Raw genomic sequence first — 230686 nt, 5'->3', positions numbered from 1 at the left:
TCGCGCCCGACGCGGTCATCTTCGGGCTCGACGACCGCCGCGACTCGGTGCGGGAGCGGATATACCCGGCGTACAAGGCCGGACGCGCCGCCAAGGACGCCACCCTCGTCGACCAGCTCGAGCGGGCCGCGGCGCTCCTCGACGCCCTGGGCCTGCAGACCGTCACACCGGCCGGGCTCGAGGCCGACGACGTGAGCGCCTCGGCCGCGGTGTGGGCCGAGACCCACGGGTGGGAGTGCGTCATCATCACCTCCGACCGCGACTCCTTCGCCCACATCAGCGAGCACACCCGCGTGCTGCGGCTGATCAACGGCGGCATCAACGCCTCCCCGCTGCTCAACCCCGCGCGGCTCTTCGCGCTCTACGGCATCGCCGCCGAGCACTACCTCGAGTACGCCGCCCTGCGCGGCGACGCCAGCGACAACCTGCCCGGCGTGCCCGGCATCGGGGAGAAGACCGCGCCGGTGCTGCTCTCCCAGATGGGCTCGATGCGCTCGGTGTGGGCCGACATCGAGCACTGCGACGGCGCCAACCTCGTCGCCGCGCTCGACTCCTACTGCGAGGAGACCGGCCAGCGCCGCATCGGCGCCGGGCTGCTCAAGCGGCTCACCGCACCGGGCGCCCGGGAGCGCTTCGACTTCAACCTCGCGATCATGTCGGGCCGCCCGGTCGACCTGGGACTGACCCCCGACGTGCCCGGCACCCCGGGCCTGCTGCCGCTCGACCCCGACCGGGTCTCGCGCGTGGTCGGCTACCTCGGCGTGCCCGCCACCACCCAGCTGGCGCTGCGCGTGCTCACCGAGCCACCGGGCTCGCGGCTGGCCGCACCGACCTGGGGCTGAGGGCCCTGACCGGGTGCGTCGCGGTCGTCGCCGGCTGCACCAGTGGGGGCGACCCGCCCGCACGTCTCGCACGTCCGTCCTGCACGTCTCGTACGTCCGTCCCGCGCAATTGCGCCACTTCAGCGGTCGGCCCGCCCCGGCAACCGCACCAGCGGCGCACACCCACCCCGGCAACCCCACCCCACCCACGCAATTGCGCCACTCCAGCAACCAGGCCGCCCCGGGAACCGCACCAGCGGCGCAACCCCACCCCGGCAACCCCACCCCACCCACGCAATTGCGCCAGGGCGGTGTCGTCGGCGAAGAGGCGTAGGGCCTCCCCGCCGTCGTGGGCGGCCACCACGTCGTGAGCGGCCTGTGCAGACCGCACGAGCACCTTGCGGATCTCTCCTGGTCCTCGCCTATCCCGATGCGGTCCGCGGTGGCGTGTCCTGGGCCCGGTCGCGGATCAGCGCAGCGCGGAGGCGCTGACCCGGTCGCCCCAGACCGCCTCCGCGCCCGAGTCGCCCACGCGGTAGACCTGCACCGCGGTGGCCAGCGCCGCCACGACGGCGAGCACCGCCACGACGGTCGTCAGCCACGAGGGCCCCGGGGCCGGCTTGCCCGCGGCCGAGCGGCGCGCGAGCACCACCATGACCAGGGTGAGCACCAGGAGCGGGATCGCGAACCACAGCAGCTGCTCGCCGAGCTCGGCGTGCTCACCCGGGTCGCCCACCCGCTGCTCGAGTGCCTCGCCGCTCGAGGTCGCCACCGGCACCAGCACGGTGGCGACCGCGGCGACGCCGACGACCAGCGGCCCGAAGGTCACGCGCCAGCGCGGCCGGGCGGCGATCGCGATCGTGCCGAGCACCGCGAGCGGCAGCAGCACGACGACGGCGTGCACCACGAGCGGGTGGACGGGCAACCCGTCGATCAGGTCGAACATGGAGGACCTCCGGAGTCTGTGGCCGTCCGGGGATCGGAGCGGTCGGCCCGTGGGCGTGGACCGATCATGGCGCAGCCACCTGAGGAGCGCCTGATCCGGCGCGCCGCCGCCTCGGTACCATCCGCGCGCGGCGCCGACCACGGCGCCGCGGACCGTCGCGACACCCAGGGGAGCACCGGTGCGAGCAGTCGTCGTCGAGCAGTACGGGCAGGCACCGGTCGTGCGGGAGGTCGCCGACCCCGAGCCGCCCCCGGGCGGGGTGGTGGTGCGCGTGCACGCCACCGGGCTGTGCCGCAGCGACTGGCACGCGTGGGCCGGCCACGACGACGGCGTCACCCTGCCGCTCGTGCCGGGCCACGAGCTGGCGGGCACGGTGGTCGCCGTGGCCCCCGACGTACGCCGCTGGCGCGTGGGCGCCCGCGTGACCACGCCCTTCGTCTGCGGCTGCGGGCGCTGCGCGTGGTGCACGAGCGGTCAGGCGCAGGTCTGCCCCGACCAGACCCAGCCGGGCTTCACCCACGACGGCTCCTTCGCGGAGCTGGTCGCGCTGCGGGCCGCCGACACCAACCTCGTGGCCGTGCCCGACGCGGTCGGCGACGCCGCGGCGGCCAGCCTGGGCTGTCGCTTCGCCACCGCCTACCGCGCCCTGAGCGCCCGCGCCGACCTCCGCCCCGGTGAGTGGGTCACGGTCGTGGGCGCCGGCGGGGTCGGCCTCAGCGCGGTGATGATCGCGGTGGCCCGGGGGGCGCGGGTCGTGGCCGTCGACCGCTCCCCCGCCGCCCTCGACCTGGCCCGCCGCCTCGGCGCCGAGCACACCGTGCTCGCCGCCGAGCCGGCCGACCCGGCCGCCGGGCGGCCGCCGGGTCACGACGTCGGCCCCGGGCCGAGCCGGGTCGCCGAGGAGGTGCACGACCTCACCGGCGGCAGCCACGTGGCCCTCGACGCCGTGGGCAGCGCGGCCACCTGCGCCGACGCGATCCACAGCCTGCGCCGCCGCGGGCGCCACGTGCAGGTCGGCCTCCTGCCCGCCGTCGACGGCCACCCGCCGGTGCCGATGGACCGGGTGGTGGCCTGGGAGATCGACGTGCTCGGCAGCCACGGCATGGCCGCGGCCGACTACCCCGCCCTGCTCGCCGAGGTCGAGCGCGGCGCGCTGCGCCCCCAGGACCTGCTCGAGCGGGTCGTCGACCTCGACGAGGGCGCGAGGCTGCTGCCCGGCGTCGCCACCGCGTCACCGGCCGGCATCACCGTGATCGACCCGCGCCTGCCGGCCCGCGGCTGAGCCGGCGCTGCCGGCGTACCCCCCCGCAGGGCCGCAGGGCCGCGCGCGGCGTCCGGAGAGGGGGAAGCCTCCCGCGGCACGGGCCGGCCCTGCCATCATCGGAGCCATGAGCACCGACAGCGCCGACGCCACCGCCACCGGGGTCACCTGGACCCCCGACCTGCTCGGCGAGGGCTACGAGCAGCACGTGATGGACCTCGGGGAGGACCCCGACGGCGAGGGCGAGGTCGCGGCGGTGCTCGTGCGGCGCGGCGTGCGCGAGGGCGAGTCCGTGCGCGGCGCGACCCTCTACGTCCACGGCTTCTCCGACTACTTCTTCCAGACCGAGCTGGCCGACTTCTTCGCCGAGCGCGGCCAGGCCTTCTACGGCCTCGACCTGCGCAAGTGCGGTCGCGCGCGCCGTGAGGGGCAGACGGCCCACTTCGTCTCCGACCTGGCGCAGTACGACGCCGAGCTCGACCGCTCCCTGGAGCTGGTGGCCGCGGCGCACCCGGGCGTGCCGGTCACCGTGGTCGCGCACTCCACCGGGGGCCTCATCGCCCCGCTGTGGCTCGACCGGCGCCGCCGCGCGGGCCGGCTCGCGCCGATCGCCGGGCTGGTGCTCAACAGCCCCTGGCTCGACCTCCAGGGCAAGCCGGTCATGCGCGGCCCGGTCACCTGGGCGGTGCGGGCGCTGTCGAAGGTCCGCCCGCTGCGCGCCCTCGACCTGCCCGAGGGCACCTACGGCGAGACGCTCCACGTCAGCGGCACCGGGGAGTGGGAGTTCGACACCGTCATGAAGCCGCTCGAGGGCTTCCCCGTCACCGTGGGCTGGCTCAACGCCGTGCGCCGCGGCCACGCGCGGCTCCACCGCGGGCTCGACGTGGGCGTGCCCTCACTGGTGCTGCGCTCCGACAAGACCTACTACTCCTCGCGCTACTCCGAGCGCAGCGACCGCGCCGACACCGTGCTCGACGTGCGCCAGATCGCCCGCTGGTCGGGCTGCCTGGGCTCCGAGACCACGGTCGTGCCCGTCGTCGACGCCCGCCACGACGTCTTCCTCTCCCTCGCCGAGCCCCGCGCGGCCGCCTACGCCGCCGTCGACACCTGGCTGCGCACCCACGATTTGGCCGGCTGAGGCCCCGGGCGTACGGCGGGCCGCGTCAGCCCAGCGTGACCGGGAGCCGGTCGAAGCCGCGCAGGATGCGGGTGGTGCGGCGCCGGGCGCCGGGGGCGAGCGCGAGGTCGGGGAAGCGCTCGACGACCGCGCGCAGGCCGACCTCGCCCTCCATCCGCGCCAGGGCGGCGCCCAGGCAGTAGTGGCGCCCGGAGGAGAACGACACGTGGTCGGCGGCGTTCTCACGGGCCACGTCGAAGGTGTCGGGGTCGGCGAAGACGTCGGGGTCGCGGTTGGCGGCCGCGAGCAGCGTGGTGACCGCGGCGCCGCGCGGCACCGGGACCCCGGAGAACGTCGTGTCGCGCAGCGTCATCCGCCCCGTGAGCAGCACGGGCGGGTCGTAGCGCAGGACCTCGTCGACGGCGTTGGGCCACAGCCCGGGCTCGGAGCGCAGCCGGGCGAGCTGGTCGGGGTGCTGGAGCAGCAGGGCGACGCCGTTGCCGAGGAGGTTGACCGTGGTCTCGAAGCCCGCGGCGAGCACGAGACCGGCGGTGGCCTTGAGCTCGGCGTCGGTGAGGGCCACGCCGTCGTCGGAGCGGGCGGTGACGAGCTGGCTGAGCAGGTCGTCACCGGGGCTGCGGCGCACCTGGTCGATGTGGTCGCTCAGCCACGCCTCGAAGTCGGTCAGCGACGACTCCACGCGCCGGAAGCCGCCCCACGTCAGCCCCAGGTCGAGGCTGGGCGCCGCGCCCGTGCCGAAGTCGAGCACCCGGCCGCGGTCGGCGGCGGGCACCCCGAGGATCTCGGCGATGACGGTGACCGGGAGCTGGGCGCAGTAGGTCTCGACGAGGTCCACCGCGGCCCCCGGCTCGCGGCGCGCCCGCGCCTCGAGGTCGTCGAGCAGCCCGGCGGCGATCTGCTCGGTGCGCTCGCGCAGGCCCTGCACGGCCTTGACCGAGAAGACCCGCGTGACGAGCTTGCGGTAGCGGGTGTGGTCGGGCGGCTCGGTCACCAGCAGCGAGGGTGGGGTCAGCGGACCGATCGGCGCCTGCCGGGCGGCCCAGTGGCCGATGCGACCGAGCACGCCGCCGGGTGAGAATTCCACCCCGGCCCGCACGTCGGCGCTGGTGAGCACCTCCTTGACCACCGGCTGGGAGGCGGTGACGAAGGCGAACTTCGAGCGGTGCAGCGGGCCGTCGGCCCGGATCGCCTCGAAGAGCTCCAGCGGCACGGTCTCCCCGTCGCGGGTCGCCTCGATCAGGCGCCCGTGCAGGTCGCCCTGCCTGGCCGCGCTGCGGATGGCTGTGGCCGGCAGCGCGTGGCCGAAGCCCCACCGCACCGCCGAGGCCGCCCGGCCGCCGACCTGCTCCTGGATGCTCATGGGCCCACCTCTCCTCGCCGACACCGGCCACGACCTGGGATACCGATCGGTATCGAGTACTGGTGAGTATCGTAGCCACCGATGTCAACCTCCCCCCAGCACCGCCCCACCACCGACGGCGCCGCCGACGGCACCAGCGACGGCACCAGCGACGGCACCAGCGACGGCACCGACGGCGTTCCCGATCCCGCCGTGCGTCGTCGACCCCCGCGCGACGCGGTCCGTCGTGCCCTGCTCGACGCCGCGGCCGAGCTCTTCGCCCGCGGTGGCATCGACGCCACCAGCCTCGACGACGTGGCCCGCGCGGCGGGCTTCACCAAGGGCGCCGTCTACTCCAACTTCGGCAGCAAGGACGGTCTGGTCGACGCCCTGGCCGAGGACCGGATCTCGGCCTACCTCGACCTGGGCCTGGCCGCCGTCAGCGACGTGGCGGTGCCCCTGGAGCAGCAGGCCCGCGACCTGGGCGACCGGCTCAGCGCCGCCGCCGAGGAGCAGCGCGACTGGCACCTGCTCTTCCTCGAGCTGTGGCAGCGCGCGGTGCGCGGCGAGGGCTCGCAGGCCTTCCGCGAGCGCCGTCGCGACCTGCACCGGGCGGTCACCTCCGCCATCGCCGAGCACGTCGACGCCGCCGGGGTCGCCGCCCCGCTGCCGGCCGAGGAACTGGCCACGGTGCTCATGGCGCTCTCCAACGGCCTGGCCATCGAGCGGCACGCCGACCCCGGCTCGGTCGCCGACGACCTGCTGGGGCGGGTGCTGGTGGTGCTGATGGGTGCGGCTCCCCCGGCGGGACGACCCGCTGACGTGGCGCGCGAGCAGACCCGGGGCGCGGCTCAGAGCAGCGTGGACCAGTAGTCCCAGAAGCGCACGCCGATGAGACCCACCACCACGACGAGCGCGAGGAGCAGCACCAGCGCGTGGGCGTCGCGCAGCAGCGCGGTGAGCGAGGAGTCGCGGGCCCGCTCCCCCAGCACGCCGCTGCTGAGGTTGCGCAGCGTGACGTACCAGAAGACCGGCACGACCACGCTCCACACGACCATGCAGTAGGGGCACAGCGCGCCGATGCTGTAGAGGCTCTGGTCGATCAGCCAGGCCACGAAGACCAGGCCCACGGTGGCCCCGGCCTGCAGCCCCAGCCACCACCAGCGGGGCAGCCGCACCCGGGCCAGCACCAGCGCCCCCGTCACGACGAGCACGGGGAAGGCCGCGATGCCGATCAGCGGGTTGGGGAAGCCCAGCAGCGAGGCCTGGTCGGTCGCCATCACCGAGCCGCAGCTCAGCACGGGGTTGATGCTGCAGCTGGGCACGTAGGAGGGATCGGTGAGCAGCTTGATCTTCTCCACCGCGAGGGTGAAGGCCGCCAGCCCGCCGACCAGCCCGCCGACCAGCAGCAGCCAGCCCAGCGCGCGGTCGGCGTACGCCGCACCGCCGCCACCGGCCGCGGCGCCGCCGTCGTGGTCCGGGGAGTGGTCCGGGTCGTGGTCCGGGTCGTGGTCCGGGTCGTGGAGGTGGTCGGGCGGGACCGACCCCTGCGGGTCGACGACCTCGGCACGCTGCGACACGGGGCACCCTCCTGCCACGTCGGATCGGGCCCGGGGCCCGACGGGCGCGTCGGCGCCCACCAGGATGGTAGGCGACCCCGGCCGCACGCACCTGAGTTCACCCTGAGGGGTCCTTGTGAGGACCGGGGCGCTCCGACATCGTGGATCGGACGGCTTCCGCCGTCAGCCCCACCCCACGCGCACCACCTCCGCTCCACGGAGTCTCAGAAGGAGTCATCTCATGGTCATCGGCCTGGGCATCGTCCTCATCGTCGTCGGACTCGTCTTCGTCCTCGACGTCATCACCCTCGACCTCGCCAACGTGGAGGACACCACCCTCGGGTGGGTCCTGCTCGCGGCCGGCGTGCTCGCCATCGTCGTGTCGCTCGTCGTCAACCAGCAGCGCACCCGCAGCGTGCACGTGACCGAGCGCCGCGACACCCTCCCCCCGCGCTGAGCAGCCGCGTGAGCGCCGCCCACTCGCTGGAGGGTCCGACCCACACGCCCGTCCTCCACCTGGCCACCGCGGCCCCGCTCCCGGCTCCTGAGCCGCTGGGGGCCGAGGGGTTCCGTCTCGACCTGCCCCGCACCCACCAGCACCTGTGGGACCTGCGCGGCGTGGAGTTCGAGGACGGCCTGACCGTGCGCTCCTACGAGTGCACGGGCTGCACCGACGTGCTCTTCCGCTGAGCCGTCGCGCTGCGGGGCCGCTCGACCCCGCACGACCACACTGCTCGACAGCACCGCACGAGAGCCCCGCCGGCCGTCGCCGTCGGGGCTCTCGTCCCGTCGTCGCCGTGCCGTCAGGGCCGGTCGCCGCGGTGCCGGCGCCGGCTCGGCCGGTGCGACCGCCCGCGGCCCGACCGGCGGGTCGGGCGTCAGTCGCGCTGCAGCATCCGCGAGCGGTCGGGCTCGAAGCCGTGGGACATGCCGTAGGCCACGGCCTGGGAGCGGCTGGTGACCTCGAGCTTGCGGTAGGCGGTGCGGATGTAGGTCTTGACCGAGTTAATGCTGAGGTAGGTGCGCTCGGCGATCTCCTGGTTGGTCAGGCCCTGCACGATCAGCGCGAGCATCTCGCTCTCGCGGCCCGAGAGGCCCAGGCCGCGGCCGGGCCAGCTGACGGCGTCGCCGGTGGCGTCGTCCTCGGCGCCCTCGTCGTCGCCGCCGCTGCCCGTCGGCGGCACGACCCGGGCGCCCGCGTGCACGCGCTCGATCGACTCCACCAGGTCGGCCGACGACATCGACTTGGCGAGGTAGCCCGACGCGCCCGCCTTGAGGCTGTCCTGGACCAGGGCCTCGTCGACGTTCCAGCTGTAGACGGCCAGGCGGGCACCGGCGGAGCCCACCTCGTGGACCAGGTCGCGCAGCTCGGTGCAGGCGCCCTGGGTCTGGGCGAAGCTGTCGAAGAGCACCACGTCGACGTCGCTCTCGACCGGCACGTTGACGGCCAGCTCGACGACCTCGACCCGGTCGGCGAAGGGCGCCAAGGCACCCGCGAGGCCCTTCACGACCAGCTCATAGTCGTTGACGATCGCGAGGCGGATGGGGGAATCGGTCGACACGAGCCCGACCCTACTCACGCCGCACCCCGGGGGCGAGCCGTCCCACCCGTGGGGAGGTGATCCGCGCGCGGGGTCAGGGTGAGGCGCGGCCGATCACGGCCCGCGCCAGCTCCGCCTCGGTGAGCCCGAGCCCGAGGGCGGTCTCGCGCAGCCGCTCACGCGCTGTCACCACGTCGACGTCGAGCAGCGCGGCCCACACGCCCGTGGCGGTGTCGACGGCCGCGCGGTCCTCGGCGCGGCGCGGCGCCTCACAGGCGTCGTCACGGCGGGCGAAGCCCAGGTCGGCGTCGGTCACGGCGCCGGGCGCCCACGCGTCGAAGAGACGCGCGAGCTCGTCGTGCCTACCCGCGAAGGCGCCCGGGGTCGCGGCGTAGAGGTCGACGGTGCCGACGACGCGTTGGCCGTGCATGATCGGCAGCGTCAGCGTGCTGCCGACGCCGAGGGCGGCCGAGGCGCGCCCCGAGGAGCTCCAGGACTGCTCCTGGCACGGGTCGTCGGAGGCCGCGGTCGCCGCCATGATGGGCAGCTCGGCGCTCGAGGTGGCGGCGCGCTCGGCGGCCGTCGCCTCCACGGTCAGCACGAGGTCGAGGTCGGCGTGCTCCCAGGTCAGCCCGACGCAGTCCGGCACGACCTCGCGGGCGCGCTCGCCCAGCAGGCAGAGCCAGCGCAGGACGTCGTCGTCCACCGAGGCGGCGTCGAGGTTGTCGACCGCGGCCACGGACTCGGGGATGGGCTGCACGGTGCACCTCCCGCCTCATCTGCCTCCATGGTGCGGCCGGCGCCGCGGGGGACGAACCACCCCTCGGGGTGCCTCCCCGCCCCGCCCGGTCCGTGCGGGGGGCAGACGGGTCTGCCACGGCGGGCGGGACCGAGCGGGACAGCGTGCGGGGCCGCGGTCCTCTCAGGCGGCCGAGGGCCGCGAGGAGCGGGCGGTGCGGGCCAGGAGCACCGCGGTCGCGACGCCGGCGAGGGCGACCAGGGCGCCGACGCAGGCCACCGTGAGCGGCCAGCCGCCGGCGCGCCAGCCGAGCCCGACCAGGGCGCCGAAGACCGACGAGCCGACGTAGTAGGAGGCGACGTAGAGCGCGCTGGTGCGCGCCGGCTGGGCCGAGCCGACCACCGGGGCCCAGCCGCTGGCCACCGAGTGGGCGCCGAAGAAGCCGGAGGTCAGCACGACCAGGCCGACGACCACCAGCCACAGCACGTCGGGCAGCGTGAGCAGTAGACCGGCGCCCATCACCGCGACCGACACCACCAGCACGACCGCTCGCCCGACCCGGTCGGCGGCGCGACCCGCGACCGCGGAGGCCGCGGTGCCGGCGAGGTAGGCCAGGAAGACCAGGCCCACGACGGCCGCGGGCAGCTCGAAGCCCGGACCGGTGAGGCGGTAGGTGAGGTAGTTGTAGGTGGCCACGAAGCCGCCCATGAGCAGGAACGGCAGGGCGAGCACCGCCAGCACCGCCGGGTCGCGCAGCAGGTCGACCACCCGCCCCGGGGGCGGCGGCACGCCGATGGCGCTGGCCACGCCCGCCGCGGGCCCCGGCACGAGGCGCTGGAAGGCCAGGGTCGCGATCAGGGCGCAGACGCCCAGCGCCACCACGGCCCAGCGCCAGCTGCCGGCGAGGTCGACGACCGCGGAGGTCACCACGCGTCCGCCGACACCGCCGAGGGAGTTGCCGGCGACGTAGAGCCCCATCGCCGTCGCCAGGCCGCGCGGGTGGACCTCGGCCGCGACGTGGCCCATCGCCACGCCCACCACCAGCGCCAGGGCCGCGCCGGTGAGGCCGCGCGCCACGAGGAGCAGGGGGTACGTCGGCGCCACCGCGCTCAGCAGCGTCAGCACCGCGGCGACGAGCAGGCCGAGCCGCATCGTGGCGACACGTCCGCGCTGGGCGCCGATGCGGGTGGCGGGGATGACCAGCAGCGCCAGCAGGCCGGTGGTCACCGAGATGGTGAGGCTGGCCCGGGTGGCGTCGACGCCGAAGTCGTCGCCGATCTCCGGCAGCAGCGGCTGGGTGGCGTAGAGCATGCCGAAGGCGGCCAGCCCCGCTGCGCCCATCGCGAGGTTGAGGCGGCGGAAGTCGCGCGAGCCCGGGAGGTGCCCCGCGGGACCCGCCGGCGCAGGCGCGAGGGGCGCGCCGGCGCGGGTGGCCGTGGGGTCCAGGTCGCTCGGGCGTCTCACGTGACCCAGTCTCTCCCGCCGTCGCTGATGACTCCAATGCACCGGTCGACCTAGACTCATGCACGTGCAGCATGACTCCGCCGGCTTCCTGCGACCGCTCGAGGAGCTGCTCGCCGTGGCGCGCACCGGCCACGTCACCGATGCCGCCGCCGAGCTGGGCGTGCCGCAGCCGACCCTGAGCCGCTCCCTGGCGCGACTGTCGGCCGAGGTCGGCGCCCCCCTCCTGCTGCGCCGGGGACGCGGGATCGCGCTGAGCCGTCACGGGCGGCTGCTGGCCGACGCCGCCGAGCGGGCCGTGGCGGAGGTCGAGGAGGCCCTGCGCGCCATCCGGGCCGAGGTCGACCCCGGGGCCGGCCGGGTGCGGCTCGGCTTCCAGCACGCCCTCGGCGCCGACCTGGTGCCGCGGGCGCTGCGGGTCTTCCACGACCGTCACCCACGGGTGACCCTGCAGCTGGCCGAGGGCGGCGCCGAGCACCTCGTCGCCGACGTGGCCGGCGGCCGCCTCGACCTCGCGCTCGTGGCCGTGCTCGAGCCCTCGACCGGGACGGGGCTGGCCTCGCTCGTGCTCGGCACGCAGCCGCTGCGCGTGCTGCTCCCCCGCGGTCACCACCTGGCGGGTCCGGGCGAGCGCGGGGCGTCGGGGCGTGGCTCGCGGGGGGCCGAGGACGGCCGCGCGGGGCCGGTGGCTCTCGCCGACCTCGCCGAGGAGCCCTTCGTGGCGATGGCGACCGGCTACGGGCTGCGCACCATCACCGACGCGATGATGCGCGAGGCGGGCGCACCGCGGCGCCCGGCGTACGAGTGCGAGGACCTCGCGACCGCCGGCGGGCTGGTCGCGGCGGGCCTGGGCTTCACCGTCGTGCCGGCCGGTGTCGACTACCCCGGCACGGTCGAGGTCGCCCTCGACGCCGGGGCGCGGCGCGCGGAGCGCGTCGTGCAGCTGGTGTGGTCGAGCGCCGGGCCGCCGGCCCCCGTGACCGCGCTGCGCGACGTCCTCGAGGAGACCCTCCCGGGCCTCCTCGGGGCGTCACCGCCCCGCGACGACCGCGCGGGCCGCACCGCAGGCCGCGACGCGGGGCCCCGCGCGGGTCACGGTGCAGAACACGGTGCGGGTCACAGGACGTAGAGCATCTCCTGGTAGGTCGGCAGCGACCACAGGTCGTCGGCCACGAGGCCCTCGAGGGTGTCGGCGGCCGCACGCACGGCCGCCATCGCGGGCAGCACCCCGTCGCGCACCGCGGTCGCCGCCGCCAGGGCGTCGGCGGGGTGCTCGTGGGCGAGCGCGGCGCCGAGGTCGGCCAGACCGGCGCGCAGCGCGGCCAGCGGCTCGGAGACCGACAGCAGCGTGGAGGTGTCGGCCTCGACGCCGGCCGCCTTGAGCGCCGCGACGTTGCCGGCCAGCTCGGTCTGGTAGCGCAGCGCCGCCGGCAGGACGATCGTCGTGCCCATCTCCAGGGTGAGGTTGGCCTCGACGCCGACGCTGAGCACGTACTGCTCCAGGCCGATCTCGTAGCGGCTGTGCATCTCGCGCTCGTTGAAGACGCCGTAGGCCGAGAACAGCGCGAGAGCCTCGGGGGCGATCAGCTCGGGCAGGGCGTCGACGGTGGTGCGCAGGTTCTTCAGCCCCCGCTGCTCGGCCTCGACCGGCCACTCCTCGGAGTAGCCGTTGCCGTTGAAGATCACCGCACCGTGGTCGCTGATGACCTGGGTCAGCAGCGCCTGCACGGCCTCGTTGAAGTCGGTGCCGGCCGCGACGGCGTCCTCGAGGAAGCTCGCGCAGTGGTCGAGGGCCTCGGCCATGATCGTGTTGAGCACCACCATCGGGCCCGCCACCGTCTGGTTGGACCCCGGTGCGCGGAACTCGAAGCGGTTGCCGGTGAAGGCGAAGGGGCTGGTGCGGTTGCGGTCGCCCGGGTCCTTGGTGAGGTTGGGCAGCGTGTCGACGCCGATGGTCAGCGTGCCGCGCTCCTTGGAGCGGGTGGCACCGCCCTTGGCGATCTGGTCGAAGACGTCGGCGAGCTGGTCGCCGAGGAAGACCGAGATGATCGCGGGCGGGGCCTCGTTGGCGCCGAGGCGGTGGTCGTTGGAGGCCGAGGCGACCGAAGCCCGCAGCAGCCCGCCGTACTGGTGGACGCCGCGGATGACCGCGGCGCAGAAGACGAGGAACTGCGCGTTGTCGTGCGGGGTCTCCCCCGGCACGAGGAGGCTGCCGAGCTCGGCGTTGCCCAGGGAGAAGTTGACGTGCTTGCCCGAGCCGTTGACGCCGTCGAAGGGCTTCTCGTGGAAGAGGCACTCCATGCCGTGCTTGCGCGCGACCGACTTGAAGGTGGTCATGAGCAGCTGCTGGTGGTCGGAGGCCTCGTTGGCCCGCTCGAACATCGGCGCCACCTCGAACTGGCCCGGCGCGACCTCGTTGTGGCGGGTCTTGGCCGGGATGCCGAGCTTGAAGAGCTCGCGCTCGGTGTCCATCATGAAGCCGAGCACGCGCTCGGGGATCGCGCCGAAGTAGTGGTCGTCGAACTCCTGGCCCTTGGGCGGCCTGGCGCCGAAGAGCGTGCGCCCGGCGTTGAGCAGGTCGGGGCGGGCCATGAAGAAGTGGCTGTCGACCAGGAAGTACTCCTGCTCGGGGCCGCAGTAGGCCACGACGTTGTCGGGGTCGTCGTGGCCGAAGAGCGTGAGCACCCGCTTGGCGTGGACCGACATCGCCTGCTGCGAGCGCAGCACGGGGGTCTTGTGGTCGAGCGCCTCGCCGGTCATCGAGATGAAGACGGTGGGGATGCACAGCGTGTTGCCGTTCGGGTTCTCCAGCACGTACGCCGGGCTCATGACGTCCCACCCGGTGTAGCCGCGCGCCTCGAAGGTGTTGCGCAGCCCGCCGTTGGGGAAGCTCGAGGCGTCGGGCTCACCCTGCACCAGGGTCTTGCCGGAGAAGGACGCGAAGGCCGTGCCGTCGCCGACCGGGTCGAGGAAGCTGTCGTGCTTCTCCGCGGTCAGGCCGGTGAGGGGGTAGAAGACGTGGGCGTAGTGCGTGGCGCCCTTCTCCATCGCCCAGTCCTTCATGGCCGAGGCCACCGCGTCGGCGACGTCGGGGTCGAGCGGCGTCGACCGCTCGATGGTGGAGACGACCGACTTGTAGACGCTCTTGGGCAGCCGCTTCTGCATCACGGTGAGGCTGAAGACGTTCTGCCCGAAGATGGCGCCGGGCTCCTCGCCGGGGTCGAAGCTGATCGGCGGAGCGACGGTGGCCTCGACGGCCCTCATGGCCTGCAGGCGGACGGGATTGGCGCTCATCGGTGTCTCCTCGGACGGCGGGGCGGTAGCCGGACCGTAGGGGGCGCGCGTGTCGGGGGTGTTTCGCCCGGGTCACGTGGGCCGCCGGGGCGACGCGACGCGCGTCACGTGCTCGGTGGCTGGGCCAAGTGGAGGGGCCAGGTGGAGGGGCCGGGTGGAGGGGCCGGGAGGACGGCGGACCGAGCGGGGCGAGCGGGGCGAGGACGGGTCTCGGAGCGGGGCTCGACGAGGACGTGTGGGCCAGGCCGCGGCTTCTGGGGGGCATCAGTCGCGACCTGGCTCCCCCAGTGTGACGCGCCGGCATCGGTAAAACACGCGATCACGCGAACGTGTCGCCTTTTCCGTGCCGGCGGACTAGACCGGGGCCGACCCGATCACACGAGGGGTCCTCGACCGCGTCCTGGGCCGGGTCCCGTGTCCGGCGGGCTCAGAGCGTGCCGCTGGCCCTGCTGCTGCCCGGGCAGGTGAGGTCGCGGACGTAGGGCTCACCGGTCCAGCCCTTGAGGGTCGAGGTGATGGTGAGGCGGTAGGTCTGCGCACCGGCGATGAGCCCGGTCTCGTAGCGCAGGGCGGCCGAGCGGGACGTGGAGTCGACCGCGTCGCGGGTGACCCCGGCGCGGGAGAGCCGGTAGGCGTAGGTGGCCCCGCTCGGCCCGGCGTCGGTGAAGGAGTCGACGTCGACGTCGATCGCCTCGTAGCCGATCGTCAGGATGCTGAAGCGGGTGCACGTCCAGGTGCCGGTGACGCCCGTCGGCATGGCCATGCCCGCTGTGCCGACGCTCAGCGAGGCCTGCTGCTGGCCGGAGAAGCGGGCCGAGGCCAGCTGCGGCAGGCACACCAGGAACGCCGTGAGCGTGACCAGCACCAGCACGCGGCGACGCAGGCTGTGGCTCATGGCGTCCTCTCGGCGGGGTGGCTCGGTCGGGTGGCTCGGTCGGGTGGCGCGGTCGGCTGGCGCGGTCGGGTGGCGCGGTCGGGTGGCGCGGTCGGCTGGCTCGGGGTCGGTCGTCGCCCACGGGTGGGCGACAGGACGAGTCTGTCCGGAGGGTCTCAACCGATCCGCCGACTTGCCTCAAGGAATCCTCAAGGTCTGAGAGGATCGTCTCGATGTCAGTCACGGGGAGCATGACCAACGGCAGCGGCACCACCACCGAGGAGCGGCGCGCCCTCGTGGTGGAGGACGACGAGGACATCCGCGCGCTCATCGAGCTCTCCCTGCAGTCGCAGGGCTTCGCGGTCACCACCGTCGACAACGGCCTGGCCGGGGTGGAGACCATCCGCACCCTCGACCCCGACCTGGTGACCCTCGACCTCGGGCTGCCCGGGATCGACGGGATCGAGACCTGCCGTCGCATGCGCGAGCTCACCGACGCCTACGTCATCATGATCACCGCCCGCGACGAGGAGATCGACAAGCTCCTCGGCCTCGAGACCGGTGCCGACGACTTCCTGGCCAAGCCCTTCTCGGTGCGCGAGCTCAAGGCCCGGGTCAACGTGCTCTTCCGACGCCCCCGCCGCCTCCCGGCGGCGGACGGCGCGGGCGGCCCCCCGGCGACCCACGACGCCGGCGCGACGACACCGGCACCCACGGCACCCACGGCACCCACGGCACCCACGGCACCCGCATCGCACGAGGTGCTCGACCACGGCCCGCTCCGCGTCGACGTCGACGGGCGGCGCGCCTTCCGCGACGACACGGAGCTGACGCTGACGCGCACGGAGTTCGACCTGCTCACCGAGCTGATGCGCAGCCCGGCGCGGGTGTGGAGCCGCGAGTCGCTGCTGCGCTCGGTGTGGGGCACCGAGTGGGCCACCGACACGCACCTGGTGGAGGTGCACATGGGCAACCTGCGCCGCAAGCTCGGCGCCGGCCGGCTCATCCACACCGTGCGAGGGGTGGGCTACCGCATGGAGGCCCTCTGAGGCGCCTCCCCCCAGGCGCCTCAGAGGGCTGTCTCCCCCGGCCCGCGGGCGGCCGGTGGTCAGTGGGTCGTGCGGGTCGTGCGGGTCGTGCGGGTCGTGCGGGTCGTGCGGGTCAGCTGCGTGCGAGGTAGCCGTCGAGCGCGCGCTCGGTGCACCCGGTGACGGCGCGCAACCGGGCCAGACGGCAGCGGGCGGCCTCGCGGTCGCCCCGGCGTACGTCGCGCGCGAGGCCCTGCGCGACCTCGGCCAGGCAGCAGGCGCCGACGGCTGCGGCCGAGGTGCCGAGGCTGAGCACCGCGTCGAGCACGTCGACGTCGGCGGCCTCGGTGGCCGCCGCCGCGGGCGGGGCGAGCACGCTGGTCACCCGGGTCACGCGCCCGGGCAGCATGCGGCGGTAGGTCCGGGCGAAGGTCAGGGCCGAGGCGGGGCAGAGGTCGAGCGCGAGCTCACCCAGGACCGACTCGTCGAGCACGGCCACGCCACCGCAGAGGTCCTCGGTGCTCACCGCTCGGACCCGGCGGGCTCCCGGAGGACCTCGTCGGTGCCGTCGGCGGTCTCGGGGGTCCCGGTCCCGGGGCTCCTGGTCCCGGGCTCCTCGTCCTCGTCGCGGGCCCAGATGCGCACCAGGCCGAGCACGACCAGCAGGCCCAGCGCGCCCCACAGCACGCCGTGCTGCACGACGGGCGCGCGCAGCCACTGGATGGCCTTGCCGACGTGAGGCACGACCGCGGTCATCTGCCACACGGTGTCGCCCTCGAGCGTGGCGGTCCAGGGGTCGACGCCCTCGTTGGCGTCGCCCTGGGTCTGCACCGCGATGCTGCCGTCGTCGCCCCGGACGACCTTCGTGACCCGGTGGGTCTCGACGCGGTGGTCCTCGATCGGGATGTGGTAGCTGATCACGTCGCCGACCTCGACGTCGGCTGCCGGGCGCGGCACCGTCACCACGACGTCACCGGGGCTGATCCCCGGCTCCATGCTCCCGGTGAGCATCGTGGCCGTGCGGTAGCCGAAGACGTGAGGGCCCACCGCGAGCAGCAGGAAGGCCGCCAGGCACGCCACCAGCACCAGGCTGGTCACGACGTTGCCGAGCACGTGCAGCGCCCCGCCGGCCGTGGGTCGGGTGACGACCCTGCTCGACCCGTCGCCGCGGTGCCTGGCGGAGGACTCGGTCGCCGCGGTGGTGGCGGTGGAGCTGCTCATCGTGTCCTCCTGGTCGCTGGTCCGGTCTGGGCTGGGCTGGGTCGGGCTGGGCTGGGGTGGGTCGGGCTGGCGGGGCGGGCGGGGCGGTGGTGACCCGTGCGGCCACGAGGGCACCCCTGGCCGCACGGGAGAGGAGGGTCAGGTCGTCCGGCGACCCGGGGTCGAGCCTCCCGCGCGGCCGGCAGCGGCGTCCGCGGCCGCGCGGGAGGGGGTCACTGGAAGTCGCCGGCGCGCTGCGTGGCGAGGAAGGAGTAGTTGATGGTGCTGGTGAGGTTCTGGAAGGTGTTGTCGGCGGCCTCGGGCAGCGTGAGGGTGACGCGGAGGAAGGAGGTCTTCGCCGCGGCGTTGAGGGCCGTGGTGACCACCGGCAGCATCGTGTTGGCCTGGAGGACGCGACCGCTGGCCAGGACGGGGGTCTCCGTGCCGCCGCAGGTCAGGGCGTTGGTGGAGCCGACCTGGGTGTAGGCCTGCGAGCACTGGTCGATCCGCATCTGCAGACCCTTGGTGGCGTCGCCGGTGAGGACGTTGGCGGTGGAGCTGGTCGTGGTCAACGCGACCGAGCCGAAGGTCTCGTCGGCCGAGCCGCGGGTCAGCGTCAGGGCCCGCTGCACGGTGTCGGTCGGCACCAGCTTGGGGATGGCGACGTCGAAGCCGCGCGCCGGGTTGCTGGCGGTCAGCACGACGGTGCCGGTGGTGGTGGCCTCGGTGGCGCTGGTGGTGGAGGTGAAGGAACCGAACGTGCCGAGACCGGCGACCGATGCCGCACCGGCGACGAGGGCGACCGAGGCGGCCAGGCGGGTGGCGCCCTTGGAGACCTTGCGGGTGGTGGCCTTGCGGTGTGCAGTGCGCATCGGGAGTCCTTCGAGTCGGGTGGACCAGCCCTGCGCCGGTCGCTGTTGCTTGATGACCAGGACTCTGTCGCTCCAGCCTCAAGCCACGACGCGGCAGATCCACGACGTTGCCTCAAGGAACGCGCAAGGCGGGGCGACCCTCTTGAGGTTCGCCCCGGCTCGGGGTGCGCTGCCGCCGTACGGCGCTCGGTCTGGCCGCGAGCGCACGTGGCGGCCTTGCGGTGACGTCGTGCGAGAGGTGGGGGCGACCCCACCACCCGCACGAGGCCCCGCCGTGCGGGTCACACGGTGTCGAACCACCCCGCCAGCGCCGGCACCCGTCGCAGCACGAGCTGGTCGAGGGCCAGCACCACCAGCAGCGACAGACCGAAGAGCGGCAGGACGATCCCGAGGGCGACCAAGCCGACGAGCAGCACGGGGCTGCCGCGCAGCGGCATGCGTCCGCGCGGGGCGCCGATGCGTGCCGCACCCCGCGGGCGGCGGCGCCACCACATGAGCGGGCCGGTGACGCAGGCCGCGATGATGCCCACGCACATCAGCGCCGCACCCCAGAACGACCACAGCCCGAGGCTGCGTCCCTCGTGCAGCCCGATGCCCTGCGAGACCACCTTGGCCAGCGTGGGGTAGTCGTCGAAGCCGTAGGTGGAGACCACCGCGCCGCCGAAGCGGTCGACGTGCACGGTGCGCTCGTCGGAGGGTGCGTCGAAGGCGTAGCCGATGACGGAGTAGACCCCCGCCTCGTCGGTGGTGGTGTCGGGCACCGCGACGGTGAAGGGGTGGCGCAGGCCCTCGGCCTCGGCCACCTCGACGGCGGTGTCGATGTTGGCCACGCTGCCCTCGGGGTCGCCGGTCGAGCGGGGCACCTCGGAGGCGCCCATGCCCCACGGCACGTCCTGCACGTGGCTGTGCGGCAGCGACTCGTCGAGGCTGGAGGTGGGGTCGGACAGGGCGCCCGGGTCGGTGCTCCACAGCGAGCTGCCACGGTCGGTGGCGAGCTTCTGCACGGTCTCGCCCCACACCCCGGTCCAGGGCAGGCCCGAGACGAGCAGGAAGAGCAGCCCGACCCCGACGCCGGCACCGAGCCAGCCGTGCCGCGAGCGCAGCCGGGCGCCGGGGCGGTCCTTGGCCCGGGCACGGCGACGGGCCTTGGCGCCGCGGACGAAGAGGTAGTAGCCGGTCAGCGCCATCACGATCGCCCAGCAGGCGCCGAGCTCCATGAGGTGGTCGCCGAAGCGGCCGGCCATCAGGTCGGCGTGCAGTCTCACCGCCGTGCCCGACAGCGTCGTGTCGGGGTCGAGGGAGCCGAGCACGTCGGGGCCGTAGGGGTCGACGTAGACGTCGCGCGGACTGCCGTCGGCCTCGACCACGGAGAAGGCCGTGGCGTCGTCGGCCTCGAGCGGCTCGCGCATCGAGACCACGGTGACGTCGGGGTAGACCCGCTCGAGCGCGGTCTGCTGGGCGGCGTAGGACTGGCGGACCTCGGTGGCCGCGGGGGTGTCGATGTGCATGAGGTCGCCATGCATGAGCGGCTCGATCTGGAAGCGGAAGAGGTAGATCAGCCCCGTCACCGACAGCACGAGCAGCACGGGCACCACGAGGAAGCTGGCGAAGAAGTGCCAGCGCCACATCGCGCGGAAGAGGCCCGACCCGCCCTTCTTGCGGGCGCGCTCGTCGCGCGGTGGTCGCGGTCGGCGCGCCGGGGTGGCGGTGGGGGCCGCCTGGTCGGTGGGCTGGTCGGTGCGTTGGTCGGTGGGCGGGTCGGTGGGCGGGCGGGCGGGGGTGGCGCGCGCGGGCGCGCCGGGGCTGGCGATGGAGTCGGTCACGGTCTCTCCTCGAGACGGCTCCGCAGGGCGACCGCGCGGGCCGAGCCCCGGCGGGCCCGTGGTGGCGGGCCCGGGCCGGGGCGTGGCGCGGCAGCGGTGGGTGCGGGCGCAGGGACGCGCGACGGCGGGGCCGTCGCGTCGGACGATGCTGACGAGGGCCGACCGCCTCGTGCGGTCGGACCGGGGTGCGGTCAGGCGAGGAGGGCCGGCGGTCCCCGGCGTACGACGCTGCGCGCCAGGTGCGCCACGACCGGCGCGGGGTGGTGGGAGGTCGGCACGAGGCGGCCGCGCGCGGGGGCCGGCAGCGACCGCGTGCGGGCCCAGGCCGCGAGCAGGCGCCACGGCGCGGCGAGCACGGCACCGGCGAGGGCCACGAGGGCCCACAGCGCGTGCTCGCCGACGGCGAGCCACAGGCCCACGAGGGCGGCCGCCAGCAGGTGGGCGGCCATCATCGGGGCGTGGGCGGCCAGGTCCTCGACCAGGTGGCCGAGGGTCAGCGAGGGTCCGGAGGCGAGGTCGCCGGCGGGGCCGGTGTAGGCGTCGAGCAGCGAGCCCACCCGTCGACCGTCGACCTGCGGCAGCGACGCGGAGGCGGCCTGCGCCGCTCCCCCGGCCGGCGTGGCGGTGGTCGGGGCGTCGCCGACGTGACCCGCGGTGGCGCTGAGCACCACGTGGACGGCGGCCTGACCGCCGACCAGCAGGGTGACCAGGCGCAGCGTCGAGGCCGGCCGGGCGAGGAGCGCCGCGCTCAGCACGAGGGTCACGGCCGTGAGCAGGGTCATCACCACCGGGCCGGGCAGCAGGCCGTCCGCGGTGACGTGGCCGGCGGCTCCCAGGAAGAGGGTCACCGTGGCCAGCAGACCCGCGCGGAGCCAGAGCACGACCGGGTCGACCCGCGGCTCGGCGGCCGGGGTCGACGGGAGGGCGGTGCCGTGGGACATGACCCGGCGATTGTCGCACGGCCCGGTCGACTTTCGGCCGCGCGGACCCGGCCCCGCCCCGGCGCGCTCGTGGTGGGCCGACCGACTCGCGGCTGCGGACGTCATGCGGCGCACCCGGACGTCATGCGCTGCGTGGATGCGCATCCACGCAGCGCATGACGCCCCAGGACCCGCGTCGACCCCAGCACGCTCGACCGCCTCGGCCCGCACCCGGCACCGCAGGCCCGGGACGTGCGGGCCCGGGGTCGTCCGCGCCACGGTGTGGCCGACGCCGGAGGAGTGCCGCGGGTTGGTCGAGCGTTCGCGTCCGACCCCGAGACGTGCGGCCCCGGGGTGTTCGCGCCGCGGAGTGGCCCACGTTGGAGGAGTTCCGAGGGTTGATCGAACGTTCGTTCAACCCCGGGACGTGCGGACGTTGGGTCGTCCGCACCGCGGTGTGGGCGATGCGGGAGCGAGGCCCGCCCCGGACGTCATGCGCCGCGTGGAGGCGCATCCACCCTCCGCATGACGCCCCGCGACGGCACCGCAGGCGAGGCCCGTTGCCCGCCCGTCCGCACGCCCGTCCGGCCGGCCGGCCGCGGAGGGTGCGAGGGTCAGAGCCGCGGACGGAAGCGGCGTCCCCGCACGGCCTCCTCCACCAGGCCCACGGCGCGCCGCGCCCCGGCCAGGCGGGCGTCCTCCCGCAGCCAGGTGTCGACGACGGCGTCGACGACCTCCGGCTCGACCAGCCCGCGCAGCTCGGCACGGGCCTCGCTCAGACCCCGGCGGCACGCCAGCTGACCCGCCTCGACGTGGAGCACCGCGAAGCGTGCCAGCACCACGAGGTGGCGACGCAGCACGGGGTAGGAGCGGTGGTCGGGCGGGCACAGGTCGAGCAGCCAGGCCTCGGCACTGGCCTCCCACTCGGGCGCCCCCGGGGCGCGCACCTCGGCGGGCCAGCCGGGCGGGGCGACGGGAGCACTCACGGCGCCACCCTACTCCACTGATCGAACATCTGTTCGATCAGAGCGCGACCTGTCGGCCGGCCTCCGGCTCCGGCAAGAAGCCGACTCCGGCCGGCGCGACCGACCTCAGGACCCGAGGAGCGCCACGTGGACGAACAGCCAGGTCGCGTCGAGGAGGAGGACGAGCAGCGTGCCCGCCAGCAGCCCGAAGCCCAGGCGCCGCCACTCCGTGAGGCAGAGGCAGACGAGCGCCGCCGCGGAGGAGACGGCGAGGAAGAGGCAGACCGGGTCCGACCACAGCCCGAGGTCGTAGGCCACTCCGTCGTAGCCGACCTCCAGCACCGCGGCGGCCCAGAAGGCGACCGCCACGACGAGGTTGACCCCCACCGCGGCCACCAGGCCGACCCGGAGGTCGCGGGGCGCACCCCCGGCCCGGCGCAGGTCGGCCGCGCTCCGGTCGGCGGCGCTCTGCTCGGCCGCGGTCCGGCGCGACGAGCTCCGACCGGCGGGGCCGGGCGCGCCGGGACGAGACACCGCCCCATGGTGCCCGACGACGGGCGTCTGCGTCTGCACTGTCGGGCGAGGCTCAGACCCGACCCGCGCCACCCTCGGCCCCCCGGCCCTCCCCCCGGCCCTCCGACCGGCCCTCCGACCGGCTCTCCGGCCGGCCCTCGAGCTCGCGCTCCAGCTCGGCCAGGAGCGGGTCGCGCAGCCCCACGCAGTCGAGCTCCCAGAAGGCGTCGCGGTAGACCAGCGGCCCGGTCAGCGTGTCGTCGTGGGTCGAGAGCAGGGCGACCTGGAAGGCGGCGCGCGGGATGCGGGGCGAGGGTCGCTCGAAGCCGTGGTCGCCGGCCGGGCCGAAGCCCCGAGCGGAGTAGTAGGCCGGCGAGCCCTCCAGGAACACCGCCGGCCACCCGTCGGCCTCGGCGGCGTCGAGCGCGGCCGCCAGCAGCGCGCCGCCCACGCCGCCACGCTGGTGGTCGGGCGCGACCGACAGCGGGCTGAGCACCAGCACCGGGCGCAGCCGCTCACGCGTGTCGACCCAGCACTGGGTGAGCATCACGTGGCCGACGACGGCGCCGCCGACCTCGGCGACCAGGCCGAGCGCCACCGCCCGCGAGGCCTCCAGCCGCTCCACCAGGCGGGCGACGACCTCGCCCTCCTCACCGAAGGCGGCGGTCACGACCCGGGTGATCGACTCCCGGTCCTGGGGGTGCACCGGGCGCACGACCAGGTCGCGCCCGGCGGGGCCCGCGCTCACGCCGCCCCCAGGAAGCTCAGCCGCACCTGGCGCTCGGGGTTGTCGACGTTGAGGTCGACCAGGCAGATGCTCTGCCACGTGCCGAGGGCCAGCCGACCCTCCAGCACGGGCACCGTGGCGTACGGCGGCACCAGCGCAGGCATCACGTGGGAGCGGCCGTGGCCCGGCGAGCCGTGGCGGTGGCGCCACCGGTCGTCGGCCGGCAGCAGGTCGGCGAGCGCGGCGAGGAGGTCGTCGTCGCTGCCGGCGCCGGTCTCGAGGATCGCGACGCCCGCGGTGGCGTGGGGCACGAAGAGGTGCACGAGCCCGTCGCCTCGTCCGGCGCAGAAGTCGGCCACCTCGGCGGTGAGGTCGAGCACGCGCTCGCGGTCACCGGTGTGGAAGGTCCGGGTCTCTGAGTCCATGGCCCCGATCGTGCCAGCCGCCGCCGGTCGCCACCCACACCCCCGTGGTCGACCGCCGGGCGCGGGATCAGTCCTCGAGCCAGGCCCGGAAGGCGCGGGCGTCGTAGGGGCGGCCGAGGAAGTCGGCGACCAGGTCGGCGGCGTCCTTGCTGCCGCCGGCGGCGAGGACCGTGTCGCGGTAGCGGGTGGCGACGTCGGGGGCGAGGAGGTCGTCGGGGTCGAAGGCCGAGAAGAGGTCCTTGGCGATGACCAGGCTCCACATGTAGGTGTAGTAGGCCGAGGTGTAGCCGCCGAGGTGGCCGAAGCCGGTGTGGAAGTGGGTGCCGGGCAGCGCGGCGAAGGCGGCGTACTCCTGCGACAGCTCGTGCAGGCGCGCGCCCAGGTCGGCGGGCCGGTCGCGGTGGAACTGGTAGGAGACGGCGGCGTAGAACATCTGGGTGCGCGCGTAGTAGCCCTTACCGAACTCCTCCGCGGCGCGCATCCGCTCCACCAGCGCGGCGGGGATCGGGGTGCCGGCGTCGTCGGTGGCGAAGGTGGCGAGCACGTCGGCGTCCCAGGCCCACTCCTCGAGCATCTGGCTCGGCGCCTCGACGAAGTCCCACTCGGTGGCCACCCCGGAGAAGCGCACCCACGGGTGGCGACCGGCGAGCACGTGGTGCATGAGGTGACCGAACTCGTGGAAGAGCGTCACGACCTCGGAGTGCTCCATGCGGCCCCGCCCGAAGTTGCACACCAGCACGCCCTCGGGCAGCTGGCGACCGGCGACGCCGCTGACCAGGTCGAACTGCGCGGCGTGGTTGTACTTGCCCGGGCGCGGGTGGAGGTCGAGGTAGATGCGCCCGAGCAGCTGCCCGTCGAGGGACACGTCGTGCACGCTGACCTCCTCGTGCCAGGTCGGGGCGTCGGGCACCGCGGTGTAGGTGAGGCCGAAGAGTCGCCCGGTGACCTCGAGCAGGCCCTGTCGCACGCGGGTGAAGTCGAAGTACTCCCGCACGGCCTGCGCGTCGACGTCGTACTGCTCGCGGCGCACGAGCTCGCCGTAGTGGCGGCTGTCGGCCACGTCGACCCGCTCGAGGTCGGGGTGGTCGCGGCGCGCGCGCTCCAGGAGGACGGCGACGTCGCGGTCGGAGGCGGCGAGGGCGTCGGCGGCGATCCGGTCGACGAACTCCCCGATCGCCTCGCCCGTGCCGATCATCTTGACCTCGGCGTCGAGGTCGGGCCAGCCGGGGAACCCGAGGGTGGTGGCCTGCTCGTGGCGCACGTCGAAGAGCTCGCGCAGCACCGCGTCGTTGTCGGGGGCGAGGGTGAAGAAGGTGCGCGCGACGGCGTGGCGGGCCTCCCGGTCGGTGGAGAAGGCCAGGAAGGGGTGGGTGTCGGGGTAGTCGGTGGTGATCGCGACCCGGCCCTCGGCGTCGGCCGGGTGGGCCGCGACGTAGTCGGCGGGCAGACCGGCCAGCGCCGCCGCCGGCACCCGGGTGACCGCGGCACCGTCGCGGATGTTGCGGGAGAAGGTCTGGGCCAGGTCGCTGGCCCGCTCGGAGAGCTCGGTGAGACGGGCCCGGGTGGCCTCGTCACGGTCGACGCCGGAGCGGCGGAAGTCGCGCAGCGCGTCGGCCAGCACGCGTCGCCCGCCGTCGTCGAGGCCCTCGGTGGGCACGGCGGCGAGACGCTCGAAGACGGAGGCGTCGAGCAGCAGGGCGGTGCGGAAGCGGTGCAGCTCCTGCTCGCTGGCCTCGGCCGCCTCGCGCAGCGGGGCGTGGGGGTGCACCTGCGCGAGCAGCGAGCAGACGGCGAAGGCGTTGGAGAGCTCGACGAAGAGGTCGTTCCACCGCTGGAGCGCGGCCGGGTCGCCCGGCTCGAGGGCGCGCAGCCCGTCGGCCAGCGCGCGGGCCGCCACCAGCCCGCCGGTGCTGCGCGTCTCGAGCAGCGCGCGCCACCCGTCGCGGTCGTCGACGGCGGGCAGGGCAAGCGGGGCGAGGGCGTCCTGGGTCACGCCGGCGAGGGTAGCGCCGCGGGCCGACACCCGGCGCGTGCCGACACCCGGGGCGTGGGCGCGGAGGCGGCCGGTCGACGGGGTCGACGGGACGTCGACGGACAGGCCGGCCTCAGACCGGGGTGCCGGCCCCGGCGGCGTCGGCCGGGTCGATGCCGCCCTCGCAGGAGGCGCCGAACTCCGGGGCGGTCTCGCCGTGGCCGAACTCCTGCAGGAACATCGCCAGGCGCGGGTCGTCGGCGCCCTCGAGCTCCAGCTGCACGCCCCACACGGTGACGACCACCGGGGCGGCCTGGCCCTCCCAGGGCGAGAGGATCCCGTTGGCGGGCAGCACGTCGGCGAGGGCGGCGACGTCGTCGGCGGGCAGGCCGGGCTCGTAGGTGAGCACCACCGTGCCGTGCTCGAGGTCGTGCACGAGGTTCTCCGCCGGCACCTGGGTGTCGTAGGCGCCGCAGTCGAGCCACTCCTGGGCGTGCGGGCCGCCGACGGGCGGCGACTGCGGGTAGTCCACCGACCCCTCGACGTGGTCGCGGCGCAGGTCGGCGTACTGCTCGATGGCCGCGAGCGTCGCCTGCTGCTCGACCGGCTCCTCCGAGCGGGTCACGAGGATCGGCACGACCACGGCCGCGGCGACCACCGCGACGGCGCCGACCAGGGCCAGCACGAGCCGGGTCGTGCGTCGCGGCGCGGGCGGAGGGGGGCCCTCCGGGCCGACCGGGTACGGCGACCAGCCCGGCGGCGCCTGCGGGGGCGGGCCGGCCGGCGGCGGACCCGGGGGCGGCCCGGCCGGGGGCGGGCCCGGCGGCGGGAGGCTGCTCATCAGCCCTCCAGGATCCGCTCGACGCGCTCCACCTTGGCGCTGAGCTGGCCCTCCCACCCGGGGCGGATGTCGGCCTTGAGCACGAGCCCCACGCGCGGGGAGACGGCGGCGACGACGTCGACGGCGCGCTTGACCACGGCCATCACCTCGTCCCACTCCCCCTAGAAAGCTTCAGAACATGACAAATCATTAGGAGTCCTCCGAGCGAGCCAGAGCAGTCTCGACGCGCTCCACCTTGGCATCGATCTGGCCGTCGAACCCAGGTCGGATGTCGGCCTTAAGAACCAATGAGACTCGCGGTCCGAACTTCTGCACGGCCTCGGTCGCACGCTTGACGACGTCCATCACCGTGTCCCAGTCAGGTCCTTCGATGGTGGTGAACATGGCGTCCGTCCGGTTCGTCAGACCTGAATCTCTCACGACCTTCACTGCGGCCGCGACTGCCTCTGAAACGGACCCCTCCATGTCTCCTGACCCGCTCGGTGCCACCGAGAACGCAACCAGCATCTACTTCATCCCTTCGTTGACTCGGTCAGAGTCTGCCTCTCGCGCTTCCGCAGCGACCGACTGGGGCTGAGGGCGGGAGTCTGAGCGCTTCGTGAAGGCCGCGTGGGGATCAAACCCGCTCACAGACCCACCTGGCGGTTCCAATCTCCGACGTACATCTCGAGCCGACGAAACTCGGCGCTCGTAATCATGCGGTTGTGCGCGATGAAGTTGCGTGCGCGCTCCAACTCGTCCAAGCGCTGCTTCAGCCAGTGCTGAGAGGGGATGAGGTCCTCGAAGTCAGACCAGTTATTTACGATGATGTCTGACAGACCCCCAAAGTCGACGTAGCCCAGTACGTCTTTGTAGACGCCTTCCAGCCAAGAGTTCTTCTCGGCGTCCTTTAGTCGATTCTCCGCCGTGTCATGGACCTTCTTTGGGACACGCGGCGTATCCCACCAGTCATCGGCCTGCTCAGATAGGCGGCTTCGAATGAGGTCTCGTACAGAGTTCTCGAAGCAGTAGATGATTGAGTACAGACGTCCCATGCGGAGCGCCTCGTTCCGGGTGGCTAGGTCAAATGGAGCTAGTGCCTCCTCCAGCAGACGGTTCTCGGTGGCAGTCTCATCTACGCCAACTCGTACGCCAGCCCGTCGGAATGGCTCTGTATCGGCCTCGAACATGAGGCTTCTGAAGAGCCAACTTCGGAGAGCATCCAGGTCGCTCACGTCAGAAGATTCTCTCGAAGCGATCGGAAGATGGCGTTGTACACCTCAAGATCCTTGGTCGCAGGCAGATGGACCTGAATGGTGTAGTGCAACTCCGTCGAGAGCGTCCCTTGGACCCTCGGCTCCACGAAACCATCGTTGGGTCCGGCATCCTCGCCAGGCGACGCTTCGGCGTCACCTGGCACCGTCACATCGCTCGCCGTGATCGTCGGCGTGGAGGCGTCCATGTCAGCCAACTTGAGCAACGCGTAGAACGTTGAAGCCTGAAGCTGAGCAACCTTGTCAGTCGAATTGTTCTTGGACTTAAAGAGTCCTTCTACTGCTTGACGATCCCCCGTGGTCGGACGCTCCCGGATGTGGAAGACGTCCGTGTAGGCCTCCCGCAGCGCCTCAGCCATGACAGCCTTCGAACGCGACTTGTCCCGGTAGGCGTGGTAGCGCGGTGTCGGAGCCCCCTCCGCCGTGAGGAAGCCCAGGTCCTTCAGCAGTGGGATGAACGGCCGGTCATTGCTGCTACTGAGCCCAATGCCCTTTAGGTGATCAACCGTGAATTTGTCCGGCGCCGTCCCTTCCACGATTTTCGTGAAGAGAGTCGGCACATTCTTGGCCGATGGCAGGTATCGCTTCGTCAGCATGCAAGTCCCCGTTCGTTGTTAACGGCATCTTGCCAACTGAGGCCTGCCGAGGTCACGAATACGCCCCATCGAGCAAGACGAAGCCAACGCACACGAGCATGTGCCCTTACGGACGACTCGCACCCTCGATGTTGGTGAACATCGCGTTGGTCTCGCACGGCAGCCCCGACTCGCGCACGACGCGGACGGCCGCCGCGACGGCCTCGGAGACGCCGCCGGTGTGGTCACCGCTGGTGGGAGTGATGCTGAAGGCCACGATCATGCGCCCACCGTAGCCGCGCCTCCTCGCCGCCGTCCGGACGCCGTCCGAGCGCCGCACCGGTCGCCCTCCGACCGCCTCACGGCACCGCCGGGGCCGGCAACGCCTCGCGCCGACGGGCCAGGCCGTCACGGGCCTGGGACTTCACGGTGCCGACCGAGACGCCGAGCAGCTCGGCGGTCTGGCGCTCGGTGAGGTCGTCGAAGTAGCGCAGCACCACCACGGCGCGCTGCCGCGGCGCCAGGGCCTGCAGGGCCGCCCGGAGCACCAGGGCCTGGTCGTGTCGACCGACGGGGTCGTGGCCCACCTCGGGCAGCCGGTCGGTGAACACCTCCCGCCACCGACGCCGTCGCCACCGCGAGACGTTCTCGTTGACCAGGATCCGGCGCACGTAGGGCTCCGGGTCGTCCTCGATCCTGCGCCACGCGCCGCTGGCCTTGACCAGCGCCACCTGCACGAGGTCCTCCGCGTCGTCGGCGTCACCGGTGAGCAGGTAGGCCGTGCGCAGCAGCGCCCCGCGGCGGGCCAGCACGTAGGAGGTGAAGCTGTCAGGGGCGGACACGTCGCCTCCACAGCCCCACGCCGGCCGCGCCGAGCAGCACCACGACGACGCCGAGCGCGGCGACCGCGCGCGGGTCGAAGGGGTCGGGCGGCGCGAGGACGTCGCGCTCGGGCGCCGACCAGACGCCCTGGGCGAACGAGACCTGTGACGACGCGACCGGCAGCTCCGCGCGGCTGACCACCTCCGTCTCCCCCGTCGCGACGTCGACGGAGACGAAGGCGGTCTCGAGGTCGCTCGCCGCGAGCACGACGTGGGTCTCGTCGCGCCATCCCACGGGCGTCAGGGTCTCGGGGGCGTAGCCCTCCACCCGCAGCGGCCGCACCGTGAGCCGTCCGTCCGTCGCCGGGGTCGCCAGCACCGGCTCGGTGGGCCGGTCGGTGAAGCGCCCGGTGCCGCGGGCGTAGGCGGTGGTCACGACGGTGGGGCCCTCGGGGGAGGCGAACGCCGCCCCGAGGAGCTGCCGGTCGCCCCCGAGGACGTCCCGGGCGCCGGGGCCCGGGAAGCGCACCACCCTCCGCCCGGAGGTCGCCACCAGCGAGCCGCTGTCGACGGCGCCCATCCCCGGCACGTAGGCCGGACGGTCCGCGACCCCCAGGCTGATGCCCGTGCCGTTGGACAGGTCCCAGGCCGCCGCGCTCAGGAAGGAGGAGGTGCTCCCCGAGGCGCTCCCGACGTCGGTGTGGGCGAAGGTCGACCACCACAGCGTGTCGCCGGCCCAGGCCAGGCCCTCGGGCTGCAGCCCGTGCTCGCTGACCACCTCGCGCCGCCGGACCTCCCCGGTCGTCGTGTCCATCACCGCCAGGCCCGTCACCGGCGCGTCGGTGCCCGAGGCCGCGGGGTCGACGGGCGCACCCGTGATCGCACCGCCGCTGGTCCACCAGGCCAGCCACCGACCGTCCGCCGACAGCGCGGTGGTGAGGTCGCCGCGCGCGGCGTCGACGAGCGGGAGGAACGCGTACTCCCCCGTCGCCGACACCCCGACCAGCCCCGGTCGGCTGTCGAGCCAGCCGGCGTCGCTCCACGGCACGGTGGCCACGAGGGGGCCCGTCGGCGCCTCGGCGGCGGGCAGCCAGTCGTTCGGGGTGAAGAAGGTGTCGGGCAGCCGCAGCCCGCCGCCGACCCCTGCATCCACCGCACCCGCCGGCTGGACCTCGGCGCGCCCCCGGTCCCAGGCCAGCCCGCCCAGGGCGGCCAGCAGCACCACCACCGCCGCCACCCCCGCTGCACCCACCGCTCGGCGCCGACGGCGGTACGCCGCACCGCGCGCCCACAGCTCGTCGGGGGCGGGGGGCGCGCCGCTCGGGTCGGCCCGGTCGGCGAGCAGGCTCATCGTCTCGCGCAGGTCGTCGCTCATGGGTGGGGGTCCTTCCTGTCCTCATCCACCCACACGTCGCGGGCCCCGGGGAAGGAGGGGTCCGGCGACGGACTTCCTCCTGCCACCGGGGCCCGCGGCTCATCGGACCCGGTCAGGAGGCCCGGCCCGGCCCGTCGGCACGAGCGGCCCCGGCCCCCGTGCGTGCCACCGGCGAGGGCAGCACCGCGCGGGCGACGACGAGCAGCCACGTGCCGGCGTAGCCGACGCTGGTGACGACGTCGGTGACGTGGTGGGCGCCCTGGTAGAGCCGGGCGGCCAGCACGAGCACCGGCACGAGGAGGATGGCCAGCGCCCACGGGCGCGCGGCGGCGGAGTAGGCGAGGGCGAGCAGGGCCAGGGCGCCGTACGCCGTGACCGCGGTGCCGACGTGGCCCGACGGGAAGCTGTGGTCGGGCACGAGCCCCGGGTCGAGGATCGGCACCGGGGGCCGGTCACGCGAGATCAGGTGGGTGCCGACGGCGTAGATCCCGCCGGTGCCGGCCACGACGAGCGCCACGAAGACCAGCGGGCGCCAGGTGCGACGCCAGGCGGCGAAGGCCAGCGCCGAGAGCGCCGCGACGGCCATGCCGACCGGGGTGTCGGCCAGCAGGGTGCCGACGTCGGCCACCTCGCCCAGCCCCGGGGTGCGCTCGTCGGCGATGCCGCGCGAGACGTCGTCGTCCCACCCGCCCACCGAGGAGGCGAGCGTGTGGGTGAGCAGCCAGCCGACGCCGAGCACCACGGCGACCAGCACCACCCAGGTCAGGACGAGGCGGCCGGCGGTGGCCAGCAGGTCCCGGGCGCGCGACGCGGGCTCGGCCGGGGTGGTCGTGGTGGAGGGCATCGGGCCAGTCTGGTGCACCCGGTGCCCGGTCGCCCCGCTCCGCCGCGCCGACGCAGGCGCTCGCCCGGCACGCCGAGGTGGCGGCGGGAGCAGACTGGGCCCGTGACCCCCCAGCGCACGACCTTCCCCGACGGCACGACCACCCTCGAGCACGAGCTGGAGGTGCCGCTCGACCACGCCGACCCCTCGCGGGGCACCCTCACGGTCTTCGCCCGCGAGGTCGTCGCGCCGGGCGGCGAGCAGCGGCCCCACCTGGTCTTCCTCCAGGGCGGTCCGGGCTCGGAGGCGACCCGGCCCACCTTCGACCCCACCGCGCCCGGCTGGGTGGCGCACGCCCTGCGCCACTTCCGCGTCGTGCTGCTCGACCAGCGCGGCACGGGCCGCTCCACGCCGATCGGCGAGCCCGCCGACCTCGGCGCCACCCCGCAGGAGCAGGCCGACCGGCTCGCGCTCTTCCGCGCCGACGCGATCGTCGCCGACGCCGAGCTGCTGCGTGCCCACCTCGGCGTGGAGCGCTGGTCGGTCCTCGGGCAGTCCTTCGGCGGCTTCTGCCTGCTGCACTACCTCACCGTGGCGCCGGGGTCGCTGGCCGCGGGTTACTTCACCGGCGGGCTGCCGCCGGTCGCCCGCCCGGTCGACGACGTCTACGCCGCGACCTACCCGACCGTCCTGGAGCGCAACCGGCTCTTCCACGAGCGCTACCCCGCCGACCGCGACCGCCTGCGACGCGTGCACGACCTGGCCGCCGAGGGCCGCATCGTCCTGCCCGGCGGCGACCGGCTGACCCCCGCCCGCCTCCGCAACGCCGGCAGCGTGCTCGGCATGTCCTACGGCGCGGAGACGATGCACCACCTGCTCGAGCTCGACCCGCTCTCCCGCGCCTTCCGCCACGACCTGGCCCACCTCGTGCCGTGGGGCGGTCGCAACCCGCTCTACACGCTGCTCCAGGAGGCCTGCTACGCCGACGGCACCACGACGGGCTGGGCCGCGGCGCGCACCCTGCCCGAGGAGTTCCGCGCCGACCCCACGCTCTTCGTCGGCGAGCACGTCTTCCCCGAGACCCTCGCCGACGACTCCGAGCTGGCGCTGCTGGCCGGGGCCGCCGACCTGCTGGCCCACCGCGCCTGGCCGCGGCTCTACGACGCCGACGCGCTGGGCGAGGTCGATGTGCCCTGCGCGGCCGCGGTCTACGCCCGTGACCCCTACGTCGACGCGACGCTGTCGCTGGAGACCGCCGCCCTGGTGCCGACGCTGAGCACCTGGGTCACCGACGAGCACGAGCACGACGGCCTGCGCACCTCCCCCGAGGTCGTCCTCGACCACCTCTTCGCGCTGGCCCCGCCGCCGGCCTGAGACACCCGCACGCGCTCGGACGCACCCGGACGCACCCGGACGCACCGGTGCCCCGGGCCGCTGCTGCGGTCCGGGGCACCGGTGGTGGAGCGGGTCGGCCCGTCCTGGGACGGGCCCGGCTCGGTCAGGCCTTGAGCAGGTTGCGCAGGACGAACTGCATGATGCCGCCGTTGCGGTAGTAGTTCGCCTCACCGGGGGTGTCGATGCGCACGACGGCGTCGAACTCGACGTCGTCGTGGCCGCCACCGGTGGCGACGACCTTGACGGTCCTCGGGGTGGAGCCGTCGTTGAGGGCGGTGACGCCGGTGACCGAGAAGGTCTCCTCGCCGGTCAGGCCGAGCGACTCCGCGCTCTGGCCCTCGGGGTACTGCAGCGGCAGCACGCCCATGCCGATGAGGTTGGAGCGGTGGATGCGCTCGTAGGACTCGGCGATGACGACCTTGACGCCCAGGAGCGCGGTGCCCTTGGCCGCCCAGTCGCGCGAGGAGCCGGAGCCGTACTCCTTGCCCGACAGCACGACGAGCGGGGTGCCCTCGGCGATGTACTTCTCCGAGGCCTCGAAGACGGTGGTGACGTCGCCGGAGCCGTCGGCGGAGAAGTCGCGCGTGAAGCCGCCCTCGGTGCCGGGGGCGATCTGGTTGCGCAGGCGGATGTTGGCGAAGGTGCCGCGGATCATGACCTCGTGGTTGCCGCGGCGCGAGCCGTAGGAGTTGAACTCGCGCTGCTCGACGCCGTGCTCGGCGAGGTACCGGCCGGCCGGCGAGTCCTTCTTGATCGCACCCGCCGGGCTGATGTGGTCGGTGGTGACCGAGTCGCCGAGCTTGAGGAGCACGCGGGCGCCCTCGACGTCGGTGACCGGGGCCGGCTCGTCGGGCATGCCGTCGAAGTACGGAGGCTTGCGGACGTAGGTGGACTCGGGGTCCCAGGCGAAGGTCTTGCCCTCGGGCGTGGGCAGCGACTGCCACTGCTCGTCGCCGGCGAAGACGTCGGCGTAGTCCTTGGTGAACATCTCCGAGGTGATGGCGTCGGCGATGACGTCCTCGACCTCGGCGGCGCTGGGCCAGATGTCCTTGAGGAACACGTCGTGGCCGTCGGTGTCCTGACCCAGCGGGTCGGTGAACAGGTCGACGTCCATCGATCCGGCCAGGGCGTAGGCCACGACCAGCGGCGGGGAGGCCAGGTAGTTCATCTTGATGTCGGGGTTGATGCGACCCTCGAAGTTGCGGTTGCCCGAGAGCACCGAGACGACGGCGAGGTCGTTGTCGTTGACGGCCTGGCTGACCTCGGGGATGAGCGGGCCCGAGTTGCCGATGCAGGTCGTGCAGCCGTAGCCGACGAGGTTGAAGCCGAGCTTGTCGAGGTACGGCGTGAGGCCGGACTTCTCGTAGTAGTCCGAGACGACCTTCGAGCCGGGCGCGAGGGTGGTCTTGACCCAGGGCTTGCGCTGCAGGCCCTTCTCGACGGCCTTCTTGGCCAGCAGGGCCGCGCCGATCATCACCGAGGGGTTGGAGGTGTTGGTGCACGAGGTGATCGCGGCGATGGTGACGGCGCCGTGGTCGAGCTCGAACTGCGTGCCGTCGGCCAGCGTGACCAGGGCGGGGTTGCTCGGGCGACCGCCGTCGGCCGGGGCGGCCGAGACGTAGTCGCGCGGCGGGGCCGAGCCGTTGCCCTCGTGGGAGGGGGCGTCGGAGGCCGGGAAGGTCTCTTCGACGGTCTCGTCGTAGCCGGTGGCGCCCGCGGCGTCGTCGGGGTCGTTGTCACCCTCGTCGACGTACTCGCTCAGCGCACCGCGAAAGGCGGTCTTGGCCGAAGTGACCTCGACGCGGTCCTGGGGGCGCTTGGGCCCGGCCAGCGACGGCACCACGGTGGAGACGTCGAGCTCGAGGCGCTCGGAGTAGCGCGGCTCGGCCGACGGGTCGTGCCACAGGCCCTGGGCCTTGGCGTAGGCCTCGACCAGCGCGAGCTGCTCCTCGGAGCGGCCGGTCAGCTTGAGGTACTTCGTGGTCTCCTCGTCGATCGGGAAGACCGCGATGGTCGAGCCGAACTCGGGGCTCATGTTGCCGATCGTGGCGCGGTTGGCCAGGGGCAGCGCGGAGACGCCGGGGCCGTAGAACTCGACGAACTTGCCGACCACGCCGTGCTTGCGCAGCATCTCGGTGATGGTGAGCACGAGGTCGGTGGCGGTCGTGCCCTCGGGCAGGTCGCCGTTGAGCTTGAAGCCGACCACGCGCGGGATGAGCATGGAGACGGGCTGGCCGAGCATGGCCGCCTCGGCCTCGATGCCGCCCACGCCCCAGCCGACGACGCCGATGCCGTTGACCATGGTGGTGTGGGAGTCGGTGCCGACGCAGGTGTCGGGGTAGGCCTGCAACTCGCCGTCGACCTCGCGGGTGAAGATCGTGCGGGCGAGGTGCTCGATGTTGACCTGGTGCACGATGCCGGTGCCCGGGGGGACGACCTTGAAGTCGTCGAAGGCGCCCTGGCCCCAGCGCAGGAACTGGTAGCGCTCGCGGTTGCGCTCGTACTCGATCTCGACGTTGCGCTCGAAGGCCTCGGGGGTGCCGAAGACGTCGGCGATCACGGAGTGGTCGATGACCATCTCGGCCGGGGCCAGGGGGTTGATCTTGCTGGCGTCGCCGCCGAGCTCGGCCATCGCCTCGCGCATCGTGGCCAGGTCGACGACGCAGGGCACGCCGGTGAAGTCCTGCATGATCACGCGCGCCGGCGTGAACTGGATCTCCTTGCTGGGGTCGGCGTCGGCGTCCCAGCCCGCGATCGCGCGGATGTCGTCGGCGGTGATGTCGGCGCCGTCCTCGGTGCGCAGGAGGTTCTCCAGCAGCACCTTGAGGCTGAAGGGCAGGCTCGCGACGTCGAGGCCCTCTCCCTCGACCGCGTCGAGGCGGAAGATCTCGTAGGACTTCCCGTCCACGTCCAGGGTGCTCTTGGCACCGAAGCTGTCCTGACTGGGCATGCGCCTTCATCTCCTCTGGTGCGACGCGTGCGCGTCGCCGTCTCTGGTTCGCCGCTGCCATCTTGCCGTCGGGACGCACCCCCTCAAAAGGAAGGCTGCCCTAACACCGAGCGACCGGTCACCGTCAGTTTGTCTTGATGTCAAGATACATCATGTCGAGCGATTGCGGTACGCCGCGCCGCGTCGGGCGCGCGGCTCCGTTGCGGCGCGTCGCCGCGGCGGGTAGGTTCTCGCGCTTGTGCGTGGCTCGGGGCGGACCTACTGGCGACTGCTGGTCGCCGGCTTCCGGCGCGGCTCGACCTACCGCCTGGCCGCCCTCGGCGGGCTGGTCGCCAACGCCACCTTCGGGCTGCTCAAGGTGGCCGTGCTGCTCGCCACCGTCGAGGCCGCCGGCGGCGAGCTGGCCGGCTACGACGCGGCGCAGATGAGCGCCTACATCTGGCTCTCCCAGGGCCTGCTCGGCTCGGTCAACCTGTTCGGACGCACCGACGTGGCCGAGCGGATCAAGACCGGCGACATCGCCGTCGACTTCCTGCGCCCTCTCGACGTGCAGGCCGCCACGATCACCACCGCCGTGGGCCAGGCGCTCTTCGCGCTGCTCCCCCGCGGCGTGCCCTCGGTGGTGCTCGGTGCCCTCGTGGTGGGCATGGCCACCCCCGACCACCCGGCGTCCTACGCCCTCGGCGCGCTCAGCGTGCTGCTCGGCATCGTGCTCTCGTGGGCCACGGTCTACGTCGTGGCCACCGCCGGCTTCTGGCTGGTCGACGCCCGCGGGCTCCAGGTGCTCTACATGGTGGTCTCGGGCTTCCTGGCCGGCCTCTTCGTGCCGATCTGGCTCTTCCCCTCCTGGCTGGTCGCGCTCGCCCAGGCCACCCCCTTCCCGGCGATGCTGATGTACCCCGTCGACGTGCTGTCGGGGCGCGTGGAGGGCCTCGGCGCGCTCGCGATGGTCGCCGCCCAGGTCGGGTGGCTGGCTCTCGTGCTGCTCGCGGGCCACCTCCTCACCCGCGCCGGGCGGGTCCGCCTGGAGGTGCAGGGTGGCTGAGCCGACCCGGGCCCGGCCCGCGACCGGGACCGAGTCCGAGCCCGGGACCGGGACCGCACCCGAGTCCGCGCCCGCCGCCGGGACCCGCCGCGAACCGCTCGCGCGCGGGCGGCGCGCTGCTGCGCCGTACCTCGCGGTGCTGGGGTCGCGGGCGCGCTCGCAGCGCTCCTACCGCGTCGGCTTCGGCGTCGACCTGGCCAGCTCGCTGCTGGTCGGGGTGGTGGAGCTGGCCGAGGTGTGGGTGCTCTTCCACAACGTCGAGCGGCTCGGGGGCATCGACTTCGCGCAGGTGCTGCTGGTCTTCGGCCTCGCCGACCTCTGCTTCTCGCTGGCCGACCTCGCCTTCGGCCACTGCGACACGCTGCCGACCTACCTGCGCGCCGGCACTCTCGACGTCTTCTACCTGCGCCCCCAGCCGCTGCTGCTCCAGCTCGTCACCAGCGACCTCAGCCTGCGGCGCCTGGCCCGTGCGGCCGTCGGGCTGGCCGCCCTGGTGGCGGGGCTCGTGGTCAACGACGTGGCGTGGTCGCCGGCCACCGTCGCGCTGCTGCTCGTGGCCGTCGTCAGCGGGATCGCCACCTTCGCCGCGCTCTTCGTCACCGCGGCCGGGCTGCAGTTCTTCCTCCTCGACGGCGCCGAGCTGACCAACGCCTTCGTCTACGGCGGGCGCTACGCCGCCTCGCAGCCGGCCAGCGTGTGGTCGCGGCCGCTGGTGGTCGTCTTCGGCTTCTTCTTCCCCATGGCCTTCACCGCCTACCTTCCCGCCCTCGCCCTGCTCGACCTGCCCGGGTCGGACTGGCTCCCGGGCTGGCTGGGCTGGTGCGCACCGCTGGCCGCGGTGTGGGCCTGGGCCCTGGCCACACTGAGCTGGCGCACCGGCGTGCGCCACTACCGAGGAGGCGGCGGATGAGCGGTCCCACGACACCCGGCACCCTGCCGGGCAGCCCGGGCGAGACCGGGCCCGTGATCGAGACCCACGGCCTGACCCGGGAGTTCACGGTGCGCGACGGGCTGCGCCGCCGCCGCGTGCGGGCCGTCGACGACCTCACCGTCACCGTCGGTGCCGGGGAGGCGGTGGGCTACATCGGCGCCAACGGCGCGGGCAAGTCGACCACCATCAAGATGCTCACCGGCATCCTCGTGCCGACCTCCGGCACGGTGCGCACCTGCGGGCTGCGTCCGGTCGAGGACCGGCGCCGCCTGGCGCGTCGCGTCGGCGTGGTCTTCGGGCAGCGCTCGCAGCTGTGGTGGGACCTCCCGGTGCGCGAGTCGTTCCGGATCCTGGCCGCGATCCACTCCCTCGACGCCGCCGCCGAGCGCGCCCGCACCGAGGAGCTGGTGGAGCGCCTGGAGATGGGCGACTTCCTCGGCACCCCGGTGCGCCAGCTCTCGCTGGGCCAGCGGATGCGCGCCGAGGTGGCCGCGGCGCTGCTGCACTCCCCCGCGCTGGTCGTGCTCGACGAGCCAACCATCGGCCTCGACGTGCTCTCCAAGCAGCGGCTGCGCGAGTTCCTGGTCGCCGAGCGCCGCGCCCACGGCACGACCCTGCTGCTGACCACCCACGACATGGGCGACGTCGAGCGGCTCTGCGACCGCGTGCTGCTGGTCGACCGCGGCGCGCTGGTCTTCGACGGCGACCTGGCCGGGCTCTCGCGCACCGTCGGCGCCGAGCGGGTCATGGTCGTCGACCTCGCGGGGGCGACCCCCGACCTGACCGGCCTGCCCGACGTGCGCCACCTGGGCAGCGAGGGCGGTGGCCTGCGCCAGCGGCTGTCCTTCGACCCCGACACCACCACCGCCGCGCGCGTGCTCGCCGCCGTCTCCGAGCACGCCGAGGTGCTCGACCTGTCGATCGAGGAGCCCGACGTCGAGGACGTCGTGCGCCGGGTCTACGCCGCCCGCCGCTGAGGCGGCTCGGCCAGTCAGGGAGAGGCCGAGGACGAGTCGGTCGGCCTCGACCCGACCGTGCAGGTCCCCACAGCCGGGCCCGCGGGCCGCCGGTGCTCCCGGTGGCCTCAGCCGGCCAGGGACCCCGCGAAGATCTGCCAGGCCAGCGCGGACTTCGCGCCGAGACTCAGCGCCAGGTAGACCTTCTCCCCGAACGCATAGCTGCGCCACGGCCCGACCTCGCGGTACTGCAGGTACTGGTTGAGCGCGAACGACGTGAAGAACACGAAGAGCGAGACGAAGATGCCGTGCACGAACCCGGGGACGGTCTCGGACCCGACGATGTTGACGGTGATCGCGACCCACGGCGCGGCGCCCGCGATGCAGCCGAACCAGAACGGCAGCATGGTCGTGGACGACCGTCCGGCCGGGTTCATCGTCTCCTGGAGCCAGCCGAACAGGATCATCGCCACGTTGGCGCCGATGATGGCGATCGCGGCGTTGACCTGCGTGATGCCGGCGTAGAAGGCGATGAGCAGGATCATGATCGTGGCACTCACCGAGTACTCGACCCAGCGGAAGACGTTGATCCCCCGCCTCAGGTCGCGCTCGTAACGGGTGCGGAGCACCGTCGCGGTCAGACCGTGGTCCAGCGCGGCCAGGGCGAGGAACGCGGAGACGGCGAGGCCGATCGGCACGTCGAAGGCCACGCTCGGAGCAGGGACACGGCTACCTGGGGGGCCTTCCGGGTAGGCCGTCGACACGTCGATCGCGAAGTCCGAGGCGAGCACCAGCACCGCGATCGCCTGAGCGGCGTGGAGCACCGTCAGGCCGACGTTCCACCGCCGAATGTTGGTCAGCCTGGCCTCGTCGAGTTCCGCGGCCGGGGCCTGCGAGGTGCGGGAGGAACGCTTGCGGCTCGTCACGCGTCCAGTATGGCGGCCGTGGGAGCGGCGTGCGGCTCCCACGGCCGCCTGTGGGCCCTGAGGCCGGTCCGTGGCGTCGACCACGGGAGCCCGAGCGCCTCAGCGCGTGTCAGCGCGGGTCGGCGCCCGCTTGCTCCAGCAGGGCGACGCACTCCACGTGGTGCGTCATCGGGAACAGGTCGATGGGCCCGAGCGTGAGTGCGATCGTGTGCGACTGGGTGCACCCCACCGGCGAAACTGACCTCTGACCTGCAGCGATGCCGCCCGAGAGGTCTGAGGTCGTCAGCACGCCACAAAGGGAGCTTGCGAATCAAGGCGAGCCCATTCCGAGCCCTCGTGTCTGCGGGCACCGACGGTCGCAATCAACTGCATCTTGAGGTGTCGCCGCGAGCGCGTGCTTCGAGGTACTGATCCATCTCCGCCACGGGGATCCGGCCGCGGTCGGAGACGACGATGTCGTGCGTGGACGCCCAGCGACGTACGTCCGCCGGGGTCGGCGGTGCGGGCGCGAGCGGCGGTGCCGATTCGAGGGCTCGTGCGGCATTGGCGCCGACCATCTCCTCGGCCAGTCCTACGCTCGCAGCTGCGAGGAAGCGGTAGGTCCGCCCCTGGGCGAGCTTGCGGGTCTCGCAGAACATGATCGGAACGTTGGGGAACCGGATCTGGCACTCGGCGATGCCGTCGGCCACGACACTCGGCCGGACGTCCTCCGGCATCCTGATCCTCACCCTGCCCGCCAGCTCTGTCACCGCAGGCGTCGTCGTGCTCACCTCGGCATCGGGTACCGCACCCTCCGCCACCGACTCGACCGCCAGGCGCAGGCCTGACTCACATCGCTGCCTGACATGTCGATGCCGTGTCGAATCCAGTCGCTCGTGACCGAGCCCGACCATGCTTACGTGCCGGATCAACACAGTCCGGGGCCAAAGGGTGTCAGGCCGGGGCACGCAGCAGGTGGCCGGAGAACACTCCGCGCCCGGTACGAACCGCCACGGTCCCCCAGGCGAGCAGGAGGCCGGCGTAGAAGAGCACTGCAGCGACGACCAGGAAGTGCGCACCCGTGATGGCGGCCAGTCCTGACGTCCCGGTGACGACGGTGCCGACTGGGAAGGTGAAGGACCACCAGGTCAGCGAGAAGGGCATGCCTGCTCGCACGGTGCGGATCGTGATGGTGATCGCGAGCGCGAGCCACAGCATGGCGAATCCCCACATGGGTGCCCCGTAGACGAGCCCCATGGCCTCGAAGGCGCGCCCGTACGGTGCGGGGTAGACGTCGGTCGCGGTTGCTCCAAGCGTGTGCGCGGCGGTGATCGACTGGCCGAGCGGGCCGAGCACGATCCACAGCGTGGGCACCGCGGCCGCGGCCCCGACCTTGTGGTGAACCATCCGACTCCAGATCATCGTGATCACGACCAGGCTGGCGACGATGGTGAGACCGAACATCATCGTGCAGGCCAGCTGCATGCTGAGCTGCCACTGACCGGCGGGCAGGTGGGGCAGCAGCAGTGGGCCGGTGGCCGCGCTGACCATGGGCGGCACGATCGGCATCAGCCAGCCTCCGAAGGCGGCGTCCGGCTTCACCTCGTGGGTGGTGAAGGCCTTGTACGGCACGGCCACCGCGGTCCAGAGACCGAGCAGGGTGCCGGCGGTCCAGAGCACGAAGTCGATCCCCACGGCTGTGCCCTGGCCGACCAGCGGCTGACCGACCAGCAGCGCACCTGCACCGACGGTCATCAGCGCCATGGCCGGGGCGCCGTAGAAGTGCGACATCACCGGGTTGTCGAGGTGTCCCCGCGCGGCGCGGGGGTGCTGCGTCCAGTGGATGAGCGTGGCCGTGCTGATGACGACGAGCAGGATCACGTCGAGAACCCACACAGTCCGTGCGAAAGGCAGAAGGCCGGGGACCTTGACGGGCAGGGTCGCGGCGGCGTTCGCGACGATCCCGGTGCCCATCACTGAGGCGAACCAGTTCGGGCCGATGAATCCGAACGCGGGCTGTCCCTCGAGATCGGTCAGGAAGGAACGACGATCCGCGGGGCGCACGCTGGTGCTGGCGCGGGCTTGGAGAATGCTCATGACGTCAGTCTGCGAGCGCGCAGCGTGGGTCAGTAGTCCCCGCCGAGTTGTGCATCCACAACCAGCGCTTGTGACTGACGGTAGGTTTGGCCTGTGTCCTCTCCCCATCTTCCCGACCTCGATGGACTGCGGCTTCTCGTGGGAATCGCCCGCTATGGCAGCATCGGTGGTACGGCCCGCGCCAACGGCATGAGCCAGCAGGCCGCGTCTGAACGCGTGCGGGCGATGGAGGCCCAGACCGGGCTGACGCTTGTGCGACGCGGCGCACGTGGATCACAGCTCACCGAGGCCGGCGTGGTCGTAGCCGAGTGGGCGGCGAGGTTGCTCGATCTGGCCGAAGAGGTCGACATCGCGATCGAGGGGTTGCGCGGCGACCGTAGTCGCGAGCTCGTGGTGTGGGCGAGCATGACGATCGCAGAGAGTCTGATCCCCCGCTGGCTGGTGCAGCTGCGACAGCGACAGCAGAGCGAGGGCTACCGGGCGACGTCAGTGAGTCTCCATGCCTCCAACAGCCGCGACGTGGTCGAAGCGGTTCGCGCAGGAACGGCCCACGTGGGCTTCGTCGAGGGAGTCGAGGCGCCGGCGGCGGTGCGGTCTGTCATCGTCGCCCAAGACGAGCTCGTCCTGGTCGCGGCGGCCGGCACGCCGTTGAGTCGACGACCCACCCCTCTGTTGCCCGAGGAGGTGGCAGCACTTGCGCTGACCAGTCGTGAGGAGGGCTCGGGCACCCGCGAGGTCCTCGAGATCGCCCTGGCCAAGCATGGCTTGGTGGTGGACGACCCGGAGGTGGAGCTCACTACCGCGACCGCTGTACGTGAGGCGGTCCTTGCCGGTAGCGCGCCGGCGTTCCTCAGCCGTCGCGTCGTCGCGCACGACGTGGCCTCCGGGAGCCTGAGTGTCGTGGCGGTCTCGGACCTCGATCTGAGACGGTACTTCCGCGCCGTCTGGGTCGGAACCAAGAATCCGCCTGCGGGCGCGGTGCGTGATCTCGTGGCGATCGCGCGGACGACCGAACGCTGACCAGAGCCCCTGCACGACGAATTGGTAGACCACCAGCAAGGGTTCCGAGCACCACGAGCAAGCCGAGCGAGGCCTGCTGCTCGCCGGCTTCGTGGTGTACCCCCACAACACGGCCTTGTGTCCCAGCATCGCGGACGTGTAGGCGCGAGCAGGCGGCTCGGCCGCGCTCGGCATAGGATTTCGCTCATGACGTGGTCGCCTCATGCCCGCGACGAGCAAGCGCTCCCACTCCCGGTGGTCGCCGGCCTCGTGCGCCCATGCATCGCTACAGGTGTCGCGCCCGTGGGCTGGAACTGACTGCGTGCGACCAGACCCCGCAAGCAAGCGAGCCCGCGTCCATGACACCCCGGTCCGCCGTCTGAACGAGCTGGTCGAGCGGTGGCGGCTGGGAGGTTCGACCGGTTCCAGGTTCGTGCCTTGGTTCGACCCCGACGGCGCGGGCACCAGCGCTCGGGTCCTGCTGCTGATGGAGGCGCCCGGCCCCAGGACGGTCGCGGCGGGCGACCTGGGCTTCAGTTCGCTCGACAACGACGATGCCACCACCCGACAGGTCCGTCGGGCGCTGAGCCCTTCCGGGCTCGACCCGGCGCATTGCCTGCGCTGGAACGTCGTCCCCTGGGCGTTGACCAGCTCTGAAGGTCGACGCCGCAGCCCCCGGGTCGATGACCTGGAAGATGCCCGGCCCGCCTTGAGTGCGCTGCTCGCCGAACTGACCGACCTCCGGGTGGTGGTCCCCTTCGGCAGCGCGGCGCTTGAGGGCTGGATGCGGTACCTCACGCTCACCGACCATCCGGTCGTCATCCCCACCCTGGCCGTTCCCCATCCCTCACCTGTCAACGGACACCGGCGCCAGGAGGCCCTCCAGCGAACCACCACCGCACTGGAACGAGCAGCAGATCTCTGCCGGTGAACGGCCCACTCCCTGGTGCGAGGACAACTGCCGTCAGCTTCTGGTAAGTATTTCGACCGGCAAGCGACCTAGTGTGGCGGACATGCTCAGAAGCCTCACGCGAAGCGCAGTGGCACCGGTCGTCGTGCTGGCCCTCACCAGCTGCGGACGGGCGCCCCAAACGGCCGGCAGTGCCTCAGCCGGCGGCTCCTCAGGGCAGACGATCGTCGTTGCCGACGCCCCGGCGCTGAGGTGGGGCGAGGGAGACTACGGAGTCGTCCTCGCACATGGCGCTGCTTTCGACGCGGCCAGTTGGGAGGAGCAGGCCGTCGCGATCGCCGATCAGGGGGCGAGCGTGATCGCTGTCGAGGACATCGACCCCGATGCGATTCGCGACGCCGTGGAACAGCTACAGGGCGAGGGAGTCGCCGACGTTGCGCTCGTCGGGGCCAGCGCTGGGGCCGACGCCATCCTCGATCTCGCGAGCCAGGACCCAGAGCTGGCCGATCAACTGATCCTGCTGTCGCCGAACGCAACGGTCGAGGGGCTCGGGGAGGAACCGAAGCTCTTCGTGGCCAGCAAGGACGAGCCGGTGGCCCACGTCTCGACGGAGTCGGCCGAGTCTTCGCCCGGTGAGGAAAACGCGGTGATGATCCTTCCGGGCTCGGCCCACGCGCAGAACATCTTCGCCACCGACCAGGCCGGACCGGTCCTCGACTCGATGCTCCAACGTCTCAAGCGCTTCGCTGCCCCGTGAGCCCCCACGGAGCCGTCGTGCACGGCGCGACACGGTGAACCGATCCCGAGAGCGCGTCGTACCCAGGCTCGTGAGATCGCTACGCCCGGGCTCGCGGGCACCCGGTAGGACGGCCGAAGCCGACGAACGGGTGCTGACCGAGCTCTACCTACGACACGGAACGGCGCTGATGACCTTCGTGCTGCGCCTGGTCGATGACCGCGGCCGGGCCGAGGACGTCGTGCAGGAGACGATGCTGCGCGGCTGGCGCAACCTGGACAGGATCGATCCGAGTCGCGGTGAGCCGCGGGCCTACCTGTTCGCGGTGGCCCGCAACCTGGTCATCGACCTGTGGCGCGCCGACGAGCGCCGCCCACGACTGATCGGCGACGACGACACCGTGGCAGCCCAGTCGGTCGGTGACCGCGCCGACGCGCTCGTCGACGCCTACGTCGTCGAGCAGGCACTGGACCGGCTCTCACCCGAGCACCGGGCCGTGGTCGACGAGCTCTACTACCGCGGCGCCACCGTCACCGAGGCCGCCAGCACCCTCGGGCTCCGCCCCGGCACCGTGAAGTCACGCTCGTACTACGCGATCCGCATCCTGCGGACCGCATTCGAAGAGATGGGAGTCGAGCGATGAACCAGCACGAGGAGGACCGCGCCCACAACCGGGTGCGCGACCTGCTGGGCCCCTACGTCCTGGGCGGTCTCGACGCCGACGACCGGGCCCGGCTCGAGGCCCATCTCCCGGCCTGCGCCTCGTGCCGCGACGAGCTCGCGACGTACGCCGGGCTGCCGGCGCTGCTGCGGGCCGGGGCGCCGTCATCAGCACACCGCGAAACCTCCGATGCTGCCTTGGGTGACGCGATCGGAGCCCTGCGGACCCGTCGTCGACGTCGCCGGCTGCTCCTCACCGCTGCCGCCGCGGTCGTGCTGGTCGCGGGAGCGGGTGTCGGCACGGCGGTGGTCCTCGAACCCGACGCACCCGTCGCTACGACTCTCGCCCTGAGCGCACCGGCGGGAGCGAGCGCCACCGGTGCGGCCTCCTTGAGCGCCAAGCCGTGGGGCACGTCGGTCGAGCTCGACCTGCGGGGGCTCCCACAAGACGAGCAGTTCGTCGCCTGGCTGGTCTCACCCGAGGGAGAGCGCCAGCAGGTCGCCACCTGGGGATCGACCGGCAATGGCGAAGCGCACGTGACCGGGGCCTCGGCGTTCGCCACGCGCGATGTCGCCCAGGTTCGAGTCACCGACTCCGACGGTGGTCTCGTGATCTCCGCCACCACTCGGTGAACCGATCCGCCGAAGACGGCGTACCCCTGCCTGACACCCGACGAAAGGGACCCACCATGAACAAGACCACCACCGCCCTCACCGCCCTCACCACCCTCACCGTGACCGCAGCACTCGCAGGCACCTACGCCGCCACCACCGGCAGCGCCTCCGCCACCTCCGGGCCAGGGCACCGCGACCGCCATGACGCGGCCAAGTCCGTGGACGTCGAGATCCTCGCCCCCGCACGCGGCGACAACGCCGGCATCGCCGGAGCCGGGTGGTTCGTCGACCTCGACATCGAGTTCGACGACACCTCGCTCGCAGGCACCGGCTTCACCGCCAGCCAGTTGACCGGGCCGGCCGCGCACAACAACACCGCTCCCTTCCCCGGGAGCTTCTCGACCGGTGCCGACGACCGGATGCCCGGCCTGGTCGTGCTCACCAGCACCACCAACAGCACCCTCCCCGGCTTCTCCGGGCCCGGAACCAACCTGGCCAACCTGTTCAACCTCACCGGCGTCACCGACCGCTCCGAGAACGACGTCGAGATCTGGGACACCTGGATCGTCGGCGCCCCGATCGCCGGCAAGGACGTCACCACCACGTTGACCGTTGCCGTCATCGACGACCTGAACCACGACGGCATCTACAACGACGCACCCGCCGTCGTCACCGACCAGAACGCCGACGGACGCATCGACCGCCGCGACCTGGAAGCCATCGGCGTCGCCTCCAAGGTTGAGACCGTGGACTTCCGCATCAACGGCGCATCCTGAAGGAGATCCGAGCGCCCTCCCGTCATCGCGCACCGATCATCACCTCGGACATGACTCGTCGGTCGAGCGGACCACCCTGGGGCAGGCAGAATCGACGAATGCCGACACCCCACCTGGAGCCACGATGACCGCCCCGCCAGTCACTGGCGCCATCCCCACCTGGGCATGATCACCTCCGTCATCACCGGAGCGGTGGCCGGCGTGGTCATGGGCTACGCGCTGCAGCGGGGGCAGCTGTGCTTCCACTCCGCGATCCGCGGCTCTTTGGACGGCCGGTTGCTCCTGGTCCGAGGCTGGGCCCTCGGCGTGGCGCTGGCCTCGGTGGGCCTCGCGCTGCTACTGCTCCTTCCGGGCGCCAGCGGCCTCAACCAAGGCTTGGCTTTCCGTCCGGTGGCGAACGTGACCGGCGGGTTGATCATCGGCATCGGAATGGTCGTGGCCAAGTCATGCGTCTCGGGGCTGTTCTACAAGCTGGGCTCAGGCATGCTCGGTGCCCTGGCCGGGCTGACCGGCTGGGCAGCGGGTGAGCTGATCGCCCGCCAGCTCACGCTGCCCGGGCCGACCGTGCTTGCGGGTGGCGAGGCCGCCACCATCCCCGGCCTGCTCGGGGTGCCGCGCCTCGGCGTGGCCGTCCTGCTCCTCCTCGGCGTCGCGATCGCTCTCCGGCTTCGGCCGGGTCGTGAGTCCCCGGCCCACGACTGGCAGTGGGGGTGGCGACGGATCGGAGTGGGCCTCGGGGTCGCGATCACCGGCGGATGGGCCTTGGCCGGCCTGGGCGGCGCCAGCTTCGGCCCCAGCTCTGTCGGTGCCGTCGCGAGCATCGCCGGCGGCTCCCCCACCAACTACTGGTTGATCACGTTCCTCCTGGGCATCGTCGCGGGTGGCACCCTTGCGGCTCGTATCGCGGGCGGGTTCTGGGTCCGTGGCGAGGAGCCGGTCCGCTACGTCCAGCTCGCGGGCGGTGGGCTCCTGCTCGGGTCCGGAGGCTGGATCGCTGGGGGCTGCAACCTCGGCCACGGACTCTCCGGAGTCGCCCAGCTGAACGTCTCCTCGCTCGTGGTGGTGGCAGCCATGGTCGCCGGGGTCTGGGTCGCGGGGCTCGGCGCGAGCCGAGTCGCAAAGCGGTCGTCGACCGCTGGTCGATAGCACCTGGGTCTGCTGCACCATCCGGTGACAGGATGACGGCCCCATGGGTTGGTGACACGATTCAGTGCAGCAGACCCGTTCGAGTCGCTGCCCAATCACGGCCAGACCGAGGCCATCGAGTCGAGCGAAGGTGGTCAGGTCAGGGCGGCCGAAGCCGGCCGGCGGGGTAGCGTCGGGCACGTCGAGGTCTTCCAGATGGTGAGCGTCAGAACTTCCATCTTCGGAAGACCTCGACGCCTACCTGGGGACCGACGCGCCAGCCCGGCCTACACCCTCATCTGGGAAGAGCCTTCACAGTGAGCCCAAAGCGAGCCTCAGGGCCGGTTCCGAGGGATCGACCTCGAGGACCCAAATCGCATCACCGCAGGTCAGAGCCGGTTTTCGTCAACAGCGCGACGCACTCGACGTGGTGCGTCATCGGGAAGAGGTCGAAGGCGCGCAGCGAGGTGAGGTGGTAGCCGTGCTCGGCGAAGATGGCGACGTCGCGGGCGAGGGCGGCGGGGTCGCAGGCGACGTAGGCCACCGCGCGCGGCGAGCGGGAGACGACCTGCTCCACCACGACCCGCTTGGCGCCGGTGCGCGGCGGGTCGAGCACGACGAGGTCGACGCTGTCAGGGCCCTCCTGAGCGCGCAGGGCCAGCACCTTCTCCACCGGCCCGCACACGATCTCCACGCCGGTGCCGCGCTCGAGCAGCGGGGCCAGGTTGCTGCGGGCGTGGCCCGAGGCGGTGCGGTCGGCCTCGACCGAGGCGACCCGGCCGTCGGCGCCGACGGCCTCGCCGAGGAAGCGGGCGAAGAGGCCCACGCCGGAGTAGAGGTCGAGCACCGACTCCCCCGACCGCGGGGCGAGCGCGTCGAGCACGGCGCCGACGAGGGCGGCCGGCGCCCCGGGGTGCACCTGCCAGAAGCCGTCGGCGGCGACGGTGAAGTCGTGCGGCCCGACCGGTCCGGCGGCGGTCGTGGCGCTGACGGTCTCGCTCAGGGTGCCGGGGCCCGGCTCGCGGGCCTCGGGGTGCGCGATGAGGCAGTCGTCGATCGCGACGACCTCGCTGGAGCGGTGCTTGCGCATGCCCACACGGCGCCCGCCGTCGTCGGCCTGGCCCAGGTCGACGTACTGCATGCGCGTGCGCCAGCGCAGGCCGTGGTCGTCGCCGGGCACGGCCTCGACCTCGACGGCCAGGTCGAGGCCGGCGAGGCGGCGCAGCTGCTCGGCGACCACGGCCGCCTTGAGCCCGCGCTGGGCGCCCAGCTCCACGTGCTGGAAGTCGCAGCCACCGCAGCCGCCGGGGCCGGAGTAGACGCAGGGCGCGGTGACGCGGTCGGGGGAGGCGGTGAGCACCTCGACCGCGTCGCCGCGCCAGAAGCGGTCGCCGTCGGTGCCCTCGGTGATCGCGAGCACGACCTGCTCGCCGGGCAGTGCGTGGCGCACGAAGACGACCCGCAGGTCCTCGCCGTCGGGCACACGGGCCACGCAGTGACCGCCGTGGGCGACGGGGCCGACCTCGACCTCGAAGCGCTCGCCGACGCGGGAGCGTCCACGAGCGGCTCGGGGGCGGGCGGCGCGGGCGCGGGGGTGTCGGGTCATCGTCTCAGCTCGTCGGGGTGGCGCTCGTCGACCTGGCCTCGGCGCAGGTCTCCGGGTCGCACGCGGAAGTCGTCGGACAGCTGGCGCTCGCGCGCGATCTGCGAGGAGCGCAGCTGGTAGGGCACGGAGGTCACCATGACCCCCGGGGTGAAGAGCAGGCGGCCCTTGAGCACGAGCGCGGTCTGGTTGTGCAGCAGCTGCTCCCACCAGCGTCCCACGACGTACTCGGGGATGTAGACGGCGACCACCCCGCGCGGGTTGGAGCGGCGGATCTCGGTGGCGTACTCCACGATCGGGCGCACCAGCTCGCGGTAGGGCGAGTGGAGCACCTTGAGCGGCACGTCCATCTTCCGCTCGTCCCACTCGGCGAGCAGCTTGTCGGTGGCCACGGGGTCGACGGAGACGTAGATGCCCTCCAGCACGTTGGGCCGGGTCGCCTTGGCGAAGGCCAGCGCGCGCAGCGTGGGCTTGTGCAGCTTGGAGACCAGCACGATCGCGTGGACGCGGGTCGGCATGACCCGGTCCTCCTCGTCGGCGGCCAGCTCCGCGGAGACCTTGTCGTAGTGGCCGCGGATGCCGCGCATGAGGGCGTAGAAGAAGATCATCGCCAGGATCGTGATCCAGGCGCCGGCGAGGAACTTGGTGACCAGCACGATCACGAGCACCACGGCGGTGAAGCTGAGCCCGATGGCGTTGATCAGGCGCGAGCGCACCATGCGGCGCCGCTCGGCGGGGTCGCGCTCGGTCTGCAGCAGCCGCGTCCAGTGGCGGATCATGCCGAGCTGGCTGAGGTTGAAGGACACGAAGACGCCCACGATGTAGAGCTGGATCAGCCGGGTCGTCTCGGCGTCGAAGGCCAGGATCAGCACGATGGCCATCACCGCCAGGAAGACGATGCCGTTGCTGTAGGCCAGCCGGTCGCCGCGCGAGCCGAGCGCGCGGGGGGCGAAGCCGTCGTTGGCCAGGATCGAGCCCAGCACCGGGAAGCCGTTGAAGGCGGTGTTGGCGGCCAGCACCAGGATGATGCCGGTGACCGTGACCACGAGGTAGAAGCCCGGCGGGAAGTCGCGGAAGACCGCCTCGGCGATCTGGGCGATGACGGTGTGCTGGTCGTAGTCGGCCGGCAGCGCCTGCCCGTCGCGGGTGAGCCGGTCGAGGTCGTGGGGGTCGACGTACTTCAGCCCCATCTGGCGGGCCAGCACGATGACGCTGACCATCATCGAGATCGCGATCATGCCGAGCAGCAGCAGCGTCGTGGCGGCGTTCTTGCTCTTGGGCCGCTTGAAGGCCGGCACGCCGTTGGAGATCGCCTCGACGCCGGTCAGCGCGGCACAGCCCGAGGAGAAGGCCCGGGCGAGCAGGAAGAGCAGCGCGAAGGTGGTGAGCGGGCCCTCGAGGCCCGGCTCGGGGGTGATGGTGAGGTCGGCGCTCTCGACGCGGGGCAGGTTGCCCGTGAAGAGCTGGAAGAGCCCGATGCCGCACATGCCGAGGATCGCGACCATGAACAGGTACGTCGGCGCCGCGAAGAAGCTGCCCGACTCCCGGATGCCGCGCAGGTTCATCGCCATCAGCAGCAGCACCAGCAGCGAGCCGAAGGTCGCCTCGTGGCCGCTGAGCGCCGGGATGGCCGACGCGGCGTACTGGGCGCCGGAGGAGATCGAGACGGCCACGGTGAGGATGTAGTCGACCAGCAGGGCGCTGGCCACGGTCGTGCCGGCCTTCGGGCCCAGGTTGACGGTGGCGACCTCGTAGTCGCCGCCACCGCTGGGGTAGGCGTGGACGGTCTGGCGGTAGGAGGCGATCACCGCCGCCATCACGATCGCGACGGCGATCGCGATCTTCCACGACCACATGTAGGCCGAGGCGCCGGCCAGCGAGAGCATGATGAAGACCTCGTCGGGGGCGTAGGCCACCGAGGAGAGCGCGTCGCTGGCGAAGACCGGCAGCGCGATGCGCTTGGGGAGCAGCGTCTCCCCCAACTGGGAGCTGCGCAGCTTGCGTCCCAGCAGGATCCGTTTCGAGACGTCGCCAACTCCCACGCGACGGAACGCTACGGCACGCACGGCCCGGAGCCCTAGGCGATACGGTGACGGCGTGCACGTTGTGATCATGGGCTGCGGCCGCGTCGGCTCGACGCTCGCGCGCAGTCTCGAGGACCGGAACCACACCGTGTCCATCATCGACAGCGAGCCGGACGCCTTCCGGCGCCTCGGCCCGGGGTTCAACGGCGACAAGGTCACCGGCTACGGCTTCGACCAGGAGGTCCTGGAGAAGGCCGGCATCCGTCGCGCCGACGCCTTCGCCGCGGTCTCCAGCGGCGACAACTCCAACATCATCGCCGCGCGGGTCGCCCGCGAGACCTTCGGCCTCCAGCAGGTCGTCGCCCGCATCTACGACCCCGGCCGCGCCGAGGTCTACCAGCGCCTGGGCATCACCACCGTCGCGACCGTGAAGTGGACCGCCGACCAGGTGCTGCGCCGGATCCTGCCCGCCGGCGCGGAGCCCGACTTCCGCGACCCCAGCGGCACCATCCGCGTCGACCACGTCACGGTGCCCGAGTCGTGGATCGGCCACCGCACCGTGGCCATGCAGGAGCAGAGCCGCAGCCGTATCGCGTGGATCGACCGGCTCGGCGAGGGCATGCTGCCCTCGCGCGAGACGATCCTGCAGGAGGGCGACATGCTCCACCTGGTGATCCGCGAGGACAACGCGGCCCACGCCTACGCCGTGCTCGACCGAGGACCTGAGGAGCACTGACGTGCGAGTCGCCATCGCAGGAGCCGGCGCCGTGGGCCGCTCCATCGCCCGCGAGCTGATCGGCAACGGCCACCAGGTCCTGCTGATCGACAAGAACGCCGGCTCCATCAAGCCCGAGCGGGTGCCCGACGCCGAGTGGCTGCTGGCCGACTGCTGCGAGATGTCCTCGCTGGAGGAGGCCGGGCTGGAGCGCTGCGACGTGCTCATCTGCGCCACCGGCGACGACAAGGCCAACCTGGTCGCCTCGCTGCTGGCCAAGACCGAGTTCGGGGTGCCGCGCACCGTCGGGCGGGTCAACCACCCCAACAACGAGTGGCTCTTCAGCGAGGCGTGGGGCGTCGACGTCAGCGTCTCGACCCCGCGCATCATGTCGGCCCTGGTCGAGGAGGCGGTGAGCGTCGGCGACCTCGTGCGGCTCTTCACCTTCCGCCAGGGCAACGCCAACCTGGTCGAGATGACGCTGCCCAGCGACTCGCCCTACGTCGGCAAGCCCTCGGGCCTCATCCCGCTGCCCGACAACTGCGCGCTCGTCACCATCCTGCGCGACGGCCAGGTCTACGTGCCGACCCCGGAGCAGCCGGTGGAGTCGGGCGACGAGCTGCTGCTGGTCGTGCCGGCCGAGAAGGAGGACGAGCTCGAGCGGCTGCTCGCGCCCTCCTCCCACGGCGGCTGAGCCGACCGGCGTACGCCGGGGCCGCGCGGCGCCCGGGGTGCCGGGCGGGGCTCAGGCCACGGCGGGCGAGACGGGCGTGCGGTTGCGGCCGAGCACCCACATCATCGCGCCGAGGGCGAGCAGCTGCAGCGGCCAGCCCAGCGCGATCTTGAGCACGCCGAGCGCGGCGACGACCGTGTCGACGTCCATGGCACCGGACTGGCCGGCCAGCCACAGCGGCAGCTGGAGGGCGACCCGCACGACGCACGGCACGGCCAGCAGCCACGTCAGCGTGGTGCACAGCCGCACGACCTGCTTGTCGGCGTGCCAGGCCGTGGGGTCGCCGGTGACGCTGCCGACCATGAAGCCCACCAGGGGCCAGCGGATCAGGCAGGTCAGCCCCATCGCCACGGCGTAGACGCCGTTGTAGATCAGGCCCGGCAGGAAGTAGGCCAGCGCCTGCTCGTCGGCGCTGCCGCCGTTGCGCGCCGAGAGCGCGACGAAGAACCAGCCGATGCCGATGCCGACCAGCGCGTTGACGGCGAACTGCACCGTGGAGCGCTGCACGAGCCGCACCACCAGGGCCAGGGCGGCGGCCGCGCCGCCGACCGCGATGGCGAGGTTCAGCTCGCGCGTGGTCAGCCACAGGACGGTGAAGAGGAGGGTCGGCACGGCCGCCTCGACCATGCCGCGACGCCCACCGAGGGCCTTGGCCAGCTGCGCACGCACCACGGCCTCGACGCTCTCGACCCCGGGGTCGTGCTCGGGCTGGTCGACGGGCGGGCCGGGCTGGTCGGCGGACCGGGACAGGGGGTCGCCGGCGGGACGGAGCGGGTCGCTCACGGGATCAGCTCGTAGCGCGGGTTGTACATGACGCGCACACCGTCGTGGCAGCCGATGCGACCCTGCACCTGCATCGACACCCCCGGGGAGATCCCGACGATGCGGCGGCGGCCGAGCCACACGATGGTGATGACCCCGGAGCCGTCGAAGAGCTCGGCCTCCAGGGCCGGCACCCCGCCGCGCGGGCGCAGCGTCACCGTGCGCAGCGTGCCGCGCAGCACGACGCGCTCACGGTCGGGCGCGGCGGCGATCGTGTCGTGGCCGGGCTCGCAGTAGGTCTTGCGCAGGTCGCGGGCGTGCTGGTCGGAGCTGTTGGCCCACTTGCTGATGCTGCGGCGCAGCCGGCTCTTCTCACCCACGGGCGGTCTACTCCCCCGTCGGCTGGGTGAGCTGCTGGCCGGTCTCCTGGGCCGTGCGCTGGGCGGGCTGCACCTTGCGCGCGTTGTCGGGCAGCGAGACCGGCAGCGCCTCCCCGACGGGCATGGCGCCCTCGCCGCGGCGCACCGCGACCCGGGTGATGACGTGCTCCCAGTCGGCCGCCGTCTCCGGCTCGCGGGCGGGGCCCCCGATGAGGGTGGCGCGCAGCAGCCACCGCGAGCCGTTGACGCCGATGATGCGCGAGTGCTGCGTGCCCGTGCGGCCGTCGGGCAGCTGGGTGGCGAGCTGGCACTGCAGCTCCACGCCGAAGGGGCCCTCGACCTCGGTGGCGGTGCCACCGCGGCGGGTCATGTCGGCAGCGATCTGGGGCCTGACCTCGCTCCACAGGTCGCCGTTGCGGGGGGCGGCGAAGGCGCGCAGCTCCAGCGCCCCGTCGGGGCCGGCCAGCATGACCGCCTGCACCTTGCCGGTGGACTCCTCGACCTGCAGGCGCAGCTCGCGGTCGGCGCTCGGCTCGATGAGCAGCGAGCCGAGGTCGGCGCGGGTGACGCCGTCGTCGGGGAGGTCCTCGGCGTCGAAGGGGCCGCGGGCCGGCTCCTGGGGCTGCGACGCGTCGTCGAGCTCCTCGGCGGTGACCTGGGACTTGCGGCGGAACTTCACGAGAGCCTGCTCCTCGGTGGATCGTCTGGGTCGGCCCGCCCGCGCCGCCCCGGACGGGTGCGGCTGCGCGGCGGGCGCGCTGCGGAGGTGCGGCCCTGGGTCAGCCCTGGCCGAAGCCTCCGGTAGAACCGTAACCCCCCTGGCCGCGCTCGCTGTCGGGGAGCCGGTCGACCTCGACGAAACGCACCCGCTCGACGCGCTGCACGACCAGCTGCGCCACCCGGTCACCGCGTCGCAGCAGGATCGGCTCGCCCGGGTCGAGGTTGACGAGGAGCACCTTGACCTCGCCCCGGTAGCCCGCGTCGACGGTGCCCGGGCTGTTGACGATCGACAGGCCGTGGCGCGCCGCGAGGCCCGAGCGGGGGTGCACGAGCCCGACGTAGCCCTCCGGCAGCGCCAGCGCGATGCCCGTGGGCACGAGCGCGCGCTCGCCGGGGGCCAGCGTCACGTCGACGGTGGTCAGCAGGTCGGCGCCCGCGTCACCGGGACGGGCGTACGCCGGCAGCGCCAGGTCGGCGTCGAGGCGCACCACGGGCAGCTCGAGGTCACTCATGGCCCGGACCCTAGCCCCGCGCGAGGCCGGGCCGCGCCGCGCACGGCCCTCCCGGTCGGCCCCTGCGCGGCTCGCACCCGCCCCAGGTCGCCGCGGGGCGGGCGGGAGTGGGAAACTGGGCCCCGTGACCCCGACCTACCGCGAGCGACTCGCCGTGCCCCTGCGCTGGTGGGTGCAGGGCACGATGCTCGTCGCCTCGCTCTGGCTGGCCGTGGTCGTCGCTGTGCCGGGCGTGGTGGCCTGGGTCGTCGCGGGCCTCTCGGTGGCCCTCATGGCCGCCCTCCTGCTCGCCTACGGCAACGCCGTCATCAGCGTCGCCGGCGGCGAGCTGCGTGCGGGCCGCGCCCGCATCGGTCTGGAGCACGTCGGTGCCGTGGAGCCGCTCACCCCCGAGGCGGCCCGCCTCGCGGCCGGTCGGGACGCCGACGCCCGCGCCTTCCTGCTGCTGCGGCCCTACCGCAAGCGCGCGGTGCGGGTGCACCTCACCGACCCGGCCGACCCCACGCCGTACTGGCTGCTCAGCACCCGGCGTCCCGACGCCCTGGCCGCCGCGCTCACCGCGGCCGCGGCGTCGCCCCGCGGGGCGCACGGACCGGGCCCGACCACCGCGCAGGGTGAGCAGCACGCCGGCTGAGCGGCGGTAAGGTCGGCGTCATGGCATCTGGTGGCTCCTCCAAGATCTGGTCCGTCTTCTCCCTCGCCGCGGCGATCGGCGCGGCGACGGTGGCCAAGAAGACCCTCAACACCTCGTGGAAGGCCGCGACGGGCAAGAACCCGCCCGCCAACCCCGCCGACCCCGACGTGGAGATCTGGGAGGCCGTCGCCTGGGCGGCCGCGAGCGGCACCTTCATCCAGATCGCACGCATGCTGGCCGCCCGCAAGGCCGCGCACTACTACGCCAAGTCGACCGGCCACCTGCCCGCCGAGCTGCAGAAGGACGGCCAGGACGCCTCCAAGGCCTCCACGCCCACCAGCTGACCCCGGCCTGGGACCAGCTCCGCACGGCCGGCACGACACGAGGGCCGCACCCTGGGGTGCGGCCCTCGTCGTGTCGTGCGGCGCAGCGCAGGCCGTGCGCGGCGCGGGCGTGCTCACTCGCAGTCGAAGCAGATCATCTTCTTGCTGTCGGCCAGCTGCGAGCGGTGGTGCACCAGGAAGCAGCTCATGCAGGTGAACTCGTCGTCCTGCTTGGGCTTCACCTCGACCGCGAGCTCCTCGTGCGACAGGTCGGCGCCGGGGAGCTCGAAGGCCTCTGCGGCCTCGGCCTCGTCCTCGTCGACCTTGCCGGAGTTCTTGTCGTGGCGACGCGCCTTGAGCTCTTCGATGCTCTCCTCGGACTGGTCTTCCTCGTTCTTGCGCGGTGCGTCGTAGTCAGTCGCCATCGTCAGTCACTCCCCTCGTCCTGCCGGTCGGTCCTCGTCGGCGCCAGATTGTGCACCATCGGGTCCGGCTCGCGCACACCGGTCTGGTGTGGCGACGCGTGAACATCCGGTGACGTCACGCTATTCCTGGTGTCCGCCCACCGGTTCCCCGTCGTGGCGCCGGCCGACCGGCTCGTCCCGGCCGCGTCGGCGCAGGTCACAGCCCTGCTCCGGTGGCGGTGGGGGGCGTGGCGGGGGCGGTGGGCCTGCCCGCGGCGAACCCGGCGCCGTGCACGGCGTCGCGGAAGGTGTCGAAGGTCTCAGCGCCCGCGGCGACCATGAGCGGCAGGCCACCGACCCCGGTGAGCAGTTCCGTGCGCGCGCCCGCCAGCCGGGCGACGAGCCCGCCGGCGGCGTGGTCCCAGGGCTGCACGCCCTCCTCGACGTAGGCGTCGAGGCTGCCCTCGGCCACGGCGCACAGGTCGAGCGCGGCCGAGCCCAGGCGGCGTACGTCGCGCACGCGCGGCAGCAGCTCGACGAGGGCCCGCGCCTGGAGCACCCGCACGCTACGGTCGTAGGAGAAGCCCGTGCCCACGAGCATCTCCGCGAGGGGCTGGGCGGCGCGCACCGCGATCGGCTCGCCGTCGCGGGTCGCCACCGCGCCCGTGCGGTCGTCGGCACCGGCCGGCCCGGTGTGGGCGAGGTAGGTGTGCCCGTCGGCCACGTTGAGCACCACGCCGGCGACCACCTCCCCGTCGCGCTCGGCCGCGATGGAGACGGCGTACTGGCGGATGCCGTAGAGGAAGTTGACCGTGCCGTCGATGGGGTCCACGACCCAGCGCACCCCGGAGCTGCCGGCGTGGTCGTCGCCCTCCTCGCCCAGGATCGCGTCGTCGGGGCGGTGCTCCAGCAGGCGCTGACGGATGAGCACCTCGCTGGCGCGGTCGACCTCGGTGACGATGTCGATGTCGCTGGTCTTGGTCGCGGCGACCTCGACCCCGCGCGCCCGACGCTCGCGCACCAGCTCGGCGGCCTCCCGGGCCACCGCGAGGGCGATCGCGGCGAGGTCCGCGGGAGCGGCCGGTGCGGAGCGGTCCGCGGGACCGCTCACGCGACGACCACGGCCTGGCCCGGCACGGTGGCCGCGGCGTCGGCCGGCACCGGGTCGGAGCCGCACAGGGCGGGACGCTCGGCGCGGGGGTTGGAGCAGCAGGTGCGGGGGCAGCGGTCCCACATCGGCCCGGTCGAGCCGACCGCCGCGCGGGCGACCTCGCCGCCGCGCTCGACGGTGGCGCGCTCGACCAGCAGGTCGCGCACGGCGGCCACGAAGCGCGCGTCGGTGCCGGCGGTGGCGGCGCGCCGCGCGGGCAGGCCCAGCTCGGCCGCGGTCTCCATGGCCTCGGTGTCGAGGTCGTAGATGACCTCCATGTGGTCGGAGACGAAGCCGACCGGCACCATCACGACCGCCGGGACGCCGTCGCCGTGCAGCTTCTCGAGGTGGTCGTTGACGTCGGGCTCGAGCCACGGGATGTGCGGGGCGCCCGAGCGCGAGCAGAAGACCAGCTCGTGGGGGTGGGTGCGGCCGGTCTCCTCGGCGACGCGGCGGGTGATCACGTCGGCGACGTCGAGGTGCTGGCGCACGTAGGCGCCACCGCCCTGCTCGGGCGGACCGCTGGCGTCGTTCATCGACAGCGGGATCGAGTGGGTCACGAAGGCCAGGTGAGCGCCGTCGCGGACGTCGTCGGGGAGGTCGGCCAGCGCGGCCAGCACGGCGTCGACGTTGGGCTCCACGAAGCCGGGGTGGTTGAAATAGTGACGCAGCTTGTCCAGGCGCGGCGCCCCCTCGAGGCCCTCCACGGCGTCCCAGAGGTTCTCGCGGTACTGCCGGCAGCTGCTCCACGAGGAGTAGGCGCTGGTCACGAAGCAGGCCGCGCGGGTCACGCCGTCGGCGGCCATCCGGGCCAGGGTGTCCTTGAGGTAGGGGTCCCAGTTGCGGTTGCCCCAGTAGACCGGCAGGTCGATGCCGGCCTCGGCCAGGTCGGCGCGCAGCGCGGTCAGGAAGTCACGGTTCTGGTCGTTGATCGGCGAGCGACCGCCGAAGAGGTGGTAGTGCTTGCCGACCTCCTCGAGGCGCTCGCGGGGGATGCCGCGCCCCCGGGTGACGTTCTCCAGGAAGGGCACGACGTCGTCGGGGCCCTCCGGGCCGCCGAAGGAGACCAGCAGGAGGGCGTCGTACGGGGTCACGTCGACGTCGGTCAGGACATCCGCGGGGTCGTTGCTCACGCCCTTCATCGTAGGTGCGCGGCCCCGGCGTCCCTCACCCCTCGGGCTCGCCTCGGCGCCGGGGCGTGCGACCCGTGTCACGCCCCGGCTGGGATTGGTCCCGCGTCCCCGGCGCGACCTAGGCTCGCGGTGATGCTGTCGTCCTACCAGCGGGTGCTGCGCGAGCCGGGCGCCCTGCTCTTCTCCCTGACCGGTCTGGTCGCTCGCCTGCCCATCTCGATGGCCGGCCTGGGCATCGTGCTGCTGGTCGAGGCCTCTACCGGCTCCTACGGCGTGGCCGGTGCGGTCTCGGCGGCCTACATGGTCGCCAACGCGCTGCTGGCGATCGCCCAGGGCCGCCTGGTCGACCGGCTCGGCCAGGGCCTGGTGCTCAGCACCGCCAGCGTGCTCTTCGGCGTCGCCATGGTGCTGCTGGTCTGGTCGGTGCAGGACGGCTGGCCGATGGCCACCACCTACGCCGCGGCGGCGGTCGCGGGCGGAACTCTGCCCCAGATCGGCTCCTGCGTGCGCGCCCGCTGGTCCCACGTGCTCTCCCGGCCCGCCGACGTGCAGACCGCCTTCGCCCTCGAGGCGGTCGTCGACGAGGCCTGCTTCATCCTCGGTCCGATCACCGTGACGCTGCTGGCCACCGCGGTGCACCCGGTGGCCGGCCTGGCCGTCGCGGTCGTCGCCGGTGTCGCCGGCGGTCTCTTCTTCGCCTCGCAGCGCGCCACCGAGCCGCCCCGGCAGCGCCACGACGCCGCCACCGGGCCCCGCCCCGCCATGCCGTGGCGCACGGTGGCCCCGCTCGCGGTCGTCAGCGCGGCGCTCGGGGTGCTCTTCGGCGCCGCCGAGGTCACCACCGTCGCCTTCTCCGAGGAGCAGGACGCCAAGGCCTGGGCGGGCGCGCTGCTCGCGCTGTGGGCGCTGGGCAGCCTGCTCTCAGGCGTCGTCACCGGGGCCATCACCTGGCGCCGCGGCCCCGCCGTGCGGGTGCGGTGGGGGTCGCTGGCGATGGCGGCGGCCATGGTGCCGCTGCTGTTCGTCGACTCGATGGTCGCGATGGGCCTGCTGCTGCTCGTGGGCGGCGTGGCGATCGCCCCCACGCTGGTCGCCACCCTCTCGCTCACCGAGCGCACGGTGCCGCCCGGACGCCTCACCGAGGGCATGGCCATCATGCAGACCGGCCTCGTGGCCGGCGTCGCGCCCGGTGCGACGCTCAGCGGCGTGGTCGTCGACGCCCGTGGGGCCTCCGCCGCCTACCTCGTGCCGGTGGTGGCCGGGCTGCTCGCCGCCGTGGCCGCCCAGCTGCTGCCCCGCGGCGACGACGCGGAGCCCACCGCCGCGTCGGCAGGCGACGCCCCCCACGACGACCTCACCCGCGGCGACACCACCGCCGGTGCCGGCGCCGCGACGGCCGCCGCGACCGACCCCGGTGGTCGCGCCGTGCCGAGCTCCGCCCCCGTCGAGCCCGACCCGCTGCGGCCGCCCGGCTGAGGCGTCCGGCTGAGGGGTCCGGCTGAGGGGTCCGGCTGAGGGGTCCGGCTGAGGGGTCCGGCTGTGCCGCGGTCGGGGGCCCTCGACGTCCGGACCGGCCGGCCAGCCAGGACCGAGAAGTGGCGGCGAACGACAGCCTCGAGACCCTCCGACCCGTCGTCTGCCGCCACTTCTCTCCCCACCGGGAGGACAGGTGTGCGCCACACCCGGCCGAGCGAACCGCAGGGGCGTGGCTCGACGCCGCGGTCCGGCGGGCCTCGCCGTCCGGACCGGACCGCCGGTCGGGCGAGTGACCCAGGACCGGGAAGTGGCGGCGAACGACAGCCTCGGGGCCCTCCGACCCGTCGTTCGCCGCCACGTCTCGCACCACCGGGAGAACAGGGGTACGCCGCACCCGGCCGAGCGAGCCGCTGGGGCGTGGCTCGACGCCGCGGTCCTCCTCGTCGTGGAGCCCGACGGCTGGCTGGTCGGCTGGCCGGGCCTGGAGCTGGCCTAGACGCTGGCCGAGCCGCGCGGCAGCGGCGCCTGCCACCCGCGCCACACCGCGAGCAGCCGCCAGGCCAGGCAGACCGCGGCGCCGGCGACCGAGACGGCCACGGTCGGCAGGTCGGCGCGCACACCGACCACGGCCACGGCGCCGCCCGCCAGCGCCGGGATGGCGTAGAGCTCGCCGCGGAACACCACCGGCACGCGCCCGGCCAGCACGTCGCGCACCATGCCGCCGCCCACCCCGGTGGCCATGCCCAGCAGCGCGGCGGGCAGCGGACCGAGGCCGTAGTCGAGGGCCTTCAGCGCACCCGCCACGCAGAAGAGCGAGAGCCCGAAGGCGTCGAAGACCGTCACCAGGCGCTCCATGCGGCCCAGCGCGGGGTGGTGGACGAAGGTGACCAGCCCGGCGGCCAGCGGCACCAGGAGGTAACGCCAGTCGGCCAGGGCCGCGGGCGGCACCGCCCCGATCAGCACGTCGCGCAGGAAGCCGCCGCCGAGCCCGGTGACCCCGGCCAGCACGATCACGCCGAAGACGTCGAGGTCCTTGCGCACCGCCACGAGGGCCCCGGAGATGGCGAAGACGAAGATGCCCAGCAGGTCGAGGACCACCAGGGTGGCGGCCAGCGTGCTGCTGGGGTCCGACGTGCTCACGCCCGGAGGCTACCGACGCGCGACCGGTTGCGCGGAAAGCGCGCGGACGCCGTCACCGCAGGTCAGGTACGTCGACCGGGCACCGGGGCGGGCCGGGCCGCCCCGCGGCGGCGGGTGCGCGCGGCACGACCACCGGGCCGCCCCCGGTGCGGCGGCGTCCGTCGTACCGGTCCCGGCGGGCGCGCCGAGCCAGTCCGCGCCCGCGGGGTGGTGCTGGCGTAGGCTCGGTCCATGGTGCACCTGACCCTCGCCGGCGTGAGCGAGGACGGGAGGCACCTGCTCCTGGTCAGTGACGCCGGGGTCGAGTTCACCCTCGACAACGACGCACCCCTGCGAGCCGCACTGCGCGCAGAGACCTCACGCACCGGTCAGTTGGAGAACACCATGGACAGCGCCCTCCGCCCTCGCGACATCCAGGCCCGGATCCGGGCCGGGGAGACCCCCGAGGCCGTCGCCGAGGCCGCCCGCACCAGCCTCGACCGGATCATGGCCTACGCCGGCCCCGTCCTCGCCGAGCGCGAGCACGTCGCCCAGCGCGCCCAGCGCTCCTCCGTACGCCGCCGCGGCGGCGACGGCTCCACCGCGCGGACCCTCGGCGACGCCGTGGCCACCCACCTGCGCGCCCACAACGTCGATCCCGACCAGGTCGAGTGGGACTCCTGGCGCCGCGAGGACGGCCGGTGGTCGCTCGTGGCGCAGTACACCGCCGCCGAGCGCCAGGGCACCGCCGAGTTCACCTTCGACCTGCCGGGCAACTACGTGCTGCTCGACAACGACGACGCGCGCTGGGTCGTCGGCGAGGCCGTCGCCACGACGCCCGCCCCCGAGGCCCACGACGACCTCGAGCGCGCCCGCCAGCGCCGCCTGACCGCCGCGCCCGACTCCCCCGGGGCCCCGGGTGCTGGCGACACCGACCCGGCTCCCGGCGCCCGCGCGCCGCGCACCCGCGTCGACCACGCCGACCAGGAGCTCCCGCTCGGCGACGACGCGATCGAGATGGTCTCCCCCACCGACGCACCCGCAGCGGCACCCGCTGAGACCCCGGCCGCCGGGCGGCCCGCCGCGCGCGCCGCCGACCTCGGGTCGGAGGCGCCGCCGGAGGCCTTCCTCGACACCGCCGCACCCCGCGCGCGCCCGGACGCCCCCGACCTCGACGCCTCCGAGCGCGAGGAGGCCGCCGACGCCGCGGCCCTCGACGACGCACCGGTCGAGCCGGCTCCGGAGCCCACCCCCGAGCCCGCGCCCGAGCCGGTGCGGCGACCGGTGAAGAAGAGCCGCGGCCGCGCCTCGGTGCCCAGCTGGGACGAGATCATGTTCGGCGGCGGCAAGCAGGACTGAGCGGCTCGCCGCCCCCTCGTCCGAGCCGGTCGCGACGTCACCGGGCCCCCACCCGGGGCCGCGCCGGCGGAGCGACGGACGACGCCGTCGACCCGCGGCACAGCGGCCTGCCTGCGAGTACCCTCCCGCCATGTCGTACTTCGTGACCGGCGCCACAGGGTTCATCGGCCGCCACCTCGTCCAGGAGCTCCTCGACCACCGCGAGGGCACGGTGTTCGTGCTGGTGCGAGCCGGCTCGATGGAGCGCATGGAGGCGCTGGTGCGCCGCTGGGGCTCCGAGCGCGTGGTGCCCGTCGTCGGCGACCTCGGCGAGCCCGGCCTGGGCGTCGCGGCGTCGTGGGTGGCCGAGCACGCCGGCGAGGTCGACCACCTCTTCCACCTCGCCGCGATCTACGACATGACCGCCGACGACGCCACCAACGAGGCGCTCAACGTCGGCGGCACCCGCCACGCCCTCGAGCTGGCCTCGGCCCTGCGCGTCGGCTGCTTCCACCAGGTCTCCTCGGTGGCCGCGGCCGGGGAGCACCGCGGGCGCTTCGACGAGACGATGTTCGACGAGGGCCAGCACCTGCCCTCGGCCTACCACCGCACCAAGCACGAGTCGGAGCGGATCGTGCGCGAGGAGGCGACCGTGCCGTGGCGGGTCTACCGCCCCGCGATCGTCGTCGGCCACTCCCAGACCGGCGAGATGGACAAGGTCGACGGCCCCTACTACTTCTTCCCGCTGATGAAGCGGCTGCGCGACGCCCTGCCGTCGTGGCTCCCCGTGGTCGGCGTCGACCTGGGCGACACCAACGTGGTGCCGGTCGACTACGTCGCGGCCGCCATGGACCACCTCGCCCACCTGCCCGGCCACGACGGGGAGGCCTTCCACCTGGTCAACCCCGAGCCGCAGCCCGTCGTCGACATGGTCAACGCCTTCTGCGCCGCAGCCGGGGCCCCGACCTTCGCGACCCCGCTCGACCGGCGGGTCACCACGGCGGGCCCCCTGGGCCGGCTGCCCGGTGCCCTGCGCCCCACCGCGCTGCTGGGCAAGGTGGTCGGCAACGGCCTCGTGCAGGCCGTGCTGGACCCGGTCACCTCGCGTGCCGGCGTGCCGGCCGAGGTGCTGGCCCACACCAGCTTCAGCGCGGTCTTCGACTCCCGCCGCACCGAGCGCGCGCTGGCCGGCTCCGGCATCGCCGTGCCCGACCTGGAGTCCTACGCCCGCACGCTGTGGGGCTACTGGGAGGAGCACCTCGACGAGACCACCGGCCGCGACCGCGCAGCGCGCCAGGCGCTGCAGGGCAAGCACGTGGTCATCACCGGCGCCTCCTCCGGCATCGGCCAGGTCACCGCCCTCAAGGTCGCCCAGGCCGGCGGGGTGCCCGTGCTCGTGGCCCGCGGCAAGGACAAGCTGGAGGAGACGCGCGCGGTCATCGAGCGGCGCGGCGGCAGCGCCCACGTCTACCCCTGCGACCTCTCCGACCTCGAGGCCATCGACGCGCTGTGCGCCCAGCTGGTGGCCGACCTGCCCTCGGTCGACTTCGTCGTCAACAACGCCGGCCGCTCCATCCGTCGCTCGCTGGCGCTGTCGCAGGACCGCTTCCACGACTTCGAGCGCACGATGCAGCTCAACTACTTCGGCGCGATCAGGCTGGTGATGGGCCTGCTGCCGACCATGCGCGAGCAGGGCCGCGGCCACGTCGTCAACGTCTCCTCGATCGGTGTGCAGACCAACCCGCCGCGCTTCTCGGCCTACGTCGCCTCCAAGGCGGCGCTCGACTCCTGGAGCAACGTCGTCAGCTCCGAGCTGGTGGGCGACGGGGTCACCTTCACCGGCATCCACATGCCGCTGGTGCGCACGCCGATGATCGCGCCGACCAAGATCTACGACAAGTTCCCCACCATCTCACCGGCGCAGGCCGCCGACCTGGTCGTCACCGCGATGGTGGAGCGCCCCCACGAGATCAACACCGCCCTCGGCAACGCCGGGGCCGTGGTCCACACGCTGGCCCCCAAGCTCGCCTTCCGGGTGCTCAACATGGCCTACCACGTCTTCCCCGACTCCGCCGCGGCCCGCGGCGACGGCACCGCCCGGGAGTCGGAGCAGATCATGCTGGCGCGGCTCTTCAGGGGCGTGCACTGGTGACCTCGGGGCCCGGGGGCGCCCCGGGCGCGGCTCACCCGCGCTCGACCGGACGGGTCGGGTCGGTGACCCAGCCGCTCCAGCTGCCGGGGTAGAGCGCCGCGCGCACCCCGGCCAGCTCCAGGGCGAGCACGTCGTGGGCGGCGGTGACCCCGGAGCCGCAGTACGCCGCCACCTCGGCGCCCGGCACCGCGCCCGCGGCGGCGTAGACCTCGGCCAGCTCCGCCGGCGGGCGGAAGCGGCCGTCGGGGCGGAGGTTCTCGCTCGTCGGCACGTTGACCGCGCCGGGCACGTGGCCGGCCACCGGGTCGACCGGCTCCACCTCGCCGCGGTAGCGCTCGGGGGCGCGGGCGTCGAGGAGCACGGCCACGTCCGGCACGTCCTGCGGACCCACGATGGGCAGGTGCCCCGGGTCGGCCGCCAGGTCGCCGGGGACGGGCGTCACGGGCCCGGTCTCGACCGGGCCGCCCGCCGCGACCCAGGCCGACCAGCCGCCGTCGAGCACGCGCACGTCGGGGTGGCCGTGGAAGCGCAGCAGCCACCAGGCGCGGGCCGCGGCCCGACCCGACCAGTCGTCGGCCACGACCACCGGCCGGTCCCGCGACACCCCGACCCGGCGCATCGCGGCCGCGAAGGCCTCGGGCCCGGGCAGCGGGTGGCGCCCACCGCCACCGGGCCCGGTCTCCGGTGGGCCGGCCAGGTCGGCGTCGAGGTCGACGTACGCCGCCCCGGGCACGTGGCCGGCGGCGTGCTCCCGGCGGCCCGGCGGACCGCCGAGGCGCCAGCGCACGTCGAGCACCGTGACCTCCCCGAGCCGCGCGCGCAGCTCCTCGACGCCGATCAGCGGGGCCTGGACCCGGTCGCTCCCCCGGTGGCCGAGCAGGTGGCCGGGCCGGTCGCTCCCCCGGCCGGTCTGGTGGTCGCTCATGGCGCCCATCCTGCCGCGTGCGGCCCGGACGCGGCGTGACAGGATCACCCCTCGTGGCCGAACTGCACTTCTTCACCGGCACGATGGACTCCGGCAAGAGCACCCTCGCGCTCCAGACCAACCACAACCACGCCGCACGCGGCCGTCAGGGCCGCATCTTCGTCACCCGCGACCGGGCCGGCAACGGCCAGGTCTCCAGCCGGCTGGGCCTGGTGCACGCCGCTCTCGAGGTCGACCCCGACTTCGACTTCTGGCGCTACGTCGTCACCTCGCTGACCCAGGGCGGGCGCATCGACTACCTCATCTGCGACGAGGCGCAGTTCTACACCGGCGACCAGATCGACCAGCTGGCCAAGGTCGTCGACGAGCTCCAGATCGACGTCTTCGCCTTCGGCATCCTCACCGACTTCCGCACCCAGCTCTTCCCGGGCTCGGCCCGCCTGGTGGAGCTCGCCGACCGGATGAACGTGCTGCAGGTCGAGGCGCTGTGCTGGTGCGGCAAGCGCGCCACCCACAACGCCCGCACCGAGAACGGCGTGATGGTCACCGAGGGCGAGGTGATCGTGGTCGGCGACGTCGAGCAGACCGCGGCCGAGGACGGCACGCCGGCCACCGCGGCCCCCGAGTCCGACGCCGACGTCGCCTACGAGGTGCTGTGCCGCCAGCACCACCGCCGTCGCCTCACCGCGGCGCGCGCCAAGGCGGTCTCGCTGGCCCCCGAGCCGCTGCCCTTCGGCTGACCCGACGCGACCCGGGCCGGCCCGGCCGGAGCCGGGACCCCCGGAGTCGGGACCGCCCGCACGGGGTCAGTCGATCAGCACCGGGATGAGCATCTCGTCGGGCGTGAGCGACCCGTGGAAGCCCACCAGGCCGGTCTCGTAGGGGAAGTCGGTCGACGAGAGCACCACGGTGTCGCCGTGGCAGGCCACGACGACGTCGCCGTAGCGCGGCAGCACCGACGACGACACCTCACCGAACCAGCCCCGCGCCACGGCGTCCTCACGGGCCAGCACCTCGGCCCGGTCGCCGAGCACACCGCGCCAGGCGGCCACGACGTCGTCGACGGCGCCGCGCTGGCAGTAGAGCTGGCGGAAGCGGGCCTCCCCGCCCAGCAGGGCCACCCCGTCGCGCAGCGCGTCGACGACGTCGACGTCGACGCGGGTGTCGTCGGGGGCGTCGACCATGCCGTGGTCGGCGACGACCAGCAGCCGCACGTGGGTGGGCAGCGCCTCGCGCAGCTGCTCGGCCTCGGCGTCGATCATGGCCAGCTGCTGGAGCCACTGGCTGGAGGCGACGCCGTGGCGGTGCCCGGTCCAGTCGAGGTCGCCGTCGTAGAGGTAGGTCAGCGACGGGCGCTGCGCCGAGGCCGTGACCGCGGCGGCGATCCGCTCGCCGACCTTGTCGGCGCCCACGTAGTCGGCCCCGCGGTGGGCGGCGACGGTCAGCCCGCTGCCGGCGAACTCGCGCTTGTTGACCACCGTCACCGAGGCCCCCGCGGCGCCGAGGCGTGCGAAGGCGGTGCGCTGCGGCTGCCACTCGGTGGGGTCGACCTGCTTCGACCACTGCAGCGCGTTGAGCAGCCGGTCGGTGCCGGGCACGCGGGAGGTGAACCCGACGACGCCGTGCGCGCCGGGCACGAGCGCGGTGCCGAGCGAGGTCAGGCTCGTGGCGGTGGTCGACGGCACCCCGCAGGTCGCGGCGGCATGGCCCTGGGCCAGCGCGGAGAGGTACGGCGCGGCGTGCGCGTGCCGCTCCAGCAGACGAGCGCCGAGGCCGTCGACCAGGAAGACGACGTAGGCCGGCGCGTCGGGCAGCAGCAGCCCCGCGGGCCGCCCACCCGCGAAGAGATCGCCCGGCAGCCCCAGGGCGCCCGCGACGGCCGGCACAACGTCGCCCAGCGAGCCCACGCCGTACGCCGGCTCCAGGAAGCGCGCGTCGCGGGGTCCGGGCGGGGTGGTCCCGTCGGGGGCGGGGGGCACGTCGGGCCTCAGGCCAGGTGGGTGCGCGCCGAGAGCTCCTCGGCGAAGGCGAGAAGGCCGGCGACGGCCTCGCCGCCGTCGGCCGCGGCCGAGACGCGCAGCGAGAAGTCGTCGGAGGCGAGGACGCCGGTGTAGCCGTGGTCGGCGTCGCACTGGGGGTCGGAGCAGCCGGCCGGCTCGAGGTCGAGGCGGCTCACGCCGCCCCAGCCGATGGTCATGACGGCCTCCGCCGGGTGGCTGGGACCCGACGTGGGGTTGGCGACCATGCGGGTGACGACCACCGAGGTCACCGACGAGAGCCGCACGGCCTCGGTGGAGGTCGAGGTGTAGGGCTCGGGCAGCAGGTCGTCGCCGGCGTGCTCGTCGGTGTGGGCCAGCACCAGGCGCGAGGGCGTGAGCACGATGACGCTGAGGTGGCGGCGCACCTCGTCGTGCTCGAAGGTCGGCTCGTGGTGGACGAAGAAGGCGAGCACCTGCTCGCCGGCCACGGCGGTGGCGACCCCGTCGGAGACGACCTCGGGGTAGTAGCCCGTGCGGTCGATGGCCGCCCTCAGCTCCCGGGTGCGGTCGCGGTCGTCGGTCCGGGCAGCGCGCATGGTCGTCAGTGTGTCACGGGCGGCTGCGGACCCCGCCGCGGGCGCCGCGGGCGTCGCGACCGCGCGCGACCAGCGCCGCGGACCCCGTCGGCGCGCGGGGTCCCGGTGGTCGGGCTGCCGGTCGGGCTGCCGGTCGGGCTGCCGGTCGGGCACGGCGTTAGAAGGAGTAGCCGAAGACGGCGATGTCCTTGGCGAACACCGACTCCACGCGCCGGCGCATCGCGTCGGTGTACTCGTCGTGGTAGTCGGGGCGGGACTTGTCGACGTTGACGCTCTTGAGCGGGGTCCAGGGCAGGTCGAAGCGGGCGAAGACGGCCCGCAGGTCGGCCTCGAGGGTCTCCTGGCGCCCGATCATGTCGGCGCGGCGGGTGCGGGTGGTGAGGTAGCGCACCTGCGGCGTCTGGAGCCGGGTCCACTCGTCGAGGCCCTTCATGATGAAGGTCTCGAAGTCGGGGCAGCTCTCGGCGACGCCCTGCATGAACTGGTTCTTGCGCTCGATGACCTGGGTGCCGTCGCGCTCGGTGTCGCGGAAGCGCTCGACCATGCGGAACCACGACAGCATCCGCGCCCACGGGTTGCGCACGAAGCCGACGGTCCAGTACGGCGTGAGGTCGGGCTCGGCGCGCAGGATGCCGCCGAGCATCGCGTGGCGGTCGATCCCCTTGACCTGGCGGGCGTCGGGGAGCGCCGGCTCGAGCGCACGCTGGATGGTCGAGCCGCCCGTCTTCTGCACGTGCACGAAGAGCAGGCGCGCACTGTCGGAGATCACCATGGCCGGGATCCTACGGCGTGACGGGGCCCGGCCCGCCACGCGCCCCGCGGCGGCGCGCGGTCAGTTCGGGATGGTGTCGCCGGGGGCGCTGGGCAGGCGCCGCACGAACCAGTCGGAGCGGGCGTCGGCCACCGGGTCGATGCGGGCGTGGCCGGTCAGCACCGAGGCGCCGTGGGGCCCGGCGAGCACCAGCGGCAGCTCCAGCGAGCTGATCTGCGGGTGGTCGTTCTGCAGCTGGGCGACCCGCCGGATGAGCCACTCGACCTCCCCGATGTCGACCACCTCGCTGCCGCGGTAGCCGAAGAGCATCGGGGAGGACTTCACCTCGCGCACCATGGCCGCGGCGTCGCGCTCCCCCAGCGGCGGGATGCGGTAGGCCTTGTCGCCGAGCAGCTCGATGATCGGCCCGGAGATGCCGAAGGAGACCACCGGGCCGAAGAGCGGGTCCTCGATGCTGCGCACGGCCACCGGCACGCCGACCGGCGAGGTCTTCTGCACCACGAAGCCCGACTCGACCGGGTCGCCGATGAGGGTGGTGAGCGACTGCCAGGCGTCGGCCATCTCGCGCCGGTCGTCGATGTTGCGCCACACGTGGGAGAGGTCGGGGCGCTCGCGCAGGTGCTCGGCGGTGGCCTTGAGAACGACGTCCCAGCCCAGCTCGTCGGCGGCCGCGGTCGCCTCGTCCAGGGTGTGCACCGGGTGGGCGGTCCACAGGTCGATGCCGTAGGTCGCCAGCAGCTCGCGCAGGGCCGGGGTCGGCACCTCGAGCCCGTCGGGGTGCTCGGCGAGCAGCTCGTTGAGCAGGTTGCGCGCACCGATCTGGTCGACGGCGTCGGGGTCCGGCGGCACCCCGTCGGGGGTGCGCAGCCACACGGCGTACTCGACGACGTGGGCCAGGGCCCGCACGGCCGCCTCGACGGCGGGGTAGGACGGCACCGAGCCGCGCCCGGCCGTCGAGCCGGCGACGTCGGGCACGCGCAGCAGCTCGGGCACGCCCTCGACGCCGAGGAAGGTCGAGACGAGCGGCTTGTCGGACTGCTCGCCGATGGCGGCGAGCACGTTGGCGACCTCCTCGCCCGAGACGTTGAGCGGGGGGATGTAGACCGCGACGACCGAGTCGACGTCGGGGTCGTCGATGGCGGCGTCGAGGGCGTCCTCGAAGTCGTCGGCGCCGGCCTCGGCGCCCAGCGCGACCGACTTGTTGACGACCAGCCCGACCGCGGCGGCGGCGTCGGCGGCGAGCAGCCCCAGGGCGTCGGAGTTGCCGACGATGGCCACCCGGCGCCCGCGCGGCAGCGGCTGGTGGGCCAGCAGCTGGGCGACGTCGAACATCTCCTCCAAGGCGTCGACCTGGATCACCCCGGCCTGGCGGAACATCGCGTCGACGGCCTGCGGGGGCGCGGCGATCTTGCGCACGGCGTGGCCCATGGGCACGCCCTGGGTGGTGCGGCCCGAGCGCACGGCCACGATCGGCTTGCGCAGCGAGACCCGCCGGGCGATGCGCGAGAACTTGCGCGGGTTGCCGATGGACTCCAGGTACATCATCACGACCTCGGTGGAGTCGTCCTCCTCCCAGTACTGCAGGAGGTCGTTGCCCGAGACGTCGGCGCGGTTGCCCGCGCTGACGAAGGTCGACAGGCCCAGGCCGCGGTTCTGCACCTTCTCCAGGATGGCCGAGCCGAGCGCACCGGACTGGCAGAAGAAGCCCGCGCGACCGCGCGGCGGCATCACCGAGGACAGCGAGGCGTTGACCGAGACCGCCGGGTCGGTGTTGATGACGCCCAGGCAGTTGGGGCCGATGAGGCGCAGGCCGTAGGAGCGCGAGAGCCCCACCAGGCGACGCTGGCGCTGGCGGCCCTCCTCGCCGGTCTCGGCGAAGCCCGAGGAGATGACCACGAGCCCGTGCACGCCCTTGGCCGCGCAGTCGAGCACGACGTCCTGCACCGCGTCGGCCGGCACGGCCACGATGGCCACGTCGACGTCGTCGGGGATGTCGGAGACCGACTTGTAGGCCGGCAGCCCCGACACGGCGCCGGCGGTGGGGTTGACGGCGTAGACGCGCCCGGTGAAGTCGCCGTTGACGAGGTTGCGCACCAGGGTCTGGCCGATCGTGTCCTGGCGGCGGCTGGCCCCGACGATGGCCACGGAGCGGGGGTTGAAGAAGCGCTCGATCGAGGCGGCCTCGGCGCGGTGCTCGCGCCCGTGCATCACGCCGACCGCCGTGTCGGTGGGCGCGATGGGGAACTCCAGCTGCAGCACGCCGTCCTCGTACTCGCTGGCCACGCGGTAGCCGGCGTCGCGGAAGGTCTGGATCATGCGGCTGTTGTCGGGGAGGATCTCGGCGACGAACTTCTCCAGGCCGCGCTCGCGCCCGGCCTGGGCCAGGTGCTCGAGCAGCAGCTGCGCGATGCCGCGGCCCTGGTGGGCGTCCTCGACGAGGAAGGCGACCTCGGCCTCCCCCGGGCGCACCAGGTCGTAGCGGCCCACGGCGATCATCCGCTGCTGGAGCAGCAGCACGAAGGCGACGCGGTCCTGGTGGTCGACCCGGGTGAAGCGCTCCACGTCGCGCGGCGAGAGCTGCGGCATCGGGGAGAAGAACCGGTAGTACTTCGACTGGTCGGAGACCCGGGAGTAGAACTCCACCAGCAGCTCGGCGTCGTCGGGCGTGATCGGCCGGATGTGGGCCGATCGGCCGTCGCGCAGCAGGACGTCGGCCTCCCAGTGCCGCGGGGGTGCGGGGATCGGTGCCGAGGAGGTGTCCACGCCCCGAAATCTACCGGGTCCCGCCTCCCCCGGTGGTTGAGGAGGGAGCGCCAGCGACCGTCTCGAAACCACCCCCCGACCACGGTGGTTGAGGAGGGAGCGCCAGCGACCGTCTCGAAACCACCCCCCGACCACGGTGGTTGAGGAGGGAGCGCCAGCGACCGTCTCGACACCACCCCCCGACCACGGTGGTTGAGGAGGGAGCGCCAGCGACCGTCTCGAAACCGCCCTCGTCCCTCACCCGCGACGCGCGCGGCTCGCGAGTCGCGGCAGCAGCTCGAACTCGCCTCTGATGAGCGCCTCGCGCTTCGCGCGGCGCCACCCCTGGATCTGCTTCTCGTAGCGGAACGCCTCCTCGATCGAGGCGTACTGCGCCGACCAGACGAGCCGCACCGGCCGCCGGCGCCGTGTGTAGGCCGCACCGACCCCTGCGTCGTGCTCACCGATGCGGCGCTCGAGGTCGACGGTGCTGCCGGCGTAGAAGGAACCGTCGGCGCACTCGAGGATGTAGGTCCAGCCCATGACTCGACCCTCGTTCAGACTCGGGACGCCGACAACCGGCTCGGGGCGCGCCTGTGGAGAACCGCGGCCGTGGTTTCGAGACGCTCGCCAGGGCTCGCTCCTCAACCACCGGGGCGGCAATCGTGGTTTCGAGACGCTCGCCAGGGCTCGCTCCTCAACCACCGGTGACGGGCTCGCTCCTCAACCCCCGGGACGGCGCGCGGCGTGGGGGTGCGCGGATCGTCAGCGGCGACCGGGACAATGGGCCGCATGGCCAGGCGTAGCGCTCCTCCCCCGCCCTCCGACGACTTCGAGGAGCACATCCTCGACATCGACGTCGGCGACGAGATGCGCAGCAGCTTCCTGGAGTACGCCTACTCCGTCATCTACTCCCGCGCGCTGCCCGACGCCCGCGACGGCCTCAAGCCGGTGCAGCGCCGGATCCTCTACACGATGAACGACATGGGCCTGCGCCCCGACCGCGGCCACGTCAAGAGCGCCCGCGTCGTGGGCGAGGTCATGGGCCGGCTGCACCCGCACGGCGACAGCGCCATCTACGACGCGCTGGTGCGCATGACCCAGCCGTGGTCGATGCGCGTGCCGACCGTCGACGGGCACGGCAACTTCGGCTCGCCCGACGACTCCCCCGCCGCCATGCGCTACACCGAGTGCCGGATGGCCTCGGCCGCGGTGGCGATGACGGCGAGCATCGACGAGGACACCGTCGACTTCCGGCCCAACTACGACAGCCGCGAGATGGAGCCGTCGGTGCTGCCCGCGGCGATCCCGCACCTGGTGGTCAACGGCACCACCGGCATCGCGGTCGGCATGGCCACCAACTGCGCCCCGCACAACCTGGTCGAGGTCGTGCAGGCGCTGCGCCACCTCATCACCCACCCCCAGGCCGGCGTCGACGACCTCATGCGCTTCGTGCCCGGCCCCGACCTGCCCACCGGCGGCAAGATCGTGGGTCTCGACGGCGTCCGGGACGCCTACGAGACCGGGCGCGGCACCTTCAAGATGCGTGCGACGGCCCGCATCGAGACCATCGGGCGCCGCAAGGGGATCGTGGTCACCGAGCTGCCCTACGGCGTGGGCACCGAGAAGGTCGTCGAGCGGATCAAGGTGCTCGTGCAGGGCAAGAAGCTGCAGGGCATCTCCGACATCAAGGACCTCACCGACCGCGACAACGGCCTGCGCCTGGTGATCGAGGTCAAGAACGGCTTCCACCCCGAGGCGCTGCTCGAGCAGCTCTACAAGATGACGCCGATGGAGGACAGCTTCGGCATCAACAACGTGGCGCTCGTCGACGGCCAGCCCCGCACGCTCGGCCTCAAGCAGATGCTCGAGGTCTTCCTCGCCCACCGCTACGAGGTCGTGCGACGCCGCTCGCAGTTCCGCCGGAACAAGAAGGCCGAGCGGCTGCACCTGGTCGAGGGCCTGCTCGTGGCCCTGCTCGACATCGACGAGGTCATCCAGGTCATCCGCACCAGCGACGACACCGCCGCCGCGCGGGCCCGGCTGATGGAGGTCTTCGACCTGAGCCTGAGCCAGACCGACTACATCCTCGAGATGCAGCTGCGCCGGCTCACCCGCTTCAGCCGCATCGAGCTGGAGAAGGAGAGCGAGGAGCTGCGCCGCGAGATCGAGGACCTCGACGCGATCCTCGGCGACGAGGCCATGCTGCGCCGGGTGGTCTCCGAGGAGCTGGCGGAGGTGGCCACGACCTACGGCACCCCGCGCCGCACCGTGCTGCTGGAGTCGGCCGGCACGACCGTCACCGCCGCGAGCGTGCCGCTGGAGGTCGCCGACGACCCGTGCTTCGCCTTCCTGTCCTCCAGCGGCCTGCTGGCCCGCTCGAGCAACGCCGAGCCCCCGGGCGTCGGCGGTGGGCGCACCAACCACGACGTCGTGGTCTCGGCCGTGGCCACCAGCGCCCGCGGCGAGGTCGGCGTGCTGACCTCGCAGGGCCGGCTGCTGCGACTGGGCGTCCTCGACCTGCCGGTGATCCCCGCCTCGGCCAACGACCCCAACCTCCAGGGCGGGCTGCCGGTGAGCGAGATGCTCCAGCTCGCCCCCGGCGAGCGGCCCCTAGCGCTGTGCACCCTGGCCACCGACGGCCCGGGGCTCGCCCTCGGCACGCGCCAGGGCGTGGTCAAGCGGGTCAACCCCGAGGTGCTCAACCGCGACGAGTGGGACGTCGTGCGGCTCGCCGACGGCGACGAGGTCGTCGGGGCCGCCGAGCTCACCACCGGCGAGGAGACGCTCTGCTTCGTCAGCACCGACGCCCAGCTGCTCCACTTCCCCGCCGAGGCGGTGCGGCCCCAGGGCCGCACCGGCGGGGGGATCGCGGGCATCCGGCTGACCTCGGGGCAGACGGTCGCGTGGTTCGGCGTGGTCGACCCCGCGGCGCCCGAGGGCTCCGTGGTCGTCACCGCGTCGGGATCCTCCACCGCGCTGCCCGGCACCGAGCCCGGCTCGGTCAAGGTCGCGCCGTTCACCGAGTTCCCGACCAAGGGCCGCGCCACCGGCGGCGTGCGCTGCCACCGCTTCCTCAAGGGCGAGGACACCCTCGTGCTCGCCTGGGCCGGCACGGCCCCCGCCCGCGCCGCCGCGGCCAGCGGCGCCCCGGTCGACCTGCCCGAGGCCACCGGACGCCGCGACGGCTCCGGGGTGCCGGTGGCCCAGCCGGTGGCGGCCGTGGCGGGCCCCGTCGGTGCGCGGGTCGCCCCGACGGGCGGCTCGACCGGTCGCGGGACGGACGGGCCGGGGGACGGCGCCGACGACGGCGCGGGAGTCGGGCCGTCGGCTCCCGACGGTGTGGAAGGCTGATCCCATGCGTCTGCCCCGTCGTGCCCGCGTCGGCACCCCCGCCCCCCACCCGGCCCGCGCGGCCTCGGCCCGCCGCTCGGCCGGGCTCGCCGCCGGCGCCGTCCTGCTGACCGCGCTGAGCGCCTGCACCGGTGGCGGGGGCTCGGGGGCCGCCGGCGACGACGACGCGACCCCCGAGGAGGTGCTGGCCCAGGCCAAGGAGCAGCTCGACTCCACCCCGGGCGTGCACGTGGTCCTGACCTCCGACGGCCTGCCCGAGGGCGAGACCGGCCTGGTGGGCGCCGACGTGGTCGGCACCCACGAGCCGTCGCTGGCCCTGGAGGGCACCATCACCGTGCGCCTCAGCGGCATCGAGCCGGTCGTGCCGATCGTGGCGGTCGACGGCGAGACCTACGCCCAGCTGCCGCTGACCTCCGACTACCAGGTCGTCGACCCGTCGGACTACGGCGCGCCCGCCGACCCCGCGCAGCTGCTGTCGACCGACGCCGGGTTCTCGTCGCTGCTGACGCAGACCACCGACGTCGAGGCCGGTGACCAGGTGCGCGGCGGCGAGGACAACACCGAGGTGCTCACCGAGTACACCGGCACCGTGCCGGGCACCGCCGCCGCCAACATCCTGCCCACCGCCGAGGGCGACTTCGACGTCGCCTACACCGTCACCGACGACGGCGAGCTGCGCCAGATGGTCGTCACCGGAGCCTTCTACGGTGGCGACGACCAGGTGACCTACACCGTCGACTTCGACCAGTACGGCATCGAGCAGGAGATCACCGCCCCGTGAGGCCGGCGTGAGCGCCGGGTCGGCCGGGTCGGCGGGGTCTGCGGGGGCGGCCGGGCCGGCCGAGGGAGCGGGCCACCCCGGGCGCGCGACGCGCGTCATGCTCACCGTCGCCGCGGTCGCGGTGGCCTTCGCAGCCGCCGACACCTACGTCGTGGTGCTCGCCCTGGTCGACATGATGCGCGGGGTCGGCCTCTCCCCCGACCAGCTGCAGCGGGCGGCGCCGATCATCTCCGGCTTCCTGCTCGGCTACGTCGCGATGCTGCCCCTCATCGGCCGCATCGCCGACCTGCGCGGGCGGGTGCCGGTGCTGGTGGCCTGCCTGGTGCTCTTCGCCCTGGGCTCGCTGGTCACCGCGCTGGCCTACGACCTGCCCAGCATGGTCGCCGGCCGCTTCCTGCAGGGCGTCGGCGGCGGCGGTCTCGTGCCGGCCACGCTGGCCCTGGTGGCCGACCTCTACCCCAAGGACCGTCGCGCCGTGCCGCTCGGACTGGTGTCGGCGGTGCAGGAGATCGGCAGCGTGCTCGGTCCGCTGCTCGGCGCCGCCGTGCTCGCCGTGGCCGACTGGCGCGCCATCTTCCTGCTCAACCTCGCCGTCGGGCTGGTCCTGGCCGCGGCGGTGCGGGTGGTCGCGACCCGCACCGGTGGTCTCGCCGACCCGGGGCCCGGCCCCGGCGCGAGCGGAGGGCGCGACGTACGCCGACGGCTGCCGGACCCGCTCGGGGTGGTGCTGGCGCTGGCCGTGCTCGCCCTGGGGGCGCTGGTGTTCCTGCGGCCCACCCAGGTGCTGCGCGACGTCACCTGGGGTCAGGTCTTCATCCCCTACGCCGGTGACGGCCGCTGGCTGACCCCGGCCGGCGTGGCGACCATGGTGGCCCTGCTGCTCCTCGTCGTGCGCTGCGCGACGGCCCGCCACCCGCTGGTCGACCTGCGCGCGTGGACGCGGAGCCTGCGGGAGGCCGACGTCGTCGGCGCGCTGTTCCTCGCCGCGGCGCTCGGCGGGGTCATCCTCGCCTTCGCCACGGCCGACCCCAAGATCCAGGTCTTCTCCGACCAGGGGCTGTGGTACCTCCTCGGGGCCGGCGTCGCTGCCCTCGCGCTGGTCGTGCACCTGCGCCGCAGCCCGGCCCCGCTCGTGCCGCGCGGTGCGCTGCGCCGCACCCCCGCGTGGGGCGCGGTGCTGGTCTCCTTCTTCGTGGGCGCGGCGCTCATCGCCGCCCTCATCGACGTGCCGCTCTTCGCGCGCACCACGGCCTACCCCGACTCCCAGCTGATGGCGGCGCTGGTGCTGCTGCGCTTCCTCGTCGCGCTCCCGGTCGGGGCGGTGCTCGGCGGCTACCTCACCCGCAGCGTGCCGGCGGGCGTCGTCACCGCCGGCGGCATGGCGCTGGCGGCGATCGGCTTCGTGCTGATGTCGCGCTGGGACCTCGACACCCTCGAGGGCTGGTCCTACACGATCGCCCTCGTCGTCGCGGGGCTCGGCTTCGGCCTCGCGCTGGCCCCCGTCAACGCCGCCGTGCTCGCCGCCACCGACGACGCGGTGCACGGCCTGGCCAGCGCCATGGTCGTCGTGGCCCGCATGGTCGGCATGCTGGTCGGCATCTCCGCCCTCACCACGATCGGCCTGCGCCGCTACTACGCCGAGGAGGAGTCCATCCCCTCCATCGTGGAGGTCTGCGGCGAGGGCGTGGGGCGGTGCCAGGAGTTCAGCGACCTGCTGCGCCTGGCGGGCATCGCCCAGGAGCAGACGGTGTTCCTCGGCGCCGCGGTGTGCGCCGCGATCGCCGGCGTGCTCGCCCTGGTGGTCCTCCGCACCGCCGACACCCGCTCGGTCGACGCCGCCACGCTGCCGCCCCGCGGGGCCTGACTCCGCCCGCCCCGGACGCGCACGTCATGCGCATCGTGGAGTCGCATCCACCCTTCGCACGACGTCCCCCGTGGGCGGCGGCGGTCGCCTCAGCCCCGACGACCGACCGCCAGCAGGGCCTCGGTCTCGAAGGCGAGCTCCCCGTCGTGCACGAGGGCCGCCACGTGGTGGTCGTAGGCGGCGCGCAGCCGGAGGCGGGTCGCGTCGTCCTGGGCGCACACGGTGGCGCCGATGCCGCCGATGCCCGCGCTGGCGCCCTCCCACAGCGACGCCGGGTCGCCCCGGTGGGTCCACCGCACCGCCTCGACCGCCACCTCGAGACCCGTCGCGGCCACCAGGTCGGCCAGACCGTCGGGCGTGCGAGGGAAGTCGCGGTCGGGCGGCAGCCCCACCGAGGGCGGGGTCACCACCCCGGCGTCGGCGAGCACGGCGGCCCAGAGCCGCGACTGCGTGTTCTGCCCCGAGGGCCAGATCGTCACCGCGAGGCGCCCACCGGGCGCCACCAGCCCCGCGAGCTCGGCCACGCCGGCGCGCGGATCGGCGAGGTGGTTGACCACGAAGCCCGCCACGACGACGTCGAAGGCGCCCTCGTCGTACGGCAGACCGGGCAGGCCCGCCCGCGCCACGTCGGCCTCGGGCACCGCCCGCTCGGTCCACGCCACCATGGCCGCGTCGGGGTCGACCGCGGTGACCTGCGCGCCACGGGCGACGGCGGCGGCCGCCACCGACCCGGTGCCGGTGCCGACGTCGAGCAGCCGCGGGCGACCACGACCACCGGTGCCGGTGACCGGTGCCTCCGGCCCGCTCGCAGCACGCCGCGGCGACAGGTCGTCGCGACCGACGTCGGCGGCGTCGAGCAGCGGCTCCACGGCACCGGCGCAGAGCAGGGCGAAGGTCCGGGCGTAGGTCGCGGCCACGTCGGACCAGCCGACACCCGTGGCCGGGTCACGCAGCGGCCCGCCGTCGGAGGGTGCGGGGCGGTGGGGGGCGGTCTGGCCGGGCTGGTGGGGCACCGGGCGAGGCTAGCGGCGCCCGGCGCGGCGAGCGGCGTCGGTGTGACCTGTGTCGCGGTCCACGGTGCGACAGCGCCCTCCCCCACCGTGGCGTCCTCCGCTAGTTTCGGGGTGTGGCTGACTTCGACGACCTGATGAGCGCCAACCGCACCTTCGCCGAGGACTTCCGCTACGGCGGGTTCGACGGCGTCGCCGCAGCCGGTGTGGCCCTCGTGACGTGCATGGACTCGCGCATCGACCCCCTCGGCATGATCGGCCTCGTCCCCGGCGACGCCAAGATCTTCCGCAACCCCGGCGGGCGGGTGACCCCGCAGGCCCTGGAGGCCCTCGTGCTGGGCGTGCACCTGCTCAACGTGCAGCGCGTGCTCGTGGTGCCCCACACCCGCTGTGCCGTGGCCAGCAACTCCGAGGCCGAGCTCCGCGAGCGCGTGGCGGCCTCCGCGGGCCAGGACGCCTCGTGGCAGCAGTTCCACGTGGTCGAGGACCAGGTCGCCGCGCTGGCCGAGGACGTCGCCAAGGTCCGCAGCCACCCGCTCGTGCCCGACTCCGTGCTGGTCGGCGGCTTCCTCTACGACGTCGACTCCGGGCTGCTCGAGCAGAAGGTCTGACCCTCCCCTGCCCTCCCCTGCCCGCCCCGGACGCACCGGGGGGCCCCGCAGGCATCCGTGGGTTGATCGAACATTCGATCAACCCACGGACGGCCCCAGGAGGCTGAGCACCCCGTCGGTCTCCGCGGTGCGACGCTCAGCGAGCGTTTCGGCCCGGCACAGCCCCGGCACAGCCGACGGGCGTTGCCTGGGGGCATGGACATCGTCAGCACCACCGCCCCCGACCAGCCCGTCGCCGACCCGGCGTCCTCGCTCGCCGAGACCGGAGCGCTCCGGGCGGCGGCGGCCCCGGGGACGGCGACACCGCCGTCACCCTGCCCGGGGTCGTCACGCTCGGCACCGAGCGCCCCGGCCGCTCCTGGTACGTCGTGCCCCCGGCCCGGCCGCACCCCACGGCCGCGGCCTAGGCGCTCCGCCCGGCGGCCGGACCGGCCGTCACCGCAGCCGCCCGAGCACTACCTGGTCGTCGCGCACCCCGGCACCCAGGACCCGCCAGCCCTCGCGCTCGTACAACCGGCGCGCAGGGTCCCCGGGGTCCGCCGTGGTCATGAGCAGCAGCCGCTCGTGCTCGGTGGAGTCCACGAGGGCACGCAGCAGCGCCGTACCGAGGCCGCGCCGACGCGCGTGCGCGGACACCGCCAGGCTCACCACCTCCAGGTGCCCGCCGAGCCACGTCGCGGCCGTGGACCGCGGGAGCCGCCGCTCGACCTCGTCGGTCCACCACTGCCCACGCTCACCCGTGTAGGCGTGGGCCGCACCGACCAGGGTGTCCCCGTCGTGGGCACGGACCACACGGAAGTCCTCGCGCGACCGGTGCCGCAGCCAGATGTCCCGGAGCCACGCCGCGTGGTCCTGGGCGTCGCCGAAGACCTGCTGGTAGAGCGCCCACACCTCCCGCCCGACCCCTGGTCCGGGCTCGGCCGTCACCCGCACGCCACGAGCCGACCGCACCGCGCCCGCCACGGCGACCACGTCCACCGGCCCCGTCGCGTCGACCTCGACCACCGGCCAGCCGCCCGCGACCGGCTCCAGCGCCCGACCGCCCCACAGCTCGTCCTCGTCGCGGCCCACGGCGGGGTCGGTCGAGGCGGCGGCACGCTCGGCGTAGCGGCGCCGCAGCACCGCCGTGGGGGCCGACAGGTGCACCTCCACCACCGCCCCCGGGAGCGCGGCGAGACGGGCCCTGGCCCAGTCCTGGTCGACCCAGACGCTGTCGAGCACCGTGCCGGTGGCGCCGCCCTCGGCCACGGAGGCCTCGGCGAGGTCCACCAGGGCCCGCACCGAGGCCCGGCCGAGGCGTCGCGACGCCTCGACGTCGTCGCCGCCGTCGGGGTCGAGGCTGCGCCTGAGGGCGTGCTTGAGGACGTCCTTGGCGAGCAGCGGAAGACCCAGCTCGCGAGCCAGCCGGGATGCGAAGGAGGACTTGCCGACGGCCGGTGGGCCGCTCACCACGACATGCACGACGCCCACCTCAGCAGAGCCGACGGTCGGGCGCCACCCTCAGGGCGCTTCGACGGCGCCGACGCGGGGCGTCAGCCCGTGGGCTGCTCCCACACCCGACGGGTGCCGAGGGCCACGCGCTGCTCGCCCAGGCTCAGCTCGCCCTCGACCCAGCTCGGGCGGTAGGGCACGACCACGACGAGGGCCGGGCCGCCGTCACGGTGCTCCAGCTCCACGCGGATCGCGTCGCCGCCGTCGACGCTCGTGTCGACCACGACGCCTGCGCCCAGGAGGGACCCGCGCTGCTCCCTGGCCGCCGACACCAGCAGCGGCAGCAGGTCGGAGGCCTTCGGGCGGGGGCCGCTGACGCGGGGGTCGACCCACGACAGCTGCGGGCGGCGGTCGTCGCCGAGGAGCACCGCGAAGGGCTGGAACCCCTCCCGCTTGGCGAGGGCGTCGCTCGCGGTGCGGACGGCGAGCACGACCATCGCGTCGAGGTCGCCCTGCACGGGCGCTGGGGTGGTCTCTCGCCACGCCACGGTGGGTGCGTCGTTCTCCATGGCCCCGACCCTACGACGGCGCGCTGCCGGCCACGCACCCCGCGCCCCGGCCGCGACTCAGGCGGCCGCCACCGGGTCGACCCGGCGTCACACCCAGACCGGAGTCACACCCGGACCGCAGTCACACCCAGATCTGTCGCGGGCCCTCCGCGACCGAGGAGGCGCCGAGGGTCACCTTCGTGCGCCGCCGGTCGAGGGTGTAGGGCACCAGCACCTCCAGCGCCGGACCGTCGCGGTGCTCGAGCTCGACGCGCACGGCCTCGGAGCCCTCGACGCTCACCGGGTAGACCAGCGCCGTGGCCCGCAGCGTGTCGCGCGAGGCGTGCAGGCCGGCCACCAGCACGTCGAGCACCTCGCCGGCCTGCGGGTGCGAGCCGACGTCGTCGGCGCCGACGAGCGCGAGCCCCTCGGCGTCGGCGCTGAGGCCGAAGGGATAGAACTCCCCCGACTCCTCCAGCAGGGCCTGGGCCCGGGTGACGGCCTCGCCGGCCAGGGAGTCGAGGTCGTCACGGACCGGCTCGGAGGCCGCGTCGCGCCACGGCGCGCTCATGCGTCCAGCGCTTCCACGTCGACGTCGTAGGCACCTTGCACGATGAACTCCTTGCGTGGGGCGACCTCGGAGCCCATGAGGAGCTCGAAGACCTGGGAGGCGACGTCGGCGTCGTCGACGGTGATGCGGCGCAGCGTGCGGTGGCGCGGGTCCATGGTGGTCTCGGCCAGCTGGTCGGCGTCCATCTCGCCCAGCCCCTTGTAGCGCTGGACGGGGTCCTTCCACCGCACGTTCTTCTTGGACAGCTCCGCGAGCTTGCGCTGCAGCTCGTCGTCGGAATAGGTGTAGACGTACTTGTCCATGCCCTTCTTCGGGTTGGACAGCTCGATGCGGTGCAGGGGCGGCACCGCGGAGTAGACCCTCCCCTCCGCGATCAGGTCGGGCATGTACTTGAAGAAGAGGGTGGCGAGGAGGCAGCGGATGTGAGCGCCGTCGGAGTCGGCGTCGGCCATGAAGATGATCCGCCCGTAGCGCCGCGCCTCCATCTCGAAGGTGCGGCCCGAGCCGGCGCCGACCACCTGGATGATCGAGGCGCACTCGGTGTTCTTCAGCATGTCGCCGACCGAGGCCTTCTGCACGTTGAGGATCTTGCCGCGGATCGGCAGCAGCGCCTGGAACTCGGAGTTGCGGGCCAGCTTGGCCGTGCCGAGGGCGGAGTCGCCCTCGACGATGAACAGCTCGGTGCGGTCGTTGTCGTTGGCCCGGCAGTCGGCGAGCTTCGAGGGCAGGGCCGAGGACTCCAGGGCGTTCTTGCGGCGCTGGGTCTCCTTGTGCTGGCGCGCGGCGATGCGGGTCCTGGACGCCCCGACCACCTTCTCCATCACCAGCTTGGCCTGGGCCTTCTCCTCGCGCCTGGTCGAGGTGAGGAAGGTCTTGAGCTCGGCGGCCACGACCTTGCGCACCACCGAGCGCGCTGCCGGCGTGCCGAGGATCTCCTTGGTCTGGCCCTCGAACTGCGGCTCGGCCAGGCGCACGGTGACGACGCCGGTGAGGCCCTCGAGCACGTCGTCCTTGATGACGTCGGCGTCGTTGACCTTGAGCGCCTTGGTGGCGCGCATGACGTCGTTGAAGGTCTTGGTCACCGCCTGCTCGAAGCCGCTGAGGTGCGTGCCGCCCTTGGGGGTGGCGATGACGTTGACGAAGGAGCGCAGCTCGGTGTCGTAGCCCGTGCCCCACCGCACCGCGACGTCGACGTGCAGCTCGCGCTCGATCTCCTGCGGCGTCATGTGGCCGTGCTCGTCGAGCAGCGGCACGGTCTCGGTGAAGGTGTCCATGCCCTGCAGCCGCAGCACCGAGGTGACCGCCTCGTCGGCGGCGAGGAACTCGGCGAACTCCGAGATGCCGCCGTCGTGGCGGAAGGACTCCTCCACCGGCTCGGCGCCGCGCAGGTCGCGCAGCACCAGCTCGAGGCCCGGGACGATGAAGGAGGTCTGGCGCGCGCGGGTGACCAGCTCGTCGTAGACGAACTGCGCCTCCTTGGTGAAGATCTGCCGGTCGGGCCAGAAGCGGATGCGGGTGCCGGAGCGGCCCTTGGCCACCCGGGCGCCCTTGCGGGTCAGCCCCGAGCGGGGCTCGAAGCCCGCGCCGCGACCGCTCGGACCCAGCCCGTCGGCGTCGAAGACGCCGGGCACGCCGCGCTGGAAGGAGATGCCCTGGACCGCCGGGGAGCGCTCGACGTCGACGTCCATGCGCGAGGACAGCGCGTTGACCACCGAGAGCCCCACGCCGTGCAGGCCGCCGGTCGCGACGTAGGACCCGCCGCCGAACTTGCCGCCCGCGTGGAGCTTGGTGGCCACCACCTCGACCCCGGGCAGCCCCGTCTTGGGCTCCTTGTCGGTCGGGATGCCGCGCCCGTCGTCGTGGACCTCGGCGGAGCCGTCGGGGTGCAGGGTGACCTCGACCCGGTGCGCCGCACCCGCCAGGGCCTCGTCGACGCCGTTGTCGATGATCTCCCACAGGCAGTGCATGAGCCCCCGCGTGTCGGTGGAGCCGATGTACATGCCCGGTCGCTTGCGCACCGCCTCCAGCCCCTCGAGGACCAGCAGGTGGGCGGCGTTGTAGGTGTTGTCGGCGATCGTGGGGCTCCTGCGCGGTCCGGGGTCGGCAATCCGGGGTGGTGTCGGTGCCGAATCTACCGGTGAGGCACCGACAGTCTCCGCAGGCTCGCCCCTCCCCGGGTCCATCACGATGTGGACACGAACACGACCGGATATCGGCCGGTCCGCCCGGGAGGCGCCCGCAGGGGTGAGACTGTCGGGACGGTATCTGGGACAAGATCCGATCCAGAGGCCGACAACACCTCAGCACCGACGCTCCACCGCCGAACCCCTTCTCGAGGGCCGCAGCAGACCGGGCCCGCGACACCGACGTCGCGGCGCACCAGCAGCCCCGGCCGGGGAGACGCACCGCACGACTCAGGCACCACCGAGGCAGCACGAGGACCACGTGTCCGGGGCCACACGGCTCCGGGAATCTTGGCCCCCGCCGCTACGTTGAGATCAACACCGGATGATCTAGAAATGAGGCCGATGTGACTACTGCACTTGCCCCCAGCTCTGCGCTGACTGCCGCAGACCGCTGCGACCGTTGCGGCGCCCAGGCCTACCTCCGTGTGGAGCTGCAGTCGGGCGGTGAGCTGCTCTTCTGCGCCCACCACGCCCGGGAGCACGGTGACAAGCTCAAGGAGGTCGCGGCGAACGTCGTCGACGAGACCCACAAGCTCAGCGGCTCCCCCGCCGCCGGCTCCTGAGCTGACACCGACCCACACGGTCCCACCCCACCTACGCCCCGACGGCCCCGGACTCCACGTCCGGGGCCGTCGGCGTTCCCGGACTCAGGCCGGGCGCGACAGCGAGAGCGCGAAGTCGCCGGCCGGGTCGGTCCACCACTCCTCGACCCGCAGGCCCGCGGCGGCCAGCTCGGCCTCGACGCCCTCGCGGCGGAACTTCGTGGAGATCTCGGTGCGCATCTGCTCCCCGGCGGCGAAGCGGACCTCCAGGTCCAGGGCCACCAGGCGCACCGTCTGCTCGCGCAGCGACTCCAGGCGCATCTCGACCCACTCGTGCTCGGGCACCCAGACCGCGCGGTGGGCGAAGGCGTCGACGTCGAAGTCGGCGTCCAGGCTGCGGTTGATCACGTGCAGCACGTTCTGGTTGAAGGCGGCGGTGACGCCCGCGGCGTCGTCGTAGGCCCGCTCGAGCCGCTCGACCGGCTTGACCAGGTCGGTGCCGAGCAGGAAGCAGCCGTCCTCGCCGAGCACGCCCCGCACACCGGCGAGGAAGGAGCGGCGCTGGTCGGGGTCGAGGTTGCCGATGGTGGACCCGAGGAAGGCGACCGCGGTGCGCGGGTGGCGGGGCAGCTCGCCGAGGTGCTTCTCGAAGTCGCCCACCTCGGGCTCGACGGCCAGGCCCGGGAAGTCGGTGTGCACGGCGAGGCTCGCCTCCTCGAGCACCACCGGGTCGACGTCGAAGGGCACGAAGCGGCGCAGCGTGCCGGCCTCGGTCATCGCCTCGAGCAGCAGACGGGTCTTCTCCGAGGTGCCGCTGCCCAGCTCCAGCAGGGTCTCGGCTCCGGCGGCCGCGGCGACCGCACGGGCCTGCGTCTCCAGGATGGCGCGCTCGGTGCGGGTCGCATAGTACTCCGGCAACCGCGTGATCTGGTCGAAGAGCTCGCTGCCGCGACCGTCGTAGAAGTACTTCGGCGGCAGCACCTTGGGGCTGCGGGCCAGCCCGTCGCGCACATCGTCGGCCATCTGCCGGGCCAGGGCGCCGGGGTCGAGGTGGACGCCCATGGCGCCGGGGGTCTCGGGGGCGGGCATGTCAGCTCTCCAGGGGGGTCACGGCGACCCCGGACGAGGTCACCTCGATCAGGTGTCGGTCGGGCACGTCGACCCAGCGCGGGTCGTCGTCCCAGGGCTCGCTGGCCACGGCCACCCCGTCGGGCTCGACCAGGTACGACAGCGGGTCGCCCCACGTCGTGGCGAGCACGCGCTCGCCGTCGCCCAGCAGCAGGTTGAGGTACGCCGCAGGCGCCCGCTCGGCCACGGCGAGCACGGTGGCGGCCAGCCGGTCGGGCCCCTCGGCGAGCACGTGGGCGGCGAGCACGGCCGAGTCGCAGACCGACTCGGCCGCGTGGGTCGCCGGCAGCGCGGCGCGGTCGACCGACCCGTTGTGCGAGAGCAGCCAGCGACCGTCGGTGAAGGGCGCGGCGGCGGTCTCGTCGGCCGGCATCCCCACGGTCGCCGAGCGCACCGCGGCGACCACGGCCCCGGAGGTCAGCACCGGCGCGACCGAGGCGAAGGACGGGTCGGCCCACAGCGGGCGCGAGGAGCGCCAGCGCACCGGCTCCCCCCGGTCGGGGGCGAAGAAGCCGACGCCCCAGCCGTCGGCGTTCATCAGGCCGCGGGCCTGGCGGCGCGGCGCGTAGGACTGGGTGAGCAGGCCGTGCGGCGGGCGGAGCACGAGGTCGGCCACGCTCCGGGGCTCCCCCAGCCACGCCAGGTGCCTACACACCGTCCCACGCCAGTCGCAGGCCGCTGAAGATCTGTCGCCGCTGCGGGTGGTCCCAGTTGCGGAAGGACGGGCGGATGCTCGCCCCGCCAACGGCCCACGACCCGCCGCGCAGCACGCGGTAGTCGCCGCCGAAGAAGGGGGCGCTGTAGTCGGCGTACAGCATCGGGGCGAAGCCCGGCCAGGGCTCGAAGCCCGAGGTGGTCCACTCCCAGACCTCGCCGACCATCTGCTCCACGCCGTAGGCCGAGGCGCCGGCGGGGTAGGCACCGACCGGGGCGGGGCGCAGCGCGTCGCCGCCGAGGTTGGCCAGGGCGGGGGTCCACTCGCTGTCGCCCCACGGCCAGCGGCGCCGCCGGCCCAGGGCGGGGTCCCAGACGCAGGCCTTCTCCCACTCCTGCTCGGTGGGCAGGCGGGCGCCGGCCCAGGCGGCGTAGGCCTCGGCCTCGAAGAAGCACACGTGCTGCACGGGCTCGTCGGGCGGCACGTCCTCGACCACGCCGAAGCGGCGCCGCGAGCCGTCGGGCGACCAGAACTGCGGCCGCTCCAGGCCAGCCTCGACCCGGTGGGCCCAGCCGCGCTCGGACCACCAGGCGGGGTCGTCGTAGCCCCCCGCGGCCATGAACGCGGCCCACTCGGCGTTGGTGACCGGGCGCCGCGCGATCGAGAAGGCCGGCAGGTCGACCACGTGGGCCGGGCGCTCGTTGTCGAGGGAGTCGGGCTCCGCGGTGCCGTCGACGCCGAGCACGAAGGGCCCGGCGGGCACGGGCACGGCGTCGGCCGGCAGCGGGCGGCCCGGCGGCAGGGGCGCACCCGCGCCCAGCAGCGGGGTGCCGTCGCGCAGCTGGTGGGTGGCGAGCATGGTCTCGACGTGCTGCTGCTCGTGCTGCTCGACCATCGCGAAGGCGAAGAGCGCCTCGGCGTCGTCGACGGCGGCGGCCTCGAGCCCGTCGAGCACGCGCCCGCGCACGTCGGCGAGGTAGGACCGCGCCTCGCGCGGCGTGAGCAGCGGCAGGCCCACGCGCGTCGCACGGGGGTGCTCGAAGGCGTCGTAGAGCTTCTCGATGCGCGCGGGCAGGAGGCCCTGGGCCTCGGTGCGCCCGCCGCGCAGCAGCCAGAGGTCCTCCTGCTGCCCGATGTGGGCGAGGTCCCAGACCAGCGGGCTCATCAGCGGGCTGTGCTGCGCCGTCAGCTCCGGCTCGTCGAGGTCGGTGAGGCCCAGGGTGCGCGCGCGCGAGGCCTCCAGGCCCCGCGCGGCGCGCTCGCGGAGGTCGAGCGAGGTGGCAGGAGTGGCGCCGAGGGCCGGGTCGGGAGTGGGGTCGGGAGTGACGTCGGGGGTGACGTCGTGGGTGGTGCGGGCGGCGGGGTCAGGCACGGGCTTCCTCCTCGAGCAGGGCCAGCGGGCCCCGGGTGTCGGCGACCGCGCGCAGCTCCTGGCCCGGCGAGGAGCCGTCGGCGACCAGCGTCGCGAGGGCCTCGAGCTCGGTGCGCAGTCCCGCGGGGGCGCGGCGGGCGGCCAGGTCGGTGCAGCCGGCGACGGCGCGGCGCAGGTCGGGGTCGGTCACGCCGTCGCGGGCGGCGCGCTCCCAGGCACCGGCCACGGGCTCGCACAGCTCCGCGGCGAGGTCGGCGGCCACGGGGTCGTCGACGAGGCCGACGACCAGGGCGGCCACCGCGGGCCACCAGCGGTCGGGCAGGGCGTCGACGCAGCGGATCTCGACGTACCCACGCGGGCGCACCGGCGGGAAGAGCGTGGTCAGGTGGTAGTCGAGGTCGGTGAGCGTGGCCGGCCGACCGATGAGCGCGGGGTCGCGCAGCCAGGCCGCGAAGGTGACCCGCTCGGTGACCGCGCGCATCGCCGCACCCTCGCGCACCAGCATCACGGGGGCGTCGAGGGCGTAGAGCGCCCAGGCCACGCCCGGCTCGCCGGAGGTGACCGGGTCGCTGCGCCCGGAGTCGATGCCCTGCCAGGTCTCCTGGCGCATCGAGCTCCAGCCCGAGCTGCGCCCACCGAGGTACGGCGAGCCCGCCGAGGCCGCCACCAGCACCGGCACGAGCGAGCGCAGCAGCGCGAGCCGGTCAGACCAGCCCGCGGCGGGACCCGCGTCGAGGTTGACCTGCAGGGCGGCGGTGGCCGTCATCATGGCCAGCCCGGCGCCGGCGCAGGAGCGCGCGGCGAAGTGGCGCTCCATGGCGTCGTAGCGGGCGTGGGGGTTGACCCGGCGCGGCGGGCGCACGGGGTCGGCGCCCAGCGGCACGGCGGCGTAGCCGCGGGCGGCCAGGGCTGCGCGCAGCACGTCGCGGTCGGCCCGCAGCGCGGCCACGGAGCTGACGACGTCGGCGTGGGGCGGGGTGGAGAGCTCCAGCTGTCCCCCGGGCTCGAGGGTGACCGAGCTGCCCGACGGCATGGCGGGCATCGCGGCCACCAGCGCCATCACGTCGGCCCAGGCGACCCGCTCCGCGGGGCGCGCCAGGTCGACCAGGTGCAGCTCCAGCTCCAGCCCGACGCGGCCCACCGGGCCGTCGGCGAGCGCCTGGGCCGCGACGTACGCCGCCGCCGCGGCCACCGCGTCGCGTCCGCTGAGGACGTCGGCGTCGGCGAGGGTCTGCAGGCTCGGCTCGGGTGGCGCGAGGTGCGAGGTGTGGGTGGTCATGACGGAAACGGGCCCCCTCCTGGTCCGGACCGGTCGGATCGACCGCGGGTCGGTGTTGGGGCGGCCTGGCTGCGACCGTCCTCTGGCCCCACTCAACCTCACCGGCCCAACTTCTGCACCCCCTCGGGTGGGTGAGTCGGCGGGGCCGGCCCCGGACGTGGGCACCGCTGCCTCCTGCGGGACGTCATGCGCTGCGTGGATGCGCATCCACCCCCCGCATGACGTCAGCCTCGGCGCCCGCGCGCGAGCCGCCCCCGCGCGCACCACGGGACGTCATGCGTTTCGTGGATGCGCATCCACCCCCCCGCATGACGCCACAGCACCGGCCGCGGTGCGCGAGCCACCCCCCGCCCCGCACCACGGGACGTCATGCGCTCCGTGGAAGCGCATCCACCCCCCGCATGACGTCAGCCTCGGGGGTCGGAGGTGCCGCGGCCCTCGACGACGAGCTGGGCGACGAAGGAGGCCAGCGCGATCAGGGCGACCCCGCCGGCGAAGCCGAGGGTGGCCTCGCGCAGCCCCCAGCGCAGCGACGCCGCGCCGAGCAGCACGACGGGCAGGGAGATGGCGAGGTAGGCCACGAGGAAGAAGCTGGTGACCGTGCGCGCGCGCTCGGCGGCCGGTGCGGCGGCGGTGATCGCCGCGGTGCCGGCACGGAAGGCCAGGGCCTGCCCGACGCCGATCACCGCCAGCGCCGCGACCAGCACGGCTACCGACTCGGCCAGCAGCGCCGCGGCCAGCACCCCGGCGCCCAGCACGAGCACCAGGCAGCCGGAGGTGAGGGCGGTCCGGGTCGCGACGCCGCGCAGGCCCACCTGGGCCAGGGCGGAGGCGGCGAAGAGGGTCAGCACGACGAACCCGACCGCGGCCCGGTCGCTCACCCCGAGCACCTGCCCGAGGATGCCGGCCGTGGCGCCGGTGACCAGCCCGAGCGCGGCGAAGGCCGCGAAGGCGGCCAGCGAGGCCGGCACGAACACCGCGCGGGCCTCGGCGGCCACGCTCGGGCGCTCGGGTCGCAGGGAGGCGCCCGGGGCCACGACCACCTCGCGCGCCAGCAGCAGGGCCGGCACCGCGAGCGCGAGCAGGCCGAGGTGCACGACGTACGCCGTGACCAGCGGGGCCGGGGCCAGCTCGGAGACCAGCCCGGCCAGCGGCGGGCCGAGGCCGAGGCCGGTCATGTTGACCACCGTGGCCAGCAGCGACGCGCGGGCCTGGCCGCCCTCGGGGGCGAGCTCGACGAGGTAGACGGTGCCCGTGGTCGTGGCGATGCCGGCACTGAGGCCGGAGAGCACGCGCCCGAGGTAGAGGCCCGAGAGGTCGGGGGTGGTGGCGAAGAGCAGCGTGCTGAGCGCCGAGACCGCCACGGCGACCAGCAGCAGCCGTCGGCGTCCCAGCGCGTCGGAGGCGCGTCCCAGCAGCAGCAGCGCGGCGAGCACCCCCACGGCGTAGGCCGCGAACACCAGGGTCACCGTGGCCTGGCCGAAGCCGAGGTCGGCCTCGTAGAGCGGGTAGAGGGGCGTCGGGAGGGTCGCGCCGAGCATCACCACCAGGAAGGCGAAGGCGACGCCGGCCGCCCCGGCGCGGGGGCCACCGCGCCCCGCCGCCGTCGGTGCGGTGGAGGTCGTCGGGGTGGTCGGGGTGCTCCGGGAGGTCACAGGGGTCCAAGGCCGGTCCCGCCCCCGGCATTCCTGAGCGCTCCCCCGACCGGCGCCGGAGGCCCGCCAGGAACCGCCGGGCAACACCGGCGGAGGGGTCGGTGGTTCGGGCGGCGGAGCCCGACGTCGGACGCCCCGCCTGCGCCGGGTGGCGCGGACGGGGCGTCCGGGAGGCGTCGGTGCGCCGGGGTGGACCTCAGTCGAGGTAGTCGCGCAGGACCTGCGAGCGCGAGGGGTGACGCAGCTTCGACATGGTCTTCGACTCGATCTGGCGGATCCGCTCGCGGGTCACGCCGTAGACCTTGCCGATCTCGTCGAGGGTCTTCGGCTGGCCGTCGGTGAGGCCGAAGCGCATCGAGACCACGCCGGCCTCACGCTCGGAGAGCGTGTCGAGCACGGCGTGCAGCTGCTCCTGGAGCAGCGTGAAGGACACCGCGTCGGCGGGCACGATGGCCTCGGAGTCCTCGATGAGGTCACCGAACTCCGAGTCGCCGTCCTCACCCAGGGGCGTGTGCAGCGAGATCGGCTCGCGGCCGTACTTCTGGACCTCGATGACCTTCTCGGGGGTCATGTCGAGCTCCTTGGCCAGCTCCTCCGGCGTGGGCTCGCGGCCCAGGTCCTGGAGCATCTGGCGCTGGACGCGGGCGAGCTTGTTGATGACCTCGACCATGTGCACCGGGATGCGGATGGTGCGGGCCTGGTCGGCCATCGCGCGGGTGATGGCCTGACGGATCCACCAGGTGGCGTAGGTCGAGAACTTGTAGCCCTTGGTGTAGTCGAACTTCTCAACCGCGCGGATCAGACCGAGGTTGCCCTCCTGGATCAGGTCGAGGAAGAGCATGCCGCGGCCGGTGTAGCGCTTGGCCAGGCTGACCACGAGGCGCAGGTTGGCCTCGAGGAGGTGGTTCTTGGCGCGACGGCCGTCCTCGGCGATCCACTCCAGCTCCTCGAGGAGCTTGGCGCTGATCTTGCCGCCCTTGGCCAGCTTCTCCTCCGAGAACAGGCCGGCCTCGATGCGCTTGGCCAGCTCGACCTCCATCTCGGCGTTGAGCAGCGGGACCTTGCCGATCTGCTTGAGGTAGTCCTTCACCGGGTCGGCGGTCGCGCCCGCGACCATGACCTGCTGCTCGGGCTCGTCGGTGTCGTCGGCGGCGGAGACGACGAAGGAGGCCTGCTTCTCGTCCTCGACGATCGTCGGGTCGGCCTTGACGTCCTTCTCGAACTGCTCGTCGGGCACGTCGGGCAGGATCTTCTTGCCGTCGGGGCCGAGCACCGGCTCCTCGGTGACGACCGGCACCTCGGCGGCGGCGGCCTTCTTCGCGGCGGCGGTCTTGGCCGCGGTCGTCTTGGCGGCGGTGGTCTTGGCCGCCGTCTTGGTGGCGGCGGCCTTGGCCGGAGCGGCCTTGGTGGCGGCGGCCTTGGCCGGCGCCTTCTTGGCCGTCTTGGCGGTGGTGGTCTTGCGGGTCGACGTGGCGGCGACGGCGCGCAGCGAGGCGGCCGGCACGTTCACCGAGATACCCATCTCGCTGAGGTGGGCCAGCAGCGCCTTGAGGTGGCGCGGCTCGACCGCTGCGTCCTCGCTGGCCCGGCGCACCTCCTCAGGACTGACGCTCCCGGAGGGGGTGCCCTGCTCGATGAGGGACGCGACAGCCGGGTGGGCGAGCACCTCGGCAGGGATCTTGCGTGCGTTCGAGGACACGAACACCTCTCGTCAACTGGCGTGGGGGCGCGGCGAGGCCCGGTGTCGTCAAGAGCCGCGCTGTCATTCTGCCACGGGGGCCCTGAGCACACCGCATCCGGCCGGGCCCGGAGCGCCCCGGGCGGGTCGGCCCGGGGCGGCGTACGGCACGACGACCGGCGGGTGGCCGGGAGGTGAACGGGGCTCTCAGACCGCGGGTCAGGGCCGTCAGCCGCCGGCCTTCGCCTTGGCCGCGGCCTTCATCTCCTTCTTGTGCTCGCGCACCTTCTGCAGCGAGGCGGGGTCGACGACGTCGGCGACGGAGCGGTAGCCCTCGTGGGCGTAGTCGCCCACGACCTTCTCCCACCCCTCGGGGCGCACGTCGAGCTGCTTGGCCACGAGTGCGACGAAGATCTGCGCCTTCTGCTTGCCGAAGCCCGGCAGGGCGGTCATCCGCTGGAGGAAGTCGCGTCCGTCGGCGGCCTCGGTCCACAGCCGCTCGGCGTGGCCGTCGTAGGTGTCCTCGACGATGCGGGCCAGCTCCTGCAGCCGCGAGGCCATGGACCCGGGGAAGCGGTGGATGGCCGGCGGCTGGGCGCACAGCGCCGCGAACTCCTCCGGGTCGGCCGCGGCGATGCGCGCCGGGTCGAGGCTGCCGAGGCGCTCCAGGACCTTCGCCGGGCCACGGAAGGCGTGCTCCATCGGGTACTGCTGGTCGAGCATCATGCCCACGAGCAGCGCGAAGGGGTCGTCGGAGAGCACCTGGTCGGCGGCGTCGTCGCCGGTGATGTGGATGGCCATGGCGCCATCCTGTCCCAGGGCCCCGCGACGGGCCAGCCGCGCCGGCGGGGAGCGGGCTCAGTCGGCCTTGACCGCGAGCACCGGGCAGTGGGCGTCGAGCAGGATCCGCTGGGCGTTGCTGCCCAGGATCAGCTTGCCCACGGGCGAGCGGCGGCGCAGGCCGATGACCAGCAGCTCGGCGTCGTTGGCCTCGGCGATGCTGATGAGGTCCTCGGCGGGCTCGAACCCGCGCACCAGCTGGCGCAGGTCGAACTCCACGCCGGAGGCCTCCAGGCGCGCGCGCACGGCGTCCATGTCGGCCTCGGCCTTGGTGGAGGCGTGCTCGTCGAACTCGGCGCCGCCGCGGTGGGAGTTGACCACCACGAGCTTCTTGCCGCGCAGCGTGGCCTCCTCGATCGCCTTGTCGAGGGCGGCCTCGCCCTCGGCCTTCGCCACGTATCCGACCACCACGGTCCCCATCGGCACTCCTTCGTCGTCGGCTCGACCGACTCGTCGTCGGGTCGATCGTCTCCGGGCAACTTAACCGATCCGCGCGCGCTCCGGGAGCCTGTGGACGACGAGGCGCGCCGGGGGATCCCGGCGGGCACCCTAGGGCGGTGCCCCACCCACCCGTACGTCGCGCCCTCGGCCCCGGCGACGCGTGCGGTCTCACCGAGCCGCTCGCGCCCGGGCTGGAGGCCCTGCTGCGACGCGCCGTGCTCGACGTGGCGCTCTCGGGCCCGACCCGGGTGCGCCCACCCGTCCTGCACGTGGGCGTGCCGGGCGGGCCGACCGCGCTCTTCGTGCCGCGGACCGACGACCCCGACCTCGACCCGGCGCTGCGCTCCGACGTGGTGGCGGCCATGGTGCGCCGCGCGGACCTCATGGCCGCGGCGGGCCGGACGCGGCACGGCCGGGGCGAGGCGGCGCCCACGGCCCCCACGGCCCCCACGGCGCCGGTGGTGTGGCTGGTGCGGCTGGGCGACCTCGCCCTCCAGGACGTCGACCTCGCGTGGCTGGCCGCGGCCCGGGCGGCCTACGCGGAGGCGGAGCTGCCGCTGGTGATGGTGGTGGTCAGCCGCACCGCCTGGCGCGACCCCCGCAGTGGGGTGGGGCGGAGCTGGCGGCGCCTGCGGGTGCGGTGAGGCACGGGCGGCGCGACACCCGACCGGGCCGCGCTCAGGTCCAGGTGTGCACCGGCTCGTTGGTGTGCATCCGCTCGGTGTAGTCGAGGAGCACCGCGCGCAGCGCGTCGTAGCGGTCCTCCCCCGCGCGCTCGGCCATGCGCGCCGCGAACCACTGCGCGCCGTTGACGCCGGTCAGGCAGCGCTGCTCGATGATCCCGAGGAAGCGGTCGCGGTCGGCGGCCTCCACCCCCCACGCCTCGAGGCCCTGGTGGGCCAGCGGGAGCAGCCGGCGCAGCACGAGCTCGGTGGCCTGCACCTGTCCGACGCCGGGCCAGTAGATCTGGGCATCGATGCCCTGCTGGGCGGCGGCGTGGAAGTTCTCCTCCGCGGCGCTGAACGACATCTGCGACCACAGCGGCCGCTCGCTCTCGGCGAGGGCGCGCACGAGACCGAAGTAGAAGGCGGCATTGGCGACGGTGTCGGCGACGGTGGGCCCGGCCGCGAGCAGCCGGTTCTCGACGCGCAGGTGCGGCACCCCGTCGGCGACGTCGTAGACCGGACGGTTCCACCGGTAGATGGTGCCGTTGTGCAGCCGCAGCTCGGCGAGGGCGGGGGTGCCGCCGGCCTCGAGCACCTCGAGCGGGTCCTCCTCCTCGGTGACGGGGAGCAGGGCCGGGAAGTAGCGGACGTTCTCCTCGAAGAGGTCGAAGACCGTGGTGATCCACCGCTCGCCGAACCACACGCGCGGGCGCACCCCCTGGGCCTTGAGCTCCTCGCTGCGGGTGTCGGTGGCCTGCTCGAAGAGGGGGATGCGGGTCTCGCGCCACAGCTCCTTGCCCAGCAGGTAGGGCGCGTTGGCCGCGGTCGCCACCTGCACGCCGGCGATGGCCTGCGAGGCGTTCCAGTAGGCCGCGAACTGGTCGGGCGAGGTCTGCACGTGGAACTGCGTGGAGGTGCAGGCCGCCTCCGGGAGGATCGAGTCGGAGGTGGTGTCGAGCCGCTCGGTGGCCCCGGCGATCTCGATGGTCAGGTCCTCGCCGCGGGCGTGGAGGATCTGGTCGCTGAGCAGGCGGTAGCGGGGGTTGGAGCTGATGCTGTGCATGCCCATGTGGCCCTCGGCCAGGGTGGGCAGGATGCCGATCATCACCAGGTGGGCCCCCACCTGCGAGGAGCGGCGCTCGGCCTCGTTGAGGCTGGTGCGCAGGGTGTCCTCGAAGGTGCGCAGCCCGCCCTCGCGCAGCCGGGCCGGGGGCACGTTGATCTCGATGTTGAACTGGCCCAGCTCGGTCTGGAAGTCGGGGTCGGCGATCGCCTCGAGGGCCTCGGCGTTCTTCAGCGCCGGGTCGCCGCGGTCGTCGACGAGGTTGAGCTCGACCTCGAGCCCGGTCATCGGGTCGTCGGTGTCGAAGCGCGCCTCGCGCAGCATGCGTGCGAACACGTCGAGGCAGCGGCGCACCTTCTCGCGGTGCCTGGTCCGGTCTGCGCGCGAGAACTCCTGCGCCTCCACCTCTTCGCCCATGCCGCGACCCTAGGGCCCCCGGCGGCCGGCCGCCTCACCCCGCTGACGTCACCCCGCCGACGGCACCCGCCCACGTCGTCCGCCCGCAGCCGCGCGCGTCGCCGGGATGACGCGGATGGCGCAGGGGACCACGGCTCCGGCCGCCTGCGGCCGGTCCCGTCCTACCAGCCGTGGTCGCGGCCCGCGTCGGGGTCGTCGTCGAGCTCCCCTCGTCGGTCGAGCTCCTCGAGCTCCTCGATCTCCTCGAGGAGGGCGACCAGGTCGGAGCGGCCCGGGCCGCCCGGCGCGTCCCACGCCGCCGGCGGCACCGCGGCCGTCAGCAGCCCGCCGACCAGACCGGCGAAGGAGTGGTCGGGGTCGACGGCCAGCGCACGGTCGAGGGCGCACCAGGCCAGCGCCCCCTCCCCCGCGAGCCAGGCGCAGAACGCGGTGACGGTGGCGGGACCGACGACGAGCTCGGGCGGCGTGAGCCGCAGGACCCCGCGCCACAGCTCGGCCCATGCGGCGGCCTCGCGGCGCTCGACCAGCGCGCAGGTCAGGTCGCGCAGCCGCGGGCTGCGCAGCGCGAGCAGCAGCCGGGCGACCTCCTCGGGGTCGGGCAGCGTGCCGTCGACGTGGTGGTCGAGCAGCAGGTCGCGCAGCGCCATCGCCTCGACCAGCTCCGCCGGGGTGTCGCCCCGCGGGGCGAGCGGCCCCTGGGCCACCAGGCACGCGACCCGGGCGTGGGCCGCGACCTCGGCCGGGCCGGGGTCGAGGGAGCGGTCGAGGTCCTCGCGGGTGGGGTGGGTGACCTTGCCCGCGAGCACGGTCTGCGCCACGAACGGGTGCTCGCTGACGTCGTACGGCACTCCCCAGGGCGGCGCTCCCGGGTGACGGCGCAGCATCGGCCACCAGCGGCGGCCGTCGGCGCGCAGCACGTCGACCACCTCCATGCCGCTCCCCCGAAAGGCCGGCACGAGGGCGCGACGCGCGGCGAGCGCGGTGTGCTCGTCGTCGCTGAAGACGACCAGCAGCACGGCACGCACCCGGTGGCGCACGCACGGCTGCCGGAGCAGGTCGACCATCTCGGTCAGGCCGTCCGGCTCCTGGGCCAGCTGGGCCGCGGTGGGCAGGTCGACGCGCGCGTGGAAGGCCCGCGCGGCCCCGAGCGTGAGCATGGCGACCGACTGCGTCGGGGTGAAGCCGAGCACCGCCGGCACCATGGCGAGGACGTCCTCGGGGGTGCGGGCGACCAGCGGGGCCGTGGCGGCCGGGGCGCGCGGTGTGGACGGGACGGGGCGGGGGGAGCCGGGGGCACCGGGAGTCGTGGTCATGGCACGACGCTCCCCCGCCGCAGCCGCACGCGCCGGGCGCACCGCGAGGCCTGTGGAGAGGGTTGGGCGCACGGGTCGCGGTGGACGACTCGTGGTCCTCGGTGCGGGATCCCCGACCGGGGGCCGCCTCCGGGGAGGGAGCGCTCGGGGCCCGGGCGCGCCGGGGCGCAAGAGCGGCGGCCGGCGCGGTGCCCCTGCTCCCGTGTCGTCGCGGGTGAGGACGGGGCCGGCGGGTACGTTGCCGACGTGCGTGCCCAGGCCTCGGTCCTCCACCTGGACCTCGACGCCTTCTTCGCCTCGGTCGAGCAGCGCGACAAGCCGTCCCTGCGCGGCAAGCCCGTCGTGGTCGGCGGCGTCGGCGGCCGGGGCGTGGTGTCGACCGCGTCCTACGAGGCCCGGGTCTTCGGGGTGCACTCGGCGATGTCGACTCGCGAGGCGCGTTCGCGGTGCCCGCACGCCGCCTTCCTCACCGGGCGCTTCCACGCCTACCGCGAGGCCAGCGGCGTGGTCATGGGCCTGCTGCGCGCGGTGTCCCCGCTGGTGGAGCCGCTCTCGCTCGACGAGGCCTTCGTCGACCTCGAGCGCGCCGACCTGCCCGACCTCGAGACGCCCACCGTCACCGCCTTCGCCCAGCGGCTGCGCCGGGAGGTCTCGGCGGCGACCGGCGGTCTGACGGCCTCGGTGGGTCTGGGCACCAGCAAGTTCATCGCCAAGGTCGCCAGCGACCTCGACAAGCCCGACGGGCTGACGGTGGTGGCGCCCGGCACCGAGCAGGAGCTGCTGCGCCCGATGAAGGCCACGGTGATCCCGGGCGTCGGGCCGGCCACGGCGGAGCGGCTGCGCCGCGCCGGCATCGTCACCGTCGCCGACCTCGAGGCGGTCAGCGCCGAGGAGCTCGTGCGGATCGTGGGCCGCTCCCACGGCACCGGCCTGTGGCACCTGGCCAGGGCCCTCGACGACCGCCCCGTGGTCGCGGAGCGCGAGGCCAAGTCGGTCAGCGTCGAGGGCACCTACGACACCGACCTCACCGACCGCCGGCTGATGGAGGGGCTGCTCACCCGCCAGGCCGGCGAGGTGGCCGCGCGGCTGGTCAAGCACGGGCTGTCGGGTCGCACGATCACGATCAAGGTGCGGCTTCACGACTTCACCACGGTCAACCGCTCGAGCACCCTGCCGTCCCCCACCGACACCGCCGGCACCATCGCCCGGGTCGCCCGCTCCCTGCTCGGCGACCTGCTCGCCAGCGCCGACCTCAGCGGCGGCGTGCGCCTGCTCGGGGTCGGCGTCTCCGGACTGGCCGACTGGGTGCAGGAGGACCTCTTCGGTGGCACCGACGCCGAGCCCGAGCCCGAGGTGCCCGTCGACCTGCCGACCATGCGGCGCCGCGAGACCTGGCCGCCGGGGCTCGACGTCGAGCACGACGAGATGGGCCGCGGCTGGGTGTGGGGCTCGGGGCGCGGCGTCGTCACCGTGCGCTTCGAGACCGCCGAGACCCCCGCCGGCCCGGTGCGCTCCTACGCCGCCGACGACCCGCAGCTGCACGCCTGGCTGCCGCCCGAGCCCGCCGCGCCCGCCGAGCCCGTGGGACCCGCCGGGCGCGACACGGCGACCGACGCGGACGGGAGCACCGACGTCGCGGGCGAGGGTGCCGCCGACAGCACGCGTGACGACGGGGAGGACCGGGAGGACCGGGAGGACCGGGAGGACACCGGCGATGAGGCCGGCGATGAGGCCGGCGGCCTCAGCGCGCCACCAGACGCACCGGGTCCCCGGGCCTGAGCTGGGCGCAGCGGGCCACGTGCTCGGCCACCACCACGGCGACCACCGGGTAGCCGCCGGTCGTCGGGTGGTCGGCCAGGAACACCACCGGCCGGCCGTCGGGAGGCAGCTGCACCGCACCGAGCACCACCCCCTCGCTGGCCAGCTCGCCCTCGCGCGCCCGCGCGAGCGGCTCGCCCTCCAGCCGCAGCCCCACCCGGTCGGAGCCACCGCCGACCCGCCACGGCGTGGCCAGCAGCCGCTCCCACCCCGCGCGGCCGAGCCAGTCGGCCCGCGGCCCCTCGGAGACCCCCAGCGCCCCGTCGTACGCCGGACCGGGCGGCACCACCACCGGGGCCGGAGGGGCCTGCCGCGGGCCGAGCGGCAGCACGTCGCCGGGCGCCAGCGGGGCCGGACCGACCCCGGCCAGGGTGTCGCGCGAGCGTGAGCCGAGCACGGGGTCGGTCGCGATCCCGCCGGCGACGGCCACCCACGAGCGCAGCCCGACCGGCGGCGGGCCCAGGCGCAGCGTCGCGCCCGCCGGCACCCACTCCGCGCGGCCGGTCGACCGGGCGCGGCCGTCGACCGAGACTGTGACGGGGGCGCCGGTGACGGCCACCCACGCCCCGACCGGGCCCCACCGCAGCACCAGACCGCCGAGCAGCACCTCGAGCACGGCGTCGTCGGGCCCGTTGCCCACCAGTCGCCCGGCGAGCGCGGCGGCCGCGGGGTCGAGGGCCCCGGCGCGCGGCACCCCGAGATGGGCGTGCCCGGGACGGCCGCGGTCCTGCACCAGGGTCAGCGGCCCGGGGTCGAGCACCTCCACGTGACCCGCAGGACCCCCGGCCGCCGACCGCGTGACGTCCCCGGTCACGCGCACCCGCTGCGGCCGCGACGCCCGGGGACGTCGCACCCCGGAGTGTCATGCGAAGGGTGGATGCGCATCCACGATTGGCATGACGTCCACCCCGGACCCACGCCCACCGCGCCACCCCTCACCGCGCCACGAAGCCCACCCGCGTGCCCGGGGACGTCGTGCCAGGAGAGGTCATGCCAGCAGACGTCATGCGGAAGGTGGATGCGCATCCACCACTCGCATGACGTCCACCCCGGACCCACGCCCACCGCGCCACCCCTCACCGCGCCACGAAGCCCACCCGCGTGCCCGGGGACGTCGTGGCAGGAGAGGTCATGCCAGCAGACGTCATGCGGAAGGTGGATGCGCATCCACCACTCGCATGACGTCCACCCCGGACCCACGCCGACCGCCCCACCCCTCACCGCGCCACGAACCTCACCCGCGTGCCCGGGGCCAGCAGCGCCGGGCCCGGGTCGAGCCGGTCGGGGTCCCACAGCACGGCGTCGGTGCGACCGATCAGCCGCCAGCCGCCCGGCGAGGCGGTGGGGTAGACCCCGCACCAGCGGTCGGCCAGCGCCACCGACCCGGCCGGCACCCGGGTGCGGGGGGTGGCCAGGCGCGGCACCGCGAGCTCGGCGGGTAGCCCGACGAGGTAGGAGAAGCCCGGGGCGAAGCCGCAGAAGGCGGCCGTGAGCTCGAGGGCTGAGTGGCGCGCGACCGCCTCCTGCACCGAGCAGCCCCACAGGGCGGCGACGTCGGCGAGGTCCTCGCCGTCGTAGTCGACCTCAAGGACCACGAGCGGCCCGTCGGTCGCCCGGCCCGTGGGGCGCCAGCGCGCGACCGCGTCGCGCACCGCGGCGTGGGCGGCGGCGTCGGCCAGCCCGTCGACGAGCACGGTGGCAGCGGCCGGCACCACGTCGGCCACGGGCAGGCGCAGCGCCCGCAGCCACGAGGCCAGCGCGGCTGCGGCACCGGCGCCGCCCACCTCCACGAGGAGGGCGTGCGGGCCGTAGGGCAGCACCCGGCGCGCACCCACGAGGTCGCTCCCGGGGTCACCGAGCACTCCGTCGCCGACCGCACCCTCGGTGGCGGAGCCCCCCGCCGCGCCGTGTCCCCGCCCGTCTCCCCGCCCGTCGCCCCGCCGGCTCACCCGGTCCGCCCCTCGACGGCGCCCGGCGGGGCGAAGGGTCGCAGGACGAGACCTGCCGCCTCCAGGGCCGCACGGACCCGCCGGGCCCGCTCGACCGCCCCGGGGTGGTCCCCGTGCACGCACACCGACTCCACCCCGCGTGCGACCGGCCGCCCCACGAGCGCGCCGCTCCCCCGGGTCGCGAGCGTGACCGCCCGCGCCGCCACGAGGGCGTCGTCGTCGAGCACCGCCCCCGGCTCGGAGCGCGGCACCAGCCGCCCGGCGGGGGTGTAGCCGCGGTCGGGGAAGCCCTCGAGCACGGTGCGCCGCCCGCCGTCGCGCGCGAGGTCGAGCAGCACCCCGGGCATGCCGAGCACGGGCAGGGCCCCGTCGTCGGTGACCGACCCCGCCAGCACCGCCGCGGCCTGTGCGGCGTCGTCGAGGGTGCGGTGGTAGAGCGCGCCGTGGGGCTTGACGTAGGTGACCCGGGTGCCGGCGGCCCGAGCGACCCCCGCCAGCAGCCCCACCTGGTCGGCGACCTGCTCGCGCAGCACGTCGGGCTCGACGTCGAGGGCCACGCGCCCGAAGCGGGCCCGGTCGTCGTACGACACCTGGGCCCCCACCGCCACCCCGGCGGCCACGGCCTGCTCGCACACGGCGCGCATGATCGCGGCGGAGCCGGCGTGGTAGCCGCAGGCGACGTTGGCGCTGGTCACGACGCCCAGCAGCGCGGCGTCGTCGGTGATCTCCTCGCCGAGGTCGGCGTTCAGGTCCACGGGCACGTCGCGACGCTACCGACCCGTGGCCGGTCGCGCCGCCGGAGCGCTGGCTAGGGTCGGCTGCATGTCTGAGTCCTCCGCCGCACCGTCCGGCACCGCCACCCCCGACGCCGAGGCCCCGGCGGCCCCCTCGGCCCCGCCGGTGGCCGACCGACGCCCCACCAGCCGCGAGATCCACGGGCTCACGCGCACCGACGACTACGAGTGGCTGCGGGAGAAGGAGTCCGACGACGTCACCGGCTACCTCGAGGCGGAGAACGCCTGGACCCGGGCGCGCACGGCCCACCTGGGCGACCTGCGGCAGCAGGTCTTCGACGAGATCAAGGCGCGCACCCGCGAGACCGACCTGTCGGTGCCCACCCGCAACCGGGGTCACTGGTACTACGCCCGCTCCTTCGAGGGCCGTGAGTACGGCGCGAGCTGCCGCGTGCCGGTCACCGACCCCGACGACTGGACGCCGCCGCAGCCGGCCGAGGACTGCGCCCCCGACGAGCCGGCCCTGCCCGGCGAGGAGGTGCTGCTCGACCTCAACGCGCTCGCGGAGGGCCACGAGTTCTTCTCCCTCGGCGGCTCGGCCGTCAGCCTCGACGGGCGCCTGCTCGGCTACGCCGTCGACACCGTCGGCGACGAGCGCTACACGGTGCGCTTCAAGGACCTCACGACCGGCGACCTGCTCGACGACGAGCTGACCGGTGTCATGGGCGGGGTGACCTGGCACCCCAACGGCGTCGACTGCCTCTACTCCACCGTCGACGAGTCCTGGCGCCCCGACAAGGTGTGGCGCCACCGCCTCGGCACGGCCCAGGCCGACGACGAGCTGGTCCACCACGAGACCGACGGGCGCTTCTTCACCGGGGTCGGGCGCACCCGCTCCGAGCGCTTCCTGGTGGTCGCGGTGGGCTCGAAGACCACCAGCGAGTACCGCTACCTCGACACCCACGCCGAGCCCGGCACGCCCGAGGCCGCCTGGCAGGTCTTCGCCGAGCGCGTCGAGGACGTGGAGTACTCCCTCGACCACGCCGTCATCGCCGGTGAGGACCTCTTCCTGGTCACCCACAACGCCACCGGCCCCGACTTCGAGCTGGCCACCGCGCCCCTGGCCCCGACGCCCGCCAGCGGCTGGACCCCGCTCATCGCCCACGACCCGAGCGTGCGCCTGGAGGACGTCGACGCCTTCGCCGGCCACCTCGTGGTCCACCAGCGCAGCAACGGCCTGACCCAGCTGCGCATCCTCGAGCTCGGCCCCGGGGGCGTGGGCGAGGACTACCTCGTGGAGTTCGACGAGCCGGTCTACACCGTCGGCTCGGGCGGCAACCCCGGCTTCGCCCAGCCGGTCGTGCGCATCGGCTACACCACCCTGGCCGTGCCGTCGTCGGTCTACGACTACGACGTGCGCACCCGCGAGCTCACCCTGCTGCGCCGTACCCCGGTGCTCGGCGGCTACGACCCCGCCGACTACGAGGAGCACCGGCTGTGGGCCACCGCCGACGACGGCGAGCAGGTGCCGATCTCGGTCGTGTGCCGCATCGGCGCGCGTGAGGACGACGGCGGCGGCACCCGACCGGTGCCGACCCTGCTCTACGGCTACGGCTCCTACGAGGCCTCCATCGACCCCTACTTCTCGGTGGCGCGCCTCTCGCTGCTGGACCGGGGCGCGGCCTTCGCCATCGCCCACGTGCGCGGCGGCGGCGAGATGGGCCGGCGGTGGTACGACCAGGGCAAGACGACCAGGAAGAAGAACACCTTCTCCGACTTCGTGGCCTGCGCCCGCCACCTGGTCGACACCGGCTGGGCCACCCCCGACACCCTGGTCGCGGAGGGTGCCAGCGCCGGCGGCATGCTCATGGGCGCCGTGGCCAACCAGGCCCCCGAGCTCTTCGGCGGCATCGTCGCGGGCGTGCCCTTCGTCGACGCCCTCACCACGATGCTCGACGCCACCCTGCCGCTGACGGTCACCGAGTACGACGAGTGGGGCAACCCCGAGGCCGACCCGGAGGTCTACGCCTACATGGCCTCCTACGCGCCCTACGACAACGTGGGCGACCAGGCCTACCCCCCGATCCTCGCCGAGACCTCGCTGCACGACACCCGGGTGCTCTACGTCGAGCCCGCCAAGTGGGTGGCCAAGCTGCGGGCCACCGGGCCCGACTCCCGCCCCCACGTGCTGCTGCGCACCGAGATGGCCGGGGGCCACGGCGGGGTCTCCGGGCGCTACAAGTCGTGGCACGACCGGGCCTTCACCCTGGCGTGGATCCTGGACCGGATGGGGCTGGCCGGCACCACACCCCGGTGAGCGGGTGAGGGGCGCCGTCCGGGCGCGGTGGGCCGCCGGACGGCGCCCGGACCGGCGGCCGACCGGTCCTTGGGGGTGAGGTTCTGAGAAGTGGCTGAGAGTTGACTGGTCACGCAACTCTCGGTGGTCGCCGAGCGTCGTGCTGGGTGAAGGCCCACCGCGAAGGACCGGAATCCTCCGGCCACGGTGGGCGTTGAACACGACGTGAGACGCACCGACTGCGCCCACGAGCAGAAGGAGAGGGTCCCGATGGCTAGCAGCACCGGCAGCACCGCCACCCGCACCCGGGCCACATCGACCACCCGAGAGATCGAGGGCCGCGACAGCGTGGGCCTCTACCTCGACGAGATCGCCCGGAACGCGCTCCTCGACGCCGCCACGGAGGTGGAGCTGTCGAAGACGATCGAGGCGGGGTTGATGGCCGAGCACCTCCTCGCTCAGGGCCGCATCGGCCGTCGCAAGGGCGGCGCCCCCCTCTCGGCCAACGCCGAGGAGCTGGAGTGGCTGGCCGAGGAGGGCCGCAAGGCAGTGGACACCTTCATCACCGCCAACCTGCGTCTCGTCGTGTCGATCGCCCGCAAGTACGGCCGGGCCCAGATGCCGATGCTCGACCTGATCCAGGAGGGCAACACCGGCCTCATCCGGGCGGTCGAGAAGTTCGACTACACCAAGGGCTACAAGTTCTCGACCTACGCCACGTGGTGGGTGCGCCAGGCCATCACCCGCGGCATCGCGCAGCAGGCGCGCGTCGTGCGCCTGCCCGTGCACGTCGTGGAGGAGCTCAACCAGGTCGGCGGCGCGCGCCGGACCCTGGAGCGCCAGCTGGGTCGTGACCCCGAGCCGGCCGAGATCGCCGCCGAGCTCGGCATGGACGTCGACCGCGTGCTCGACCTCATGTCGTGGGGCCGCGAGCACGTCAGCCTCGACACCCCCGTCGACGAGGACGGCGACACCAGCCTCGGTGACCTGATGGCCCAGGAGACCTCCCCCGGTCCCGACCTGACCGTCCTCGACACCGAGTCGCGCGACCGTCTCAACGCCCTCGTCGGGCACCTGGACGACCGGGCCGCCGACATCATCCGCTCGCGCTACGGCCTCACCGACGGACGCCAGCACAAGCTGGCCGACATCGGCGCCAAGCACGGCATCTCCGCCGAGCGGGTCCGCCAGCTGGAGCGGGAGGCGCTGCAGAAGCTGCGCCGCTTCGCCGACCCCGACCTGGCCGCCGGCTCGGCCGCCTGACCGCACGCACGACCGACGAGAGCCCCCGCCCCTCGGGCGGGGGCTCTCGTGCGTCCCGGAGGTGCCGCGGGCCCGCTACGAGCCGCCGCGGGCGGCGCGACGCTCCTGGAGCCGCTGCTGCGCGGCCTCCAGGTAGGCCAGGCAGGGCGCCTCGACCTCGGGGTGACGCTCGGTGAGGTGGAAGGTCCAGCGGTCCATGGCCGCGAGGTAGCCGTTGTCCTCGCCGGGACGGAAGGTCCACCAGGCCCGGGTGCCCTTGGCCGTCGTGGTCGAGCAGCGCACGCAGCTGATCTTGTAGACGAAGGCCTCGTCGGCTCCCACCTCGATCCTCACCAGCGCCAGGGCACCACCCTCCGCGCTGGCCTTGCGCTCGCGCGCCGATCGGCTCGCCACCATGTCGACCTCCTCGTCGTCGACCTGCGAGGCTACCGCCGCGCCCGCCGCGTCCCCGCAGCGCGGCGTCTCACCCGGCGACCAGACGCGCGTGCACCTCGGCCACCCGGGCGCGCAGGTCCTCCAGCGAGCCGGTGTTGTCCACGACGTACGTCGCCACCGCGCGCCGCTGCTCGCGGGTGGCCTGGGCGGCGATGCGCGACTCGGCGTCCTCCCGGGTCCAGCCGCGGTCGCCGACCATGCGCTCGAGCTGGAGCTCACGCGGGGCGTCGACGACGACCACGGCGTCGAAGTCGCCGGCGCGCCCCGACTCCACCAGCAGCGGGATGTCGTGGACGACCAGGTCGTCGGGCCCCGCGGCCGCCTCGGCCTCGGCGTAGCGCTCGAAGACCAGCGGGTGCACGATCGCCTCGAGACGACGCCGCGCCTGCTCGTCGCCGAACACCAGCCGCCCCATCGCCGGCCGGTCGAGGTCGCCCTCGGGGGTCAGCACTCCCTCGCCGAACTCCTCGACCACCCGGGCCAGCCCCGGGGTGCCCCGCTCGACCACCTCGCGGGCGAGCTGGTCGGCGTCGATGACGACGGCGCCCAGCTCGCGCAGCAGGCCGGAGACCGTGCTCTTGCCCGAGGCCACGCCCCCGGTCAGTCCGACGCGCACCTCAGAACTCGTAGCCGAAGCGCTTGAGGTCGCGGGCGAAGACCTCGGCGACCTTGTCGCGCATCGCGTCGGTGTAGCGCTCGCGGTAGTCGGTGGGGGTGCCGGAGTTCAACCGCGGGATCTCGGTGGGCCACTCGGCGCCGAGACGGTCGAGCACGGTGCGCAGGTCGGCCTCGAAGCTCTCCTGGCGACCGATGAAGTCGGCCGTGCGCTGCTTGGTGCGCAGGTAGGCGATCTGGGGGCTGTTGAGCTGCCCCTGCCGGTCGAGTCCCTCCATCACGAAGGACTCGAAGTCGGGGTAGCGCTCCTGCACCAGGCGCCACAGCCGGTTGCCCGCGAGCCGCTCGGCGGCCTTGGCGTTGCCCTCGGCTACGTACCGCTCGTTGCGCTTGATCATGGAGTGCCACGACAGCAGCCGGGCCCACGGGTTGCGCACGAAGCCGAAGATCCAGTAGTCGGCGAGCTCGGGGTGCTGCCTGAGCGCCGGACCCAGCTGGGCGTGGCGGCCCTGCGGCAGGTCGCGCACGTAGGCGACGTCGGGCAGCACCGCCTGGAGCATCGAGTCGATGGTCGACCCGCCGGTCTTCTGCACGTGGACGAAGAGCACGCGCGCCTCGTGGGAGACCATCATGGGCGGCAAAGTACCAGCCCCGCCCGCCGACGCCACGAGGGCCCGGCCACCTCTCGGTGACCGGGCCCTCGGGCGTCGTGCGGGGTGCTGCGTGGTGCGGGTGCTACGGGGTGCTGCAGATCAGCTCGCGCCGCCGGTGAGCTTCTCGCGCAGGGCCTGGAGCGCCTCGTCGGAGGCCAGCGAACCGCCCTCGGACTCCGTCTCGTCCTCGGTCGAGCCCGAGGAGTACGACGTGGCCTCGCCGGCCTCGACCTCGGCCACCTTGGCCTCGGCCTGCTGCTTGACGTGGGCCTCCCAGCGAGCGTGCGCCTTGGCGTACTGCTCCTCCCAGACCGCGCGCTGCTCGTCGAAGCCCTCGAGCCACTCGCCCGTCTCGGGGTCGAAGCCCTCGGGGTAGACGTAGTTGCCCTGCTCGTCGTAGGTCGCGGTCATGCCGTAGAGGGTCGGGTCGAACTCCTCCACGTCGGCGGCCGCGGCGGTCTCGTTGGCCTGCTTGAGCGACAGCGAGATGCGACGACGCTCGAGGTCGATGTCGATGATCTTGACCATGACGTCGTCGTTGACCTGGACGACCTGCTCGGGGATCTCGACGTGACGCTCGGCGAGCTCGGAGATGTGCACCAGGCCCTCGATGCCCTCCTCGACGCGGACGAACGAGCCGAAGGGCACCAGCTTGGTGACCTTGCCGGGCACGATCTGACCGATCTGGTGGGTCCGGGCGAAGTGCTGCCACGGGTCCTCCTGCGTCGCCTTGAGCGACAGGGAGACACGCTCGCGGTCCATGTCGACGTCGAGCACCTCGACGGTGACCTCGTCGCCCACGGCCACGACCTCGGAGGGGTGGTCGATGTGCTTCCAGGACAGCTCCGAGACGTGCACCAGGCCGTCGACGCCGCCGAGGTCCACGAACGCACCGAAGTTGACGATCGAGGAGACGACGCCCTTGCGGATCTGACCCTTCTGCAGCTGGGTCAGGAAGCCGTGGCGGACCTCCGACTGGGTCTGCTCGAGCCAGGCACGGCGGGACAGGACCACGTTGTTGCGGTTCTTGTCGAGCTCGATGATCTTGGCCTCGAGGGTCTGGCCGACGTAGGGCTGCAGGTCGCGGACGCGACGCATCTCCACGAGGGAGGCCGGCAGGAAGCCGCGCAGGCCGATGTCGAGGATGAGGCCGCCCTTGACGACCTCGATGACGGTGCCCTCGACGACGCCGTCCTCCTCCTTGACCTGCTCGATGGTGCCCCAGGCGCGCTCGTACTGGGCGCGCTTCTTGGACAGGATCAGGCGGCCTTCCTTGTCCTCCTTCTGGAGGACCAGGGCCTCGACCTCGTCGCCGACCGAGACGACCTCGGCGGGGTCGACGTCGTGCTTGATCGACAGCTCACGCGAGGGGATGACGCCCTCGGTCTTGTAGCCGATGTCCAGCAGGACCTCGTCGCGGTCGACCTTCACGATGGTGCCGGCGACGATGTCGCCGTCGTTGAAGTACTTGATCGTCGCGTCGATGGCGGCGAGGAAGTCCTCTTCCGACCCGATGTCGTTGATCGCGACCTGAGGCGCGTCGTAGTCGGGAAGAATGGAGATGGTGCTCGTCATAAGGGAAGTGTTTCCTTGGATGGGCAGAAGTCGTGCGGGCACGCCCGAGGTCGGGTTTCACTACCGGTGGATCGGTGCCCGGGGCGATCGCGACGCGGTGGGCGAGGCGGCTGGGCGTGGTAGCGAGCGAGGGTCCACTCCGTCTGGGACGCAGGCAGACTTCAGGCGCCTTGCCAGACTACGCCGCGGCGCGCGTGGCAGTCCAACCCGCACCCCTGTGCCGACACGCCCTCGGCGGGGCTCAGCCCGCGGGCTCGTCGGCCGCCGCGTCGCCGGCTCGGGCGATCGCGCGGAGCAGGACGTCGGCGCGCGCGGCGGCGGGGTTGTCGCCGCGTCGCGAGGCGAGGTCGACCAGCGCACCGAGGTCGGCGGCCCGGGCGAGCACCAGGGCCTCCTGCACGCCGACGCCCAGGGCGTCGGCGTACGTCGCGACGGCGGCGTCCTGGAAGACCGGGGCCCGGTGGTGGCGCACGAGGTTGCCCAGGTCGGTGAAGGGCAGCCCCGCGTGGGCGTACTCCCAGTCGACGAGGCCGGTGAGCCGCTCGCCGGCCGGGCGGGCGGGGTCGAGGAGCAGGTTCTTGGGGTTGGCGTCGCTGTGGACGAGACACACCCCCTCGACGGCGTCGAGCGCCGCCTGGGCGTCGACGGCGGCGGCGCGCAGGCCCGTCCACTCCGCCGGCGTGAGGTGGTCGAGGCGGTCGGCGTAGACCTCCACCAGCGCCGGCAGGCCGTCGACGTCGTAGGGCGGCTCGTGCACCCCGACGCTGAGGTCGGCGTCGACGAAGGGGCCCCAGCGCAGCATCCGGATCCCCGCCAGCCGAGCCAGCGCCGCACCGAGCTCCTCACCCAGGGCGGCCAGCGCCTCGTCGGAGGCGACCTCGGCGCCCGCACCCGCTGACCCGGCCAGCGGGTCGGCCAGCAGGTCGGCCAGCGGGTCGGCGCGGCGCAGGACCAGGTCGCCGCGCGTGCCCGGCAGGAAGGAGGTGACCAGCAGGCCCGGCAGCCCGCGGTCGGGGTCGCCGTGCCTGACCTCGAGCACCTGCGGCACCGGCACCGTGCCGCGCGCCAGCCGCAGCACCGCCGCGTCGACCGACGGCGCGACCGGACCCCGGCCGCCGGCGTAGATCCGCACGACCGAGCGCTCACCCCCGGTCTCGGCCAGGAAGGTCTCCCCGGAGAAGCCGCCCTCGAGCGGTCGGAGGCCCGCCGCGAGATCGCCGGGGGCGCCGGCGTGCTCGGTGGCGTGCTCGGGGGCGTGCTCGGAGGGGGGCACCGTCATGGCCAGGATGCTGCCACGGCCTCCGCGCGACGGCGCTGCGCCGTACGGTGAACCCGTGAGTCCCGACGTGCCCGACCGCCCCGCCCCCCGCTCCCCGCGTCGACCGGCGCCGGGTCGGCCGACGCCGGGCTGGCCCGCGGGCCTGCCGCGGGAGGTGCCCCGCGACCTCGGCGGCGTGCTGGGCGTGCTCGGCGGGGCGGCCATGCTCCCCGTGCGGGTCGGGGTGGCCGCCACCCAGACCACGCTCCAGCTGGGTCGTCTCGCGGCTCCCGACGGGCCCGTGCGCCGCCCGGGTGGCTACGCCGACCTGGTGCTGCGGGTCATCGGCGAGCACGGCTACGCCCAGCAGCTGGTGGAGCTGCTCACCGACGAGGACGGCCCGATGCGGCTGGCCCGCACCGTCAACGAGCTGATGGAGCCCGGTCGCCCGGTCGCCCGGCTGCTCGAGCGCGACGGCCTGCTCGACCGGCTGCTGGCCGACGAGGGCCCGCTGGCCCGGCTCACCGCCGCCGACGGCGGGCTGGAGCGGCTGCTCGGACCCGAGGGCCCGGTCGAGCGGCTGCTGGCCCCCGACGGGGCGCTCGAGCGGCTGCTCGCCGAGGGCGGCGCGCTCGACCAGCTCATCGCCCACGAGGGCGTGCTCGACCGGCTGCTGCAGACCGGCGGCGCGCTCGACCGCCTCACCGCCGCCGACGGGGTGCTCGACCAGGTGCTGCGACCGGGCGGGCTGGCCGACCGGATGCTCACCGAGGACGGCTTCGTCGAGAAGCTCATCGCCGACGGCGGCACCCTCGACCAGCTCGTGGCGCTCGGCGCCACGCTCGAGGGGATCCAGCCGCGCCTGGTGGAGATCGCCCGGATCGTGCCGGCGCTGGCCGAGTCGGCCGACGCGCTCGGGCGGGCCGTCGGCCCGCTGGGCGACCTGGCCGGCCGCCTGCCCGGGCGGCGCAAGCCGATGCCGCTCGCACCGTGAGCGCTCTGCCGCCGCAGCCCGACCAGGCGCCCGACTCCCGCTCCCACCCGCCCCTCCCGCCGGTGCGGGTGGAGCGCCGCGACGTCGGCGAGGAGGAGTCGCGGCGCGCCAACGGCCCCGACTGGGACCGCTACGCCGACGACTACCAGGCCACCCACGGGGAGTTCCTCGGCGACGCCGGCTTCGTGTGGGGTCCGGAGGGCCTGACCGAGGCCGAGGTCGGCGTGCTCGGCCCGGTGGCGGGCCGCGACGTGCTCGAGGTCGGCTCGGGCGCCGGGCAGTGCAGCCGCTGGGTGCGCGACCAGGGCGGACGCTCCTTCGGCGTCGACCTGTCCTACCGCCAGCTCCAGCACTCGCGGCGCATCGACGAGGGCACCGGCGTGGTCGTGCCCTCGGTGCAGGCGACCGCCACCCACCTCCCCTTCGCCGACGCCTCCTTCGACGCCGTGTTCTCCTCCTTCGGGGCGCTGCAGTTCGTGCGCGACCTCGACCGGGCCGTGGCCGAGACCGCGCGGGTGCTGCGACCGGGGGGCCGCTTCGCCTTCTCCATCACCCACCCGACGCGCTGGATGTTCCCCGACGACCCCGGCGAGGCCGGCCTGGTCGCGTCGCAGTCCTACTGGGACCGCACGCCCTACGTCGAGGTCGACGACGCCAGCGGCGAGGTGTCGTACGTCGAGCACCACCGCACCCTCGGCGACTGGGTGGGGGTGCTGGCCGGTCACGGCTTCGCGATCGTGCGGCTCGTGGAGCCGGAGTGGCCCGAGCACCACGACCGGGTCTGGGGCGGCTGGTCGGCCACCCGCGGCCGCTGGACCCCGGGCACCGCGATCTTCGCCTGCGACCTGCGCTGAGCCCGCACCGTCGAGGCCCGTGACGGCCCGTGACGCCGACAGGCCCCGGACCGCGTGGTCCGGGGCCTGCTGGTGGTGCGGGTGCGGCCCGCGACGGGTCCGCAAGACCGGTCAGCGACCGGCGGGCGTCCTGTCGCGGTGCGTCGTGCTGGCCGTGCCCGCGGTGCGCGGGCGCGCGCGCAGCAGGAGCACGGCGCCGGCGACGAGCAGCAGGCCGCCGCCGACGAAGCCGACGATCGGCACGGTGCGGGTGATGAGGTCGAGGCTCGCGATGTTCTCCTCGGCGTCGGCGACGTTGGTCGCCTGCTGGTCCTCGGTGAAGGCCAGCTGCAGGTCGAGGGCCTGCGTGCCGTCGTCGAGGTAGCGCTGCTGGTCGTCGGTCTGGTGGATGATCGCGCCCGTGCGCGGGTCGACGTAGATCTCCTTGACGTCGTCGTAGGTGCCGTTGAGCTCGAGCAGCGCGCTGACCACGATCGGCGCGTCCTGGATCTCCACGCGGTAGACGTAGGTCTCGAGGCCCATGACGTCCTCGGTGCGGTCGTAGACCGCGTCGACGCCCTCGCCGGTCACGCTGTCGAAGTAGGTGTAGGTGGTCTTCTCCGCGTCGAAGGGCCACTTGTTGACGACGCCCTCGTGGGCCGCGGCCTGCGCCGGCAGCTCGTCGGACTCGACCGACTCGGCGGTCGTGCGGTCGGTGGCGAAGAAGTCGTCGGCACCCGACAGCACCGACTCGTCGTCGAAGGCCGGGCACTCCTCGGTGGCCTCGGTGCCGTAGACGGCGCAGGAGCGGTTGAAGAACACCGCGGTGTCGTCGCTCGAGGCCTCGCTGTCGCTCTTGGTGATGCTGAGGGCGTAGATCGGCTCCGCCGCGCCCAGCTCGTTGGTGGCCGTGTCGAGGCGCGCCGCCTCACCGCTCAGCACCGTCACCGAGTCGACGTCGACGGGGGTGCGCTTCACGGCCCCCGGTGCCCACGTGAGGGCGACCACGGCCGCCACCACCAGGAATGCCCCCAGGCCCACGAGGACCCGTCCCAGAATCTTCATCCACTTCCCTCCCAGAAAGATCGATCGGCGAACCGTAACCCATCCGGAGGACGAAGTGTGCCTCCCGTCACAGGCTGTTACCGAACAGTAGGAATCGGTGGCCCGCGGCGCGCCTGTGCGAGACTCGCCGGCGTGCCAGACCAGCCGTCGTCGTCGACCCGCACGACCTCGGACGACGCAGCGGTGTCGACACCTCCCGCACCTCCCGCGCGCGGCGACCGGCCGCCGGCCGCCGGCGCGCGCCCCCTCGTCCTCGGCGCGTGCGCGATCCTGGTGGCGGCGCACCTGGCCCTGCGGGCGTGGGCGCTCTACCCGAGCTGGTTCTACCTCGACGACCTCCAGATGCTCGACGACGCCGAGCGCTCGGGCCTCGGTGCGGGCCTGCTGCTGGAGCCCTACGACAGCCAGTTCATGCCGCTCGGCCGGTTCCTCGCCTGGGTGGTCACCACCGGCGGCGACGTCGACTGGGCCCTCGCCGCCACGACCACCCTGCTGCTGCACCTGCTGGCCGCGGCGGCGTGCGTCTGGATGCTGGTCGTGCTCTTCGGGGCCCGCTGGGCGGTCGTGCCCCTGCTCGCCCTCTACCTCTCCAGCGCCATGACCCTGCCGGCCGCCATGTGGTGGGCGGCCAGCCTCAACGCGCTGCCGCTGCAGGTCGCGTTCTTCTCCTCGGTCGCCGCCTGGACCTGCTACCTGCGCACCGGGCGGCTGCGCTGGCTCCTCGTGACGCTGGTGGCGCTGTCCTTCGGCCTGCTGGGCTACGTCAAGGCGCTGGTCCTGCTGCCGATGCTCGCCGCGTACGCGCTCGGGTGGTTCGCCGAGGGCGGTCCGGCGCGACGTGCGCGCGTGCTGGCCCGTGCCTTCTGGCCCGCCCTGGTCGCCTGCACCGCCCTGGCGGTGGCCTACCTCGTGCACTACCTGCTGCGGGTGCCCTCGCTGGCCGAGGAGACCTCGGGCTCGGTGGCCGGCGGTCTGGCGGAGACGATGCTCGGCCGGTCGCTGTCCACCGGGCTGCTGGGCGGTCCGTGGCGCTGGAGCGACGTCAACCCGCCCGCAGGGCTGGCCGATCCGCCCGACCTGCTCGTGCACCTCGCCTGGGTCGCCCTGGCCCTCGGCGGTCTCTTCGTCGTGCTCCGGCGCACCGGGGCGGCCCGGGCCTGGGCGCTGCTGGCCGCCTACGCGGCCGCCTCCTACGTGCTGCTGCTGGTCACCCGGGCGCCCGTCGTCGGAGAGGTGGCGGGGCTGGAGTACCGCTACCTCAGCGACGTGGCCTGCGCCGCCGTGCTGTGCCTGGGTCTCGCCGTCCTGCCCCTGGCCGGGGCGCCCGGCTCGAGCCGGCCGCGGGACACCCCGCTGCTGCTGGTGGGCGTGGGGCCACGGGTCCTCACCGTCGCCACCGTCGCGGTCGTGGTGGCCGGGGTGGTGAGCTCGGTGCTCTACGCCCGCATCTGGCACACCGACAACCCCGGCGAGACGTACCTCCGCACGACCCAGGCCGAGTTCGCCGGTCTCGGGGCCGTCGACGTGGCCGACACCGTGGTGCCCGACGAGGTGGTGCCCGGCTACCTCTACCCGTTCAACACGACGGTCAGGCTGCTGCCCGTGGTGGTCGACAACGCGCGCTTCCCCTCGGTCACCGACCGTCTCGTCGCCCTCGACGCCCAGGGGCGCCCGCGGCGCGCCGTCATCGACCCCGTGGCCGTGGCCGAGGAGGGGCCGCGGCCCGACTGCGGGTGGGCCGTGCGCGAGGGCCGTTCCCGCACCGTGCCGCTCGACGACACGGCCTTCGACTACACCTGGTGGGTGCGGGTCGGCTACCTGTCGTCGGCCGCCGACACCGTCACCGTCGAGGTCGGCGACCGCACCGTCGAGGCGCCGGTCGACGCCGGCCTGGGCAGCCTCTACGTCGAGGTGACCTCCGCGGTGTCGTCTGTCACCCTGGACGGGCTGTCGCCGGGGACCACGATGTGCGTCGACGTCGTGGAGGTGGGCACAGCCGTCGCAGGAGGTCCGTTGTGAGCACACCGTCGCACGCCCGGCTCGCGCCCGGGGCCGACTCCGGGGCCGACTCCGGCGCCGCCACGGGGGCCGCCACGGGGGCCCGCAGCGCGACCGCCGCGGCCCCCGCTCTCCCCCAGGGCTCGCTCGTGCCCCCGCCGGCGCGCAGCGGCCCCGACTTCGCGGCGCTCGACGCGCTGCGCGCCGTGGGCGCGCTGTGCGTGCTCACCACCCACGTCGCCTTCTGGTCCGGCGACTACACCGGCAACGGGTTCTGGGGCACGCTGCTGGCCCGGCTCGACGTCGGCGTCGCGCTCTTCTTCGTCCTCTCCGGCTTCCTGCTCGCCCGCCCCTGGCTGGCCGCCACGGCCGACCGCAGGCCGACGCCGGCGACACCGGACTACCTGTGGAAGCGCTTCCTGCGGATCGCCCCGCTCTACGTCGTGACCGCGGCCCTCGCCCTGGCGTTCGTGCGCAGCAACGCCGACCTCTCGTGGGGTGACCGGGTCGCCACGCTCCTCATGCTCGACACCTTCCGCTCTCCGCTGCTGCCGGGCGGGCTGACCCACATGTGGAGCCTGGCGGTCGAGGTCACCTTCTACCTCGCGCTGCCGGCCCTCATGGTCGCGCTGCTGGGCCGTCGCCGGGTGCGGGCGGCCCGCGGCCTGCGCCCGGCCCGGGTCCTGGTCGGCATCGCGGCGCTCGTCGTGGTCACCGCCTGGTGGCACCTCGACGGCGCGACCCGGGTGGGCCCCCACACCGAAGGCGCCCCGCTGCAGTGGCTGCCGGCGTACCTGTCGTGGTTCGCGCTCGGCCTGCTGCTCGCGCTGGCCCACGTGCTGCACGAGCGGGGCGCGTGGGAGCGCCTCACCGCGCCGCTGGTCGCGCTGGGCCGCCAGCCCGGGAGCTGCTGGGCCCTGGTGGCCGGCCTGCTGCTCGTCGCCGCGACCCCGGTGGCCGGACCCTCGATGCTCGACGCCCCGACGCCGGGGCAGTCGCTGACCAAGAGCCTGCTCTACGCCGTGGTCGGGCTGCTGGTCGTGGTGACCGGGGTCTTCGCCGACCCCGCCAGCCGCTACGCCCGGGTGCTCTCCCACCCCGCCGCCCGGCGGCTGGGCTGGATCTCCTTCGGGATCTTCTGCCTGCACCTGCCGCTGCTGCACCTGGTGATGTGGGCGACGCCGTGGGAGCTCTTCGAGGGCCACGGCGTGCCGTTGTGGCTGCTGACCCTCGCGCTGTCGCTGGTGGCGGCGGAGGCGTCCTACCGCCTCGTCGAGCGCCCGGCGATGCGCCTGCGCGGACTCGTGGGGAGCCGCTCGGCCAGCCGGCCGGGGAGCCGCACCCCCTCCGGTCCGGCGACGAGCAGCCCCACCAGCGGCACCAGCATCAGGTAGACCGGCCACGCCGCCTCGCCGGCCCACCCGTCGCTGCTGCCCCAGGGCGTCACGGCGTAGGCGCCAGCGACGACGAGGACGGGCACGGCGACCGCCCAGGCGAGCGCGTCACCCGCCCCTCGGCGCTCCAGCAGCCCGGCCGCACCCCGCACGAGCACCGTGACGACGGCCGCCACGACCACGCCGGGCCAGCCGGCCACGGCGCCCGCGCCGAGCAGCCCGACGCCGGCCAGCAGGGCGCCCGGCACCCGGCGGTCGGTCAGCGGTGCGGCGTCGTCGGGCCACCCGCGGCGTCGGCCGAGCAGCACGAGGACGAGCAGCGCCACCAGCCCGACCAGCCCGGCCAGCAGACCGGCGCGGTAGGCGCGGTCGGGTGCGAACACCGCCTCGACCGGGGCGGCCTCGGGCTCCGCTCCCGTGGCCGTTCCCATGGCCGTTCCCGTCGCCGTTCCAGCGGTCGCGGAGGGGGCCGCGGCGTCGGGGAGCAGCCAGCCCTGCTGCCAGCCGTCGACGACCACCGGGGTCAGGTCGACCCCCTCCTGCGAGGCCCGCCAGCCGGCGTTGGCGTTCTGCCGCAGCACCACGAGCGCGTCGCCGGCGGCGGGCTCCACCGTGCGGGTGTCCGGGGTCCGGCGCCACGGCAGCGCCTGCTCCCCCGCGCCCAGCGGGAGGACGGCCTGCGCGGGATCGGTGAGCACGAGCGCGTCGACGGCGAGCGCGGCGCTGCTGGGGGCGTCGACCAGGACCTCGCCGGCGGGCAGGTCGAGGGTGGCGCCGCCGCAGAGGCGGCCGTCGACGACCTCGCCGCGGGCGAGGTCGGCGGGCGCGGCATCCAGCGCGGTGGGCAGCACCTCGCCGTCGACGACGACGTCGGGGCCGGTGCCACAGGGGTAGGCAACCGGCTCGGTGGGCAGCGCCAGCGGGAGGTACTCCACCCCGCCCAGGTCGATCTCCGAGACGCCCACCCCCAGGTCGATGCTGGCGGCGGAGAAGTCGAGGCTCGTGGTGTCGTCGGCCTCGAGCACCTCGACGCGGAGCCGGTCGGTGCGGATCGGCACGAGGCGCGCCCGGCCGTCGTCGAGGTCGACGGTGCGCTGGCCGTCGGGCCAGGTGAGCCGCAGCCGGGTCGGGGCACGCACCGCGGCGTCCTCGTCGACGTCGACCGCGATCCGTCGCAGCGTGCGCTGGCCGAGCCAGGCGAGCTCGAGCGCCGGGCGCAGGTCGTCGGGGTCGGCGCTCCAGGTCGTGCCGGGGTCGCCGTCGACGGCGGCCACCGCACCACCGCGCGGGTCGGGCACGGCGGTGCTGCTGGCGCCGACCGAGACCGGCTGGTCGCGCAGGGCGAGCCGGTCCAGCTCGGGCCCGCCGCGCGGCACCAGGCTCAGCCGGGTGTCCCACGCCGAGGCGGCGTCGAGGGTGAACGCGCGGCTCAGGCCGGCGGCCTCCTCGTCGTCGCGGTCGCGGCCGGCCACGCAGCGCACGTCGCCGTCCACGACGACGCAGCCGCGGCGGGCGTCGCGGTCGCGTCGCAGCACGACCGCGGCCGGGTCGCCCCACGCCGCGGGCAGGGTCGGCAGCACGAGCCGGCGGCGTACGTCGACGCCGGGCAGCACGACCTCCGCCAGCGACAGCGCGCGGCCGGCCACCCCGGAGGCGTCCTCGACCCCGACCCAGGCGGTCTCCCCGGCCGGCAGCGTCGTCTCGCGCACGTCGCCGGGGCCCAGGCGCAGCTCCTCGCCGACGCCGGCCTCGGTGCGCAGCCGCACGAGCTGGTCGTCGGTGGCGCCGGGCCCGCCCTCGAGCCGCACGGTGCCGCCGGCCAGGGGCTGCTCGAGGTCGAGGCGCCACCACGCCGACGAGGAGGACAGCGGGGCCGTCTCCCAGGCCGTCGCGGGGTCGCCGTCGACCGCGGCGTAGGGCAGCGCGCCGCGGCGCGCGCCACCGACCGCGGTGGCGTCGGAGGCCGAGGAGGACGCCGAGACGGCGCGCGCGCCCTCGAGCCGGACCGTCGTCGACCAGCGCCCGGCGTCGGCGGGCAGGTAGTCGCGCGCCGGGTTGCCGGTGCGCCGCACGTCGCCGGGCGTCAGCGCGGCCGAGGCGCCGTCGTGGAGGCGGGCGAAGCCGCGCTCGCGGGCGCGGAGCCCGTCGGTCAGCACCACCGGGGCCTCGAGGCCCCCGTCGTCGCCGACCAGGGCACCGGCGCCCTCCGCACCGTCGGCGGCGAGCACGGTCGGGGTGTCGCCGAGGAGCCCGAGCCGCGACAGGTCCAGCAGGTCCTCGGGGCCGCCGGCCACGACCACGGGCTGCTCGGTGCCCACCGCGAGCCGACCGCCGTCGGGCACCGCCCACACCTCGACCGCGGCCTGCAGCGACTGCCAGCCGCCGTTGACGAGCACCCGCTCGCCGTCGACCTCGTCGAGCAGCGAGCCACCGCCGACGTCGGGCCCGAAGGTCGCCATTCGCTCCAGCCCCGGGCTGTCGGCCAGGGCGGCGTGCACCAGCACGGGGTCGGGCACGTCGCCGTCGCGGGCCAGGTCATTGCGCACCACGAGGTGCTCGACCCCGGCGCGCTGCAGGTAGGCCACCAGCGCCGCCGACCCCTCGCCCTGGGCCAGCCGGTCCTCGATCGCGTCGAGCATGCGAATGTTGCCCGGGCGGGTCAGCGGGATCACGTTGCGCACCGCCCAGGGCGCGTCGGCCAGCCACTGCAGCGGCTCGTCGCGCGGGCCGCCCCACACGTACTCCCCGAAGGCCGAGCCCGGCACCAGCAGGTCGGTGCCGCCGGGGTCCGTGTCGTCCTCGGCCGCCAGCCAGGCCGCGGTCTCCTCCCAGTACGACGGCACCCCGAGGGTCGCGCCGGCCGGGGTCACCCGGCCCAGCGCCGCCGGCAGCGCCGCGCCGGCCACGACCGCCAGCGCCATCGCCACGACCGCCGCGCGGTTGACCCGCTCCAGGCGCGCCTGCGGACCGGCGCCGGGCCCCTGCGGGGCACCCACGTCGGCACGGTCGTCGCGACCACGCGCCAGCACCCGGTCGAGCACGAGGGCCAGGCCCACCACCAGCGGCAGGCGCAGCACGGGGTCGAACTTGTGCACGTTGCGCAGCGGCGCCATCGCGCCGTCGAGCAGCCCGCGCACGTCCGCGGCCCACCAGCCCTCGACCGCCCCGGTGTGGCCGGCCCCGACCATGAGCACGCCGAGGAGCACCGAGAGCACGAGGAAGGAGCGGTGCGGCGTGCGGCGATGGGCCAGCCCGGCCACGCCGAGCAGCAGCACCACACCGCTGTTGAGCACGAGGGTCGCGGTGGTGATCAGGTCGTTGCCGGCGCGCGAGGCGGGGTCGACGTAGGGCACCCAGTTCGAGGTGCCGCGCAGGACGTCGAAGAGCGTGGTCGGGAAGGTCGTGACCGACGTCGTCTCGATGTAGTCGAGGAACGGCGGGCTGTAGGCGCCCATCACGAAGAGCGGCACCAGCCACCACAGCGTACCGAGGAGCGTGAGGAGCGGCCACCACAGCATCAGCGCGCGCCGCCGCGGTCCGGGGGTGCGGGTGAGCAGCCACACCACGCCCAGCGGCAGCACCGCGAAGGTCGCGGCCGCGTTGACGCCGCCGACCATGGCGACCGCCAGGGCGGAGAGGGCCGCGGCACGGCGGGGCGACCCCACCGTGGCACCGCGCACCAGCGGCAGCAGGACCCAGGGCGCCAGGGCGCTGGGCCACGCCTCGATGCTGATCGGGCCGAGCGTGGTCAGCAGCCGCGGCGAGAGCGCGAAGGCGAAGCCCGCCGTGAGGCAGGCCAGGTCGGAGCGCACCCCCAGCGCCCGGGTGACCCGCGCGGCCCCGCTGAGTGCCACCGCCATGACCAGGCCCACCCACAGCCGCTGCACCACCCAGCCGGGCAGGTCGACGAGCCCGCCGAGGAGGAAGAACGGTCCCATCGGCCACAGGTAGCCGTAGGCCTGGTTCTGCAGCTGGCCGAAGGCGCCCTCGCCGTCCCACAGATGCAGGGCCCGGCCCAGGAAGTCGGCGGGCGCGGCGGCGAGGTCGAGCTTGGTGTCGGCGACGAGGTAGCCGGGGTCCTGGACGAAGGCCACCCCCACGACCACCAGGCACGCGGCGAGCAGCCGCAGCCGGAAGGTGGCGGTCATCGCTTGCGCAGCACCAGCACGAGGTTCCAGGTCACGACCTCGCGCAGCACCGGCACGCGCAGCATCCACCACGACCAGCGGGGGTTGTAGCGCGGCAGGACGGCCACGACCTCGGCGTCCTGCTGGCGCGCCGCCCAGTCGAGCCCGGCGGCGACGGTGACGGCGAACAGCGACTCGCCGTACTTGTTCTTGGGCTCGTGGCCGTGCGTGCGGGCGTAGCGGCGACGCGCGTAGCGGCCGCCCACGAGGTGCCACGGCGAGGTCTCGTGGCCGCCCCACGGGCCCCACCACAGGCACCAGCTGATGAACGTCGTGCCGCCGGGCCGGGTGACGCGCAGCATCTCCTCGCACATCAGCCACGGGTCGGAGACGTGCTCGAGGACGTTGGAGGAGTAGCAGACGTCGACCGCGCCGTCACGGAAGGGCAGCCGCATCCCGCTGCCGACGACCGTGCCGCCGGCGATGCCGCCGAGGCCGGAGAGCTCGCCGACGTCGGAGTCGAGGGAGAAGTACGTCGCCCCCGCCGCGCGGAACGCGTCGCGGAAGTAGCCGGGGCCGCCGCCCACGTCGAGCAGCGTGGCGCCGCGCAGGTCGACGTAGGACCCCAGCTGGGTCGCGGAGTCGTCGGCGAGCGCGGTGTAGAAGCGCGCGGGATCGCTCTGCTCGTGGCGGAACTCCCCCAGCAGCCGGGTCGCCCGCCCCCAGGTCGCGCGGCGACGAGCGCTGCGCGGACCGGTCGGGAACACCCGGCCACGCCCGCGTCCGGCGGCTCGGACCTCGCCGGGTCGGCGGCGGGGCAGGAGGGAGCTGGGGCGACGCACGGCGGCGAGACTACCCGCTGGTAGCCGCGTTGGTAGTGTCCGCCGGATGCACGCTCGCCCGTCCCCGGCCGACCGCCCGGCCGACCCGTCCTCCGACCCGCTGGCCGACCCGCTGGCCGACCCGCTGGCCGACCCGCTGGCCGCCTCGCTGGCCGGCACCTCGGTGGTGTTCCTCAGCTGGCGCGACACCAGCAACCCCGAGGGCGGGGGCGCCGAGCGCTACCTGGAGAAGATGGCGGCGGGGCTGGTCGCGCGCGGCTGCGAGGTCACCGTCTTCTGCGCCGCCCACGCCGCGGCACCGCCCGAGCAGGTGGTCGACGGCGTCCGGTTCGTGCGGCGCGGCACGAAGCTCTCGGTCTACCTCGAGGGCATGCGCGCGCTGCGCCGCGGCGACCTCGGCGACCCAGACGTGGTCGTCGACGTGCAGAACGGCCTGCCCTTCTTCAGCCGTCTCGTCACCGGTGCCCCCGTCGTCGTGCTCGTGCACCACGTGCACCGCGAGCAGTGGCCCGTGGTCTACCCCGGGCTGGTGGGCCGGGTCGGCTGGTGGATCGAGCGGCGCCTCGCACCGAGGCTCTACCGCCGCTCCCAGTACGTCGCCGTCTCGCGCGCCACCGCCCGCGAGCTGCGGGCGCTCGGGGTGCGCGGCCCCCGGGTCGCCGTGGTGCACAACGGCACCGACCCGTGGGTGCCGGTCGACCCCGGCCCCTCCCCCCGGCCACTCGTCGCCGTCGTCGGCAGGGTGGTGCCCCACAAGCAGGTCGAGCACGCCGTCGACGCGGTCGTCGCGCTGCGCGAGGAGGTGCCCGGCCTGCACCTCAGCGTCGTCGGCAGCGGCTGGTGGGAGGCGCAGCTGGCCGAGCACGTCGCGGCCCTCGGCGCCGGCGACCTGGTGACGCTGGAGGGCCACGTCACCGAGGAGCGCAAGCACGAGGTCTACGAGCGCGCCTGGGTGCTCGCCCTGCCCTCGCTCAAGGAGGGCTGGGGCCTGGTGATCGGCGAGGCCGGCATGCACGCCACCCCCACCGTCGCCTACCGCTCCGCCGGGGGCACCCAGGAGTCGGTCGAGGACGGTGACTCGGGTCTGCTGGTCGACGACCAGGACGCCTTCACCGACGCGCTGCGCGCCGTGCTCACCGACGACGCCCTGCGCGAGCGGCTGGGCGAGGGCGCCCGGCGCGTCAGCCGCACCTACACCTGGGAGGCCGCCCAGCAGGCCTTCGCCCTCGTGCTGCTCGCCGCGGTGGAGGGGCGCCACGTCGAGAGCCAGGACCCCGAGGTGGTCGCCGACGTGCGGCCCCGCCGCTCCCGGGCGCGACGCGGGGGCACGGACAGCGGCCCGCTCGCACGGGCCCGGCGGGCCCTGGACGCCAGGAGGGGCCGGCGGTCGCGATGACCTCCGGCCCCTCCGGGCACGCTGGGTGACGGCGCCGCTGCGCCGTTGCGTCAGTTGGTCGAGCCGTAGCCGACGACCTGCGAGGCGTCGGTGACGCTCACCGGGCTCTGATCGGGCTTCTGCGTCTGCGACGAGACGACACCGACGATGGTGGCGGTGGCCATGGCGCCGCCGACGAGGACGGCCGCGACCGTGCTGAGAATAGTTCCCACTGTGTAAACCCCTCCCTGAGTTCGGGGAGAGCCTAACAGTGACGACGGTCTCAGGCGGACTTCACGCCGACTTCCTGCGCAGGCGGCGCGCCGCGGCCCGCACCCCGGTCGGCAGGGCCAGCACGCCCACCACCGCGGGTCCCCCCAGGTACGCCGTCCAGGCGAGCACCAGCGCGACCACCCAGCCGCGCGGGGACGGGTCCGCCTCGACCCCGGCGAGACGCACGACCCGGAGCTCGGGCCCGTCGACCAGCACCTGCCCGGCCACGTCGGGCACGTCGGCGGAGAGGGCGGCGGCGGCCTCGAGGTCGACCACCACCACCGCGACGCCCAGGGCGGCGAGCTCCGCGGCGGCGGCCCCGGGGGTGCCCGCGTCGAGCGCGGCCAGCGCCGCGCGGGCGCGGGGGTCCTCCCCGGCGACGGCCGTGCCGTCGACCACGAGGGAGTCGTCGGCGACGTAGTCGGGCGCCAGGTAGCGACCGAGGGGGTCGAGCACCTTCCGGTCGTCGTTCCACGCCGGCCGGCGGTAGCTCGAGGCGGGCAGGACGAGCACGTCGCCCCCGCTGGGGGCCGCGGCGGCCGAGACCACCGGGCGCGCCGCGGCCCACGACGACGGGAGGTCGACGGCGCCCAGCCGGCCCGCCGCGCCCCACGTCGCGTCGGGCAGCAGCGCGACGGGCAGCAGCACCGCGGCCCCCGCCACCGCCAGCGGCAGCACCGGGGCCGCCGAGCGACGCGCCAGCGCGAGCAGCACACCGGCGCCGTGGGCCACGAGGAGCACCAGCAGCGGCGCGCACAGCAGCAGCAGCCGCGACCCGTCGCGCAGCAGGCCCAGCCCCGGCACGGTCGCCGCCAGCGAGCCCAGCGCGTCGGGCACGGCCCAGGTGAGCGCGGCGAGCAGCCACCCGGTCGCCCACGCGGCCAGCAGCACGCCCCGCTCCCGCGCCGGCGTCGCCCGCCACCAGGCGCGTGAGCCGAGCAGGGCCAGCGCCACGAGCACGACCAGCGCCACCCATCCCGTGGCGCCCAGGCGGCTGGGCGGCACGACCTCGACGTTCCACACCCCACCCAGGGTCAGCGCGGCCAGCGGACCCGGCACCGAGCCCTCCCCCTGCAGCGCGAAGAGACGCGCGCCCGCCGCGTCGGTGGTCGCCACCGACGCGTGCAGCGTCCCCGCCACCAGCCACGGCGCGTTGCCGGCCGCCGCCATCGCCAGCACCGCGCGACGCCGGCCGCGCCCCCAGGCGGCCAGCACGAGCACGAGCGCCGAGGCCAGGCCCGCGCTCGCGCTCAGGCAGGCCAGCGGCACCATCAGCCACAGCCGGCGGGGCGCGCGGCCCACCACGCGCCACTCCCGCGCGAGCAGCAGCAGCCACGGCAGCGCGGCGTAGGCGACCAGGACGGGCCAGGCGCCGAGCACGAGCCGCTCGACCACGAAGGGGTTCCACTGCCACAGCCCGACGGCGAGCAGCCGCACCGGGGTCGGGCCGGGCGCCAGCCGCGCGGCCCCCACGCCGCCGGCGACCAGGCTCCCCAGGAGCACGACCTTCTGCAGCACCATGCCGCCGACCACCTCGTCGAGCAGCCCGACCACCGCGTCGGAGGGCACCGCCCGCGGCAGCCCCGAGCCCAGCCCCCACACGTCGGGTCGCAGGGCCAGGTCGGGCACCCACACCATGTCGAAGGTCAGCACGTAGCCCGGCGCGAGGGCCGGCCCGAGCAGCAGGACGGCCAGGAGCAGCGACCACAGCGGTACCAGCCAAGGCGGCGTGCGCCGGGGGTCGACCACGCGGCGCTCGGAGGGGTCGTGCTGTCCGGTGTCGGTCACGGTCCCCCTCGTCCTCCCCTCGTCGACGCCCTCGTCGTCCGTCGCGCGCGGGGTCGCGGTGATCCAACCACCCCGGCCGGAGCGTCCGGGCACCACCGGCGGCGCGCCCCGTCGTAGTGTTCGTGCCCGTGACCCCCACGACCGCGCCGACGACCCGGCGCCTGCGCGGCGGCGCCTCGATCGCCGTGGCGATGGGCGTCATGAACGTCGCCACCTACGGCTACACCGTGGCCGCGGCGCACCTGCTCGGCCGCGAGCCCTTCGGCGCCTTCTCCGCCCTCATGGGCGTCCTGCTCGTGGTCAACGTGCTGTCGCTGGGCCTCCAGGCCACGGGGGCCCGGCGGATCTCGGCGGCGCCGGCGCAGACCGAGGAGATCGAGCGGGTCGTGCTCGGCGTCGGGGTGCGCAGCGCGCTGGGACTCGGCGCGCTGTGCCTGCTCGCCTCCCCCGTGCTCAACACGGTGCTCCAGCTCCACAGTCTTCCCACCGCGATGCTGGTCGCCCTCGCGGCGGCGCCGCTGACCCTCATGGGTGCGCAGGCCGGGGTGCTCCAGGGCGAGCGCCGCTGGGAGCCGCTGGCCCTGGTCTACCTCACCCAGGGGCTCGGCCGCGTCGCCTGCGGACTGGGACTGATGGCGGTGTGGCCGACCGAGTTCGCAGCGATGCTCGGGGTGGCGCTCGGCGCCTGGCTGCCGGTGCTGGTCGGCTGGGTCGCGCTGCGGCGTCCCCGCCCCGAGGTCGAGACACCCGAGGGCCACCCCGGCGTGGAGCTGTTGCGCGAGGTCGGTCGCAGCAGCCAGGCCCTCTTCGCCTTCTTCGCCCTCTCCAACGCCGACATCCTGGTCGCCCGCGCCGTGCTGCCCGACGACCAGGCGGGCCTCTACGCCGCCGGTCTGATCCTGGTCAAGGCGGTGCTCTTCCTGCCGCAGTTCGTCGTGGTCATCGCCTTCCCCAGCATGGCCTCCGACGGCGCCAGCCGTCGCGCCCTGCTGCTGTCGCTGTCGACCACCGCGGTCCTCGGGGCGTGCGCGCTCGGCGGCACCCTGCTCCTGCCCGACCTGGCGCTGCTCTTCGTCGGCGGCTCCGACTTCGACGACATCAAGTCCGAGCTGTGGCTCTTCGCCATCGTCGGCACCCTGCTGGCGATGCTGCAGCTGCTCCTCTACTCCGCCCTGGCCCGTCGCCAGGGCCGCGCGATCCTGGCGCTGTGGACCGGGCTCGTCGTGCTCGTCGCGGGAGCGCTGACGGTGGAGTCGGTGGGCTCGCTCATCGTGCTGGTCGTCGTCATCGACGCCTGCCTCTTCGTGTGCCTGCTCACCCTGGCCCTGCTCGACCGCCCGGCCGTCGCCCCCGAGGCGGCACCGGCGCGCGTCGGCGACTGAGCCCGCCCGCGCCCTCCGGCACCCCCGGCGACGGGAGCGTGCGTCCGGCCGGGGACGGCTAGTGGGCCGCGTCGTGCCAGCTGCGGCCGGTGCCGACGGAGACGTCGAGCGGCACGGCCAGGTCGGCGGCGCCGCCCATGTGGGTGCGCACGAGGGCCTCGAGGGCCTCCCGCTCACCGGCGGCGACCTCGAGCACGAGCTCGTCGTGCACCTGGAGCAGCATCCGCGAGCGCAGGCCCTCGGCGGCGATCGCCTCCTCCACCCGCAGCATCGCAACCTTGATGATGTCGGCGGCCGAGCCCTGGATGGGGGCGTTGAGCGCCATCCGCTCGGCCATCTCGCGGCGCTGACGGTTGTCGCTGGTGAGGTCGGGCAGGTAGCGACGGCGCCCCATGATGGTCTCGGTGAAGCCCGAGCGACGGGCCTCCTCGACGATGCCCTCGAGGTAGTCGCGGATCCCGCCGAAGGTCTCGAAGTACTCCTCCATCAGCCCGCGGGCCTCGCCCGGCTCGATGCCGAGCTGCTGGGAGAGCCCGAAGGCCGAGAGCCCGTAGGCCAGGCCGTAGTTCATGGCCTTGATCTTGGCCCGCTGCTCGACGGTGACCGCGTCGGCCGGGGTGTCGAAGACCCGGGCCGCGGTGATCGAGTGGAAGTCGCGACCCGACCTGAAGGCCTCGATGAGCAGGGCGTCCTCGGAGAGGTGCGCCATGATGCGCATCTCGATCTGGCTGTAGTCGGCGGTCATCAGGCACTCGAAGTCGGCGCCGTCGGCCTCGCGACCGACCACGAAGGCCTCGCGGATGCGCCGACCCTCCTCGGTGCGGATGGGGATGTTCTGCAGGTTGGGGTCGGTGCTGGAGAGCCGGCCGGTGGCGGCGATCGTCTGGTTGTAGGTGGTGTGGATGCGCCCGTCGGGGGCCACGGTCTTGAGCAGGCCCTCGATGGTCTGGCGCAGCCGGATGACGTCGCGGTGGCGCAGCAGGTGCAGCAGGAACGGGTGCTCGGTCTTGACGTAGAGCGCCTGCAGCGCGTCGGCGTCGGTGGTCCAGCCGGTCTTGGTGCGCTTGGTCTTGGGCATGTCGAGCTCGTCGAAGAGCACCACCTGCAGCTGCTTGGGCGAGCCGAGGTTGATCTCCTTGCCGATGACGGCGAAGGCCTCGTCGGCGGCCTGCTTGACCTCGTCGGCGAAGTGGGACTCCAGCGCCTCCAGGTGGTCGGTGTCGACGGCGATGCCGACCTGCTCCATGCGGGCCAGCTGCTCCACCAGCGGCAGCTCGACCTGCGCCATGAGCTCGCGCCCGCCGTGCTCCTCCACCGCGGTGTCGAGGGCCTCGGCGAGGTCGACGACGGCGCGGGCGCGCAGCATCGCGACGTCGGCGACGGCCTCGTCCTCGTCGAAGAGCAGGCCCTGGTCGCCGTCGGTCTCCTCGCGCAGCTCCCTGCGCAGGTAGCGCAGCGTGAGGTCGGCCAGGTCGTAGGAGCGCTGGTCGGGCCGCACGAGGTACGCCGCGATCGCGGTGTCGCTCTGCAGGCCGCGCAGGGTCCAGCCGTGGGCGGCCAGCGCCAGCACAGGGCCCTTGGCGTCGTGGAGCACCTTGGGCCGGGCGGCGTCGCCGAGCCACGCCGCGAGCGCGGCGTCGTCGGCGGGGGTCAGGGTGGCGGCGTCGACGTAGGCCGTGCGATCACCGGGGGCGGCCAGCGCGAGGCCGTCGACACGACCGGAGCCGGCGCCCCACGCGCCCCGCACGTGCAGACCCACGACGCCGTCGCCGGTCTCCTCCAGCCACGGGCCCAGCTCGTCGGCGCCCAGGGTGGTGCCGCCGACCTCGAAGCCGGGACCGTCGACCTCCTCCTCCGAGGTCAGGGTCTCGAAGAGCCGGTCGCGCAGCACGCGGAACTCCAGCCCGTCGAAGAGGGTGTGGACCTCCTGGCGGTCCCAGGGCCGCATCGCGAGGTCGGCGGGCAGCAGCTCGAGGTCGAGGTCGCGCACCAAGGCGTTGAGGCGACGGTTGCGGATCACGTCGCCGAGGTGGGCGCGCAGGTTGTCGCCGGCCTTGCCCTTGATGGCGTCGGCGTGGGTGATGACGTTGTCGAGGCCGTCGTACTGCGCGATCCACTTGGCCGCGGTCTTCGGGCCGACCCCGGGCACGCCGGGCAGGTTGTCGGAGTCCTCGCCGACCAGCGCGGCCAGCTCGGGGTAGCGGTGCGGGGGCACGCCGTACTTGGTCTCCACGGCCTCCGGGGTCATCCGGGCCAGGTCGGAGACGCCGCGCATGGGGTAGAGCACCGTGCAGGCCTCGGTGACCAGCTGCAGCGAGTCGCGGTCGCCGGTCAGCACGAGCACGTCCATGCCGTCGGCCTGGGCCTGGGTCACCAGCGTGGCGATGATGTCGTCGGCCTCGAAGCCGTCCTTCTTCAGGAACGGCACCCGCAGCGCCCCGAGGACCTCCTCGATCAGCGGCAGCTGGCTGCCGAACTCGCTGGGGGTCTTGTTGCGCTTGGCCTTGTACTCGGAGTACTCCTCCAGCCGGAAGGTCTGCCGGGAGACGTCGAAGGCCACCGCGAGGTGCGTCGGCTGCTCGTCGCGCAGCACGTTGATCAGCATCGAGGTGAAGCCGTAGACGGCGTTGGTGTGCTGCCCCGTGGTCGTCGAGAAGTTCTCCACCGGCAGCGCGAAGAAGGCGCGGTAGGCCAGCGAGTGGCCGTCGAGCAGCAGCAGTCGCGGGCGGGCGGAGGCGTCGGGAGCGGGCGTCGTCTCGGGCACCCGGCGACTCTATCCGTCGCCGGGGACACCGCCACCCGCGCCGCCGGAGGGCCCGGCCGGTGCCGCGACCCCCGCTAGGTTGAGCCCCATGAGCGAGACCTCCGCACCCCGGTCCACCGACGACCTGATGGCCTCCCTGCCCCACGGCATGGGTGGGCTGAACGAGAAGATGGGCATCGAGCTCGTCGAGTTCTCCGCCGACAGGGTCGTGGCGACCATGCCCGTCGAGGGCAACACCCAGCCCTACGGCCTGCTGCACGGCGGGGCCTCGGTCGTGCTGGCCGAGAGCCTCGGCTCGATGGGCTCGGCGCTGCACGCCGACCCGCTCGGCAAGGTCGCGGTGGGCGTCGACATCAACGCCACCCACCACCGCTCGGCGACCGCGGGCCTGGTGACGGGCACCGCGACCCCGGTGCACCTGGGGCGCTCCTCGGCGTGCTTCGAGGTCGTGGTCACCGACGAGCGCGGCAAGCGGGTCTGCACCGCGCGCATCACCTGCGCGCTAGTGCCCAAGGAGCAGCTGGGCATGTGACCCGGCGCCCCGGGTGGTCCTCGGACCGGCCGGGGCCCTGTCGACGGAGCGGGCTCAGGCCTCGGCCTGGGACTCCTTGCGCCGCAGCGAGCGGCGGGCGGCGAGCACCTGCCCGCGCTGCCGGCTGGTGAGCCCGCGCCCGGTGCCGGGGCGCTGGGCCTCGATCTTGCTGCGCACCAGCGCGGTGGCCGCGACCCTGACGGTCGCCTGCGGGGCGAGCGCGAGGCGGGCCATGAAGCGGTTGGCGTCGCGGGAGCCGGAGTCGGCCGCGGTCATCACGTGGGCGACGCCGAGCTCCTCGGCGTAGGCGACGGCCGACTCCATGAGGGTGCGGCCGATGCCGCGGCGGCGGTAGGCCGGCAGGACGTGGGGCGAGAGCGCCTGCACGACCGGCTCGAGGTTGATCGGGCTGACCGTGGCCACGCGGAGGTAGACCGCGCCGGCCGGCTCGCCGTCGTGCTCGGCCACCAGCAGCCGCTGCTCGGGCGAGTCGGCGGCCGACTTGATGACCACCTCGAGGTCGGCGACCTGCTCCTGCAGGTCGGTGCGACGCAGCGAGTCGGCCCACAGCTCGGCCAGGAACAGGGCGTCGGCGACCTCGGCGGGCCGCAGCGAGACCTGCGAGCGTGTCATCGACCCGACCCTCCCCTGGGCCCTCGGCAGGGCCCGTCCGTGGTGGGCGCCCCCCGGCGAGCCCCCTTCGTGCGTGTGACGCGCCGTCGAGACTACGCTCCCACCCGATCGACTGTCAGAGGAGTCCCGTGATCCCCGGTGCCGGCACGCTCGTCAACGTCGCGACGGTCCTGCTGGGCTCCGGGCTGGGCGTCCTGCTGGGCAACCGGCTGCCGACCCGCACCCGCGAGCTGGTCACCGACGCCCTCGGCCTCGTCACGCTGCTCATCGCCGCCACCTCGGCGATGGAGGTGCTCTCCCCCGACCTGAGCGACGCCGTCGGCAGCAGCGCCCCGATGCTCGTCGTCCTCGGCGCCATGCTGGTCGGCGGGATCGTCGGCTCCACGCTGCGCCTGGAGCAGCGCGTCGAGCAGCTGGGAGCCTGGCTGCAGCGCCGCCTGGGCGGGGGCTCCGGGTCGGGTGACGCAGCACCGGACGCCGCGGTGCCGGACACCGCCGGACCGGGAGCGGCGGCGGGCGAGCGGCGGCGGCGCTTCGTCGAGGGCTTCGTCGTGGCCTCGCTGGTCTTCTGCACCGGGCCGCTGACCATCCTGGGCTCCCTCAACGACGGCCTCGGCAACGGCGCCGACCAGCTCTACCTGAAGTCGACCCTCGACTTCTTCGCCGCCATCGCCTTCGCGGCCTCCTTCGGGTGGGGCGTGGCCGCCTCGGTGCTCACCGTCGTCACCGTGCAGGGCGGGCTCACCCTGGTCGGGCTCGCGCTGGGCGACGTGCTCCCCGACGCCCAGCTCGCCGCGATCACGGCCACCGGCGGGCTGCTGCTCGTCGGGGTCGCGCTGCGGCTGCTGCGCATCCGCGAGGTGGCCGTGGCCGACCTGCTGCCGGCGCTGCTCGTGGCCCCGCTGCTGGTGACGGCGCTCGCGGCGTACCGCTGATCCTCGCGTGACGGGGCCCCGGGGGCACCGATCCGGCCCCAAGGTCACGAATCGGCCACAAACGTTTCAGCCTGCGCAAGCGGGGTACCAAAGCGGCCCCTGCGCACTAGGTTGCCTCCTGTGCCGTGACCCCGACCACGGTGCCACGAGATCCCGGAGGACAGATGAAGCGTAGATCCACCACGATCCGCCTCGCCGCCGTTGCGGCTGCCAGCGCGATGGTGCTCGCAGGCTGCGGCAGCGACTCGGGCGACGAGGAGCCCAGCTCCACCAGCTCCGACAGCGGGTCCTCGGCCCCGACCGCGGAGGGCGACGGCACCCTGGTGTTCGGCACGCTGCTCCCGCAGACCGGCAGCCTGGCCTTCCTCGGCCCGCCGGAGTTCGCCGGCGTCGACCTGGCCGTCAACGACATCAACGAGGCCGGCGGCGTCCTCGGTGCCGACGTCGAGAGCGTCCGCGGCGACTCGGGCGACACCGACTCCGGTATCGCCCCGGCCGAGACCGACAAGCTCCTCGACGGGGGCGCCGACGTCATCGTCGGTGCCGCGTCCTCGGGCGTCTCGCTCACCGTGATCGACAAGATCATGTCCTCGGGCGCGGTCATGTTCTCCCCGGCCAACACCTCCACCGCCTTCGACGAGGGCGACTACGCGGAGCCGGACAACTACTTCCGCACCGCCCCCTCCGACATCCTCCAGGGTGCGGTCATGGCCAACCTGCTGCTGCAGGACGGTCGCCAGAACGTCGCGATCCTCGCCCGCCAGGACGCCTACGGCGAGACCCTGGCCGAGCAGATCGCCACCAACCTGGAGAACGCCGGCAGCCAGGTCGCCGCCACCGTGTTCTACGGCGAGAAGGCCCAGTCCTACGACTCGCAGGTGGAGGAGATCGCGGGCTCCGGCGCCGACGCCGTCGTGCTGGTCGCCTTCGAGGAGACCACCTCGATCATCCCGCAGCTGATCCAGGCCGGCGCCGGTCCGCAGGACCTGCCGACCTACTTCGTCGACGGCAACACCGCCAACTACGACAAGTCGGCCACCGCTCCGCTGCCCGACGGCACCCTCGAGGGCACCAAGGGCACGATCCCGGGCGCCGAGACCGCGGCCGACTTCAAGGACCGCCTGGCCACGGTCGACGACAACCTCAAGGACTACGCCTACGCCGCGGAGTCCTACGACGCCACCATCGTCTCCGCCCTGGCCGCGATCGCGGCCGACAGCGACGCCGGTGACGCCATCGCCGAGCAGATCCCCGACGTGACCCGCGAGGGCACGACGTGCACCACCTTCGAGGAGTGCGCCGGCCTGCTGGCCGACGGCGAGGACATCGACTACGACGGTGTCTCCGGCCCCATCGAGCTGAGCGACCTGGGCAGCCCGACCTCGGCGTCGATCGGCATCTACGAGTACGACGCGCAGAACAAGATCTCGCCGGTGGACTACATCAGCGGCGACATCTGAGCCGACCGCGGCACCGCACCACCAGCACCCGCTTCATCCGCAGGGCCCCGGAGCACCGCTCCGGGGCCCTGCGCCGTCCCGCCCGGACGGGAGCGGGAGGGACCGGGCGACGCGCGCACCGGTCCCCCCGCTCAGGCCACCGTGGTGGTGGACGCCGCGCGGTCCCGGGTCGAGGCGGGCCGCTCGAGCGCCGTGCCCTCCTCCGCGGCCTCGAAGGCCGGGTCGTCGGCGAAGGACTTCAGGCGCGCGATGCGGTAGATGAGCAGGCCGTAGAGCGCCTTGGCCAGGATGTCGGCGATGGAGTAGCCGGCCTGCTTGCCGACCCAGGCGTCGGAGCCGTCGAAGCCGAGCAGGGGCAGCAGGTAGGCGATCGGGTAGACCCCCCACGAGGCGAAGAGCAGGATCCGCAGCCGCGAGATGGTCTGGCGCACCGCGGGCGGCTGGCGGTCCAGCGACCGGGTCAGCTCCACGAAGAGCACGTAGAGGATGTAGAGGAACGGCAGGGTCGACAGCAGCCCGAACACGTGGCGCAGGGCGTCGCTGTCGCTGATCTCCCCCGGGTAGCCCAGGACGATCATCAGCGCCGAGGCCGGCACGAGCCGCCACAGCAGCGACGCCTGGAGCTTGCGGGCCAGGGCGAGGACGACGACCAGCTCCACGAGCAGGAGCGGCACCGTGAGCAGCCAGTCGACGTAGCGGTAGCCCTCGTTGAACGACGCACCGACGGCCTGGGTGTAGGTGCCCTCGCCCCCGACCGCGTCGGTGACGAAGGCCTCCTTGAAGGAGCTGAAGATGCGGAAGTAGTGGTAGGCGGCGATGCCGCACACCACCGCGGAGACCAGGAGCGCCTGCCGGTAGCGCGGCAGCACGCGCGGCTGGGCGGCGACGAGGAACAGCGCGGTGAACAGCTGGGCCGCGATGACCAGCGACAGCAGGTTGTAGACCGTGTCGTACTGGCCCTGGGTGAGTTGATCGGGAATCACTGGAACGACCTCCGTTGACGTGTGGCCGAGGAGGGCGACGGCGCCCTCAGGTCAGCACAAGTGGCGCTGACCTGCGCCGATGCGGGCCGTGGTGGGCCGCTGACGCAGCCTCAGTGTGGACCTCCACGCGAACTTCAACAAGATATTTCAATCCTTTGTTGAGATTTTGCCGTCCAGGGGTCCCCGAGGCCGTCGCCGAGGTCGATACTCGCGGTGTGACCGTCCTCGAGCCCCGACTCGCCCCCGCCGGCGGGCCGGCGCGCGTCGACGTGCTCCGCACCGCGTGCCGCTGGTCGCGCCGACTCGCGGTCGTGGCCGTCGGCGGGGCCGTCGTGCTGGCGGCGGCGCCGGTCCCCGCCGGGGTCTCGGGTCCCCTCGTGCTCGCCGTCGCGGGCGCCGGGCTGCTCCTCGGCCTGCCGCACGGGGCCGTCGACCACGTCGTGGCCGCGCGGCTCACCCGCCGGCCGTGGCCCGTGGTCGCCCTCGCGTACGCCGCGGTCGCCGCGGTGAGCTGGGTCCTGCTCGCCACCGCGGGGCCGGTGGCCCTGGTCGCGGTGCTGGTGCTCAGCGTGGTGCACTTCGGCCTCGGCGAGCTCGAGGTCGTCAGGGAGGTCTCCGGGTGGCGGCCCGGCCCCGTCGTGTCGGTCGCGGTCGCTCTCGCGGGAGCCGGCGCCCTGCTGCTGCCGCTGGCCCGCGCCGGGCCGCTCCTGGTCGACGTCGGCACCGCGGTCTCCCCCGGACTCGGGCCGCTCCTGGGCGAGCCCGTCGTGCGGGCCGCGCTCGCCGCGACCTGGGTCGCGGCCGCAGCGGTGGCGACGACGGCCGCGCTGCGGGCGGGCCGGCGTCAGGTCGCCGCCGACGTGCTGATGCTCGGCCTCCTCGGCGCGGTCGTGCCGCCGCTCGCCGCCTTCGCCCTGTGGTTCGGCGGCTGGCACGGTCTGCGCCACTGCGCCCGCCTGCTGCTCGACGACCGGCACTGCGCCTCCTGGGTCGCCGCGGGTGACCCCGCCCGAGCGGTGCGCGTCCTGGCCGGCCGCGCGGCGTGGCCCACCCTCGCGGCCACGGCCGTGCTCGCCGCCCTCCTCGCGGGGTCCGTGCGCGCCGCCGACCCGAGCCGCGCGCTCGCCACGACGCTGCTGCTCCTGCTGGCCCTGACGGTGCCGCACATGCTGGTCCTGCTGTGGAGCGACCACCGCGCCCGGCACCCCGGCCGACTCAGCCGGTCTGCCAGGTGAAGCCCAGCTCGGAGGGCTCCGGCGGTCGTGTGCCGTCGGTGCGGGCGAGCCAGTAGAGGCAGCCCGCGTCGCCCCAGGCGGAGTCCGCGCCGCCGTCGACCTGCAGCAGCGGGCGCCACCGCAGCGCCTCGCGGCGGTGCTCCTCGTCCCACGTCGCCGCGCCCAGCCGGGCCTCGGCCGCCTCCCACTCCACCGCTCCCTGCACCGGACGGGCCCAGCCTCCGAGCTGGTGACCGACCGCGTCCTCACCGACCGCGTCGTCGAGCAGCTCCCCCAGACGCTCCTCCATGGCGTCGGGGAGCTCGACCCCGGCGATCTCGAGCACCGGGTGCTCGCTGTCGGGCCAGGTGAGGACCTGGACGCCGGCGAGCGCGGCGTGCGCCCCCAGGGCCGGCCCGACCCCCTCCAGGTGGAGCAGTCGCCACCCCGCCGCGGTGCCGGGATCGGCGGCGTCGACGATCGCACCGGTGCCGTCGGGGTCGTCGTAGCAGAACGCGAGCAGCCGTCCGGTGCTCGCCAGCCGCAGGCCGGCGTCGAGGCCGGCGGCGGCCACCGCGGCGAGGTCCACCTCGGCGACGAGGCGCAGCCGACCCTCACCCGGCCACCGCGGGCGGTCGGCGCCCGGTGGGAGGTCGGGCGACCCACCGAGCCGCGCCACCGCCGGCTCCCCCGGCCCGGCGGGTCTCAGCAGCACCGCCGGGCGGAGCAGCCCGAGCCAGGCCCTCGCGCCCGCCTCGTCGAGGTGCTCCCGGGCGAGGGCGGTCAGGTGCTCGCTGGCGAGTGCGGTCATGTCCACCATCGTGGAGGGGGCAGCCAAGGAGGACCCGGCCCCCGGTCGACGACACCCGGCAGCGACACGGGTGCGGTCCCGCTCCTGCTCCCGCAGGAGCGGGACCGCTTCCCGCAGCCGAGGTGGGGCCGGCTCAGGAGGCCTGCTTGCCCAGCGTGCCGAGGTACAGCTCGATGACCTTCGGGTCGTCGGCCAGCGAGCGGCCCGTGCCGGTGTAGGCGCTGCGTCCCTGGTCGAGGACGTAGCCGCGGTCGCAGATCTGCAGGCAGCGACGGGCGTTCTGCTCGACCATGACGACCGAGACCCCGGCCTGGTTGATCTTGCGGGTCTGCACGAAGACCTCGTCCTGCATCACCGGCGACAGACCCGCCGACGGCTCGTCGAGCAGCAGGACCGACGGGTCCATCATGAGGGCGCGGCCCATCGCCACCATCTGACGCTCGCCGCCCGACAGCGAGCCCGCGCGCTGCTTGCGCCGGGTGCCGAGGGTCGGGAAGAGGTCGGTGACGAAGTCGAAGCGGTCCTGGAACGTCTTGGGAGCCTGGTAGCAGCCCATCTCGAGGTTCTCCTCGATGGTGAGGCTCGGGAAGACGTTGTTGGTCTGCGGCACGAAGCCGATGCCCTGCGCCACGAGCTGGTCGGCCCGCTTGTTGGTGATCGCCTCGCCCTTGAGCGTGACCTGGCCGGTGTGGATCTTGACCAGGCCGAAGAGCGCCTTGAGCAGCGTCGACTTCCCGGCGCCGTTGGGTCCGATGATGCCGACCAGCTCACCGGGCTGGCAGTAGAAGTCGGCGCCGTTGAGGATGTTGACACCCGGGAGGTAGCCCGCGATCAGGTTGTCGGCCCGCAGGACGGCGCCCTCGGCGCCGGCCTCGTGGGCGCGGCGCTCGGGGCTGTCGGGCTCGGTGGTGCCGCTCATTCCTTGGTCCCCTCGATCTCGGCCATGGCCTCTTCCATGATGGCCTCTTCGTCCATCTCGCTGAGGTCGGTGTCGTGGTGGGCGCCGAGGTAGGCGTCGATGACGCGCTGGTCGGCCATCACCGAGGCCGGGGTGCCCTCGGCGACGATCTGGCCCTGCGCCATGACGATGACCCAGTCGGAGATGTGACGCACCATGTCCATGTCGTGCTCGACGAAGAGCACGGTGCGGCCCTCGTCGCGCAGGGACTGCACGTGGCCGAGCAGCGACTGCTTGAGCGCCGGGTTCACACCCGCCATCGGCTCGTCGAGCATGATCAGCTCCGGGTCGACCATCAGCGCGCGCGCCATCTCGAGGAGCTTGCGCTGACCGCCCGAGAGCGAGCCGGCGAAGTCCTCGCGCTTGGCGTCGAGCTTGAAGCGCACCAGCAGCTCGTCGGCACGACGCGTGATCTCGTCCTCCTGCGAGGACCACAGCGACTTGAAGGGTGCCGACCAGAAGCGCTCGCCGCGCTGGCCGGTCGCCCCCAGGCGCATGTTCTCGATGACTGTCAGCTTGGAGAGCACCTTGGTCAGCTGGAAGGTGCGCACCATGCCGCGGCGGGCGACCTTGTAGGCCGCGACCCCGCTGAGGGGCTTGCCGTTGAAGCTCCAGTCGCCCGTGTCGGGGGCGTCGAAGCCGGTGAGCAGGTTGAACAGCGTGGTCTTGCCGGCGCCGTTGGGCCCGATCAGCGCGGTGATGACGCCGCGCTGGATCTCCAGGTGCTCCACGTCGACGGCCTTGAGGCCGCCGAAGGCGCGGGAGATGTTGTCGCCGACGATCAGCGGGTCGGGCTTGCGGGCCCCGGGGTCGGTGGGGACGCCGGCGAGGCCGGCGCGCCCTGTCGAGTCAGCGTCCATCGATCGCGATCTCCCTCCGGTCACCGAAGATCCCCTGTGGTCGGTAGATCATCAGCAGCATCAGTGCCAGTCCGGTGATGATGAAGCGGACGAGGCTGGACTGGGTGTCGTCCATGATCCAGCTGGGGATCAGCGGGTCGACGCCCGAGGTGGCCTGGCCGAAGAACGAGCCGAGGCCGGACAGCAGGAACCAGAAGATGATCGCGCCCACCACGGGACCGAGCACCCGGGCCGCACCACCGAGCAGCAGCGCGGTGTAGGCGTAGAAGGTGATGTTGGTGGAGTAGTCGCTCGGCACGACCGAGGACTGCTTCAGGGCCAGGAACAGACCGGCCAGGCCACCGAACATGCCGCCCAGGATGAGCGCCTGCATCTTGTAGGCGAAGACGTTCTTGCCCAGCGAGCGCACGGCGTCCTCGTCCTCGCGGATCGAGCGGAGCACGCGACCCCACGGGCTGCGCATCAGCGCGAACACGATGAGGCAGCCGAGGGCCACGAGGACCCAGCCCACCGTGACCGACCAGAGGTCGTCGCGGCTGTAGCGCACGATGCCCCAGTCGATGCCCTCGGAGTAGGGGTTGAGGTCCTTGTAGACGCTGGAGTAGCCGGTGAGCCCGTTGGAGCCACCGAAGTAGTCCTTCATCTCCACCGAGCCGAAGACCAGGCGCAGGATCTCCGCCGTCGCGATGGTGGCGATGGCGAGGTAGTCGGCCCGCAGCCGCAGGGTCGGGAACCCGAGCAGCACGGCGAGCAGCAGCGGGGCGGCGAAGGCCATCACCAGGCCCACGCCGAAGGGCAGCCCGGCCACGACCACGGTGACGGCGAGGCCGTAGGCACCCACGGCCATGAAACCGGCCTGGCCGAAGTTGAGCAGGCCGGTGTAGCCGAAGTGGATGTTGAGGCCGATCGCGGCCAGGGCGTAGACGATGGCGTTGGGACCCAGGGCCTGGGTCAGGGCCGTCGAGAAGATGTCTGTGAAGTCCATGTCGGGGTCCTTAACCGATCCGCTCGCGACGACCCAGGATGCCTTGGGGTCTGATCAGCAGGATGAGGATGAGCACGACGAGGGCGCCGACCTCCTTGATCGACGAGGGCACCCCGAAGAGGGGGCCGACCTCGACCATCAGGCCGATCACCATCGAGCCGAACAGCGCGCCCCAGATGGTGCCGAGGCCGCCCAGCGTGACCGCCGCGAAGACCAGCAGCAGCAGCTTGAAGCCCATCAGGAAGTTGACCTGGCTGTTGATGGCCAGCAGCACGCCCGACAGCCCGGACAGTGCGGTGCCGAGGATCCAGGCGTAGCTGATGACGCCGTCGACGCGCATGCCGGAGGAGGCGGCCAGGGCGGGGTTGTCGGAGACCGCGCGCATGGCCTTGCCGAGGCGGGTGCGCATGAGCGCCACGCAGACCGCGGCGATCGCCACGAGCGCGATCAGGATGATCGCGAGCTCCTTGTCGGCCAGCGCGATCGGCCCGTAGCTCTCGCGCGCCTGGCTGGTGTACTCCGAGAGCGACTTGGTCGAGCTGGAGAAGAAGTACTGGTAGAGGCTGCGCAGGAAGAGGCCGAACCCGATCGAGACGATCATCATCGCGATCAGCCCGGTGCCGCGGGCGCGCAGCGGTCTCCACAGCGCGCGGTCCTGGGCCCAGCCGAAGGCCGCGCAGACGACCACCGCCACGATGCCGGCCACGATGACGGGCAGGCCGAAGGTGCGGTTGGCGACGTAGGCCGAGATGCCGCCGAGGGTGATCAGCTCGCCGTGGGAGAAGTTCGTCAGGCCGGTGGCGCCGAAGATCAGCGACAGGCCGAGGGCCGCGAGGGCCACGATGAGGCCGAACTTCACCCCGGAGACCAGGGCCGCGGCCAGCTTGTCGGCGAAGGTCGCGGTGTCGGCCGCGACGACACCGATCGGGAAGGCGCCGAAGTTGTTGGGGCCGTCGAGACGCGCGACGACGGTCACCGAGGAGGGCGTGTCGGAGTCGAGCTCCACCCCCTCCGGCAGCGTCGCCTCGTCGAGGGTCACGGTGTAGGTGCCCTTCGACGGGACGGCGATGATGGCGCGTCCCTCGGCGTCGGTGACGCCCTCGCCGACCTCCTGGTCGGACTCGTCGGTGACGGTCAGGCCGACGTCGGGGATCGGCGTGCCGTTGCCCTCGGCGTCGAGGTCGGAGCTGTCGGTGAGGAGGACGTTGATGCCGGTCTCGTCAGGACCGATCGTCGGCTGCGGGGCGCCGGCGTCACCCGAGGGCGACGCCCCAGGAGAGGCCGAGGACTCCGCCGACGGACTGCTGGACGGGCTGGGGCTGGGGCTCGTCGTCCCGGCGTGGGCGGCCAGTGGCAGCAGGACCGCCACCAGCGAGGCCGCCACGAGCGCGAGGAGCGCCATCAATCGCGAAGCCACACACAACTCCTGTCGTTCCACGCACTTCCGGCGAGGGCTGCGAGGAGTGTAGGGGTCGGCGGGGGTCGCGCAAGGGCTCTGTGACGGACCGACACCAAACGGTGACAACCCTGATGCAGGCACCCGGGCACGCGGGCGCCCCCGACCCGGGCCCAGACGGGCGCGGGACGTCCGGGGACCGACGGGCGCCGCCCGGCGCCGCGGTCAGGAACCGGGGCCGGAGGCGATGCCGGGGCCGTGGGTGACGACCCCCTCGGCCACCTGGCGCATCGAGAGCCGCAGGTCCATCGCGGTCTTCTGGATCCAGCGGAAGGCCTCGGGCTCGGAGACCTTCAGCTGCTCCTGGAGGATGCCCTTGGCCCGGTCGACGGCCTTGCGGGTCTCGAGCCGCTCGGTGAGGTCGGCGACCTCGGTCTCCAGCTGCTGCACCTCGGCGAAGCGGCTGACCGCCATCTCGATGGCCGGCACCAGGTCGCTCTGGGTGAAGGGCTTCACCAGGTAGGCCATGGCACCGGCGTCGCGGGCCCGCTCGACCAGCTCGCGCTGGGAGAAGGCGGTGAGGATGACGACCGGCGCGAGCCGCTGACCGGCGATGGACTCGGCGGCGGCGATGCCGTCGAGCACCGGCATCTTCACGTCGAGGATGACCAGGTCGGGGCGCAGCTGCTCGGCCAGCTCGATGGCCTTGGCCCCGTCGCCGGCCTGCCCCACCACCGACCAGCCCTCCTCGGTGAGCATCTCGGCGAGGTCCATGCGGATGAGCACCTCGTCCTCGGCGATCACGACCGTCCGGGTGCTGGGCGCGGCGGGGGCGGGGGCGTCGGTCACGGCGACAGGCTATCGCCCGCCGCGCCGCGGCCGAGCGCGAGACCGCGAGGCGCCGACCGGCGGGGCCCGCACGTGTCCCACCCCGGTCGGAGCGTCAGGAGGGCGTCGGGAGGCGGCGCCCCGCTCGTCAGGCCGGGCGCTGCGCGCGCCGCGCCGTGCGGGGCGTGGCGAGGAAGAGCTCGACCTCGGCCCGCTCGAGGCGCCGACGGGCGGCGTCGGTGGCACCCTCGCGGGCGTTGCGCACCGCGCGCTCGTGGCTGGCGCGCGCCCACCGCCACGGCGCCCAGCGGCCGCCCCTGCCGATCACTGCCCTCGCCATGACTCAAACTGTAGTGATCTGGTCGACTTTTGTCGACTGTTGAGCCCGTAGCACCGTCGGGTAGCGTCTGCGCGCGTCGTGGCCCCGGTAGCCCAACGGCAGAGGCGATGGTCTCAAACACCATGCAGTGTGGGTTCGAATCCCACCCGGGGCACCCGTACGGCTCCCCCAGGAATGTCGGTGCGTGAGGGGACCCTGGGGCCATGCACCCCGACGAGCTGGTCGCCGCCGCCCGGCGGGAGCACGAGGGTGGCGCCAGCGACAGCGAGATCGGGCTCCGCCTCGGGGTGGCCCGCACGACCGTCCGCGACTGGCGGCTCGGGCGCTGGCGGGAGGATCGGCACCGCCGGCGCGACGTCGACTGCCCGACGTGTGGCGAGGCTCCGCTGGCGGCTGAGCCCTACGCCGTCCTCCTCGGCTACTACCTCGGCGACGGCTGCGTCTCGCAGCAGAGGCGCACCGTGTCGCTGCGGGTCGCGTGTGACGCCTCCCTGCCCGGCATCGTGGAGGACGTGGCCACGGTGGTCGCGCAGGTCCGCCCGCGGGCCCGGGTGTTCCGGGTGTCCGCTCCTGGCACGACGGTGGTCCACGTCAACTGGCGCCACTGGCCCTGCCTGTTCCCCCAGCACGGACCCGGCCGCAAGCACGAGCGCCCGATCGTGCTCGAGGCCTGGCAGCGCAAGGCGGTCGAGGCGCACCCCGCCGCCTTCCTGCGCGGGCTGTTCCACTCCGACGGCTCACGCAGCGCCAACTGGACGTCGCGGCGGCTGCGTGACGGCACGGTGCGCCGCTACGACTACCCCCGCTGGCAGTTCGTGAACGCCTCGGCCGACATCCGTGGCCTGTGCTGCTGGGCCCTCGACCTGGTGGAGGTGGCCTGGCGGCAGTCGGCGTACCGCACGATCAGCGTCTCCACGCGCGCCGGCGTGGCCCGCCTCGACGCGCTGGTGGGGCTCAAGGGCTGATCCTCTGCCCGAGAGGTCCGCAGGACCCGCCTCAGGCCTCCGGGCGACGGTAGGCGGGGGCGACCTCGTTGATCGCATCGCCCATCCGGTGGATGCGCAGCGCGTTGGTCGACCCCGGGATGCCGGGGGGCGCACCGGCGATGATCACCACCAGGTCGCCCTCCTGCACACGGCCGATGCGCAGCAGCTGCTCGTCGACCTGGCGCACCATCTCGTCGGTGTGCTCGACGGGCGCGGTCTTGAAGGTCTCCACACCCCAGCTCAGCGAGAGCTGCGAGCGCACGACCGCCTCGGGGGTGAAGGCCAGGATCGGGATCGGGCCGCGCAGCCGCGACATCCGCCGGGCGGAGTCACCGGACTGGGTGAAGGCCACGACGTACTTGGCGCCCACGCGCTCGGCGACCTCGGCGGCCGCCTTGGCGATCACGCCGCCGTTGGTGTGGGGGTCCCAGTCGATCTCTCGGACCCCGGCGACGGCGCCGGCCGAGAGGGCCTGGCGCTCGGTGGAGGAGATGATGCGGCCCATCGTCTCGACGGTGACGACGGGGTACTCCCCCACCCCGGTCTCCCCCGACAGCATGACGGCGTCGGAGCCGTCGAGCACCGCGTTGGCGACGTCGGAGGCCTCGGCCCGCGTGGGCGAGGGGCTGGAGATCATCGACTCGAGCATCTGGGTCGCCACGATGACCGGCTTCGCGTTGAGCCGGGCCTTCTGGATGATCTGCTTCTGCAGGAACGGCACGTCCTCGAGCGGGCACTCCACGGCCAGGTCGCCGCGGGCGACCATGATGCCGTCGAAGGCCGCGACGACCTCGTCGAGGTTCTCGATGGCCTGCGGCTTCTCGATCTTGGCGATGACGGGCACCATGACGCCCTCCTCGCGCATGATGGCCCGCACGTCCTCGGCGTCCTGGGCGTCGCGCACGAAGGACAGCGCGATGAAGTCGACCGAGAGCGACAGCGCGAAGCGCAGGTCCTCGACGTCCTTCTCCGACAGCGCCGGCACCGAGACCGCGACGCCGGGCAGGTTGATGCCCTTGTTGTCGGAGACCTTGCCGCCGACCAGCACCTCCGTCGTCACGTCGGTGTCGTCGACGCCGGTGACCCGCAGCCGGATCTTGCCGTCGTCGATGAGAATCGGGTCGCCCACGCCGACGTCGCCCGGCAGGCCCTTGTAGGTCGTGCCGCAGCTCTCGATGTCGCCGGGCACGTCGCGGGTCGTGATCGTCCAGACCTGTCCGCGTCGCAGCACGACCGGCCCGTCGGCGAAGCGCTCCAGGCGGATCTTGGGGCCCTGCAGGTCGGCGAAGATGCCGACCCCGTGGCCACTGGCGTCGGAGGCCTCGCGGACCAGCCGGTAGCTCTCCGCGTGGTCGGCGTGGCTGCCGTGGCTCATGTTCAGCCGGGCGACGTCCATGCCGGCGTACACCAGCTCACGGATGCGCCTCGGCGACGAGGTCGCGGGACCCAGGGTGCAGACGATCTTGGCTCTACGCACGTCCCTCACCCTAGCGCTGTCTTGGAACGTTCCAACACCCTTCACGGACAAAACCGGCGGGAGTCCCTCGCTCGAGGGGCTCCCGCCGGCGTGTCGCGCGCAGCGGCGGCGGTCAGACCGTCAGTGGCCGGTCGGTGGGCTTCACCGGGGCCGGCAGCGTGGTCGAGCCGGTCAGGAACTCGTCGACCTTCGAGGCGGCCGCGCGGCCCTCCGCGATGGCCCACACGATGAGCGACTGGCCGCGACCGGCGTCGCCGGCCACGAAGACCCCCGGCACCGAGGACATGTACGACGCGTCGCGCGCGACGTTGCCGCGCTGGTCGAGGTCGACGCCCAGCTGCTCGACGAGGCCGGCGGTTTCCGGGCCGGTGAAGCCCATCGCGAAGAGCACCAGGTCGGCCGGGATCTCGCGCTCGGTGCCCTCGATCTCGGTGAGCTTGCCGCCCTCGAAGACGACGTCGACCAGCACCAGGCCGGTGACGCGCCCCTCGGTGCCGACGAAGCGCTTCGTGGAGACCGAGTAGACCCGCTCGCCGGCCTCCTCGTGGGCCGAGGACACCTTGAACGTCATCGGGTAGGTCGGCCACGGCTGGCCGCTCGGCCGTGCCCCCGGGGGCTCCGGCATGATCTCCAGCTGCGTGATCGAGGCCGCGCCGTGACGCGTCGAGGTGCCGAGGCAGTCGGCGCCGGTGTCGCCGCCGCCGATGATGACGACGTGCTTGTCGGTCGCGGTGACCTGGCCCTCGACCTCCTCCCCCAGCGCGGCACGGTTGGCCTGGGGCAGGAAGTCCATGGCCTGGTGGATGCCGTCGAGATCGCGGCCCGGCACGTCGAGCTCGCGCGCGGTGGTCGAGCCCATCGCGAGCACGACCGCGTCGTAGCGGTCCTTGAGCTTCTCGCCGGTGAGCTCGCCGCCCACGTCGACCCCGGGCCGGAAGACGGTGCCCTCGCGCCGCATCTGGTCGAGGCGACGGTCGAGGTGCTTCTTCTCCATCTTGAACTCGGGGATGCCGTAGCGCAGCAGCCCGCCGATCTTGTCGGCGCGCTCGTAGACCGCGACCGTGTGGCCGGCCCGGGTGAGCTGCTGGGCGGCGGCCAGGCCTGCGGGGCCCGAGCCGACGACCGCGACCGTGCGGCCCGAGAGCCACTCCGGGGGCTGGGGCCGCACGAAGCCCGACTCCCAGGCCTTGTCGATGATCGAGACCTCGACGTTCTTGATCGTCACGGGGTCCTGGTTGATGCCCAGCACGCAGGCGGTCTCGCAGGGAGCCGGGCAGAGGCGACCAGTGAACTCCGGGAAGTTGTTGGTCGCGTGGAGACGCTCGATGGCGCCCTCCCAGTCGTCGCGCCAGACCAGGTCGTTCCACTCCGGGATGATGTTGCCCAGCGGGCAGCCCTGGTGGCAGAACGGGATGCCGCAGTCCATGCAGCGTCCGGCCTGGGGCGTGATAATCGGCAGCAGCGCACGGCCGATCCCGTCGGGGTAGACCTCGTTCCAGTCGTGCACACGCTCCTCGACAGGGCGTCGCTCCGCGACCTTGCGCCCCTCCTTGAGGAATCCCTTCGGGTCAGCCATGGAGGGCCTCCATCATCGCGTTGGCGGTGTCGTTCTCGTCGAGCCCGTCGGCCTCGGCCTTCGCCTTGGCCTCCAGGACGATCCGGTAGTCGCGCGGCATGACCTCGGTGAAGCGGGTCAGGGAGGTCTCCCAGTCGGCGAGCAGCTCCTCGGCCACCTCCGACCCGGTCTCCTCGTGGTGGGCGCGGACCATCTCGTGCAGCTCCGCGGCCGCCTCGTCGGTCACCGGGCCGAGCTCCACGAGCTCCTTGTTGACCCGGAAGTCCTTGAGGTCGAGCACCCAGGCCACGCCGCCGGACATGCCGGCGGCGAAGTTGCGCCCGGTCTTGCCCAGCACGGCCACGCGCCCTCCGGTCATGTACTCGCAGGCGTGGTCGCCCACGCCCTCGGTGACCAGCCAGGCCCCCGAGTTGCGCACGGCGAAGCGCTCGCCGACGCCGCCGCGGATGTAGACCTGGCCCGAGGTGGCGCCGTAGGCGATCGTGTTGCCGGCGATGATCTGCTCCTGCGAGCGGAAGGTCGCCGCGCGGTCGGGCCGCACCACGATCCGCCCGCCGGAGAGGCCCTTGCCGACGTAGTCGTTGGCGTCGCCCTCCAGCCGCAGCGTGACCCCGCGGGGCAGGAACGCGCCGAAGGACTGGCCGGCCGACCCCAGGAAGGTCAGGTCGATCGTGCCGTCGGGCAGCCCCTCGCCACCGTGGCGCTTGGTGACCTCGTGGCCCAGGATCGTGCCGACGGTGCGGTTGACGTTGCGGATCGTGACCTGGGCGCGCACGGGCTCGCCGCGCTCCAGCGCCGGCTCGGCCAGCGGCAGCAGCTCGATGACGTCGAGCGCCTTGTCGAGGCCGTGGTCCTGACCGGTGGTGTTGCGCAGCGCGGCGCCCTCGGGCAGCTCGGGCACGTGGAGGATCGGCGCCAGGTCGAGACCCGAGGCCTTCCAGTGCTCCACCGCCTGCTCGACGTCGAGCGTGGCGACCTGGCCGATGGCCTCGTCGAGCGAGCGGAAGCCCAGCTCGGCGAGGATCTCGCGCACCTCCTCGGCGATGTACTCGAAGAAGGTCACCACGAACTCCGGCTTGCCCGAGAAGCGCTCGCGCAGCACGGGGTTCTGCGTCGCGACGCCGACCGGGCAGGTGTCGAGGTGGCAGACCCGCATCATGATGCAGCCCGAGACCACCAGCGGCGCGGTGGCGAAGCCGTACTCCTCGGCGCCCAGCAGGGCGGCGATGACCACGTCGCGACCGGTCTTGAGCTGCCCGTCGGTCTGCACGACGATCCGGTCGCGCAGACCGTTGAGCAGCAGGGTCTGCTGGGTCTCGGCCAGGCCGAGCTCCCAGGGACCGCCGGCGTGCTTGAGCGAGGTCAGCGGCGAGGCGCCGGTGCCGCCGTCGTGGCCGGAGATGAGCACCACGTCGGCGTGCGCCTTCGACACACCCGTCGCGACCGTGCCGACGCCGACCTCGGAGACCAGCTTCACGTGCACCCGCGCCTGCGGGTTGGCGTTCTTCAGGTCGTGGATCAGCTGGGCGAGGTCCTCGATGGAGTAGATGTCGTGGTGCGGCGGCGGGCTGATGAGGCCCACGCCCGGCGTGGAGTAGCGGGTCTTGGCCACCCACGGGTAGACCTTGTGGCCGGGCAGCTGCCCGCCCTCGCCGGGCTTCGCGCCCTGCGCCATCTTGATCTGGATGTCGTCGGCGTTGGTGAGGTACTCCGAGGTCACCCCGAAGCGGCCGCTGGCGACCTGCTTGATCGAGCTGCGGCGCTCGGGGTCGTAGAGGCGCTCGGGGTCCTCGCCGCCCTCGCCGGTGTTGGACTTGCCGCCGAGGCGGTTCATCGCGATGGCGAGGGTCTCGTGGGCCTCCCCGCTGATCGAGCCGTAGGACATCGCGCCGGTGGAGAAGCGCTTGACGATCTCCGAGACCGGCTCGACCTCCTCGATCGGCACCGGGGTGCGTCCGGTGGCCCCGCCGTCCTTGAAGCGGAACAGCCCGCGCAGCGTCATCAGGCGCTCGGCCTGCTCGTCGACGCGCTGGGTGTACTGCTTGAAGACGTCGTAGCGACCGGCCCGCGTGGAGTGCTGGAGGCGGAAGACCGTCTCGGGGTCGAACAGGTGCGGCTCGCCGTCGCGGCGCCACTGGTACTCCCCACCGGTCTCCAGCTCGCGGTGGGCCTGGAGGATGCCGCCGCGCGGGTACGCCGTGGCGTGCCGGCGCGCGACCTCCTCGGCGATGGTGTCCAGCTCGATGCCGCCGAGCTTGGAGGTCGTGCCGGTGAAGTACTTGTCGACCACGGCCTGCGAGAGCCCGACGGCCTCGAAGATCTGCGCGCCGGTGTAGGAGGCGACGGTGGAGACGCCCATCTTCGACATCACCTTGAGCACGCCCTTGCCGAGGGCCTTGACCAGGTTGGCCATGGCCTTCTCGGGGTCGGCGGTGACGTAGTAGCCCTCGCGGGCGAGGTCCTCGACCGACTCCATGGCCAGGTAGGGGTTGACCGCGGCCGCGCCGTAGCCGACCAGGAGCGCCACGTGGTGGACCTCGCGGACGTCGCCGGCCTCGACGAGCAGGCCGACCTGGGTGCGGGTCTTCTCGCGCACCAGGTGGTGGTGGACCGCGCCGGTGAGCAGCAGCGACGGGATCGGCGCGAGCTCGGCGGTGGAGTGGCGGTCGGAGAGCACGATGATGCGGGCGCCGTCGGCGATCGCGGTGCTGACCTCCTGGCAGATCTCCTCGATCCGCGCGGCCATCGCGGCGCCGCCGCCCTCGACCTCGTAGAGGCCGCGGGAGACGTGGGTGATGAAGCCCGGCATGTCGCCGTCACGGTTGATGTGGCGGATCTTGGCCAGGTCGTCGTTGGAGATGACCGGGAAGGGCAGCACGACCTGCCGGCAGGAGGCCGGCGTGGGGTCGAGGAGGTTCGACTCCGGGCCGATGGTGCCGTTGAGGGAGGTGACGAGCTCCTCGCGGATCGCGTCGAGCGGCGGGTTGGTGACCTGCGCGAAGAGCTGCGCGAAGTAGTCGAAGAGCAGCCGCGGCTTCTCGCTCAGCGCCGCGATGGGGGTGTCGGTGCCCATGGAGCCGATCGGCTCGGCGCCGGTGTTGGCCATCGGCGTCAGCAGCACGCGCAGCTGCTCCTCGGTGTAGCCGAAGACCTGCTGGCGACGCGTCACCGAGGCGTGGGTGTGCACGACGTGCTCGCGCTCGGGGATGTCGTCGAGGTGGATGAGGCCGGCGTGGAGCCACTCGTCGTAGGGGTGCTCGGCGGCGAGCTCGGCCTTGATCTCCTCGTCCTCGATGATGCGGTGCTCGTCGGTGTCGACGAGGAACATCCGGCCCGGCTGGAGCCGGCCCTTGCGCACGATCGAGGCGGGGTCGAGGTCGAGCACGCCGACCTCGGAGGCCAGGACGACCAGGCCGTCGTCGGTGACCCAGTAGCGCGAGGGGCGCAGGCCGTTGCGGTCGAGCACCGCGCCGATCTGCGAGCCGTCGGTGAAGACGACGCAGGCGGGCCCGTCCCACGGCTCCATCATGTTGGAGTGGAAGGAGTAGAAGGCGCGGCGCGCCTCGTCCATCTCGGTGTGGTTCTCCCACGCCTCCGGGATCATCATCAGCACCGAGTGGGGCAGCGAACGGCCGCCCATGTGCAGCAGCTCGAGCACCTCGTCGAACGACGCGGAGTCGGAGGCGCCCGGCGTGCAGATCGGGTAGAGCCGCTCGAGGTCGCCCGGGATGAGGTCGGAGGACAGCAGGGCCTCGCGCGCGCGCATCCAGTTGCGGTTGCCCATCACGGTGTTGATCTCGCCGTTGTGGGCGATGAACCGGAACGGGTGCGACAGCGGCCAGCTCGGGAAGGTGTTGGTGGAGAAGCGCGAGTGCACCACGGCCATCGCCGAGGCGACGCGCTCGTCCTTGAGGTCGGGGTAGACCTCGTCGAGCTGCGCCGGGGTGAGCATGCCCTTGTAGGCCAGCGTGCGCGAGGACAGCGACGGGAAGTAGACGTCGGTCTCGTGCTCGGCGCGCTTGCGCAGCACGAAGGCGAGGCGCTCCAGGCCCATGCCGGTCACGCGGGCGCCGGCACCGGCCACGAAGAGCTGCGCGAAGGTCGGCATGACCCCGCGGGCGGTGGAGCCCAGCGAGGTGGGGTCGACCGGCACGTCGCGCCAGCCGAGGACGTCGAGGCCCTCCTCGGCGGCGATGGCCTCGATCGCGGCGCGGGTGGCCGCGACCTGGTCGCCGTCACCCTGCAGGAAGGCCGTGCCGACGGCGTAGGCGTGCTGCGGCGGCAGCTCGAAGTCGACCACCTCGCGCAGGAACGCGTCGGGCACCTGGATCAGGATGCCCGCACCGTCGCCGGAGTTCGGCTCGGCACCGGCGGCACCACGGTGGTCGAGGTTCAGCAGGGCGATGATGCCCTTGCGGACGATGTCATGGCTGGCGACGCCGGTCAGGGTTGCCACGAAAGCCACACCGCACGCGTCGTGCTCGTGCGCGGGGTCGTAGAGCCCTTGGGGCGGCGGGAATGCGTGCTGGTAGGGCACCGGTCGTTCTCCCGTCGTCGTCTGAGCCGGACTCCTCGACGCACACCGGGCCGGGAAGGTCCGAGGTGGTGGGGCTGAGGAGGCGGCCGGGGGTGGGGCAGGGGGTGGAGCGGGTGTCGAGCGAGGGTCGTGCCGGACGCGGCCGGCACGGTGATCCTACGAGGCTCCAGGGACCGCGGTGGAGGGGACGACGCTGGCCCTCGCGGCAGGCTCAGGTTACCACTGCGTTTCGCGGCACCCGGCCGGCAGCGCTGCGGCGTACGTCAGGTGAGACGGGTCAGCGGGCGCCCGGCGGGTCGTCGACCCGGGTGCCGGGGGCCTCCCCCGCCGGGCCGGCGGGGCCGGAGGGGGCGGACCTGCCGGTGCCGGTGCCGGTGTCGGTGCCGGTGCCGGTGCCGGTGGCGGCGTCCGGACCGCGGCCGTCGAGGTAGACCTCCTCCTCGCGTCCCGGGTGACGCCGGGCGCTGAGCACGAAGTAGGCCAGCGCGAGGACGAAGAGCACGATCGAGACCCAGACGTTGAAGCGCAGGCCGCCCACGTCGGAGAGCTCGACGTCGTCGATGCGCAGCATCTCGATCCAGCCGCGCCCGGCGGTGTAGGCCATGACGTAGAGGGCGACCACCCGGCCGTGGCCGAGCCGGAAGCGGCGGTCGGCCCAGATGACGAGCGCGAAGGCCAGCAGGTTCCAGACGAACTCGTAGAGGAACGTGGGGTGGAAGGTCGTGCCCGGCGCGTAGCCCGCGGCGGCAGCCACGTCGTCGCTGACGCGCAGCGCCCAGGGCAGGTCGGTCGGTCCGCCGAAGAGCTCCTGGTTGAACCAGTTGCCCCAGCGGCCGAGGGCCTGGGCCACCAGCACCCCGGGCGCCATGGCGTCGAGCACGGGGAGCAGCCTGATGCCGGCGACGCGGGCGCCGATCAGCACGCCGACCGCGCCCAGGGCGACCGCGCCCCACACGCCCAGGCCGCCGTTCCAGATGTAGAGCGCGGCCCACGGGTCGCGGCCCTCGCCGAAGTAGAGCCCGCTGTCGGTGGCGACGTGGTAGAGCCGGCCGCCGACGAGGCCGAAGGGCACCGCCCAGATCGCGAGGTCCTGGATCTCGCCGGCTCGCCCGCCGCGGGCCACCCAGCGGCGCTCGCCGATCCAGATCGCGGCGACGATGCCGAGGATGATCGACAGGGCGTAGCCCCGGATCGGCACGGGGCCGAGGTCCCAGGTGCCGTCGGCCGGGCTCGGGATCGACCACGGCACGCCGGTGGCCGCGAGCTGCGGCAGGAGGTCAGCGACCACGACGCACTCCCCCGGCCAGGTCCTCGGTGAGGGCGGCCAGCGCCCGCAGGCCGGCCGCGCGGTCGTCGGGGTGGTCGAGCAGCGTGCGCACGAACGCCGAGCCGACGATGACGCCGTCGGCGTAGGAGGCGACCTCCGCGGCCTGGTCGCCGCTGCCGACGCCGAGGCCGACGCCGACCGGGAGGCCCTGGGGGGCCAGGGAGCGCGCGCGCGACACAAGGGGGCCGGCCAGGTCGCTCGTGGTGGTGCGGGCCCCGGTCACGCCCATGACGGCGGTGGCGTAGACGAAGCCGCGGCACGCCGCGGTGGTCATCGCGATGCGCTCGTCGGTCGACGACGGCGCCACGAGGAAGACCTTGTCGAGACCGTGCTGGTCGGCGGCGGCGATCCACTCCGGGGCGAAGTCGGGGGTGAGGTCGGGGGTGATCAGCCCGGCCCCGCCGGCCGAGGCGAGGTCGGCGGCGAAGCGCGGCACGCCGTAGCGCTCGACGGGGTTCCAGTACGTCATCACCACGGTCGGCACGCCGGTGGCGGCGACGGCCTCGACCGTGCGCAGGACGTCGCTGGTGCGGTAGCCGCGCTCGAGGGCCTGCTGGGCGGCGGCCTGGATGGTGGGGCCGTCCATGACCGGGTCGGTGTAGGGCGCGCCGACCTCGATGACGTCGCAGCCGGAGTCGACCATGACCCGCAGGGCCTCGATCCCGCCGGCCACGTCGGGGAACCCGGCGGGCAGGTAGCCCACGAGGGCGGCGCGCCCCTCGGCGCGGGCCGCGGCGAAGGCGGAGCCGGCCGTGGTGCCGGCCGGAGCGCCCGACCCGGTGACCGCGGCCGCGGCGTCCGCCACGCGGGCCGTGGTGGGGGGTGCGTCGACCCGGGGGCTGGAGCCGGCTCCCGGGGTCGCGGCGGAGGGGCCGGGCGTGCTCACTTCTGCTCCCCCTCGCCGCTGCCGTGGCCCTCGGCGTGGGCCGCCGAGCCGCCGACGGGGTGGGCCGCGACCTGCTCGGGGTCCCCGAGGCCGAAGTACTCGATCGCGGTGCCCATGTCCTTGTCGCCGCGCCCCGAGAGGTTGATCAGCACGGTGGCCTCGGGTCCCTTCTCGGCCGCCAGCCGCTCGGCGACGCGGATCGCGCCCGCCACGGCGTGGGCGGTCTCGATGGCGGGGATGATGCCCTCGGTGCGGCTGAGGAGGGCCATGGCCTGCATCGCCTCGTCGTCGGTGACCGGGAGGTAGGTCGCGCGTCCCGTCGCCGAGAGGTGGGCGTGCTGGGGGCCCACGCCGGGGTAGTCCAGGCCGGCGGAGATGGAGTGCGACTCGACGGTCTGGCCGTCGTCGTCCTGGAGCACGTAGGTGCGCGCGCCGTGGAGGACGCCGCGGGCGCCGGCGTGGATGGTCGCGGCGTGGCGGGGGGTGTCGACGCCCTCGCCGCCGGGCTCGAAGCCGTAGATGGCGACGTCGTCGTCGTCGAGGAAGGCGGTGAAGAGCCCGATCGCGTTGGAGCCGCCGCCCACGCAGGCCGCGATGGCGTCGGGCAGGACGCCGTACTGCTCCAGGCACTGGGCACGGGCCTCGTCGCCGATGCCGCGGGTGAAGTCGCGCACCATGCTGGGGAACGGGTGCGGCCCCGCGGCGGTGCCGAAGAGGTAGGCGGTGTGGTCGACGCTGGCGACCCAGTCGCGCAGGGCCTCGTTGATGGCGTCCTTCAGCGTCGCGCTGCCCGACTCCACGGGCACGACCTTGGCGCCGAGCAGGTGCATCCGCGCGACGTTGAGCGCCTGGCGGCGGGTGTCGACGGCGCCCATGTAGACGGTGCAGTCCAGGCCGAAGTACGCCGCGGCGGTCGCGCTGGCCACGCCGTGCTGGCCGGCGCCGGTCTCGGCGATGACGCGGGTCTTGCCCATCCGCTTGGTGAGCAGGGCCTGGCCCAGCACGTTGCGGATCTTGTGGGCGCCGGTGTGGTTGAGGTCCTCGCGCTTGAGCAGGATCCGGGCGCCGACCTTCTCGCTGAGGCGCTCGGCGAAGTAGAGCGGGCTGGGCAGGCCGGCGTAGTCGCGCAGGATCGCGTCGAACTCCCCCACGAAGGTGGGGTCGGCCATCGCCTCGTGCCAGGCGACGGTGAGCTCGTCGAGGGCCGCGACGAGCGCCTCGGGCATGAAGCGACCACCGAAGCCGCCGTCGGCGGGGTCGCCGAACCAGCCGCGCTCGTCGGCGTCGTGGGACGTGGGCCGGTGCACCTGCGTGGTCATGCCATCACTCCTGTCAGGCGGTGGACGGCGGCCTCGGGGTCGCCGTCCTTGACGAGGGCCTCGCCGACGAGGACCGCACGGGCCCCCTCGCCGACGAAGCGGCGGACGTCCTCGACGCCGAAGATGCCCGACTCGGCCACGAGGACCCGGTCGTCGGGCACCAGCGGCGCGAGGCGCCCGAAGGTGTCGCTGTCGATCTGGAGGGTCTTGAGGTTGCGGGCGTTGACGCCCACGAGCTCGGCGCCCAGCTCCACGGCCCGCTCGGTCTCGGCCTCGTCGTGGACCTCCACCAGCACGGTGAGGCCCAGCTCGCGCGCCTCGTCGTGCAGACGGTGCAGCGTGTCGTGGTCGAGGGCGGCGACGATGAGCAGCGCCAGGTCGGCGCCGGCCGCACGGGCCTCGACGAGCTGGTAGGTCGTGACGATGAAGTCCTTGCGCAGCAGCGGGGTCCCGACCGCCGCGCGCACCGCCCGCAGGTCGGCGAGGCTGCCGCCGAAGCGCCGCTCCTCGGTGAGCACGCTGATCGCGGCCGCTCCCCCGGCGGCATAGTGGCGCGCCAGCACGGTGGGGTCGGGGATGTCGGCGAGCGCCCCCTTGCTGGGGCTGCGGCGCTTGACCTCGGCGATCACGCTCGAGCCGGCGGCGCGGAAGTGCGGCATCGGGTCGCGCGGCGCGTCGACGTCGGCCAGGGCGGCGCGCAGGTCGGCCAGGGGCGTGGCGGCCTCGCGGACGGCGAGGTCGGCGCGCACGCCGTCGACGATGTCGTCGAGCACGGACATGAGCGGTCCTTCGTCGGTCTGGGTCGGCACCCCGAGTCTGTCACGGGGCGCCGCGTCGGGTGTCGTCGGGCGGCGTCGGGCGGCGCCGCCGGTGGTGGCCGGTCGTGGCGGATCGTGGCGGGTCGTGGCCGGTCGTGGTGCCCGTGCGGCGGTGGGTGCTCCGCCTGGCGGGGCGGGAGCAGGCGGGCTCAGGGCGCCAGCCACGCCCCGGGCAGGTTGCGCAGCACGGTGAAGGCGGCGACCAGCGCGAGGAGTGCGCCGACCGACCAGCCCGGCACCGTCGCCGCGCCCCGCAGCGGGCGCGCCTGCCATCGGCGTACGGTCCACACGGCCAGGAGCGCGAGCAATGCCGGGGCGAGCAGCACGAGGAGCAGGTTGCTCGACGCGGCGGCCGCGAGGTCGCCGTGGGTCAGGTCGTTGACCGCGCGCAGCCCCCCGCACCCGGGGCACCAGATCCCCAGCAGCGACGAGGGGCACAGCCCCCAACTGCCGGCGCGGTGCGGGTCGCGCACGTGCAGCGCGGCGACCGCCAGGGCCAGTCCGGCGGCGGTCCCGAGGGGGGCCGCGAGCCGGGCGGCACGCTCGCGACCGGGCCGCGGGCGCGGTCCGGTCGGGGCGGCGGCCTCGGTCAGTGCGATGACTCGTGCAGACCCATCTTGGCCATGACGAGGAAGACGACGCCCGCGGCCAGGATGATGGCCAGGCCGACGTAGAAGATCGTCATGCTGACCGGGTCGAGCATGAGCCCGATCCCGCCGACGACGAAGCCGAGGAGACCCACCACGACCGCGCTCCAGGCTGCGGGGGTGTTGCCGTGGTTGTTGGACATGCGGGTGCTCCTCGGGGTGCGGCGGGTGCGGTCGGATCTCGTCGCAGGACGTCGGGCCCAGTGTAGGGGCGGGTCCCCGACCGGCGTCGGGGGCCTCGCCGCGCCACCGCGCCCGGCGAGGCCGGCATCACGCCGGGGAGCCGTGGCGCCGGGTCGGGCCGCCGGGTCGGGCCGTCGGGTCAGGCCGTCGGGTCGCGTCCCTCGTCGATGGCCTTCCAGAGGTCGAGGTTGCTGGCGTCCTCGGTGGAGACCCGGGTCGGGGCGGCGCCGCCCTGGGGGGTGTCGTAGCGCGTGCCCATCTCCGGCCACTCCCGCACCAGGCGTACGGCGGGCAGCGCGACGCCGGCCGCGGCGAGGCAGGCCAGGACGCCGACGTAGGACCACCACGTGTGCTCGGTGCCCCCGCCGGCCGGACCGAGCGCGTCGGCCACCGCGTCGTCGAGGGTCAGCCAGGCGGAGACCGCCGCCACGAGCGCACCGAGCGAGGCGAGCGCCCCCAGCACCGCGACGACGCGCCGGGCGCGCCCGCGGGCGACGAGCACGACGCCCCAGCAGGCCAGCAGCACCAGCGCCAGCGAGGTCACCACCGGCGACTCCCCCGGGTCGGTGCCGGTGACGGCGTAGCCGATCGCCGCGTCGGACCCGCTCCCGCCCTCGGGCTGCACCCACGGCCGGGCTCCCGCCACGGCCGCGAGTCCGGCCGAGGCGAGGCCGGCCAGGACCACGGGGGCGAAGAGGCGTCGACCCCGGGTGCGCTGCGGCGTGCTCGCGGCGCTCCGGCCGGCGTCCCCGTCGGGGCCAGCGCCGGTGGGCCCGCCGGTGGGCCCACCGGTGGACTCAGCCACGGGGCTCACCCACGACGGCGGGCAGCAGGTCGGCGTCGAAGCAGGTGCGGTCGCCGGTGTGGCAGGCGGCACCGACCTGGTCGACCTTGAGCAGGAGGGTGTCGCCGTCGCAGTCGAGGCGCACCTCGCGCACCCACTGCAGGTGCCCGGAGGTGTCGCCCTTGACCCAGTACTCCTGCCGGGAGCGCGACCAGTAGGTCGCCCGGCCGGTGCTCAGCGTGCGCGCCAGGGCCTCGTCGTCCATCCAGCCCAGCATCAGCACCTCGCCGGTGTCGTGCTGCTGCACCACCGCCGGCACCAGTCCGTCGGGGGTGCGCTTGAGGCGGGCGGCGACGGCGGGATCGAGGGTGCTCACCACCCCAGTATCGCCCGGCGGCGGGCGCCGGACCGCATCGAGGTGCGGCCCCCGACCACCCGGGCTCAGGCGCCCTGCTGGGCGACCCAGGAGGCGTGCAGCCCGGCGTAGACCGAGCCGGCCTCGGTGACCAGCCGGTCGTGCGGGCCGCGCTGGACCACGCGACCGCGGTCGACGACCACGACCTCGTCGGCGTTCTCGGCGGTGGAGAGACGGTGGGCGATGGTCACCGACGTGCGACCGCTCATCAGCCGCTCGAGCGCGCGCCCGATGCGCATCTCCAAGGCGGGGTCGACCGCGCTGGTGGCCTCGTCGAGGACCAGCAGGTCGGGGTCGGCCAGGTGGGCCCGCAGCAGCGCCACCAGCTGGCGCTCCCCGGCCGACAGCGACTCTCCGCGCTGCCCGACCCGGGTGGCCAGGCCCTGCGGCAGGCCCGCGAGCCAGTCGCCGAGGCCGAGCTCGTCGGCGCTGGCGAGCACGTCGGCCTCGGTGGCGTCGAGACGGCCGTAGCGGACGTTGGCCAGCAGCGTGTCGTCGAAGAGGAAGCCCTCCTGCGGCACGAGCACCACGCTGCTGCGCAGCGAGGCCTCGGCGATCCGGCGTACGTCGACGCCGTCGAGGAGGACCCGGCCCTCGGAGGGGTCCATCAGGCGGGTCAGCAGCTTGGCGAAGGTGGACTTGCCGGAGCCGGTCTCGCCGACGATCGCCACGCGGGTGCCGGCGTCGAGGGCCAGGTCGACGTCGCGCAGCACGGGCTGCCCGCCGGGGTAGGCGAAGGTGACGTCGTCGAAGCGCACGTCGATCGGGCCGCGCGGGAGCGCGACGCCGTCGGCACCGGGGTCGACCAGGTCGGCCGGCGTGTCGAGGATGCCGATGACCCGGCGCCAGCCGGCGATGGCGTTCTGGGCGTCGGTGAGGATCTGCGTGCCGAGCTGGACCGGGCCGACGAAGAGGGTGACGAGGAAGGCGAAGGCGAGCACCTCGCCGGCCGTGATGTCGTCGGCGAAGCCCAGCCAGATCCCGACGATGAGCACGCCGGCGTTGGCCAGGCCCGCGGAGATGCCGCCGAGGGAGAAGGAGACGGCGGTGAAGCCCTGGGCGCGGGTGCTGGCCGCCTTGTGGGCGTCGATGGCCTCGTCGATGCGGCGCTGGGTGCGTGACTGCACCGAGTAGGAGCGCACCACCGCGGCGCCGACCACCGGCTCGGCGATGGCCGAGAGCAGCAGGCCGACCTGGCGGCGCACGGTGCCGTAGGCGTCGGAGAGCTTGCGCTGGAAGAAGCGCAGCGAGAGGAACAGGGGCGCGAAGGCGACCCACACGACCAGCGCGAGCTGCCAGCTGTAGAACAGCATCACGATGGTGGCGATGAGCACCTGGCCGACGCTCACCACGAAGAGCAGCCCGCCGAAGACCAGGAACTGGCTGACCTGGTCGACGTCGCTGGTGACGCGGGAGACCAGCGCTCCGCGTCGCTCGGTGTTCTGGGTCAGCAGGGGCAGGTCGTGCACGTGACGGAAGGCCTTGACCCGCAGCGTGGCCAGGCCCCGCTCGGAGGTCGTGAACAGCCGCGACGTCATGGCGTAGGAGGCCCAGCTGGTGACGACCAGGGCGAGGGCGGCGGCGACGCCCATCCACACGGTGAAGGACACGTCGGGCCCGCCGGCGCGGCCCAGCCCCCGGTCGAGGGTCTGCTGCACCGCGATGGGCACGATCACCTGCCCGACCGAGGCCAGGACGGCGAGCAGCAGCGTGCCGCGGATGCCGTCGGTGAGCTCGGGTGAGAAGTGGATGCCGCGCCGGATGGTCTCCAGCGCCTTCATCTCCTCGCCGGTGTCCATGGTCGTCGCGGCGCGCGCGTCGGCACGGGCGGCCCCGTCGGAGCGGCCGGCCGCGCCGGGTCGCCCGTCGCGCGCGGGACCGCCGGGGCCGGTGGCGGCGTCGGTCTCGGTGCGGCTCACGGGGTGCCTCCGGTGGTGGCGTCGGTCGGCTGGTCGGTCGGCTGGTCGGTCCTGGCCGAGGGCGCGTGGTCCTCGGTCTCGTAGGCGTTGACCAGGTGGGCGTAGGAGGCACTGCGGGCCAGGAGCTCGCGGTGGGTGCCGCGGTCCACGATCCGGCCGCCCTCGAGGTGCACGACCTCGTCGGCCAGGCCGATGGTGGCCTTGCGGTAGGCGACGACGAGGAGGCTCGCGCCCCCGGAGCCTTCGCGCAGGGCGGCGAGGATGCGGGCCTCGACCTCGGGGTCGACCGCGGAGGTCGCGTCGTCGAGCACCATGAGGCGGGGCCGGCGCACGAGGGCCCGGGCCAGCGAGAGCCGCTGGCGCTGCCCGCCGGACAGCGACGTGCCGCGCTCGCCGAGGCGGGTGTCGAGGCCGTGCGGCAGCGCCGCGACGAAGCCGTCGGCCTGCGCCGCGCGCAGCGCCTCCCAGACGGTCTCGTCGTCGAGGTCGTCGCCGAGGGCGACGTTGCCGCGCACCGTGTCGTCGAAGAGGAAGGCGGTCTGCGGCACCACGGCGACGGCCCGCGACAGCTCGCCGGCGGCGAGGTCGCGCACGTCGGTGCCGTCGAGGAGGACCCGACCGGCGTCGGGGTCGACCAGACGGGTCACCAGGGAGGTGAGGGTGCTCTTGCCCGACGCGGTGGCCCCGACCAGGGCCACGGTGCGCCCGGGCTCCACGGTGAAGGACACGTCCTGCAGCAGCTGCTGCGCCGGGTCGTAGGCGTAGGCCAGCGCGTCGACCTCGAGGCGGGCGCCGCCGCCGGCGCCGGACCCGGGCGTGACGGCGTGCTCGCCGTAGACCATCTCGCCCGTGGCGTCGAGCACCGAGGAGACCCGACGGAAGCCGACCACGCTGCGGGGGAACTCCCCGAGCAGCCAGCCGATGGAGCGGATCGGGAAGGACACGATGGTCAGCAGGTAGGCCACCGTGACCACGTCGCCGGCGTCGGTGGCCCCGGTGAGCACGCGCTGCACGCCGACGGCCAGCACGACGAGCACGCCGAGGTTGGGCAGCGCGGCCAGGGTCGGGTCGAAGGCCGCGCGGATGCGCCCGGCGCGGATGTTGACGTCGCGCAGCTCCAGGGCCTTGGCCGCGAAGCGCTCGGTCTCCTGGGGCTCGCGGCCCAGGGTCTTGACGACCATCGCGCCGTCGAAGGACTCGTGGGCGATCTCGCTGACCTCGGCGCGCAGCTGCTGGGCGCGCGTCATCAAGGGCGAGGCGAGGCGCTGGTAGGCCAGGTTGGCCGCGATCACGGCGGGGAAGACCAGGAGGCCGACGAGCGCGAGCACGAGGTCGGCCACCAGCATCTGGGCCACCGCGATCACCATCATCGCCACGGTGCCGACCGCCATCGGCAGCGGCGCGATCGGGCCCCACGCGGCCTCGACGTCGGAGTTGGCGTTGGAGAGCAGCTGGCCGGTGGGGTGGCGCTGGTGCCACTCCATCGGGAGCTGGAGGTACTGCCGCGTCACCGCACGGCGGGTGTGGGCCTGCATGCGGTACTGCATGATCCCGGCGCCGAGGCGGCGCGCGACGATCCCGACCGCCCGCAGGATCGCCACCGCGACGAAGAGCCCGAGGATCGCCCACAGCAGGCCGCCGTCGATCTCGCCGTCGCGGAAGGCCGGCAGCACCACGTGGTCGGTCGACCAGCCGAGCACCCAGGCGTCGGCGACCGTGAGCGCCCCGAAGAGCACGCTGCCCAGGGTGGAGAGCGTGAAGATCCACGGCTCGCGCTTGATGGCCACGAGCAGCACGCCGAACCCGTCGCGGGTGGTGGAGGCCCGCGACGAGGCCATCTCGGCGGCGTCGCGGTCGATCCGCTCCTGGGTCTGCGTCACGTGCCGTCCGTCCTGCGCTCGGGTGCCGGGGGCCCCGCGCTCCGCAGGACCTGCGGGAGCGCTCGGGGGCCGCAGGAGAACCTCCCGCGTCACGCACGCTATTCCCGGGCGCCGACAGGCCCCGAATCCCGGTCTCCCCCCGACCCCGGGGCGAGCGGTGGGTGCCGCTGCCTAGGCTCGGGGTATGAGCGACCTGCTGCTGGCCCGGCGCGAGCGCCACGCCCTGTGCGACCTCGCCCTCGAGCTCGGCCCCGAGGCGCCCACGCTGTGCGAGGGGTGGGCGGTGGCCGACCTCGTCGCCCACTGCCTGGTGCGCGAGACCTCCCCCGTCGCGGCGCTCGGCGCGGTGGTGCCGCCGCTGGCGGGCCTAGCCGACCGGGCCGTCGCGCGCGCCCGCCGGCGGCCGCTGCCGCAGCTGGTCGCGCGGCTGCGCGACCCCGGGCTGACGCCGTACCGCCTGCGGCCGGTGGAGCGGGTGGCGAACACCCTGGAGTTCCTCATCCACCACGAGGACGTCCGGCGCGCGCAGCCCGGCTGGCAGCCGCGCGCCCTGGCGCCCGCCGACGCCGCCGTGGTGTGGGGCTCCCTCGGCGGCCTCGGGCGGCTGCTCGTGCGCCCCGCCGGTGTGCCGGTGCAGGTCCGCGACGCCGACTCCGGGCGTCGTACGACGCTGCGCGCCGGCGCCGACCCGGTGGTGGTCACCGGCGCCCCGGTCGAGCTGGCCCTGCTGCTCTCGGGGCGCGACCAGGTCCGCGGTGTCACCGTCGACGGCCCGCCCGACCGGGTCGCGGCGTTCCGCGCTGCCGGGTTCGCCTGCTGAGGGCTGGCGGCGGGCGGCGGGTTTCACCAGCCGGCTGGTGAAACCCGCACCTGTCGGCCCACGCGTCGGCCGACAGGTGCGGGTCCGGGCCGACCGGTGTGACGGGTGGGGCTGGCGGGGCGGCGTGCACGCCGGACCGGTCCCCCGCGCCCGGTCCAGCGCCGTGGTCCCCGCGCCGTGGTCCCCGCGCCCGGTCCCAGCGCCCGGTCCCAGCGCCCCGGTCCCAGCGCCCGGTCCCAGCGCCCCGGTCCCAGCGCCGGGTCCCAGCGCCCCGGTCCCAGCGCCGGGTCCCAGCGCCGGGTCCCAGCGCCCGGTCCCAGCGCCCCGGTCCCAGCGCCGGGTCCCAGCGCCAGGGCCCGGCGCCGGGTCTCAGCGCACCGGGTGACCGGTGGCGGCGAGCGCGTTCTTGACCTCGCCCACGCGCAGTGTGCCGAAGTGGAACACGGTGGCGGCGAGCACGGCGTCGGCGCCGGCGTCGACGGCGGGGGCGAAGTGCTCGAGGCGCCCGGCGCCGCCGGAGGCGATCACCGGGATCGCCACCTCGCGCCGCACGGCGGCGATGAGGTCGAGGTCGAAGCCGTCCTGCGTGCCGTCGGCGTCCATGGCGTTGAGCAGGATCTCGCCCGCGCCGAGCTCGGCGGCGCGCACGGCCCAGGCCAGCGCGTCGAGGCCCGAGGACTGCCGCCCGCCGTGGGTGGTGACCTCGAAGCCCGAGTCGGTGCCGGCGGCGCGACGGGCGTCGACCGACAGCACGAGCACCTGGTTGCCGAAGCGGTCGGCGATCTCGGCGACGAGCTCGGGGCGACGGATGGCGGCGGTGTTGACCGCGACCTTGTCGGCCCCGGCGCGCAGCAGCCGGTCGACGTCAGCGGTCGAGGAGACTCCCCCGCCGACGGTGAGGGGGATGAAGACCTCCTCGGCGCAGCGCGAGACCACCTCCATCGTGGTCGCGCGGCCCTCGTGGGAGGCGGAGATGTCGAGGAAGGTCAGCTCGTCGGCGCCCTCGGCGTCGTAGGTGCGGGCCAGCTCGACGGGGTCCCCGGCGTCGCGCAGCTCGGTGAAGTTGATGCCCTTGACCACCCGGCCGCCGTCGACGTCGAGGCACGGGATGACCCGCACCGCGAGGGTCACGACACGCCTCCCGGCCGGGTCAGGGCCAGGGCGTCGACCAGGGTGAAGCGGCCCTCGTAGAGCGCGGTGCCGATGATCGCGCCCTCGACGCCGCTGCCGACCAGGCCCATGAGGGCCTCGAGGTCGGCCAGCTCGGTGATGCCGCCGGAGGCGACGACCGGGCGGTCGGTGGCCGCGCAGACGTCCTGGAGCAGCTGCAGGTTGGGGCCCTGGAGCATGCCGTCCTTGTTGACGTCGGTGACGACGTAGCGCGCGCAGCCCTCGGCGTCGAGGCGGGTCAGCACGTCGTAGAGGTCGCCGCCGTCCTGGGTCCAGCCGCGCGCCGCCAGGGTACGGCCGCGCACGTCGAGGCCGACCGCGACCCGGTCACCGTGCTCGGCGATGGCCCGGGCGCACCACTCGGGCTGCTCGAGGGCGGCGGTGCCGATGTTGACGCGGCGGCAGCCGGCGGCCATCGCGGCGGCCAGCGACTCGTCGTCGCGGATGCCGCCGCTCATCTCCACGTCGATGTCGAGGGTGCCGACGATGCGGGCCTGCAGCTCGCGGTTGTGCCCGCGCCCGAAGGCGGCGTCGAGGTCGACGAGGTGGATCCACTCCGCGCCGGCCTCCTGCCAGCGCAGCGCCGCCTCGACGGGGTCGCCGAAGCGCTTCTCGGAGCCGGCGACGCCCTGCACCAGTTGGACGGCCTGGCCGCCGGCGATGTCGACGGCGGGGAGGAGCTCGAGGTGGTCGGACATCAGGGTTCCTTCGGGTCGGCGCGCTCCCGGCGTACGTCGGGACCGTGGCGGCGGGCTGGGGTCGGCTGGGGCGGCTGGGGCGGCTGGGGCGGCAGGGGGTGGTGCGGCGGGGGGCGGGGCGGCAGGAGGGGGCGGTTCAGCCGCGCCCGAGGGTGGCGACCCAGTTGCGCAGCAGGGCCGCGCCGGCGTCGCCGGACTTCTCGGGGTGGAACTGCGTGGCGGTGAGCGGGCCGTTCTCGACGGCGGCGACGAAGCGGTCGCCGCCGTGCTCGGCCCAGGTGACGCGGGGTGCGGTGGTGCAGTCGTTGGTGACCAGGGTCCACTCGCGCACGCCGTAGGAGTGCACGAAGTAGAAGCGCTCGTCGGCGAGTCCGGCGAAGAGCGTGCTGCCCTCGGCGACCTCGACGGTGTTCCAGCCCATGTGGGGCACGACCGGGGCCTGGAGCCGCTCGACCACGCCGGGCCACTCGTCGCAGCCCTCGGTCTCGACGCCGTGCTCGACGCCGCGGGCGAACAGCACCTGCATGCCCACGCAGATGCCCAGCACGGGGCGTCCGCCGGCGAGGCGGCGCCCGATCAGCCGGTCGCCCTTGATCTCGCGCAGGCCGGCCATGCAGGCGGCGTAGGCGCCGACGCCGGGCACGACGAGGCCGTCGGCGTGCAGCGCGGTCTCGAAGTCGGAGGTCAGGGTGACGCGGGCCCCGGCGCGCTCGACGGCGCGCACGGCCGAGCGCAGGTTGCCCGAGCCGTAGTCGAGGACGACCACGTCGGGTCCGTCCGCCCCCTCCGTCACCGGACCGGCGCTCTCCCCCGCTGCGGCGCTCAGAGCGCACCCTTGGTGGAGGGGATGCCGGTCTCGCGCGGGTCGAGCGCGACGGCGTCGCGGAAGGCACGGGCGAAGGCCTTGAACTGGGTCTCCACCAGGTGGTGGGGCTCGCGCCCGGCCAGCACCCGCACGTGCAGCGCGAGGTGGCCGTGGAAGGCGAGGGTCTCGAAGACGTGCTGGGTCAGCGACCCGAGGTAGGAGACCCCGGAGCCGCCGAGCGCGACGTACTGCTGGCCCTCGGGCTCGCCGGTGTGCACGCAGTAGGGGCGGCCCGACACGTCGACGACGGCCTGCACGAGCGCCTCGTCGAGCGGCACGGTGGCGTCGCCGAAGCGGCGGATGCCGCGCTTGTCGCCGAGCGCCTGGCGCAGGGCCTGGCCCAGGGCGATCGCGGTGTCCTCGACGGTGTGGTGGGCGTCGATGTGCACGTCGCCGGTCGTGCGCACGGTCAGGTCGACCAGGGCGTGACGGGCGAAGGCGGTGAGCATGTGGTCGTAGAAGCCGACGCCGGTGGCGATCTCGTGGCGCCCGGTGCCGTCGAGGTCGACCTCGACGAGCACCGAGGACTCACTGGTCTGGCGCTCGACGCGTGCGGTCCTGCTCATGTCGTCTCCTTGGGGGCCTGCGGGGTCGTCTGGCCGGTCACCTGGGTGAGGGCGGTGCGGAAGGCGGCCATCTCGTCGGGGGTGCCGATCGACACGCGCAGCCAGCCCTCGGGGCCGACCTCGCGCACGAGCACCCCGTGGTCGAGCAGGCCCTGCCAGACCGCGTGACGGTCGGGGAAGGTGCCGAAGAGGCAGAAGTTGGCGTCGCTGTCGGCGACCTGGTGGCCCTGGGCACGCAGCCACGCGACGGTGCGGTCGCGCTCCTCGCGCAGCCGGTCGACCTGGCCGAGCAGCTCCTCGGTGTGGCGCAGCGCGGCCAGCGCCGTCGCCTGGGTCACCGAGGAGAGGTGGTAGGGCAGGCGCACCACGCGGATCGCGTCGCAGATGGCCGGGTCGGCGGCGAGGTAGCCCAGCCGCAGACCGGCCCCGGCGAAGGCCTTGCTCATGGTGCGGCTGACCACCAGGTTGCGGTGGTGCGGCAGCAGCTCGAGCGCGCTCGGCGTGCCGGTGCGGCGGAACTCGCCGTAGGCCTCGTCGACGACGAGCACGCCGTCCTCGCCCACGGCCTCGCACAGCAGCGCGACCGCCTCGGGCGGCAGCGCGGTGCCGGTGGGGTTGTTGGGGCTGGGCAGCAGCACGACGCTGGGGCGCTCGGACTCGACGAGGGCGCGGGCGGCGTCGAGGTCGAGGGTGAAGTCCTCGGCGCGGCGACCCGCGACCCAGCGGGTCATCGTGTCGCGGGCGTACTCGGGGTACATCGAGTACGTCGGGGCAAAGCTCAGCGCCGTGCGCCCCGGGCCGCCGAAGGCCTGGAGCAGCTGCAGCATGACCTCGTTGGACCCGTTGGCGGCCCACACCTGCTCCGGCACGATCCCGTGGGGGGTGTCGCGGGCGAGGTAGTCGGCCAGTGCGGTGCGCAGCGCTACGAACTCGCGGTCGGGGTAGCGGTTGAGCGTCGCGGCCGCCGTCGCCACGGCGTCGGCGATGTCGGCCACGCACGCGGGTGAGGGGCCGTAGGGGTTCTCGTTGACGTTGAGCTGCACGGGCACGTCGAGCTGCGGGGCGCCGTAGGGCTCGAGGCCGCGCAGCTCCTCGCGCAGGGGCGGGAACACCGGCGCCTACCCGTCGGCGAGGGGGCGGTCGAAGCGCACCCGCACCGCCGCGCCGTGACCGGGCAGGTCCTCGGCCTCGGCGAGGTTGACGACGTGGTCGGCCACGGCGGCCAGTCCCTCACGGGTGTAGTCGACGACGTGCACCGCCTTGAGGAAGCTGCGTACCGAGAGCCCCGAGGAGTGGCACGAGCAGCCGCCCGTGGGCAGCACGTGGTTGGAGCCGGCGCAGTAGTCGCCCAGCGAGACCGGTGCGTGGGGGCCGACGAAGATGGCGCCCGCGTTGCGGACCCGGGCCGCGAGGGCGGCGGCGTCGCGGGTCTGGATCTCCAGGTGCTCCGCGCCGTAGGCGTTGACGACGGCGAGGCCCTGCTCGAGGTCGTCGACCAGCACGATGCCGGACTGCTCCCCGCCCAGCGAGGTGCGGATACGCTCGGCGTGGCGGGTCACCGAGACCTGCTTGTCGAGCTCGGCCTCGACCTCGTCGGCCAGCTGCACCGACGTCGTGACCAGCACGCTGGAGGCCATCGGGTCGTGCTCGGACTGGCTCAGCAGGTCGGCCGCGACGTACGCCGGCTCCGCGGTGTCGTCGGCCAGCACCGCGATCTCGGTCGGGCCGGCCTCGGAGTCGATGCCGACGATGCCCTTGAGCAGGCGCTTGGCGGCCACGGTGTAGATCGCACCCGGTCCGGTGACCAGGTCGACGCGGCGGCACGGGCCCGCGCCGTGGGCGAACATCGCCACGGCCTGGGCGCCGCCGACGGAGTAGACCTCCTCCACGCCCAGCAGCGCGCACGCGGCCAGGATCGTGGGGTGCGGCAGCCCGCCGAACTCCTTCTGCGGGCTCGAGGTCAGCGCGATGGACTCGACGCCGGCGACCTGCGCGGGCACGACGTTCATCACCACGCTGGAGACCAGCGGGGCGATGCCGCCGGGCACGTAGAGGCCGACCCGGGAGATCGGCACCATCCGCTTGCTGACCCGTGCGCCGGGTCCGAGCTCGACCGAGGTGTCCTCCTCGAGCTCGGCGACGCACGTCTCGCGCAGGCGGCGGATCGACTCCTCCAGAGCGACCCGGACGGCCGGGTCGAGCTCCTCGAGGGCCTGCGACAGCGCCGCCGGGGGCACGACGATGTCGTCGTTGCGGACGCCGTCGAAGGTCTCGGAGAACTCCAGGATCGCCTCGACGCCACGGTCGCGCACCGCGTCGCAGATCGGGCGCACGACATGCATCGCGGCCTCGACGTCGAACTCGGCGCGCGGCACGGCGGCGCGGTAGTCGACGGGGGCAGCGCCGTCGGCGGCAGTCCCTCGCAGGTCGATCCGGCGAATCATGGGTCAATCCTACGAGCCCCGGTGCCGGCAACCCGAACCGGCGACCCCGCGTGGACCCTGCACGGACCCACCCGTCCGGGCCACGGCGTGCGGGCCGGGGGTCTAGGGTCGTCAGCGTGACCGACACGCTGCCGATGTTCCCGCTGAACTCGGTGCTCTTCCCCGGCGTCAGCGTGCCGCTGACCGTCTTCGAGGACCGCTACCGCGCCCTGGTCCACCACCTGCTGCGGGTGCCCGACCCGGCGGAGCGGGTCTTCGCCTCGGTGGCCATCCGCGAGGGCTACGAGGTGGGCGACCACGGGGCCCAGTCGCTCTACCGGGTCGGTGTGCGCCTGCAGCTGACCGAGGTGGAGGCCCACCCCGACGGCACCTTCGACGTCGTCGCCGTCGGACTCGACCGCATCGGCCTCGACCGCCTCGAGAGCGGCGAGACCTTCCCCGTGGGTCACGTCCACGCGGTGCCCGAGGGCACCGACCCCGTCGACGAGGGCGTGCTCGAGCGGGCCCGGGCGACCTTCTCGGCCTACCGCGCCGCGCTCTCCGAGATCCGCACCGACCCCTACTCCGGCAGCCTGCCGCGCGACCCGTCCTACCTGTCGTGGACGCTCGCGGCCTGCGCTCCGCTGCCGATGCCGGAGCGGCAGGCGCTGCTCGAGGCCGAGGACGCCGGCAGCCGGCTGGTCATGGTCACCGACCTGCTGCGCTCGGAGCTGCGCGCGATGAACGTCATCCCGTCGCTGCCGGCCACCGAGGTCGCCCGCACCCGCTGGTCGCCCAACTAGCCGCCGTACGACGGAGCGCGGCGGTGGCGAGGAAGGGCGCGGGCGCGACCCCGGCGACGCAGGCGCTGACGCGCGCCGGCGTGGCCTTCACGCTGCACCCCTACGAGCACGACCCGCGCGCGGAGTCCTTCGGGCTCGAGGCGGCCGGCGCCCTCGGGGTCGACCCGGCCTGCGTGCTCAAGACCCTGCTCGCCGACGTCGACGGCCGACTGGTCGTCGGGGTGGTGCCGGTCTCGGGCCGCCTCGACCTCAAGGCCCTCGCGCGCGCCGTCGGCGGCAGTCGCGCCGCCATGGCCGACCCCGCGACGGCCGAGCGGTCCACCGGCTACGTCGTCGGGGGCATCTCCCCCCTGGGCCAGCGACGGCGCCTGCCCACCGTGGTCGACGTCTCCGCCCTCGCCCACCCCGTGGTCTACGTCTCGGGCGGGCGGCGCGGGCTCGACCTCGGCCTGACCCCGGGCGACCTCGTCGCCCTGACCGGCGCCGTCACCGCGGCCGTCGCCCGCGACTGAGGCGACCCCGTCGGCCCGCCGGGCGGAGCGCCCCGCTGCGGCACGACCCGGCCCGGGGGCGGGTCGCGCCACAGCGCTCAGTCGTCGGTCGAGACGCGGAGCACCAGGTGGGCGACGTCGTCGTCGACCCAGCTGCTGAGGCCGAGGGCGCGCAGCGGGTCGAGGTTGTCCTCGACCGCGGGGGCGTCGTCGCCGAGCAGCGGGAGCAAGGAGTCCCCGGCGATGCTGCTGACCTGGTCGAGGTCGACGAAGACGACCGAGCCGGCCTCGTCGCTGTCGGGCACGACCCTCTGGTAGGTCTCGGAGTCGCCGAGACCCTCACCGTCCGCGACCACGTCGGCGAGGTAGTCCTCGTCGAGGCCGATCGCGGTGAGGCCGTCGCCGCCGGCGACGCCCACCGTGCCGACCTCGGAGCCCAGCGGCCCCTCGGCGAGCCGGTCGAGCACGCCCTGCACGTCGTCCTCGTCGCCGCGCACGGTGAGCGCCACGGGCAGGTCGGCGGGGTCGGCGGAGCCCGTCAGCTCCTCGACGTCGAAGCCGCTGCCGAGCGAGACGGCCGCGGCGTCGCCGACGACCGTCTCGACGTCGTCGGGCAACGTCAGGCCGGTCTCGCCGGCGAGCTCCTCGAGGCCCTCGGCGTCGATGAGGCCCTCCGAGGCCGTCTCGAGCTGCTCGAGCACGGCGGCGAACCACCCCTCCTGGAAGCCCGCCCCGACCGCGGCCACGGTGTCGGCGGGCAGCTCCTCGACGACGTCGGCGCCGCGGTCGGTCACGAGCAGGTCGGACCCTCCGAACACCGCGGCCTCGCCCGCCGCCTCGATCTCCAGCGCCCCGTCGTCGAAGCGCAGCGTCAGGGCGGCGCCGGCGAAGTCCTCGAGCGCCTCGGCCGGGGCCTCGGCGCTCGGGAGGCCGGCGCTGGCGCCGACGACGCCGTCACCCGCCGCGCGGCCCGCACCGGAGAGCGCGCTGGGCATCGCCGGCGCCGACGCGCTCATCTCCGGCACCGCGGGGGCGAGCAGGTCGGAGGAGCCCTCGAGGCCGGGTCCGAAGGCCTCGGCGAGGTACTCACCCGCCTCCGGCGCGGCGTAGAGGGTGACGACCCCGTCACCGCCGGTCTCGTCGGTCCAGCGCTGGAAGTCGGCGTCGTCGGCGAGGCTGCCGTCGGACTCGGTCTGGTCGACCACGGCCTGGGCGGTCTCCTCGGTCTCGGCGAGCACCATCCAGTCGCCGCTCACGACGTAGGCCGGGCCGCCTCCGCCCTCGGCGGGGTCGCTGCCGGTGCACGCGCTCAGGTCGTCGAGCGCCCGGCCGGCGGCGTCGGCGTCGGCGACCTCGATGGTGAAGACCGGCGCCGGCTCCTCGCCGCCGGTGTCGACCGCGGCGAAGGCGGCGCGGTCGCCGAAGGCGTCGGCCGCCTCGGTGACCTGGGCGCAGTCGGTCTGCTCGGCGAGGTAGTCGACCAGGGTCTGCTTGACGTCGATGTCGCCGACCGGGCCGTCGAGCCCGAACTCCTCGCGGATGGCCGGGAACTTCTCGAGGGTCTCCAGCGCCTCCACCTTCTGACCGCCACTGGGGTCGAGGTTGACGCCGACGTAGCCGATCGTGCCGGCCGGGAGCGCCTCCGCGGCCTGGGCGCCGTCGGCGAACCAGGAGGCCGCCCCGAAGGCTCCCGCACCGACGACCGCCACGAGGGCGACGCCCCCACCCACCAGCAGCCCCGTGCGGCGGGGCCGCCGCTCCCGCGGGAGCCGCCCTCCGCCGCTGCTGTCGAGCATCTCGGGCGGCGGGCCCTGCGGCGGCGGCCCCTGGGGCGGCCGGCCCGACGGCGGCGGGCCCTGCGGCGGCGGGCCCTGCGGCGGCGGGCCCTGGGGCGGCGGTCCGGGCGGAAGGTTGCTCGTCACGACGGCTCCCGTGGGTGTCCTGGCGCCGGCCCCGTCGGCCGCGCTCGCGCGGGAACCTACCCCGGCGGGGCCGGTCCTAACCGATCGCTCCCCCACCCGTCGGGCGGTCCGCGGCGCCGCTCAGGCGCGGGGGTCGGCGGGGGCGCGTCGGGCGCCCCGCTTGGCCACCCCGACGAAGGCCACCAGCAGGCCCACGAGGGCGCCGGTGGTCCACACGAGGTACGGCACCGGTCGCGGCGCCTCGAGCGCGCTGAGCAGGGTGGTGCCGTCGTCGGCGGAGCGCGCCAGCACGTCGGGGTCGGGCGGGCCGAGCTGCTGGCCCACCCAGGCCATCAGCGCGGCGGCCACGACAGCGCCCACCACGACCGCCGCCAGCGTCACGAGCTCGTGGCGGTCGAGGACCAGTGCCGTGAGGAGCCCGACCGCGACCGCGGTCGGGAAGGCGACGACGGCGAGGAGGCCGGTGGCCGAGAACAGCCCGCGCAGCTGCGGGAGGTCGTAGAAGCCGTCACGGTCGACGACGACGAAGCGCCCCTGGAAGGCCAGCCCCCGCGAGGGCTCCCACACCAGGTGCCACAGCCAGGCCGCGCCGAGGCCGGCGACGGCGAAGACCACGACCACCAGCAGCGCCTGGACCCCGGCCCGTCCCCACTCGCGGCGCCCGCGCAGCCGGGGCGCGTCGGCGGCGCTGCCGCCGTCGCGGACGCCGACGGAGGGGTTCAGACGCTCAGGCACCCGGGCCCCAGCAGCTGCTTGAGGTCGGCGAAGAGCGCCGGGGTGGCGGTGACCCGGAGCCGGTCGTCGAGCCGCATCACCTTGGTCGCCTCGCGCGTCATCAGCCGCAGCCGCACCTCGGTCATGCCCGGGTGGGTGGAGAGCACGTCGCGCAGCTGCTCGATGACGGGCGGGGTGCAGCGTGTCGAGGGCATGCTGATGACGACCGGACCCGAGGGGCCGTCGGAGATGTCGGGCACCGAGACCTCCTGGCCGTGGATCTCGGGCTGGTCCTTGCTCTTCGACAGCCGTCCCTTCACCGTGAGGATGGCGTCCTCGATGAGCAGGGTGCTGGCCAGCTGGTAGGCGCTGGGGAAGAGCAGCACGTCGATCGCGCCGTCGAGGTCCTCGAGGGTGACCATCGCCCACGCGTCGCCGCGCTTGGTGATCTTGCGCTGCACCGTGGTCACCAGGCCACTGATGGTGATGGGCGAGCCGTCGGAGCGCTCCTCGTCGAGCATGAGTTGACCGATGCTGCAGTCGCTGGAGTTGGTGAGCACGTGCTCGAGACCCAGCAGCGGGTGGTCGGAGACGTAGAGCCCGAGCATGTCGCGCTCGTGGCCCAGCAGGGTCATCTTGTCCCACTCGTCGATCTCGGGCACCGTCACCGTGATCCCGAAGGACCCGCCCGCGTCGTCGTCGAGCCCGCCGAAGAGGGAGTCCTGACCGATCGCCTCGTTGCGCTTGATGTCGACGTACTGGTCGACCGCGGTCTCGTGGATCGTGACCAGCGCGCGCCGCCTGTGCTTCATCTCGTCGAAGGCGCCGGCCTTGACCAGCGACTCGATGACGCGCTTGTTGCACACCAGCGCCGGCACCTTGTCCATGAAGTCGTTGAAGTCGGCGTAGCGGCCCTTCTCCTCACGCGCCGCCACGATGCCGTCGACGACGTTGGCGCCGACGTTGCGCACGGCCGTCAGGCCGAAGCGGATGTCGGTGCCGACGGGGGTGAAGTTGGAGGAGGACTCGTTGACGTCGGGCGGGAGCACCTGGATCTTCATCCGGCGGCACTCGTTGAGGTAGATGGCCGACTTGTCCTTGTCGTCCTTGGTCGAGGTCAGCAGCGCGGCCATGTACTCGGCCGGGTAGTTGGCCTTGAGGTAGGCCGTCCAGTACGACACCAGGCCGTAGGCCGCGGAGTGGGCCTTGTTGAAGGCGTAGTCGGAGAAGGGCAGCAGGATGTCCCACAGCGTCTTGACCGCGGCGGCGCTGTAGCCGCGCTCCTTCATGCCCTGGGAGAAGCCCTCGAACTGCTTGTCCAGCTCCGACTTCTTCTTCTTGCCCATCGCGCGACGCAGGATGTCGGCCTGGCCCAGGCTGTAGCCCGCGAGCTTCTGCGCGATGGCCATGACCTGCTCCTGGTAGACGATCAGGCCGTAGGTCTCGCCCAGGATGTCCTCGAGCGGCTCGGCCAGCTCGGGGTGGATCGCCTCCACCGGCTCGCGCCCGGTCTTGCGGCGGGCGTACTTGTTGTGGGAGTCGGCGCCCATCGGGCCGGGGCGGTAGAGCGCGCCGACCGCGGAGATGTCCTCGAAGGTGTCGGGCCGCATGGAGCGCAGCAGCGCCCGCATCGGACCGCCGTCGAGCTGGAAGACACCGAGGGTGTCGCCGCGCTGGAGCAGGCCGTAGGTGGCCTCGTCGGTGAGCGGGAGGTCCTCGAGCACCACGGTCTCGCCGCGGTTGGCCTGGATGTTCTTGACCGCGTCGTCGAGCACGGTGAGGTTGCGCAGGCCCAGGAAGTCCATCTTGATCAGGCCGAGGCCCTCACAGGTGGGGTAGTCGAACTGGGTGATCATCGCGCCGTCGGCGGGGCGCTTGAGCAGCGGGATCACGTCGACCAGCGGCTCACTGGACATGATCACCCCGGCGGCGTGCACGCCCCACTGCCGCTTGAGGCCCTCGATGCCGATGGCGGTGTCGACGACGCGCTGGACGTCCTTGTCGGCGTCGTAGAGCTGGCGGAACTCCCCGCCCTCGCCGTAGCGCTTGTGCTCGGGGTCGAAGATCTCCTGCAGCGGCACGTCCTTGCCCATGACCGCCGCCGGCATGGCCTTGGTGATCCGGTCGCCCATCGCGAAGGGGTAGCCCAGGATGCGCGAGGAGTCCTTGACGGCCTGCTTGGCCTTGATGGTGCCGTAGGTGACGATGTAGGAGACGCGGTCGTCGCCGTACTTGTCGGTGACGTAGCGGATGACCTCGCCGCGCCGACGCTCGTCGAAGTCGATGTCGAAGTCGGGCATCGAGACGCGGTCGGGGTTGAGGAAGCGCTCGAAGATCAGGCCGTGCTGGAGCGGGTCGAGGTCGGTGATGCGCATCGCGTAGGCGACCATCGAGCCCGCGCCCGAGCCGCGGCCGGGTCCGACGCGGATGCCGTTGTCCTTGGCCCAGTTGATGAAGTCGGCGACCACCAGGAAGTAGCCCGGGAAGCCCATCTGGGTGATGACGCCGATCTCGAAGTCGGCCTGCTTGCGCACCGCGTCGGGGATGCCCGAGGGGTAGCGCACGTGCAGCCCGCGCTCGACCTCCTTGACCAGCCAGGAGTCCTCGTTCTCCCCCGGCGGGCAGGGGAATCGCGGCATGTAGGTGCCGTTGCCCTCGGTGAACTCCACGTCGCAGCGCTCGGCGATGAACAGCGTGTTGTCGCAGGCCTCGGGGAAGTCGCGCCACAGCTCGCGCATCTCGGCGGCCGACTTGAGGTAGTAGCCGTCGCCGTTGAAGGCGAAGCGCTGCCCCGGGCCGTCGCCCGCGGGGATGTCCATGGTGGACCCGGAGTTGATGCAGAGCAGGTGCTCCTGGGCCTTGGCGTCCTCGCGCATCACGTAGTGCGAGTCGTTGGTGGCCAGGAGCGGGATGCCCATGTCCCTGCCCAGCCGCAGCAGGCCGTCCTTGACCCGGGTCTCGATGTCGAGGCCGTGGTCCATCAGCTCGAGGAAGTAGTTGTCCTTGCCGAGGATGTCCTGGAAGTCGCCCGCGACCTGCTTGGCGGCCTCGTAGTTGCCGTGGCGCAGGTGGACCTGCACCTCGCCGGAGGGGCAGCCGGTCGTGCCGATGATGCCCTTGCCGTGCTGGGAGAGCAGCTCGCGGTCCATGCGGGGGTGCTTGAAGAACCCGTCGCGCCACGCGCCCGTGGAGAGCCGGAAGAGGTTGTGCATGCCCTCGGTGGACTCCGAGAGCAACGTCATGTGGGTGTAGGCACCGCGGTTGGAGACGTCGTCGGGGCCGCCGCCGTAGAAGTTCACGCCGCGCTTCTCGAAGCGGGAGATGTTGGGCGTGAAGTAGGCCTCGATGCCGATGATCGGCTTGACCCCCGCGGCCTTGGCCTTGGAGTAGAACTCGTAGGCCCCGAAGACGTTGCCGTGGTCGGTCATCGCCACCGCCGGCATGCCGAGCTCCGCGGCCCGGTCGGCCAGCGCGCCGAGGCGGGCGGCGCCGTCGAGCATGGAGTACTCGGTGTGCACGTGCAGGTGGACGAAGGAGTCCTGGGAGCCTGTCGACATCGTGTGTGGAAGTCCTCGCCGGGTCGAGATCGGGCAGCGGTCTCGGACGGGCGCCGATCGACCTTCTGGGGGAAGGGGATCAGCCTACGTCAACCGCTCCGGGGATCGTGCCAGCCGCCGACGACACCACCGGCGGCACCACCGGCGGCACCACCGGCGGCTCAGCCCTCGCGGGCGGCGTCGAGGCTCTCGGTGATCACCACGTCGACGATGCGGTGCAGGCGCTCGACCCCGAGGGCCGGTGCCCGCTGCGCCATCGCGACGGCGATGGCGCGCTCGCGGTCGGGGTCGCGACGGGTGTGGCCCTTGTGCGGCTGCACGGCGGCGGTGAGGGCCGCGCGGCGCGCCAGCAGGTCGCCGAGCTGGTCGTCGACCTCGTCGATGAGCCCGCGCAGGAAGACGAGGGGCTCGCGGCCGGGCCAGGCCACCCTCAGGTCGGGGGCGCGCTCCTCGTTGGCCGAGCCGTCGGTGCGCTCGAGCTCCACCAGCCCGTGGCGGGCGTAGAAGGCGCGCGCCGCGGTGTTGGTCTCGAAGACCCACAGGCAGAAGCCGTCGGGCCGCTGCGCCTTCACGGTCTCCAGCAGCAGCGAGCCGAGCCCGCGACCCGCGGCACCGGGCAGCACGTAGAGGTCGTCGAGCCAGTCGCCGGCCAGGGCGGCGTAGGCCACGACGCGCCCGCCCTCCTGTGCCACCCACAGCTCGCGCGCGGAGAGGTCCCAGGTGGCGAACCAGCCGCGCACCTCGGTGTCGGGGTGCGCGCCCGGGGGCATCGCGGGGTGCGCCGCGCGGCGGCTGCGCAGGTGCACGTCGGCCACCTCGGCCAGGTCGGCGCCCGTGCCCGGACGCACCAGGACGTCGGGCTGCGCAGGGGGTCCGTCAGGACCCGTCACGGACGACCTCGAGGGCGTGGGCGAGGTCGGCGGGGTACTCCGTCTCGTACTCGACGTGCTCACCGGTGTCGGGGTGCTCGAAACCGAGCCGGACGGCGTGGAGCCACTGACGCTCCAGGCCCACGCGCTTGGCCAGCACGGGGTCGGCGCCGTAGGTCAGGTCGCCGACGCAGGGGTGCTTGAGCGCGGACATGTGCACCCGGATCTGGTGGGTGCGGCCGGTCTCCAGGTGCACCTCGAGCAGGCTCGCGAAGCGGTGCGCCTCGAGCGTCTCGTAGTGCGTGACGCTGGCTCGGCCGTCGGCCATCACGGCGAACTTCCAGTCCGAGCGGGGGTGACGACCGATCGGGGCGTCGACCGTGCCCTCCAGCGGGTCGGGGTGGCCCTGGACGAGCGCGTGGTAGGTCTTGTCGACGGTGCGGTGGCGGAAGGCGTTCTTGAGCACCGAGTAGGCGTGCTCGGACTTGCAGATCACCATGACACCGGACGTGCCGACGTCGAGGCGCTGCACGATGCCCTGGCGCTCGGAGGCGCCGCTGGTGGCGATGCGGAAGCCCGCGCCCGCGAGGTGGCCGACGACCGTGGGGCCGGTCCAGCCCGGCGAGGGGTGGACGGCGACGCCGACCGGCTTGTCGATCACCACGATGGACTCGTCGTCGTGGACGATCTTGATCCCCTCGACGATCTCGGGGGTCACCGTCAGCGGGTCGGTCAGGGTCGGGATCTCCACGTCGAGCAGCGAGCCCGGCAGCACCCGGTCGCTCTTGCCCACGCCGGCGCCGTCGACCTGCACCAGGCCCTGCGCGATCAGGTCGGCCGCGCGGGTGCGCGAGAGCCCGAACATGCGGGCCAGGGCGGCGTCGACCCGCTCCCCCGCGAGGCTCTCGGGCACGCTCAGGCTGCGGTGCTCGGAGGTCTGGCTCATCGCTGGTCCCCCGCGGTCGGGCCGCTCGCCGTGGCTGCGTCGTCAGGCTCGACGTCGGGCCGGTCACCGGGCTGGTCGTCGGACCGGTCGTCGGGCTCGTGGTCGCGGTCGCGGGTGCCGTCGAGGCGGACGCCGCGGAAGGCCTGCACGAGGATGAGGCCGGCGGCGACGTTGATGCAGACGTCGGCCACGTTGAAGACCGGCCAGTTGGGCAGCATCAGGAAGTCGATGACGTGGCCGCGCATCGGCCCGGGATCGCGGAAGAGCCGGTCGGTGAGGTTGCCGGTCACTCCCGCGAGCAGCAGGCCCAGCGCCACGGCCCACAGCCGGGAGCGCACCCGCAGGCTGAGCACGAGCACGACCACGGTGGCGGCGATCGCGATGCAGCTCAGCGCCACGGTGAACTGGGTGCCGGTGCTGAAGGCGGCGCCCGGGTTCTTGACCAGCGTCAGCGTGAGGAGGTCACCGACGACGGGCACGTCGGGCCGGCCCTCGAGACGGTCGAGGGCGAGCACCTTGGTGACCAGGTCCACGGCGTACGCGGTGGCCGCGATCGTCGCGAACAGCGCCCACACCCGCGCCCGGGAGCGCCCGGCGGGGGCTGCTGCGGTGGTCTCGGGGTCTATCGCCGTTCCTCGCGCTGCTTGCATGTCATGCACAGTGTGGCACGCGGAAATGCCATCAGCCGATTCTTGCCGATCGGCTCTCCGCAGGACTCGCAGACGCCGTAGGTGCCGTCGTCGATGCGCGCCAGGGCCCGCTCGATCTGGGCCAGCTTGTCGCGCTCGTTGTTGAGCACGGTGAGCTCGTGGTCGCGCTCGAAGCTGCTCGCCCCGACGTCGGCCTGGTCCTGCCCGGCCCCGTCACCGGAGTCGCGCATCAGTCCCGACAGCTCCTGCTCCTGGTCGGCGATCACCTGGGCGATGTGGTCGTGCTGCTCGTGCAGCTCGGCGACGACCTCGTCGAGCTCGGCGGCGGTCCAGTCGGACTCGCCCTCCTTGACGACGAGGTCCTGGGCCTGGGCCGCGGTGGCGGCCTTCTTGGTGGGTGCTGCCTTGGTCACGGGCACAGCCTTCGAGCGGGGGCGCCGCAGCGCCAGGGGTGGACGGAGCAGGGAGGTCCGGGGGGCGGGAGAGGGGTGAGGACGGTGAGCAGGAGGGTAGCCAGTCGGTGGTGAACCGACCAGGGCCCCTCCGCCACGGGCCCGCGCAGACGACGGAGCGGCCGGCCCCCGAGGGGACCGGCCGCGCCGGATCGAGCCAGGTGGAGCAGTCGCTCAGGACTCCTCGTCGCCCAGGATGGAGCGCAGACGCTTGGGGGCCGGGGCCTCCTCGGTCGGAGCGGCGCTCTCGGCGCCGTTCTGCAGCGCCTCCAGCTGCTGGGTGAAGTAGCTCTTCAGGCGCGAGCGGTACTCGCGCTCGAACGAGCGGAGGTTCTCGACCTCGCTGCTGAGCTTGTCGCGCTCGCGCTCCAGGTCGCCGAACATCTGCTGGCGGCGCTCGGCGGTCTCGGAGTCGAGCATCGAGGCGCGGGTGCGCGCGTCGGACTCCATGCGGTCGGCCTTCGACTTCGACTCGGCCTCGAGACGCTCGGCCTTGGTGCGGGCCTCGCCCACGATCTTGTCGGCGTCGTTCTTGGCCTCGTCGACGAGCTCGTCGGCGTTGCGGGTGGCGATCTCGAGCAGGCGCGCCGCGGCGTTGGAGGCCTGCGGCACCGTCTCGACGCGGATCGTCTCCGTGGGGGCCGCAGCGGCGGCGGGCGCGGCCGGTGCGGCCACGGGGGCCGGCGTCGGCTCGGGCTTCGCGACCGGCACGGGCTGCGTGACCGGCTCGGGCGTGGACGGCGCGGTGGTCGCCGGGGCGGACTGACCCGAGGACGGGCCTGCCTGACCCGATCCCGACGGGCCCGATCCCGACTGGGCGGAGGCGAGCTTGGAGCGGAGGTCCTCGTTCTCCTTGGTGAGCCTCGCGAGCTCGGCCTCCACCTCGTCGAGGAACTGGTCGACCTCCCCCATGTCGTAGCCCTCGCGCAGCCGGACGGGAGTAAAGCGCTTGTTGCTCACGTCCTCAGGCGTCAGTGGCATGACCTCACCCATTCTCAGTCGTGGTGTTCAAGTGGATCCCAGACGTGCCTCGCGCGGGTGCGCGAGGTCGTGCTGCGAACTTCTCGGGGAACAATAGCGCCTGTCGTGGGACAGGTGGGACAGGCGGGTCCCGGTGGGCGGCCGGGGCCCCGGAGGGCGCTCAGGCGATGTTGAAGACGGCGTCGTTGACGTTGAGCAGCACCCACGCGATGACCAGGACGAGCAGGAAGCTCAGGTCGAGCGCGATGCTCCCCAGACGCAGCGGCGGGATGAAGCGGCGCAGGAACTGGATGGGCGGGTCGGTGACGGAGTAGACCGCCTCCAGGACCAGCAGCAGCGGTCCGCGCGGACTCCAGGAGCGCGCGAAGACCTGCACCCAGTCCACGATGAAGCGCACCCACATGAGCGCGATGAAGAAGAACAGGATCCAGTGGATGATCCAACCGGCGATCTGCACGTCGGTGATAGCTCCTGTCGGGGCCGGACCGGGCTCGTCGTGACGACGGGCCTCAGCTCTGGTTGAAGAAACCGCCCTCGGCGATCCGCTCCTTGTCCTCGGCGGCGACCGTGACGTTGGGCGGGGAGAGCAGGAACACCTTGTTGGTGACGCGCTCGATCGTGCCACGGGTGGCAAACACCAGGCCGGCGGCGAAGTCGACGAGACGCTTGGCGTCGGCGTCGTCCATCTCCGAGAGGTTCATGATCACCGGCACGCCCTCGCGGAAGTTCTCCCCGACGGTGCGGGCCTCGTTGTAGGTGCTCGGGTGCAGGGTCGTGATGCGGGACAATTCGGCTACCACTCCGGTGGGGCCGGCGGCCGGACGGCGGCGCTCGGCGAGGTCGGACACGGACGCGGCTCGCGCCGCGGGCTGACGGGGCGCCACCGGGGCGGGCTGACGCTGGGCCGGGACCGCCTGGGTCTCACGGGTGGTGTCGTCGCCGTCGTACTCGTCGTCGTACCGGCCGGTGTCCTCGAGCAGGCCGAGGTACTCGCCGATCCTGCGCATCGCGCCGCTCATGACAGTCGTCCTCCGGAACTCCTGCGCCGTCGTCCCCGGGTGGGGCGATCGGCGCTCAACGTTGTAGTCGGACCCTACTGGACCGTGGGCCTCGAACCGAGCACCGCGGAGCCGAGCCGCACGTGTGTCGCGCCGGCGGACACCGCCTGCTCGAGGTCGCCGCTCATGCCGGCGGACAGCACGGTCGCCGCGGGGTGCTGGGTGAGCAGCCGCTCGTGCAGGCGGGCCAGCCGCTCGAAGGCGACGGCGGGGTCCTCGGCCGGCGGCGCCACCGCCATCAGGCCCCGCAGGCGCAGGTGCTCGGCCTGCGCCACGCGGTCGGCGAGGGCGAGGAGCGCGTCGGGCCCGACGCCGGCGCGGCCCTCGGCCCCGGGCGGGTCCAGGCTGACCTGCACCAGCACGTCGAGGGGTCGCCCACGGCGCTCGGCGCCGCGGTCGAGGGGACCGACGAGCTTGGGACGGTCGACCGACTCCACGACGGCGGAGTACGCCGCGACCGTCGAAGCCTTGTTGCTCTGCAGACCGCCGATGAAGTGCCACGACAGGTCGAGGTCGGCCAGCTCCGCGGCCTTGGCCTCGGCCTCCTGGTGCCGGTTCTCCCCCACGTCGGTGACCCCGAGCCCGGCCAGGACGCGCACGTCGGAGGCGGGGAAGAACTTGGTGACGACCACCAGGTCGACGTCGTCGCGTGCACGCCCCGCCGCCACGCACGCGTCGCTGAGCCGCTCGCGGGCACGCCCGAGGGCGGCCGTCAGCTCCGCGGCGCGCTCCGTCGTGGCGACGGAGCCGTCCGTGGGCCGGTGCGGGTCACCGGACCCGGCGCCGTGGGCGCTCACGCGCGCCGCCGTACGACGCCGGCCAGCCGCCCGGCCGCCCGGCCGTCGCGACGGTAGGAGAAGAGGTCGGGCGACTCGCGGGTGCAGCGGGAGACGTCGTGAGCGACGACGTCCTCGCCGCGCAGCTGGGCGACCACCCCGGCGCCGACGTCGAGCGCCGGCGTGCCCCAGGTGGTCGTGGCGCGGCTCTCCGGCACGACGGCCGCGACCTCGTCGCGCATCTGCTCGGGCACCTCGTAGCACCCCCCGCAGACGTGCGGTCCGACCCAGGCCTCGATCCGCCGCGCCCCGAGCTCCCGCATGCGCGAGACCACGGCGGGCACCACCCCGGCGACCAGGCCCGGTCGGCCGGCGTGGGCCGCACCGACGACGCCGGCGACCGGGTCGGCGAGGAGCACCGGCACGCAGTCGGCGGCCCGGACCACGAGCACCACGCCGGGGCTGTCGGTGACCAGGGCGTCGGCGCGCGGACGCTCGGCGGCGGGGCGCTCGCCGACGGTGACGACCTCGCGGCCGTGCACCTGCAGCAGGTCGGCGACCCGGTCGCCCGGCGCGAAGTCGGCGAGGAGCAGCTCGAGGTTGCGCTGTCGCGAGCCGGGGTCGTCGTCGCCCTCGACGGCGAGGTTGAGCTCGGCGAAGGGAGCAGCACTGACCCCGCCGACACGGTCGGTGAACGCGAGGTCCACGAGCGAGTCGGCGGGGCCGGTGGTGGTGCGGAAGGCGTACACCGGGGCAGGACCTACTTCAGGAAGTCGGGCACGTCGAGCTCGTCGTCGTCGAACTGCACCTGTCGCGGCGCCGGCCGCGGGGCGGGCGGCTGGGTCGGAGCCGGGCCCGTGGGACCGGACTGGCCACCCTGCTGAGCGCCCTGCTGGCCGCCCTGGTGCGGGGCCTGCTGCGGCGCCTGGCGCGGCGGCTGCTGCGGGGCCTGGCCGGACTGGCCGCCCTGGGGCGCCGGCTGGCCGAAGCCCTGCCGGGCGCCTGCGGGGACGGGCTCGCGCTCCTCGCCGCGACGCAGCGACGGCGCCGGGGACGCCTGGCGGGCCTCCTGGGCCGGCTCGACCTTCGGCTCGCGGCGCAGGACGGTGCCCTCGTCGCGCCGCTTGGGCGTGCCGCCGTCGAAGCCCGCGGCGATGACCGTGACGCGCACCTCGTCACCGAGGGCGTCGTCGATGGTGGCACCGAAGATGATGTTGGCCTCGGGGTGCACCGCCTCGGCGACGAGCGCGGCGGCCTCGTTGATCTCGAACAGGCCGAGGTCGGAGCCGCCGGCGATCGACAGCAGCACGCCGTGGGCGCCGTCGATGGAGGCCTCGAGCAGGGGGCTGGAGACGGCCATCTCGGCGGCGGCGACGGAGCGGTCCTCGCCCCGGGCCGAGCCGATGCCCATGAGGGCGGAGCCGGCGTTGGCCATGACCGACTTCACGTCGGCGAAGTCGAGGTTGATCAGGCCGGGGGTGGTGATGAGGTCGGTGATGCCCGAGACACCCTGGAGCAGCACCTGGTCGGCCTGCTTGAAGGCGTCGAGCACCGACACGTTGCGGTCGCTGATCGAGAGCAGCCGGTCGTTGGGGATGACGATGAGGGTGTCGACCTCCTCGCGCAGCTGCGCGATGCCCTCCTCGGCGGAGTTGGCGCGGCGGCGGCCCTCGAAGGCGAACGGCCGGGTGACCACGCCGATGGTCAGCGCGCCCAGCGAGCGGGCGATGCGGGCCACGACGGGAGCGCCGCCCGTGCCGGTGCCGCCACCCTCGCCGGCGGTCACGAAGACCATGTCGGCGCCCTTGATGACCTCTTCGATCTCGTCGGCGTGGTCCTCGGCGGCCTGGCCGCCGACCTCGGGGTTGGCGCCGGCGCCGAGGCCGCGGGTGAGCTCGCGGCCGATGTCGAGCTTGACGTCGGCGTCGCTCATGAGGAGGGCCTGGGCGTCGGTGTTGATCGCGATGAACTCGACTCCCTTGAGCCCCACCTCGATCATCCGGTTGACGGCGTTGACACCGCCTCCGCCGATGCCCACGACCTTGATGATGGCCAGGTAGTTCTGTGCTGCTGCCACGGCGGCTCGCCTCTCGCTGATCGGTGGTGGTGCTGGGTCCGTGCGTCGCGCACGGGTGGTCTGGGGTGCCGCACCGGGACGGGCGGCGTTCGTGCTGCTGGTGGTGGTGCTGGGGTCGTGCTGGGGGTCGTGCTTGGGGGGTCGTGCCGGATGGTGCTGCGGGGAAGCGACGGGCCTCAACTCTGACCCTCAACCTGAGGGTTATAGTTATGTCAACCTCGCCGTGACAACGACAGTAGGCACACGGAGGCGCCGGATCGCGCAGACACGCCCGGCGCGTCCTCGACGATCCGGACGAGGCCCGGTCAGCCGACCGCGGGACCGCTCACGGTCGGACGGCCCGGCACGCTCACGTCGTACGCCGTGCCGGGCTGCGACAGCAGCACGGTCAGCACCTCGGCCTTGCGCGCGGACTCGTCGGCGCTCCCCCACGCCACGGTGCGGCCGTCGCGCAGCGCCAGGACGATCCGGTCGACGGTCTCGACCTCCACGTGGTCGAGCCGGCCCGCGAGGTCCTCCGGCAGCGCGGCGACGACCTGGGCCGCCTCGCGCAGCGCCTCCGCGGTGGTGTCGACCTGGCTCTCGACGCGCGGGAGACCCTGCGGTGCGGCGGTGTAGGTGCGGAAGGCCACGCCCTCGGCGTCGAGGCCGCGCAGCGTGCCGCCGAGCTCGACCACGGCCACGGCCACCCGCTCCTCGACCGAGATCGTCACCGCGTCGGGCCACGACCGGGTGACGTCGGCGGAGGCCACCTGCGAGAGCGACTCGACGCGGGCGCGCACGGCGGCGAGGTCGACCCGGGCCAGCGGCTCGCCGTCGGGCACCTGCGCGGCCGCCCGCACCTGGTCGGCGGCCAGCGGCCCGACGCCGGTGACCTCGACGTCCTCGACGTCGAGCAGCGCGGAGAACCACACGGTCCACACCGCAGCGGCTCCGAGCGCGAGCAGCACGAGGCCCACGACGGCGTAGCGCAGCGTCGACCAGCGCCGGGCCCAGCGACGCCGCACGAAGCGGCGTCGGGTGCGCCGGGTCCGCGGGTCGACCGGCTCGCTCACAGCCGGGGCCCCGCCTCGACCCCGTCGGCGCGCTCCTCGAGCAGGTCGAGCACGCGCGGGCCGACGGTGGTCACGGTGCCGGCGCCGAGGGTCAGCACGAGGTCGCCCGCGCGGGCCCGGTCGACGAGGGCGGCCGGGGCGTCGGCGAGGTCGGGCACGAAGGCCACCCGGTCGTCGGGCAGCGGCACCGCGTCGGCGACCAGCGCGCCGGTCACCTCGGGGTCGGCGTCCTCGCGGGCCAGGTAGACGTCGAGCACGACGACCTCGTCGGCGGCGCCGAGCGCCTGGCCCATGGCCACGCCGAAGATGCGCGTGCGCGAGACCAGGTGGGGCTGGAAGGCCACGACGACGCGCCCCTCCCCCGCCACCGAGCGGGCGGCCTGGAGGTCGCCGGCGATCTCGACGGGGTGGTGGGCGTAGGAGTCGTAGACCCGCACCCCGGCGGCCTCGCCCTTGCGCTCCATGCGCCGCCGGGTGCCGCCGAAGGACTCCAGGCCCCGCTTGAGGGCCTCGAAGTCGTGGCCCAGGCGCAGCGCCGCGCCGAGCGCCGCCAGGGCGTCGAGCACGTAGTGGCGCCCGGGGATCTGCAGGGTGACCCGACCCAGCTCGACCCCGCGGTCGACGACGGTGAAGGAGGAGGTGATGCCGGCGAAGACGACGTCGACGGCGCGCAGGTCGGCGCCCTCGCCCTCGCCGACGCCCACGAAGGCGAGGTCGCGCGAGGCCGCGACCGCGCGCAGGGCGGCCGCGCCGTCGTCGTCGACACAGGCCACCAGGAGGCCGCCGGGGCGGATGCGGCCGACGAACTCCTCGAAGGCGGCGGCGTAGGCCTCCTCGGTGCCCCAGTTGTCGAGGTGGTCGGCCTCGACGTTGGTGACGACCGCGACGGTGGGCTCGTAGACCAGGAAGGCGCCGTCGCTCTCGTCGGCCTCGGCGACGAAGAGGTCGCCCGCGCCCTCGGCGGCGTTGGTGCCGGTCTGGGCGAGGTCGCCCCCGACGGCGTACGTCGGGTCGGCGCCGGCCGCCTGGAGGGCGACCGTGAGCAGCGAGGTCGTGGTGGTCTTGCCGTGGGTGCCGGCGACGGCCACGACGCGGCGCCCCGCCATCACCGCTGCCAGCGCGGCCGAGCGCGGCAGCAGCCGCAGCCCGCGCTCCTGCGCGGCCACGACCTCGGGGTTGTCCTCGCGCACAGCGGTCGAGACGACCACGGTGTCGGCGTCGCCGAGCTGGTCGGCGGCGTGGCCGACGTGGACCGTGGCGCCCAGCTCGCGCAGCCGCTGCAGCGTCGGGGAGTCGGTGCCGTCGCTGCCCGACACGGTGATGCCGCGGGCGAGGAGGATGCGCGCGATCCCGGAGAGCCCGGCGCCGCCGATCCCGACGAGGTGGACCCGGCCGAGCCGGTCGGCGGGCAGGAGGGTCGACGGCACGGGCACCCTCATCGAGCACCCCCCGTGCGGTCGCGGCGCGTGGCACCCAGCTCGAGCACCAGGCGTGCCAGGCGCTCGTCGGCGTCGCGGGGCACGAGGGCCACGGCCGCCGCGCTCATCCGCTGCAGCCGGGGTGCGTCGGTGGCCAGGCCCGGCACGGTCGCCGCGACCCAGTCGGGGGTGACCGCGGCGTCGTCGACCAGGAGCGCGCCCCCGGCGTCGACCACGGGTCGCGCGTTCTGCGCCTGCTCGCCGTTGCCGATCGGCAGCGGCACGAGGATGGCGGGCAGGCCGGTGGCGGCCGCCTCCACGACGCTGTTGGCCCCCGCGCGGCAGAGCACGAGGTCGGCGGCGGCGTAGGCGAGGTCCATGCGGTCGACGTAGTCGACGATGACGTAGGAGGAGCCCGCCGCGGCCGGGTCGGCCCCGCCGTGCTTGCCCTGCACGTGCAGCACCTGCACGCCGGCGGCCGCGAGGGCGGGCGCCGCGGCGGAGACGGCCTGGTTGAGGCGGGTCGCGCCCTGCGACCCCCCGGTCACCAGCAGGGTCGGCCGTGCGGGGTCGAGGCCGAAGGCTGCGCAGGCCTCGGCGCGGCTGGCGGCCCGGTCGAGCTGGGAGATCATGCGGCGGATCGGCAGGCCGACGTACTCGGCGCCGCGCAGCGGGGTGTCGGGGAAGCTCACGGCCACGCGCGCGGCGACGCGGGCGCCGAGGCGGTTGGCGACGCCGGGCAGGGCGTTCTGCTCGTGCAGCGCGATCGGGAGGTGACGACGCCGGGCGGCGAGGTAGGCCGGCACCGAGACGTAGCCGCCGTAGCCGACCACGACGTCGGGGCGGACGCGGTCGAGCACGGCGAGGGTCTCGGTGACCGCACCGCGCAGGCGGCCCGGCACCCGCAGCAGGTCGGCGCCGGGGCGCCGCGGCAGCGGCACCGGCGGCACCAGCTCGAGGGGGTAGCCGGCCTCGGGCACGACCCGGGTCTCGAGCCCGCGGGGGGTGCCGAGGCAGGTCACCTCGGTGGCGGGGTCGAGCCGACGCAGGGCGTCGGCGGTGGCGAGCAGGGGCGAGGTGTGACCGGCGGTGCCACCGCCGGCGAGGAGTACGCGCATCCGGACCAACCTAGCGATCGGACCGGCCGCGCCCGGAGGTGAGGCCCGCCAGCGGGCCGGCCGCCACACCGCTGGAGCGTCCGCGCCGGCGCAGGGCGAGGGCCCGGGCCGCCTCGGGCTCGCGGCGGGCGAAGCCGATGAGCAGGCCCAGCGCGATCAGCGACGGCAGCAGCGCCGACCCGCCGTAGGAGACCAGGGGCAGCGGGATGCCGATGACGGGCAGCAGGGCGAGCACCATGCCGACGTTGATCACCATCTGCCCGACCAGCCAGACCACGATGCCGAAGGAGGCGTAGCGCACGAAGGGGTCGGCGGTGTGGCGCGCGACCCGCAGGGCGGCGAAGGCGATGGTGAGGAAGAGCGCGACGACCAGCACCGTGCCGACCAGGCCCAGCTCCTCGCCGAGCACGGCGAAGATGAAGTCGGTGTGGGCCTCGGGCAGGTCGCCCCACTTCTGCTGGGAGGCGCCGATCCCCTGGCCGAACCAGCCACCGCTGGACAGGGCGTAGAGCCCGTGGGCGGGCTGCCAGCCGGAGTCGTGGAAGTCCTTGAAGGGGTCGGCGAAGGTGGTCAGCCGCGAGACCCGCTCGGGGTCGCTGGCGGCCAGGCCGATGGCGGCGACGCCCACCAGCGAGAGGCAGACGGCGAAGAAGCGCAGCGGCGCGCCGACCACCCACAGCATGCCGAGCATGATCGCGAACAGCACGAGCGCCGTGCCGAGGTCGCGGCCGAAGACGACCAGGCCGGTGGCCAGCAGCAGGCCGGGGACCACCGGCACCATCACCTGGTGCAGGCTCGCGAGGCGGCGCTCCTTGTTGGCGTAGATGTGCGCGGCCCACAGGATGAGCGCGAGCTTGGCGATCTCGGAGGGCTGGATCTGCAGCGGCCCGATCGCCAGCCAGTTCTGGTTGCCGTTGACCGCGACGCCGATGAAGGCCGTGAGCAGCAGCAGCGCCAGCGAGACGAGGTAGCCCGGGTAGGCCAGGGCCCGCAGCAGCCGGTGGGGCAGCCGGCTGGCCACGAAGGCGAGCGGCAGCCCGAGCACCACCCACATCAACTGGCGGCGCACGATGGCGTAGGAGTCGCCGTCGTTCTGGGTGAAGGAGTACACGCTCGAGGCGCTGAGGACCATGATCAGACCGATGGTCAGCAGCAGGGTCGAGGCCCCCAGCAGCAGGTAGTACGACGTGAGCGGGCGGTCGAGCGCGTCGTGCACCGTCGCCGTGGTCGTGCGCACGCGCTCGCGCAGGGTCCACCACGCCGAGGCGGCGCCGCCGGGGGCGGGCATCGACCGGGTGTCGTCGAGGCCCTGCGGCGCGGGGCGGGCGGTGCGGGTGGGGCTGGGGCCCCGCTCGGCGGTGGTGGTCACGGCGTCCCTTCCTGCGTGGGCCCTGCGGGCCCGGTCGGACCGCTAGCCGGTCCTCTCCCGGACCGCTGCGGTGAAGGCGTCACCACGAGCGGCGTAGCTGGCGAACATGTCCATGGAGGCGCATCCCGGCGCGAGGAGGACGGTGTCCCCCGGCCGGGCGAGCCCGGCCGCCGCGTCGACGACCTGCCGCATGACCTGTTCTGGTGTGTCTGGTGTGCGTGTGACTGCTGGTGCGTGTGTGGCGCCAGTCTGGTCGCCGCCGACGACTTTGACGGGCACATCGGGCGCGTGTCGGGCAAGAGCGCGGGCGATCACGTCGCGGTCACGGCCCAGCAGCACGACACCGCGGAGCCGGGGTGCGGCGGAGCGCACGAGGTCGTCGAAGTCGGCGCCCTTGGCCAGGCCGCCGGCGACCCAGACCACGGGGTCGTAGGCCTGCAGCGACGCCCCGGCCGCGTGGGGGTTGGTGGCCTTCGAGTCGTCGACCCAGGTCACGCCCTCGTGGGTGGCCACCACGGCGATGCGGTGGCCGTCGGGCCGGAAGCCGCGCAACCCGTCGCGCACCGCCTGCTGGGAGACCCCGTGCGAGCGGGCCAGGGCCGCGGCGGCCAGGGCGTTGGCGACCTGGTGGGGTGCGGCCGGGTGGCCGTCGACCTCGAGGTCGGCGAGGTGGCACAGCTCGGCGGCGCTCGTGCCGCGCTCCTCGATGAAGGCGCGGTCGACGAGGATGTCCTCCACCAGGCCGAGCATGCCCACGCCCGGGACGCCGAGGGTGAAGCCGACCGCGCGGGCCCCCTCGACGACGTCGGCCTCACGCACCAGGCGCTCGGTCTCGGGGTCGGCGACGTTGTAGACGCACGCGCGCTGGACACGCTCGTAGATGCGCCCCTTGTCGGCGGCGTAGTCGGCCATCGAGGCGTACCAGTCGAGGTGGTCCTCGGCGAGGTTGAGCACCGCCGCCGACTGGGCGCTCATCGAGTCGGTGTAGTGCAGCTGGAAGCTGGAGAGCTCCACGGCCAGCACGTCGTAGGGCTCGGGGTCCATGACGGCCTCGACGATGGGCAGGCCCACGTTGCCGACGGCGACGCTGCGCAGACCCGCCGCACGCAGGATCGCGTCGAGCATCTGCACGGTGGTGGTCTTGCCGTTGGTGCCGGTCACCGCCAGCCACGGCGTAGCGTGGGCCGGGTCGCGCAGGCGCCAGGCCAGCTCCACCTCGCCCCAGACCGGGATCCCGCGGGCCCGCGCCTGCGCGAGCAGCGGCGCGTCGGGGCGCCAGCCCGGCGAGGTGACGAGGACGTCGACGTCGTCGGGCAGGGTCGCCGTGGCGCCCTCCCCCAGGCGGATCGAGGCACCGAGCACCTCCAGCAGCTCGGCCTTCTCCTCCTTGCCCGCCGCCGACTCGTCGAGGGCGGTGACGTCGGCGCCGAGGTGGTTGAGGTTGTCGGCGGCGGCGAAGCCGGAGACGCCGAAGCCGGCGACGACGGCCTTCACGCCGTCCCAGGGCGTGTGCCGGCCCAGGGAGTCGAGGTCGCGGGGCGCGCTCATGTGCCGGCCACCCACTCGGCGTAGAAGATGCCCAGGCCGCCGGCGACGCACAGCCCGGTGATGATCCAGAACCGGATGACCACCGTGATCTCGTCCCAGACCATCTCGAAGTGGTGGTGGATGGGCGCGATGCGGAAGAGCCGCTTGCCCGTGCCGGTGATGCGTCGCGTGGCCTTGAACCAGGTCACCTGGAGCATCACCGAGACGGTCTCCATGACGAAGACGCCGCCGAGCACGATGAGGAGCAGCTCGGTGCGGCTGAGCACCGCGAAGCCGGCCAGCGCCGCGCCCAGCGCCAGGGAGCCCGTGTCGCCCATGAAGATCTGGGCCGGCGAGGCGTTCCACCACAGGAAGCCGAAGCAGGCGCCGGTGATGGCCGCGGCGATGATCGCCAGGTCGAGGGGATCGCGCACCTCGTAGCACTTGCCGTAGGCGATGTCGTCCTGGCCGCACCACTGGTTGTTCTGCCAGATGTTGACCAGGGTGTAGGCGCCGAACACCATCACGCTCGCGCCGGTGGCCAGGCCGTCGGCGCCGTCAGTGAGGTTGACCGCGTTGCTGGTGGCGATGACGATCAGCAGGATCAGCACCACCGCCACCACGGCGGGCAGCACGAAGCTGTCGAAGTCGCGGATGAAGGACAGCGAGAACGACGCCGGCCGCTGGCCGCGGTCGTCGGCGAACCACGGGCTCAGCGCCAGGACCGCGAAGGTGAGGCCGACGATGGTCTGCCCGACGATCTTGGCCTTGCTGCGCAGGCCGAGGCTGCGCTGCTTGTAGATCTTGATGAAGTCGTCGAGGAAACCGACCAGACCGGTGCCGACGAAGAGGAAGAGCAGCAGCAGCGCCGAGGCGCTGGGCAGGTCGCGCGTGACGAGCTTGGCGAAGAAGTAGCCCACCACGGTCGCGCCGATGATGACGACGCCGCCCATCGTCGGGGTGCCGCGCTTGGTGTGGTGACTGGTGGGTCCGTCGTCGCGGATCTCCTGGCCGTAGCCCCACTCGGTGAAGCGCCGGATCGCGACGCGGGTCCCGAGCAGCGAGATCAGCAGCGCCAGGCCACCTCCCATGAGGATCGCTCTCATCCGACTACGTCCGCTCCCTCGGTGCCGTCACTGCGCGTCGCCGCGCCGTCCCTCGCCCCGCGTCGCCGCCGGGGTGATCCCCGACGTCGCCGGGGCAACCAGGACATCTTGGCCCACGAGGGCCGCCGGCGCCTCCGCGCCCCGCCGCCCGGTGGCGATCCTCACGTGCGCCGCCGACCCCCGGGCCCGCCCGACCCACCCCGGCCCCACCCCGGCCCACCCCGGCCCGCGCCGACCGGCAGCCGGACGGCGAGGGCGGACGGACCACGGCGCAATCTATTCTCTAGTAACTGACGCCAGTTACTCCTGAAAGGCAGACCTCCATGAGCCGGCAGCTGCACCTCGGCGGATTCCAGATCGCCTCCCACGTCACGCACTCCCACGCCGCCTGGCGCCACCCCGGCTCCGACCCGGCGTTCCTGACCCCCGACTACTGGCACCGTGTGGGGCGCACCCTGGAGCGGGGCACCTTCGACTTCGTCTTCTTCGCCGACCTGCTGGCCGTGCCCACCAACTACGGCGGCGACGAGCGCGAGGCGCTGCGGCGCGGCACGCAGGCCAGCGCCACCCTCGACCCGTCGCTCGTGGCGGCCAGCATCGCCGCGGTCACACGCCACCTCGGCGTCGCGGTCACCAGGAGCACCACCTACTTCCACCCCTTCGAGGTGGCGCGGGCCTTCGCGAGCCTCGACCACCTCAGCGGCGGTCGCGCGGCCTGGAACATCGTCACGTCGCTCAGCCGCTCCGAGGCCCAGAACTTCGGCCTCACCGAGGCCCTCGACCACGACCTGCGCTACGACCGCGCCCAGGAGTTCGTCGAGGCCGCGGTGGCCCTGTGGGACACCTGGGACGCCGACGCGCTGGTGCAGGACAAGGCGACCGGCGTCTTCGCCGACCCCGACAAGGTGCGGCCGGCGCACTTCGACGGGCTCTTCTACAAGACGAGGGGACCTCTCACGACCCCCCGCTCCCCCCAGGGCCGGCCCGTGCTCATCCAGGCCGGCTCCTCGAGCAAGGGGCGCGACTTCGCCGCGAGGTGGGCCGAGGCCATCTTCGAGATCGACCCGACGCCGGAGGGGCGGCGCGCCTACTACGACGACATCAAGAGCCGCGCCAGCGACGCGGGCCGCGACCCCGACCAGGTCAAGGTCTTCCCCTCGTTCGTGCCCTTCGTCGGCGAGACGCGGTCGATCGCGGAGGAGAAGCAGGCCTTCCACAACGAGCTGGCCGACCCGGTCTCGGGCCTGATGACCCTCTCGGTCCACACTGACCACGACTTCTCCGCCTACGACCTCGACGCCCCGCTCGAGCACGTCGAGGTCTCGGGCACGCAGGGACTCTTCGACCTCGCCCGCCGTCTGAGCGAGCGCGACAGCCTGACGCTGCGCGACATCGGCCGGCTCTACGCCCAGGGCGTCCTGCTGCCGCAGCTCGTCGGCACCGCCTCCGAGGTCGCCGACCAGATCGAGGAGAGCTTCCGCGGGGGCGAGGCCGACGGCTTCATCCTCTCGGCGGCGCAGAGCCCCGGCACCTTCGAGGACTTCGTCGACCAGGTCGTGCCCGAGCTGCGCCGGCGCGGGCTCTTCCGCCGGGAGTACGCCGGTCGCACCCTGCGCGAGCACCTCGGTCTCGACCTCGGGCGGCGCGAGCGCGTGCCGGGCTGAGCCGCGAGGCACCGGCGGCGCCCTCGTGCCACGCCGCCGGTGCCCGCGGGGTGCGGGAGGACCTCAGGCGTCGGGCTGCTCGGCCCGGGGGGCGAGCAGCAGCTCACGGGCGACGAGCCGGTCGTCGAAGGGGTGCACCACCCCGTCGACCTCCTGACCGGTCTCGTGGCCCTTGCCGGCCACGAGCACGATGTCGCCCGACCGGGCCACGGCGAGGGCCGCGGCGATCGCCGTACGCCGGTCGCCGACCTCGCGCACCTCGGCGCGCTCGGCCTCGGGCACCGCGGCGGCGCCGGCCAGGACGGCGGCGCGGATGGCGGCCGGGTCCTCGCTGCGGGGGTTGTCGTCGGTGACGACGAGCACGTCGGCGAGCCGCGCGGCGATCTCCCCCATCACCGGGCGCTTGCCGGTGTCGCGGTCACCCCCGGCGCCCAGCACGACCACCACCCGGCCCGCGGTGAGCGGGCGCAGGGCGGCCACGGCCGCCTCGACGGCGTCGGGCTTGTGGGCGTAGTCGACGACGACCTCGAAGTCCTGCCCCGCGTCGACGCTCTCGAGCCGGCCCGGCACGCCGGCCAGAGCGGCGATCCCGTCGGCCACGCCGGAGGCGTCGAGCCCGGCCTCGCCCGCGGCGGCCACGGCCGCGAGGGCGTTGGAGACGTTGAAGGCACCGGCCAGGGGCACCTCGGCCGGGAACGGCGGGCCCGCCGGGCCACGCACCTCGAAGGAGGTGCGGCTCGGGGCCGGACGCAGGTCGAGCGCCTCCCAGTCGGCGCCCCCGCCGGTGGTGGAGAAGGTCGCGACCGGCAGCGGCGTCTCCCGGGCCAGGCGCCGGCCGTGCTCGTCGTCGCGGTTGACCAGCGCGCGACGCGCGCGGTCGGGGCCGAAGAGGGCGGCCTTGGCCTGGAAGTACTCCTCCACGGTGTCGTGGAAGTCGAGGTGGTCGCGCCCGAGGTTGAGGAAGACGGCCACGTCGAAGACCACGCCGTCGACGCGGCCCAGCACGAGCGCGTGGCTGGAGACCTCCATGGCGCACACCTCGACGCCGCGCTCCACCATGACGGCGAAGAGACCGTGGAGGTCGGGCGCCTCGGGCGTCGTCAGCGCCGTGCGTACGTCGACCCCGGCGATGCGGGTGCCGACCGTGCCGATGACCGCGGAGCGCACCCCCGCGCCGGCCAGGCCGCCCTCGAGGAGCCGCGTGGTGGTGGTCTTGCCCTGGGTGCCCGTGACGCCGATCATCGTCAGCCGCTCGGCGGGGTGGCCGTAGAGGTGGGCGCTGACCCGCCCGAGCACACGGCGGGGGTCGTCGACCACGAGGGCGGGCACATCGGGGGGCACGCGGTCGGCGCCCGCGGGGTCGGTGAGCACCGCCACGGCTCCGGCCCCGACCGCCGCCGCGGCGTAGTCGACGCCGTGGGCGCGCGCGCCGGGGAGCGCGGCGTAGAGGTCGCCCGGCCGGACGCGCTGGGAGCTCAGCGTGATGCCGGTGAGCGTCGGGTCGCTCGAGGGCGCGGTGCGGTGCGCCGGCACCAGCTCGCGGCGCACCCACGCCGTCAGCTCGGAGAGGGGCGTGCGGGGCGGGTCTGCGGGGCGGGTGTCGCCGGACGTGCCGGGAGTGCCAGGTGTCGAGGTCACGATCGGGTCAGCCTAGGAGCGCGCGGCCGGGCTCACCACTCGACGGGCAGGCGCGAGGGCTCGGTGCCGGTGGGAGGCACGGCGTAGCGGCGCAGCGCGTAGCCCATGATCTTGGAGAAGGCCGGACCGCCGACCGAGCCGCCCCCGCCGCCGTTGGTGGGGTTCTGCACCACGACGTAGATGGTGAAGCGGGGGTCGTCGGCGGGCGCGAACCCGGCGAAGGACACGGTGTAGCTGCCGTCGTAGCACTGGCACTCGCTGCTGGCCCGCTGCGCCGTGCCGGTCTTGCCGGCGACGCGGTAGCCGGGGACGGCCGCGCCCGGGGCGACGCCGACCTCGGGGTCGACCACGCGCTCCATCATGTGGGTCGTCTGGCGCGCCGCGTCCTCGCTGATGACGCGGCGCTCCGTGGCGTGGTCGGTGCCGACCTGCTCGCCGGAGTCGGTGGTGGCCGAGCCGAGCACCACGCTGGGGTCGATGCGCACCCCGCCGTTGGCGATGGTGTTGACCGCGGCCGCCATCTGCAGCGCGTTGACCGAGACCGACTGACCGAAGGCGATGCGGTCCTGCAGCGCGTCGGACCAGATGCTCTCGTCGGGCAGGATGCCGGCCGACTCGCCGCGGATGCCCGTGCCGGTGGTGCGCCCGAGGCCGAAGGCGTCGAGGTAGGAGCGCAGCTCGCCGTCGTCGTACTTCTCCGTGGCCATCACGGTGCCGATGTTGGAGGACTGGGCGATGACGCCGGCCAGCGTGAGCCGGATGGTGCCGTGGTCGAACCAGTCGCTGATCGGGTTGTCCCCCTCGCGCTGCAGCACGCCGGGCACCGTGAGCCGCGTGCGGGCGGTGACCTTGCCGGCGTCGACCAGGCCCGCGACGGTGAGGACCTTCTCGACCGACCCGGGCTCGTAGACGTCGCTGACCGCGCGCGAGCCGAGGTCGGCCTCGTCGGACTCCAGCGGGTGGTTGGCGTCGAAGGTGGGGTAGTCGGCCAGCGTCAGCACGTCGCCGGTGCGGCTGTCGAGCACGACGACCGAGCCCGACTCGCCTCCGGAGTCGCGCACGGCCTGGCGCAGCACGCGCTGGGAGTAGAACTGCAGGTCGCGGTCGAGGGTGGTGCGCAGGTCCTCGCCGTCGACGGCCGGCACGGTGGTGTTCTCCCCCAGCGGGACGCGGTTGCCGGCGGCCACGGAGTAGCGCGCCTCGCCGTCGACGCCGTCGAGGAGGTCGTCGAAGGTGCGCTCGAAGCCGGCCAGCGGCTTGGTCGTGCCGTTCTTGCGGGGGGTGCCGACGAAGCCGACGAGGTTGGCGGCGACGTCGCCCGCGGGGTACTCCCGCACCGGGTCGCGCTCGGTCACGAGACCGTCGTAGCCCAGCGCGCGCGCCTTGGCGACCACCGAGGTGGCGAGCGCTGCGGGCACGCTGCGGGCGATGTACTGGAAGCGGCTGTCCTCGGCCCGCAGGCGGGGCAGGATCGTGAAGTAGTCGACGTCGAGGCGGTTGGCGAGGAAGCGCGCGAGCTCCGGGGCGTCGTCGGCGGTCAGCGCCGGGTCGGCCACGACCATCAGCCCGTCGACCGACTCCGCCAGCGGCTCGCCGTTGCGGTCGAGGATGTCGCCGCGCTCGGCGGGGAGCACGATCTCCTCCAGGCCCTCGGCCGCGGCCATCGAGGCGTAGGAGGCGGGGTCGAGACCCTGGAGCTGCACGAGGCGGCCCACGAAGACCGACAGCACCATCGCGATGACCAGGAAGCCGATCCGCAGCCGCAGCTGCGGGGAGCCCCTCAGCTCGCCGGCGGGGCGGGCCGGGCCACGGGCTGCGGTCCTGCGCATTGGCTGGCGGGTCTGTCGCACGCTCGTCCTCCGGGTGGTGCTGGTGCTGGGCGGTTCGGTCCGTGGTGCGGGTGATGCACGTGGTGCGGGTGGTGCAGGTGTTACCGGTCGTTCCTACCCCCACCGGCGTCGCCGTCGCGGTTGCCGCGCGGGGCGTCCTCGCCGGTGTCGTCGCCGGTCTGGTCCTGCTGGCGCTCACGACCACTGCCGTCGCGGTCGCCGGACCGGTCGCCGGCGTCCGAGCCGTCGCGGTCGCCCGAGCCGTCGCGGTCGCCCGAGCGGTCGCGGTCGCCCGAGCGGTCGCGGTCGCCCGAGCGGTCGCGGTCGCCGGGGAGGATGCCCTCGGGCGGGGCCTGGGTCGGGGCCGGCGGGCGGAGCTCGGCCGGCAGCGGCGCCGGGGGCGGGTCGAGCGCGAGGGTCCCGGGGGCCAGGGCGGCGTCGGTGGTGCCGGTGACGGTGCCGTCGGAGAGGTCGAGGAACTGCGGTGCGGCCGGGAGCACCAGGCCCTGGGCCTGGGCCCGGCGCGCGACGTTCTGCGGGTCGCGCAGGCGCTCGAGCTGCATCGACAGCGAGGCCTGGCGCGCGGTGAGCACGGTGGCGCGGTCCTGGAGCTCGGTGGCGGCGAAGGCCGACTGCTGCATCGAGGTGTTGAACAGCAGCAGGCCCACGACGCCGCCGAGCATCAGCAGGCTGAGCAGGGTCACGAACGGCACCTTGGCCGCCCTCGTGCGGCCCCGGGGCACGACGGTCAGCCGGGCGCGCTCGACGGCGGCCTCGGCGAGGCGGGGCAGTCTGGTCTGGATCGCTCGTGCCGTGCTGCTCATCGGGCTGCTCCCCCTCGGGTGTCGGGACGGTGGGTGGTGCGGGGCGTGCGGGCGGCCGACCGGCCCTGGGGCCGGTCCTGGGGCCCGTCGGAGGGTCGGACCCGCTCGACGGCGCGCAGGCGCACGGAGGCGGCGCGCGGGTTGGCCTCGATCTCGCCCGCGTCGGCCTTCTCCGAGCCGCGGGTGACCAGGCGCAGGGCCGGCTCGCTGCCCTCGGGCACGAAGGGGAGGTCGTCGGGCACGACCGAGCGGGTCGCGGCGGTGAAGGCCTGCTTGACCAGCCGGTCCTCCAGCGAGTGGTAGGACTCCACCACGACCCTCCCGCCGACGCCGAGGACGTCGATGGCGGCCGGCAGCGCGCGGCGCAGGACGGCCAGCTCGTCGTTGACCTCCATGCGCAGCGCCTGGAAGGTGCGCTTGGCGGGGTGGCCGCCGGTGCGCCGGGCCGGCGCGGGGATCTCGGCGTACAGCAGCTCGACGAGCGGCCCGGACGTCGTGAAGGGCTCGCTCTCGCGGCGGCGCACGACGGCGGCGGCGATCTTGCGGGCGAACTTCTCCTCGCCGTAGTCGCGCAGGACGCGGGTCAGGTCGGCGGCGGAGTAGGTGTTGAGGACGTCGGCGGCGGTCGGCCCGGTCGAGGAGTCCATGCGCATGTCGAGCGGGGCGTCCTCGGCGTAGGCGAAGCCGCGCTCGCGCACGTCGAGCTGCATGGAGGAGACCCCGAGGTCGAAGAGGACGCCCGCGACCTCGCCCAGGCCGAGGTCGGCGACGACCTCGCCGATCTCGTCGTAGGTGGCGTGCACGCCGGTGAAGCGCTCGCCGTGGGCCGCCAGGCGCTCGCCGGCAAGCGCGAGCGCGGCGGGGTCGCGGTCGATGCCCACGACGCGGGCGCCGGGCAGCCGCTCAAGGACGGCCTCGCTGTGGCCACCGAGGCCCAGGGTGCAGTCGACGAGCACGGGAGCCGCGCCCAGCCGGGCGGCGGCGGACTCGTCGAGCGCGGGCGCCAGCAGGTCGACGACCCGGTCGAGCAGGACCGGGACGTGGCGGGGGGAAGCCATGGAGCCGACCTCAGCGTCCCAGGCTCGAGAGCAGCAGGAGGGTCGCGGCGCCGCCGAGGGAGACCGCGGCGGAGAACGCCATCAGCACCACCGCGTCGCGCGCCTGGTGGCGCACCCGCGGCGGCGCGGGCTCGTGGGTGATGCTCATCGTCGACCCCAGATCGGGTGGTGTGCGGGCGGTGCGGGGGAAAGGGCGGATCCGCCGAGCCGGGTCCCGGCCCGCTCCGTGAGAAGACTCGAGGTGGCGTTCGGTCCTGGTGCCGGGGAAGGTGCCCCAGGGCCGAGGGAGCGGGCCGGTACCGAGACCGGCGGATCCGTGGTGGACGTGCGGGTGGTGCTGCTGGTGGTGCGGGTGGAGCCGTCTGCGGTGGTGCGGGGTGGAGCCGGGGGTGCCGGGTCAGACGGGCGGCTGCTCGTCGAGCTCGGCGAACTTCTCCTGGGCCCCGGAGGAGTACTCCTGCCAGCGGGCGGGATCCCAGATCTCGATGCGGTCCATCACGCCGATGACGACGACGTCGCGCTCGAGCGAGGCGTACTGGCGCAGCACCGACGGGATGCCGATGCGCCCCTGCTTGTCGGGCGTGCCCTGCTCAGCGCCCGCGAAGAGCACGCGGGCGTAGTCACGGGCGTCGCGGTTGGTCATCGGCGTGCTCTGTGCGCGCTGGGCCTCCTGCATGAAGACGTCCTCGGGCCACACGACCAGGCACTTCTCCTGTCCCTGTGTCACGACGAGCCCCTCTGCGAGTCGGTCCCTGAACTTGGCCGGCAGGAAGAGACGTCCCTTCTCGTCCAGCTTCGGCGTGTACGTGCCCATGAAGAACACGTCGCACCTCCACTGATCCGGGAGCCTCCTCCACTTCGCACCACCTTACTCCACCTTCCTCCACCGTCAACCACATCCGACCACTCCGGGGCGGTGTTCTGCGCCCGCGAGCGCTCCACCGGGCCGCGGCCGCTCGTCGCCCTGTCCGTCCGACCTGCGGGGCAGACCCTGCGCCGGCGCGGCGCGCCGCGGCGGCCGAGCGCCCCGCCGAACCGCTGTCGTCGCAGGTCAGCGGCCTGCGGCACCGAGATCGGCCGGGCGCTCCCGGCGTACGACGAGGCGACGCGGACCTGCTGCGGGGCGCACGGTGGGGGCCGGTGGAGCGGGCCCGCGCGGAGGTGGAGCGCGGGCGGAGGAGCGTGGGGCACCCGGCGCGCCCCGGGGGTGCGTGGTGGGGCGCAGCCGACCACCGTGACCGCCGGGGCCGGACCTGACGCGAGCGCGCCGACAGGCGACGCGAGTTGCACCGACGCCCTACCGTGATGTCATCCCCGGGCGCCGTGCCCGCCGGCGCCGAGTGCACGACCGAAAGGACCCGACGTGGTTGCTCCGATCCCTGGAGGCGCCGACCTCGAGACCGTGGCCCGGGTCGTCTCCCGGGTGCGGGGCAACGTCGAGCGGGTCATCGAGGGCAAGCCCGACGTCGTCTCCGCGGCCCTCGTGGTGCTGCTCGCCGAGGGCCACCTGCTCATCGAGGACGTGCCCGGGGTCGGCAAGACCATGCTCAGCAAGGCCCTGGCACGCAGCATCGACTGCTCGGTGAGCCGCATCCAGTTCACCCCCGACCTGCTGCCCTCCGACGTCACCGGGGTCTCGGTGTTCAACCAGAACACCCGCGAGTTCGAGTTCCGCCCCGGCGGGATCTTCGCCAACGTCGTCGTCGGCGACGAGATCAACCGGGCCTCCCCCAAGACCCAGTCGGCGCTGCTGGAGGCGATGGAGGAGCGCCAGGTGACCGTCGACAACGCGACCTACCACCTCGAGGCGCCGTTCATGGTCATCGCGACCCAGAACCCCGTCGAGATGGAGGGCACCTACGCGCTGCCCGAGGCCCAGCGCGACCGCTTCATGGCCCGGGTCTCGATGGGCTACCCCGTCGCCTCCGCGGAGATCGCCATGCTCGACTCCCACACCCGCTCCAACCCCCTCGACGACCTCGAGGCCGTCACCGACGCCTCCGAGCTGCGCAAGATCACCGGGATCGTGGCGCAGGTGCACGTCGCCCACGCGGTGCAGCGCTACGCCGTCGCGCTGACCAGCGCCACCCGCACCACCGAGGACCTCACCCTCGGCGCCTCCCCCCGCGCGACGCTCCACCTCGTGCGGGCCGCGAAGGCGTACGCCGCCATCGAGGGCCGCGACTACGTCGTGCCCGACGACCTGCAGCTGCTGGCGCGCACCGTGCTGGCCCACCGGCTGCTGCCCAGCGTGGAGGCCGCGATGAACGGTCGCACCACCGAGGCCGTGCTCGACCGCATCCTCGCCGGGGTGCCGGTGCCGGAGCCCGACCGGGCCTGAGCCCCACTCCCCCACCGCGGCACCCCGCGCCGCGCCACACCGCCCCACACCGCCCCACGCCGACACCACCGACCTCACCGACACCGCCGGACGACCCTGGGAGGACCGATGCGCGAGGCCCTCGCCGGGCTCACCCTGCGCGGTCGCGCCTTCGTCGCCGCGGGCGTCACCGCCGTCGTCTGCGCCGTGCTGCTCGGCCAGCCCGCGCTCACCCGCGTCGGTGTGCTGGTGCTGGCCCTGCCGCTGCTCACCGCCGCCTACGTCGGCCGCAACCGCTACCGACTCGCCCTGGTGCGCACGGTGAGCCCCCAGCTGGTCACCGCCGGCCAGCCCGCCCGGGTCGGGCTCACCATGACCAACCAGGGCCGCACCCCCCACGCCGTGCTCCTGGTGGAGGACCAGCTGCCCTACGTGCTCGGCACCCGCCCGCGCTTCGTGCTCGACGGCATCGGCCAGGGCTGGCGCCGCGAGGTGAGCTACCAGGTGCGCAGCGACGTCCGGGGGCGCTACGACGTCGGGCCGATGACGGTGCGGGTCAGCGACCCCTTCGGACTCGTCGAGCTCGGCCGGGCCTTCCAGACCAGCGTGCCGCTGACCGTCACCCCCCGGGTCGTGCCGCTGCCGCCCATCAACCTCGGCGGCGGCTCCTCCGGGTCGGGCGACAACCGGCCCCGCACCTTCGCCCACGGAAGCGCCGAGGACGTCACCGTGCGCGAGTACCGCCGCGGCGACGACCTGCGGCGCGTGCACTGGCTGAGCTCGGCCCGCACCGGGGAGCTGATGGTGCGCCGCGAGGAGCAGCCGTGGCAGGCCCGCGCGACGCTCTTCATCGACAACCGCGCCGGCAGCCACCGCGGCCAGGGCGTCGCCTCCTCGCTGGAGACCGCCGTCGTGGCCGCCGCCTCCATCGCCACGCACCTGGGTCGGCGCGGGTTCGCCGTACGTCTGGTCACCGCTGCGGGCGAGGACGCCGCCGCGGCCTGGCACGTGCGTGACGCCACCCTCGACACCGGGCCGATCCTGGAGTCCCTCGCCGTCCTGCAGCCGCTGCGGGCCACCCACCTCGACACCGGCTGGCTGCGCGAGCAGGGCCAGGGCGGGCTCGTCATCGCCGTGCTCGGGGACCTCACCCAGGCCGACCTGCCGGTGCTGCGCCGCATGCACCACGGCGCCGACGCCGGTCTCGCGGTCGCCCTCGACGTGGCCGCCTGGGGCACCGGCGTGCCGACCGCCCCGGGCGCCTCCGGCGCCGCCGTGCTCTCCCGCCAGGGCTGGCGCAGCGTCGGGCTCGGCCCGCGCGACCGCCTCGACGCCGCCTGGCAGGACCTCGGCCGCAGCCGCGCCACCGCCCCCCGACCGCACGGGGCGACCAGCGGGCCCGGCACCGGGATCAGGACCGGCGGCGGCACCGGCGCGACCACCCGTGGAGGACCCTCGTGAGCGCACCCACCCTCGTGCCACCGGCCGGGTCCCCGGCCCGCCCGAGCACCGGCCGCGCGCGAGCGTCGGCGCCGAAGGACCCTCGCGCCCGGGGCGCCGGGCGCCTGCTGCTCTCGGCCCTGGCCGCCACCCTCACCACCTGGGCCGCGGTGGTGTCCTGGCGGGGGCTGACCGAGACCCCGGGCGGGTTCCTGCGGCCCCTGCTGCTGCTGGCCCTGGTCGTCGCCGGCACAGGTGCCCTGGCCCGCCTCGCCCGCCTCCCCGCCCTCGTGGTGCTGCTCGCGCAGACGGTGGTCGGGGTCGCCCTGGCCTCCGAGCTGCTCATCGACACCCCAGTGCCGCTCGGTGCCGGCTGGGGCGAGCTGGTGCGCGCCGTCGAGGCCGCCGTGGCGACCTCACGCCAGTACGCCGCCCCCGTGCCGCCCGAGGCCGCCCCGCTCGACCCGCTGCTCGTCGGCGGCGGGCTGGCCTGCATGCTCCTGGTCGACCTGCTCGCCAACGGCGTGCGCCGTGTGCCGCTGGCGGGCCTGCCCCTCCTCACGGTCTACGCGGTGCCGGTGAGCATCGTCGACTCCGGGCTCTCCTGGTGGGTCTTCGCACTCACCGCGGCGGGCTTCCTGGTCATGCTCTTCCTCCAGGAGGACGAGCAGGTCGCCCGGTGGGGCCGTCCGCTCGACGAGCGCGGCCGCCCGACCGAGGCCAGCGACACCGACCTGCGCGCCTCGGCCGCCCTGGGCCCCCGCAGCTCGACCTCGCGGGTGGGCGCCGCGAGCGTCGGTGCCGCGGCGACGGCGCTGGCCGTGCTCGTGCCCCTCGGGGTGCCGACCCTCGACGTCGACGTCTTCTCCCTCGGCGCGGGGGGTGCGGGCGGCGACGACGCCGTGCAGATCGTCAACCCCATGACCGACCTCCAGCGCGACCTGCGCCGTGGCAGCGACATCCCCCTGCTCGAGGTGCAGACCGACGACCCCGACCCGTCGTACCTGCGCATCGCCGTGCTCAACCGCTTCTCCAGCGAGGCGTGGAGCTCCGGGGACCGCGAGATCCCCACCGACAACCTGCCCGACGGCGCGGTGCCGGCTCTGCAGGGCGTCGCGGGCGACGTCGCGCGACGCTCCTACGACTACGACGTGAGCATCGGTGAGGACTTCCAGTCGCGCTGGCTGCCCACCTGGGCGCCGATCCGCGCCATCCGCGCCGAGGGCGACTGGCGCTACGACGAGTCGACCATGGACTTCCTGGCCAGCGCGGACGACCTCGACACCGCCGGGCTCGACTACTCGATGACCGGCGTCGAGCTGGACCTCTCCGCCGCCCAGCTCGCCTCGGCGCCCTCGGCCGCCGGCGCCGTCAGCGCGGAGATGGTCGACCTGCCCCCGCTGCCCGACCTGGTGCGCGACCTGGCCGTCGAGGTCACCGCCGAGGCACCGACCCGCTACGCCAAGGCCGTGGCCCTGCAGAACTGGTTCCGCTCGGAGTTCACCTACGACCTCGCGCGTGCCGAGGAGGGCAACGGCGTGAGCGAGCTCGAGGCCTTCCTGCGCGACGACGAGGGCGGGCGGGTCGGCTACTGCGAGCAGTTCGCCTCGGCCATGGCGGTGATGGCCCGCGAGCTCGACATCCCGGCCCGGGTCGCCGTCGGCTTCCTGCGCCCCGACGAGATCGGTCCCGACCGGTACCAGTTCAGCGCCTACGACCTCCACGCCTGGCCCGAGCTCTTCATCGCCGGCGCCGGGTGGGTGCGCTTCGAGCCCACGCCCGCCGACCGGGCGGCCGCCGTGCCCGACTACACCCGTGGCCAGCTCGACTCCGAGCCCGACCAGCCCTCGGCCCAGCCGAGCGAGCAGTCGCAGGCCCCGGTGCAGCCCGACCGGCCGACGCCGAGCGCAGAGCCCGAGGTGCCGCAGGCGCAGGGCCCCGACGACACCGACACGACGGCGACGACCTTCCCGTGGGCCCCCGTCGCCGGGGGCGTCGGCGGCCTGCTGGCGCTCGGGGCGCTGCTGCTCCTGCCGCGCCTGCTGCGGGGCCGCCGGCGTGAGCGCTGGCTCGCCGCAGGTCCCGAGGGTGTCTGGCAGGAGCTGCGCGCCACCGCCCTCGACCTCGGCCACCCCTGGCCCGAGCAGCGCTCGGTGCGCACCGCCGGCGCCGCGCTCCTCGACTGGTACGCCGACCCCGCGGCCGAGCCGGTCGAGCGACCCGAGCGCGGCGCCGCGGCCGCCCCGGAGGCGGCCGCCGCGACCCGTCGGCTCGTCACCGCCCTCGAGCGGCTGCGCTACGCCCCGGCCGGGTCGACCGGCTCCCCCGCCGCCAGCGAGCAGGTGGGCGACGACGGGCGCGTCTGCGTCGCGGCCCTGCTGGCCGGTGTGACGCCGCGACAGCGCCGCGCGGCGCGGTGGTGGCCGCGATCGGTGCTCACCGCGGGCCGGCGACCGTCGGGCGCCCAGGCGCGACGGGCCGAGGTGCGTGCCACGCGCACCGGCGCCGCGACGGTCGACGAGGTCGGCTGACCTCTGCGGCGCCGGCCGGGTGACCTCACCGGTGCGACCGGATCGACCGACCGGCTGAGCACGCGCCGCCGCCCTGGCCCGACCGCTGAGAGGGACCGCCGGGCGGGCCGGGTGTCGACCGACCGGCTGAGCACGGGCCGCCGCCCTGGCCCGACCGCTGAGCGGGGCCGCCGGGCGGGGGGCCGGGTGCCAGCGCTCCCGGCGGGCTCCGGTGGGGGCGGTCGGGGCTCCGCCCCGTGGCTCCACCGGCTCCCGCTCCGTCGACCTCGCGCCGGTCCGACGACCGGGGCCGGGCACATCGGCCGGCGCAGGCCGGGGTGGCCGCTGGACCCCGCGGACGACGAGCCCCTCGCACCGACCTGCCGACCGGGGCCGGCATGTCGGTCGGTGCGGGCCCGAGTGGCCGTCCGCTGCCGCCGTCGACGAGCGCCGTCGACCGGAGGCCTCGGACCGAGCCGTCGACCAGGACCGTCGACCGGGACCGTCGTCCGGCTCGTCGAGGGCGGCCGCCGGAGGGCCGAGCGGTCAGGACCGAGCAGCGGTCACCTCAGGCGCGCACGCCGGGCACGGGTCCGAGCCGCCATCGGTCACGCGTGGGGACAGGGCCGAGCGAGGGCTCAGAAGCCGCCGTTCTGCTCGCGGCGCCGGCGCCAGCGCTCCTCGGCGCGCTCCATGAACGTGCCGGACTTGCGCGGGCGACGCGACGGCCGCCCGCCGCGGCTCTTGCCGGCGCGCGCGGAGCGACCTGCGCGGCCGCCGTCGATGACGGTGAAGCCCGCCGACGGGTGCGCCGCGGCGCCCTGGGTCTCGGCGGCAGCGGCGGCCTGCTGGCCCTTGAGGGCGTTGAGACCGATGGTCGCCGAGGCGAGCATGATCACGAACCCGACGATGCCGATGGCGTAGACCTTGCTGATCACGCCGCCCATGAGGACGCAGATGCCGACGACGAAGACGACGCCGGCCAGGATCGCGCGGCGCCGTGCAGCCCGGCGCAGCGAGGTGCCGCGCAGGGTGGAGGCGAACTTGGGATCCTCTTCAGAGAGGGCGCGCTCCATCTGCTCGAGCAGTCGCAGCTCCTCTTCGGAGAGTGGCACAGGGTCCTCCAGGGTCACGCGGATCGGCGGGCTCACCGTCGCGCCAATTCTAGGCAGGCGATCGACGTCACGGTAGGCGCGTCGGGAAATTACTCGCGCGGCGGGGGTCGAGGGACGTGCTCGGCGGCGGCACGACGACCTCTGTCGCGCGCCGCCGGTCCTCAGAGCAGGCTGGCCGGACGCACCGCGGCGCCCCCGAAGCGACGGGTGGCGCGGTCGACCGCGCGGTCGGCCTCCGACCAGCCACGCTCCCTCTCGCCGAGCACGTGCTGGTGGTGCACCGCACCGCGGGGGCCGAGGCCCTCCACCCGCACCCCCACCAGGCGTACGGCGCGCCGCTGCGGACCCAGCGCGTCGAAGAGCGCCACGGCCGTCTCGTAGACCTCGCGCGTCACGTCGGTGGGCTCCGCGAGCGTCCGGGAGCGGCTCACGGTGGTGAAGTCGGTCGAGCGCACCGTGATCGCGACCGTGCGTCCGACCAGGTCGCGTCCCCTCATCCGGCCCGTCACCGAGGTGGTGAGCCGCAGCAGCTCGCGCAGCACGCCGTCGCGGTCGGCGACGTCGCGCCCGAAGGTGTGCTGGGCGCCCATCGAGGAGTCGGGCTCGCCGCCGCCGAAGCCGGGGGCACGCCCCACGACGAGCTCGCCGCGGTCGGTGCCCCACGCCAGCGCGAGCAGGTGGTCGGCCTGGCGGGCGCCCACCAGCTCGTGGAGAGCGGCGCGGGGGGTGCGGGCGACGTCGCCGACGGTGCGCAGGCCCAGTCGCTGGAGGCGGGCGCGGGTCTTGTCCCCCACGCCGTAGAGCAGGCCGACGTCGAGGGGGTGGAGCATGCGGGGGACGTCCTCGGGAGCGACGACGACCACGCCGTCCGGCTTGGCCAGCCGGCTGGCCAGCTTGGCCACCGACACCGTCGCGGCCACCCCCACCGAGCAGGTGATGCCCTGCTCGTCGTGGACGGTGGCGCGGACCAGCTCGGCGACGACCTCGGGCGGCCCGAGCCGCCGCCCGGCGCCGCCGACGTCGAGGAAGGCCTCGTCGGCCGACAGCACCTCCACCAGCGGAGTGATCCGGCGGAAGCACTCGTGGACCGCGCGGGAGACGCTGCCGACGAGCTCGAAGTCGGGGGCCAGCACGACCAGCTGGGGGCAGAGCCGTCGCGCCCGCGACATCGGCATCGCCGAGCGCACGCCGTGCGCCCGGGCGGGGTAGCTGGCGGCGAGCACCACGCCGCGGTGGGCGCCGCCGACGGCGACGGGCACGTCACGCAGGTCGGGCCGCTCCCGCAGGGCCACCGAGGCGTAGAACGCGTCCATGTCGACGTGCAGGATCGGCGTCACCGGTCGGGGCGTGCCCTCCGGCCGCCGGTCGGCGCGTGGCGCGGCGCTCCGGCCCGCGTCCGGGAGCGCGGCGTCGTCGGGGCCCGCCACCCCCCGGTCGGTCACCACCGGTCCCCCCGCGGCCCAGGGGTGCGAGGGCGTCGGCCGGCGGGTGCCGGCCGGTCGCTAGCGGGCGAGCACGTGCAGCTGCGTCGCGAGGGGGAGGTACTCCGAGCGGCGTGCGACGGCCCGCTCGAGCTCGACCAGCGCGGCACTGGCGCCGGGCTCGAGGTCGAGCAGCGACCCGGGCACGAGGTCGGCGAAGACGCGCACGCCGTCCACCGAGAGCACCTCGAGCCCCGCGCCGCCCAGCAGCCCCTCGAGCTCGTCACGGGTGAAGCGTCGCCCCGAGCGGGCGCGTCCGCCGGCGACCGGTGCGCCGCTCGGCGCGTCGAGCATCGCCAGCGCCTGCCCGAAGTGTCCGGCCATGGCCCGGGCGACGACGGCGGCGTGGTGCTGGGCGACGAGCAGGCTGAGGGTGGCCTCGGGGCGCATCGCCGCTCGCAGGCTGGCCAGCGCGGCCGCCGGGTCGTCGACCACCTCGAGCACCCCGTGGCACAGCACGACGTCGGCGCTGGCGGGGCCCACCACCTCGGCCAGGGTCGACAGGTCGCCCTGCTGGCCCGACACCTCGACGCCCCGCTCCCGCGCGCGCCGCGCCAGCGAGGCGAGGGCATCGGGGCTGGGGTCGACGACGGACACCCGGTGGCCGAGCTCGGCGACCCGCACGGCCAGGCCGCCCGTGCCGCCGCCGATGTCGAGCACGTCGAGCGGTCGGCCCGCCCCTCCCGCGCCGAGCGCTTCCTGCAGGGCCGCCCAGACGACGGCCGTGCGCGCCGCCGCCCGCCGCTCGCTGGGCCGCTCCTGGGACCGCTCGTCGGGCCGGGCGGGAGGGCGCTCGCTTGCTGCCATGGCGCCCACCCTAGGGGACCGACGAGCGGTCGGGCCCGCGCCCGCGTCGCCGGGCCGCCCCCGGCGAGGGACGCGGCGACGGGGGCGGCGGTGGGGACGCGCTGGGGTCGATCACCTGGCACGGGGGCGGACTCCCTGGGGCTCGACCCGGTGGCAGGTGCTGCGGCCGCCGGGGACGTCGTGTGTCGAACGTCTGTTCGACACCCTCCACCCTACGACGCGTCGCAGGTCACCGCCACCCGTCGCGCACCGCCACCCGCCAGGCACCGTGGCCGCTCGTCACCGCCACCGACCGCGGCCGCCGGCGCGGGTCACCAGATGGCGTCGGCCCACTCCGGGTGGTCGATGAAGGGGTTGCGGTTGAACTGGAAGCGCTCGTAGATGACGTCGTTGCGGCGCATCTCGAAGGCCGACGGCGGGTCCTCGGCGTTCCACCGCAGGAGCGTCGACAGCTTGCCGTGCAGCGGGGCGGTGCCGTTGGCGACCCGGTCGTTGACCTCGAGGTCGGGGAAGCCGTCGCCGCCCTCGTAGCGCACGGACATGAAGAAGATCATCCGCGCCACGTCGCCCTTGTCGGCGTCGCGCGGCTCCCAGGAGTCGCCGTCGGCGTAGTTGCCCGGAGCCTCGGCGTTCTGCGAGCCGCCCTCGTCGAAGTCGAGGTTGCCGCGAGCGGAGTTGACCGTCACGTCGGCCGGGCGCAGGTGGTGCAGGTCGGTGCCGGGGCCCGTGGCCGTGCCGAAGTCGCCGTGGCTCTTGGCCCAGACGTGCTCGCGGTTCCACTGCTCGACGCCGCCACCGTTGTCGGTCTCGGGGCGGCTCTCGCCGGTGTAGAGCTCGATCACGCGGCTCGCGTCGGCGGGATCCTGGTCGGTCTCGCGCAGGGCGGCCCAGACCTCGTCGTAGGTGAGCCGCGCGACACCGCGCGAGACGATCGTGTGCAGCGACGTCTCCAGCGCCGAGCCCGTCTTGCCGACGGCACCGGCGTAGTAGGTGCTGTCGTAGTCGTCGGTGCCCCCGCTCGTGGGCGGGGTGGTGCCCCCGCCGCCGTCGGCGAGGGCGAAGGCGGTGGCGTTGCGCACGCCGGGGGCCGAGAAGTAGGCGCCGAGCGTGCCGGTCACGTCGATGCGGCGCCCCATCAGCGCGGGGTTGGACCGCAGCCCCCAGGACGCGCGGAAGGCGCTCGGCACCTGCACGTAGACCATCCGCGACGTGGCGGTCTCCCCCGGCGCGTCGGCCAGGGCGAGGGCGTAGTCGTCGGGGAACCCCGAGGTCACCACGGTGCTGGTGGCGGTGGGCTGACCCACGACGTAGCCACGCACCGTGGCCGTGGAGCCGTCCTGCACGGTGCGCGCGGTGGCGACGCTCACCGGCGTCGCCGCGTTGGCCGCCCCCGGCAGGACCGACCCGACCATCGAGCCGGCCGTCGAGCCGGCCGTCGATCCCTCGGGCGCGCCGAGGAGGGCGGCGGGCGCGAGGGCGGGGGCCACCGTGAGGGTGGCCGGGACGAGGAGGAGGGACACCAGCTGCGCCGTGCGGCGCGGCCCGAGAAGCCGCATGCGCGGGACTCCGATCACTGGGACACCCGTGCGGGCGTCGGGGCGGGCGGGGCCACAGCGGCCCCCGGTCGAGCCTGGGCGATCCTCACCGCCCGGCGCGACCGGGGAACCCCTCGTCATGGACTCAACCCCGACCATCCAGCCACCCGGACCGACGAGGCCCCGCCCCGAGCCGTGTCACCGCCCTCGCCGCGCGGCCGGGCGGCCGGTCGAAGGGGGGCGGAGGGCTCAGCCGGCGCGGCTGATGCGCTCGGCCGAGGGCGCGTGCGGGACCAGGCCCAGGGCCTGCTCCACCACACCCAGGAACCGGTCGGCATCGCGGACGAGGTCGTCGGCCTCGCGCTCGCTGACCGCGCGCCGCGACCCCGCCTCCGCGGCGGCGCGCTTCGAGGCCCCCGCTGCGAAGAAGGTCGCCCACTCCGCCAGCTCCGGCGCCACCTCGGCCAGCAGCACCCAGGCGTTCTTCTGCGGTCGACGCCGCGCCGGCGCCGGCTGGGCCCGCGCCGAGAGCAGCGCGGCCGCCGAGCGGAGCGCGGCGACGTGGGCCAGCGCGTAGCGCGCCGGCACCTCGGTGGCCACGACGGCCTCCTGGAGCGACTCCGCGGCCCGCAGGAGGTAGGAGTGGGTGGTCGCGGGGAGGGCGTAGGGGTTGGGCGGGGCCACCGACGCCCGCGGCGCGCTCACGCCTCCACCTCGGCCCCACGCGGGGCGTGCTGCTGGATGTCGTCTGTCATGGTCCACCTCACCTGGTCGTCGACCCCACGTGCGACCCCCTGACCTGCTCCCGACGAGGCCCCGCTCCGGCGGAGCCACCCGGGATCGAGCGCCGACGGGGACGGGGGTCGAGGTCGCCCCCGTCGGCAGTGTTCGAACATGTATTCGAACACGGGTGAACCATACCGCCCGCCACGGACAGTGCGTCAAGGGTCGCCCGAGCGCCCCCGGGGCCGCCTGGTCGCGGAGGGCTGCGGCCGGCCCTGGCGGGATTCACCGGTCGGCTGGTGACACCCGCACCTGTCGGCCCACGCGCAGGCCGACAGGTGCGGGTCCGGGCCGACAGCTGGGGCCCAAGGGGCCGACGAGGCCTGCGGGACTGGGCCGGGCCAGGCTGGGCCGGGCTGGGCGGAGCAGGCCCGACCGCGGCGGGCCTGGCGGGGCCGGGCGGGGTGGGACCGGGAGCCAGGCTGGGCCGGGCTGGGCGGAGCGGGCCCGACCGCGGCGGGCCTGGCGGGGCCGGGCGGGGTGGGACCGGGAGCCTCGCGGGGTGGGCCGGGCGGGGTGGGACCGGGAGCCTCGCGGGGTGGGCCGGGCGGGGCGGGCGGGGGGGGCGGGGCGGGGTGGGGCCGGGCGGCTCAGAGGGCCGCGGGGGCCTCCTCGACACCGCGCATGTAGGTGTTGGTGTCGCGGTGCCACAGGGCCACGAGCAGACCGATGTCGAGGGCGAGGGCGAGGTAGGAGATGGCCACGAAGACGGCGGGCGGGTCGATCCGGATGCCACCGATGGTGGCCACCGCGATCATCACGACCAGCACGGTCAGGCTGACCCGCGCCCAGTTGTGGGAGTCGCGCAGGAAGACGACGAGCACGGCGATGAGCATGGCGAGCACCACGAAGAGCACGGCGGCCACGGGGAAGAACTGCGGGATCACGATCGGCTCGTTGGACTTGAGGTAGTCCAGGCCCCGGGTCTCCAGGATCTCCCGCGCCGAGCGGTGCCCCTCGGCCCAGTTCAGGATCAGCGTGTCGCGCATGAGGGCGGTGAGCGCGACGGTGACGGCACCCACGGCCACCAGCAGCCCGAGCAGCGCCATCGCCACCGTCAACGACCTGGGCTGCTGCCGCATCATGCTGTGTTCCTCCGTCTCGAGCCGTCCTGTCCGGGCCATGGTCCCAGACGAGGTGGAGGACGTCCCGCACCACCACGCGGGGCGGGCGCCGCGGGGGCGACGCGCACCACACCCTCCCTGCGCGCGGCGCGCCGCCGGCACGACCCGCCCCGACCGGACGACCGCACCACGGCTGTCGGCGTCACCGCCTAGGGTCGCACCATGAGCGAGGAGCACCCCGGCATCGCCCGCTTCCGGGCGGCCCACCGCGAGCGGGGCGGCACGGGCGAGGTCGTCGTGCTGCCCGACGCCGTCCACACCGCGGCCCTGGCCGCCGAGGCGCTGGGCTGCGAGGTGGGCGCCATCGCCAACAGCCTGCTCTTCGACGCCGGCGGCTCCCCGGTGCTGGTGCTCACCTCGGGGGCGCACCGCGTCGACACCGCCCACGTCGCCGCCGTCGTGGGCGTCGCCGCCCTGCGCCGGGCCACCCCGGAGTTCGTGCGGGCCCACACCGGCCAGGTGATCGGCGGGGTCTCCCCGGTCGGGCACCCCGCGCCGGTGCCGACGTACGTCGACTCCTGGCTGCGCCGCCACCCGGTGGTGTGGGCGGCCGCCGGCCACCCCGCGGCGGTCTTCAGCACCACCCACGACGAGCTGCTGCGCCTCACCGGCGGCACCCCGGTCGAGGTCGAGCCGGCGCCGTGACCTCTCCCGACCCGTCCCCGGGGTCGTCGAGCACCGCCCCGACCGCCACGGGCTCCACGACCTCCGACGCCGACGCCGACGCCGACGCCGTGCCCCGCGTCACCGAGCTCTGGGTCGCGCCGGAGCGGCACGCCCCGATGGAGCCCCGCCGGTGCGTCGAGGTCGAGGCGGGCGCAGGCGTGGTCGGCGACCGCTGGCACGGCATCCGTCACCGCCACGTCACCCTCCAGTCCGCCGACGCCCTGCTCGAGGCCGCCGAGGCCCTGGGCTCCCCGGTGCCGGCCTCGGCGACGCGGCGCACCGTCACCGTGAGCCACGGCACGGTGCCGACCGACCCGGGCGCGCGGGTCAGCGTGGGCGGGGTCGAGCTGGAGGTGGTGCGGGTGGCGGCCCCGTGCGCCCTGATGGAGCGCAGCATGGGCCCGGGCGGTGCCGCGGCGCTGCGTCGCCGGGGCGGGTCGGTGCTGCGGGCGCTGTCCTCGGGTCCCATCGCGGTCGGCGACCCGGTGGAGGGTCTCCTCACGGCACCGACGCCCTCCCGCGGCGCTGGTCCTGCGCGCCGGCCCGGCCCCTCGACGCCCTAGGCTCCGGGCATGTCGCGGGTGGTGGTGGTCGGTGGGGGCTTCGGCGGGATGGCCGCCGCCGTCCGGCTGGCCAAGCTGGGCCACGAGGTGCGGCTCCTCGAGCGCTCGACCGCCCTCGGCGGCGCCCTCGCGGCCCGCGAGCAGGACGGCTTCACCTGGGACGCCGGGCCCACCTCCACCCTCGTGCCGGCGGTGCTGCGCGACCTCTTCCGCAAGTCGGGCCGTCCGCTGGAGCGCGAGCTCGACCTGGAGCCGCTCGACCTCGTGCGCGAGCACCGCTTCGAGGACCGCACCGTGCTGCGGCTCCCCGCCACCCGCGCGCCCCAGGTCGCGGCCTTCGACGCGCTCTCCCCCGGGCTGGGTCGGCAGTGGGCCGACTGGACGGCGTCGTTCACCGACGACTGGGAGGTGCTGCGCCGCGGCTACCTCGAGGTGCCCTGGCAGCGTGGGGCCCTGCCCCGCGAGGTCGCCGCACGGCTCGACTCCCGCGAGACCCTCCACAAGCGCCTGCGCCGCACCTTCCGCGACGAGCGGCTGCGCCTGGTCGCGGGCCACCCCTTCACGGCCGACGGGCACGACCTGCGCAACGTGCCGGCCTGGGCCGGGGTGGTGTCCTACCTCGAGCAGCGCTTCGGCGCCTGGACCGTGCCCGGCGGCCTGCACCAGGTCACGACGGCGCTGACCGCGCGGCTGGCCACCCGTCGGGTCGAGGTCGACCTGGGCTGCGAGGTGCGCGACGTGGTGGTGCGCGGGGGCCGCGCCGTCGCGGTCCGCACCGACCAGGGCGAGGTCGACGCCGACGTCGTCGTGCTCGCCGTCGACCCACGGCGCATGCCCGCCCTCGCCCGGCTGGTCGAGCGCACCATGCCGGCCATCCCCCCGACCGTGTGCCACGTCGGCCTGCGGGCCGCGACGGACCTGCCCGACCTCCCGCACGAGGTCGTGCTCCACGGAGACCCCGTGATCGTGGTCAGGCCGGGAGGCACGGCCCCGGACGGTGGCGCCGCCTGGACGATCCACGGTCGCGGCCGGCTCGCCGAGGACGTGCTCGTCGCGCTGGCGCGGGCCGGCATCGACGTCCGGCCCCACGTCGTCACGCGGATCGACCTCACACCCCGCGAGCTGGTGCAGGAGTGGGGCGGCTCGCCGCTCGGCGTGCTCTGGCAGGGCCGCTCGACCGTACGCCGCCGCCTGGGCCCCGACACCCCCGTCGCCGGGCTCGTCACCGCGGGCGCCCACGCCACACCGGGCGCGGGGCTGCCCTTCGTGGGACTCTCGGCGGCGCTGGTGGCCCAGGTGGTCGGGCCCGCCGACGGGGTCAGGGTCAGACGCTGACGTCGAGCTTCTCGAAGATCTCCAGCGTGGCCCGCGAGCGGTTCAGCGTGTAGAAGTGCAGCCCCGGCGCGCCGCCCTCGAGCAGCTCCTCGCACAGCTCGGCCGCGGCGGCGATGCCCTCGGCGCGCATCGAGACCGCGTCACCGTCGTGGGCGGCGATGCGGGCCACGACCTCCTCGGGCACCTCGGTGCCGATGAGCTCGCCCTGGCGACGGATGGCCTTGAGGTTCAGGATCGGCATGATGCCGGGCAGGATCGGCAGGTCGACGCCGCGGTCGCGGACCCGCTGCACCAGCGCGAAGTAGTCGGCGGCACGGAAGAACATCTGCGTGACCGCGAACTCCGCGCCCGCCCGGGCCTTCGCGACGAGCACGTCGGCGTCGTGGTCGAGCGACTCCGCCGAGGGGTGGCCCTCGGGGAAGGCCGCCACGCCGACGCGGAAGTCGCCGCGCGCGCGGGCCAGCTCCACCAGCTCCGTGGCGTAGGTCAGGCCGCCCTCGGTCGGGGTCCACGGCGCCCGGGGCCCGTCGCTGGGGTCGCCGCGCAGGGCCATGACGTGGTGCACGCCGGCCGCGGCGTACTCGTCGAGGATCGACTCGAGCTCGCCGCGGGTGTGCCCGACGCAGGTGAGGTGGGCCATGGGCAGCAGGGAGGTCTCGCGCGCGATGCGACCGGTGATGCGCACCGTGGAGTCACGGGTGCCGCCGCCGGCGCCGTAGGTCACCGAGACGAAGGTGGGACGGTAGGCCTCGAGGGTCGCCACCGCCTGCCACAGCTGCTCCTCGCCGGCGGCGTCCTTGGGCGGGAAGAACTCGAAGGAGAACGACCGCTCGCCCCGCTGGATGAGGTCTGCGAGGGAGCGTCCACGGCCGTCGGTCATGCTGCCCAGTCTAGGTTCGCCCCGTCTGCGGACCCGGCGCTGTCCACCTCCACGGGACCAGGACAGGCGGCGGACGGGCGGCGGACGGCCGCCCGACGGGCGGTGGAGGGCCCCGTCGGACCCCCTGCGGCCCCCGCGCCGGGCCGGCGCGCGCGACCTGGACCCACCGCCTAGGGTCGTGGCGTGAGCGCGCGCGAGGCCAGCCCGACCGACGACCGACCCGACCAGCGACCCGACCGGCGACCCGACCGGCTCCCCGACCAGGCCGACGACGGGTCGACGGACGGTGCCGAGGCAGCGCTGGAGAGCGCACCGTGGGACGGCAGCGGCTTCCGGGCCCGTGTGCAGGCCGCGCTCGACGCCCACGTCGAGGAGCAGGTGACCCGCCTCGCACCCGTCGGACCCGACGCCACCCGGCTGCTCGACGAGGCCCGCGCCCTCGTCGCCGGCGGCAAGCGGCTGCGCGCGGCCTTCTGCTGGTGGGGCTTCCGCGCCCTCGAGCCCGACCCCTCGCCCGAGACCGAGCGGGCCGTGCTGCGGGCCTGCGCCGCGCTGGAGCTCCTGCACGCCAGCGCCCTGGTCCACGACGACCTCATGGACGCCTCCGACACCCGTCGCGGGCGCCCGGCCACGCACCGCGCCTTCGAGGCCGAGCACCGCCGCGCCGGCTGGACCGGCGACCCCGAGCAGTACGGCGCCGCCGCCGCGATCCTGCTCGGCGACCTGCTGCTCACCTGGGCCGACGAGCTGCTGCGCCGCTGCGGCCTGCCGCTGGAGCGCGTCGTGCCGGCCCTCGAGGTCTTCGACCTGTGCCGCTCCGAGGTCATCGCGGGGCAGTTCCTGGACGTCTCGGTGCAGGCCCGCGGGCGCGCCGACGTCGACGCGGCCATGACCGTGCTGCGCTACAAGTCGGCCAAGTACTCCATCGAGCGGCCGCTGCACGTCGGGGCCGCGCTGGCCGGCGCCGGCCCCGAGGAGCTGGCGGCGCTCACGGCGTACGGGCTGCCGCTGGGCGAGGCCTTCCAGCTGCGCGACGACCTGCTGGGGGTCTTCGGCGACCCCGCCACCACCGGCAAGCCCGCCGGCGACGACCTCGTCGAGGGCAAGCGCACCGTGCTCGTGGCCCTGGCCCTCGACGCCGCCGCGCCCGAGGAGGCCGCGCTGCTCGACCGCTCGCTGGGCCGTCCGCTCGACGCGGCGGCCGTCGAGCGGCTGCGCGAGGTCATCACCGACTCCGGCGCGCACGACCAGGTCGAGGAGGTCATCGGCCACCTGACCGAGCGTGCGACCGGCGCGTTGGCCGCCTCCGGGCTCGACCCGCGCGCCCAGGAGGTGCTCCGCGACCTCGCGGTGGCCGCGACCCAGCGGCGCACCTGAGGCCGACCGCACCTGCTGCTCGGCCCGGCGGCGCGTCCTACTGACCGTTGCGCCCACTGCCTGACCGTCGTGACGGTCGGGTAGTCGTCCCAACGGTCAGTAGGACGCGGCCGCCGGCGGGACCGGCGGCGGCTCAGGTGCGGATCCGGGCCAGCGACTCGAAGCCGTCGGGGGTCCAGTACTCCTCGCCGCCCTCGCCGACGACGATGCGGCGCGGGCTGGCCCCGTCGGCCGTCCCGTCGGCGGCGTCGGCCGTGACCTCAGGCGAGTCGGCGGGCAGCGGCACGGCGTACTCGGAGTAGTAGCCCTCGACCTCGAGCGGCAGCAGGCCCTCGAGGTTGCGGTAGGTGCGACCGTCGCCGGGCGTGGGGTAGGGCCCACCGGCGTCGATGAGCCGCAGGGTGTCGATGGCCTCGTCGGGGAGCCGGTCGAGGTCGACGTAGGGCAGACCGCTGGCGGGGTCGGTGGTCTCGGGACCCGCGCCGGTGGAGGTGCCGGGGTCGCGACCGGCCAGCAGCCAGATGCCGACCGCGAGCGCCACGACGGCCACCATCGCCGCCAGGCCCGTGGGGTGGGGCCGGCGGTGCTCCTCGACCTTCGGGATGCGGTAGACCACGGCGGCGGTCAACCGGCCCTAGAAGGCCATCGCCTGCGCGCGCCGCTTGACCTCGGAGCCGCGGTTCTCACGCAGCGCGTCGATCGGGCGGCCGGGCAGGTCGGCGTCGAGGAAGAGCCAGGCGATGATCTCGCGGTCGTCGTAGCCACCGTCGTGGAGCACGGTGAGCAGGCCGGGCACGCCCTTGACGGGGAAGCCGTCCTGCACGAGGTCGGCCGGCACCTGCTGGCCCGCGCCGGGGTAGGGCACCGCGGCGGCCAGCTCGTGGTCGCGGATCATCGTGCGCACCTTGGCCACCGTGACGCCCAGCTCGCGGGCGGCGGTCGCCCAGTCCCACCACGTGGGCACCAGCACCGACAGGTCGTGGTCGGCCAGCCTCAGCTCGCCCGGGGTCGGGCCCGCACTCTCGCTCATGGCCACCATGGTTCCACCTGGGTCCTGGGGAGGCGAAACGCCGTGCGCCGCCGCGCCACGACCGGGCCGGAACCTGCGGTCGCGCCACGCCGCACCGGGCGCGCACCCGGGCCCCCGGCGGGGCAGACCGTACGATGAGGAGCCCGGATCCTTCCCCGTCCGGACCGCAGGAGGGTCGCCTGTGCCGACACGACGGCAGCCGCAGCACGACGCCGCGCCCGTGCCCACGGGCTCGACGGCGTCGTCAGCGTCGACGGGAGACCCCATGGGCGGCCGTGTCCTCGACGGTCGCTACCGCATCGGCGCCCGGATCGCGCGGGGCGGCATGGCCAGCGTCTACGAGGCGCTCGACCTGCGCCTGGACCGCACGGTGGCGATCAAGATCATGCACGCCGGGCTGGGCGACGACGAGGAGTTCGCCGCCCGCTTCGTGCGCGAGGCGCGGGCCGCGGCCCGGCTCTCGCACCCCCACGTGGTGGCCGTGCACGACCAGGGCGACGACGACGGCGTGGTCTTCCTGGCCATGGAGCTGGTGGCCGGCCACACCCTGCGCGACACCGTCGCCAAGGAGAGCCCGATGCCGCCGGGGCGCGCGCTGGCGCTGCTGGAGCCGGTGGTCTCGGCCCTCGCCGCGGCCCACCGCGCCGGGATCATCCACCGCGACGTCAAGCCGGAGAACGTCCTCATCGCCGAGGACCCCCACACCGGCGCCGAGGTCGTCAAGGTCGCCGACTTCGGCCTGGCCCGCGCGGTCAGCGCCGACACCCAGCACACCGCCACCGGCGGGGTGCTCATCGGCACGGTGTCCTACCTCGCCCCCGAGCTGGTGGTCGACGGCCGCTCCGACACGCGCGCCGACGTCTACGCCGTGGGCGTGGTGCTCCACGAGCTGCTCACCGGTCGCAAGCCCCACGAGGGCGAGACCCCGATCCAGGTGGCCTACAAGCACGTCCACGCCGACGTGCCCGCCCCCTCGCGCCAGGTGCCGGGCATCCCGCCGTACGTCGACGCGCTGGTCGCCCGCGCCACGGCGCGCGACCGCAGCCAGCGACCGGCCGACGCGGGCGTCCTGCTGCACCAGCTGCACCGCGTGCAGCACGCGCTGGCCGCCGGTGTCGCCGACGACGCCGACCTGACCGAGGACCTCTCCCCCGTGCGGCCCGCCCCCGGCGTCGCGTCGGCCGCCGTCGCCGCACCCGGCGACACGGCTCCCGAGGTGTGGGACCCCGAGGAGATCGAGGCCCTGCTCGGTCCCGACCGCTCGCGCCCCGTGCCCGAGCCCACCTCCTGGCTGCCCCGGCAGGGCGAGGGCGACGACGCGCAGGCCCCGCGACCGGCCGGTCCGGTGCGTCTCACCGGCCCGACCGCCCTGGCCCTGGCCGCCCACGACCCGGGCGCCGGTCCCACCGCCTCCCCCGACACGGTGGCCGTGCCGGTGCTCGACCGCGACGCACCGGCGGGCGGCCCGGGCGGCACCGTCGGCACCCCCGGGCACCCCGGCGCACGCAGCGCGCCCCCGGGCGCCCGCCCGCGCCGCTCGCGCCGTGGCCTGCTGCTCCTGGTGGTGGCGCTCGTGCTCGCCGTGGGCGTCGGCGGCGGCGCCTACTGGTTCGGCTGGGCCCGCTACTCCACCGTGCCGGCCGTGCTCGACCAGACCGGCGCCAGCGCGGTCACCGAGCTCGAGGCGGCCGGCTTCGAGGTCGTCGTGGGTGACCCGGTCTACAGCGACGACGTGGCCGAGGGCCGCGTGGTCTCCACCGACCCCGATCCCGGCTCGCGGCTGGTCAGCGGCCGCGAGGTCACCCTCGTCACCTCCCTCGGCGTCGAGGAGTACGAGGTGCCGCGCCTGGCCGGTCGCACCCGCGCCGAGGCCGAGGACGCGCTGCGCGACCTCACGCTCGTGCCCGGCCGCGTGCGCGAGCGCTTCTCCGAGCGCGTGCCCGAGGGCGTCGTGATCCGCAGCACCCCCGGCACCGGCGCCGTGCGCCGCCCCGGCGCCACCGTCGACCTCGTGGTCAGCAAGGGCCGACGCCCCCTCCAGGTGGGCGACTGGGTCGGGCGGTCGGCCGACCAGGCCGAGCAGACCCTCACCGAGCGCGGCCTGGTCGTCGTGCGCGACCAGGAGGTCTTCGACGACGAGGTCGCCGCGGGCGACGTGGTCAGCCAGAGCCCCGACGGCGGCACGCTCTTCGCCGGCGAGACCGTCACCTTCGTGGTCTCGAAGGGCCCCGAGCTCGTCGAGATGCCGCGTCTGACCGCCAGCGGCGTCGACGCGGCCCGCGAGCGGCTGGAGGACCTCGGCTTCGAGGTGAGGGTCGAGAACTCCTCCACCTACATCGGGCTGGGCTACGTGCTGTCCACCGACCCCGACCCCGGCGACATGGTGCCCAAGGGCAGCACGGTCACCCTCTTCCTGGTCTGACGGCCTGGTCCGACGTCCTGGTCCGACGTCCTGGCCTGACGCCCTGGTCCGACACCTTGGCCTGACGTCCTGGCCTGATTTCGCCGGCGGACGGGCGCCGCCCTAGCCTCGCGCCATGCGCAACCCCGTCGGCACCCACGTCCTCGTCGGCAAGGGGCTCGCGGCCGGTGCGCTGGCCGACGCCGAGCGGCTCGGCTGCGAGACCCTCCAGGTGTTCGTGGGCAACCCCCGCGGCTGGCGGCTCTCGCCGGGCAGGCCCGCCGACGACGCCGCCTTCCGCACCGCCACCGCCGAGCGCGCCATCCGCTCCTTCATCCACACCCCCTACCTGGTCAACCTCGGCTCCCCGACGGCGAGCACCTACGACAACAGCGTCGCCGTGGTCGCCCACAACCTGCGCCGCGCGGTCGAGATCGGCGCCGAGGGCGTCGTCGTGCACACCGGCTCCTACGTCGAGACCGGCGCGCCCGCCGGCGCGGCGGACCCCGCGGCGACGCAGGCCGCCCGCGCCGCGCGCCACGCCGCCGCCCTGCGGCAGGTCCGCGAGGGTCTGCTGCCGTTGCTGGAGACCCTCGAGGACGACGCCGCGCCGTGGCTGCTGCTCGAGCCCACCGCCGGCCAGGGCCGCTCGCTGTGCGCAGGCGTGGAGGACCTCACCGCCTACCTCGACGCCCTCGACCACCACCCCAAGGCCGGCATCTGCCTCGACACCTGCCACGTCTTCGCCGCCGGCGCCCCGCTCGACGAGCCCGGCGGCGCCGCTGCCACCCTCGACCGGGTCGTCGAGATCGGCGGGCCGGGCCGGCTGCGGCTGGTGCACGCCAACGACTCCATGGACGTGCGGGGCGCCCTGAAGGACCGCCACCAGAAGATCGGCCAGGGCCACATCGGCGAGACCGCCTTCGCCGAGCTGCTGGCCCACCCCGCCACCGCGGGGGTCCCCTTCGTGCTCGAGACCCCGGGCTCGCGCGAGGAGGGCGACCCCGACCTCGCGCTGCTCAAGCGGCTGCGGGCCCGCGTCGGGTCCGAGCAGGCCCGGTGAGCGCCCCGGCCCCGGCGACGCCCGCCCACGACGCGAGCGGCGTCGACCGGCGTACGACCCTGCTCGCGACGGCCGCGCTGCTGGCCATGACGGCCTGCTGGGGCAGCACGTTCTTCCTCATCAAGGACCTGCTCGAGCGGGTGCCGACCCTCGACTTCCTCGCCGTGCGGTTCACGATCGCCGGGCTGGTGATGCTGCTGGTCGCACCGCGCGCCGTGGCGCGCCTCAGCGCGGAGTCGCGTCGCCACGCCGCCGTGCTCGGCCTGGTCTACGGCGCGGCCCAGATCCTCCAGACCGCCGGCCTGGCCCACACCCCGGCGAGCGTCTCGGGCTTCATCACCGGCATGTACGTCGTGCTCACCCCCGTGCTGGCCGCCCTGCTGCTGCGCACCCGCACCTCCCCGGTCACCTGGGCCGCGGTCGCCCTCGCCACCGCCGGCCTCGGCGTGCTGACCCTCGACGGGCTGTCCATCGGCTACGGCGAGTCCATCACCCTGGTGAGCGCGGTGCTCTACGCCCTGCACATCGTGGGCCTGGGCGCCTGGTCCGACGCCCGCCAGGCGCTCGGCATGTCGATCGTGCAGCTGCTCGTCATCGCGGCGGTCTGCCTGGTCGCCACCGCGCCCGACGGCGTCGTGCTGCCCGCGACGACCGGCGACTGGGTCTCGGTGGTCTACATGGCTCTCTTCGCCGGCGCCCTCGCCCTGCTCGGCCAGACCTGGGCGCAGGCCCACCTCGCGCCCACGCGCAGCGCGATCATCATGAGCATGGAGCCGGTCTTCGCCGCCTTCTTCGCGGTGCTCCTCGGCGGCGAGGGCCTGACGCTGCGCATGCTCGGCGGCGGCGCGATGGTGCTGGCGGCGATGCTCGTCGTGGAGCTGGTGCCACGGCGCACGGTCGAGGGCGAGGTCCAGCACCTCGTGGTGTGACCCGGTGGTGTCTCGGGGGCCGGGAACGCCCCCGACGCGCGCCGTCACCGCCCTAGGGTCGGGCCCGGGCCCGGGTCAGCACGACGCGGGTCAGCACGGTGCGGCGACACACCACCGGCACCGTCCCGCGCCGGCGAGGAGGGAGCACGTCATGGTCGTCGTCATGTCACCCGAGGCGACCGACGAGGACGTCGCCGCCGTCGTGGCCCGCGTCGAGGGCGTGGGCGGCCGCGCCAACGTGAGCAAGGGCCTCGAGCGCACCGTCATCGGGCTGGTCGGCGACATCACGTCCTTCCACCACCTCAACCTGCGCACGCTGCGCGGCGTCGCCGACGTGCACCGCATCTCCGACCCCTTCAAGCTGGTCAACCGCCAGCACCACCCCGAGCGCTCCACGGTCTGGGTCGGGCGTCCCGGCCGGCAGGTCCCGGTGGGGCCCGGCACCTTCACCCTCGTCGCCGGGCCGTGCGCGGTCGAGACCGCCGCCCAGACCCTGGAGGCGGCGCGGATGGCCCGCTCGGCGGGCGCCACGCTGCTGCGCGGCGGGGCCTTCAAGCCGCGCACCTCGCCCTACGCCTTCGCCGGCCTCGGCGTGCCCGCCCTGCGGATCCTCGCCGACGTCGGCGAGGCCACCGGCCTGCCGGTGGTCACCGAGGTGGTCGACGTCCGAGACGTCGACGTGGTCGCCGAGCACGCCGACATGCTCCAGGTCGGCACCCGCCACATGAGCGACGTCGGCCTGCTGCAGGCCGTCGGTGACGCCGGGCTCCCGGTCCTCCTGGAGCGCGGCGCCACCGCCACGGTCGAGGAGTGGCTGATGGCCGCCGAGCACGTCGCCCAGCGCGGCAACCTCGACATCGTGCTGTGCGAGGGCGGCATCCGCACCTTCGAGAGCGCCACCCGCCGCACCCTCGACCTCTCCGCCGTGCCGGTCGTGCAGGCGTGCAGCCACCTCCCCGTGGTCGTCGACCCCTCCCACGCCGTGGGCCGCAAGGAGCTGGTGGTGCCGCTGTCGCGCGCGGCCGTCGCGGTCGGCGCCGACGGGCTCGTCGTCGACGTGCACCCCGACCCCGAGACCGCACTGTGCGACGGCCCGCAGGCCCTGGTCGACACCGAGCTGCGCGAGCTGGCCCAGGCCGTACGCCGGTTCCCGCCCCTGGTCGGCCGCGTGCCTGCGGCCCCGACCCGGAGAGACCCGTGAGCAGCTGCCACCGCTGCGGAGCCGCGACCCCCACCGGGCGCTTCTGCGCCGAGTGCGGTGCCCCGGTCGCCGCCTCACCCGCCGCCGGTCCCGGATCCGCGAGTCCGTCCGGCGCCAGCGCCGGCCGCACCGCCCGGGTGCTGCCCTGGGTCGTGGGCGCGCTCTTCGTGGTGCTGCTGGCCGCTGGCGGCGCGCTGCTGGTGCTGCGCGAGGGCCCCGAGGAGCCCGCGGCGGTCGACGTGCCGCGCGGCGGCGCAGGTCGCGCCCCCGACCGGGCCCCCACCTCCGCGGCGTCGCCCTCCGGGTCCCCCGGCGAGGAGACCGCCCCGACCCCGACCGGCGCCCCGGTCGAGGTCGCCGCCGCCGCGTCGATCACCGTGCCCGCCACCACGCCCAGCAGCGTCGACGTCGCCGACGGCAGCACGACCTTCTACGACGACACCCGGCTCGTCGACGGCGACCCCACCACCTGCTGGCGCACGAGCGGCGACGCCGGCGGCTCCGAGATCGTCCTCGACCTCGCCGAGCCCGTGGCGCTGTCCCGGGTCGGCCTGGTCAACGGCTACGCCAAGACCGCGACCGACCCGCGCGGCACGACCTACGACTGGTACTCCCTCAACCGCCGCGTCCTCGCCGTGGAGTGGGTGCTCGACGACGGCACGACCCTGCGCCAGGACCTGGGCGAGAGCCGCGAGCTGCAGACCCTCGACGCCGGCGGCGCCGTCACGAGCAGCGTGCGGCTGCGTATCGTGGCGGTCTCGGCGCCCGGTGACGGCCCCGACGCCAAGGACTACACCGCGCTGAGCGAGGTCTCCCTCCTCGGCGCGCCCGTGGCCGCCGGCTGACCCGCGGGGCCCGGCACCTCCCCGCGCGCGGGGGTCGCGGCGGGGGGCGTGGTCCCGGAGCCGTGGTGTCAGAGGGCCGCGAGCACCCCGGCGGCCCGCTCGACGTCGGCACGGCCGACGCCGAGGTGGGTGACCAGCCGCACGACGGCGGGGCCGACCGCCGAGACGAGCACGCCGGCCTCCCGGGCGCGCGCGACGACCTCGGCGGCGTCGCCGCGCGGCACGGCGACGATGTTGGTGTCGACGCCGGCGGGGTCGACGCCGCAGGCCTCGGCGAGCAGCCGGGCGTGCTCGTGGTCCTCGGCCAGCCGCTCCACGTGGTGCTCGAGGGCGTGCAGGCCGGCCGCGGCGAGGATGCCGACCTGCCGCATGCCGCCGCCCATGCGCTTGCGCCACACGCGGGCCTCGGCGATGACGTCGGCCGAGCCGACCACCAGGGAGCCGACGGGGGCGCCCAGCCCCTTGGACAGGCAGACCGCCATGACGTCGGCGATCGCGCCGTACTCGCTCAGCGCGGTGCCGGTGGCCACGTGGGCGTTCCACAGCCGCGCGCCGTCCATGTGCACCGCCACGCCGGCGCCGGTGGCCAGCTCGCGCAGGTCGCGCAGGTCGGCCAGGGGCAGCACGGTGCCGCCGGCGAAGTTGTGGGTGTTCTCCACCGAGATCGCCGCGGTGCGCACGAAGAACGGACCCATGTCGGGGGCCAGGATCGAGCGCACGGTCGGCAGGTCCACCTGGCCGCGCGGGTGGATCCAGGTGCGGGAGGTGATGCCGGAGTAGGCGCCGTGGGCCCCCAGCTCGGCGCGCACGATGTGGGCCGAGGCCTCGCAGAGCACCTCCTCGCCCGGCTTCACGACCGCGCGCACGGCCAGGACGTTGGCCATCGACCCCGTGGGGCAGAAGAGCGCGGCCTCGTGGCCCAGCAGGTCGGCCACCCGCTCCTCGAGCGCCAGGACGGTGGGGTCCTCGCCGTAGACGTCGTCGCCGACCTCGGCCCGGGCCATGGCCTGGCGCATCGCGTCGGTCGGGCGGGTCACGGTGTCACTGCGCAGGTCGATCACGCGGCCATCCTCCCGCACCGGCTCTCGCCGGCCGGTCGCGGGGCGAGCAACGACAGCGGCCCGGCGACGTGCCCGGGCGCCCTCGTGGCTTGATCAGGCCTTGCGCAGCATCTCGGCGACGAGGAAGGCCAGCTCGAGGGACTGCACGCGGTTGAGGCGCGGGTCGCAGACCGACTCGTAGCGCGAGGAGAGGTCCATGTCGGTGAGCTCCTCGCCGCCGCCGACGCACTCGGTGACGTCGTCGCCGGTGAGCTCGACGTGGACGCCGCCGGGCCAGGTGCCGAGCGAGCGGTGCACGTCGAAGAAGCCCTGGACCTCGTCGATGACGTCGTCGAAACGGCGGGTCTTGTAGCCCGAGGAGGCCTCGAAGGTGTTGCCGTGCATCGGGTCGCAGACCCAGGCGACCTCCAGGCCCGCGGCCTTGACCTTCTCCACCAGCGGCGGCAGACCGTCGCGGATCCTCCCCGCGCCGAAGCGGGTGATGAAGGTGAGCCGGCCGGCCTCGTTGTGGGGGTTGAGCTTGGCGGCCAGGGCGATCGCGTCGTCGGGGGTGGTGGTGGGGCCGAGCTTGACGCCGATGGGGTTGCGGATGCGGCTGAGCAGCTCCACGTGGGCGTTGTCGAGCTGGCGGGTGCGCTCGCCGATCCAGACGAAGTGGCCCGAGACGTCGTACGGCGCGTCGGTGCGCGAGTCGATGCGCGTCATCGCGTGCTCGTACTCCAGCACCAGCGCCTCGTGGCTGGAGTGGAAGTCGACGCGGTGGAACTCGTCGGGGTCGGCCCCGATGGCCTGCATGAAGGTGAGCGCGCGCTCGATCTCGCCGGCCATCTCCTCGTAGCGCTGGCCGACCGGCGACTCGCGCACGAAGTCGGTGTTCCAGGTGTGGACCTGGCGCAGGTCGGCGTAGCCGCCGGTGGTGAAGGCGCGCACGAGGTTGAGGGTCGCGGCGGAGGCGTTGTAGACGTCGACCAGGCGCTGCGGGTCGGGCACGCGGGCCTCGGGGGTGAACTCGAAGCCGTTGACCGCGTCGCCGCGGTAGGCCGGCAGGGTCACGCCCTCGCGGGTCTCGAGGTCGGAGGAGCGCGGCTTGGCGTACTGACCGGCCAGGCGGCCGACCTTCACGACCGGCACCGAGGCCGCGTAGGTGAGCACGACCGCCATCTGCAGCAGCACGCGCAGCTTGTTGCGCACGTTGTCGGCGGTGACCCCGGCGAGGGTCTCGGCGCAGTCGCCGCCCTGGAGCAGGAAGGCCTCGCCGCGCGCGACCGCGGCCAGCTTGCCCTTCAGCTCGTCGCACTCGCCGGCGAAGACCAGCGGCGGCATCGTGCGCAGCTGCGCGACGGCGGAGTCGACGGCCGCCTGGTCGGGGTAGGTCGGCTGCTGGGCCGGGCCGAGGGCGTGCAGGGTGGCGAGGTCGGGGATGGTGCTCACCGGCCAAGGGTACGGCCGGGTCCGCTCGCGCCCCGAAACAGCGCGACCCCGCCCGCGATGCGGACGGGGTCGTGCCGGGCGGTGCGCGCGACGCGGCGGAGCCTCTAGTCCTCGAGGTGCTCGATGTCGCGGAAGCCGGTGCGCTTGGCGCGCACCCCGCGGTTGACGAACCAGGTGAGCAGCCACAGCGCCACGCCGATGAGCAGCAGCACGAGCGCGATCTGGTACTGCAGGACGTCGCGGTCGACCCACGGGCCGATGAGGAAGGCGCAGAGCACCGCGGCCACGGCCGGGGTGACACCCGGCGAGCGGAAGAAGCCCGTGCCCTGCTTGTCGTCGCGGCGCAGGATCAGGCAGGCCACGTTGACGATGGTGAAGACGCCGAGCAGCAGCAGCGAGGTCGTGCCGGACAGCGCGGCGACGATGCTCGAGTCCGACTGCGTCGCGACGTACCAGATCAGGGCCACGGCGATGAGCGTGGTGAAGATGATGCCGACGTAGGGCGAGCGGCGGTTCGGGGAGACCTTGCCGAGGCTGCGGGGCAGGACGTCCTGACGGGCCATGCCGTAGACCAGGCGGCTGGCCATGAGCATGTTGATCAGCGCGGTGTTGGCGACCGCGAAGACGGCCAGGAATGGGAAGACCTTGTCGATCGGGAAGTCGGGGGCGCCCTTGCCGACCACCTCGAGCAGCGCGCGGCCCTCGGACTCGTTGATGACCGCGAGCTCGTCGGGGGTGAGCACCGTGACCACCGCGATGGCCACCAGCATGTAGAAGATGACCGCGATGCCGAGGCCGGTGAGCATCATCTTCGGGAAGATCCGCTCGGGCTCCTTGGTCTCCTCGACCATGTTGACGGAGTCCTCGAAGCCGACCATCGCGAAGAAGGCCACCGAGGTGGCCGCGGTGACGGCGAGGAAGAGGCCCTTGTCCTCGGGCGACTCGAAGGTCGTGATCTGGCTGATGTCGCCCTCGCCCTGGGCCATGGCGTAGAAGCCGACGCCGATGACGATGGCCAGCGCGGTCATCTCCACCAGCGTGAGCACGACGTTGAACTTCACGCTCTCGCCGACCCCGCGCAGGTTGATCGCGGCCAGCAGGCCCATGAAGAGCATGGCGATGATCGTGGTGCCGGTGGTCGAGAGCCCGGTCTCCAGCCCGATGCCGTCGAGGCCGGCCAGGAGGTTCTGGGCCAGGACGTTGGCCGAGGTGGAGGCGCTGGTGATGCCCGAGCAGATCACCGCGAAGGCCACGAGGAAGGTGACGAAGTGGATGCCGAAGGCCTTGTGCGTGTAGAGCGCGGCGCCGGCGGCCTGGGGGTACTTCGTGACCAGCTCGAGGTAGGACAGCGCCGTGAGCGTCGCGACGACGAACGCGACCAGGAACGGCAGCCAGACGACGCCGCCGACGATGCCGGCCATCTGGCCGGTCACGGCGTAGACGCCGGCGCCGAGGATGTCGCCGACGATGAACAGCAGCAGCAGCTTGGGGCCCATCACCCGCTTCAGGGTGGGCTCGGACCCGGGTGTCTCCACCGCGGCGGTCTCGTGGGTGCTCATCAGGGTGCCTCCTGGTGGATGCGTGCGAGTGGGCCTACCCAACCCCAGGCGGGGGGTCGTTGGCTACTCGCCCCGCGGCAGGAGGCCTTCCCGGCGGGCCCGGGGCTCAGCCGAAGAACACCTCGGCCTCGGCGTACTCCTCCGCAGAGACCAGCTTGAGCTCGGCGGTGCCCTCGGCCAGCGGCACCCGGTCGATGCGGGTGCCGCGCAGGGCCATCATCGTGCCGAAGTCGCCGTCGGCGACCGCGTCGACGGCCTGGAGGCCGAAGCGGGTGGCCAGCCAGCGGTCGAACGCCGTGGGCGTGCCGCCTCGCTGCACGTGGCCGAGCACCACCGCGCGGGCCTCCTTGCCGGTGCGGTGCTCGATCTCGGAGGCCAGCCTGTCGCCGATGCCGCCGAGGCGCACGTGGCCGAAGGCGTCCTTCTCCCCCGAGGCCAGGGTCATGCCCGAGCCGTCGGCGGGCACCGCTCCCTCGGAGACGACCACGATGGGGGCGTACTCGCTCTCGAAGCGGGTCTCGACGTGGGCGCAGACCGCGGCGATGTCGAAGGGCTGCTCGGGGATGAGCACGGCGCTGGCACCGCCGGCGATGCCGGCGTGCAGAGCGATCCAGCCGGCGTGGCGGCCCATGACCTCCACGACGAGCACGCGGTGGTGCGACTCCGCGGTGGTGTGGAGGCGGTCGATGGCCTCGGTGGCGATGTTGACCGCGGTGTCGAACCCGAAGGTGAAGTCGGTGCCCGAGAGGTCGTTGTCGATCGTCTTGGGCACCCCCACGACCTTGACGCCCAGGTCGGCCAGCCGGGTGGCGACCCCGAGGGTGTCCTCGCCGCCGATCGCGACGAGGGCGTCGACGCCGTCGGCGGCGAGGTTGTCCTTGATCCGCTCCACGCCGCCCTCGATGGAGAACGGGTTGGTGCGGCTGGAGCCCAGGATGGTGCCGCCGCGGGGCAGGATGCCGCGGCACTGCTCGACGCCCAGCGGCATGGTCAGCCCCTCGAGCGGGCCCTTCCACCCGTCGCGGTAGCCGACGAACTCGAAGCCGTGGTCGCGCGTGCCGCGCCGCACGACCGCGCGGATGACGGCGTTGAGACCGGGGCAGTCCCCGCCTCCGGTGAGTACTCCGACGCGCATCTGCGCTCCTGTCCTGGTGACCCGGGAGGGCCGTGGTCGGTGGTCGGCCCGGCCGACGGCTTGGATCGTTCGAAGCGGGCGGGCCCGACTGTAGTGGCGGTCACACGGTCGGGCCAGGTGCTGTCCACCGCCCGGGCGGGTCGGCGTCGGGCCGACGGGGTGGCGGGTGGGGTGGTGGGCCGGGGTGGAGCCGCCGGGGTGGGCCGGGGCGGGGCGGGCGTGTCCTAGGGTCGCGCCATGACCTTCTCGATCGTGGCCCGCTCCGCCGACGGTGAGTCCTGGGGCGTGGCGGTGGCCTCCAAGTTCCTCGCGGTCGGTGCGGCCGTGCCGGCCGCCGTGGCCCAGGTCGGCGCCCTCGCGACCCAGGCCGACGCCAACGTCGCCTACAAGGGCATGGCCCTCTCCCACCTCGACGACGGCGCCACCGCGGAGGTCGCCCTGCAGCGGCTGCTCGAGGAGGACCCGGGCCGCGACCACCGCCAGGTCGGCATCGTCGACGTCGACGGCGGCGCGGCCAGCCACACCGGCCCCGCGTGCCTCGACTGGGCCGGCGGCGCGACGGGTGAGGGCTTCGCGATCCAGGGCAACGTGCTCGCCGGGGAGCACGTGGTCGAGGCCATGCGCACGGCCTGGGAGGGCTCCCCCGCCGACGCTCCCCTGGCCCGGCGCCTGCTCGCCGCCCTCGCGGCCGGCGACGAGGCGGGCGGCGACAAGCGCGGCCGGCAGTCGGCCGCGCTGCTCGTGGTGAGCGACGGCGCCGGCTACGGCGGGCTCGACGACATCGCCGTGGACCTGCGCGTCGACGACCACGTCGACCCGCTGGCCGAGCTGGCCCGGCTGCTCGACCTCAACGACCTCTACCTCACCGCCTCGACCGAGGAGGAGAAGGTGCCCGTCACGCCCGAGCTCGAGGCCGAGCTGACCGCCTTCGCCGCGGCCCAGGGCCAGCGCGACTTCCACGCCTGGGTCGGCACCGAGAACTACGAGATGCGGGTCGACCCCGAGCTGGCCTGGATCGACCGGCGGGTGCTCGACATCGTGCGCTCCACCGGCGCGTGAGCGCCGCCGGCAGGCCGGGCGCGTGGGCGCCGGGCCCGTGACCCGGCCATGAGCGGCCAGGGCAGCGCGCACGGCTCGGACGTGCGACTGGCCGTGCGGGTGACCTCCACGGCCGTGCACGTGGCCGGCCTCGCGCCCAACGGCGCGACCATCGCCACCTCCGCGCTCACGCTGCGCCACCACCGGCCGGCGCCCGACCAGGTGGAGACCTCCCCCGAGGAGGTCTGGCAGGGCACGCTGAGCGCCGTCGCCGAGGTGGGCGCGGCGCTGCCCGAGGGCTGGGCGGTGGTCGAGGTCGCCGTCGGCGGCGACCCCCACACGCTGCTGGTCTGGGACCGCGAGACCCTCGGCGCGCCCCGACCCGCGATCACCGCCGGCGACCGTCGTACGACGGGGCTGTGCGAGCAGCTGCGCGCGGAAGGGGCCGCGGCGCACGTCGAGCTGCTCGCCGACCAGCCGCTGGACCACCGGGTCGCCGGCCCGCGGCTGCGCTGGCTGGCCGAGCACGAGCCGCACACGTGGGCGCTGGTGGAGGACGGCCGCTACGCCGTCGGCGGGGTGGAGTCCTACCTCGTCGCCCGGATGACGCGCGGGCTCGAGCACGTCACCGACGCCGCCCACGCCCGGCCGACGCTGCTGCTGGGTGCCGAGGGCTGGTCGGAGGAGCTGTGCGCCCTCTTCGGCGTGCCGCTCGACGCGCTGCCCGAGCTGGTCGAGGCCACGTCGCCCGCGCACGCGCCGACTCCCCGGACCGACGCCCGGCCCGATCTGCGACCCGACCTGCGGGTCGGCGCCTGGGGTCGCACCGACCCCCGCACGTTCGCCGGGCTGGCCGTGCCGGTCAGCGCGCTCGCGCCGGCCTGAGCCGGTCGCGGGCGGCCGCGGCCGCGTCGCGCTCGGCACGCGCGGCCTCGAGAGCGCCGGCCGCCTCGCCGCGGGCGTCCTCGGCGTCGTCGAGCTCGTCGTCGACCTGCTCGGCGCGCGCCTCGGTCTCGGCCACGCGGCGACGCAGCTCGTCGAGGTCGGCCTGCAGCTGCATCGAGCGGGCCTCGAGCTCCTGCACGTGGGCCTGCGCCTGCTCGTGCTCGCCGGTCGCCGCCGCCAGCGCCTCCTCGGCCGCCTCGAGGGTCTCCTGGGCCGAGGCCAGGGCCTTCGCGTCGGCCTTCGGGTCGGGCACGACGCGCAGCTCGGGTCGCGGCGTCGGCGCGGCCTCGCGCGGTGCGGCCGCGTGGCCGAGCGCCGCCGGCAGCGCGAGGGCCGCGGCCACGTCGACCTCGTCGACGCCGGTGCTGGCGAGCGGGCCCACGAGCAGGCCGCTGCGCACGGCGGCCCCGCAGCGCTCGTCGAGCACGGCGGCGGTGAGCGTGGCCTCCACCTGGTCGGCCACGGCCTGCGTCACCCGCACCCCCGCCTCGGCGGCCAGGGACCGCGCCTGCTGGGTCACCGCCGCCGTGAGCTGGCGGCGCTGACGCGTGAGGGCCCGCAGCTGGTCGGCCGACATGCCGGCCTGGGCCTCGCGCAGGGCCGAGCCCACGCTGAGCACCTGGTCGACCTGGGCGGCCTCGCGACGCACCAGGAGGTTGACCACCCAGGCCGCCGTCGACGGCTTGCGCAGCGCCTTGAGCGCGGCGGCGAGGTCGGTGCCCTTGTGGGCCCTGGCCCGGGCGTCCCGCGCGGCGGTGAAGTCACCGGGCGGCAGCGCGTAGAGCTCGTCGGCGAGCTCGAGCACCGGGTCTGCCATCCGGCGAGCATAGGGCGGGGCCCGCGGGGGCTCCCACGGGCACCGGGGCCTCGACGTCGCCGACGCGCGGCCCGGTGCGCGGGCCCGCGGGCGGACGGGTCGCTCAGCCGTCGTCGTCGAGGCCCTGCTCGATGGCGTAGCGGGTCAGCTCGACCCGGTTGTGCATCTGCAGCTTGCGCAGGGTGTTCTGCACGTGGTTCTGCACCGTGCGGTGGCTGAGCACGAGGCGCTCGGCGATCTGCTTGTAGGACAGCCCCTTGGCGACCATGCGCAGCACCTCGGTCTCGCGGTCGGTCAGCGCGTCGCGGGAGGGGTCGGGCGCGGCGGGCCCCTCGGCCATGCGCCGGAACTCCCCCAGCACCAGTCCGGCCAGGCCGGGGGTGAAGACCGAGTCGCCGCGCGCCACCCGACGCACGGCCTCGAGCAGCTCCTCGCGCGACGCCGACTTCACGAGGTAGCCGGTGGCCCCCGCCTTCACCGCCTCGAGCACGTCGGCCTGCTCGCCGGAGGCCGAGAGGATCAGCACGCGCGCCGACGGGTCGTGGCGCAGCACCTGGGCGGTGACCTCCACCCCGTCGGGCTCCGGGATGCGCAGGTCGAGCACCACGACCTGCGGGCGCGCGGCCGGGAAGCGGGCGATCGCCTCCGCCCCGGTGCCGGCCACCGCGACCACGTCGAAGCCCGCCGCCTGCAGGTCGCGCTCGACCGCGTCGCGCCACATCGGGTGGTCGTCGACCACCATCACCCGCACCGCTCGCTCCGCCATGGCCCGGACCCTACCCAGGTCGGCGGGCCCTGACGCGTGGTCGGCCGCGGGTCCCCCGGGCCGCGAGGGTCAGCCCAGCCGCGAGTAGCGCCCCCGGCGGTGGCCGAGCGGCTCGACGTCGTCGCCCACCTCGACGTGCTCGACCAGGCAGGTCAGCAGCCGCGACCAGCCGGCCGGCTCCGCCGCGACCAGCCGCACCCCGGCCCACGTGGTGACGTCGGACAGCCGCGGCCCCCAGGCGGTCTCGGTGAAGGCCGCCTGCCGGAAGGGCCCTCCGGGCGCGGGCGCCGTGCCGGCGAACTGGTCGGCCAGGTCGCGGTGGCCCCAGGCCAGCAGCTGCACCACGAGGGCGTCGCCCACGTCGACGGAGTCGGCGAGGTCGGAGTCGGGGTCGACCAGCCCGAGCACGCGGGCGGGCTCGCCCCCGGCCACCAGGAACGAGCTGACGGTGAGCCCGGCGCGCGCGGGCCCGGAGCCCGTGGTCCACAGCGAGACCGCGCCGCCGGTGCGGCCGCGGAGGCGGCGTACGGGGTCGGGATCGGGGTCGGCGAAGGGATGGGTGTCGTGGATGGTCATGCGTCCTCCTGCGCCGCGTCGCGACGTACGACGAGCTCCCACTCGGTGCCGTGCGCGCCGGTGCTGAGCGTGGCGGTGCCGCCCAGGTCGACCATCCGGCCGACGACGGAGCCGCTCACCCCCATCCTGCCCTCGGCCTCGGCGCTCGCCAGCCGGCCGGGGGCGATGCCCGGGCCCTCGTCGCGCACCGAGACCTCCACCCGGGCGCCGAGGTCGTCGAGCAGCACCCAGGCCGGGGCCCCCTCGCCGACGTGGCGCTCCACGTTGTCGAGGCAGGCCCCCACCGCCGCGGCGACCTCGCCGGCGACGTGACCGGGCAGCAGCACCGGCTCGGCCGGCACCACCACGGTCACGCCCGCCCGCTGCTCGAAGCGGGCCAGGGCGACCGCGAGGTCGACGGTCACGGGGCCAGCGGAGCCCGGCACCGCCCCGTCGGCCCCGTCGCTCCCGTCACCACCGCGCCCCAGGGAGGCCTCCTCCTGCACGAGCCGGCGCAGCGCCGCCTCCTGCTCCCCGGCGAGCCGGGCCAGCTGCGCGCCGTCGCCGCCCAGCTCGCGACCGCGGCGCTGCACGAGCGCGAGCACCTG

208 protein-coding genes, 1 tRNA gene and 3 pseudogenes (2 of these 212 cut by a window edge) are annotated in these 230686 nt (G+C 74.3%); 66 read left to right on the top strand and 146 right to left on the bottom strand.

What is annotated here, in order from left to right; genetic code table 11:
* Positions 1–842 carry the 3' portion of a 5'-3' exonuclease gene (locus tag ASF47_RS03990; RefSeq protein WP_235558612.1) on the top strand. 247 nt of this gene lie to the left of the window's left edge, so only the last 842 of its 1089 coding nucleotides appear in the window; its start codon lies beyond the left edge, outside the window; the stop codon is at positions 840–842.
* Between the two features lie 448 nt (positions 843–1290).
* Here ASF47_RS03990 and ASF47_RS03985 read toward each other — a convergent pair whose 3' ends face one another.
* Entirely contained in the window at positions 1291–1767 is a 477-nt protein-coding gene (locus ASF47_RS03985; RefSeq protein ID WP_056862634.1) for a DUF2231 domain-containing protein, read from the bottom strand.
* Positions 1768–1945: 178 nt separating this feature from the next.
* Between ASF47_RS03985 and ASF47_RS03980 the strand changes: the two genes are divergently transcribed.
* Positions 1946–3049: an alcohol dehydrogenase catalytic domain-containing protein gene (locus ASF47_RS03980; protein ID WP_056862633.1), complete on the top strand. Its 1104-nt coding sequence runs from the start codon at positions 1946–1948 to the stop codon at positions 3047–3049.
* Between the two features lie 106 nt (positions 3050–3155).
* Positions 3156–4166: an alpha/beta hydrolase gene (locus ASF47_RS03975; RefSeq protein ID WP_056862632.1), complete on the top strand. Its 1011-nt coding sequence runs from the start codon at positions 3156–3158 to the stop codon at positions 4164–4166.
* 25 nt (positions 4167–4191) lie between these two features.
* On the opposite strand, the gene ASF47_RS03970 is transcribed toward ASF47_RS03975, so the two are convergent.
* Positions 4192–5526: a cytochrome P450 gene (locus tag ASF47_RS03970; protein ID WP_056862631.1), complete on the bottom strand. Its 1335-nt coding sequence runs from the start codon at positions 5524–5526 to the stop codon at positions 4192–4194.
* 81 nt (positions 5527–5607) lie between these two features.
* On the opposite strand from ASF47_RS03970, the gene ASF47_RS03965 reads away from it, so the two are divergent.
* Positions 5608–6378, top strand: a complete 771-nt coding sequence (locus ASF47_RS03965) for a TetR/AcrR family transcriptional regulator (protein WP_056862630.1) — start codon at positions 5608–5610, stop codon at positions 6376–6378.
* On the opposite strand, the gene ASF47_RS03960 is transcribed toward ASF47_RS03965, so the two are convergent.
* Positions 6357–7085 carry a vitamin K epoxide reductase family protein gene (locus ASF47_RS03960; RefSeq protein WP_235557637.1) on the bottom strand — a complete coding sequence of 243 codons (729 nt, stop codon included), beginning with the start codon at positions 7083–7085 and terminating at the stop codon, positions 6357–6359. The genes ASF47_RS03965 and ASF47_RS03960 overlap by 22 nt on opposite strands.
* Before the next feature lie 220 nt (positions 7086–7305).
* Between ASF47_RS03960 and ASF47_RS03955 the strand changes: the two genes are divergently transcribed.
* Together ASF47_RS03955 and ASF47_RS03950 are read left to right on the top strand one after the other, a co-directional pair.
* On the top strand, positions 7306–7521 hold the full coding sequence (locus ASF47_RS03955) for a DUF6458 family protein (protein WP_056862629.1): 216 nt from the start codon (positions 7306–7308) through the stop codon (positions 7519–7521).
* Between the two features lie 8 nt (positions 7522–7529).
* Positions 7530–7754, top strand: a complete 225-nt coding sequence (locus tag ASF47_RS03950; RefSeq protein WP_056862628.1) for a hypothetical protein — start codon at positions 7530–7532, stop codon at positions 7752–7754.
* A gap of 188 nt (positions 7755–7942) precedes the next feature.
* Here the strand turns inward: ASF47_RS03950 and ASF47_RS03945 are convergent, their stop codons facing one another.
* From ASF47_RS03945 to ASF47_RS03935, 3 genes are all read right to left on the bottom strand, one after another.
* Positions 7943–8626 carry a response regulator transcription factor gene (locus tag ASF47_RS03945; RefSeq protein WP_056862627.1) on the bottom strand — a complete coding sequence of 228 codons (684 nt, stop codon included), beginning with the start codon at positions 8624–8626 and terminating at the stop codon, positions 7943–7945.
* A gap of 73 nt (positions 8627–8699) precedes the next feature.
* Complete coding sequence (locus ASF47_RS03940; protein ID WP_056862626.1) at positions 8700–9365, bottom strand: ANTAR domain-containing protein; 666 nt, start codon at positions 9363–9365, stop codon at positions 8700–8702.
* A 162-nt stretch (positions 9366–9527) separates the two neighbouring features.
* Entirely contained in the window at positions 9528–10808 is a 1281-nt protein-coding gene (locus tag ASF47_RS03935) for an MFS transporter (protein ID WP_056862625.1), read from the bottom strand.
* A 64-nt stretch (positions 10809–10872) separates the two neighbouring features.
* On the opposite strand from ASF47_RS03935, the gene ASF47_RS03930 reads away from it, so the two are divergent.
* Complete coding sequence (locus tag ASF47_RS03930; protein ID WP_162242260.1) at positions 10873–11934, top strand: LysR family transcriptional regulator; 1062 nt, start codon at positions 10873–10875, stop codon at positions 11932–11934.
* Here the strand turns inward: ASF47_RS03930 and ASF47_RS03925 are convergent.
* Together ASF47_RS03925 and ASF47_RS03920 are read right to left on the bottom strand one after the other, a co-directional pair.
* On the bottom strand, positions 11922–14099 hold the full coding sequence (locus ASF47_RS03925) for a glutamine synthetase III family protein (protein ID WP_056862623.1): 2178 nt from the start codon (positions 14097–14099) through the stop codon (positions 11922–11924). The genes ASF47_RS03930 and ASF47_RS03925 overlap by 13 nt on opposite strands.
* Positions 14100–14526: 427 nt before the next feature.
* Positions 14527–14994 carry a hypothetical protein gene (locus ASF47_RS03920; protein WP_056862622.1) on the bottom strand — a complete coding sequence of 156 codons (468 nt, stop codon included), beginning with the start codon at positions 14992–14994 and terminating at the stop codon, positions 14527–14529.
* Positions 14995–15206: 212 nt separating this feature from the next.
* Here ASF47_RS03920 and ASF47_RS03915 point away from each other — a divergent pair, with 212 nt between their 5' ends.
* Positions 15207–16022 (top strand): response regulator transcription factor, encoded by an 816-nt coding sequence (locus tag ASF47_RS03915; RefSeq protein WP_235558611.1) that lies wholly within the window; start codon positions 15207–15209, stop codon positions 16020–16022.
* A gap of 112 nt (positions 16023–16134) precedes the next feature.
* On the opposite strand, the gene ASF47_RS03910 is transcribed toward ASF47_RS03915, so the two are convergent.
* From ASF47_RS03910 to ASF47_RS03830, 19 genes and pseudogenes are all read right to left on the bottom strand, one after another.
* Positions 16135–16527, bottom strand: coding sequence for a hypothetical protein (locus ASF47_RS03910; protein ID WP_056862620.1), 393 nt, complete (start codon positions 16525–16527; stop codon positions 16135–16137).
* Positions 16524–17222 (bottom strand): signal peptidase I, encoded by a 699-nt coding sequence (locus tag ASF47_RS03905; protein WP_200918937.1) that lies wholly within the window; start codon positions 17220–17222, stop codon positions 16524–16526. Before ASF47_RS03905 ends, ASF47_RS03910 begins: the two co-directional genes overlap by 4 nt.
* A gap of 212 nt (positions 17223–17434) precedes the next feature.
* A complete protein-coding gene (locus ASF47_RS03900; protein WP_056862619.1) occupies positions 17435–18073 on the bottom strand; it encodes a TasA family protein in 639 nt (212 codons plus the stop codon).
* A gap of 281 nt (positions 18074–18354) precedes the next feature.
* The gene (locus tag ASF47_RS03895) at positions 18355–19896 is read right to left on the bottom strand and encodes a PepSY domain-containing protein (protein ID WP_235558610.1); all 1542 of its coding nucleotides are present in this window, start codon (positions 19894–19896) and stop codon (positions 18355–18357) included.
* A 191-nt stretch (positions 19897–20087) separates the two neighbouring features.
* Complete coding sequence (locus ASF47_RS03890) at positions 20088–20837, bottom strand: hypothetical protein (protein ID WP_056862618.1); 750 nt, start codon at positions 20835–20837, stop codon at positions 20088–20090.
* 593 nt (positions 20838–21430) lie between these two features.
* Entirely contained in the window at positions 21431–21802 is a 372-nt protein-coding gene (locus ASF47_RS03885) for a hypothetical protein (RefSeq protein WP_056862617.1), read from the bottom strand.
* 105 nt (positions 21803–21907) lie between these two features.
* Positions 21908–22315, bottom strand: a complete 408-nt coding sequence (locus tag ASF47_RS03880) for a hypothetical protein (RefSeq protein ID WP_056862616.1) — start codon at positions 22313–22315, stop codon at positions 21908–21910.
* A gap of 52 nt (positions 22316–22367) precedes the next feature.
* A complete protein-coding gene (locus ASF47_RS03875; protein ID WP_200918936.1) occupies positions 22368–23042 on the bottom strand; it encodes a GNAT family N-acetyltransferase in 675 nt (224 codons plus the stop codon).
* On the bottom strand, positions 23039–23446 hold the full coding sequence (locus ASF47_RS03870) for a secondary thiamine-phosphate synthase enzyme YjbQ (RefSeq protein ID WP_056862615.1): 408 nt from the start codon (positions 23444–23446) through the stop codon (positions 23039–23041). Before ASF47_RS03870 ends, ASF47_RS03875 begins: the two co-directional genes overlap by 4 nt.
* 67 nt (positions 23447–23513) lie before the next feature.
* The gene (locus ASF47_RS03865; protein ID WP_056862965.1) at positions 23514–25439 is read right to left on the bottom strand and encodes a M3 family metallopeptidase; all 1926 of its coding nucleotides are present in this window, start codon (positions 25437–25439) and stop codon (positions 23514–23516) included.
* Between the two features lie 112 nt (positions 25440–25551).
* Positions 25552–26103 (bottom strand): DUF3105 domain-containing protein, encoded by a 552-nt coding sequence (locus tag ASF47_RS03860; RefSeq protein WP_056862614.1) that lies wholly within the window; start codon positions 26101–26103, stop codon positions 25552–25554.
* A gap of 155 nt (positions 26104–26258) precedes the next feature.
* A pseudogene (locus ASF47_RS20530) lies at positions 26259–26408 on the bottom strand (thiamine-binding protein); the annotation flags it as partial.
* A 40-nt stretch (positions 26409–26448) separates the two neighbouring features.
* The gene (locus ASF47_RS03855) at positions 26449–26766 is read right to left on the bottom strand and encodes a thiamine-binding protein (RefSeq protein WP_056862613.1); all 318 of its coding nucleotides are present in this window, start codon (positions 26764–26766) and stop codon (positions 26449–26451) included.
* Positions 26767–26885: 119 nt separating this feature from the next.
* The gene (locus ASF47_RS03850) at positions 26886–27473 is read right to left on the bottom strand and encodes a Swt1 family HEPN domain-containing protein (RefSeq protein WP_200918935.1); all 588 of its coding nucleotides are present in this window, start codon (positions 27471–27473) and stop codon (positions 26886–26888) included.
* Positions 27470–28108 (bottom strand): DUF5343 domain-containing protein, encoded by a 639-nt coding sequence (locus ASF47_RS03845; protein WP_056862612.1) that lies wholly within the window; start codon positions 28106–28108, stop codon positions 27470–27472. Before ASF47_RS03845 ends, ASF47_RS03850 begins: the two co-directional genes overlap by 4 nt.
* Before the next feature lie 118 nt (positions 28109–28226).
* Positions 28227–28370, bottom strand: a pseudogene (locus ASF47_RS20525) (thiamine-binding protein); the annotation flags it as partial.
* Positions 28371–28446: 76 nt separating this feature from the next.
* Positions 28447–28929: a SigE family RNA polymerase sigma factor gene (locus ASF47_RS03840; protein WP_056862611.1), complete on the bottom strand. Its 483-nt coding sequence runs from the start codon at positions 28927–28929 to the stop codon at positions 28447–28449.
* Positions 28916–30283 (bottom strand): hypothetical protein, encoded by a 1368-nt coding sequence (locus ASF47_RS03835; protein ID WP_056862610.1) that lies wholly within the window; start codon positions 30281–30283, stop codon positions 28916–28918. Before ASF47_RS03835 ends, ASF47_RS03840 begins: the two co-directional genes overlap by 14 nt.
* A gap of 112 nt (positions 30284–30395) precedes the next feature.
* Positions 30396–31127, bottom strand: a complete 732-nt coding sequence (locus ASF47_RS03830; RefSeq protein WP_056862609.1) for a phosphatase PAP2 family protein — start codon at positions 31125–31127, stop codon at positions 30396–30398.
* A 102-nt stretch (positions 31128–31229) separates the two neighbouring features.
* Here ASF47_RS03830 and ASF47_RS03825 point away from each other — a divergent pair, with 102 nt between their 5' ends.
* A complete protein-coding gene (locus tag ASF47_RS03825) occupies positions 31230–32480 on the top strand; it encodes an alpha/beta fold hydrolase (protein WP_056862608.1) in 1251 nt (416 codons plus the stop codon).
* 124 nt (positions 32481–32604) lie between these two features.
* Here ASF47_RS03825 and ASF47_RS03820 read toward each other — a convergent pair whose 3' ends face one another.
* A complete protein-coding gene (locus tag ASF47_RS03820) occupies positions 32605–35451 on the bottom strand; it encodes an aconitate hydratase (RefSeq protein WP_056862607.1) in 2847 nt (948 codons plus the stop codon).
* 238 nt (positions 35452–35689) lie between these two features.
* Here ASF47_RS03820 and ASF47_RS03815 point away from each other — a divergent pair, with 238 nt between their 5' ends.
* Genes ASF47_RS03815 through ASF47_RS03805 form a run of 3 tightly spaced genes read left to right on the top strand, consistent with a single transcriptional unit; the run spans position 35690 to position 38404 of the window.
* Positions 35690–36496, top strand: a complete 807-nt coding sequence (locus ASF47_RS03815; protein WP_056862606.1) for an ABC transporter permease — start codon at positions 35690–35692, stop codon at positions 36494–36496.
* The gene (locus ASF47_RS03810; protein ID WP_082499954.1) at positions 36489–37406 is read left to right on the top strand and encodes an ABC transporter permease; all 918 of its coding nucleotides are present in this window, start codon (positions 36489–36491) and stop codon (positions 37404–37406) included. The genes ASF47_RS03815 and ASF47_RS03810 overlap by 8 nt, the downstream gene beginning before the upstream one ends.
* Complete coding sequence (locus tag ASF47_RS03805) at positions 37403–38404, top strand: ABC transporter ATP-binding protein (RefSeq protein ID WP_056862605.1); 1002 nt, start codon at positions 37403–37405, stop codon at positions 38402–38404. The genes ASF47_RS03810 and ASF47_RS03805 overlap by 4 nt, the downstream gene beginning before the upstream one ends.
* Positions 38405–38511: 107 nt before the next feature.
* On the opposite strand, the gene heR is transcribed toward ASF47_RS03805, so the two are convergent.
* The 3 genes from heR to ASF47_RS03790 form a co-directional block, all read right to left on the bottom strand.
* Positions 38512–39309 (bottom strand): heliorhodopsin HeR, encoded by a 798-nt coding sequence (heR, locus tag ASF47_RS03800; RefSeq protein ID WP_056862604.1) that lies wholly within the window; start codon positions 39307–39309, stop codon positions 38512–38514.
* Between the two features lie 362 nt (positions 39310–39671).
* On the bottom strand, positions 39672–40079 hold the full coding sequence (locus ASF47_RS03795) for an Lsr2 family DNA-binding protein (RefSeq protein ID WP_156697709.1): 408 nt from the start codon (positions 40077–40079) through the stop codon (positions 39672–39674).
* A gap of 163 nt (positions 40080–40242) precedes the next feature.
* Positions 40243–41385 (bottom strand): TDT family transporter, encoded by a 1143-nt coding sequence (locus tag ASF47_RS03790; protein WP_056862602.1) that lies wholly within the window; start codon positions 41383–41385, stop codon positions 40243–40245.
* 93 nt (positions 41386–41478) lie between these two features.
* Here ASF47_RS03790 and ASF47_RS03785 point away from each other — a divergent pair, with 93 nt between their 5' ends.
* From ASF47_RS03785 to ASF47_RS03755, 7 genes are all read left to right on the top strand, one after another.
* Positions 41479–42405 (top strand): LysR family transcriptional regulator, encoded by a 927-nt coding sequence (locus ASF47_RS03785; RefSeq protein WP_056862601.1) that lies wholly within the window; start codon positions 41479–41481, stop codon positions 42403–42405.
* Positions 42406–42817: 412 nt separating this feature from the next.
* Positions 42818–43315 carry a uracil-DNA glycosylase gene (locus tag ASF47_RS03780; RefSeq protein ID WP_056862600.1) on the top strand — a complete coding sequence of 166 codons (498 nt, stop codon included), beginning with the start codon at positions 42818–42820 and terminating at the stop codon, positions 43313–43315.
* Positions 43316–43397: 82 nt separating this feature from the next.
* Entirely contained in the window at positions 43398–44051 is a 654-nt protein-coding gene (locus ASF47_RS21635) for an alpha/beta fold hydrolase (RefSeq protein WP_200918934.1), read from the top strand.
* A gap of 130 nt (positions 44052–44181) precedes the next feature.
* On the top strand, positions 44182–44673 hold the full coding sequence (locus tag ASF47_RS03770; protein ID WP_035906936.1) for a sigma-70 family RNA polymerase sigma factor: 492 nt from the start codon (positions 44182–44184) through the stop codon (positions 44671–44673).
* On the top strand, positions 44670–45323 hold the full coding sequence (locus ASF47_RS03765) for an anti-sigma factor family protein (RefSeq protein ID WP_056862599.1): 654 nt from the start codon (positions 44670–44672) through the stop codon (positions 45321–45323). Before ASF47_RS03770 ends, ASF47_RS03765 begins: the two co-directional genes overlap by 4 nt.
* A 56-nt stretch (positions 45324–45379) precedes the next feature.
* Positions 45380–46081 carry a hypothetical protein gene (locus ASF47_RS03760; protein WP_056862598.1) on the top strand — a complete coding sequence of 234 codons (702 nt, stop codon included), beginning with the start codon at positions 45380–45382 and terminating at the stop codon, positions 46079–46081.
* 165 nt (positions 46082–46246) lie between these two features.
* Complete coding sequence (locus ASF47_RS03755; RefSeq protein ID WP_056862597.1) at positions 46247–47227, top strand: YeeE/YedE thiosulfate transporter family protein; 981 nt, start codon at positions 46247–46249, stop codon at positions 47225–47227.
* 358 nt (positions 47228–47585) lie between these two features.
* Here ASF47_RS03755 and ASF47_RS03750 read toward each other — a convergent pair whose 3' ends face one another.
* Together ASF47_RS03750 and ASF47_RS03745 are read right to left on the bottom strand one after the other, a co-directional pair.
* Positions 47586–48812: a class I SAM-dependent RNA methyltransferase gene (locus tag ASF47_RS03750; RefSeq protein WP_056862596.1), complete on the bottom strand. Its 1227-nt coding sequence runs from the start codon at positions 48810–48812 to the stop codon at positions 47586–47588.
* Entirely contained in the window at positions 48809–50851 is a 2043-nt protein-coding gene (locus ASF47_RS03745) for an APC family permease (protein ID WP_056862595.1), read from the bottom strand. The genes ASF47_RS03750 and ASF47_RS03745 overlap by 4 nt, the downstream gene beginning before the upstream one ends.
* Positions 50852–50921: 70 nt before the next feature.
* Between ASF47_RS03745 and ASF47_RS03740 the strand changes: the two genes are divergently transcribed.
* A complete protein-coding gene (locus tag ASF47_RS03740; protein WP_227489238.1) occupies positions 50922–51569 on the top strand; it encodes a potassium channel family protein in 648 nt (215 codons plus the stop codon).
* Between the two features lies 1 nt (position 51570).
* Positions 51571–52242, top strand: a complete 672-nt coding sequence (locus ASF47_RS03735) for a potassium channel family protein (protein ID WP_056862593.1) — start codon at positions 51571–51573, stop codon at positions 52240–52242.
* 51 nt (positions 52243–52293) lie between these two features.
* Here ASF47_RS03735 and ASF47_RS03730 read toward each other — a convergent pair whose 3' ends face one another.
* The 4 genes from ASF47_RS03730 to dut all read right to left on the bottom strand — a co-directional run bounded on the left by ASF47_RS03730 (position 52294) and on the right by dut (position 54655).
* Positions 52294–53064, bottom strand: a complete 771-nt coding sequence (locus ASF47_RS03730; RefSeq protein WP_200918933.1) for a DUF3159 domain-containing protein — start codon at positions 53062–53064, stop codon at positions 52294–52296.
* Positions 53061–53423 carry an OB-fold nucleic acid binding domain-containing protein gene (locus ASF47_RS03725; protein ID WP_056862592.1) on the bottom strand — a complete coding sequence of 121 codons (363 nt, stop codon included), beginning with the start codon at positions 53421–53423 and terminating at the stop codon, positions 53061–53063. The genes ASF47_RS03730 and ASF47_RS03725 overlap by 4 nt, the downstream gene beginning before the upstream one ends.
* Before the next feature lie 7 nt (positions 53424–53430).
* On the bottom strand, positions 53431–54102 hold the full coding sequence (locus ASF47_RS03720; protein ID WP_056862591.1) for a DUF3710 domain-containing protein: 672 nt from the start codon (positions 54100–54102) through the stop codon (positions 53431–53433).
* 100 nt (positions 54103–54202) lie between these two features.
* Positions 54203–54655 carry a dUTP diphosphatase gene (gene dut, locus ASF47_RS03715; RefSeq protein ID WP_056862590.1) on the bottom strand — a complete coding sequence of 151 codons (453 nt, stop codon included), beginning with the start codon at positions 54653–54655 and terminating at the stop codon, positions 54203–54205.
* A 124-nt stretch (positions 54656–54779) separates the two neighbouring features.
* Here dut and ASF47_RS03710 point away from each other — a divergent pair, with 124 nt between their 5' ends.
* Both ASF47_RS03710 and ASF47_RS03705 read left to right on the top strand, forming a co-directional pair.
* Complete coding sequence (locus tag ASF47_RS03710; protein WP_056862589.1) at positions 54780–55289, top strand: DUF3093 domain-containing protein; 510 nt, start codon at positions 54780–54782, stop codon at positions 55287–55289.
* A gap of 20 nt (positions 55290–55309) precedes the next feature.
* Entirely contained in the window at positions 55310–55633 is a 324-nt protein-coding gene (locus tag ASF47_RS03705) for a DUF4235 domain-containing protein (RefSeq protein ID WP_056862588.1), read from the top strand.
* A gap of 113 nt (positions 55634–55746) precedes the next feature.
* Here the strand turns inward: ASF47_RS03705 and ASF47_RS03700 are convergent, their stop codons facing one another.
* The 3 genes from ASF47_RS03700 to ASF47_RS03685 all read right to left on the bottom strand — a co-directional run bounded on the left by ASF47_RS03700 (position 55747) and on the right by ASF47_RS03685 (position 58299).
* Complete coding sequence (locus ASF47_RS03700; protein WP_056862587.1) at positions 55747–56037, bottom strand: DUF4193 domain-containing protein; 291 nt, start codon at positions 56035–56037, stop codon at positions 55747–55749.
* Positions 56038–56233: 196 nt separating this feature from the next.
* Positions 56234–57127 (bottom strand): inositol monophosphatase family protein, encoded by an 894-nt coding sequence (locus tag ASF47_RS03690; RefSeq protein WP_056862585.1) that lies wholly within the window; start codon positions 57125–57127, stop codon positions 56234–56236.
* The gene (locus ASF47_RS03685; RefSeq protein ID WP_235558608.1) at positions 57124–58299 is read right to left on the bottom strand and encodes a ferrochelatase; all 1176 of its coding nucleotides are present in this window, start codon (positions 58297–58299) and stop codon (positions 57124–57126) included. The genes ASF47_RS03690 and ASF47_RS03685 overlap by 4 nt, the downstream gene beginning before the upstream one ends.
* 132 nt (positions 58300–58431) lie before the next feature.
* On the opposite strand from ASF47_RS03685, the gene ASF47_RS03680 reads away from it, so the two are divergent.
* Entirely contained in the window at positions 58432–59775 is a 1344-nt protein-coding gene (locus ASF47_RS03680) for an MFS transporter (RefSeq protein WP_156697708.1), read from the top strand.
* Positions 59776–60267: 492 nt separating this feature from the next.
* On the opposite strand, the gene ASF47_RS03670 is transcribed toward ASF47_RS03680, so the two are convergent.
* Complete coding sequence (locus ASF47_RS03670) at positions 60268–60915, bottom strand: trimeric intracellular cation channel family protein (RefSeq protein ID WP_228942373.1); 648 nt, start codon at positions 60913–60915, stop codon at positions 60268–60270.
* Between the two features lie 231 nt (positions 60916–61146).
* Here ASF47_RS03670 and sepH point away from each other — a divergent pair, with 231 nt between their 5' ends.
* Together sepH and ASF47_RS03660 are read left to right on the top strand one after the other, a co-directional pair.
* Positions 61147–62253: a septation protein SepH gene (sepH, locus tag ASF47_RS03665; RefSeq protein WP_056862582.1), complete on the top strand. Its 1107-nt coding sequence runs from the start codon at positions 61147–61149 to the stop codon at positions 62251–62253.
* A gap of 130 nt (positions 62254–62383) precedes the next feature.
* Positions 62384–64384, top strand: coding sequence for an SDR family oxidoreductase (locus ASF47_RS03660; protein ID WP_056862581.1), 2001 nt, complete (start codon positions 62384–62386; stop codon positions 64382–64384).
* 31 nt (positions 64385–64415) lie between these two features.
* Here ASF47_RS03660 and ASF47_RS03655 read toward each other — a convergent pair whose 3' ends face one another.
* Entirely contained in the window at positions 64416–65309 is an 894-nt protein-coding gene (locus ASF47_RS03655; protein WP_082499950.1) for a sulfurtransferase, read from the bottom strand.
* 53 nt (positions 65310–65362) lie between these two features.
* Here ASF47_RS03655 and ASF47_RS03650 point away from each other — a divergent pair, with 53 nt between their 5' ends.
* Positions 65363–66049: a thymidine kinase gene (locus tag ASF47_RS03650; protein WP_056862580.1), complete on the top strand. Its 687-nt coding sequence runs from the start codon at positions 65363–65365 to the stop codon at positions 66047–66049.
* A 66-nt stretch (positions 66050–66115) separates the two neighbouring features.
* Here the strand turns inward: ASF47_RS03650 and ASF47_RS03645 are convergent, their stop codons facing one another.
* From ASF47_RS03645 to ASF47_RS03625, 5 genes are all read right to left on the bottom strand, one after another.
* Positions 66116–67288: an alkaline phosphatase family protein gene (locus tag ASF47_RS03645; RefSeq protein ID WP_056862579.1), complete on the bottom strand. Its 1173-nt coding sequence runs from the start codon at positions 67286–67288 to the stop codon at positions 66116–66118.
* 8 nt (positions 67289–67296) lie between these two features.
* Positions 67297–67884 (bottom strand): DUF5998 family protein, encoded by a 588-nt coding sequence (locus tag ASF47_RS03640; protein WP_056862957.1) that lies wholly within the window; start codon positions 67882–67884, stop codon positions 67297–67299.
* A gap of 157 nt (positions 67885–68041) precedes the next feature.
* Entirely contained in the window at positions 68042–68656 is a 615-nt protein-coding gene (locus ASF47_RS03635; protein WP_056862578.1) for a sulfotransferase family 2 domain-containing protein, read from the bottom strand.
* A gap of 60 nt (positions 68657–68716) precedes the next feature.
* Positions 68717–71419, bottom strand: coding sequence for a bifunctional acetate--CoA ligase family protein/GNAT family N-acetyltransferase (locus tag ASF47_RS03630; protein WP_056862577.1), 2703 nt, complete (start codon positions 71417–71419; stop codon positions 68717–68719).
* A gap of 237 nt (positions 71420–71656) precedes the next feature.
* Positions 71657–71941 (bottom strand): GIY-YIG nuclease family protein, encoded by a 285-nt coding sequence (locus tag ASF47_RS03625; protein ID WP_056862576.1) that lies wholly within the window; start codon positions 71939–71941, stop codon positions 71657–71659.
* Positions 71942–72190: 249 nt separating this feature from the next.
* On the opposite strand from ASF47_RS03625, the gene ASF47_RS03620 reads away from it, so the two are divergent.
* The 3 genes from ASF47_RS03620 (at position 72191) to ASF47_RS03610 (ending at position 77397) form a co-directional block, all read left to right on the top strand.
* Positions 72191–74752: a DNA gyrase/topoisomerase IV subunit A gene (locus tag ASF47_RS03620; RefSeq protein ID WP_082500028.1), complete on the top strand. Its 2562-nt coding sequence runs from the start codon at positions 72191–72193 to the stop codon at positions 74750–74752.
* A 4-nt stretch (positions 74753–74756) separates the two neighbouring features.
* Entirely contained in the window at positions 74757–75533 is a 777-nt protein-coding gene (locus ASF47_RS03615; protein WP_056862575.1) for an LppX_LprAFG lipoprotein, read from the top strand.
* 97 nt (positions 75534–75630) lie between these two features.
* Positions 75631–77397, top strand: coding sequence for an MFS transporter (locus ASF47_RS03610; protein WP_056862574.1), 1767 nt, complete (start codon positions 75631–75633; stop codon positions 77395–77397).
* A gap of 89 nt (positions 77398–77486) precedes the next feature.
* Here the strand turns inward: ASF47_RS03610 and ASF47_RS03605 are convergent, their stop codons facing one another.
* Positions 77487–78410, bottom strand: coding sequence for a class I SAM-dependent methyltransferase (locus ASF47_RS03605; protein ID WP_056862573.1), 924 nt, complete (start codon positions 78408–78410; stop codon positions 77487–77489).
* Between the two features lie 113 nt (positions 78411–78523).
* Between ASF47_RS03605 and ASF47_RS03600 the strand changes: the two genes are divergently transcribed.
* Positions 78524–79018 carry a beta-class carbonic anhydrase gene (locus ASF47_RS03600; protein WP_228942381.1) on the top strand — a complete coding sequence of 165 codons (495 nt, stop codon included), beginning with the start codon at positions 78524–78526 and terminating at the stop codon, positions 79016–79018.
* A 435-nt stretch (positions 79019–79453) separates the two neighbouring features.
* Here the strand turns inward: ASF47_RS03600 and ASF47_RS03595 are convergent, their stop codons facing one another.
* The 4 genes from ASF47_RS03595 to ASF47_RS03580 all read right to left on the bottom strand — a co-directional run bounded on the left by ASF47_RS03595 (position 79454) and on the right by ASF47_RS03580 (position 83751).
* Positions 79454–80467 (bottom strand): GNAT family N-acetyltransferase, encoded by a 1014-nt coding sequence (locus ASF47_RS03595; protein WP_162242259.1) that lies wholly within the window; start codon positions 80465–80467, stop codon positions 79454–79456.
* A gap of 83 nt (positions 80468–80550) precedes the next feature.
* Positions 80551–81018 (bottom strand): hypothetical protein, encoded by a 468-nt coding sequence (locus ASF47_RS03590; protein ID WP_056862571.1) that lies wholly within the window; start codon positions 81016–81018, stop codon positions 80551–80553.
* Positions 81019–81139: 121 nt separating this feature from the next.
* The gene (locus ASF47_RS03585; protein ID WP_056862570.1) at positions 81140–81568 is read right to left on the bottom strand and encodes a hypothetical protein; all 429 of its coding nucleotides are present in this window, start codon (positions 81566–81568) and stop codon (positions 81140–81142) included.
* Positions 81565–83751 carry a DNA topoisomerase IV subunit B gene (locus ASF47_RS03580; protein WP_082499948.1) on the bottom strand — a complete coding sequence of 729 codons (2187 nt, stop codon included), beginning with the start codon at positions 83749–83751 and terminating at the stop codon, positions 81565–81567. The genes ASF47_RS03585 and ASF47_RS03580 overlap by 4 nt, the downstream gene beginning before the upstream one ends.
* 347 nt (positions 83752–84098) lie before the next feature.
* Here ASF47_RS03580 and ASF47_RS03575 point away from each other — a divergent pair, with 347 nt between their 5' ends.
* The gene (locus ASF47_RS03575) at positions 84099–84317 is read left to right on the top strand and encodes a DUF7455 domain-containing protein (protein ID WP_056862569.1); all 219 of its coding nucleotides are present in this window, start codon (positions 84099–84101) and stop codon (positions 84315–84317) included.
* A gap of 84 nt (positions 84318–84401) precedes the next feature.
* Here the strand turns inward: ASF47_RS03575 and egtD are convergent, their stop codons facing one another.
* From egtD to ASF47_RS03535, 8 genes are all read right to left on the bottom strand, one after another.
* A complete protein-coding gene (egtD, locus tag ASF47_RS03570; protein WP_235558607.1) occupies positions 84402–85385 on the bottom strand; it encodes an L-histidine N(alpha)-methyltransferase in 984 nt (327 codons plus the stop codon).
* A 1-nt stretch (position 85386) separates the two neighbouring features.
* Positions 85387–86040, bottom strand: coding sequence for an ergothioneine biosynthesis protein EgtC (gene egtC, locus ASF47_RS03565; protein ID WP_200918930.1), 654 nt, complete (start codon positions 86038–86040; stop codon positions 85387–85389).
* Positions 86041–86071: 31 nt separating this feature from the next.
* Positions 86072–87451: an ergothioneine biosynthesis protein EgtB gene (gene egtB, locus ASF47_RS03560; protein ID WP_200918929.1), complete on the bottom strand. Its 1380-nt coding sequence runs from the start codon at positions 87449–87451 to the stop codon at positions 86072–86074.
* Positions 87444–88730: an ergothioneine biosynthesis glutamate--cysteine ligase EgtA gene (gene egtA / locus ASF47_RS03555; protein ID WP_056862567.1), complete on the bottom strand. Its 1287-nt coding sequence runs from the start codon at positions 88728–88730 to the stop codon at positions 87444–87446. Before egtA ends, egtB begins: the two co-directional genes overlap by 8 nt.
* A 407-nt stretch (positions 88731–89137) precedes the next feature.
* Positions 89138–90385 carry an MFS transporter gene (locus ASF47_RS03550; protein WP_200918928.1) on the bottom strand — a complete coding sequence of 416 codons (1248 nt, stop codon included), beginning with the start codon at positions 90383–90385 and terminating at the stop codon, positions 89138–89140.
* Positions 90386–90581: 196 nt separating this feature from the next.
* Positions 90582–91907, bottom strand: a complete 1326-nt coding sequence (locus ASF47_RS03545; RefSeq protein WP_200918959.1) for an RNA polymerase sigma factor — start codon at positions 91905–91907, stop codon at positions 90582–90584.
* Between the two features lie 384 nt (positions 91908–92291).
* On the bottom strand, positions 92292–92864 hold the full coding sequence (locus ASF47_RS03540) for an HhH-GPD-type base excision DNA repair protein (RefSeq protein WP_056862565.1): 573 nt from the start codon (positions 92862–92864) through the stop codon (positions 92292–92294).
* A 57-nt stretch (positions 92865–92921) separates the two neighbouring features.
* Positions 92922–93323 carry a universal stress protein gene (locus ASF47_RS03535; protein ID WP_056862564.1) on the bottom strand — a complete coding sequence of 134 codons (402 nt, stop codon included), beginning with the start codon at positions 93321–93323 and terminating at the stop codon, positions 92922–92924.
* Between the two features lie 137 nt (positions 93324–93460).
* On the opposite strand from ASF47_RS03535, the gene ASF47_RS03530 reads away from it, so the two are divergent.
* Positions 93461–93988 carry a hypothetical protein gene (locus tag ASF47_RS03530; RefSeq protein WP_056862563.1) on the top strand — a complete coding sequence of 176 codons (528 nt, stop codon included), beginning with the start codon at positions 93461–93463 and terminating at the stop codon, positions 93986–93988.
* A gap of 34 nt (positions 93989–94022) precedes the next feature.
* Here the strand turns inward: ASF47_RS03530 and ASF47_RS03525 are convergent, their stop codons facing one another.
* On the bottom strand, positions 94023–95489 hold the full coding sequence (locus ASF47_RS03525; protein WP_056862562.1) for a hypothetical protein: 1467 nt from the start codon (positions 95487–95489) through the stop codon (positions 94023–94025).
* Positions 95490–95650: 161 nt separating this feature from the next.
* On the bottom strand, positions 95651–96802 hold the full coding sequence (locus tag ASF47_RS03520; RefSeq protein WP_056862561.1) for a DUF4192 domain-containing protein: 1152 nt from the start codon (positions 96800–96802) through the stop codon (positions 95651–95653).
* Between the two features lie 246 nt (positions 96803–97048).
* Here ASF47_RS03520 and ASF47_RS03515 point away from each other — a divergent pair, with 246 nt between their 5' ends.
* Positions 97049–98581 (top strand): DNA polymerase IV, encoded by a 1533-nt coding sequence (locus tag ASF47_RS03515; RefSeq protein WP_082499947.1) that lies wholly within the window; start codon positions 97049–97051, stop codon positions 98579–98581.
* Here ASF47_RS03515 and ASF47_RS03510 read toward each other — a convergent pair.
* From ASF47_RS03510 to pxpA, 3 genes are all read right to left on the bottom strand, one after another.
* Positions 98544–99434, bottom strand: coding sequence for a biotin-dependent carboxyltransferase family protein (locus ASF47_RS03510; RefSeq protein WP_056862951.1), 891 nt, complete (start codon positions 99432–99434; stop codon positions 98544–98546). The genes ASF47_RS03515 and ASF47_RS03510 overlap by 38 nt on opposite strands.
* Positions 99435–99837: 403 nt before the next feature.
* The gene (locus ASF47_RS03505; protein WP_082499946.1) at positions 99838–100482 is read right to left on the bottom strand and encodes a 5-oxoprolinase subunit B family protein; all 645 of its coding nucleotides are present in this window, start codon (positions 100480–100482) and stop codon (positions 99838–99840) included.
* 83 nt (positions 100483–100565) lie between these two features.
* A complete protein-coding gene (gene pxpA, locus ASF47_RS03500) occupies positions 100566–101330 on the bottom strand; it encodes a 5-oxoprolinase subunit PxpA (protein ID WP_056862560.1) in 765 nt (254 codons plus the stop codon).
* A gap of 61 nt (positions 101331–101391) precedes the next feature.
* Here pxpA and ASF47_RS03495 point away from each other — a divergent pair, with 61 nt between their 5' ends.
* A complete protein-coding gene (locus tag ASF47_RS03495) occupies positions 101392–103620 on the top strand; it encodes a S9 family peptidase (RefSeq protein ID WP_056862559.1) in 2229 nt (742 codons plus the stop codon).
* 249 nt (positions 103621–103869) lie between these two features.
* On the top strand, positions 103870–104862 hold the full coding sequence (locus ASF47_RS03490) for a sigma-70 family RNA polymerase sigma factor (RefSeq protein WP_056862558.1): 993 nt from the start codon (positions 103870–103872) through the stop codon (positions 104860–104862).
* A 75-nt stretch (positions 104863–104937) separates the two neighbouring features.
* Here the strand turns inward: ASF47_RS03490 and ASF47_RS03485 are convergent, their stop codons facing one another.
* From ASF47_RS03485 to ASF47_RS03465, 5 genes are all read right to left on the bottom strand, one after another.
* Positions 104938–105258 carry a hypothetical protein gene (locus ASF47_RS03485; protein ID WP_056862557.1) on the bottom strand — a complete coding sequence of 107 codons (321 nt, stop codon included), beginning with the start codon at positions 105256–105258 and terminating at the stop codon, positions 104938–104940.
* 67 nt (positions 105259–105325) lie between these two features.
* Positions 105326–105913 (bottom strand): dephospho-CoA kinase, encoded by a 588-nt coding sequence (gene coaE / locus ASF47_RS03480; RefSeq protein WP_056862556.1) that lies wholly within the window; start codon positions 105911–105913, stop codon positions 105326–105328.
* 1 nt (position 105914) lies between these two features.
* Positions 105915–106544: a sulfotransferase family 2 domain-containing protein gene (locus ASF47_RS03475; protein ID WP_056862555.1), complete on the bottom strand. Its 630-nt coding sequence runs from the start codon at positions 106542–106544 to the stop codon at positions 105915–105917.
* A 120-nt stretch (positions 106545–106664) separates the two neighbouring features.
* The gene (gene rpsA / locus ASF47_RS03470) at positions 106665–108140 is read right to left on the bottom strand and encodes a 30S ribosomal protein S1 (RefSeq protein WP_056862554.1); all 1476 of its coding nucleotides are present in this window, start codon (positions 108138–108140) and stop codon (positions 106665–106667) included.
* Between the two features lie 241 nt (positions 108141–108381).
* Positions 108382–109419 carry a phosphotransferase gene (locus tag ASF47_RS03465; protein WP_056862553.1) on the bottom strand — a complete coding sequence of 346 codons (1038 nt, stop codon included), beginning with the start codon at positions 109417–109419 and terminating at the stop codon, positions 108382–108384.
* 55 nt (positions 109420–109474) lie between these two features.
* On the opposite strand from ASF47_RS03465, the gene ASF47_RS03460 reads away from it, so the two are divergent.
* Positions 109475–110392 (top strand): ABC transporter, encoded by a 918-nt coding sequence (locus ASF47_RS03460; RefSeq protein WP_156697707.1) that lies wholly within the window; start codon positions 109475–109477, stop codon positions 110390–110392.
* Complete coding sequence (locus ASF47_RS03455) at positions 110389–111246, top strand: class I SAM-dependent methyltransferase (protein ID WP_324251254.1); 858 nt, start codon at positions 110389–110391, stop codon at positions 111244–111246. Before ASF47_RS03460 ends, ASF47_RS03455 begins: the two co-directional genes overlap by 4 nt.
* A gap of 111 nt (positions 111247–111357) precedes the next feature.
* Here the strand turns inward: ASF47_RS03455 and ASF47_RS03450 are convergent, their stop codons facing one another.
* Positions 111358–112290 carry a DUF3068 domain-containing protein gene (locus tag ASF47_RS03450; RefSeq protein WP_082499945.1) on the bottom strand — a complete coding sequence of 311 codons (933 nt, stop codon included), beginning with the start codon at positions 112288–112290 and terminating at the stop codon, positions 111358–111360.
* A 132-nt stretch (positions 112291–112422) separates the two neighbouring features.
* Between ASF47_RS03450 and ASF47_RS21430 the strand changes: the two genes are divergently transcribed.
* Together ASF47_RS21430 and ASF47_RS21820 are read left to right on the top strand one after the other, a co-directional pair.
* Positions 112423–114309 (top strand): hypothetical protein, encoded by a 1887-nt coding sequence (locus tag ASF47_RS21430; protein ID WP_162242258.1) that lies wholly within the window; start codon positions 112423–112425, stop codon positions 114307–114309.
* Positions 114258–115523, top strand: a pseudogene (locus ASF47_RS21820) (acyltransferase family protein); the annotation flags it as partial. The gene ASF47_RS21430 and the pseudogene ASF47_RS21820, both read left to right, overlap by 52 nt.
* 26 nt (positions 115524–115549) lie before the next feature.
* Here the strand turns inward: ASF47_RS21820 and ASF47_RS22170 are convergent.
* The gene (locus ASF47_RS22170; protein ID WP_056862548.1) at positions 115550–119830 is read right to left on the bottom strand and encodes an alpha-(1->3)-arabinofuranosyltransferase domain-containing protein; all 4281 of its coding nucleotides are present in this window, start codon (positions 119828–119830) and stop codon (positions 115550–115552) included.
* Positions 119827–120651 carry a class I SAM-dependent methyltransferase gene (locus ASF47_RS03430; RefSeq protein WP_235558606.1) on the bottom strand — a complete coding sequence of 275 codons (825 nt, stop codon included), beginning with the start codon at positions 120649–120651 and terminating at the stop codon, positions 119827–119829. Before ASF47_RS03430 ends, ASF47_RS22170 begins: the two co-directional genes overlap by 4 nt.
* A gap of 46 nt (positions 120652–120697) precedes the next feature.
* On the opposite strand from ASF47_RS03430, the gene ASF47_RS03425 reads away from it, so the two are divergent.
* On the top strand, positions 120698–122047 hold the full coding sequence (locus ASF47_RS03425; protein WP_082499944.1) for a glycosyltransferase family 4 protein: 1350 nt from the start codon (positions 120698–120700) through the stop codon (positions 122045–122047).
* A gap of 50 nt (positions 122048–122097) precedes the next feature.
* On the opposite strand, the gene ASF47_RS20945 is transcribed toward ASF47_RS03425, so the two are convergent.
* Together ASF47_RS20945 and ASF47_RS03420 are read right to left on the bottom strand one after the other, a co-directional pair.
* Positions 122098–122259: a hypothetical protein gene (locus ASF47_RS20945; protein WP_156697706.1), complete on the bottom strand. Its 162-nt coding sequence runs from the start codon at positions 122257–122259 to the stop codon at positions 122098–122100.
* 61 nt (positions 122260–122320) lie between these two features.
* Positions 122321–124087 carry a hypothetical protein gene (locus ASF47_RS03420; protein WP_056862546.1) on the bottom strand — a complete coding sequence of 589 codons (1767 nt, stop codon included), beginning with the start codon at positions 124085–124087 and terminating at the stop codon, positions 122321–122323.
* 128 nt (positions 124088–124215) lie between these two features.
* Between ASF47_RS03420 and ASF47_RS03415 the strand changes: the two genes are divergently transcribed.
* The gene (locus ASF47_RS03415) at positions 124216–125469 is read left to right on the top strand and encodes an oligosaccharide flippase family protein (RefSeq protein ID WP_235558605.1); all 1254 of its coding nucleotides are present in this window, start codon (positions 124216–124218) and stop codon (positions 125467–125469) included.
* Positions 125470–125527: 58 nt separating this feature from the next.
* Here ASF47_RS03415 and polA read toward each other — a convergent pair whose 3' ends face one another.
* Positions 125528–128233, bottom strand: coding sequence for a DNA polymerase I (polA, locus tag ASF47_RS03410; RefSeq protein WP_056862544.1), 2706 nt, complete (start codon positions 128231–128233; stop codon positions 125528–125530).
* Between the two features lie 88 nt (positions 128234–128321).
* Between polA and ASF47_RS03405 the strand changes: the two genes are divergently transcribed.
* The gene (locus ASF47_RS03405; RefSeq protein ID WP_056862543.1) at positions 128322–128765 is read left to right on the top strand and encodes a PaaI family thioesterase; all 444 of its coding nucleotides are present in this window, start codon (positions 128322–128324) and stop codon (positions 128763–128765) included.
* A gap of 54 nt (positions 128766–128819) precedes the next feature.
* Here the strand turns inward: ASF47_RS03405 and ASF47_RS03400 are convergent, their stop codons facing one another.
* Complete coding sequence (locus tag ASF47_RS03400; protein WP_056862542.1) at positions 128820–129398, bottom strand: GNAT family N-acetyltransferase; 579 nt, start codon at positions 129396–129398, stop codon at positions 128820–128822.
* Positions 129399–129526: 128 nt separating this feature from the next.
* Between ASF47_RS03400 and ASF47_RS03395 the strand changes: the two genes are divergently transcribed.
* Positions 129527–130333 (top strand): DUF554 domain-containing protein, encoded by an 807-nt coding sequence (locus ASF47_RS03395; protein WP_200918927.1) that lies wholly within the window; start codon positions 129527–129529, stop codon positions 130331–130333.
* Positions 130334–130497: 164 nt separating this feature from the next.
* A complete protein-coding gene (locus ASF47_RS03390; protein WP_056862541.1) occupies positions 130498–131793 on the top strand; it encodes an ABC transporter substrate-binding protein in 1296 nt (431 codons plus the stop codon).
* A gap of 131 nt (positions 131794–131924) precedes the next feature.
* Here ASF47_RS03390 and ASF47_RS03385 read toward each other — a convergent pair whose 3' ends face one another.
* Positions 131925–132776 carry a bacteriorhodopsin-like gene (locus ASF47_RS03385; protein WP_082499943.1) on the bottom strand — a complete coding sequence of 284 codons (852 nt, stop codon included), beginning with the start codon at positions 132774–132776 and terminating at the stop codon, positions 131925–131927.
* A gap of 215 nt (positions 132777–132991) precedes the next feature.
* Here ASF47_RS03385 and ASF47_RS03380 point away from each other — a divergent pair, with 215 nt between their 5' ends.
* Positions 132992–134011: a beta-carotene 15,15'-dioxygenase, Brp/Blh family gene (locus ASF47_RS03380; protein WP_056862540.1), complete on the top strand. Its 1020-nt coding sequence runs from the start codon at positions 132992–132994 to the stop codon at positions 134009–134011.
* Here the strand turns inward: ASF47_RS03380 and ASF47_RS03375 are convergent.
* The 7 genes from ASF47_RS03375 to ASF47_RS03345 all read right to left on the bottom strand — a co-directional run bounded on the left by ASF47_RS03375 (position 133992) and on the right by ASF47_RS03345 (position 140168).
* Positions 133992–134801, bottom strand: a complete 810-nt coding sequence (locus ASF47_RS03375; RefSeq protein WP_056862539.1) for a DUF1963 domain-containing protein — start codon at positions 134799–134801, stop codon at positions 133992–133994. The two genes, ASF47_RS03380 and ASF47_RS03375, sit on opposite strands and share 20 nt — an antisense overlap.
* A gap of 133 nt (positions 134802–134934) precedes the next feature.
* A complete protein-coding gene (locus ASF47_RS03370) occupies positions 134935–135720 on the bottom strand; it encodes an ABC transporter ATP-binding protein (RefSeq protein WP_056862538.1) in 786 nt (261 codons plus the stop codon).
* Positions 135717–136619, bottom strand: a complete 903-nt coding sequence (locus ASF47_RS03365) for an ABC transporter ATP-binding protein (RefSeq protein ID WP_056862537.1) — start codon at positions 136617–136619, stop codon at positions 135717–135719. Before ASF47_RS03365 ends, ASF47_RS03370 begins: the two co-directional genes overlap by 4 nt.
* Positions 136609–137604 carry a branched-chain amino acid ABC transporter permease gene (locus ASF47_RS03360; protein WP_056862536.1) on the bottom strand — a complete coding sequence of 332 codons (996 nt, stop codon included), beginning with the start codon at positions 137602–137604 and terminating at the stop codon, positions 136609–136611. Before ASF47_RS03360 ends, ASF47_RS03365 begins: the two co-directional genes overlap by 11 nt.
* 10 nt (positions 137605–137614) lie before the next feature.
* A complete protein-coding gene (locus ASF47_RS03355) occupies positions 137615–139021 on the bottom strand; it encodes an ABC transporter permease subunit (protein ID WP_156697704.1) in 1407 nt (468 codons plus the stop codon).
* Positions 139022–139225: 204 nt separating this feature from the next.
* Complete coding sequence (locus ASF47_RS03350; RefSeq protein WP_056862534.1) at positions 139226–139849, bottom strand: ANTAR domain-containing response regulator; 624 nt, start codon at positions 139847–139849, stop codon at positions 139226–139228.
* A 127-nt stretch (positions 139850–139976) separates the two neighbouring features.
* Complete coding sequence (locus ASF47_RS03345) at positions 139977–140168, bottom strand: hypothetical protein (protein WP_156697703.1); 192 nt, start codon at positions 140166–140168, stop codon at positions 139977–139979.
* A gap of 81 nt (positions 140169–140249) precedes the next feature.
* Between ASF47_RS03345 and ASF47_RS03340 the strand changes: the two genes are divergently transcribed.
* A tRNA-Leu gene (locus tag ASF47_RS03340) sits at positions 140250–140322 on the top strand.
* 49 nt (positions 140323–140371) lie between these two features.
* Positions 140372–141133 carry a hypothetical protein gene (locus tag ASF47_RS03335; RefSeq protein WP_056862532.1) on the top strand — a complete coding sequence of 254 codons (762 nt, stop codon included), beginning with the start codon at positions 140372–140374 and terminating at the stop codon, positions 141131–141133.
* A 31-nt stretch (positions 141134–141164) separates the two neighbouring features.
* On the opposite strand, the gene pyk is transcribed toward ASF47_RS03335, so the two are convergent.
* The 13 genes from pyk to ASF47_RS03270 all read right to left on the bottom strand — a co-directional run bounded on the left by pyk (position 141165) and on the right by ASF47_RS03270 (position 158922).
* The gene (gene pyk / locus ASF47_RS03330; RefSeq protein ID WP_056862531.1) at positions 141165–142631 is read right to left on the bottom strand and encodes a pyruvate kinase; all 1467 of its coding nucleotides are present in this window, start codon (positions 142629–142631) and stop codon (positions 141165–141167) included.
* A gap of 112 nt (positions 142632–142743) precedes the next feature.
* The gene (locus ASF47_RS03325; RefSeq protein ID WP_056862530.1) at positions 142744–144207 is read right to left on the bottom strand and encodes a glutamate synthase subunit beta; all 1464 of its coding nucleotides are present in this window, start codon (positions 144205–144207) and stop codon (positions 142744–142746) included.
* Positions 144200–148744, bottom strand: a complete 4545-nt coding sequence (gltB, locus tag ASF47_RS03320; RefSeq protein WP_056862529.1) for a glutamate synthase large subunit — start codon at positions 148742–148744, stop codon at positions 144200–144202. The genes ASF47_RS03325 and gltB overlap by 8 nt, the downstream gene beginning before the upstream one ends.
* A gap of 277 nt (positions 148745–149021) precedes the next feature.
* The gene (gene lgt / locus ASF47_RS03315; protein ID WP_235558603.1) at positions 149022–150032 is read right to left on the bottom strand and encodes a prolipoprotein diacylglyceryl transferase; all 1011 of its coding nucleotides are present in this window, start codon (positions 150030–150032) and stop codon (positions 149022–149024) included.
* Positions 150022–150876, bottom strand: coding sequence for a tryptophan synthase subunit alpha (gene trpA, locus ASF47_RS03310; protein ID WP_056862945.1), 855 nt, complete (start codon positions 150874–150876; stop codon positions 150022–150024). Before trpA ends, lgt begins: the two co-directional genes overlap by 11 nt.
* A 77-nt stretch (positions 150877–150953) precedes the next feature.
* The gene (gene trpB, locus ASF47_RS03305) at positions 150954–152276 is read right to left on the bottom strand and encodes a tryptophan synthase subunit beta (protein ID WP_082499940.1); all 1323 of its coding nucleotides are present in this window, start codon (positions 152274–152276) and stop codon (positions 150954–150956) included.
* Entirely contained in the window at positions 152273–153055 is a 783-nt protein-coding gene (gene trpC, locus ASF47_RS03300) for an indole-3-glycerol phosphate synthase TrpC (RefSeq protein WP_056862528.1), read from the bottom strand. Before trpC ends, trpB begins: the two co-directional genes overlap by 4 nt.
* Positions 153056–153243: 188 nt before the next feature.
* Positions 153244–153567 (bottom strand): DUF2752 domain-containing protein, encoded by a 324-nt coding sequence (locus ASF47_RS03295; protein WP_200918926.1) that lies wholly within the window; start codon positions 153565–153567, stop codon positions 153244–153246.
* A gap of 116 nt (positions 153568–153683) precedes the next feature.
* Positions 153684–153884, bottom strand: a complete 201-nt coding sequence (locus ASF47_RS03290) for an HGxxPAAW family protein (RefSeq protein WP_056862526.1) — start codon at positions 153882–153884, stop codon at positions 153684–153686.
* A 179-nt stretch (positions 153885–154063) separates the two neighbouring features.
* The gene (locus ASF47_RS03285; RefSeq protein WP_056862525.1) at positions 154064–154729 is read right to left on the bottom strand and encodes a Trp biosynthesis-associated membrane protein; all 666 of its coding nucleotides are present in this window, start codon (positions 154727–154729) and stop codon (positions 154064–154066) included.
* Positions 154722–155084, bottom strand: a complete 363-nt coding sequence (hisI, locus tag ASF47_RS03280; protein ID WP_056862944.1) for a phosphoribosyl-AMP cyclohydrolase — start codon at positions 155082–155084, stop codon at positions 154722–154724. Before hisI ends, ASF47_RS03285 begins: the two co-directional genes overlap by 8 nt.
* A 65-nt stretch (positions 155085–155149) precedes the next feature.
* Positions 155150–157042, bottom strand: a complete 1893-nt coding sequence (locus ASF47_RS03275; protein ID WP_324251267.1) for an ABC transporter ATP-binding protein — start codon at positions 157040–157042, stop codon at positions 155150–155152.
* On the bottom strand, positions 157039–158922 hold the full coding sequence (locus tag ASF47_RS03270; protein ID WP_327138649.1) for an ABC transporter ATP-binding protein: 1884 nt from the start codon (positions 158920–158922) through the stop codon (positions 157039–157041). The genes ASF47_RS03275 and ASF47_RS03270 overlap by 4 nt, the downstream gene beginning before the upstream one ends.
* Before the next feature lie 184 nt (positions 158923–159106).
* On the opposite strand from ASF47_RS03270, the gene ASF47_RS03265 reads away from it, so the two are divergent.
* The gene (locus tag ASF47_RS03265) at positions 159107–159742 is read left to right on the top strand and encodes a TIGR03085 family metal-binding protein (protein WP_056862524.1); all 636 of its coding nucleotides are present in this window, start codon (positions 159107–159109) and stop codon (positions 159740–159742) included.
* A gap of 369 nt (positions 159743–160111) precedes the next feature.
* Here the strand turns inward: ASF47_RS03265 and hisF are convergent, their stop codons facing one another.
* The 6 genes from hisF to hisD all read right to left on the bottom strand — a co-directional run bounded on the left by hisF (position 160112) and on the right by hisD (position 165485).
* A complete protein-coding gene (hisF, locus tag ASF47_RS03260; protein WP_056862523.1) occupies positions 160112–160873 on the bottom strand; it encodes an imidazole glycerol phosphate synthase subunit HisF in 762 nt (253 codons plus the stop codon).
* Positions 160870–161610: a bifunctional 1-(5-phosphoribosyl)-5-((5-phosphoribosylamino)methylideneamino)imidazole-4-carboxamide isomerase/phosphoribosylanthranilate isomerase PriA gene (gene priA / locus ASF47_RS03255; RefSeq protein WP_056862522.1), complete on the bottom strand. Its 741-nt coding sequence runs from the start codon at positions 161608–161610 to the stop codon at positions 160870–160872. Before priA ends, hisF begins: the two co-directional genes overlap by 4 nt.
* Positions 161611–161746: 136 nt before the next feature.
* On the bottom strand, positions 161747–162403 hold the full coding sequence (hisH, locus tag ASF47_RS03250) for an imidazole glycerol phosphate synthase subunit HisH (protein WP_235558602.1): 657 nt from the start codon (positions 162401–162403) through the stop codon (positions 161747–161749).
* A 29-nt stretch (positions 162404–162432) separates the two neighbouring features.
* Positions 162433–163041 (bottom strand): imidazoleglycerol-phosphate dehydratase HisB, encoded by a 609-nt coding sequence (gene hisB, locus ASF47_RS03245; RefSeq protein WP_056862521.1) that lies wholly within the window; start codon positions 163039–163041, stop codon positions 162433–162435.
* On the bottom strand, positions 163038–164153 hold the full coding sequence (locus ASF47_RS03240; RefSeq protein ID WP_056862520.1) for a histidinol-phosphate transaminase: 1116 nt from the start codon (positions 164151–164153) through the stop codon (positions 163038–163040). The genes hisB and ASF47_RS03240 overlap by 4 nt, the downstream gene beginning before the upstream one ends.
* Positions 164154–164159: 6 nt before the next feature.
* Positions 164160–165485 carry a histidinol dehydrogenase gene (hisD, locus tag ASF47_RS03235; protein WP_056862519.1) on the bottom strand — a complete coding sequence of 442 codons (1326 nt, stop codon included), beginning with the start codon at positions 165483–165485 and terminating at the stop codon, positions 164160–164162.
* Between the two features lie 116 nt (positions 165486–165601).
* On the opposite strand from hisD, the gene ASF47_RS03230 reads away from it, so the two are divergent.
* Together ASF47_RS03230 and ybaK are read left to right on the top strand one after the other, a co-directional pair.
* Complete coding sequence (locus ASF47_RS03230; protein WP_056862518.1) at positions 165602–166267, top strand: LON peptidase substrate-binding domain-containing protein; 666 nt, start codon at positions 165602–165604, stop codon at positions 166265–166267.
* Positions 166268–166290: 23 nt separating this feature from the next.
* The gene (gene ybaK, locus ASF47_RS03225; protein WP_056862517.1) at positions 166291–166779 is read left to right on the top strand and encodes a Cys-tRNA(Pro) deacylase; all 489 of its coding nucleotides are present in this window, start codon (positions 166291–166293) and stop codon (positions 166777–166779) included.
* Positions 166780–166856: 77 nt separating this feature from the next.
* Here ybaK and ASF47_RS03220 read toward each other — a convergent pair whose 3' ends face one another.
* From ASF47_RS03220 to mraY, 19 genes are all read right to left on the bottom strand, one after another.
* A complete protein-coding gene (locus tag ASF47_RS03220; RefSeq protein ID WP_056862516.1) occupies positions 166857–168554 on the bottom strand; it encodes a hypothetical protein in 1698 nt (565 codons plus the stop codon).
* A 246-nt stretch (positions 168555–168800) separates the two neighbouring features.
* Positions 168801–169415: a hypothetical protein gene (locus ASF47_RS03215; protein WP_056862515.1), complete on the bottom strand. Its 615-nt coding sequence runs from the start codon at positions 169413–169415 to the stop codon at positions 168801–168803.
* Complete coding sequence (dnaE, locus tag ASF47_RS03210) at positions 169400–172951, bottom strand: DNA polymerase III subunit alpha (protein ID WP_056862514.1); 3552 nt, start codon at positions 172949–172951, stop codon at positions 169400–169402. Before dnaE ends, ASF47_RS03215 begins: the two co-directional genes overlap by 16 nt.
* Before the next feature lie 161 nt (positions 172952–173112).
* On the bottom strand, positions 173113–173841 hold the full coding sequence (locus tag ASF47_RS20940; protein ID WP_156697702.1) for a GNAT family N-acetyltransferase: 729 nt from the start codon (positions 173839–173841) through the stop codon (positions 173113–173115).
* Complete coding sequence (locus tag ASF47_RS03200) at positions 173828–174766, bottom strand: RluA family pseudouridine synthase (protein ID WP_056862513.1); 939 nt, start codon at positions 174764–174766, stop codon at positions 173828–173830. The genes ASF47_RS20940 and ASF47_RS03200 overlap by 14 nt, the downstream gene beginning before the upstream one ends.
* Positions 174763–175416: a signal peptidase II gene (gene lspA, locus ASF47_RS03195; RefSeq protein ID WP_082499936.1), complete on the bottom strand. Its 654-nt coding sequence runs from the start codon at positions 175414–175416 to the stop codon at positions 174763–174765. Before lspA ends, ASF47_RS03200 begins: the two co-directional genes overlap by 4 nt.
* On the bottom strand, positions 175389–175829 hold the full coding sequence (locus ASF47_RS03190) for a TraR/DksA family transcriptional regulator (RefSeq protein WP_056862512.1): 441 nt from the start codon (positions 175827–175829) through the stop codon (positions 175389–175391). Before ASF47_RS03190 ends, lspA begins: the two co-directional genes overlap by 28 nt.
* Positions 175830–176042: 213 nt before the next feature.
* Positions 176043–176849 (bottom strand): DivIVA domain-containing protein, encoded by an 807-nt coding sequence (locus ASF47_RS03185; RefSeq protein WP_056862940.1) that lies wholly within the window; start codon positions 176847–176849, stop codon positions 176043–176045.
* Between the two features lie 160 nt (positions 176850–177009).
* Positions 177010–177306, bottom strand: coding sequence for a YggT family protein (locus ASF47_RS03180; protein WP_056862511.1), 297 nt, complete (start codon positions 177304–177306; stop codon positions 177010–177012).
* A gap of 52 nt (positions 177307–177358) precedes the next feature.
* Positions 177359–177868 carry a cell division protein SepF gene (locus ASF47_RS03175; protein WP_056862510.1) on the bottom strand — a complete coding sequence of 170 codons (510 nt, stop codon included), beginning with the start codon at positions 177866–177868 and terminating at the stop codon, positions 177359–177361.
* 74 nt (positions 177869–177942) lie between these two features.
* Complete coding sequence (locus tag ASF47_RS03170) at positions 177943–178704, bottom strand: YggS family pyridoxal phosphate-dependent enzyme (protein WP_082499933.1); 762 nt, start codon at positions 178702–178704, stop codon at positions 177943–177945.
* Positions 178701–179432, bottom strand: coding sequence for a peptidoglycan editing factor PgeF (gene pgeF / locus ASF47_RS03165; RefSeq protein WP_082499932.1), 732 nt, complete (start codon positions 179430–179432; stop codon positions 178701–178703). The genes ASF47_RS03170 and pgeF overlap by 4 nt, the downstream gene beginning before the upstream one ends.
* Before the next feature lie 11 nt (positions 179433–179443).
* On the bottom strand, positions 179444–180760 hold the full coding sequence (gene ftsZ / locus ASF47_RS03160) for a cell division protein FtsZ (RefSeq protein WP_056862509.1): 1317 nt from the start codon (positions 180758–180760) through the stop codon (positions 179444–179446).
* 305 nt (positions 180761–181065) lie between these two features.
* Positions 181066–181815, bottom strand: coding sequence for a cell division protein FtsQ/DivIB (locus ASF47_RS03155; protein WP_056862508.1), 750 nt, complete (start codon positions 181813–181815; stop codon positions 181066–181068).
* Positions 181812–183254 (bottom strand): UDP-N-acetylmuramate--L-alanine ligase, encoded by a 1443-nt coding sequence (gene murC / locus ASF47_RS03150; RefSeq protein WP_056862507.1) that lies wholly within the window; start codon positions 183252–183254, stop codon positions 181812–181814. The genes ASF47_RS03155 and murC overlap by 4 nt, the downstream gene beginning before the upstream one ends.
* Entirely contained in the window at positions 183251–184351 is a 1101-nt protein-coding gene (gene murG / locus ASF47_RS03145; protein WP_056862506.1) for an undecaprenyldiphospho-muramoylpentapeptide beta-N-acetylglucosaminyltransferase, read from the bottom strand. The genes murC and murG overlap by 4 nt, the downstream gene beginning before the upstream one ends.
* Positions 184352–184361: 10 nt before the next feature.
* Complete coding sequence (gene ftsW / locus ASF47_RS03140) at positions 184362–185720, bottom strand: putative lipid II flippase FtsW (RefSeq protein WP_228942895.1); 1359 nt, start codon at positions 185718–185720, stop codon at positions 184362–184364.
* A gap of 42 nt (positions 185721–185762) precedes the next feature.
* Positions 185763–187283 (bottom strand): UDP-N-acetylmuramoyl-L-alanine--D-glutamate ligase, encoded by a 1521-nt coding sequence (gene murD, locus ASF47_RS03135; protein WP_442937555.1) that lies wholly within the window; start codon positions 187281–187283, stop codon positions 185763–185765.
* Positions 187265–188353 (bottom strand): phospho-N-acetylmuramoyl-pentapeptide-transferase, encoded by a 1089-nt coding sequence (mraY, locus tag ASF47_RS03130; protein WP_056862504.1) that lies wholly within the window; start codon positions 188351–188353, stop codon positions 187265–187267. The genes murD and mraY overlap by 19 nt, the downstream gene beginning before the upstream one ends.
* A gap of 323 nt (positions 188354–188676) precedes the next feature.
* On the opposite strand from mraY, the gene ASF47_RS03120 reads away from it, so the two are divergent.
* The gene (locus ASF47_RS03120; RefSeq protein ID WP_056862502.1) at positions 188677–190017 is read left to right on the top strand and encodes an LLM class flavin-dependent oxidoreductase; all 1341 of its coding nucleotides are present in this window, start codon (positions 188677–188679) and stop codon (positions 190015–190017) included.
* A gap of 63 nt (positions 190018–190080) precedes the next feature.
* Here ASF47_RS03120 and ASF47_RS03115 read toward each other — a convergent pair whose 3' ends face one another.
* From ASF47_RS03115 to mraZ, 6 genes are all read right to left on the bottom strand, one after another.
* On the bottom strand, positions 190081–191577 hold the full coding sequence (locus ASF47_RS03115; protein ID WP_156697755.1) for a UDP-N-acetylmuramoyl-L-alanyl-D-glutamate--2,6-diaminopimelate ligase: 1497 nt from the start codon (positions 191575–191577) through the stop codon (positions 190081–190083).
* A 110-nt stretch (positions 191578–191687) separates the two neighbouring features.
* On the bottom strand, positions 191688–193484 hold the full coding sequence (locus ASF47_RS03110; protein ID WP_056862500.1) for a peptidoglycan D,D-transpeptidase FtsI family protein: 1797 nt from the start codon (positions 193482–193484) through the stop codon (positions 191688–191690).
* A 101-nt stretch (positions 193485–193585) separates the two neighbouring features.
* Complete coding sequence (locus ASF47_RS03105) at positions 193586–194308, bottom strand: hypothetical protein (RefSeq protein ID WP_056862499.1); 723 nt, start codon at positions 194306–194308, stop codon at positions 193586–193588.
* On the bottom strand, positions 194305–195366 hold the full coding sequence (gene rsmH, locus ASF47_RS03100; protein WP_056862498.1) for a 16S rRNA (cytosine(1402)-N(4))-methyltransferase RsmH: 1062 nt from the start codon (positions 195364–195366) through the stop codon (positions 194305–194307). The genes ASF47_RS03105 and rsmH overlap by 4 nt, the downstream gene beginning before the upstream one ends.
* Before the next feature lie 10 nt (positions 195367–195376).
* A complete protein-coding gene (locus tag ASF47_RS20935; RefSeq protein WP_156697701.1) occupies positions 195377–195514 on the bottom strand; it encodes a hypothetical protein in 138 nt (45 codons plus the stop codon).
* Positions 195515–195763: 249 nt separating this feature from the next.
* Complete coding sequence (mraZ, locus tag ASF47_RS03095) at positions 195764–196189, bottom strand: division/cell wall cluster transcriptional repressor MraZ (RefSeq protein ID WP_200918925.1); 426 nt, start codon at positions 196187–196189, stop codon at positions 195764–195766.
* 540 nt (positions 196190–196729) lie between these two features.
* On the opposite strand from mraZ, the gene ASF47_RS03090 reads away from it, so the two are divergent.
* The 3 genes from ASF47_RS03090 (at position 196730) to ASF47_RS03080 (ending at position 201657) form a co-directional block, all read left to right on the top strand.
* A complete protein-coding gene (locus ASF47_RS03090) occupies positions 196730–197707 on the top strand; it encodes an AAA family ATPase (RefSeq protein ID WP_056862497.1) in 978 nt (325 codons plus the stop codon).
* A 108-nt stretch (positions 197708–197815) separates the two neighbouring features.
* The gene (locus ASF47_RS03085; protein ID WP_082499931.1) at positions 197816–199147 is read left to right on the top strand and encodes a DUF58 domain-containing protein; all 1332 of its coding nucleotides are present in this window, start codon (positions 197816–197818) and stop codon (positions 199145–199147) included.
* Complete coding sequence (locus ASF47_RS03080; RefSeq protein WP_056862496.1) at positions 199144–201657, top strand: transglutaminase family protein; 2514 nt, start codon at positions 199144–199146, stop codon at positions 201655–201657. The genes ASF47_RS03085 and ASF47_RS03080 overlap by 4 nt, the downstream gene beginning before the upstream one ends.
* Before the next feature lie 617 nt (positions 201658–202274).
* On the opposite strand, the gene ASF47_RS03075 is transcribed toward ASF47_RS03080, so the two are convergent.
* The 6 genes from ASF47_RS03075 to ASF47_RS03050 all read right to left on the bottom strand — a co-directional run bounded on the left by ASF47_RS03075 (position 202275) and on the right by ASF47_RS03050 (position 208442).
* Positions 202275–202787, bottom strand: coding sequence for a DUF3040 domain-containing protein (locus tag ASF47_RS03075; protein ID WP_235558601.1), 513 nt, complete (start codon positions 202785–202787; stop codon positions 202275–202277).
* A 125-nt stretch (positions 202788–202912) separates the two neighbouring features.
* A complete protein-coding gene (gene dinB / locus ASF47_RS03070; RefSeq protein WP_235558600.1) occupies positions 202913–204088 on the bottom strand; it encodes a DNA polymerase IV in 1176 nt (391 codons plus the stop codon).
* 165 nt (positions 204089–204253) lie between these two features.
* Positions 204254–205039, bottom strand: a complete 786-nt coding sequence (locus tag ASF47_RS03065) for a methyltransferase (protein ID WP_082499929.1) — start codon at positions 205037–205039, stop codon at positions 204254–204256.
* A 311-nt stretch (positions 205040–205350) separates the two neighbouring features.
* Entirely contained in the window at positions 205351–206559 is a 1209-nt protein-coding gene (locus ASF47_RS03060; RefSeq protein ID WP_235558598.1) for an endonuclease, read from the bottom strand.
* A 264-nt stretch (positions 206560–206823) separates the two neighbouring features.
* Entirely contained in the window at positions 206824–207279 is a 456-nt protein-coding gene (locus ASF47_RS03055) for an SAV_6107 family HEPN domain-containing protein (RefSeq protein ID WP_056862494.1), read from the bottom strand.
* A 668-nt stretch (positions 207280–207947) separates the two neighbouring features.
* Positions 207948–208442: a hypothetical protein gene (locus ASF47_RS03050; protein ID WP_156697700.1), complete on the bottom strand. Its 495-nt coding sequence runs from the start codon at positions 208440–208442 to the stop codon at positions 207948–207950.
* 201 nt (positions 208443–208643) lie between these two features.
* Here ASF47_RS03050 and ASF47_RS03045 point away from each other — a divergent pair, with 201 nt between their 5' ends.
* Genes ASF47_RS03045 through ASF47_RS03035 form a run of 3 tightly spaced genes read left to right on the top strand, consistent with a single transcriptional unit; the run spans position 208644 to position 211045 of the window.
* Complete coding sequence (locus ASF47_RS03045) at positions 208644–209126, top strand: YbaK/EbsC family protein (protein WP_056862492.1); 483 nt, start codon at positions 208644–208646, stop codon at positions 209124–209126.
* Positions 209123–209710: an MOSC domain-containing protein gene (locus tag ASF47_RS21630; RefSeq protein ID WP_200918924.1), complete on the top strand. Its 588-nt coding sequence runs from the start codon at positions 209123–209125 to the stop codon at positions 209708–209710. Before ASF47_RS03045 ends, ASF47_RS21630 begins: the two co-directional genes overlap by 4 nt.
* Before the next feature lie 9 nt (positions 209711–209719).
* Positions 209720–211045 (top strand): phytoene desaturase family protein, encoded by a 1326-nt coding sequence (locus tag ASF47_RS03035; RefSeq protein WP_056862491.1) that lies wholly within the window; start codon positions 209720–209722, stop codon positions 211043–211045.
* Here ASF47_RS03035 and metF read toward each other — a convergent pair.
* Positions 211035–211925 carry a methylenetetrahydrofolate reductase [NAD(P)H] gene (metF, locus tag ASF47_RS03030; protein ID WP_056862490.1) on the bottom strand — a complete coding sequence of 297 codons (891 nt, stop codon included), beginning with the start codon at positions 211923–211925 and terminating at the stop codon, positions 211035–211037. The genes ASF47_RS03035 and metF overlap by 11 nt on opposite strands.
* Before the next feature lie 183 nt (positions 211926–212108).
* Between metF and ASF47_RS03025 the strand changes: the two genes are divergently transcribed.
* Positions 212109–213302 (top strand): polyprenyl synthetase family protein, encoded by a 1194-nt coding sequence (locus ASF47_RS03025; protein WP_235558597.1) that lies wholly within the window; start codon positions 212109–212111, stop codon positions 213300–213302.
* 133 nt (positions 213303–213435) lie between these two features.
* Here ASF47_RS03025 and ASF47_RS03020 read toward each other — a convergent pair whose 3' ends face one another.
* Both ASF47_RS03020 and ASF47_RS03015 read right to left on the bottom strand, forming a co-directional pair.
* Positions 213436–213930: a ribonuclease domain-containing protein gene (locus ASF47_RS03020; protein WP_235558596.1), complete on the bottom strand. Its 495-nt coding sequence runs from the start codon at positions 213928–213930 to the stop codon at positions 213436–213438.
* Between the two features lie 6 nt (positions 213931–213936).
* Positions 213937–214332 (bottom strand): Rv2175c family DNA-binding protein, encoded by a 396-nt coding sequence (locus ASF47_RS03015; RefSeq protein ID WP_162242256.1) that lies wholly within the window; start codon positions 214330–214332, stop codon positions 213937–213939.
* A 265-nt stretch (positions 214333–214597) separates the two neighbouring features.
* Between ASF47_RS03015 and ASF47_RS03010 the strand changes: the two genes are divergently transcribed.
* The 5 genes from ASF47_RS03010 to ASF47_RS02990 all read left to right on the top strand — a co-directional run bounded on the left by ASF47_RS03010 (position 214598) and on the right by ASF47_RS02990 (position 220771).
* The gene (locus ASF47_RS03010) at positions 214598–216754 is read left to right on the top strand and encodes a PASTA domain-containing protein (RefSeq protein ID WP_082499926.1); all 2157 of its coding nucleotides are present in this window, start codon (positions 214598–214600) and stop codon (positions 216752–216754) included.
* A gap of 115 nt (positions 216755–216869) precedes the next feature.
* Entirely contained in the window at positions 216870–217796 is a 927-nt protein-coding gene (locus ASF47_RS03005) for a deoxyribonuclease IV (protein ID WP_056862488.1), read from the top strand.
* Positions 217793–218725 (top strand): DMT family transporter, encoded by a 933-nt coding sequence (locus tag ASF47_RS03000; protein WP_228942142.1) that lies wholly within the window; start codon positions 217793–217795, stop codon positions 218723–218725. The genes ASF47_RS03005 and ASF47_RS03000 overlap by 4 nt, the downstream gene beginning before the upstream one ends.
* Before the next feature lie 163 nt (positions 218726–218888).
* The gene (gene aroF, locus ASF47_RS02995; RefSeq protein ID WP_235558595.1) at positions 218889–219926 is read left to right on the top strand and encodes a 3-deoxy-7-phosphoheptulonate synthase; all 1038 of its coding nucleotides are present in this window, start codon (positions 218889–218891) and stop codon (positions 219924–219926) included.
* Positions 219923–220771: an NADase-type glycan-binding domain-containing protein gene (locus ASF47_RS02990; RefSeq protein ID WP_056862486.1), complete on the top strand. Its 849-nt coding sequence runs from the start codon at positions 219923–219925 to the stop codon at positions 220769–220771. The genes aroF and ASF47_RS02990 overlap by 4 nt, the downstream gene beginning before the upstream one ends.
* Positions 220772–220839: 68 nt before the next feature.
* Here ASF47_RS02990 and ASF47_RS02985 read toward each other — a convergent pair whose 3' ends face one another.
* The 4 genes from ASF47_RS02985 to ASF47_RS02970 form a co-directional block, all read right to left on the bottom strand.
* Complete coding sequence (locus ASF47_RS02985) at positions 220840–221832, bottom strand: threonine aldolase family protein (RefSeq protein WP_056862485.1); 993 nt, start codon at positions 221830–221832, stop codon at positions 220840–220842.
* Between the two features lie 93 nt (positions 221833–221925).
* Positions 221926–223263: a class II 3-deoxy-7-phosphoheptulonate synthase gene (locus ASF47_RS02980; protein WP_056862484.1), complete on the bottom strand. Its 1338-nt coding sequence runs from the start codon at positions 223261–223263 to the stop codon at positions 221926–221928.
* 104 nt (positions 223264–223367) lie between these two features.
* Positions 223368–224822: an APC family permease gene (locus ASF47_RS02975; RefSeq protein WP_156697698.1), complete on the bottom strand. Its 1455-nt coding sequence runs from the start codon at positions 224820–224822 to the stop codon at positions 223368–223370.
* A gap of 106 nt (positions 224823–224928) precedes the next feature.
* A complete protein-coding gene (locus ASF47_RS02970) occupies positions 224929–225957 on the bottom strand; it encodes a 6-phosphofructokinase (RefSeq protein ID WP_056862483.1) in 1029 nt (342 codons plus the stop codon).
* A gap of 237 nt (positions 225958–226194) precedes the next feature.
* Here ASF47_RS02970 and ASF47_RS02965 point away from each other — a divergent pair, with 237 nt between their 5' ends.
* Positions 226195–227016: a DUF1028 domain-containing protein gene (locus tag ASF47_RS02965; protein ID WP_056862482.1), complete on the top strand. Its 822-nt coding sequence runs from the start codon at positions 226195–226197 to the stop codon at positions 227014–227016.
* A 48-nt stretch (positions 227017–227064) separates the two neighbouring features.
* The gene (locus ASF47_RS02960; RefSeq protein ID WP_056862481.1) at positions 227065–227880 is read left to right on the top strand and encodes an FGGY family carbohydrate kinase; all 816 of its coding nucleotides are present in this window, start codon (positions 227065–227067) and stop codon (positions 227878–227880) included.
* Here ASF47_RS02960 and ASF47_RS02955 read toward each other — a convergent pair.
* From ASF47_RS02955 to macS, 4 genes are all read right to left on the bottom strand, one after another.
* On the bottom strand, positions 227858–228757 hold the full coding sequence (locus tag ASF47_RS02955; RefSeq protein ID WP_056862480.1) for a hypothetical protein: 900 nt from the start codon (positions 228755–228757) through the stop codon (positions 227858–227860). The genes ASF47_RS02960 and ASF47_RS02955 overlap by 23 nt on opposite strands.
* Positions 228758–228860: 103 nt before the next feature.
* Positions 228861–229523 carry a response regulator gene (locus ASF47_RS02950; protein ID WP_056862479.1) on the bottom strand — a complete coding sequence of 221 codons (663 nt, stop codon included), beginning with the start codon at positions 229521–229523 and terminating at the stop codon, positions 228861–228863.
* 69 nt (positions 229524–229592) lie between these two features.
* A complete protein-coding gene (locus tag ASF47_RS02945; RefSeq protein ID WP_056862478.1) occupies positions 229593–230099 on the bottom strand; it encodes a flavin reductase family protein in 507 nt (168 codons plus the stop codon).
* On the bottom strand, positions 230096–230686 hold the 3' end of the coding sequence (gene macS, locus ASF47_RS02940) for a MacS family sensor histidine kinase (protein ID WP_056862477.1). Its footprint extends 594 nt past the window's final position; 591 of the gene's 1185 nt are visible here — the last part of the coding sequence; its start codon lies off the right edge, out of view; its stop codon occupies positions 230096–230098. Before macS ends, ASF47_RS02945 begins: the two co-directional genes overlap by 4 nt.

This window comes from Nocardioides sp. Leaf285, from assembly GCF_001422955.1.
Lineage (GTDB): Bacteria > Actinomycetota > Actinomycetes > Propionibacteriales > Nocardioidaceae > Nocardioides > Nocardioides kribbensis.
The sequence above is the reverse complement of the archived record's forward strand: the minus strand, read 5'-3'. Positions and strand labels throughout refer to the sequence as shown.

Excerpts from the sequence above, each read along its gene's own strand:
- ASF47_RS03985 (WP_056862634.1), bottom strand. The coding sequence starts at position 1,767 with ATGTTCGACCTGATCGACGGGTTGCCCGTCCACCCGCTCGTGGTGCAC.
- ASF47_RS03975 (WP_056862632.1), top strand. The coding sequence starts at position 3,156 with ATGAGCACCGACAGCGCCGACGCCACCGCCACCGGGGTCACCTGGACC.
- ASF47_RS03970 (WP_056862631.1), bottom strand. The coding sequence starts at position 5,526 with ATGAGCATCCAGGAGCAGGTCGGCGGCCGGGCGGCCTCGGCGGTGCGG.
- ASF47_RS03965 (WP_056862630.1), top strand. The coding sequence starts at position 5,608 with ATGTCAACCTCCCCCCAGCACCGCCCCACCACCGACGGCGCCGCCGAC.
- ASF47_RS03955 (WP_056862629.1), top strand. The coding sequence starts at position 7,306 with ATGGTCATCGGCCTGGGCATCGTCCTCATCGTCGTCGGACTCGTCTTC.
- ASF47_RS03925 (WP_056862623.1), bottom strand. The coding sequence starts at position 14,099 with ATGAGCGCCAATCCCGTCCGCCTGCAGGCCATGAGGGCCGTCGAGGCC.
- ASF47_RS03920 (WP_056862622.1), bottom strand. The coding sequence starts at position 14,994 with ATGAGCCACAGCCTGCGTCGCCGCGTGCTGGTGCTGGTCACGCTCACG.
- ASF47_RS03915 (WP_235558611.1), top strand. The coding sequence starts at position 15,207 with ATGTCAGTCACGGGGAGCATGACCAACGGCAGCGGCACCACCACCGAG.
- ASF47_RS03905 (WP_200918937.1), bottom strand. The coding sequence starts at position 17,222 with ATGAGCAGCTCCACCGCCACCACCGCGGCGACCGAGTCCTCCGCCAGG.
- ASF47_RS03900 (WP_056862619.1), bottom strand. The coding sequence starts at position 18,073 with ATGCGCACTGCACACCGCAAGGCCACCACCCGCAAGGTCTCCAAGGGC.
- ASF47_RS03890 (WP_056862618.1), bottom strand. The coding sequence starts at position 20,837 with ATGTCCCACGGCACCGCCCTCCCGTCGACCCCGGCCGCCGAGCCGCGG.
- ASF47_RS03870 (WP_056862615.1), bottom strand. The coding sequence starts at position 23,446 with ATGGACTCAGAGACCCGGACCTTCCACACCGGTGACCGCGAGCGCGTG.
- ASF47_RS03855 (WP_056862613.1), bottom strand. The coding sequence starts at position 26,766 with ATGCTGGTTGCGTTCTCGGTGGCACCGAGCGGGTCAGGAGACATGGAG.
- ASF47_RS03845 (WP_056862612.1), bottom strand. The coding sequence starts at position 28,108 with ATGCTGACGAAGCGATACCTGCCATCGGCCAAGAATGTGCCGACTCTC.
- ASF47_RS03835 (WP_056862610.1), bottom strand. The coding sequence starts at position 30,283 with ATGAGCGACGACCTGCGCGAGACGATGAGCCTGCTCGCCGACCGGGCC.
- ASF47_RS03830 (WP_056862609.1), bottom strand. The coding sequence starts at position 31,127 with ATGCCCTCCACCACGACCACCCCGGCCGAGCCCGCGTCGCGCGCCCGG.
- ASF47_RS03820 (WP_056862607.1), bottom strand. The coding sequence starts at position 35,451 with ATGCCCAGTCAGGACAGCTTCGGTGCCAAGAGCACCCTGGACGTGGAC.
- ASF47_RS03805 (WP_056862605.1), top strand. The coding sequence starts at position 37,403 with ATGAGCGGTCCCACGACACCCGGCACCCTGCCGGGCAGCCCGGGCGAG.
- ASF47_RS03790 (WP_056862602.1), bottom strand. The coding sequence starts at position 41,385 with ATGAGCATTCTCCAAGCCCGCGCCAGCACCAGCGTGCGCCCCGCGGAT.
- ASF47_RS21635 (WP_200918934.1), top strand. The coding sequence starts at position 43,398 with ATGCTCAGAAGCCTCACGCGAAGCGCAGTGGCACCGGTCGTCGTGCTG.
- ASF47_RS03765 (WP_056862599.1), top strand. The coding sequence starts at position 44,670 with ATGAACCAGCACGAGGAGGACCGCGCCCACAACCGGGTGCGCGACCTG.
- ASF47_RS03760 (WP_056862598.1), top strand. The coding sequence starts at position 45,380 with ATGAACAAGACCACCACCGCCCTCACCGCCCTCACCACCCTCACCGTG.
- ASF47_RS03755 (WP_056862597.1), top strand. The coding sequence starts at position 46,247 with ATGATCACCTCCGTCATCACCGGAGCGGTGGCCGGCGTGGTCATGGGC.
- ASF47_RS03750 (WP_056862596.1), bottom strand. The coding sequence starts at position 48,812 with ATGACCCGACACCCCCGCGCCCGCGCCGCCCGCCCCCGAGCCGCTCGT.
- ASF47_RS03740 (WP_227489238.1), top strand. The coding sequence starts at position 50,922 with ATGGGCTGCGGCCGCGTCGGCTCGACGCTCGCGCGCAGTCTCGAGGAC.
- dut (WP_056862590.1), bottom strand. The coding sequence starts at position 54,655 with ATGAGTGACCTCGAGCTGCCCGTGGTGCGCCTCGACGCCGACCTGGCG.
- ASF47_RS03705 (WP_056862588.1), top strand. The coding sequence starts at position 55,310 with ATGGCATCTGGTGGCTCCTCCAAGATCTGGTCCGTCTTCTCCCTCGCC.
- ASF47_RS03700 (WP_056862587.1), bottom strand. The coding sequence starts at position 56,037 with ATGGCGACTGACTACGACGCACCGCGCAAGAACGAGGAAGACCAGTCC.
- ASF47_RS03680 (WP_156697708.1), top strand. The coding sequence starts at position 58,432 with ATGCTGTCGTCCTACCAGCGGGTGCTGCGCGAGCCGGGCGCCCTGCTC.
- sepH (WP_056862582.1), top strand. The coding sequence starts at position 61,147 with ATGGTGCACCTGACCCTCGCCGGCGTGAGCGAGGACGGGAGGCACCTG.
- ASF47_RS03660 (WP_056862581.1), top strand. The coding sequence starts at position 62,384 with ATGTCGTACTTCGTGACCGGCGCCACAGGGTTCATCGGCCGCCACCTC.
- ASF47_RS03655 (WP_082499950.1), bottom strand. The coding sequence starts at position 65,309 with ATGAGCGACCACCAGACCGGCCGGGGGAGCGACCGGCCCGGCCACCTG.
- ASF47_RS03640 (WP_056862957.1), bottom strand. The coding sequence starts at position 67,884 with ATGCGCGCTGCCCGGACCGACGACCGCGACCGCACCCGGGAGCTGAGG.
- ASF47_RS03635 (WP_056862578.1), bottom strand. The coding sequence starts at position 68,656 with ATGGTGATCTCCGACAGTGCGCGCCTGCTCTTCGTGCACGTGCAGAAG.
- ASF47_RS03625 (WP_056862576.1), bottom strand. The coding sequence starts at position 71,941 with ATGGGCTGGACCTACATCCTCGAGTGCGCCGACGGTTCCTTCTACGCC.
- ASF47_RS03620 (WP_082500028.1), top strand. The coding sequence starts at position 72,191 with ATGGCCAGGCGTAGCGCTCCTCCCCCGCCCTCCGACGACTTCGAGGAG.
- ASF47_RS03615 (WP_056862575.1), top strand. The coding sequence starts at position 74,757 with ATGCGTCTGCCCCGTCGTGCCCGCGTCGGCACCCCCGCCCCCCACCCG.
- ASF47_RS03610 (WP_056862574.1), top strand. The coding sequence starts at position 75,631 with ATGCTCACCGTCGCCGCGGTCGCGGTGGCCTTCGCAGCCGCCGACACC.
- ASF47_RS03590 (WP_056862571.1), bottom strand. The coding sequence starts at position 81,018 with ATGGAGAACGACGCACCCACCGTGGCGTGGCGAGAGACCACCCCAGCG.
- ASF47_RS03585 (WP_056862570.1), bottom strand. The coding sequence starts at position 81,568 with ATGAGCGCGCCGTGGCGCGACGCGGCCTCCGAGCCGGTCCGTGACGAC.
- ASF47_RS03580 (WP_082499948.1), bottom strand. The coding sequence starts at position 83,751 with ATGGACCCGGGGAGGGGCGAGCCTGCGGAGACTGTCGGTGCCTCACCG.
- egtD (WP_235558607.1), bottom strand. The coding sequence starts at position 85,385 with ATGCCCGCCCCCGAGACCCCCGGCGCCATGGGCGTCCACCTCGACCCC.
- egtA (WP_056862567.1), bottom strand. The coding sequence starts at position 88,730 with ATGACCACCCACACCTCGCACCTCGCGCCACCCGAGCCGAGCCTGCAG.
- ASF47_RS03545 (WP_200918959.1), bottom strand. The coding sequence starts at position 91,907 with ATGGGTATCTCGGTGAACGTGCCGGCCGCCTCGCTGCGCGCCGTCGCC.
- ASF47_RS03540 (WP_056862565.1), bottom strand. The coding sequence starts at position 92,864 with ATGGCCATCCACATCACCGGCGACGACGCCGCCGACCAGGTGCTCTCC.
- ASF47_RS03535 (WP_056862564.1), bottom strand. The coding sequence starts at position 93,323 with ATGGGGACCGTGGTGGTCGGATACGTGGCGAAGGCCGAGGGCGAGGCC.
- ASF47_RS03525 (WP_056862562.1), bottom strand. The coding sequence starts at position 95,489 with ATGGGCGAAGAGGTGGAGGCGCAGGAGTTCTCGCGCGCAGACCGGACC.
- ASF47_RS03520 (WP_056862561.1), bottom strand. The coding sequence starts at position 96,802 with ATGACCACGACTCCCGGTGCCCCCGGCTCCCCCCGCCCCGTCCCGTCC.
- ASF47_RS03495 (WP_056862559.1), top strand. The coding sequence starts at position 101,392 with ATGTCTGAGTCCTCCGCCGCACCGTCCGGCACCGCCACCCCCGACGCC.
- ASF47_RS03490 (WP_056862558.1), top strand. The coding sequence starts at position 103,870 with ATGGCTAGCAGCACCGGCAGCACCGCCACCCGCACCCGGGCCACATCG.
- ASF47_RS03485 (WP_056862557.1), bottom strand. The coding sequence starts at position 105,258 with ATGGTGGCGAGCCGATCGGCGCGCGAGCGCAAGGCCAGCGCGGAGGGT.
- ASF47_RS03475 (WP_056862555.1), bottom strand. The coding sequence starts at position 106,544 with ATGATGGTCTCCCACGAGGCGCGCGTGCTCTTCGTCCACGTGCAGAAG.
- rpsA (WP_056862554.1), bottom strand. The coding sequence starts at position 108,140 with ATGACGAGCACCATCTCCATTCTTCCCGACTACGACGCGCCTCAGGTC.
- ASF47_RS03465 (WP_056862553.1), bottom strand. The coding sequence starts at position 109,419 with ATGACGGTGCCCCCCTCCGAGCACGCCCCCGAGCACGCCACCGAGCAC.
- ASF47_RS03450 (WP_082499945.1), bottom strand. The coding sequence starts at position 112,290 with ATGAAGATTCTGGGACGGGTCCTCGTGGGCCTGGGGGCATTCCTGGTG.
- ASF47_RS22170 (WP_056862548.1), bottom strand. The coding sequence starts at position 119,830 with ATGACCGCCACCTTCCGGCTGCGGCTGCTCGCCGCGTGCCTGGTGGTC.
- ASF47_RS03425 (WP_082499944.1), top strand. The coding sequence starts at position 120,698 with ATGCACGCTCGCCCGTCCCCGGCCGACCGCCCGGCCGACCCGTCCTCC.
- ASF47_RS03405 (WP_056862543.1), top strand. The coding sequence starts at position 128,322 with ATGAGCGAGACCTCCGCACCCCGGTCCACCGACGACCTGATGGCCTCC.
- ASF47_RS03400 (WP_056862542.1), bottom strand. The coding sequence starts at position 129,398 with ATGACACGCTCGCAGGTCTCGCTGCGGCCCGCCGAGGTCGCCGACGCC.
- ASF47_RS03390 (WP_056862541.1), top strand. The coding sequence starts at position 130,498 with ATGAAGCGTAGATCCACCACGATCCGCCTCGCCGCCGTTGCGGCTGCC.
- ASF47_RS03375 (WP_056862539.1), bottom strand. The coding sequence starts at position 134,801 with ATGACCGCACTCGCCAGCGAGCACCTGACCGCCCTCGCCCGGGAGCAC.
- ASF47_RS03370 (WP_056862538.1), bottom strand. The coding sequence starts at position 135,720 with ATGAGCGGCACCACCGAGCCCGACAGCCCCGAGCGCCGCGCCCACGAG.
- ASF47_RS03365 (WP_056862537.1), bottom strand. The coding sequence starts at position 136,619 with ATGGACGCTGACTCGACAGGGCGCGCCGGCCTCGCCGGCGTCCCCACC.
- ASF47_RS03360 (WP_056862536.1), bottom strand. The coding sequence starts at position 137,604 with ATGGACTTCACAGACATCTTCTCGACGGCCCTGACCCAGGCCCTGGGT.
- ASF47_RS03345 (WP_156697703.1), bottom strand. The coding sequence starts at position 140,168 with ATGGCGAGGGCAGTGATCGGCAGGGGCGGCCGCTGGGCGCCGTGGCGG.
- ASF47_RS03335 (WP_056862532.1), top strand. The coding sequence starts at position 140,372 with ATGCACCCCGACGAGCTGGTCGCCGCCGCCCGGCGGGAGCACGAGGGT.
- ASF47_RS03325 (WP_056862530.1), bottom strand. The coding sequence starts at position 144,207 with ATGGCTGACCCGAAGGGATTCCTCAAGGAGGGGCGCAAGGTCGCGGAG.
- trpB (WP_082499940.1), bottom strand. The coding sequence starts at position 152,276 with ATGACCACGCAGGTGCACCGGCCCACGTCCCACGACGCCGACGAGCGC.
- trpC (WP_056862528.1), bottom strand. The coding sequence starts at position 153,055 with ATGTCCGTGCTCGACGACATCGTCGACGGCGTGCGCGCCGACCTCGCC.
- ASF47_RS03290 (WP_056862526.1), bottom strand. The coding sequence starts at position 153,884 with ATGTCCAACAACCACGGCAACACCCCCGCAGCCTGGAGCGCGGTCGTG.
- ASF47_RS03265 (WP_056862524.1), top strand. The coding sequence starts at position 159,107 with ATGAGCGACCTGCTGCTGGCCCGGCGCGAGCGCCACGCCCTGTGCGAC.
- priA (WP_056862522.1), bottom strand. The coding sequence starts at position 161,610 with ATGTCCGACCACCTCGAGCTCCTCCCCGCCGTCGACATCGCCGGCGGC.
- hisB (WP_056862521.1), bottom strand. The coding sequence starts at position 163,041 with ATGAGCAGGACCGCACGCGTCGAGCGCCAGACCAGTGAGTCCTCGGTG.
- hisD (WP_056862519.1), bottom strand. The coding sequence starts at position 165,485 with ATGATTCGCCGGATCGACCTGCGAGGGACTGCCGCCGACGGCGCTGCC.
- ASF47_RS03220 (WP_056862516.1), bottom strand. The coding sequence starts at position 168,554 with ATGCTCGACAGCAGCGGCGGAGGGCGGCTCCCGCGGGAGCGGCGGCCC.
- dnaE (WP_056862514.1), bottom strand. The coding sequence starts at position 172,951 with ATGTCGACAGGCTCCCAGGACTCCTTCGTCCACCTGCACGTGCACACC.
- ASF47_RS03200 (WP_056862513.1), bottom strand. The coding sequence starts at position 174,766 with ATGAGCCAGACCTCCGAGCACCGCAGCCTGAGCGTGCCCGAGAGCCTC.
- lspA (WP_082499936.1), bottom strand. The coding sequence starts at position 175,416 with ATGCAAGCAGCGCGAGGAACGGCGATAGACCCCGAGACCACCGCAGCA.
- ASF47_RS03185 (WP_056862940.1), bottom strand. The coding sequence starts at position 176,849 with ATGCCACTGACGCCTGAGGACGTGAGCAACAAGCGCTTTACTCCCGTC.
- ASF47_RS03175 (WP_056862510.1), bottom strand. The coding sequence starts at position 177,868 with ATGAGCGGCGCGATGCGCAGGATCGGCGAGTACCTCGGCCTGCTCGAG.
- murC (WP_056862507.1), bottom strand. The coding sequence starts at position 183,254 with ATGAGGGTGCCCGTGCCGTCGACCCTCCTGCCCGCCGACCGGCTCGGC.
- murG (WP_056862506.1), bottom strand. The coding sequence starts at position 184,351 with ATGCGCGTACTCCTCGCCGGCGGTGGCACCGCCGGTCACACCTCGCCC.
- mraY (WP_056862504.1), bottom strand. The coding sequence starts at position 188,353 with ATGAGAGCGATCCTCATGGGAGGTGGCCTGGCGCTGCTGATCTCGCTG.
- ASF47_RS03120 (WP_056862502.1), top strand. The coding sequence starts at position 188,677 with ATGAGCCGGCAGCTGCACCTCGGCGGATTCCAGATCGCCTCCCACGTC.
- ASF47_RS03110 (WP_056862500.1), bottom strand. The coding sequence starts at position 193,484 with ATGCGCAGGACCGCAGCCCGTGGCCCGGCCCGCCCCGCCGGCGAGCTG.
- ASF47_RS03105 (WP_056862499.1), bottom strand. The coding sequence starts at position 194,308 with ATGAGCAGCACGGCACGAGCGATCCAGACCAGACTGCCCCGCCTCGCC.
- rsmH (WP_056862498.1), bottom strand. The coding sequence starts at position 195,366 with ATGGCTTCCCCCCGCCACGTCCCGGTCCTGCTCGACCGGGTCGTCGAC.
- ASF47_RS20935 (WP_156697701.1), bottom strand. The coding sequence starts at position 195,514 with ATGAGCATCACCCACGAGCCCGCGCCGCCGCGGGTGCGCCACCAGGCG.
- ASF47_RS03085 (WP_082499931.1), top strand. The coding sequence starts at position 197,816 with ATGCGCGAGGCCCTCGCCGGGCTCACCCTGCGCGGTCGCGCCTTCGTC.
- ASF47_RS03065 (WP_082499929.1), bottom strand. The coding sequence starts at position 205,039 with ATGGCAGCAAGCGAGCGCCCTCCCGCCCGGCCCGACGAGCGGTCCCAG.
- ASF47_RS03050 (WP_156697700.1), bottom strand. The coding sequence starts at position 208,442 with ATGATGCGGCAGCAGCCCAGGTCGTTGACGGTGGCGATGGCGCTGCTC.
- ASF47_RS03045 (WP_056862492.1), top strand. The coding sequence starts at position 208,644 with ATGAGCGAGGAGCACCCCGGCATCGCCCGCTTCCGGGCGGCCCACCGC.
- ASF47_RS03035 (WP_056862491.1), top strand. The coding sequence starts at position 209,720 with ATGTCGCGGGTGGTGGTGGTCGGTGGGGGCTTCGGCGGGATGGCCGCC.
- metF (WP_056862490.1), bottom strand. The coding sequence starts at position 211,925 with ATGACCGACGGCCGTGGACGCTCCCTCGCAGACCTCATCCAGCGGGGC.
- ASF47_RS03015 (WP_162242256.1), bottom strand. The coding sequence starts at position 214,332 with ATGAGCGAGAGTGCGGGCCCGACCCCGGGCGAGCTGAGGCTGGCCGAC.
- ASF47_RS03010 (WP_082499926.1), top strand. The coding sequence starts at position 214,598 with ATGGGCGGCCGTGTCCTCGACGGTCGCTACCGCATCGGCGCCCGGATC.
- ASF47_RS03005 (WP_056862488.1), top strand. The coding sequence starts at position 216,870 with ATGCGCAACCCCGTCGGCACCCACGTCCTCGTCGGCAAGGGGCTCGCG.
- aroF (WP_235558595.1), top strand. The coding sequence starts at position 218,889 with ATGTCACCCGAGGCGACCGACGAGGACGTCGCCGCCGTCGTGGCCCGC.
- ASF47_RS02975 (WP_156697698.1), bottom strand. The coding sequence starts at position 224,822 with ATGAGCACCCACGAGACCGCCGCGGTGGAGACACCCGGGTCCGAGCCC.
- ASF47_RS02970 (WP_056862483.1), bottom strand. The coding sequence starts at position 225,957 with ATGCGCGTCGGAGTACTCACCGGAGGCGGGGACTGCCCCGGTCTCAAC.
- ASF47_RS02965 (WP_056862482.1), top strand. The coding sequence starts at position 226,195 with ATGACCTTCTCGATCGTGGCCCGCTCCGCCGACGGTGAGTCCTGGGGC.
- ASF47_RS02960 (WP_056862481.1), top strand. The coding sequence starts at position 227,065 with ATGAGCGGCCAGGGCAGCGCGCACGGCTCGGACGTGCGACTGGCCGTG.
- ASF47_RS02955 (WP_056862480.1), bottom strand. The coding sequence starts at position 228,757 with ATGGCAGACCCGGTGCTCGAGCTCGCCGACGAGCTCTACGCGCTGCCG.
- ASF47_RS02950 (WP_056862479.1), bottom strand. The coding sequence starts at position 229,523 with ATGGCGGAGCGAGCGGTGCGGGTGATGGTGGTCGACGACCACCCGATG.
- ASF47_RS02945 (WP_056862478.1), bottom strand. The coding sequence starts at position 230,099 with ATGACCATCCACGACACCCATCCCTTCGCCGACCCCGATCCCGACCCC.